220 protein-coding genes, 3 tRNA genes, 2 pseudogenes and 1 riboswitch (2 of these 226 running past the window's edge) are annotated in these 223930 nt (G+C 66.1%); of the genes and pseudogenes, 110 read left to right on the top strand and 115 right to left on the bottom strand.

Features of this window, described 5'->3' with window-relative positions; translation table 11 throughout:
- Both AC1MH0_RS12520 and AC1MH0_RS12515 read right to left on the bottom strand, forming a co-directional pair.
- Positions 1–73: the 5' end (the start) of an OB-fold domain-containing protein gene (locus AC1MH0_RS12520; RefSeq protein ID WP_480963049.1), read on the bottom strand. 1382 nt of this gene lie to the left of the window's left edge; the window shows 73 of its 1455 coding nt (coding positions 1–73); its start codon is at positions 71–73; its stop codon lies beyond the left edge, outside the window.
- Positions 73–990 (bottom strand): SDR family NAD(P)-dependent oxidoreductase, encoded by a 918-nt coding sequence (locus tag AC1MH0_RS12515; RefSeq protein WP_480963048.1) that lies wholly within the window; start codon positions 988–990, stop codon positions 73–75. Before AC1MH0_RS12515 ends, AC1MH0_RS12520 begins: the two co-directional genes overlap by 1 nt.
- A 137-nt stretch (positions 991–1127) precedes the next feature.
- On the opposite strand from AC1MH0_RS12515, the gene AC1MH0_RS12510 reads away from it, so the two are divergent.
- The 5 genes and pseudogenes from AC1MH0_RS12510 to AC1MH0_RS12490 all read left to right on the top strand — a co-directional run bounded on the left by AC1MH0_RS12510 (position 1128) and on the right by AC1MH0_RS12490 (position 5024).
- Positions 1128–2126: a phosphotransferase family protein gene (locus AC1MH0_RS12510; protein ID WP_480963047.1), complete on the top strand. Its 999-nt coding sequence runs from the start codon at positions 1128–1130 to the stop codon at positions 2124–2126.
- Positions 2101–2484: a DUF6285 domain-containing protein gene (locus tag AC1MH0_RS12505; protein ID WP_480963046.1), complete on the top strand. Its 384-nt coding sequence runs from the start codon at positions 2101–2103 to the stop codon at positions 2482–2484. The genes AC1MH0_RS12510 and AC1MH0_RS12505 overlap by 26 nt, the downstream gene beginning before the upstream one ends.
- A gap of 51 nt (positions 2485–2535) precedes the next feature.
- Positions 2536–3435 (top strand): SDR family NAD(P)-dependent oxidoreductase, encoded by a 900-nt coding sequence (locus tag AC1MH0_RS12500; RefSeq protein ID WP_480963045.1) that lies wholly within the window; start codon positions 2536–2538, stop codon positions 3433–3435.
- Positions 3432–4373: pseudogene (locus AC1MH0_RS12495) on the top strand (SMP-30/gluconolactonase/LRE family protein). The gene AC1MH0_RS12500 and the pseudogene AC1MH0_RS12495 overlap by 4 nt, the downstream one beginning before the upstream one ends.
- Positions 4374–4454: 81 nt before the next feature.
- Positions 4455–5024: a MarR family winged helix-turn-helix transcriptional regulator gene (locus AC1MH0_RS12490; RefSeq protein ID WP_480963044.1), complete on the top strand. Its 570-nt coding sequence runs from the start codon at positions 4455–4457 to the stop codon at positions 5022–5024.
- Positions 5025–5179: 155 nt separating this feature from the next.
- On the opposite strand, the gene AC1MH0_RS12485 is transcribed toward AC1MH0_RS12490, so the two are convergent.
- Genes AC1MH0_RS12485 through AC1MH0_RS12475 form a run of 3 tightly spaced genes read right to left on the bottom strand, consistent with a single transcriptional unit; the run spans position 5180 to position 7670 of the window.
- The gene (locus AC1MH0_RS12485) at positions 5180–6349 is read right to left on the bottom strand and encodes an acyl-CoA dehydrogenase family protein (RefSeq protein WP_480963043.1); all 1170 of its coding nucleotides are present in this window, start codon (positions 6347–6349) and stop codon (positions 5180–5182) included.
- Positions 6349–7221: an HpcH/HpaI aldolase/citrate lyase family protein gene (locus AC1MH0_RS12480; protein ID WP_480963042.1), complete on the bottom strand. Its 873-nt coding sequence runs from the start codon at positions 7219–7221 to the stop codon at positions 6349–6351. Before AC1MH0_RS12480 ends, AC1MH0_RS12485 begins: the two co-directional genes overlap by 1 nt.
- Positions 7218–7670 carry a MaoC family dehydratase gene (locus AC1MH0_RS12475; RefSeq protein WP_480963041.1) on the bottom strand — a complete coding sequence of 151 codons (453 nt, stop codon included), beginning with the start codon at positions 7668–7670 and terminating at the stop codon, positions 7218–7220. Before AC1MH0_RS12475 ends, AC1MH0_RS12480 begins: the two co-directional genes overlap by 4 nt.
- A gap of 155 nt (positions 7671–7825) precedes the next feature.
- Between AC1MH0_RS12475 and AC1MH0_RS12470 the strand changes: the two genes are divergently transcribed.
- Positions 7826–9061, top strand: a complete 1236-nt coding sequence (locus AC1MH0_RS12470; RefSeq protein WP_480963040.1) for an acetyl-CoA hydrolase/transferase C-terminal domain-containing protein — start codon at positions 7826–7828, stop codon at positions 9059–9061.
- Positions 9062–9083: 22 nt separating this feature from the next.
- Complete coding sequence (gene kce, locus AC1MH0_RS12465; protein WP_480963039.1) at positions 9084–10007, top strand: 3,5-dioxohexanoate:acetyl-CoA acetone transferase; 924 nt, start codon at positions 9084–9086, stop codon at positions 10005–10007.
- Positions 10008–10225: 218 nt separating this feature from the next.
- Here kce and AC1MH0_RS12460 read toward each other — a convergent pair whose 3' ends face one another.
- Together AC1MH0_RS12460 and AC1MH0_RS12455 are read right to left on the bottom strand one after the other, a co-directional pair.
- Positions 10226–12721, bottom strand: coding sequence for a TonB-dependent receptor (locus AC1MH0_RS12460; protein WP_480963038.1), 2496 nt, complete (start codon positions 12719–12721; stop codon positions 10226–10228).
- Positions 12722–12787: 66 nt separating this feature from the next.
- Positions 12788–13783, bottom strand: a complete 996-nt coding sequence (locus AC1MH0_RS12455; RefSeq protein WP_480963037.1) for an NAD(P)H-dependent flavin oxidoreductase — start codon at positions 13781–13783, stop codon at positions 12788–12790.
- Positions 13784–13911: 128 nt separating this feature from the next.
- Here AC1MH0_RS12455 and AC1MH0_RS12450 point away from each other — a divergent pair, with 128 nt between their 5' ends.
- From AC1MH0_RS12450 to AC1MH0_RS12440, 3 genes are read left to right on the top strand one after another with little or no spacing between them, the layout of a single operon-like run.
- The gene (locus AC1MH0_RS12450) at positions 13912–15450 is read left to right on the top strand and encodes an AMP-binding protein (RefSeq protein WP_480963036.1); all 1539 of its coding nucleotides are present in this window, start codon (positions 13912–13914) and stop codon (positions 15448–15450) included.
- Complete coding sequence (locus AC1MH0_RS12445) at positions 15447–16877, top strand: aldehyde dehydrogenase family protein (RefSeq protein WP_480963035.1); 1431 nt, start codon at positions 15447–15449, stop codon at positions 16875–16877. The genes AC1MH0_RS12450 and AC1MH0_RS12445 overlap by 4 nt, the downstream gene beginning before the upstream one ends.
- A 22-nt stretch (positions 16878–16899) precedes the next feature.
- Complete coding sequence (locus AC1MH0_RS12440; RefSeq protein ID WP_480963034.1) at positions 16900–18315, top strand: aldehyde dehydrogenase family protein; 1416 nt, start codon at positions 16900–16902, stop codon at positions 18313–18315.
- Between the two features lie 10 nt (positions 18316–18325).
- Here the strand turns inward: AC1MH0_RS12440 and AC1MH0_RS12435 are convergent, their stop codons facing one another.
- Positions 18326–19177: a MaoC family dehydratase gene (locus AC1MH0_RS12435; RefSeq protein WP_480963033.1), complete on the bottom strand. Its 852-nt coding sequence runs from the start codon at positions 19175–19177 to the stop codon at positions 18326–18328.
- Positions 19177–20490: an acyl-CoA dehydrogenase family protein gene (locus AC1MH0_RS12430; RefSeq protein WP_480963032.1), complete on the bottom strand. Its 1314-nt coding sequence runs from the start codon at positions 20488–20490 to the stop codon at positions 19177–19179. Before AC1MH0_RS12430 ends, AC1MH0_RS12435 begins: the two co-directional genes overlap by 1 nt.
- 99 nt (positions 20491–20589) lie before the next feature.
- Here AC1MH0_RS12430 and AC1MH0_RS12425 point away from each other — a divergent pair, with 99 nt between their 5' ends.
- Positions 20590–22131 (top strand): AMP-binding protein, encoded by a 1542-nt coding sequence (locus AC1MH0_RS12425; RefSeq protein ID WP_480963031.1) that lies wholly within the window; start codon positions 20590–20592, stop codon positions 22129–22131.
- Positions 22131–23477 (top strand): spinster family MFS transporter, encoded by a 1347-nt coding sequence (locus AC1MH0_RS12420; protein WP_480963030.1) that lies wholly within the window; start codon positions 22131–22133, stop codon positions 23475–23477. Before AC1MH0_RS12425 ends, AC1MH0_RS12420 begins: the two co-directional genes overlap by 1 nt.
- On the opposite strand, the gene AC1MH0_RS12415 is transcribed toward AC1MH0_RS12420, so the two are convergent.
- The gene (locus AC1MH0_RS12415; protein WP_480963029.1) at positions 23474–24280 is read right to left on the bottom strand and encodes an enoyl-CoA hydratase-related protein; all 807 of its coding nucleotides are present in this window, start codon (positions 24278–24280) and stop codon (positions 23474–23476) included. The genes AC1MH0_RS12420 and AC1MH0_RS12415 overlap by 4 nt on opposite strands.
- A gap of 91 nt (positions 24281–24371) precedes the next feature.
- Between AC1MH0_RS12415 and AC1MH0_RS12410 the strand changes: the two genes are divergently transcribed.
- The gene (locus tag AC1MH0_RS12410; RefSeq protein ID WP_480963028.1) at positions 24372–25370 is read left to right on the top strand and encodes an NADP-dependent oxidoreductase; all 999 of its coding nucleotides are present in this window, start codon (positions 24372–24374) and stop codon (positions 25368–25370) included.
- Between the two features lie 410 nt (positions 25371–25780).
- The gene (locus AC1MH0_RS12405) at positions 25781–26092 is read left to right on the top strand and encodes a hypothetical protein (protein WP_480963027.1); all 312 of its coding nucleotides are present in this window, start codon (positions 25781–25783) and stop codon (positions 26090–26092) included.
- A gap of 367 nt (positions 26093–26459) precedes the next feature.
- Here AC1MH0_RS12405 and AC1MH0_RS12400 read toward each other — a convergent pair.
- Positions 26460–26533, bottom strand: a tRNA-Gln gene (locus AC1MH0_RS12400).
- 185 nt (positions 26534–26718) lie between these two features.
- On the opposite strand from AC1MH0_RS12400, the gene AC1MH0_RS12395 reads away from it, so the two are divergent.
- Both AC1MH0_RS12395 and AC1MH0_RS12390 read left to right on the top strand, forming a co-directional pair.
- Positions 26719–27759, top strand: coding sequence for a Ppx/GppA phosphatase family protein (locus AC1MH0_RS12395; RefSeq protein ID WP_480963026.1), 1041 nt, complete (start codon positions 26719–26721; stop codon positions 27757–27759).
- The gene (locus AC1MH0_RS12390) at positions 27756–28427 is read left to right on the top strand and encodes an RlmE family RNA methyltransferase (protein WP_480963025.1); all 672 of its coding nucleotides are present in this window, start codon (positions 27756–27758) and stop codon (positions 28425–28427) included. The genes AC1MH0_RS12395 and AC1MH0_RS12390 overlap by 4 nt, the downstream gene beginning before the upstream one ends.
- Before the next feature lie 411 nt (positions 28428–28838).
- Here the strand turns inward: AC1MH0_RS12390 and rpoZ are convergent, their stop codons facing one another.
- Entirely contained in the window at positions 28839–29183 is a 345-nt protein-coding gene (gene rpoZ, locus AC1MH0_RS12385; protein ID WP_055882033.1) for a DNA-directed RNA polymerase subunit omega, read from the bottom strand.
- A gap of 129 nt (positions 29184–29312) precedes the next feature.
- Here rpoZ and AC1MH0_RS12380 point away from each other — a divergent pair, with 129 nt between their 5' ends.
- Positions 29313–30473, top strand: a complete 1161-nt coding sequence (locus AC1MH0_RS12380) for a phospholipase D-like domain-containing protein (protein WP_480963024.1) — start codon at positions 29313–29315, stop codon at positions 30471–30473.
- A gap of 180 nt (positions 30474–30653) precedes the next feature.
- Here the strand turns inward: AC1MH0_RS12380 and AC1MH0_RS12375 are convergent, their stop codons facing one another.
- Entirely contained in the window at positions 30654–31268 is a 615-nt protein-coding gene (locus tag AC1MH0_RS12375) for a class I SAM-dependent methyltransferase (RefSeq protein WP_136188766.1), read from the bottom strand.
- Positions 31269–31449: 181 nt separating this feature from the next.
- Here AC1MH0_RS12375 and AC1MH0_RS12370 point away from each other — a divergent pair, with 181 nt between their 5' ends.
- The 3 genes from AC1MH0_RS12370 (at position 31450) to AC1MH0_RS12360 (ending at position 34010) form a co-directional block, all read left to right on the top strand.
- Complete coding sequence (locus tag AC1MH0_RS12370) at positions 31450–31773, top strand: antibiotic biosynthesis monooxygenase (RefSeq protein WP_480963023.1); 324 nt, start codon at positions 31450–31452, stop codon at positions 31771–31773.
- A complete protein-coding gene (locus AC1MH0_RS12365; RefSeq protein WP_480963022.1) occupies positions 31770–33086 on the top strand; it encodes an MFS transporter in 1317 nt (438 codons plus the stop codon). The genes AC1MH0_RS12370 and AC1MH0_RS12365 overlap by 4 nt, the downstream gene beginning before the upstream one ends.
- Positions 33087–33161: 75 nt before the next feature.
- On the top strand, positions 33162–34010 hold the full coding sequence (locus tag AC1MH0_RS12360; RefSeq protein ID WP_480963021.1) for a hypothetical protein: 849 nt from the start codon (positions 33162–33164) through the stop codon (positions 34008–34010).
- 84 nt (positions 34011–34094) lie between these two features.
- Here AC1MH0_RS12360 and AC1MH0_RS12355 read toward each other — a convergent pair whose 3' ends face one another.
- Entirely contained in the window at positions 34095–36368 is a 2274-nt protein-coding gene (locus AC1MH0_RS12355; protein WP_480963020.1) for a CDC48 family AAA ATPase, read from the bottom strand.
- A gap of 282 nt (positions 36369–36650) precedes the next feature.
- Here AC1MH0_RS12355 and AC1MH0_RS12350 point away from each other — a divergent pair, with 282 nt between their 5' ends.
- A complete protein-coding gene (locus AC1MH0_RS12350) occupies positions 36651–37535 on the top strand; it encodes a LysR substrate-binding domain-containing protein (RefSeq protein WP_060526147.1) in 885 nt (294 codons plus the stop codon).
- A gap of 121 nt (positions 37536–37656) precedes the next feature.
- Here the strand turns inward: AC1MH0_RS12350 and AC1MH0_RS12345 are convergent, their stop codons facing one another.
- Positions 37657–38115: a peptidylprolyl isomerase gene (locus AC1MH0_RS12345; RefSeq protein ID WP_480963019.1), complete on the bottom strand. Its 459-nt coding sequence runs from the start codon at positions 38113–38115 to the stop codon at positions 37657–37659.
- A gap of 108 nt (positions 38116–38223) precedes the next feature.
- Here AC1MH0_RS12345 and mgtE point away from each other — a divergent pair, with 108 nt between their 5' ends.
- Together mgtE and AC1MH0_RS12335 are read left to right on the top strand one after the other, a co-directional pair.
- Positions 38224–39633 (top strand): magnesium transporter, encoded by a 1410-nt coding sequence (gene mgtE / locus AC1MH0_RS12340; RefSeq protein WP_480963018.1) that lies wholly within the window; start codon positions 38224–38226, stop codon positions 39631–39633.
- Positions 39634–39664: 31 nt separating this feature from the next.
- On the top strand, positions 39665–40069 hold the full coding sequence (locus AC1MH0_RS12335) for a DUF1489 family protein (RefSeq protein ID WP_480963017.1): 405 nt from the start codon (positions 39665–39667) through the stop codon (positions 40067–40069).
- Between the two features lie 263 nt (positions 40070–40332).
- On the opposite strand, the gene AC1MH0_RS12330 is transcribed toward AC1MH0_RS12335, so the two are convergent.
- The 6 genes from AC1MH0_RS12330 to AC1MH0_RS12305 form a co-directional block, all read right to left on the bottom strand.
- Positions 40333–41055, bottom strand: a complete 723-nt coding sequence (locus AC1MH0_RS12330; RefSeq protein WP_480963016.1) for a GIN domain-containing protein — start codon at positions 41053–41055, stop codon at positions 40333–40335.
- A 49-nt stretch (positions 41056–41104) separates the two neighbouring features.
- Positions 41105–41836: a head GIN domain-containing protein gene (locus AC1MH0_RS12325; RefSeq protein WP_480963015.1), complete on the bottom strand. Its 732-nt coding sequence runs from the start codon at positions 41834–41836 to the stop codon at positions 41105–41107.
- Between the two features lie 171 nt (positions 41837–42007).
- Positions 42008–42541 (bottom strand): CarD family transcriptional regulator, encoded by a 534-nt coding sequence (locus AC1MH0_RS12320; protein ID WP_056053923.1) that lies wholly within the window; start codon positions 42539–42541, stop codon positions 42008–42010.
- A 202-nt stretch (positions 42542–42743) separates the two neighbouring features.
- Complete coding sequence (gene fdxA, locus AC1MH0_RS12315) at positions 42744–43085, bottom strand: ferredoxin FdxA (protein ID WP_056018438.1); 342 nt, start codon at positions 43083–43085, stop codon at positions 42744–42746.
- Positions 43086–43337: 252 nt separating this feature from the next.
- Entirely contained in the window at positions 43338–43679 is a 342-nt protein-coding gene (locus AC1MH0_RS12310) for an RNA-binding S4 domain-containing protein (protein WP_480963014.1), read from the bottom strand.
- Positions 43639–46131, bottom strand: coding sequence for a helicase-related protein (locus tag AC1MH0_RS12305; protein ID WP_480963013.1), 2493 nt, complete (start codon positions 46129–46131; stop codon positions 43639–43641). The genes AC1MH0_RS12310 and AC1MH0_RS12305 overlap by 41 nt, the downstream gene beginning before the upstream one ends.
- A 485-nt stretch (positions 46132–46616) precedes the next feature.
- Between AC1MH0_RS12305 and AC1MH0_RS12300 the strand changes: the two genes are divergently transcribed.
- Complete coding sequence (locus tag AC1MH0_RS12300; protein ID WP_480963012.1) at positions 46617–48140, top strand: M23 family metallopeptidase; 1524 nt, start codon at positions 46617–46619, stop codon at positions 48138–48140.
- A 421-nt stretch (positions 48141–48561) separates the two neighbouring features.
- On the opposite strand, the gene AC1MH0_RS12295 is transcribed toward AC1MH0_RS12300, so the two are convergent.
- The 7 genes from AC1MH0_RS12295 to AC1MH0_RS12265 all read right to left on the bottom strand — a co-directional run bounded on the left by AC1MH0_RS12295 (position 48562) and on the right by AC1MH0_RS12265 (position 56288).
- Positions 48562–49278: a hypothetical protein gene (locus AC1MH0_RS12295; RefSeq protein ID WP_480963011.1), complete on the bottom strand. Its 717-nt coding sequence runs from the start codon at positions 49276–49278 to the stop codon at positions 48562–48564.
- Positions 49279–49557: 279 nt separating this feature from the next.
- On the bottom strand, positions 49558–51228 hold the full coding sequence (locus AC1MH0_RS12290; RefSeq protein WP_480965737.1) for an ATP-binding protein: 1671 nt from the start codon (positions 51226–51228) through the stop codon (positions 49558–49560).
- Positions 51229–51364: 136 nt separating this feature from the next.
- A complete protein-coding gene (locus AC1MH0_RS12285; protein WP_480965736.1) occupies positions 51365–52084 on the bottom strand; it encodes a TIGR02186 family protein in 720 nt (239 codons plus the stop codon).
- A 35-nt stretch (positions 52085–52119) separates the two neighbouring features.
- Entirely contained in the window at positions 52120–53034 is a 915-nt protein-coding gene (locus AC1MH0_RS12280; protein WP_480963010.1) for a sulfite exporter TauE/SafE family protein, read from the bottom strand.
- A gap of 48 nt (positions 53035–53082) precedes the next feature.
- Positions 53083–54093 carry a hypothetical protein gene (locus tag AC1MH0_RS12275; RefSeq protein WP_480963009.1) on the bottom strand — a complete coding sequence of 337 codons (1011 nt, stop codon included), beginning with the start codon at positions 54091–54093 and terminating at the stop codon, positions 53083–53085.
- Entirely contained in the window at positions 54090–55514 is a 1425-nt protein-coding gene (locus AC1MH0_RS12270) for a glycosyl transferase family protein (RefSeq protein WP_480963008.1), read from the bottom strand. Before AC1MH0_RS12270 ends, AC1MH0_RS12275 begins: the two co-directional genes overlap by 4 nt.
- 267 nt (positions 55515–55781) lie before the next feature.
- The gene (locus tag AC1MH0_RS12265) at positions 55782–56288 is read right to left on the bottom strand and encodes an outer membrane protein assembly factor BamE (RefSeq protein WP_480963007.1); all 507 of its coding nucleotides are present in this window, start codon (positions 56286–56288) and stop codon (positions 55782–55784) included.
- 134 nt (positions 56289–56422) lie between these two features.
- Between AC1MH0_RS12265 and AC1MH0_RS12260 the strand changes: the two genes are divergently transcribed.
- Positions 56423–56929, top strand: a complete 507-nt coding sequence (locus AC1MH0_RS12260; RefSeq protein ID WP_480963006.1) for a ubiquinol-cytochrome C chaperone family protein — start codon at positions 56423–56425, stop codon at positions 56927–56929.
- Complete coding sequence (locus AC1MH0_RS12255; RefSeq protein WP_480963005.1) at positions 56926–57450, top strand: YceD family protein; 525 nt, start codon at positions 56926–56928, stop codon at positions 57448–57450. The genes AC1MH0_RS12260 and AC1MH0_RS12255 overlap by 4 nt, the downstream gene beginning before the upstream one ends.
- 177 nt (positions 57451–57627) lie before the next feature.
- On the opposite strand, the gene AC1MH0_RS12250 is transcribed toward AC1MH0_RS12255, so the two are convergent.
- Both AC1MH0_RS12250 and AC1MH0_RS12245 read right to left on the bottom strand, forming a co-directional pair.
- Positions 57628–58164 (bottom strand): SixA phosphatase family protein, encoded by a 537-nt coding sequence (locus tag AC1MH0_RS12250; protein WP_480963004.1) that lies wholly within the window; start codon positions 58162–58164, stop codon positions 57628–57630.
- A gap of 8 nt (positions 58165–58172) precedes the next feature.
- The gene (locus AC1MH0_RS12245) at positions 58173–60872 is read right to left on the bottom strand and encodes an ATP-dependent DNA helicase (RefSeq protein WP_480963003.1); all 2700 of its coding nucleotides are present in this window, start codon (positions 60870–60872) and stop codon (positions 58173–58175) included.
- A 262-nt stretch (positions 60873–61134) separates the two neighbouring features.
- On the opposite strand from AC1MH0_RS12245, the gene AC1MH0_RS12240 reads away from it, so the two are divergent.
- Positions 61135–61440, top strand: coding sequence for a hypothetical protein (locus tag AC1MH0_RS12240; protein WP_480963002.1), 306 nt, complete (start codon positions 61135–61137; stop codon positions 61438–61440).
- Between the two features lie 57 nt (positions 61441–61497).
- A complete protein-coding gene (locus AC1MH0_RS12235; protein ID WP_480963001.1) occupies positions 61498–63063 on the top strand; it encodes a lysine--tRNA ligase in 1566 nt (521 codons plus the stop codon).
- Positions 63064–63108: 45 nt separating this feature from the next.
- Here AC1MH0_RS12235 and AC1MH0_RS12230 read toward each other — a convergent pair whose 3' ends face one another.
- Positions 63109–64338, bottom strand: a complete 1230-nt coding sequence (locus AC1MH0_RS12230) for a hypothetical protein (protein WP_480963000.1) — start codon at positions 64336–64338, stop codon at positions 63109–63111.
- A gap of 329 nt (positions 64339–64667) precedes the next feature.
- Here AC1MH0_RS12230 and AC1MH0_RS12225 point away from each other — a divergent pair, with 329 nt between their 5' ends.
- Complete coding sequence (locus AC1MH0_RS12225) at positions 64668–65672, top strand: histone deacetylase family protein (RefSeq protein ID WP_480962999.1); 1005 nt, start codon at positions 64668–64670, stop codon at positions 65670–65672.
- Positions 65662–66894 carry an MFS transporter gene (locus AC1MH0_RS12220; RefSeq protein WP_480962998.1) on the top strand — a complete coding sequence of 411 codons (1233 nt, stop codon included), beginning with the start codon at positions 65662–65664 and terminating at the stop codon, positions 66892–66894. Before AC1MH0_RS12225 ends, AC1MH0_RS12220 begins: the two co-directional genes overlap by 11 nt.
- 143 nt (positions 66895–67037) lie before the next feature.
- Here AC1MH0_RS12220 and AC1MH0_RS12215 read toward each other — a convergent pair whose 3' ends face one another.
- The 5 genes from AC1MH0_RS12215 to sucC form a co-directional block, all read right to left on the bottom strand.
- The gene (locus tag AC1MH0_RS12215) at positions 67038–68267 is read right to left on the bottom strand and encodes a dipeptidase (protein WP_480962997.1); all 1230 of its coding nucleotides are present in this window, start codon (positions 68265–68267) and stop codon (positions 67038–67040) included.
- A gap of 111 nt (positions 68268–68378) precedes the next feature.
- Entirely contained in the window at positions 68379–69125 is a 747-nt protein-coding gene (locus AC1MH0_RS12210; RefSeq protein WP_480962996.1) for an energy transducer TonB, read from the bottom strand.
- 493 nt (positions 69126–69618) lie between these two features.
- Complete coding sequence (locus AC1MH0_RS12205; protein WP_480962995.1) at positions 69619–70548, bottom strand: electron transfer flavoprotein subunit alpha/FixB family protein; 930 nt, start codon at positions 70546–70548, stop codon at positions 69619–69621.
- 114 nt (positions 70549–70662) lie between these two features.
- Positions 70663–71409, bottom strand: a complete 747-nt coding sequence (locus AC1MH0_RS12200; protein ID WP_056064107.1) for an electron transfer flavoprotein subunit beta/FixA family protein — start codon at positions 71407–71409, stop codon at positions 70663–70665.
- A gap of 223 nt (positions 71410–71632) precedes the next feature.
- On the bottom strand, positions 71633–72835 hold the full coding sequence (sucC, locus tag AC1MH0_RS12195) for an ADP-forming succinate--CoA ligase subunit beta (RefSeq protein ID WP_056053980.1): 1203 nt from the start codon (positions 72833–72835) through the stop codon (positions 71633–71635).
- 340 nt (positions 72836–73175) lie between these two features.
- Between sucC and AC1MH0_RS12190 the strand changes: the two genes are divergently transcribed.
- Positions 73176–73505, top strand: a complete 330-nt coding sequence (locus AC1MH0_RS12190; protein WP_056064110.1) for a PilZ domain-containing protein — start codon at positions 73176–73178, stop codon at positions 73503–73505.
- 205 nt (positions 73506–73710) lie between these two features.
- On the opposite strand, the gene AC1MH0_RS12185 is transcribed toward AC1MH0_RS12190, so the two are convergent.
- On the bottom strand, positions 73711–74649 hold the full coding sequence (locus AC1MH0_RS12185) for a ribose-phosphate pyrophosphokinase (protein WP_056064113.1): 939 nt from the start codon (positions 74647–74649) through the stop codon (positions 73711–73713).
- A gap of 97 nt (positions 74650–74746) precedes the next feature.
- Between AC1MH0_RS12185 and gltX the strand changes: the two genes are divergently transcribed.
- The 11 genes from gltX to AC1MH0_RS12130 all read left to right on the top strand — a co-directional run bounded on the left by gltX (position 74747) and on the right by AC1MH0_RS12130 (position 83310).
- On the top strand, positions 74747–76072 hold the full coding sequence (gene gltX, locus AC1MH0_RS12180; RefSeq protein WP_480962994.1) for a glutamate--tRNA ligase: 1326 nt from the start codon (positions 74747–74749) through the stop codon (positions 76070–76072).
- Positions 76073–76579: 507 nt separating this feature from the next.
- On the top strand, positions 76580–77245 hold the full coding sequence (locus tag AC1MH0_RS12175) for an energy transducer TonB (RefSeq protein ID WP_480962993.1): 666 nt from the start codon (positions 76580–76582) through the stop codon (positions 77243–77245).
- A 55-nt stretch (positions 77246–77300) separates the two neighbouring features.
- Positions 77301–77648 (top strand): hypothetical protein, encoded by a 348-nt coding sequence (locus tag AC1MH0_RS12170; RefSeq protein WP_480962992.1) that lies wholly within the window; start codon positions 77301–77303, stop codon positions 77646–77648.
- Between the two features lie 20 nt (positions 77649–77668).
- Positions 77669–78628, top strand: coding sequence for a bifunctional diaminohydroxyphosphoribosylaminopyrimidine deaminase/5-amino-6-(5-phosphoribosylamino)uracil reductase RibD (ribD, locus tag AC1MH0_RS12165; RefSeq protein ID WP_480962991.1), 960 nt, complete (start codon positions 77669–77671; stop codon positions 78626–78628).
- Positions 78628–79239: a riboflavin synthase gene (locus tag AC1MH0_RS12160; RefSeq protein ID WP_056487850.1), complete on the top strand. Its 612-nt coding sequence runs from the start codon at positions 78628–78630 to the stop codon at positions 79237–79239. The genes ribD and AC1MH0_RS12160 overlap by 1 nt, the downstream gene beginning before the upstream one ends.
- Positions 79223–80377 carry a 3,4-dihydroxy-2-butanone-4-phosphate synthase gene (gene ribB / locus AC1MH0_RS12155; RefSeq protein WP_480962990.1) on the top strand — a complete coding sequence of 385 codons (1155 nt, stop codon included), beginning with the start codon at positions 79223–79225 and terminating at the stop codon, positions 80375–80377. The genes AC1MH0_RS12160 and ribB overlap by 17 nt, the downstream gene beginning before the upstream one ends.
- The gene (gene ribH, locus AC1MH0_RS12150; protein WP_056064133.1) at positions 80377–80799 is read left to right on the top strand and encodes a 6,7-dimethyl-8-ribityllumazine synthase; all 423 of its coding nucleotides are present in this window, start codon (positions 80377–80379) and stop codon (positions 80797–80799) included. Before ribB ends, ribH begins: the two co-directional genes overlap by 1 nt.
- Positions 80796–81341, top strand: coding sequence for a GNAT family N-acetyltransferase (locus AC1MH0_RS12145; protein WP_480962989.1), 546 nt, complete (start codon positions 80796–80798; stop codon positions 81339–81341). The genes ribH and AC1MH0_RS12145 overlap by 4 nt, the downstream gene beginning before the upstream one ends.
- A complete protein-coding gene (locus tag AC1MH0_RS12140; protein WP_480962988.1) occupies positions 81334–81531 on the top strand; it encodes a DUF4169 family protein in 198 nt (65 codons plus the stop codon). Before AC1MH0_RS12145 ends, AC1MH0_RS12140 begins: the two co-directional genes overlap by 8 nt.
- Positions 81532–82071: 540 nt before the next feature.
- Positions 82072–82887, top strand: a complete 816-nt coding sequence (locus tag AC1MH0_RS12135; protein ID WP_480962987.1) for a DUF1206 domain-containing protein — start codon at positions 82072–82074, stop codon at positions 82885–82887.
- A 48-nt stretch (positions 82888–82935) separates the two neighbouring features.
- Positions 82936–83310: a hypothetical protein gene (locus tag AC1MH0_RS12130; RefSeq protein WP_480962986.1), complete on the top strand. Its 375-nt coding sequence runs from the start codon at positions 82936–82938 to the stop codon at positions 83308–83310.
- 2 nt (positions 83311–83312) lie between these two features.
- On the opposite strand, the gene AC1MH0_RS12125 is transcribed toward AC1MH0_RS12130, so the two are convergent.
- Complete coding sequence (locus tag AC1MH0_RS12125) at positions 83313–83807, bottom strand: hypothetical protein (protein ID WP_480962985.1); 495 nt, start codon at positions 83805–83807, stop codon at positions 83313–83315.
- A gap of 235 nt (positions 83808–84042) precedes the next feature.
- Positions 84043–85131, bottom strand: a complete 1089-nt coding sequence (locus tag AC1MH0_RS12120) for an alkene reductase (protein WP_480962984.1) — start codon at positions 85129–85131, stop codon at positions 84043–84045.
- Positions 85132–85215: 84 nt separating this feature from the next.
- Between AC1MH0_RS12120 and AC1MH0_RS12115 the strand changes: the two genes are divergently transcribed.
- From AC1MH0_RS12115 to AC1MH0_RS12090, 6 genes are all read left to right on the top strand, one after another.
- Positions 85216–86190: a DMT family transporter gene (locus tag AC1MH0_RS12115; RefSeq protein WP_480962983.1), complete on the top strand. Its 975-nt coding sequence runs from the start codon at positions 85216–85218 to the stop codon at positions 86188–86190.
- Positions 86187–86840, top strand: a complete 654-nt coding sequence (locus AC1MH0_RS12110; RefSeq protein WP_480962982.1) for a COQ9 family protein — start codon at positions 86187–86189, stop codon at positions 86838–86840. Before AC1MH0_RS12115 ends, AC1MH0_RS12110 begins: the two co-directional genes overlap by 4 nt.
- Before the next feature lie 128 nt (positions 86841–86968).
- Entirely contained in the window at positions 86969–87244 is a 276-nt protein-coding gene (locus AC1MH0_RS12105; protein WP_056487822.1) for a FeoA family protein, read from the top strand.
- A gap of 9 nt (positions 87245–87253) precedes the next feature.
- Positions 87254–89128: a ferrous iron transporter B gene (gene feoB, locus AC1MH0_RS12100; RefSeq protein WP_480962981.1), complete on the top strand. Its 1875-nt coding sequence runs from the start codon at positions 87254–87256 to the stop codon at positions 89126–89128.
- Positions 89129–89136: 8 nt separating this feature from the next.
- Positions 89137–89727 carry a single-stranded DNA-binding protein gene (gene ssb / locus AC1MH0_RS12095; RefSeq protein WP_480962980.1) on the top strand — a complete coding sequence of 197 codons (591 nt, stop codon included), beginning with the start codon at positions 89137–89139 and terminating at the stop codon, positions 89725–89727.
- Positions 89728–89732: 5 nt separating this feature from the next.
- Positions 89733–91265: a sensor histidine kinase gene (locus tag AC1MH0_RS12090; RefSeq protein ID WP_480962979.1), complete on the top strand. Its 1533-nt coding sequence runs from the start codon at positions 89733–89735 to the stop codon at positions 91263–91265.
- On the opposite strand, the gene AC1MH0_RS12085 is transcribed toward AC1MH0_RS12090, so the two are convergent.
- The 4 genes from AC1MH0_RS12085 to metX form a co-directional block, all read right to left on the bottom strand.
- Positions 91255–91641: a response regulator gene (locus tag AC1MH0_RS12085; protein ID WP_480962978.1), complete on the bottom strand. Its 387-nt coding sequence runs from the start codon at positions 91639–91641 to the stop codon at positions 91255–91257. The two genes, AC1MH0_RS12090 and AC1MH0_RS12085, sit on opposite strands and share 11 nt — an antisense overlap.
- A 103-nt stretch (positions 91642–91744) precedes the next feature.
- On the bottom strand, positions 91745–92344 hold the full coding sequence (gene metW / locus AC1MH0_RS12080) for a methionine biosynthesis protein MetW (protein WP_480962977.1): 600 nt from the start codon (positions 92342–92344) through the stop codon (positions 91745–91747).
- Positions 92341–92775, bottom strand: a complete 435-nt coding sequence (locus AC1MH0_RS12075; protein WP_480962976.1) for a GNAT family N-acetyltransferase — start codon at positions 92773–92775, stop codon at positions 92341–92343. The genes metW and AC1MH0_RS12075 overlap by 4 nt, the downstream gene beginning before the upstream one ends.
- Positions 92772–93923 carry a homoserine O-acetyltransferase MetX gene (metX, locus tag AC1MH0_RS12070; protein WP_480962975.1) on the bottom strand — a complete coding sequence of 384 codons (1152 nt, stop codon included), beginning with the start codon at positions 93921–93923 and terminating at the stop codon, positions 92772–92774. Before metX ends, AC1MH0_RS12075 begins: the two co-directional genes overlap by 4 nt.
- Before the next feature lie 318 nt (positions 93924–94241).
- Here metX and hisC point away from each other — a divergent pair, with 318 nt between their 5' ends.
- A complete protein-coding gene (hisC, locus tag AC1MH0_RS12065) occupies positions 94242–95351 on the top strand; it encodes a histidinol-phosphate transaminase (RefSeq protein ID WP_480962974.1) in 1110 nt (369 codons plus the stop codon).
- On the top strand, positions 95351–96259 hold the full coding sequence (locus AC1MH0_RS12060; RefSeq protein WP_480962973.1) for a prephenate/arogenate dehydrogenase family protein: 909 nt from the start codon (positions 95351–95353) through the stop codon (positions 96257–96259). Before hisC ends, AC1MH0_RS12060 begins: the two co-directional genes overlap by 1 nt.
- A gap of 162 nt (positions 96260–96421) precedes the next feature.
- Here AC1MH0_RS12060 and AC1MH0_RS12055 read toward each other — a convergent pair whose 3' ends face one another.
- The 4 genes from AC1MH0_RS12055 to ftsE are packed head-to-tail and all read right to left on the bottom strand — an operon-like array spanning position 96422 to position 99241.
- Positions 96422–97102, bottom strand: coding sequence for a lysophospholipid acyltransferase family protein (locus AC1MH0_RS12055; protein WP_480962972.1), 681 nt, complete (start codon positions 97100–97102; stop codon positions 96422–96424).
- Entirely contained in the window at positions 97099–97635 is a 537-nt protein-coding gene (locus tag AC1MH0_RS12050; RefSeq protein ID WP_480962971.1) for a YdcF family protein, read from the bottom strand. The genes AC1MH0_RS12055 and AC1MH0_RS12050 overlap by 4 nt, the downstream gene beginning before the upstream one ends.
- A complete protein-coding gene (locus AC1MH0_RS12045) occupies positions 97632–98522 on the bottom strand; it encodes a cell division protein FtsX (RefSeq protein WP_480962970.1) in 891 nt (296 codons plus the stop codon). The genes AC1MH0_RS12050 and AC1MH0_RS12045 overlap by 4 nt, the downstream gene beginning before the upstream one ends.
- On the bottom strand, positions 98522–99241 hold the full coding sequence (gene ftsE, locus AC1MH0_RS12040) for a cell division ATP-binding protein FtsE (protein WP_480965735.1): 720 nt from the start codon (positions 99239–99241) through the stop codon (positions 98522–98524). The genes AC1MH0_RS12045 and ftsE overlap by 1 nt, the downstream gene beginning before the upstream one ends.
- 165 nt (positions 99242–99406) lie before the next feature.
- Here ftsE and AC1MH0_RS12035 point away from each other — a divergent pair, with 165 nt between their 5' ends.
- The 3 genes from AC1MH0_RS12035 (at position 99407) to AC1MH0_RS12025 (ending at position 100647) form a co-directional block, all read left to right on the top strand.
- Positions 99407–100174, top strand: a complete 768-nt coding sequence (locus AC1MH0_RS12035) for an MJ0042-type zinc finger domain-containing protein (protein WP_480962969.1) — start codon at positions 99407–99409, stop codon at positions 100172–100174.
- 156 nt (positions 100175–100330) lie between these two features.
- Positions 100331–100417 (top strand) — tRNA-Leu (locus tag AC1MH0_RS12030).
- A gap of 77 nt (positions 100418–100494) precedes the next feature.
- The gene (locus tag AC1MH0_RS12025) at positions 100495–100647 is read left to right on the top strand and encodes a hypothetical protein (protein ID WP_165886441.1); all 153 of its coding nucleotides are present in this window, start codon (positions 100495–100497) and stop codon (positions 100645–100647) included.
- Positions 100648–100827: 180 nt separating this feature from the next.
- Here the strand turns inward: AC1MH0_RS12025 and AC1MH0_RS12020 are convergent, their stop codons facing one another.
- The 6 genes from AC1MH0_RS12020 to AC1MH0_RS11995 form a co-directional block, all read right to left on the bottom strand.
- Complete coding sequence (locus tag AC1MH0_RS12020; RefSeq protein WP_480962968.1) at positions 100828–101079, bottom strand: hypothetical protein; 252 nt, start codon at positions 101077–101079, stop codon at positions 100828–100830.
- Positions 101080–101097: 18 nt separating this feature from the next.
- Entirely contained in the window at positions 101098–106191 is a 5094-nt protein-coding gene (locus AC1MH0_RS12015) for a hypothetical protein (RefSeq protein ID WP_480962967.1), read from the bottom strand.
- 67 nt (positions 106192–106258) lie between these two features.
- Positions 106259–107344, bottom strand: a complete 1086-nt coding sequence (locus tag AC1MH0_RS12010) for a hypothetical protein (protein WP_480962966.1) — start codon at positions 107342–107344, stop codon at positions 106259–106261.
- Between the two features lie 86 nt (positions 107345–107430).
- Positions 107431–107904 carry a hypothetical protein gene (locus AC1MH0_RS12005; protein ID WP_480962965.1) on the bottom strand — a complete coding sequence of 158 codons (474 nt, stop codon included), beginning with the start codon at positions 107902–107904 and terminating at the stop codon, positions 107431–107433.
- An 11-nt stretch (positions 107905–107915) separates the two neighbouring features.
- Positions 107916–108803, bottom strand: coding sequence for a hypothetical protein (locus tag AC1MH0_RS12000; RefSeq protein ID WP_480962964.1), 888 nt, complete (start codon positions 108801–108803; stop codon positions 107916–107918).
- 453 nt (positions 108804–109256) lie between these two features.
- Positions 109257–109718 (bottom strand): hypothetical protein, encoded by a 462-nt coding sequence (locus tag AC1MH0_RS11995; RefSeq protein WP_480962963.1) that lies wholly within the window; start codon positions 109716–109718, stop codon positions 109257–109259.
- 464 nt (positions 109719–110182) lie between these two features.
- On the opposite strand from AC1MH0_RS11995, the gene AC1MH0_RS11990 reads away from it, so the two are divergent.
- The 5 genes from AC1MH0_RS11990 to AC1MH0_RS11970 are packed head-to-tail and all read left to right on the top strand — an operon-like array spanning position 110183 to position 115665.
- A complete protein-coding gene (locus tag AC1MH0_RS11990) occupies positions 110183–111247 on the top strand; it encodes a type III polyketide synthase (protein ID WP_480962962.1) in 1065 nt (354 codons plus the stop codon).
- Positions 111244–111924, top strand: a complete 681-nt coding sequence (locus AC1MH0_RS11985) for a methyltransferase domain-containing protein (RefSeq protein WP_480962961.1) — start codon at positions 111244–111246, stop codon at positions 111922–111924. The genes AC1MH0_RS11990 and AC1MH0_RS11985 overlap by 4 nt, the downstream gene beginning before the upstream one ends.
- Entirely contained in the window at positions 111903–112991 is a 1089-nt protein-coding gene (locus AC1MH0_RS11980; RefSeq protein ID WP_480962960.1) for an NAD(P)/FAD-dependent oxidoreductase, read from the top strand. The genes AC1MH0_RS11985 and AC1MH0_RS11980 overlap by 22 nt, the downstream gene beginning before the upstream one ends.
- A gap of 44 nt (positions 112992–113035) precedes the next feature.
- A complete protein-coding gene (gene msrB, locus AC1MH0_RS11975) occupies positions 113036–113446 on the top strand; it encodes a peptide-methionine (R)-S-oxide reductase MsrB (RefSeq protein WP_480965734.1) in 411 nt (136 codons plus the stop codon).
- 44 nt (positions 113447–113490) lie between these two features.
- The gene (locus AC1MH0_RS11970) at positions 113491–115665 is read left to right on the top strand and encodes a transglycosylase domain-containing protein (protein ID WP_480962959.1); all 2175 of its coding nucleotides are present in this window, start codon (positions 113491–113493) and stop codon (positions 115663–115665) included.
- On the opposite strand, the gene AC1MH0_RS11965 is transcribed toward AC1MH0_RS11970, so the two are convergent.
- From AC1MH0_RS11965 to AC1MH0_RS11955, 3 genes are read right to left on the bottom strand one after another with little or no spacing between them, the layout of a single operon-like run.
- Positions 115641–116315: a M48 family metallopeptidase gene (locus AC1MH0_RS11965; protein WP_480962958.1), complete on the bottom strand. Its 675-nt coding sequence runs from the start codon at positions 116313–116315 to the stop codon at positions 115641–115643. The genes AC1MH0_RS11970 and AC1MH0_RS11965 overlap by 25 nt on opposite strands.
- A 4-nt stretch (positions 116316–116319) precedes the next feature.
- Positions 116320–116754, bottom strand: a complete 435-nt coding sequence (locus tag AC1MH0_RS11960; protein ID WP_133020171.1) for a YcgN family cysteine cluster protein — start codon at positions 116752–116754, stop codon at positions 116320–116322.
- Positions 116751–117344 (bottom strand): SCO family protein, encoded by a 594-nt coding sequence (locus AC1MH0_RS11955; protein WP_480962957.1) that lies wholly within the window; start codon positions 117342–117344, stop codon positions 116751–116753. Before AC1MH0_RS11955 ends, AC1MH0_RS11960 begins: the two co-directional genes overlap by 4 nt.
- Positions 117345–117423: 79 nt before the next feature.
- On the opposite strand from AC1MH0_RS11955, the gene AC1MH0_RS11950 reads away from it, so the two are divergent.
- Positions 117424–118032: an ankyrin repeat domain-containing protein gene (locus AC1MH0_RS11950; protein WP_480962956.1), complete on the top strand. Its 609-nt coding sequence runs from the start codon at positions 117424–117426 to the stop codon at positions 118030–118032.
- Between the two features lie 169 nt (positions 118033–118201).
- Here AC1MH0_RS11950 and AC1MH0_RS11945 read toward each other — a convergent pair whose 3' ends face one another.
- The 3 genes from AC1MH0_RS11945 to tsaD are packed head-to-tail and all read right to left on the bottom strand — an operon-like array spanning position 118202 to position 120757.
- Positions 118202–118699 carry an MmcB family DNA repair protein gene (locus tag AC1MH0_RS11945; RefSeq protein WP_056064776.1) on the bottom strand — a complete coding sequence of 166 codons (498 nt, stop codon included), beginning with the start codon at positions 118697–118699 and terminating at the stop codon, positions 118202–118204.
- Between the two features lie 58 nt (positions 118700–118757).
- Positions 118758–119735: an NAD(P)H-dependent glycerol-3-phosphate dehydrogenase gene (locus tag AC1MH0_RS11940; protein WP_480962955.1), complete on the bottom strand. Its 978-nt coding sequence runs from the start codon at positions 119733–119735 to the stop codon at positions 118758–118760.
- The gene (gene tsaD / locus AC1MH0_RS11935) at positions 119732–120757 is read right to left on the bottom strand and encodes a tRNA (adenosine(37)-N6)-threonylcarbamoyltransferase complex transferase subunit TsaD (RefSeq protein ID WP_480962954.1); all 1026 of its coding nucleotides are present in this window, start codon (positions 120755–120757) and stop codon (positions 119732–119734) included. The genes AC1MH0_RS11940 and tsaD overlap by 4 nt, the downstream gene beginning before the upstream one ends.
- Positions 120758–120821: 64 nt before the next feature.
- Between tsaD and hemC the strand changes: the two genes are divergently transcribed.
- Both hemC and AC1MH0_RS11925 read left to right on the top strand, forming a co-directional pair.
- Positions 120822–121727 carry a hydroxymethylbilane synthase gene (hemC, locus tag AC1MH0_RS11930; RefSeq protein WP_480962953.1) on the top strand — a complete coding sequence of 302 codons (906 nt, stop codon included), beginning with the start codon at positions 120822–120824 and terminating at the stop codon, positions 121725–121727.
- Positions 121724–123382, top strand: coding sequence for a uroporphyrinogen-III synthase (locus tag AC1MH0_RS11925; protein WP_480962952.1), 1659 nt, complete (start codon positions 121724–121726; stop codon positions 123380–123382). Before hemC ends, AC1MH0_RS11925 begins: the two co-directional genes overlap by 4 nt.
- A gap of 294 nt (positions 123383–123676) precedes the next feature.
- On the opposite strand, the gene AC1MH0_RS11920 is transcribed toward AC1MH0_RS11925, so the two are convergent.
- From AC1MH0_RS11920 to glmM, 7 genes are all read right to left on the bottom strand, one after another.
- Positions 123677–124561, bottom strand: coding sequence for a bestrophin family protein (locus tag AC1MH0_RS11920; protein WP_056064245.1), 885 nt, complete (start codon positions 124559–124561; stop codon positions 123677–123679).
- A gap of 80 nt (positions 124562–124641) precedes the next feature.
- Entirely contained in the window at positions 124642–125697 is a 1056-nt protein-coding gene (gene folP / locus AC1MH0_RS11915) for a dihydropteroate synthase (RefSeq protein ID WP_480962951.1), read from the bottom strand.
- A 140-nt stretch (positions 125698–125837) separates the two neighbouring features.
- Positions 125838–126977 carry a DNA methyltransferase gene (locus AC1MH0_RS11910; protein ID WP_480962950.1) on the bottom strand — a complete coding sequence of 380 codons (1140 nt, stop codon included), beginning with the start codon at positions 126975–126977 and terminating at the stop codon, positions 125838–125840.
- A 176-nt stretch (positions 126978–127153) separates the two neighbouring features.
- Positions 127154–127792: a ribonuclease HII gene (locus AC1MH0_RS11905; protein WP_192238477.1), complete on the bottom strand. Its 639-nt coding sequence runs from the start codon at positions 127790–127792 to the stop codon at positions 127154–127156.
- 1 nt (position 127793) lies between these two features.
- Entirely contained in the window at positions 127794–128717 is a 924-nt protein-coding gene (thiD, locus tag AC1MH0_RS11900; RefSeq protein WP_480962949.1) for a bifunctional hydroxymethylpyrimidine kinase/phosphomethylpyrimidine kinase, read from the bottom strand.
- Positions 128718–129043: 326 nt separating this feature from the next.
- Positions 129044–129259, bottom strand: a complete 216-nt coding sequence (locus tag AC1MH0_RS11895; protein WP_480962948.1) for a DUF1272 domain-containing protein — start codon at positions 129257–129259, stop codon at positions 129044–129046.
- Entirely contained in the window at positions 129259–130599 is a 1341-nt protein-coding gene (glmM, locus tag AC1MH0_RS11890; protein ID WP_480962947.1) for a phosphoglucosamine mutase, read from the bottom strand. Before glmM ends, AC1MH0_RS11895 begins: the two co-directional genes overlap by 1 nt.
- A 68-nt stretch (positions 130600–130667) precedes the next feature.
- On the opposite strand from glmM, the gene AC1MH0_RS11885 reads away from it, so the two are divergent.
- Together AC1MH0_RS11885 and AC1MH0_RS11880 are read left to right on the top strand one after the other, a co-directional pair.
- Positions 130668–131939 (top strand): dicarboxylate/amino acid:cation symporter, encoded by a 1272-nt coding sequence (locus AC1MH0_RS11885; protein ID WP_480962946.1) that lies wholly within the window; start codon positions 130668–130670, stop codon positions 131937–131939.
- Positions 131914–132906, top strand: coding sequence for an aldo/keto reductase (locus AC1MH0_RS11880; RefSeq protein WP_480962945.1), 993 nt, complete (start codon positions 131914–131916; stop codon positions 132904–132906). Before AC1MH0_RS11885 ends, AC1MH0_RS11880 begins: the two co-directional genes overlap by 26 nt.
- Before the next feature lie 141 nt (positions 132907–133047).
- On the opposite strand, the gene AC1MH0_RS11875 is transcribed toward AC1MH0_RS11880, so the two are convergent.
- Positions 133048–134841: a peptide MFS transporter gene (locus tag AC1MH0_RS11875; RefSeq protein ID WP_480962944.1), complete on the bottom strand. Its 1794-nt coding sequence runs from the start codon at positions 134839–134841 to the stop codon at positions 133048–133050.
- Positions 134842–134958: 117 nt separating this feature from the next.
- Between AC1MH0_RS11875 and AC1MH0_RS11870 the strand changes: the two genes are divergently transcribed.
- Together AC1MH0_RS11870 and AC1MH0_RS11865 are read left to right on the top strand one after the other, a co-directional pair.
- Positions 134959–135534, top strand: a complete 576-nt coding sequence (locus AC1MH0_RS11870; protein WP_480962943.1) for a nitroreductase family protein — start codon at positions 134959–134961, stop codon at positions 135532–135534.
- A 37-nt stretch (positions 135535–135571) separates the two neighbouring features.
- Positions 135572–135928: a GntR family transcriptional regulator gene (locus tag AC1MH0_RS11865; protein ID WP_307087825.1), complete on the top strand. Its 357-nt coding sequence runs from the start codon at positions 135572–135574 to the stop codon at positions 135926–135928.
- Positions 135929–136080: 152 nt separating this feature from the next.
- Here the strand turns inward: AC1MH0_RS11865 and AC1MH0_RS11860 are convergent, their stop codons facing one another.
- The gene (locus AC1MH0_RS11860; protein WP_480962942.1) at positions 136081–136896 is read right to left on the bottom strand and encodes an arylamine N-acetyltransferase family protein; all 816 of its coding nucleotides are present in this window, start codon (positions 136894–136896) and stop codon (positions 136081–136083) included.
- Between the two features lie 647 nt (positions 136897–137543).
- On the bottom strand, positions 137544–139256 hold the full coding sequence (locus AC1MH0_RS11855) for an acyl-CoA dehydrogenase family protein (protein ID WP_480962941.1): 1713 nt from the start codon (positions 139254–139256) through the stop codon (positions 137544–137546).
- Positions 139257–139302: 46 nt separating this feature from the next.
- On the opposite strand from AC1MH0_RS11855, the gene AC1MH0_RS11850 reads away from it, so the two are divergent.
- The gene (locus tag AC1MH0_RS11850; RefSeq protein WP_480962940.1) at positions 139303–140319 is read left to right on the top strand and encodes an L-threonylcarbamoyladenylate synthase; all 1017 of its coding nucleotides are present in this window, start codon (positions 139303–139305) and stop codon (positions 140317–140319) included.
- A gap of 125 nt (positions 140320–140444) precedes the next feature.
- Here the strand turns inward: AC1MH0_RS11850 and msrA are convergent, their stop codons facing one another.
- Positions 140445–140987 (bottom strand): peptide-methionine (S)-S-oxide reductase MsrA, encoded by a 543-nt coding sequence (gene msrA, locus AC1MH0_RS11845; protein WP_480962939.1) that lies wholly within the window; start codon positions 140985–140987, stop codon positions 140445–140447.
- 59 nt (positions 140988–141046) lie between these two features.
- Between msrA and galE the strand changes: the two genes are divergently transcribed.
- Both galE and AC1MH0_RS11835 read left to right on the top strand, forming a co-directional pair.
- Complete coding sequence (galE, locus tag AC1MH0_RS11840; protein WP_480962938.1) at positions 141047–142060, top strand: UDP-glucose 4-epimerase GalE; 1014 nt, start codon at positions 141047–141049, stop codon at positions 142058–142060.
- A complete protein-coding gene (locus AC1MH0_RS11835; RefSeq protein ID WP_480962937.1) occupies positions 142057–142890 on the top strand; it encodes an HpcH/HpaI aldolase/citrate lyase family protein in 834 nt (277 codons plus the stop codon). Before galE ends, AC1MH0_RS11835 begins: the two co-directional genes overlap by 4 nt.
- On the opposite strand, the gene AC1MH0_RS11830 is transcribed toward AC1MH0_RS11835, so the two are convergent.
- From AC1MH0_RS11830 to folK, 3 genes are all read right to left on the bottom strand, one after another.
- The gene (locus AC1MH0_RS11830; RefSeq protein ID WP_480962936.1) at positions 142870–143508 is read right to left on the bottom strand and encodes a phosphatase PAP2 family protein; all 639 of its coding nucleotides are present in this window, start codon (positions 143506–143508) and stop codon (positions 142870–142872) included. The genes AC1MH0_RS11835 and AC1MH0_RS11830 overlap by 21 nt on opposite strands.
- 47 nt (positions 143509–143555) lie before the next feature.
- Positions 143556–143631: transfer RNA gene (locus tag AC1MH0_RS11825), tRNA-Lys, on the bottom strand.
- 21 nt (positions 143632–143652) lie between these two features.
- Positions 143653–144162: a 2-amino-4-hydroxy-6-hydroxymethyldihydropteridine diphosphokinase gene (gene folK, locus AC1MH0_RS11820; protein WP_480962935.1), complete on the bottom strand. Its 510-nt coding sequence runs from the start codon at positions 144160–144162 to the stop codon at positions 143653–143655.
- A gap of 22 nt (positions 144163–144184) precedes the next feature.
- Here folK and AC1MH0_RS11815 point away from each other — a divergent pair, with 22 nt between their 5' ends.
- Positions 144185–144919: a uracil-DNA glycosylase gene (locus AC1MH0_RS11815; RefSeq protein WP_480962934.1), complete on the top strand. Its 735-nt coding sequence runs from the start codon at positions 144185–144187 to the stop codon at positions 144917–144919.
- 131 nt (positions 144920–145050) lie between these two features.
- On the opposite strand, the gene AC1MH0_RS11810 is transcribed toward AC1MH0_RS11815, so the two are convergent.
- On the bottom strand, positions 145051–146088 hold the full coding sequence (locus AC1MH0_RS11810) for an MBL fold metallo-hydrolase (RefSeq protein WP_480962933.1): 1038 nt from the start codon (positions 146086–146088) through the stop codon (positions 145051–145053).
- A gap of 68 nt (positions 146089–146156) precedes the next feature.
- On the opposite strand from AC1MH0_RS11810, the gene AC1MH0_RS11805 reads away from it, so the two are divergent.
- Genes AC1MH0_RS11805 through AC1MH0_RS11795 form a run of 3 tightly spaced genes read left to right on the top strand, consistent with a single transcriptional unit; the run spans position 146157 to position 147376 of the window.
- Positions 146157–146732: a DUF4337 domain-containing protein gene (locus AC1MH0_RS11805; protein ID WP_480962932.1), complete on the top strand. Its 576-nt coding sequence runs from the start codon at positions 146157–146159 to the stop codon at positions 146730–146732.
- Between the two features lie 58 nt (positions 146733–146790).
- A complete protein-coding gene (locus AC1MH0_RS11800; protein ID WP_480962931.1) occupies positions 146791–147057 on the top strand; it encodes a hypothetical protein in 267 nt (88 codons plus the stop codon).
- A 46-nt stretch (positions 147058–147103) separates the two neighbouring features.
- Positions 147104–147376, top strand: coding sequence for a hypothetical protein (locus AC1MH0_RS11795; RefSeq protein ID WP_480962930.1), 273 nt, complete (start codon positions 147104–147106; stop codon positions 147374–147376).
- A gap of 419 nt (positions 147377–147795) precedes the next feature.
- Here the strand turns inward: AC1MH0_RS11795 and AC1MH0_RS11790 are convergent, their stop codons facing one another.
- Positions 147796–148428, bottom strand: a complete 633-nt coding sequence (locus AC1MH0_RS11790; protein WP_480962929.1) for a hypothetical protein — start codon at positions 148426–148428, stop codon at positions 147796–147798.
- A 193-nt stretch (positions 148429–148621) separates the two neighbouring features.
- On the bottom strand, positions 148622–149470 hold the full coding sequence (aguB, locus tag AC1MH0_RS11785; RefSeq protein WP_480962928.1) for an N-carbamoylputrescine amidase: 849 nt from the start codon (positions 149468–149470) through the stop codon (positions 148622–148624).
- Between the two features lie 173 nt (positions 149471–149643).
- Here aguB and ung point away from each other — a divergent pair, with 173 nt between their 5' ends.
- Together ung and AC1MH0_RS11775 are read left to right on the top strand one after the other, a co-directional pair.
- Positions 149644–150342 (top strand): uracil-DNA glycosylase, encoded by a 699-nt coding sequence (ung, locus tag AC1MH0_RS11780; protein WP_480962927.1) that lies wholly within the window; start codon positions 149644–149646, stop codon positions 150340–150342.
- Complete coding sequence (locus tag AC1MH0_RS11775; RefSeq protein WP_136188845.1) at positions 150339–150638, top strand: alkylphosphonate utilization protein; 300 nt, start codon at positions 150339–150341, stop codon at positions 150636–150638. The genes ung and AC1MH0_RS11775 overlap by 4 nt, the downstream gene beginning before the upstream one ends.
- Positions 150639–150687: 49 nt before the next feature.
- Here the strand turns inward: AC1MH0_RS11775 and AC1MH0_RS11770 are convergent, their stop codons facing one another.
- The gene (locus AC1MH0_RS11770; RefSeq protein ID WP_480962926.1) at positions 150688–151542 is read right to left on the bottom strand and encodes a hypothetical protein; all 855 of its coding nucleotides are present in this window, start codon (positions 151540–151542) and stop codon (positions 150688–150690) included.
- A 144-nt stretch (positions 151543–151686) separates the two neighbouring features.
- Between AC1MH0_RS11770 and AC1MH0_RS11765 the strand changes: the two genes are divergently transcribed.
- From AC1MH0_RS11765 to AC1MH0_RS11745, 5 genes and pseudogenes are all read left to right on the top strand, one after another.
- Positions 151687–151941: a type II toxin-antitoxin system Phd/YefM family antitoxin gene (locus AC1MH0_RS11765; protein WP_480962925.1), complete on the top strand. Its 255-nt coding sequence runs from the start codon at positions 151687–151689 to the stop codon at positions 151939–151941.
- Positions 151938–152203, top strand: a pseudogene (locus AC1MH0_RS11760) (Txe/YoeB family addiction module toxin). The gene AC1MH0_RS11765 and the pseudogene AC1MH0_RS11760 overlap by 4 nt, the downstream one beginning before the upstream one ends.
- A gap of 59 nt (positions 152204–152262) precedes the next feature.
- Entirely contained in the window at positions 152263–152490 is a 228-nt protein-coding gene (locus tag AC1MH0_RS11755; RefSeq protein WP_082453123.1) for a colicin E3/pyocin S6 family cytotoxin, read from the top strand.
- Entirely contained in the window at positions 152483–152806 is a 324-nt protein-coding gene (locus AC1MH0_RS11750) for a hypothetical protein (RefSeq protein ID WP_056487684.1), read from the top strand. The genes AC1MH0_RS11755 and AC1MH0_RS11750 overlap by 8 nt, the downstream gene beginning before the upstream one ends.
- Positions 152748–153776, top strand: coding sequence for an ImmA/IrrE family metallo-endopeptidase (locus AC1MH0_RS11745; protein ID WP_162236889.1), 1029 nt, complete (start codon positions 152748–152750; stop codon positions 153774–153776). The genes AC1MH0_RS11750 and AC1MH0_RS11745 overlap by 59 nt, the downstream gene beginning before the upstream one ends.
- A gap of 13 nt (positions 153777–153789) precedes the next feature.
- On the opposite strand, the gene thiC is transcribed toward AC1MH0_RS11745, so the two are convergent.
- The 7 genes from thiC to AC1MH0_RS11710 all read right to left on the bottom strand — a co-directional run bounded on the left by thiC (position 153790) and on the right by AC1MH0_RS11710 (position 162019).
- On the bottom strand, positions 153790–155754 hold the full coding sequence (thiC, locus tag AC1MH0_RS11740; protein ID WP_480962924.1) for a phosphomethylpyrimidine synthase ThiC: 1965 nt from the start codon (positions 155752–155754) through the stop codon (positions 153790–153792).
- 40 nt (positions 155755–155794) lie between these two features.
- A riboswitch (TPP riboswitch) is annotated at positions 155795–155905 on the bottom strand.
- Between the two features lie 416 nt (positions 155906–156321).
- Positions 156322–157200, bottom strand: coding sequence for an outer membrane protein (locus tag AC1MH0_RS11735; protein ID WP_480962923.1), 879 nt, complete (start codon positions 157198–157200; stop codon positions 156322–156324).
- A 79-nt stretch (positions 157201–157279) separates the two neighbouring features.
- On the bottom strand, positions 157280–158302 hold the full coding sequence (locus tag AC1MH0_RS11730; protein WP_480962922.1) for a ferritin-like domain-containing protein: 1023 nt from the start codon (positions 158300–158302) through the stop codon (positions 157280–157282).
- A gap of 52 nt (positions 158303–158354) precedes the next feature.
- On the bottom strand, positions 158355–159374 hold the full coding sequence (locus AC1MH0_RS11725; RefSeq protein WP_480962921.1) for a ferritin-like domain-containing protein: 1020 nt from the start codon (positions 159372–159374) through the stop codon (positions 158355–158357).
- Between the two features lie 532 nt (positions 159375–159906).
- A complete protein-coding gene (locus AC1MH0_RS11720; protein WP_480962920.1) occupies positions 159907–160770 on the bottom strand; it encodes a MipA/OmpV family protein in 864 nt (287 codons plus the stop codon).
- A 69-nt stretch (positions 160771–160839) separates the two neighbouring features.
- Positions 160840–161241 (bottom strand): DUF2141 domain-containing protein, encoded by a 402-nt coding sequence (locus tag AC1MH0_RS11715; RefSeq protein ID WP_480962919.1) that lies wholly within the window; start codon positions 161239–161241, stop codon positions 160840–160842.
- Positions 161195–162019 carry a sterol desaturase family protein gene (locus AC1MH0_RS11710; RefSeq protein ID WP_480962918.1) on the bottom strand — a complete coding sequence of 275 codons (825 nt, stop codon included), beginning with the start codon at positions 162017–162019 and terminating at the stop codon, positions 161195–161197. Before AC1MH0_RS11710 ends, AC1MH0_RS11715 begins: the two co-directional genes overlap by 47 nt.
- A gap of 193 nt (positions 162020–162212) precedes the next feature.
- Here AC1MH0_RS11710 and AC1MH0_RS11705 point away from each other — a divergent pair, with 193 nt between their 5' ends.
- The 3 genes from AC1MH0_RS11705 to AC1MH0_RS11695 all read left to right on the top strand — a co-directional run bounded on the left by AC1MH0_RS11705 (position 162213) and on the right by AC1MH0_RS11695 (position 164947).
- The gene (locus tag AC1MH0_RS11705) at positions 162213–162554 is read left to right on the top strand and encodes a hypothetical protein (RefSeq protein WP_480962917.1); all 342 of its coding nucleotides are present in this window, start codon (positions 162213–162215) and stop codon (positions 162552–162554) included.
- Positions 162555–162653: 99 nt separating this feature from the next.
- The gene (locus tag AC1MH0_RS11700; RefSeq protein ID WP_480962916.1) at positions 162654–164627 is read left to right on the top strand and encodes a glycoside hydrolase family 127 protein; all 1974 of its coding nucleotides are present in this window, start codon (positions 162654–162656) and stop codon (positions 164625–164627) included.
- A 119-nt stretch (positions 164628–164746) separates the two neighbouring features.
- Positions 164747–164947: a hypothetical protein gene (locus tag AC1MH0_RS11695; RefSeq protein WP_480962915.1), complete on the top strand. Its 201-nt coding sequence runs from the start codon at positions 164747–164749 to the stop codon at positions 164945–164947.
- 10 nt (positions 164948–164957) lie between these two features.
- Here AC1MH0_RS11695 and AC1MH0_RS11690 read toward each other — a convergent pair whose 3' ends face one another.
- Positions 164958–165485, bottom strand: coding sequence for a GNAT family N-acetyltransferase (locus AC1MH0_RS11690; protein ID WP_480962914.1), 528 nt, complete (start codon positions 165483–165485; stop codon positions 164958–164960).
- A gap of 547 nt (positions 165486–166032) precedes the next feature.
- On the opposite strand from AC1MH0_RS11690, the gene crtY reads away from it, so the two are divergent.
- The 5 genes from crtY to AC1MH0_RS11665 all read left to right on the top strand — a co-directional run bounded on the left by crtY (position 166033) and on the right by AC1MH0_RS11665 (position 170919).
- Entirely contained in the window at positions 166033–167199 is a 1167-nt protein-coding gene (gene crtY / locus AC1MH0_RS11685; RefSeq protein ID WP_480962913.1) for a lycopene beta-cyclase CrtY, read from the top strand.
- A complete protein-coding gene (locus AC1MH0_RS11680; RefSeq protein ID WP_353466960.1) occupies positions 167196–168671 on the top strand; it encodes a phytoene desaturase in 1476 nt (491 codons plus the stop codon). Before crtY ends, AC1MH0_RS11680 begins: the two co-directional genes overlap by 4 nt.
- Before the next feature lie 186 nt (positions 168672–168857).
- Positions 168858–169130 (top strand): hypothetical protein, encoded by a 273-nt coding sequence (locus tag AC1MH0_RS11675; RefSeq protein WP_480962912.1) that lies wholly within the window; start codon positions 168858–168860, stop codon positions 169128–169130.
- Positions 169131–169223: 93 nt separating this feature from the next.
- Positions 169224–169805: an LOG family protein gene (locus tag AC1MH0_RS11670; protein ID WP_480962911.1), complete on the top strand. Its 582-nt coding sequence runs from the start codon at positions 169224–169226 to the stop codon at positions 169803–169805.
- Between the two features lie 166 nt (positions 169806–169971).
- Positions 169972–170919 carry a phytoene/squalene synthase family protein gene (locus AC1MH0_RS11665; protein WP_480962910.1) on the top strand — a complete coding sequence of 316 codons (948 nt, stop codon included), beginning with the start codon at positions 169972–169974 and terminating at the stop codon, positions 170917–170919.
- A 73-nt stretch (positions 170920–170992) separates the two neighbouring features.
- On the opposite strand, the gene AC1MH0_RS11660 is transcribed toward AC1MH0_RS11665, so the two are convergent.
- The gene (locus AC1MH0_RS11660) at positions 170993–171223 is read right to left on the bottom strand and encodes a hypothetical protein (protein WP_480962909.1); all 231 of its coding nucleotides are present in this window, start codon (positions 171221–171223) and stop codon (positions 170993–170995) included.
- A gap of 121 nt (positions 171224–171344) precedes the next feature.
- Here AC1MH0_RS11660 and AC1MH0_RS11655 point away from each other — a divergent pair, with 121 nt between their 5' ends.
- Positions 171345–173174, top strand: coding sequence for an ABCB family ABC transporter ATP-binding protein/permease (locus AC1MH0_RS11655; protein ID WP_480962908.1), 1830 nt, complete (start codon positions 171345–171347; stop codon positions 173172–173174).
- A gap of 234 nt (positions 173175–173408) precedes the next feature.
- Here the strand turns inward: AC1MH0_RS11655 and AC1MH0_RS11650 are convergent, their stop codons facing one another.
- The gene (locus tag AC1MH0_RS11650) at positions 173409–174380 is read right to left on the bottom strand and encodes a hypothetical protein (RefSeq protein WP_480962907.1); all 972 of its coding nucleotides are present in this window, start codon (positions 174378–174380) and stop codon (positions 173409–173411) included.
- Positions 174381–174520: 140 nt separating this feature from the next.
- On the opposite strand from AC1MH0_RS11650, the gene recQ reads away from it, so the two are divergent.
- The 4 genes from recQ (at position 174521) to AC1MH0_RS11630 (ending at position 179051) form a co-directional block, all read left to right on the top strand.
- Positions 174521–176290, top strand: a complete 1770-nt coding sequence (gene recQ, locus AC1MH0_RS11645; protein ID WP_480962906.1) for a DNA helicase RecQ — start codon at positions 174521–174523, stop codon at positions 176288–176290.
- Positions 176287–176715, top strand: coding sequence for a protein tyrosine phosphatase family protein (locus AC1MH0_RS11640; protein ID WP_056064377.1), 429 nt, complete (start codon positions 176287–176289; stop codon positions 176713–176715). The genes recQ and AC1MH0_RS11640 overlap by 4 nt, the downstream gene beginning before the upstream one ends.
- Positions 176712–177110: a hypothetical protein gene (locus AC1MH0_RS11635; protein WP_480962905.1), complete on the top strand. Its 399-nt coding sequence runs from the start codon at positions 176712–176714 to the stop codon at positions 177108–177110. Before AC1MH0_RS11640 ends, AC1MH0_RS11635 begins: the two co-directional genes overlap by 4 nt.
- Before the next feature lie 84 nt (positions 177111–177194).
- A complete protein-coding gene (locus AC1MH0_RS11630; protein WP_480962904.1) occupies positions 177195–179051 on the top strand; it encodes an AsmA family protein in 1857 nt (618 codons plus the stop codon).
- A gap of 93 nt (positions 179052–179144) precedes the next feature.
- Here AC1MH0_RS11630 and AC1MH0_RS11625 read toward each other — a convergent pair whose 3' ends face one another.
- The 10 genes from AC1MH0_RS11625 to AC1MH0_RS11580 form a co-directional block, all read right to left on the bottom strand.
- Positions 179145–179804 (bottom strand): cell wall hydrolase, encoded by a 660-nt coding sequence (locus tag AC1MH0_RS11625; RefSeq protein WP_480962903.1) that lies wholly within the window; start codon positions 179802–179804, stop codon positions 179145–179147.
- 153 nt (positions 179805–179957) lie between these two features.
- The gene (locus AC1MH0_RS11620) at positions 179958–180284 is read right to left on the bottom strand and encodes a DUF1491 family protein (protein WP_480962902.1); all 327 of its coding nucleotides are present in this window, start codon (positions 180282–180284) and stop codon (positions 179958–179960) included.
- Positions 180281–180766, bottom strand: coding sequence for a PaaI family thioesterase (locus AC1MH0_RS11615; RefSeq protein WP_426283069.1), 486 nt, complete (start codon positions 180764–180766; stop codon positions 180281–180283). The genes AC1MH0_RS11620 and AC1MH0_RS11615 overlap by 4 nt, the downstream gene beginning before the upstream one ends.
- Entirely contained in the window at positions 180756–181223 is a 468-nt protein-coding gene (locus tag AC1MH0_RS11610) for a PTS sugar transporter subunit IIA (RefSeq protein WP_480962901.1), read from the bottom strand. Before AC1MH0_RS11610 ends, AC1MH0_RS11615 begins: the two co-directional genes overlap by 11 nt.
- A 101-nt stretch (positions 181224–181324) precedes the next feature.
- On the bottom strand, positions 181325–181924 hold the full coding sequence (gene hpf / locus AC1MH0_RS11605) for a ribosome hibernation-promoting factor, HPF/YfiA family (RefSeq protein WP_480962900.1): 600 nt from the start codon (positions 181922–181924) through the stop codon (positions 181325–181327).
- Between the two features lie 61 nt (positions 181925–181985).
- Positions 181986–182678 carry a DNA polymerase III subunit epsilon gene (gene dnaQ / locus AC1MH0_RS11600; protein ID WP_480962899.1) on the bottom strand — a complete coding sequence of 231 codons (693 nt, stop codon included), beginning with the start codon at positions 182676–182678 and terminating at the stop codon, positions 181986–181988.
- 15 nt (positions 182679–182693) lie between these two features.
- Positions 182694–183269, bottom strand: coding sequence for a dephospho-CoA kinase (gene coaE / locus AC1MH0_RS11595; protein ID WP_480962898.1), 576 nt, complete (start codon positions 183267–183269; stop codon positions 182694–182696).
- Positions 183266–184078 (bottom strand): shikimate dehydrogenase family protein, encoded by an 813-nt coding sequence (locus AC1MH0_RS11590; RefSeq protein WP_480962897.1) that lies wholly within the window; start codon positions 184076–184078, stop codon positions 183266–183268. Before AC1MH0_RS11590 ends, coaE begins: the two co-directional genes overlap by 4 nt.
- Positions 184079–184339: 261 nt before the next feature.
- Positions 184340–184930 (bottom strand): Maf family protein, encoded by a 591-nt coding sequence (locus tag AC1MH0_RS11585; RefSeq protein ID WP_480962896.1) that lies wholly within the window; start codon positions 184928–184930, stop codon positions 184340–184342.
- Positions 184927–185760, bottom strand: a complete 834-nt coding sequence (locus AC1MH0_RS11580) for a pyruvate, water dikinase regulatory protein (protein WP_480962895.1) — start codon at positions 185758–185760, stop codon at positions 184927–184929. The genes AC1MH0_RS11585 and AC1MH0_RS11580 overlap by 4 nt, the downstream gene beginning before the upstream one ends.
- A 358-nt stretch (positions 185761–186118) precedes the next feature.
- On the opposite strand from AC1MH0_RS11580, the gene hemE reads away from it, so the two are divergent.
- The 4 genes from hemE to AC1MH0_RS11560 all read left to right on the top strand — a co-directional run bounded on the left by hemE (position 186119) and on the right by AC1MH0_RS11560 (position 190068).
- Complete coding sequence (gene hemE / locus AC1MH0_RS11575) at positions 186119–187138, top strand: uroporphyrinogen decarboxylase (RefSeq protein ID WP_480965733.1); 1020 nt, start codon at positions 186119–186121, stop codon at positions 187136–187138.
- The gene (locus AC1MH0_RS11570; protein WP_120300842.1) at positions 187135–187596 is read left to right on the top strand and encodes a CopD family protein; all 462 of its coding nucleotides are present in this window, start codon (positions 187135–187137) and stop codon (positions 187594–187596) included. Before hemE ends, AC1MH0_RS11570 begins: the two co-directional genes overlap by 4 nt.
- 266 nt (positions 187597–187862) lie before the next feature.
- Positions 187863–189119, top strand: a complete 1257-nt coding sequence (gene rho / locus AC1MH0_RS11565; protein WP_031395107.1) for a transcription termination factor Rho — start codon at positions 187863–187865, stop codon at positions 189117–189119.
- A gap of 229 nt (positions 189120–189348) precedes the next feature.
- On the top strand, positions 189349–190068 hold the full coding sequence (locus AC1MH0_RS11560; protein WP_333924278.1) for a TerC family protein: 720 nt from the start codon (positions 189349–189351) through the stop codon (positions 190066–190068).
- A gap of 116 nt (positions 190069–190184) precedes the next feature.
- Here the strand turns inward: AC1MH0_RS11560 and AC1MH0_RS11555 are convergent, their stop codons facing one another.
- On the bottom strand, positions 190185–190886 hold the full coding sequence (locus AC1MH0_RS11555) for a dienelactone hydrolase family protein (RefSeq protein WP_480962894.1): 702 nt from the start codon (positions 190884–190886) through the stop codon (positions 190185–190187).
- Entirely contained in the window at positions 190883–191353 is a 471-nt protein-coding gene (locus tag AC1MH0_RS11550) for a methylated-DNA--[protein]-cysteine S-methyltransferase (RefSeq protein WP_480962893.1), read from the bottom strand. The genes AC1MH0_RS11555 and AC1MH0_RS11550 overlap by 4 nt, the downstream gene beginning before the upstream one ends.
- Positions 191354–191409: 56 nt before the next feature.
- On the opposite strand from AC1MH0_RS11550, the gene AC1MH0_RS11545 reads away from it, so the two are divergent.
- The 6 genes from AC1MH0_RS11545 to AC1MH0_RS11520 are packed head-to-tail and all read left to right on the top strand — an operon-like array spanning position 191410 to position 197110.
- Positions 191410–191643: a DUF6489 family protein gene (locus tag AC1MH0_RS11545; protein WP_056053820.1), complete on the top strand. Its 234-nt coding sequence runs from the start codon at positions 191410–191412 to the stop codon at positions 191641–191643.
- Positions 191644–191650: 7 nt separating this feature from the next.
- Positions 191651–192928, top strand: a complete 1278-nt coding sequence (mnmE, locus tag AC1MH0_RS11540) for a tRNA uridine-5-carboxymethylaminomethyl(34) synthesis GTPase MnmE (protein WP_480962892.1) — start codon at positions 191651–191653, stop codon at positions 192926–192928.
- 54 nt (positions 192929–192982) lie between these two features.
- A complete protein-coding gene (gene mnmG, locus AC1MH0_RS11535; protein ID WP_480962891.1) occupies positions 192983–194818 on the top strand; it encodes a tRNA uridine-5-carboxymethylaminomethyl(34) synthesis enzyme MnmG in 1836 nt (611 codons plus the stop codon).
- Positions 194815–195435, top strand: a complete 621-nt coding sequence (gene rsmG, locus AC1MH0_RS11530; RefSeq protein ID WP_480962890.1) for a 16S rRNA (guanine(527)-N(7))-methyltransferase RsmG — start codon at positions 194815–194817, stop codon at positions 195433–195435. Before mnmG ends, rsmG begins: the two co-directional genes overlap by 4 nt.
- On the top strand, positions 195432–196214 hold the full coding sequence (locus AC1MH0_RS11525; protein ID WP_056064325.1) for a ParA family protein: 783 nt from the start codon (positions 195432–195434) through the stop codon (positions 196212–196214). The genes rsmG and AC1MH0_RS11525 overlap by 4 nt, the downstream gene beginning before the upstream one ends.
- Positions 196211–197110 (top strand): ParB/RepB/Spo0J family partition protein, encoded by a 900-nt coding sequence (locus tag AC1MH0_RS11520; RefSeq protein WP_480962889.1) that lies wholly within the window; start codon positions 196211–196213, stop codon positions 197108–197110. The genes AC1MH0_RS11525 and AC1MH0_RS11520 overlap by 4 nt, the downstream gene beginning before the upstream one ends.
- A 311-nt stretch (positions 197111–197421) precedes the next feature.
- Here AC1MH0_RS11520 and holA read toward each other — a convergent pair whose 3' ends face one another.
- From holA to AC1MH0_RS11500, 4 genes are read right to left on the bottom strand one after another with little or no spacing between them, the layout of a single operon-like run.
- Entirely contained in the window at positions 197422–198441 is a 1020-nt protein-coding gene (gene holA, locus AC1MH0_RS11515) for a DNA polymerase III subunit delta (RefSeq protein WP_480962888.1), read from the bottom strand.
- Positions 198438–198968 (bottom strand): LPS assembly lipoprotein LptE, encoded by a 531-nt coding sequence (gene lptE / locus AC1MH0_RS11510; protein WP_480962887.1) that lies wholly within the window; start codon positions 198966–198968, stop codon positions 198438–198440. Before lptE ends, holA begins: the two co-directional genes overlap by 4 nt.
- Positions 198965–201658, bottom strand: coding sequence for a leucine--tRNA ligase (gene leuS, locus AC1MH0_RS11505; protein WP_480962886.1), 2694 nt, complete (start codon positions 201656–201658; stop codon positions 198965–198967). The genes lptE and leuS overlap by 4 nt, the downstream gene beginning before the upstream one ends.
- 10 nt (positions 201659–201668) lie before the next feature.
- Positions 201669–202100 carry a DUF3576 domain-containing protein gene (locus AC1MH0_RS11500; protein ID WP_056053843.1) on the bottom strand — a complete coding sequence of 144 codons (432 nt, stop codon included), beginning with the start codon at positions 202098–202100 and terminating at the stop codon, positions 201669–201671.
- Between the two features lie 291 nt (positions 202101–202391).
- On the opposite strand from AC1MH0_RS11500, the gene AC1MH0_RS11495 reads away from it, so the two are divergent.
- Positions 202392–203099, top strand: coding sequence for a hypothetical protein (locus AC1MH0_RS11495; RefSeq protein WP_480962885.1), 708 nt, complete (start codon positions 202392–202394; stop codon positions 203097–203099).
- 269 nt (positions 203100–203368) lie between these two features.
- Here AC1MH0_RS11495 and AC1MH0_RS11490 read toward each other — a convergent pair whose 3' ends face one another.
- The gene (locus tag AC1MH0_RS11490) at positions 203369–203887 is read right to left on the bottom strand and encodes a thiamine phosphate synthase (protein ID WP_480962884.1); all 519 of its coding nucleotides are present in this window, start codon (positions 203885–203887) and stop codon (positions 203369–203371) included.
- Positions 203888–203909: 22 nt separating this feature from the next.
- Here AC1MH0_RS11490 and AC1MH0_RS11485 point away from each other — a divergent pair, with 22 nt between their 5' ends.
- Together AC1MH0_RS11485 and AC1MH0_RS11480 are read left to right on the top strand one after the other, a co-directional pair.
- On the top strand, positions 203910–204584 hold the full coding sequence (locus tag AC1MH0_RS11485; RefSeq protein ID WP_480962883.1) for a YggS family pyridoxal phosphate-dependent enzyme: 675 nt from the start codon (positions 203910–203912) through the stop codon (positions 204582–204584).
- Entirely contained in the window at positions 204581–205261 is a 681-nt protein-coding gene (locus AC1MH0_RS11480; RefSeq protein ID WP_480962882.1) for an HAD family hydrolase, read from the top strand. The genes AC1MH0_RS11485 and AC1MH0_RS11480 overlap by 4 nt, the downstream gene beginning before the upstream one ends.
- Positions 205262–205397: 136 nt before the next feature.
- On the opposite strand, the gene AC1MH0_RS11475 is transcribed toward AC1MH0_RS11480, so the two are convergent.
- The 6 genes from AC1MH0_RS11475 to AC1MH0_RS11450 form a co-directional block, all read right to left on the bottom strand.
- Positions 205398–205880 (bottom strand): YdcF family protein, encoded by a 483-nt coding sequence (locus AC1MH0_RS11475; RefSeq protein WP_480962881.1) that lies wholly within the window; start codon positions 205878–205880, stop codon positions 205398–205400.
- 29 nt (positions 205881–205909) lie between these two features.
- On the bottom strand, positions 205910–206956 hold the full coding sequence (gene ribA, locus AC1MH0_RS11470) for a GTP cyclohydrolase II (protein ID WP_480962880.1): 1047 nt from the start codon (positions 206954–206956) through the stop codon (positions 205910–205912).
- Positions 206953–207735, bottom strand: coding sequence for an exodeoxyribonuclease III (locus AC1MH0_RS11465; protein WP_056064788.1), 783 nt, complete (start codon positions 207733–207735; stop codon positions 206953–206955). The genes ribA and AC1MH0_RS11465 overlap by 4 nt, the downstream gene beginning before the upstream one ends.
- Before the next feature lie 343 nt (positions 207736–208078).
- On the bottom strand, positions 208079–208708 hold the full coding sequence (locus AC1MH0_RS11460) for a LolA family protein (RefSeq protein WP_480962879.1): 630 nt from the start codon (positions 208706–208708) through the stop codon (positions 208079–208081).
- Positions 208709–208790: 82 nt separating this feature from the next.
- Entirely contained in the window at positions 208791–210146 is a 1356-nt protein-coding gene (locus tag AC1MH0_RS11455) for a carbohydrate porin (RefSeq protein ID WP_480962878.1), read from the bottom strand.
- A gap of 259 nt (positions 210147–210405) precedes the next feature.
- Entirely contained in the window at positions 210406–212718 is a 2313-nt protein-coding gene (locus AC1MH0_RS11450) for a DNA translocase FtsK (protein WP_480962877.1), read from the bottom strand.
- 143 nt (positions 212719–212861) lie between these two features.
- Here AC1MH0_RS11450 and AC1MH0_RS11445 point away from each other — a divergent pair, with 143 nt between their 5' ends.
- Both AC1MH0_RS11445 and AC1MH0_RS11440 read left to right on the top strand, forming a co-directional pair.
- Positions 212862–214076, top strand: coding sequence for a UbiH/UbiF/VisC/COQ6 family ubiquinone biosynthesis hydroxylase (locus AC1MH0_RS11445; protein WP_480962876.1), 1215 nt, complete (start codon positions 212862–212864; stop codon positions 214074–214076).
- Positions 214077–214082: 6 nt separating this feature from the next.
- A complete protein-coding gene (locus tag AC1MH0_RS11440; protein WP_480962875.1) occupies positions 214083–214619 on the top strand; it encodes an MAPEG family protein in 537 nt (178 codons plus the stop codon).
- Here AC1MH0_RS11440 and AC1MH0_RS11435 read toward each other — a convergent pair.
- From AC1MH0_RS11435 to AC1MH0_RS11415, 5 genes are all read right to left on the bottom strand, one after another.
- On the bottom strand, positions 214597–215334 hold the full coding sequence (locus AC1MH0_RS11435; protein WP_480962874.1) for a DUF2238 domain-containing protein: 738 nt from the start codon (positions 215332–215334) through the stop codon (positions 214597–214599). The two genes, AC1MH0_RS11440 and AC1MH0_RS11435, sit on opposite strands and share 23 nt — an antisense overlap.
- Entirely contained in the window at positions 215316–215975 is a 660-nt protein-coding gene (locus AC1MH0_RS11430) for an alpha/beta fold hydrolase (protein ID WP_480962873.1), read from the bottom strand. Before AC1MH0_RS11430 ends, AC1MH0_RS11435 begins: the two co-directional genes overlap by 19 nt.
- A 40-nt stretch (positions 215976–216015) precedes the next feature.
- Positions 216016–217317, bottom strand: a complete 1302-nt coding sequence (locus AC1MH0_RS11425; protein WP_056064457.1) for a CitMHS family transporter — start codon at positions 217315–217317, stop codon at positions 216016–216018.
- 223 nt (positions 217318–217540) lie between these two features.
- Positions 217541–219022 (bottom strand): OprO/OprP family phosphate-selective porin, encoded by a 1482-nt coding sequence (locus tag AC1MH0_RS11420; protein WP_480962872.1) that lies wholly within the window; start codon positions 219020–219022, stop codon positions 217541–217543.
- Entirely contained in the window at positions 219019–220101 is a 1083-nt protein-coding gene (locus tag AC1MH0_RS11415) for an ABC transporter substrate-binding protein (RefSeq protein ID WP_480962871.1), read from the bottom strand. The genes AC1MH0_RS11420 and AC1MH0_RS11415 overlap by 4 nt, the downstream gene beginning before the upstream one ends.
- A 109-nt stretch (positions 220102–220210) precedes the next feature.
- On the opposite strand from AC1MH0_RS11415, the gene AC1MH0_RS11410 reads away from it, so the two are divergent.
- The 3 genes from AC1MH0_RS11410 to AC1MH0_RS11400 all read left to right on the top strand — a co-directional run.
- Positions 220211–220876, top strand: a complete 666-nt coding sequence (locus AC1MH0_RS11410) for a response regulator transcription factor (RefSeq protein WP_200912584.1) — start codon at positions 220211–220213, stop codon at positions 220874–220876.
- Complete coding sequence (locus AC1MH0_RS11405; protein ID WP_480962870.1) at positions 220866–222260, top strand: sensor histidine kinase; 1395 nt, start codon at positions 220866–220868, stop codon at positions 222258–222260. Before AC1MH0_RS11410 ends, AC1MH0_RS11405 begins: the two co-directional genes overlap by 11 nt.
- A gap of 88 nt (positions 222261–222348) precedes the next feature.
- Positions 222349–223930, top strand: partial view of a bifunctional diguanylate cyclase/phosphodiesterase gene (locus AC1MH0_RS11400; RefSeq protein ID WP_480962869.1) — the 5' portion only. 836 nt of this gene lie beyond the right edge of the window; the window shows 1582 of its 2418 coding nt (coding positions 1–1582); its start codon is at positions 222349–222351; its stop codon lies beyond the right edge, outside the window.

Genomic DNA, 223930 nt, shown 5'->3' with positions numbered 1-223930 from the left:
CCGCCGCGATCGCCGCGCGTTCGATCCTGAGCCGCGGCACGTAAGCGCCGAACCCGGTGATCCCGTACGCCATCAGACCGGATCCCACGAAAACACCTGCCCCGATTTGGTCGGCGGCAGGAAGGCTGGCGAAAATGCCGGGATCGCACGGTCGAGCACGCTTTCGGGCGTCCACCCGTCGGCGGTGTGCATGATCTGGACGGGGCGCGTCTTGCTGAAGAAATAGATCTCGTTGTTACGCACGCCGAAGATCTGGCCGTTGACGCTGGCGCGCGCCGCATCGGACATCAGTGCGACCGCGAGCGGGGCGATCCGCTCGGGCACCATCGTCATCAGCCCCTCGACACGTTTTTTCTGCTCGGGCGTCTCGTTCGGAATGGTGCCGACCATCCGAGTCCACGCGAACGGCGCGATGCAGTTCGACACGACGCCAAAACGCTCCATGTCGAGGCTGATCGAGGTCGACAGACCGACCACGCCCATCTTCGCCGCCATGTAATTGGCCTGGCCGAGATTGCCGATCAGCGCCGAGCTCGACGTCATGTGGACGAATGCGCCGCACCCTTGTGCCTTCATCTGCGGCGCAGCGGCGCGCGCGACATAGAACGGCCCCTTCAGGTTCACGTCGATCACGAGGTCGAAATCGTCCGGATCCATCTTGTGGAAGATCGTGTCGCGCAGGATACCCGCGTTGTTGACGACCCCGTCGACGCGCCCGAAATGATCCATCGCGCACGCCACAATCCTAAGCGCTCCCTCGTAGGTCGCGACGCTGTCGGTGTTCTCAATGGCACGCCCTCCGGCCTCGACGATCTCGCGGACGACCTGCGCGGCCGGAGCCTCGTCCGACGCATCGCCACCCGGCGACACGCCCAGATCGTTGACGACCACCGCCGCGCCGGCCCGCGCAGCCTCCAGCGCGATTCCGCGACCGACACCGCGTCCGCCGCCGGTGACGATCACCACTTTGCCGTCCAGCATCCTCGCCATGTCCGCTTGCTCTCCTGTACCCCGTCTCTCCAGATAGGACGGTTGCGTACAATCTGCTTATGGATCGATGAGCCATACCGTCAAGCATGAACTATAATAATGTTGACGATAATGAAGCTTACCTGTTTGATCGGGATATGACGGACGCGCCGCTCTCTCCCGAAAACGGCGCGGTCGAGCAGCGGATCGATGCGCTCGCCCGGTGGACCCTTGGCGGCCCTGCGACGAACGCCGTCCGGCTGACCGGCGGTGCGAGCCAGGAACTCTGGTCCTTCGACGTCGGCGACCGAAGCTATGTCCTGCGCCGTTCGCCCGAGACAGACCTTGGCGCGCGGATGGAAACCGCCGGGCTCGAGACGGAAGCTGCCGTGATCGAGGCGGTGCGCGCGGTCGGCGTTCCGGTGCCGACTATCGTGCATGTCCTGTCTCCCGACGATCGGCTGGGACAGGGTTTCATCGCGACACGCATGCCAGGCGAGGCGCTCGGTCGCAGGATCGTCGATCATCCGGATTTCGCCGCGATCCGCCCTCACCTCGCCAACGCCTGTGGCACGATTCTCGGGACGATCCACGACACGCCGATCGACATGCTCCCGCCGCTCGCAACACGCACGCCGGTCGACTCGATCGTTGCGCTCGAAACATTGCTTCGCAGCTTCAGCGAACCGCGCCCGGTCTTCGAAGTCGCACTGATCTGGCTGAAGCAGAACTGTCCTACGCCTAGTAACCCACGCCTCGTCCACGGAGATTTTCGCACCGGCAATTTTCTGCTCGAACCCACCGGGATCAGCGCGATCCTCGACTGGGAGGCGTGTCATCTCGGCGACCCGATGGAAGATCTTGGCTGGCTCTGCATGCCCGTATGGCGGTTTGATCATCTCGATCGCCCGGTCGGCGGCTTCGGCCAGCGCGAAGATTTGTATGCGGCCTACACGCACGCCACCGGGCGACAGGTCGATCCGGTCCGCGTTCGGTTCTGGGAGATCCGCGGCATGCTCCGCTGGGGCCTGACCTGCATGCTCATGGCCGACGATTTCCGACGGGATCGCAGCGCGATCGAACGCGCCGCGATCGGTCGTCGTGCGTCCGAAGCCGAGATCGAGCTCCTCCATGCCATTGCGCCGCGAGACACCTGACATGCACGACGCGCCCGATCCCGCCGCGATACTCGATGCCGTCGGCGATCTGCTGCGCGACGTGATCGTTCCCGAGCTGAAAGGAGCGACCGCGTATCAAGCCCGGATCGCCGCCAGCCTCGTTCGCCTCGCGGCACGCGAATGGCGTTCGACGGATGCAATGACCGAACTCGACGAGCTGTGCACGCTGTTGGAATGCGGCGGCGGTACGCTCCCGGATCTGAACGCGGAATTGGCAGACCGCGTTCGAACCGGCCTCCTCTCCATCGACGATCCGGTGGTCGCTGCACATCTCTGGCGTACCACGCTCGCCAAGCTCGCCGTCGATCGCCCGGAATATCCGCGAAAAGTCCCTTGATAGTTCGCCAGCGTACGATACGCTGCAAGCAACGATAGATGGGAGACGATGATGAGGTTATGCGAAGGCCGGGTGGCCGTCGTCACCGGCGCAGGTCGCGGCGTCGGTAGGGCCTATGCCGAGATGCTCGCGAAGCACGGCGCGAAGGTCGTCGTCAACGATCTGGGCGCGGCGGCAAACGGGTCGGGCAGCGACACGACACCCGCGGAAGAGGTCGTCGCGGCGATCCGCGCGGCGGGCGGCGAGGCAATCATCGATACCGCCGACGTCTCCGACTGGAAGGCATCCGAAGCGCTGATCGCCAACGCCGTCGATACGTTCGGCCGGCTCGACATCCTGATTAACAACGCCGGCATCCTGCGCGACCGCATGCTAGTCAACATGAACGAGGACGAATGGGATGCGGTGATCAAGGTCCATCTCAAGGGGACATTCGCACCGACGCATCACGCCGCGAACCACTGGCGACTGAAAAGCAAGGCCGGCGAACCCGTCGATGCACGGGTCATCAACACCACCTCGCATTCGGCGATCTTCGGCAATATCGGCCAGGTCAATTATGCCGCGGCAAAGGGCGGTATCGCCGCGTTCACGATCGTGGCTGCACGCGAGCTTCAGCGTATCGGCGTGACGGTCAACGCGGTCGCGCCCCGTGCGAACACGCGGATGACCGAAGGCCTGCGCGAGTGGACGGACGAGGAACGCGCCAAACGATCGCCCGACTGGATCGCCGCGCTGGTGACGTGGCTTGCCAGCCCTGAAGCCGCGCATGTAAGCGGCCGCGTGTTCGAAGCCTGGGGTTACGGCTTCGGTGTCGCGGAAGGGTGGCAGCACGGCCCGACGACCGACGCCTCGCAGGACCCGACCGAGATCGGCCCCCGCATGAACGCAATCCTCGACGCCGCGCGTCCCAACGCCGGCATGGACCGCGACACGGTCATGAACCCGTGACCGAGCATCTTACGGGCACGCTCGACCTGACGCTGGTCGCCGAAGAGCTGGGCTTCCCCGAGGGGCCGATCGCGATGGCGGATGGTTCGGTCCTGCTCGTCGAGATCCGAGCCAAGCGGCTTTCGCGGATCGCGGCGGACGGCAGCTATTCGGTCGTCGCACAGTTCGAAGGCGGTCCCAACGGTGCTGCGATCGGTCCCGACGGTGCGGTCTATATCTGCAACAACGGCGGCATGGCGTTCGTCGATCTCCCCGACGGCGCGGGAATCCCGATCGGCGCCGCGGAGGACTATGTCGGCGGCTCGATCCAGCGCGTCGACCTTGCGACCGGGGCGATCACCACGCTCTACACGACGTGCGACGGCCAGCCGCTCAACAGCCCGAACGACCTGGTGTTCGACGCGCAGGGTGGTTTCTGGTTCACCGACATGGGCCGCACGCTGCCGACCGGACACGATGCGGGCACCATTTATTAGGCGCACGCCGACGGCTCGGGCATCCGCAAGGTCCGCGGCGGCCTGCACAGCCCCAACGGCATCGGCCTGTCCCCTAACGGCGACCGGCTCTATTTCGCCGAGACCGTGACCAGCCGCGTCTGGTGCCATGCCATCGTCGCGCCCGGCGAGATCAGCGCGTCGCGCACTATCTGGACGCCAGGCGACGTCCTCGGTCCGCTTCCCGGGTACCAGTTGCTCGACAGCCTCGCGGTCGATTCCTCGGGCAACATCTGCGTCGCGACGCTCATCAACGGCGGCATCACCGCATTCGCGCCGGATGGGAGCACGACCACGCATTATCCCGTCCCCGATCTGGCCACGACCAACATCTGTTTCGGCGGGCCCGACATGACGGACGCGTGGATCACCGCGTCGAGCACAGGCAAGCTCTACAAAACACGTTGGCCGTGCCCTGGACTGCGGCTGGCACATCAGGAGTAATTGCCGGCGTCGCTTGACCACCCCCCTTTGCTCGACCGCCCCCGTTGCTTGACCGCCCCCTTCGCTTGACCGCATTGCAGCATGGTGCGATTGCTTACGGTAAGCAGCGTGAAGGTACAGTCCATGCGTCCAGCGACGCCGCACCAGAAGTTCGGGTTCCTGATCCACGACGTGTCGCGGATGCGTCGCACCTTCTTCGATTCGGCGCTCAAACCGCTCGGTATCACGCGCGCGCAGTGGTGGGCGCTCGGCAATATCTCGCGCCATGCCGACGACGGCATGATCCAGACGGAACTCGCGCGGATCCTCGAAACCGGCAAGGTGTCGGTCGGCGGCCTGATCGACCGTCTCGAGGAAGCGGGGCTGGTTTTCCGTCAGGCCGACAAGGTCGATCGCCGGGTGAAGCGCATCTTCATCACGCCCAAGGGCTTCGAACTGATCGACCATATGGTGAAGGTCAGCGAGGACCTCGACCATACGCTGTTCGACGGGATTGCCGACGAAGAGCTCGCGGCGGCTGCCGATGTGCTGGCGCGCACCAAGGCGAACATCCGCGCCGCGCTAAAGGACGAGACGGTCGCCGACCCGCTGCCCTCCACGGTGCCCAAGAAGCGCCGCAAGTCCGCCGCCGAACCGGTCGCCGCCGAATAGGAAAGCTCATTCCTCCCCCGCCAGGGGGAGGTGGCTGGCGCTTGCCAGACGGAGGGGGAGGTAAGGGCAACCTCTGTTCCGCGTCCTCCCCCTCCGTCAACTTCGGTGCCACCTCCCCCTGGCGGGGGAGGATCCAGCAGTAGACGCCGAACCGCTCAATAACTCTTCGGCAGGTCGAGCACCTTCTCCGCGACGAACGACAGGATCAACTGCTCGGTGATCGGTGCGAGGCGGGTTACGGCGACCTCGCGGTAGAGCCGCTCGACATGATATTCCTTCGCGTAGCCGAAGCCGCCATGCGTCGCGATCGACTGCCAGCAGCTGTCGTGACCCGCGCGCGCGCCGAGGAATTTTGCGCTGTTCGCCTCCGCACCGCAGGCCAGCCCGGCATCGTACAGCTTGGCCGCCTGCATCGCCATCAGCCACGCGGATTCGAGATACATCCAGCGTTCGGCAAGCGGGTGCTGAATCCCCTGGTTCTGGCCGATTGGCCGGTCAAACACGACCCGTTCGCGCGCATAGGCGGCGGCGCGGCGGAGCGCATCCTGGCCGATCGCGATCGCCTCCGCGGCGATCAGGATACGTTCGGGGTTCAGGCTGTGGAGGATGTAGCTGAAGCCCTTCCCCTCCTCGCCGATCCGATCCTCGTCGGGTATGAACAGCCCGTCGATGAAGATCGCGTTCGAATCCACCGCCTTGCGGCCCATCTTCGGGATCTTGTGGACATCGATCTTGGTGCGATCGAGGTCGGTGTAGAAGATCGTGATGCCGTCGGTCGGCCGCGCACAATCCTCGTACCGCGTGGTCCGCGTCAGCAGCATGATCTTGTTCGCGACCTGCGCGGTCGAGGTCCAGACCTTCTGCCCCTTCACCAGATACCCGCCGTCGACCTTCTCGGCGAAGGTCTTGATCCGCGTGGTGTTGAGCCCGGCATCGGGTTCGGTGAAGCCGAACGCCACCTGGTCGTCGCCAGCGATCAGCCGCGGCACCCAGCGTGCCTTCTGCTCGGGCGTCCCCTTCACGACGATCGGATGCGGGCCGAACAGGTTGATGTGGACCGCCGACGCCGCGGTCATGCCGCCGCCGTGGCTCGCCACCTCGTGCATCATCACCGCCGCCTCAGTGACGCCGAGCCCCGCGCCGCCGTAAGCTTCAGGCATGGTTATGCCGAGCCAGCCGCCGTCCGCCATCGCCCGGTGGAAGTCGCGGGGGAAGACGCCGTCCTCGTCGCGTGCGAGCCAGTATTCGTCGTCGAAGCGCGTGACGATCGATCGCACGCCCTCGCGGATCGCAGCCAGATCGTCGCTCTCGTGTCGCTGGTCCATCATGCCTCTCCTGCCGCGGCGAGCGTGCGCCGGGCTGCCTTCAAATGCGGAATATCGTACATTTTCCCGTCGATCCCGAGCGTTCCCGCCCCTGGTTCCGCAGCAAAAGCCGCGACGATCCGGCGGGCATGCGCGAGGTCTTCGTCCGACGGGCTGAAACACGCGTTGATCGTCGCGACCTGATCGGGATGGATCGCGATCCGCCCGGTGAAACCGTCGCGTCGGGCTTCACGGCAGTCCGCTGCCAAACCGTCGGTATCGCGAAAATCCGCGTACAGCGTATCGATCGGCGCCACCCCGGCGGAGGCCGCCGCGAACAGGCATTGCGCGCGCGCGACACGGTAGGGCAGCGTCCAGTCGCCCCCCGTATCCTTGTTGTCGGTCGCGCCGATAGCCGCCGCGAGATCCTCCGCACCCCAGGTCATCCCGACCAGTCGAGAATGCGCGGGCGTGTAGGAGCCCAGCGCGAACATCGCGCGCGGCGTTTCGGTCGCGACGACCCCGACCTTCACGGTTCCGATCGGCAGGCCGGCCGCCTGCTCGAACGCATCCAGATAATGGCCGATGCGGACGACGTCCTCGGCACAGTCGACTTTCGGAACGAGGACGCCGTCGAGGCCAGCGCGCACAACCGCGGCCAAGTCGGCGAGCGTCAGCCCGGTATCGAACGGATTCACCCGCACGAAAAACCACCAGTCGCGCGCACCGCCGTTCGCCAGGAGGCTCGCGACATGCGCGCGCGCGGCATCCTTCGCCGTCGGTGCGACGGAATCCTCGAGGTCGAGGATTAGCGCATCCGCACCGCATAGCTGCGCCTTGGCGAACTTGCGCTCGCTGTCGCCGGGGACGAACAGCAGCGACCTCAGCCTCATGCCGGCCGCGCCATCATCAGCGCGGCGCGCGTCGTCCGGCATATGATCTCGTCCTGCTGGTTCAGCCCGACATGCTCGAACGTGACGATCCCCTGCCCCAGCCGCGACGTCGATGGCCGCAATGCCTTCACTTCGGTCCGGCTGCGGATCGTGTCGCCCGAGAAGACCGGCTTCGGAAATACCGTATCGGTCATGCCGAGATTGGCGACCGTCGTCCCGAACGTCGTATCCTGCACGCTCAACCCGATCACCAGGCCCAGCGTGAAGATCGAGTTCATCAGCGGACGCCCGAACTCGGTGGTCGCGGCATAGGCATGGTCGATGTGGATCGCCGCCGGGTTATAGGTCAGCGACGAGAACAGCATGTTATCCATGTCGGTCACGGTGCGCCGAACCTCATGGTCGAAAACGTGACCGACCTCGAAATCATCGAACCATAGTCCGGGCATCCTGCTCTCCTGTGCTCACGCGCCGGACAGTCCACGCTGTTTCCGGTCGCCGATCCTCGCCCGCCTTTCTATCGCTCCCGCATCAGTAAGCAAGCATATCGTTATTATCATCACGACTTGTCGCGTCGGCCCGTATCGCTTAGCTTGCGCCCATGATGCCGACCCGGTTCACGATGTCCGATCTCGCTGCGGTCCTGCCACCAGGAGGGAGGACGTTCGTGCAGGGCTGCTCGGCACAATCGTCAATCCTGGCCGAAGCCGTTGCAATCGCTGGCGAAGCGCTGGGCGCGATGACCTTCACCGGCATCCAGGTTCCGGGCATCAACCGCGACGACTGGCTCGCCAATCCCGCGTGCCGCTTCGAGACGTTCTTCATGACGCCTGAACTGAAGGCGGCCGGTAATTCGGTGACGTTCCTGCCGTTCTGCTACGCCGATATCCTGTCCCACTTGCGCGAAACGCCGATCGACGCTGCGCTGTTCAGCGTGTCGCCACCGGACGCGAACGGCATGTGCAGTTTTGGCCCGACCGTCGATTTCCTCGCCGATATCTGGCCGTCGATCCCGCGTCGGATCGCCCATATCAACTCGCTGCTACCACCGACATCGGGCCCGACCGCCATTCCGTTCGAGGCGATCCATGCCGTGATCGAGGGGGAAGCCGCGTTGCCCGAAACCCCCGACGGCCGCGCCGACCCGGTCAGTCTTACGATCGCCGGGCACGTCGCGGCGCTGATCGACGACGGCTCGACCATCCAGACCGGCCTCGGCAAGCTTCCGGGTGCAGTTCTGCGACTTCTAGCCGACCGTCGCGACCTGCATATCCATAGCGGTCTGATCGGCGACGCGGTGCTCGACATGCTGCACTGCGGCGCGATCGCCGAGGGCGCGCATGTCACCGCCGGCGTCGCGATCGGGACGCGACGGCTGTACGATGCGCTGCCCGACAGCGGCATCCGCTTCCATCCGGTCTCACATACGCACGCCCCCGAAATACTCGCGCGCATTCCGCGCTTCGTCACCGTGAATGCGGCGATCGCGGTCGATCTCTACGGTCAGGCGTTCGCCGAAGCGACGGACGACGGCTGGAATTCCGGTTCAGGTGGCGCCACCGACTTCGCCCGTGGCGCGCGTGGCGCGCGTGCCGCGGGCGGCGTCCGGATCGTCGCGTTGCCGAGCACCGCCAAGACCAGCAGCCGGATCATCGCCCCCGGCACCGGCCGCGGCCCCGTATCGCTCGGCCGGATGGATATCGATATCGTCGTCACCGAACATGGTGCCGCCGACCTGCGCGGACTGTCCCACGACGGACGCGCCGCGGCGCTGGTCGCGGTCGCAGCACCAGATCACCGCGAGACACTCGCCCGCGCATGGCGCGACGGGTCCCCCTGACATCAGCCCGAAGGAGCCAACCATGGCCAAGGTAATCATCACCTGTGCCGTCACAGGATCGATCCACACCCCGTCGATGTCGCCCTATCTGCCCGTCACGGCGCAGGAGATCGCCGATGCGGCGCTCGGCGCCGCCGAGGCCGGGGCCGCGATCGTCCATCTCCATGCGCGCGACCCCGAGGACGGCCGTCCCGACCAGAGCCCGGAGGCGTTCGAACCGTTCCTGAAAATCATCAAGCAATCCTCCAACGTCGTCGTGAACCTGACGACCGGCGGGTCTCCCTATATGTCGGTCGAGGAACGCGTCCGCCCCGCCGCGGTCTGGAAACCGGAAGTCGCGAGCCTCAACATGGGCTCGATGAACTTCGGACTGTTCCCGATGCTCAAGCGGTTCACCGACTTCAAGCACCAGTGGGAGCCCGACATGCTGGAAGGCAGCCACGACCTCGTCTTCCGCAACAGCTTCAAGGACATCCGCTACGCGCTGGAGACGCTGAACGAGACCGGCACGCGCTACGAGTTCGAATGCTACGACACGAGCCACCTCCACAATCTGCATTATTTCTATACCGAGGGGCTCGTGAAGGCGCCGCTGTTCATCCAGACGGTGTTCGGCCTGCTCGGCGGGATCGGCCCGCATCCCGACGAGGTGCTGCACATGAAACGGACCGCCGACCGGCTGTTCGGCGACGACTATCACTGGTCGGTGCTGGGTGCAGGCAAGAGCCAGATGGGGATCGCGGCGATGGGCGCGGCGATGGGTGGCAACGTCCGCGTCGGCCTCGAGGATTCGCTGTGGATCGGCCGCGGCAAGTTCGCTGAGAGCAACGCCGCACAGGTGCGCCAGGTCCGCCAGATCGTCGAGGGCCTCGGCCTGGAAATCGCCACCCCGGACGAGGCCCGCGCGATCCTGCAATTGAAGGGCGCCGACCGCGTCGCCTTCTAACGCGGATCGACGTTCAGCCCCTCTTCGTCATGCCGAGCTCGTTCCGGCATCCACGGCTCCGCAGAGTCGATAGCATTGGGTTTGCGGAAGGGTGGCCCCCCGGAACAAGCCCGGGATGACGGAGAATTTGTGAGACGGTTGTAGGCCGAGCTCGCTAGGTATGCCGACGGCGCGCAAAAAAATGGGCAGTCGCCGGAACGACCGCCCCACGGGGGACCTCAGAACTTGAAGCTGGTGCGCAGGCCGTATTCGCGCGGCATGCCCGGATAGCGGACGATCGTGTCGATTGCCGACGTCACCCCAGTCCAATAATATTTGTTGAACAGGTTCTTGCCGTACAGCGAGATTTCCCAGCCATCGGTCGATCCGATCCCCAGCGTGCCGTTGACCAGCGTCCGCTGCTTGATCCGGAACTGGTCGAGCCCGGCAAAGTCGGCGTTGGTCTTGCTCTGGTAGATCACCGTCCCCGACGCGTTGAGGCTGAGGTTGCCGGTCAGCGGCGCATCATAGGCCAGCGTCGACGTGCCTTGGTATTTCGGCGTGTAGGCGAACGGGCGATCCTGGAAATTGGTCGCGGTGCCCAGTTCGGTGAAGTCGGGGAAGCTGCTCTGGATCTTCGAATTCAGGTACGCGCCCGATGCGGAGAAGGTCAGCGCGGGAACGATCCGCCACGTCAGGTCGCCTTCGAAACCATAGACGCGGCTCTTGGGCACGTTGCGGATGCGCGACAGCGTGCCGAAGATCAGATCGGTCACGCGGCCGAAGATCTGCTTGTTCTTGTAGTCGTAATAAAAGCCGTTGACGTTCAGCTGGATATGCCGGTCGAACAGGCCGAGCTTGGTGCCGACCTCGTACGACGTCAGCTCTTCCTGTTGCACCGGATTCAATTGCGTCTCGACGCTGGCTGCGAAGATCGGGAACACCCCCGCCTTGTAGCCGCGCGCGACCGACCCGTAGAGCAACGTCGTGCTGCTCGGCGTCACGGTGCCGGTGACGTTCCACGAGAAGTTCGTCTCGCTCTGGTTGCGCCTTACGATGTCGACGAACCGGGTGAGATCGGTCGCCAGCGTATAGCATTGTCCGGGTTGCAAGTCGTACCGGCCCCCCGTCCGCGTCAGGATCGGATAGACGGTATTGACCAGCGCGACGTTGCCACCGCGGTAATCGCGCACGCACCCTTCGAAATCCTGCTTGTCGTTGGTGTAGCGCCCGCCCGCCGACAGCTTGAACAGGTCGTTGAACTTGTATTCCGCGTTCGCAAACCCCGCATAGACGTTCGAATTAATCTCTCCGCGTACGTCGTAATTGCCGAAGCTGCGGCGAAGCTGTGCAGGCGTGTAGCGGTTCTGCGGCAGGATCTGCGCGAGGCCGCGGAGCGTCGCGATCTGCCCGTTCTGGTCGTTATACCCGATGTCCCGCTCTGTCGCGCGATCGTCCGCGAAATAGCCGCCGACCGACCAGTTGAACCGATCGGACTCGCCGACCAGCCGCAATTCCTCCGACACCGAACGAATCCGCCCGGTCGTGTCCTGGAAAATGCTCTCGGTCTGCACGCCGCCCGCATCCGACACGTCGCGGTGATGCAGTTCGTTGTAACTGCTGAGCGACACCAGCCTGATCGTATCGGTGAACGCATAGGAGAGGTTGACCGAGCCCGCACCGAACCGCGAGTCGGTCAGCGGCCCCGGATGAAGGATGCCGATATCTGCCTGCGGCTGGTTGCCGATCGAATTCCAGTCTGCCTGCGTGTTCCTGGTCGGGTTCGGAATGATGCTCGCCGCGGTCAGCGGGTTCGCCACCGGGCGACCGCCATAGATGTAGAACGTCGCCTGCGGCACGAGGCTGTCGCCATAGCGCGCCCAGGCAGTCCCGGTCAGCGTCGCGGTGAATGGCCCGCCATTGCCGATGTCGATCGTCGAGCGCAGTCCGTATTGGTGGATCTTGCCGATCCGCTCGTTGCGCGTGACGCTCTTCTGCCAGCCCTGGTTGCGGTTCTGGCTGTCGAACGCGACGCGGACGCGGACGCTGTCGGAGACCGGCCCGCTGACGAAACCGCTGGCGTTGACCGTCTGGTAATTGCCCGCCTCGAACGTGAGTCCGGCCTTGAACGTCGAGGTCGGCTTGCCGGTGACGTAGTTGATCAGACCGCCGGTCGCGTTGCGGCCGTACAGTGTGCCCTGCGGCCCCTTCAGCACCTCGACCCGGTCGATGTCGAACGACACGCCCTGCGCCATGTACGGATAGGGCAGTGCCGCCTGATCGAGGTACAGCCCGATCGGTGCGGTCGACGACGGGTTGCGCGTGTTGAAGCCGATCCCGCGCAACGTGTAGACGGTCGCGCCGCCATAGCTCGACGTAGCCTGAAATCCGGGCACCAGCCCGACCAGGTCGGTTGGATCGTTGACCTGTTGCCGGACGAGCTGCTCCGCCCCCAGCGCAGTAACCGACACGCCGACCCGCGAGAGTGACTCAGCCCGACGTTGCGCCGTCACGATGATGTCGCCCACTTGCGTCGTCGAGGCGACGCCGTCCGCCGCATTTGCCGAAGTCGGCGCGGCGGTCGAATTCTGGTCGTCCGCGTTCTGCGTAGGGTCGGCGCCGGACGTGGCGCGCGCGGGGACTTCCGCGGGCGACACCTGCGCCACGGCAGGCAGGCTCCACGCCATCGACGCGACGAGCGCCGTGGTCGATGCCGATGCGAACAAGGTCTTCACGATCATGATCCTCCCTTTCGCCCGATTCTATGCCGGGCTGCTTTGTGGATGTGTGGTGTCGTCGTCTCAGTCGGTGAACGCGGCCTCCCGCTCGAGCATCCCGATCAAGCGATTACGGATGATGTCCTCCGCCTCGCCGATGATCCGGTCGATCAGCACCCGCACCGTCGGCACGTCGTCGATCAGCCCCTGGACCATGCCCGCCGACCAGATTCCGTGGGTGGTGTCGCCGCTGTCGAGCCCCTCCTTGCCGCGCACGCCGCGGACCAGATGCGCGATGTCCGCGAACGGCTTGCCGGCGCGCTCGTTCTCCAGGACCTGCTGGCTGATCGGGTTGCGCGCGACGCGGGCGGTATTGCGATAGCTGCGATAGACGAGGTCGGTCGCGCGTTCGTCGTTCTCGACCATTGCGGTCTTGAAGTTCTCGTGGATCGGCGCCTCCTGCGTGGCGCAGAACCGCGTGCCCATATTGACGCCGTCCGCCCCCAGCGCGAGCGCCGCGACCAGGCCGCGCGCGTCGCCGAAGCCACCACTCGCCAGCATCGGGATCTTCAGCACGTTCGCCGCCGCCGGGATCAGGATCAGGCCGGGAATGTCGTCCTCGCCCGGGTGCCCGGCACATTCGAAGCCGTCGATCGACACGGCATCGACGCCCTTGCGCTCCGCGGACAATGCGTGGCGGACCGATGTGCATTTGTGGATCACCTTGATCCCCGCCGCCTTGAACATCGCCCATTGCTCGGCGACCGCGGGCGTTCCCGCTGTCTCGACGATGGTGATGCCGGCGTCGATGATCGCCTGCGCATAGCCGTTGTAATCGGGCGCGTTGATCGTCGGGAACACGGTCAGATTGACGCCGAACGGCTTGTCGGTCAGCGCGCGGGTCTTGGCGATTTCCTGCGACAGCGCCTCGGGAGACGGCTGCGTCAGCGCGGTCAGGAAGCCCAGGCCACCGGCATTGGCGACCGCGGACACGAGCGGTGCGAGACCGACCCATTGCATGCCACCCTGCGCGATCGGGTGTTCGACACCGAACAATTCGGTGAAGCGCGTCTTCAGCATTCGACCCTCCTTCGCCGCCACCTCATTGGATAGCTTGCGTACGGGTTATTGCGCGGTTTGTGGTGATGATCAATATAATTCGTTTGCGTACAGTTCGGGTGGTGTCTAGATTTGGATCAGGAGAGTGCATGACTGACAACGCCCCCCGAGGTGAGCAGACAGGCGAGCGGACGGCAGCGATCATGTCGGATACCGACGTCGTGCTTTCCTATGCCGATCTCGAAGCGCAGTCGGTCCGGCTGTCGCATCTGCTGCGTGCCAACGGCCTCGTCGATGGCGACCGAGTCGCGGTGATCATGGAGAACGATCTCGCCTGGTTCGTCGCGATGTGGGGCGTGCGCCGTGCGAACATGTTCTTCGTGCCGGTCAACTGGCATCTGACGCCCGCCGAAATCCGCTACGTCGTCGAGAACAGCGACGCGCGGGCGATCATCACCAGCGCCCGTTTGCTTGATCTCGCGCGTGAGGCCAGCGACGGGCTCCCCGGTATCGCGGTGCGGCTGGCGGTCGGCGCGGATCGTGATGGATTCTCGGATTTCGCGAACGCGCTCCCGGAGCATTCCGAAAGTCCGTTGGCGGACGAACGCGACGGCGGATCGATGCTGTATTCGTCCGGCACCACGGGCCAGCCCAAAGGCATCCTGCGCGACCTGACCGACGACCGCTTCGGCACGCCCAACAGCCTCGAACGGATGCTGCGCGAGACGTACGCGATCGACGAGAACACGGTCTATCTGTCACCCGCGCCGATCTATCACGCCTCGCCGATCGGCTTCACCGGGACCGTGCTGGTCAACGGCGGGACGATCGTCATGATGCCCAGCTTCGACGCCGAGACCGCACTCGCCGCGATCGAGCGCTACCGCGTGACGCACGCGCAGTTCGTGCCGACGCACCTGATCCGCATGCTGCGCCTGCCGGATGCGGTGAAGGCGCGATACGACCTGTCGTCGCTGCGTGTGCTCGTCCACGCCGCCGCTCCCTGCCCGCCGGACGTGAAGCGCGCGGTGATCGACTGGTTCGGCCCGATCGTCTTCGAATATTACGCCGGCAGCGAACGGGCCGGCTTCACCGCGATAGACAGTGCGGAGTGGCTCGCACATCCCGGATCGGTCGGCCGCAGCCGCACCGGCGCGATCCACATCCTCGATCTCGAAACCGGCGCCGAGCTGCCCAATGGCGAGGTCGGCGCGATCTATTTCGAGAACCCCGTACCGTTCGACTATCACAAGGATCCGGCCAAGACCGCGGCGACCTTCAGCGCGCAAGGCTGGGGCACGCACGGCGATGTCGGCCATCTCGACGACGACGGCTATCTCTATCTCTCGGATCGTCGCGCCGACCTGATCCTGTCGGGCGGGGTCAACATCTATCCGCAGGAGATCGAGAACGTCCTCGCGGCGCATCCTGCGGTCGCCGACGCCGCGGTGATCGGCATACCCGACGATGATTTCGGCCAGCAGGTCCGCGCGATCGTCCAGCTCCTGCCGGCCGCGCCAAAACCCTCCGAAGCCGACCTAATCGCGCATTGTCGCGTGCATCTCGCCGGCTTCAAGGCGCCGCGCAGCATCGGGTTCACCGACGCACTCCCCCGCCATCCCAACGGCAAGCTGCTCCGCCGCCGCCTGATCGACGACCATCGCGCCACTCCGAAGGAACCCGCATGACCTTTACCGCCACCATCGACGGCAAGCCCGTCGACACGTCCACGCACCTGACCGTGATCAATCCCGCGACCGAAGAGGTGGTCGACGAGGCACCGGATTGCGGTGCGACCGAGCTCGACGCCGCCGTCGCCGCCGCGCGTGCGGCCTTCCCCGGCTGGCGCGCGACACCGATCGCCGAGCGCCAGGCGATGATCCTCGCGCTCGGCGCCGCGATCGCCGAGCACAAGGACGAGCTCATGCGCCTGCTTACGCAGGAACAGGGCAAGCCGCATCAGGACGCGCTCGGCGACGTGCTGGGTGGCGCACACTGGTGCAAGGTGTTCGGCCGGATGGCGATTCCCGTCGAGGTGACCGAGGACAGCGAAGACCGCCGGGTCGAAGTGCGTCGCACGCCGATCGGTGTCGTCGGCGCACTCGCCCCGTGGAACTTCCCCGTCATCCTCGCGATGCTGAAGGCCGCGCCGGCGCTAGTCGCGGGCAACACCGTCGTCCTGAAGCCATCGCCGTTCACGCCGCTCACCACGCTGCGCATCGGCGAACTCGCACGCGACATCCTGCCCGCAGGCGTGTTCAACGTGATCAGCGGCGGCGACGCGCTCGGCCCGCTAATGACCGCGCATCCGGGTATCGACAAGATCAGCTTCACCGGGTCCACTGCGACCGGCCGCAAGGTGATGGAGAGCGCGTCCGCCACACTTAAGCGCGTGACGCTCGAACTCGGCGGCAACGACGCGGCGATTGTCCTGCCCGACGTCGATGTAGACCGCGTCGCCAAACAGGTGTTCGCGGCGGCCTTCGGCAATTCTGGCCAGATCTGCGTCGCGGTGAAGCGACTCTACATCCACGCCGACATCTACGACCGGTTCGCCGCCGCGCTGACCGACCTCGCCCGCGCTGCGAAAGTCGGCGACGGCGCGGAACAAGGCACGCGGTTCGGCCCGATGCAGAACGCGGCGCAATATGACCGTGTGGTCGAACTAATCGAGGATGCGAAGACCAACGGGTACAAGTTCCTGGTCGGCGGCAAGGCGATGGATCGTCCCGGCTACTTCCTTCCCCTGACGTTGATCGACAATCCGCCTGAGGATTCGCGGATCGTCGCCGAAGAGCAATTCGGCCCGATCCTGCCGCTCCTGAAGTTCGACGACATCGCCGACGTCGTCCGTCGCGCCAACGATTCCCCGTACGGGCTCGGCGGGCAGGTCTGGTCGGGCGATGCGGAGAAGGCACTGGAGATTGGCTCGCTGCTCGATACCGGCAACGTCTTCATCAACCAGGCGCAAGCGATCTTCGCACACTCCCCGTTCGGCGGTCACAAATCGTCCGGCGTCGGCGTCGAATCCGCGCTCGATGGCCTGCTCGCCTACACCAACGCGCAGACCGTCGCGGTCAGCAAAAAATCCGTCGCTGCGCCAATCGCCGCTTGAACTCGATCCGAAGGACATCGCCGTGTCGACTCCCCAACAAACCGACGACACGGCGACCATCGCCGCGCTCCACGACAGGTTCGCTGCGCAGAAGCAGGCGTTCCTGCGTGATCCCTACCCCAGCCGCGACACCCGCAAGGCCAATCTCGAGGCGGTCATGAGTATGATGATGGCGTATGGCGACCGGATCGTCGCCGCCATGTCGGCCGATTTCGGCAGCCACCCCGAACCCGCGTCGCGCATGGTCGAGGTGCTCGGCCCGGTCGGTCGCGCGGCGCATGCGATCGCGCATCTCGACACGTGGATGGCACCCGAGCCGCGCGACGTCGACGCGGCCTTTTTCGGCTCGGCCACCGCGTTGATCCGTCACCAGCCCAGGGGCGTGATCGGCAACATCGTCCCCTGGAACTTCCCGTTCGACCTCGGCATCGGTCCGCTCGTCGACATGCTCGCCGCCGGCAATCGCGCGATCATCAAGCCGTCCGAATATACCCCCGCCTGCGCCGGGCTGATGGCCGAGATGATCGCTGCGACGTTCGACCCGGATCTGGTCACGGTAGTCGAAGGCGGGCTCGATCTCGCCAGAGCCTTCACCGATCTACGCTGGGACCACCTTCTCTACACCGGCAGCCCGGCGGTAGGACGCCAGGTGATGATGGCCGCCGCACGCAACCTCGTGCCGGTGACGCTCGAGCTCGGCGGCAAATGCCCGGCGCTCCTTGCTCCGGGTGCCGCAACCGAGGCGGCCGTCGCCGACGTGATCGGGACGAAGCTGATCAAGAACGGCCAGATGTGCATCTCGGTCGACTACGTCCTCATCCAGCGCGACGAGCTCGAGACGTTCGTGTCACGCGCGACCGATCACGTCCGCCAGACGGTCCCCAGCTATTCGCGCAGCGCCGACTGCACCGGCATCGTCTCCGACCGGCATCTCGATCGGATCCTCGCCATGATCGAGGACGCGCGCGCCGCCGGCGTCCGCGTTGTCGAACCCGAACCCGACGGCGCTATCGATCGCGCGACCCGCCGCATGCCGCTGTCGATCGTCATCGATCCGCCCGCCGACCTCGCGGTAATGCGCGAGGAGATCTTCGGCCCGATCCTGCCGGTCGTCCCCTACGACACGCTGGACGACGCGATCGCCTTCATCAACGCCGGTGAGCGCCCGCTCGGCCTGTACGTCTTCGGCGACGAGGCCGCGACGACCCAAGTCGGCGAGCAGACGATCTCGGGCGGCCTCGCGATCAACTGCTGCGCGATGCAGGGCGCACTGCACACGCTCGGCTTCGGCGGCATCGGCAACAGCGGCATGGGTCGCCACCACGGCGTCGAGGGCTTCCGGGAATTCTCCAACCCGCGCGGCGTGTTCGTCCGCGGCGAAGGCGACGTCATCGCCGCCTTCCACCCGCCCTATGCCACCGCCGCCGCCATGCGATGAGCCGCGCCGGTCAGCGCAGCAGGCACCGGCCATTGTTGAGCGCGGTGACGCCCCGCGCCTGCACGCGACACCGGAACGACACGGTGCCGTCATCGACCCAGATATCGGTTTCGATCGTATCGCCCGGAAACACCGGCGAGGTGAAGCGCACGTCGAACCCGGCGATCCGCGTGGGATCATAGTCGCACACCGTCGCCAGCACCGCGCGGCACGCGATCGCATAGCTCGCCAGCCCGTGGAGGATCGGCACCGGGAACCCGGCTCTCCTGGCAAGCGCGGGATCGGCGTGGAGCGGGTTTCGGTCGCCGGTCAGTCGGTACAGCAATGCCTGATCGGCGCGCGTCTCGGTGACGTGGACATGATCCGGCGCGCGGTCGGGGATCGCGTGAACGACGGGCGCAGGGCCCGCTTGCCCGCCGAAGCCACCATCGCCGCGCGCGAACAGGCTGCCCCCGACGGTGAACAGCGGCGTATCGTCGCCCGCCAGCCGTGCCGCCGTCTCATGATAGATCAGCGCGCCCTTCCCCGCCCCTTTGTCGAGGATCCGGACGATCCGCGTGTCGGCGATCAGCGCGGCGGCGGTCGGCAACGGCTGGTGGATCGTCAGCGACTGCTCGCCGTGCAGCACCTGCGCGAAGTCGATCGGCAACGTCCGCGCCAGCATGCTGCGTGCGACCACCACCGCCAGCGTCGGCATCGCGACGAAACCCGGCCCCTCATATACGAACTTCAGTTCGCGGTCGTCGAGCGGATCGCGCCCCATTCCCGCCGCGAGCGCATACAGCATCGTGTCGCGGTCGTCATAGGCGAAGCGCCGCCCGTCGTCGCGGAGCGCCATGAACGCGTCGTAATCGATTCCCATCACTGATCCCCCCGGTTTGATTGAACGCGGTTTCGTTCGAAGCGGTTCGGCCCGGCAAACCCGAACATCCACGCCGCAATTTTTCGCATCTGGATTTCTTCCGCGCCCTCGGTGATCCGGTAGCGTCGGTGGTGACGGTAGATGTGCTCGAACGGCGTGTGGCGCGAATAGCCGATACCGCCATGTACCTGCATCGCCCGGTCCGCCGCCTCACAGACGAGCCGGTTCGCCTGGTAATTGCACATCGCGACCTTGTCGGAGAGCGTCGCTGCGACCTCGGTGCGCGACATCGCATCCATCTCGAGCGCGGTCTTGCGGATCAGCAAGCGCAGCATCTCGACCTGCGTCGCTAGTTCGACGAGCGGAAACTGGATCGCCTGGTGAACTGCCAGCGGCTTGCCGAACGGTTTGCGCGCCCGTGCATAGTTCACGCTCTGACGAATGCAGTAATCCGCCGCCCCCAGCGAGGACGCCGCCTGCCGGATGCGGCTGTCGTGGACGAGATGCTGCGCCACCGACAGGCCATCGTCGAGCGGGCCGAGGATCGCGTCGTCCGGCACCCAGACATCGGTATAGCGGACCTGCGCATGATCGGTTGGCATGTTGAAGGTCCACAGATACGCGGCGATCTCGACGCCCGCGGCCTTTGCCGGCACGAGGAAGCACGTGATCCCGGTCGCGTCGCCCGCCCTGCCGCTGGTCCTGGCGAACAGCATCACATGGCTCGCGACGTGCATCGCAGTCGTCCACATCTTCTCGCCGTCGATCCGCCAGCCGGCGCTGCCGTCGCGCGTCTCGCGCACCGCCACCGTCTCCATGAACGTCGCGTCGGATCCGTGATCGGGTTCGGTCAGCGCAAACGCCAGGCGTCGCTCGCCGTTCAGCACCGCGTCGATGAAATCGCGACGCTGGTCCGCGCTGCCATAATCGCGCAGCACCGTGACGAGCCCGAAATTGCCGACGATCGAATGTTCGTTCTGCAGGTCGTTGTGGAGCCCCAGCCCCTTCGCCGCAAGATGCTCGCGGATGACCGCCATCGCAAAATTCCCGCCGTCCACGCCACCGAACTCCGCGGGGAGCGCGAACCGGAGGAACCCCGCCCGGTCGGCGGCTGCCGCAGCCTTGGCTAGCAGTGCCTCCCACTCGGGCCGCGGCAGACCATCGTTATCCCAGTCGGTCCGCGCGTGTTCGCGGCGGTGGTCGAAGAAGCGTTCGTTATCGTCCGCCGCCTGCATCGGCCGGATCTCCGCGTCGATGAACGCGTCGATCGCGCCCAGATACGCGACGAGATCCGGCGGCAACGCGAAATCCAACGGTGACCCTCCCAAATACGGTATTGTTGCGTATTGTTCGCTGGCGTAGCATATCCGGAGTTCAGCGGTCGTCAAGCATCGCGAAAACCGGAGAGCGCGATGGAGTCCCTTCCCTGGGTAGAGGTGCCGACGTTCGGGGCGATCGTATCGCGTCACGCGTCGCAGCGCCCGGATGCGGTAGCGCTTCGGTTCGGCGAACGATCGTGGACGTACGCGGCGTTCGACGCGCAAGCAAACCGGCTGGCGAACGCATTGCTTCGCGACGGCGCCACACCGGGCGCACGCATCGCCTATCTCGGTCGTAATCACGACGCGATACCATTGCTCGCGCTCGCGCTCTCCCGTGCCGGCCTGATCTTCGTGCCGTTGAACTGGCGTCTCGCGCCTCTCGAGATCGCGCACATCCTGGCGGATTCGGGTGCCGCGCTGCTGGTCCTCGCCGAAGGGTTCGAAACGCCGGCCCCAGGCGTTGCGACAATGCCGGTCGAGCGGCTGTTCGACGAACGCTGGCTGGGGGAAGACGTCGAGCTCAGGATAATCGTCGCGCCCACTGATACCGCGTTGATGATCTACACCTCGGGCACGACCGGCTTGCCCAAGGGCGTCATGCTCTCGCAACGCAGCCTGTTCGGTACGAGCACGCTGCGCAGTGCCGCCGCGGTCGCGTGGGACGACTGGAGCGTGGACGACGTCACGCTCGTCCCCGTGCCCCTCGCGCATATCGGCGGGTTCGGGATGCTGGCGCGCACGCTGTTCTTCGGCGGCGAGGTGGTGATTCAGCCGAGCTTCGATCCGGGCGACGTCCTGCACGCCATCGAGCACCAGCGAATTAGCAAGCTCGGCCTCGTCCCGACCGCGCTGAAGATGATGATCGATCATCCCCGATCGGGCTTCGTCGATTACGCGCGGATCCGCACGATCGTCTACGGCGCCGCGCCGATCACGACGGAGCTGTTGCGCGAAGCCATCGCCGTCTTCGGGTGCGAGTTCGCGCAGAGCTACGGGATGACCGAGACAAGCGGGACGTGTGTCGCGCTGCCGCCGCAGGATCACGCCGTCACGCCGACGCCGCGGATGCGATCCGCCGGGCGCGCGCTGCCGGGCACCGAAATCCGCATCGTCGATCCCGTTGGCGAACCGCTTCTCCCCGGCGAGGTGGGTGAGATCCTGATCCGCAGCATCTCGGTGATGGTGGGCTATTGGAACATGCCCGAGGCAACCGCGCAGGTGCTCGGCGCGGACGGCTGGTACCGCACCGGCGACGCGGGGTATCTCGACAACGACGGCTATCTCTTCATCAAGGACCGGGTCAAGGACATGATCGTCTCGGGCGCGGAGAACATCTATCCGGCAGAGGTCGAGAATGCGCTAGCCGGTCATCCCGACATCGCCGAGGTCGCGGTCATCGGCGTGCCCGATCCGCATTGGGGCGAGGCGGTGAAGGCGATCGTCGTACCGGTCGACGGCCGTCGGATTGATCCGGCATCGGTCATCGCCTGGGCGCGATGCCGCATTGCCGACTTCAAGACGCCCAAGTCAATCGACGTCGTCGCAGGGCTCCCACACAACGCATCCGGCAAGATCCAGAAGGCCGAACTGCGCAAGGCCTATTGGGCCGGTACCGATCGGCAGGTGAACTGATGGCCACGCCGTCTCAAACTTCTGCGGAGCCCGTCCAGACCAATCGGACCTGGGTCATGACCGTGCTGGTCGCGGTGTATGCGTCGAACTTCATCGACCGGACGATCATCAACGTCCTGCAACAGCCGATCAAGGTCGAGCTGGGATTGCAGGACTGGCAGTTGGGCATGCTCGGCGGCACCACCTTCGCGATCTTCTACACCGTGCTCGGCCTGTACGTCGCACGGATTGCCGAACGCAGCGACCGGACGACGGTACTGACGATCTGCATCCTGCTCTGGTCCGCGTTCACGATGCTATGCGGGGCCGTTACCGGGTTCGTGCAACTCCTGCTGCTGCGGGTCGGCGTCGCGGTCGGCGAAGCTGGCGCGACACCGACCGGCCATTCGTTGATCTCAGACTATTATCCGCCCGAGAAGCGCGCGGGCGCCTTGGCGGTATTCGCGTCCGGCAACACGATCGGCGCGATGCTCGGCGCCTTGCTGGGCGGCGTCGTCGGCCATGCATGGGGTTGGCGCTGGGCGTTCGTCGTGGCCGGCGCGCCCGGCGTAATCCTGGCGTTGCTGACATGGTTCACGATCCGCGAACCCCGCCGCGCGCGCCCTCGCGAGACGGCGCGGGAAACCGACGTGCCGCCCGCCCGCGCGGTCGCCGCGACGCTGTTTGCCAAGCCGACCTTCCGTCATCTCGCCGCTGCCGTCGCACTGACGCTGTTCGCCGCCTACGCAATCTCCGCGTTCTTCGTGCCGCATTTGATGCGCAGCTTCGGCCTCTCGCTGCAGGCGGCGGGTCTGTATGGCGGCGTCGGCGGCGGGCTGATGCTCGGCATCGGCACGATCCTCGGGGGCTTCCTCGCGCAACGGCTCGCGCGACGGGACCGGCGCTGGATGCTGTGGACGCCGGGCACCGCGATGGCGCTGGCCGCTCCGCTGTGTCTCGCCACGTTCACCACGCGCGACATGCATGCCGCGATCGCGCTGTTCCTCGTCATGAGCATCGGCATCGGTACGTTCCAGGGCCCCTTGTTCGGCACGACGCATTCGTTCGTCGGACCACGGATGCGCGCTACCGCCAGCGCGATCATGCTCCTGACGATCACGTTGGTCGGGCTCGGCCTTGGTCCGCTGGTCATCGGCTTCGCGAGCGATCTGCTCGCCCAACGCAGCTACGGTGCCGCCGATTACGAGACCGTCTGTCGCGCTGGAACGATCGCGATCGCTGCATGCCAGGCGGCATCGGCGGAAGGATTGCGGCTGGCGCTGCTTGCCTGTGGCGGCGTGTTCGCGTGGTCCGCGGTGCATTTCTTCCTCGCCGCCCGCACGATCCGCGACGACGTGATCGACTAGACCTCCGGCAAGCCGCTCGATACCAGGTCCGGAAAGGCGGGCGCACGTTTCTCGAGAAAGGCCGCGACACCCTCGCGCGCATCCGCCGACTGGCCCCGAGCGATGATCATCCCGCTCTCCATCCGGTGGGCGACCATCGGGTGATCCGCGGTCAGCATCCGCCACATCATCCGACGCGTGAGCGCGACCGATACCGGCGCGGCATTGTCCGCAATCTCGCGCGCGATCGCACGCGCCGCGGGCATCAAGTCCTCCGGCGCGTGGATCGACCGCACCAGTCCGCCCTCCAGCGCGGTCTGCGCATCGATGACCTTACCGGCAAAGCACCATTCCAGCGCGCGCGAGATCCCGACGATCCGCGGCAGGAACCACGACGACGCCGATTCCGGCACGATGCCGCGGCGCGTGAACACGAAACCGAAGCGGGCATCGCGCGAGGCCAGCCGGATATCCATCGGCAACAGCATCGTCGCCCCCACCCCCGCCGCTACGCCGTTGATCGCGGCGATGATCGGTTTGAGGCTCTCGAACATCCGCATCGTCAGGATACCGCCCCAGTCACGCGTCGCCTCCTCACCGTCCGGCGTTTCGCCAAAGCCGGCCGCGGACAGATCCGCCCCTGCGCAGAACGCCCGTCCCGCACCGGTGATGATGACGGCACGCACGCGGTCGTCCGCATCGGTCCTGTCAAAGACCTCCGCCAACGCCGTGGCGGAAATGCGCGTCAGGGTGTTCAACTGGTCGGGGCGATCGAGCGTGATCGTCGCGATCCCATCCGCGATATCGACCTTGAAGGCATCCATCCGCAACTCCGTTCGCTTGTATATGGTTCGCTTTATATCTATCCCAAGGGGCATCACCGGGCAAGCTACGCGCAGGGACCTCGACCGCTCCATGACCACCAATCGACAGCTTATCATCGCCCGGCTGCCGGAAGGCCCACTGTCGCAGGACAGTTTCACGATGATCGAGGCTCCCATGCCGAGTATCGCGGACGGACAGTTGCTGGTCAGGACGCATATGATCTCGATCGACGCCGCCAACCGCGCCTGGATGCAGGGCATGACCTACCGCTCCGCACTCTCGACCGGCACGCTGATGGCCGGCCTCGCCATTGCCGAAGTCATCGAAAGCCGCGCCCCCGGCTTCGCGGTCGGCGATCTCGTCTTCGCAGATAGCGGCTGGCAGGACTATGCCGCGCTCGATGCAACCGCAGCGCAACGCCAACCGCCAGGCGTCGACCCCGCGCACCTGCTCAGCCTGTACGGCACCTCGGCGCTCACCGCCTATTTCGGACTTACCGAGGTGGGCGCGCTGCAGCCCGGCGACACGCTGGTCGTCTCCGCGGCCGGCGGCTCGGTCGGCACCGCGGTCGGACAGATCGGCCGCACCCTTGGCGCACGCGTGATCGGCATAGCCGGTGGGGTCGACAAATGCCGCTGGCTGGTCGACGATCTCGGTTTCGACGCCGCGATCGACTACAAGGCCGGCGATGTCCGCGGCGACCTGAAACGGATCGTATCCGAGGGGATCGACGTCTATTTCGACAATGTCGGCGGGGACATCCTCGATACCTGCCTGTTCGCGATGAACACCGGCGGCCGCATCATCTGCTGCGGCGCCGTCAGCAGCTATGACGGGACCAAGCCAGCGCATGGTCCGCGTGGCGTACCCGGCCTGTTGATCACCAAGCAGTTGACGATGCGCGGCTTCATCGTCGACGACTTCGCGCATTTACGCGATCATGCCATCGACAAGCTACGGGAATGGCACGCATCCGGCGCATTGCGCGCGATCGAGGATATCGTCGAAGGCTTGGAGAATGCCCCCGCCGCGCTCGTGGATCAATTGGCCGGCGGCAACCGCGGCAAACGCATGGTGCGCGTCTGGTGATTGGGACCGCACGGCAGCAAAGCAATCTTCGACCGGAACCACCCTATTCGGCCCCTCCCCGTCATATGAACGAACGGCCGCCTACTACGATCGTTGCCCGAAAGCGGACTGGCGGCTTTCCACCAGGATCGCCTTTGCACGAGCTGCACGCAAAGCTAGGCTTTCTGGCATTATGGATGATTCGGGGGATGTGGCAACCTCCGGAGGGACGCTAACCCTGGAAGTGTAGTCCGGTTAGGGGGCCAGACTGGGGCCACCAGGATACGCGTTATCGACAACCCTATTATGCTCAAATAATTATCTGACGATCATGAGTCCTCTTCCGGCACCACACTACAGAAGCGCAGCTGAACGGGACGGATCTTAAGAGTCGCTCGCGTCACCAACATCAAGGTAAGGGTAGTCAAACCATGATAGTTACCCAGATCGCGCACATCATTGCGGATTATGTCGTTTTTCTTGAGCTGACCGAGGAAGAGGAGCTAAACCTTGATACGGCCGTCACGATGATGGAAGCGCTAGCGGACCAGCTCGAAAATTTGGATAAGGGTTTTCTACGCGAACTGATCGACGCCTTCGCCGTAATCGCCGCGGAATATAGCGGCGAGGCGCAGCGAGTGGTGCGAGATATAGCGCACAACTTTTATCTCGAAGAGGCGCTCGCAGCCGACGATCCGGTGAGACTGGTTCAGTTGGAGGAGCTACGCGACGCAAGGGAATGAACGCCAGGATATCAGCGCCCCAAGCATGTGAAAGTAACGACGTCGAACAATCGATGCCGCCCTATCGGTAACGCTGGCTGAGAGCGTTTTAACCGATCTGAGCGCCCAGCTTTGGCCTCCGTGGGCAAATTTCTTGGCGCTGAGGCGGCGTGGAGCATGGCAACTGCGTCTTGCATCGTGACCGGCGGATTCATGTCCCGAGGCGAATTCGGGTAAGCGGCTTCCGTGTCGCCTAACTCGACCGAGTGCAAAACGGCGCTACCCGACCGAGCGGCCGGTCGACGCACGCAGAGATCATCAAGCGCTAGGGTACTCGTTGAACCCTTAGTTGCTTTGGAATTGCCTCGACCGCTCAGGCGGGAAGCGCTGGATGCCCCGTGAGGATTCGAACCTCAATAGGCGGTATCAGAAACCGCAGTCTTACCATTAGACGACGGGGCATCAGCGAGGGCGGGCTCTACGGGCGACCGCCAAGGCTGTCAACGTCAAGATGATGCTGTTCCGCCACTTCGCTTGCGTAATCGCGCCGCCGCGCTACATTCGTCACCAAGCACCGGGCGGGTATTTTCCCGCAGCGGCAGACATAGATAGCGAGTTTTACGGCGATGGGGGATGTTTCCGCCCGAATGCCGTTCCGGCAGGACGGTCCTGCCCGTCCGGCGGCGACCCGGCCCTCTCGTGGGCGGTGGGCCGATGCGCAGGCGTTTGCCGCGCTGGATCTTGGCACCAACAATTGCAGATTGCTGATCGCACGGCCGCAGGCTGGCGGCTTCGCGGTGATCGATGCGTTCTCGCGAATTGTCCGACTTGGTGAGGGATTGGCCTCGACCGGCAAGCTGAGCGATGCGGCGATCGAGCGGACCATCGCTGCCTTGCGCGTGTGTTCGGACAAGTTGCAGCGGCGCAACGTCACGCTGGCGCGGTCGGTCGCGACGGAGGCCTGTCGGCAGGCGTCGAACGGGCCTGCGTTCATTGCGCGAGCTCTCGCCGAGACGGGTATCCATCTGGACATCATTTCCGCCGAGGAGGAGGCGCGGTTGGCGGTGCTAGGCTGCCATGCACTGATCGAGCCGGGGGAGGATCCCGCGCTCGTGTTCGATATCGGCGGCGGGTCGACCGAGCTCGTGCTGGTCGATACCTCGACGCCGATACCGACCGTGCTCGACTGGCATTCGGCGCCGTGGGGTGTGGTGTCGCTGACCGAGCATGCCGGTGGCGGTGAGGGCGAAGGCGGCCGTCGTGCCGCGTATGCGAAGATGCGTCAGGTCGTTGCAGACAGTTTCGCGGGGTTTGCAGCCCGCCTGCCCCGGCATATCGAGCGGCCGCGGTTGCTCGGCACCAGCGGCACGGTAACGACGCTCGGCAGCGTGCATCTTGGGCTCAGCCATTACGATCGCTCGGTGGTCGATGGGCTGATCGTGCCCGCCTCGGCAATGCGCAAGATCAGCGCCGACCTTTCTCATATGTCGATCACGGAGCGCGCCAAGCTGCCGTGCATCGGCAACGAGCGCGCCGACCTGGTGGTCGCGGGCTGTGCCATTCTGGAGACGATCATGGATTTGTGGCCCGCCGAACGGCTCGGCATCGCCGACCGCGGCATTCGTGAAGGGATTTTGCGCCGACTTATGGGCGCGCCCAAGCCGGGCAAATCGGGTGCGGGAGCATGAGCCGCGGTGGTTCCGGCGGGCATGTCCGCGTTCTCACCGCGCGGAAGCGGACCGCGCAGTCGACGCGCTGGCTCGAGCGGCAGCTGAACGATCCGTATGTGAAGCGTGCCAAGGCCGATGGCTATCGTAGCCGGGCGGCCTACAAGCTGATCGAGCTCGACGAGCGGTTCGAGTTGATCCGCGGGTCGAAGCGCGTGGTCGATCTCGGTCTTGCGCCGGGTGGCTGGGCACAGGTGATCCGGCGGCGGATACCCAAGGCGACTGTCGTCGGCATCGATCTGCTGCCGGTCGATCCGATCGAGGGCGTGACGATCTTCGAGATGGATTTCCTCGACGATGCGGCGCCGGGGAAGTTGATCGAGGCCTTAGGCGGCGCGCCCGACCTGGTGCTGTCGGATATGGCGGCGAACACGGTCGGGCATCCGCAGACCGATGCGCTCAGGACGATGGCGCTGGTCGAGACGGCGCTGCATTTTGCGTGCGAGGTGCTGGAGCCGGGCGGGACGTTCGTGTCGAAGGTGTTCGCGGGCGGGGCCGACGCCGAGCTGGTCGCGGAGATGAAGCGGAACTTCAAGACGGTGAAGCACGCCAAGCCGCCGGCGAGCCGGAAGGGGTCGGTCGAGTGGTTCGTGGTGGCGCAGGGGTTTAAAGGCCGAGACCCGAAATAGCGCAGCTATTTTCGGATAAGTCGAAAGCCCGGCCAGCGTTGCGCAGCAACGACTGACGACGCGGCTTAGCCGCGGCGCCCTGCCTTAGGGTGATACCGAAGCGTCACGGCCAAGACTGTTTCCCCGCGAAGGCGGGGATCCAGACTGGGCTCCCGCCTTCGCGGGAGAACAAGGAGAGGGCGTGGGTTGGCGATCTGCCTGATGCACGTGCCCTCACCCTTCCCACGGCAAGTGCCGCGGGCCCCTTCCCTCGCCCCTTCAGGGAGAAGGTATAGAAAAAGCCCGCGGACCTCTTGATCCACAGGCTCTCTTTATTTCGCGCGCCGCGGCAAAGCCGCGTCGTCGGCCGGGCTATGCCCGCCGGCCGGGGTTTCGGCCAAGCCGCGGATTAGCTTTCGCTAATACGCTGCCTCAACCCTCGTAATCAGCACCTAGATTCTGGTTCCGCGGCGGTGCCGCAGCCGTCAGCCGCAGTGCCTCGGCCGAAGCGGCCAGGCTGCCCACGGCATCGACCTCGTCGTCGTCGTCGACGCGAACCTTCTGCAGGCCCTGGATAACCTGTTCCTTGAGATGCGCCGGCTTGACGTTCTCGTCGGCGATCTCGCGCAGCGCGACGACCGGGTTCTTGTCGCGGTCGCGGTCGAGCGTCAGTTCGGCGCCGCCCGAGATCTGGCGCGCACGCTGGGCCGCGAACAACACCAGGTCGAACCGGTTGGGGATCTTGTCGACACAATCCTCGACGGTAACGCGCGCCATGCGGCTTCCTTCGTAACAACGATAGAATGAGAATGCGTCGCCTACGGGGGGTGGCCCACAAAGTCAAGAAACGCGCGGATCACCGCCATCGGGTTGCCACCCGGGCGCCCGGTGTCCATCAGGCTGCCCATGGAAGATCCAGCAGACCAGCCGACTTTCAGCGTCGACGGCAACCAGATGACGCTGCTCGATACCGGCCCCCGCCGCCTCGACGCGGTGCTCGCGCTGATCGACGGCGCCGAGCGAACCCTGCGCATCCTCTATTACATCTACGCCGACGACGAGTCCGGAAAGCGCGTCAACGCCGCGCTCATTGCCGCCGCCAAACGCGGGGTCGAGGTCGCGCTGATCGTCGACGGGTTCGGTAGCGACGATGCCCCACACGCCTTTTTCGAACCGCTCGAAGCCGCTAACGTGTCGGTATGCCGGTTTTCCGCACGGTTCGGCCGCCGCTACCTGCTCCGCAACCACCAGAAGCTCGCGCTTGCCGACGAGACCCGGATTATCATCGGCGGCTTCAACATCGAGGACGATTATTTCGGGACTGCCGCAGAGCAGGCGTGGCGTGACCTAGGATTGCTGGTTGAGGGTCCGGCGGCGGGGCGGCTGGCCGGCTATTTCGATGCGCTGAAGGAGTGGATCCATGAGCCGAAGGGCAAGCTGCGGCGGCTGAACGCGGCGCTGTCTCACTGGAGCGAGACCAAGGGCGCGACCCGCTGGCTGATCGGTGGACCGACGCGGAAGCTGTCGCCCTGGGCTCGCGCGGTGCGCGACGACATGCGACGCGGGCGGCGGATCGACATCATCGCCGGTTATTTCACGCCTAGTCCCGCACTGCTGCGTCGGCTCGATAAGGCCGGGCGGCGGCAGGCCGAGGTCCGGGTCGTCACCGCGAGCAAATCCGACAATAACGCGACGATCGCGGCGGCGCGGTTCACCTATGCGGGGCTATTGCGGAAGGGCGTGCGGCTGTTCGAATACCAGCCGACCAAGCTGCATACGAAGCTCTACGTGATCGACGATGCGGTCCATATCGGCTCGGCGAACTTCGACATGCGCAGCCTGTTCATCAATCTCGAACTGATGCTGCGAATCGAGGATGCGGCGTTCGCAGCGCATGTCCGGGGGTATATCGATGGCGAAGTGGCGAAGTCGGTCGAGGTGACCAAGGAACTGTACCAGGCGAACACCGGTTGGATGCAGCGGCTCAAGCAGCTTGGCGCGTATTTCGTGGTGGCGGTGGTGGATCCCAGCTTGTCGCGCGGGCTGAACTTCGGGATCGACGAATAGTAGGCGGGTTCAAGCCTCCCGGCAGAGGGAAGCTCGACGACCTTCGTACGCTAAATGCACCAGCGCCGACGGCAAAGCCGCCGTCGGACGGGTTCGGCTAGTTCTAGCCTACCCGCCGTCCGGGCCTGAAGCTGCGCGGCGCTTTGCTTGCGCATCGGCGCGGGCGTGGCCGCGCCTGCGTCAGTCCTTCCACGCCCAATACAGCTGCGCCGGCGGCACATTCCACCACTCCATGTCGTGATCGATCGACTCGAAATGCGGGGTCAGGAAGTCCTTCACCTTGGGCGAGAACTGATAGACCAGGAACGCACCGCCGGTCCGCAGAACCGAGTGCGTCGCGGTCGCGATCGCCGGGCCGACACCGGGGGGCAGCGTCGAGAAGGGCAGGCCCGACAACACGTAGTCCGCCTTTTCGAAGCCGTGGTCAGCGACGATCGTCTCGACCTCGTCGGCCGACCCCAGCACCGCAAAGAAGCGCGGGTCGGTGATCGTGTGGCGCAGATACTGGATAAATTCGGGGTTCGTATCGATCACCACCAACTTGGCGTCGGACGCCATCCGGTCGAGGATCGGGCGGCAGAACGTGCCGACGCCTGGGCCATATTCGACGAACAGCTTGCAGTTCGCCCAGTCCACCGGACCGAGCATCTTGCGGATCAGCTTATCCGACGACGGCACGATCGACCCGACCATCACCGGGTGTTTCAGGAACCCTGAAAAGAACATCTGCCACGGGGACGGCACGCCGGCTGGTCGGCTGCGTGCACGCCGGGTGGCGGTGGTCGAACTGGGCATCGCGTTCCTTACGGTCAGGGGTCCCGCGCGCTGGCGAGGCTTTGGCCCTCCCGTCGCACGAATTCCGAACGCGTTTCAAGGGCCGCAGGTTGCATCGGGCGACGAACCGAAGCGGAAGTCGTGCTGCGGCAAGTGGTTCTGGCAGCTTTGCCAAGCGTACGGCATCGCTTAAGCACGGATCATGAACGACGATCGGGCAGGACAGATTGCAGTTATTTTCGTGTCGATCCGTAACGACGCGGACGCCGCAGGTTATGGCGAGGCCGCCGTGGCCATGGACGCGCTAGCTGCAGCTCAGCCTGGCTATCGCGGCGTCGACAGCGCGCGCGAGGCGGGCGGCATGGGGATCACCGTCAGCTATTGGGCGGACGACGCTGCGGCGATCGCATGGCGCGACCATCCCGAGCACACCGCGATTCGCGAACGCGGGCGGGCACTCTGGTACGACAGCTATTCGGTCAACATCGCGCGGATCGAGCGTGCCTATCATTGGACACGGCCATGATTGGCGCATCGACGGACGGCCCGAAGATCGACCGCCGCTTCGCGCTGATGTTCCTCGTGATGCTGACGATCGCCGCGGGGAATACAGCACTGCAATCGGTGCTGCCGGCACTCGGGCGGTCGCTCGGGGTCGCCGATAGCGCGGTCGCGGCGGCGTTCTCGGTCTCCGCTCTGCTGTGGGTGATCGCCGCGCCGTTCTGGGCGAACCGGTCGGACAAGCACGGCCGGCGCGCGATGATCCTGCTCGGCGTCGGTGGGTTCAGCGTGTCGCTGACCTTGTGCGGCGTGTTCCTGCTGGCCGGAATCAACGCTTGGATCGGCGGCACGACTGCGTTCCTGTGCTTCATCGGTGGCCGGCTCATCTACGGCACGTTCGGCGCGGCGGCACCGCCGGCGGTGCAGGCGCTCGTGGCTGGCGAGACGACGCGCGAGGAGCGAACCAAGGCGCTGACGTTGCTCGCCTCGGCGTTCGGGCTCGGCACGATATTGGGGCCGGCGATAGCGCCGTACCTGATCCTCGGCTCGGTCGGCGGAGTCGAGATCGGGCTGGCCGGCCCGGCGTTCCTGTTCGCCGTGTTCGGGGTGGCGGTGTGGATCACGGTGCGGCGGATGCTGCCCGACGACAAGATCGTCGCCCCGCACGAAACGCACGGCGCGAGTTCGGCTTACCCCTCGATCGGCGGCGCGCCGACCGGTGCGTCAGTGGCGGCCGCGACCGGATCGCATGTCGAGCATGTAGGCTACACCGACCCGCGCATCCGCGCGTGGATGATCGCCGGGCTCGTGATGGGCCACGCGCAGGCGATGACGGGGCAGGCAATCGGCTTCCTCGTGATCGACCGGCTCCACCTCGCCCCTGCCCTCGCACTGGAGCCGACCGGCATCGTGCTGATGATGGGCGCCGGGGCTGCGCTGCTCGCGCAATGGGGCATCATCCCGCGCTTGAACATGACTCCGCGCCAGCTCGTTCTGACCGGACTGGTGCTTGCGGCTGCCGGTACCGCGCTGACCGGAATCGCAACGTCGCTCTACACGATCGCGACTGCCTATGCGCTGGCCAGCCTCGGCTTCGGTTTCACGCGACCGGGGTTCACGGCGGGGGCTTCGTTGGCTGTTGGCGCCAATGCGCAAGGCTCGGTCGCGGGGAAGGTCACGAGCATTAACGGCGCAAGCTTCGTGCTCGGGCCGTCGATCGGCGTCGCCTTGTACGAGGCACAGCACTCCCTCCCCTATCTGATCGCGGGCGCGGCGTGCGTCATGATGATCGCCTATGCCTGGCGGTCTTTACAAGATGCCAAAGAGAGTCGAGGCTAGGCCAAGTCGTTGTTTACGATCGGTTATCGACGAACCAAAGTTGATCTACCGGGTCGTTTTGCTAGCATCAGCGGTATGATCGCCACACCGCACCGCGCCGCCCACCCGCCTTTCTCGGCGTTAGCCGGGGCGGTCGCGCTGATCGTCGTCGTCTCGCTCAGCATCCACGTGGTGATGCTGCAGGTGCTCTGGGTCCCTTATCCCTATCCGAAGGGGCTTGGCAGATTGGGGATGCTGTACCCACTTTCGCAATCTATCGGTCTCATCGCGTTGGCGGCCACTGCGCTGCCATGGCTACGTCGATTCCCCGTCGCGATACGCGGACCGATCGTCGGAATGCTGTTCGCGACGATGAACGGCATAGTTCGCAACGCACTTATGGGCGGCTTTACCACGAACGACTTCGGCGGAGGGGTAGCGGGGTTCGTCCTCGGCGGTCTCCTCGATCTGATCCTGGGCACGCTCGCGGTGGCGGCGGTGTCGCATCTACGCAATATCGCGCTGCGCTTCCTGGCCGCCCTCGCGCTGACTGCGGCAAGCGTGTTCGTCCTTAATCCGGTGTTGGCGACGCTGCTGGCCCCGATCATCGCGTGGTCGGCTCAACATACGCGCCCCGACGTCTATCTGGTGCCCTACGGCCCCAACGTGCTGGTGCCGAGCTACCTGCTGTTCGGCGAGACGGTGGTCGCCTGCCTCCTCGCACGCTTCGTCATCACTTTACGTGACGTGGCGTGGGATCGATCGGGACTGATCCGCTATATCGGGCTGGTACTTCTTGTTCGAGGCACTGGCGTGATGATGTTCGGTTGGGGGCCGATCATCGGAATGTTGAGCGTCAGCCAGTTCTTCTTCCAGGATCTGGCAATGGCCTTGCTCATCCATCTCGTCTGGATACAGTTTCGCAGATACCACTCGGCGGGCTGAGCCGGGAGTTTGCTTGGGCGTCCCTCCCTCGGCCAAGTAAGGCGGCCGGGGGACGAACGTCGGAGTTCGGGTACGCAGACAGGACTAGTCGTCCGCCTTGCTGGGGAACGCGAAGCCCAGCGGCTGGATGGCCGTCGCGTCCTGCTTCAGGCGGGCGGCCATCTGTTCGTACTCGCGTTCCGTCTCTGGCGTCACGCTGGCGCGCGACTCCTTCAGCGCGCCTTCGAAATCGGCCATCGTCACGTCGGTCGAGTCGATCGAGCGGCGCAATGCCACCAAGCCGGCGCGGCGGACGACATCTTCCAGGTCTGCACCCGAGAAACGGTCGGTGCGGGCCGCGAGACGGTCGAGATCGACGTCGGACGCTAGCGGCATCTTCTCGGTCTGGATGCCGAGGATGCGGCGGCGGCCGGCCTTGTCGGGGACGCCGACATAGACGAGTTCGTCGAACCGGCCCGGGCGCAGCAGCGCCGGGTCGATCAGGTTAGGCCGGTTGGTCGCACCGATCACGACGACCGATTGCAGCTCCTCAAGCCCGTCCATCTCGGCGAGGATCGTGTTGACGACGCGTTCGGTCACCTGCGGCTCGCCCGCGCCGCTGCCACGGGCGGGCACCAGCGAATCGAGTTCGTCGATGAAGATCACACACGGCGCGACCTGACGGGCGCGCTGGAACAGGCGGGCGATCTGCTGTTCGCTTTCGCCGTACCATTTGCTCAGCAGGTCGGACGATTTGGTGGCGATGAAGTTCGCCTCCGCCTCGCGAGCGACCGCCTTTGCCAGCAGCGTCTTGCCGGTGCCGGGGGGGCCGTAGAGCAGGAAGCCCTTGGCCGGGCGGATACCGAGACGGCGGAACGCGTCGGGGTTCTTGAGCGGGAGTTCGACGCCCTCCTTCAGCCGCATCTGTGCATCGTCAAGACCGCCGACGTCGGCCCAGCGCACGGTCGGTGCCTGCACCATGACTTCGCGCATCGCCGAGGGCTGGACGCGCTTGAGCGCGCCAAGGAAATCCTCGCGCGTGACCGACAGTTCGTCGAGCACTTCGGGCGGGATCGTCCGCTCCTCGAGGTTCAGCTTCGGCATGATTCGACGCACTGCCTCGATCGCCGCCTCGCGGGTCAGTGCGGCGAGATCGGCACCGACGAAGCCATAGGTGGTGCGCGACAGCTCATCGAGATCGACACGGTCGCCGAGCGGCATGCCACGCGTGTGGATGCCGAGGATCTCGCGACGGCCACGCTCGTCCGGCACGCCGACGACGATTTCACGGTCGAACCGGCCCGGACGACGCAGCGCTTCGTCGATCGCTTCGGGACGGTTGGTCGCGGCGATCACGACGAGGTTCGCTCGCGATTCAAGGCCGTCCATCAACGTCAGCAACTGCGCGACGAGACGCTTTTCCGCTTCGCCCGACACTTGGCCACGCTTCGGCGCGATCGAATCGATCTCGTCGATGAACACGATCGACGGTACTGCCTTCGCGGCTTCCTCGAACACTTCGCGGAGGCGTGACTCGGACTCGCCGTACGCCGAGCCCATGATCTCGGGGCCGTTGATCAGGAAGAACTGCGCGTCGGATTCGTTGGCGACGGCGCGCGCGAGACGCGTCTTGCCGGTGCCGGGAGGGCCATGCAGCAACACGCCCTTGGGTGGATCGACGCCGAGCCGCTGAAAGAGTTCGGGGTAGCGGAGCGGCAGTTCGACCATCTCGCGCAGCTGGTCGATCGTCTGCGCCATGCCGCCGATGTCGTCATAGGTGACGTCGGCGCGCCGTGCGGCCTGTGGCTCCTCGTATTCGGAGCGGAGTTCGATCTCGGTATTTTCGTCGATGTGCACCACGCCCTTGGGGCTGGCGGCGATCACCGCGAGGCGGATCTCCTGGAGCGCATAGGCCGGCGCGTTCATGAACTGCTGGACGTTGGGCGGCATGTTGCCGACGCGCTGATGCCCCGCGGTCGCGACGATATCGCCCTGGCAGATCGGCCGGCCGAGGAAGGTGCGCTTGAGTGCGTTGGTCGAACCCTGGAGGCGGAGGTTCTGCTGGGCTGGCGCGAACACGACGCGAGTTGCGGGCTTCGATTCGGCCTTTCGCACCTCGACGAAATCGCCAGAGCCGACGCCGGCATTGGCACGCTGGAGACCGTCGATGCGAAGGATGTCGAGACCTTCGTCTTCCGGATACGGACCGACGGCGCGCGCGGGCGTGTTCTGCTTGCCGAGAATCTCGATCACGTCGCCTTCGCCGATGCCGAGCGTCGCCATCAACGCGCGCGGCAAATGTGCCAGGCCGCGGCCGCTGTCTTCGGGACGCGCATTAGCGACCTGGATTTTTCGCGTGGGGATTTCGCTATCGGGCATCTCGACTCCTTCGAACTCGAAGGATCAAATGGGGGGTGCACCACGCGGTTTCGAGGACTGGCCCCGTTCGCGCTTCCGAAAAACGCACAAAAAAAGGGCCGGCCAATGAAGGCCAGCCCGTGAAAGTTTTTAGGAGAGGATGCCTGAAAGGCGAGGTCTTTTTGCGGCGAGACGGTTCGTGTTGCAAGTGCGAAGGGATCAGCTACGATTGCGCTAACTGCAATCGCATGCATGAATGCGTCCAGCGGTCATTGTCACACTTGTCGAGTCGAAAGAGGAATCATGCGCAGGCTGCCGCCATTGGGGGCTATCGAGGCGTTCGTGCAGGTCGCGCGGCTGGGGTCGATCAAGGCCGCCGCTGAGGACCTGGCGCTGTCCGCGCCTGCGCTCAGCCGGCGCGTGCAGAGCCTGGAGCGGTTCATCGCCAAGCCGCTGTTCGCGCGGCGGCATCAGGCGATGGTGCTGAATGCGGATGGTGAGCGGCTGCTCGCGCAGATCGCACCGGTGCTCGACTCACTGTCGGACGCGGTCGAATCGCTGACCAGCACGACCGAGGTGCTGCGGCTGCGTCTCGGGATACTGCCGCTCTACGCGTCGCAGAAGCTGTTCCCCAAACTGGGCGAGCTGCGCACGTCGCACCCCGAGTTGCATCTCGATATCGATACCGCAGCGCATCTCGTGTCGCGGCTCGGCGACGGGCTCGACGCGGTGATCGCGTTGTCGCGCGAGATCGATCCGGCGTTCTACGCGCGGCGGCTCGACCGGAATTCGGTCTATGTGATTGGCGCGCGCAGCCTGCTGGAGCGTGCGGACCCGGTGACCCGGCCCGAGCAGCTCTCGACGCTGACGGCGCTGGTGCACCGCGACATGACGGATACGTTCACCGCATGGCGAACGGCAGCGGGGCTGGATGACATCGAGCCACTAGCGATCGATCATTTCGATTCGGGGGCTTTGATGCTGGAGGCTGCCGCGCAGGGGCTTGGCGTCGCGTTCATGCATGCGAGCCACTTCGAGGATGCGAACGATCCGCGACTGGTTCGGCTGTTCGATATCGAGGTGGAAAGCCCGTACAGCTACTGGTTCGTCTGCCGCCCGCGGGCGTTGCAGACCAAGCCGGTGAAGCTGTTCCACGATTGGCTGATACGGACGGTGGCGGAGGTCTGACCCGCTGCTCCCCTCCCGCTTGCGGGAGGGGTCGGGGGAGGGGCGTGCCTCGCACACCGGACGCCGGTACGTACGTCGCGCCCTCCCCTAGCCCCTCCCGCGAGCGGGAGGAGAATTCAGCTTACGCAGCGCGTGCCTTGACGATCTTCCCAGGTGAACGCGGTGGCTCGCCCTTGGGCAGCGCGTCGATCAGGTCCATGCCGTCGGTGACTTCGCCCCAGACGGTGTACTGCTTGTCGAGGAAGCGCGCGTCGTCGAACACGATGAAGAACTGCGAGTTCGCCGTGTCGGGCTGGTTGGTGCGCGCCATCGAGCAGACGCCGCGGACATGCGGCTCGGCCGAGAATTCCGCCTTGAGGTTCGGCTTGGTCGACCCGCCGGTGCCGTCGCCGCGACCACCGTCACCGCCCTGCGCCATGAAGCCCGGGATCACGCGGTGGAAGGGTACGCCGTCGTAGAAGCCTTCGTTCGCCAGCTCGGCAATGCGCTCGACATGCTTCGGGGCCAGATCGGGGCGGAACTTGATCGTGACGTCGCCGCCATCGAGGGTCAGCGTCAGCGTTTCGGGGGTGTCAGCCATTCATGTTCTCCTGAATTGATGCGCGGCAGATAGGGAGCCGCACTCCGACTGGCAAATGCACGCGCGCCGCGTTAGGGCCCAACCGCGCATCTTTTAAGGGAGGCAGCCATGAGCGAACTCGAGCTTCCCGAGGTCGAAACCGACACCCAGCCCGAAAACCAGCTCGATCGCGACGACCATCTGCGTCCCGAATTCGTGCGCGCCGTGCTCGATGCGGTCGAGGACGGCGACGACGAGGGCGCGCGCGCGCTGGTCGAGCCGTTGCACCCGGCCGACATCGCCGATCTGTTCGAGCTGACCCCGCAGGAGGATCGCGCAGCACTGGCGCGTGCGGTCACCGACCTGCTCGGCGGCGACGTGTTCGCCGAGATGAACGATTACGTCCGCGAGGATCTGATCGACGCGCTCGAGCCGCACCAGGTCGCCGATCTCGCGTCCGAACTCGATACCGACGATGCGGTCGCGATCATCGAGGACATGGACGAGGACGAGCAGCGCGCGGTGCTGCGTGCGCTCGATCCCGACGATCGCGCGGCGATCGAGGAGGCGCTGAGCTACGCCGAGGAGTCTGCCGGTCGCCTGATGCAGCGCGAGCTGATCGCGGTGCCCGAGCATTGGACCGTCGGCGACGCGATCGATTATCTGCGCGGCCACGAGGAGCTGACGACCGATTTCTGGGAGATCTTCGTCGTCGACCCCGCGCACAAGCCGATCGGCACGTGCCAGCTGTCGTGGATGCTGCGCACGCCGCGCGGGATCGCGATCGCCGATGTGATGAAGCGCGAGCAGACGCTGATCCCGGTCGACATGGACCAGGAGGAGGTCGCGCTCCGCTTCCAGAAATACGCGCTGATCTCCGCCGCGGTCGTGGATCATGGCGGCCGGCTGGTCGGCATGATCACGGTCGACGACATCGTCCACATCATCTCCGAAGAGGCGGGCGAGGATACGTTGCGTCTGGCAGGCGCCGGCGACGGCGACATCAACGAGCCGATCCGGCTGACGGTGCGGACGCGGTTCACGTGGCTGGTCGTCAATCTTGGCACCGCGATGGTAGCGTCTTCCGTCGTCGGGCTGTTCCAGGGGACGATCGCGAGCTTCGCGCTACTCGCGGTGCTGATGCCGATCGTGTCGGGGATGGGCGGCAACGCGGGCACGCAGACGCTCGCGGTGGTGGTGCGGGCGCTCGCGACCAACCAGCTGACGAGTTCGAATACCGCGCGGATGATCGGCCGCGAGTTCCGCATCGCGGCGGCGAACGGCGTGATGCTGGGTGCGCTGATCGGGCTCGGGACCTACGTCATCTTCCACAACCAGAATCTGTCGATCGTGATCGCGGCGGCGATGATGACCAATAACATCGTTGCAGGCTTGAGCGGCGTGCTGGTGCCGGTGACGCTCGACAAGTTCCGGATCGATCCCGCGGTGTCTTCTGCGGTGTTCGTGACGACGATGACCGACACGATGGGGTTCTTCTCGTTCCTCGGGCTCGCGTCTTTGTGGGGCCTGCACGGTTGATCGGCCGGTATTAACGCCCATTTCCAACACCATGCCGCTTCACCTCACCAAAGTCGCGTTCGGCGCGGAAAGCGTCGATCACCTCGCCGAACGGCTCCGGCTGCGCGGCGAGGAAGGGCCGGTGTTCCTCACCACGCGCTATTTGCCCAAGCGGCATGAGGAGGTCGCGGGCCAGGGTTCGATGTTCTGGATCCTGAAGCACCAGTTGATCGCCCGCTCGCCGATTCTCGGATTCGGCGAGGCGGAAGAGGGGCGCGTCGCGATCCATATCGATGCTAAGCTGGTGCTGGTGCAGGCGCGGCCCAAGCGCGCGCATCAAGGGTGGCGGTATCTTGAGGGTGCGGATGCGCCGCTCGATCTGGGTGGCGATGCGACCGGCCTGGACGTGATGCCGCCGGCATTGATGACGAAGCTCGCGGAATTGGCGCTCATTTAAGGGGTGAGGCCCAGAACTCGCCGAGGTTCGTCCCCACCCGACGATAAACTCCACCGTCATCCCCGCGCAGGCGGGATCCATATCCTCAGAGGATACCGATCTTAGTGTGAGGTCAGCCAGTATGGGTTCCCACCTCCGCGGGAATGACGATACACGTTCGGAAGGTATGAGGGCCGATACGGATAGAGTAACTGGCTCGATCCAGATGCGGATTTCGCCCAGGAAGGGTGGGTGTGGAAGGTGCAGCAGCACACCATCCTCTTCTACGGAGCAGAGACTCCCGCCGCCGGCTTCCCACAGTCCACCGGACCGCCTGCCGCTGCATCGACGCGGCATTTCGCGTTGCCGGTGATCGTGACCGTTCCCAGCCCGCTGTTCGTCACCTGCGCCGTGTAGCGCGCCGCGGCTTTCGTCTCGCCAACGCCGTCGAGGTGGACGGTCAGGTCGTTGACCGCCAGCCCCGATGCGTCGATCGCGCCCGGCCCGCTCGTCACGAGGCGCGCGCGCGCCGCGCGGCCGGCGAGCGTCATCTGGCCGGTGCCGATCAGCGTCGCGTTCAGCTGATCGGTATCGGCCCCCGCGAGGGCCAAGCTACCGTTCCCGCTGACCGTCACGTCGACGCGCATGCCGCGCATCTTCGCGATCGTGAGCCGCCCGCCGGCCGCGACGCTGGCCGAGGTCAGCTCAGGTGTCGAGAGCGTCACGACGGTCGGCCCCGCCCCGCCGCCGCCGCGCGTCTGCTCGCCCCAGCCGCCGGTGCCCTTGCGCACCGACAGCGTGGTACCATCGACCCGGACGGCCGCATCGTCCCCCCTGCCCGGGCCGGTGATGGTCGCACGCGGCGAGCCGATCGTGACGCGGACCTCGAACGGCCCCTCGACCCGCACACGATCGAAGCTGCCGACCGAGACCGTCCGGCTCGTCGCGGAAGACTGGGCGAATGCCGGCGAGGACAGGATCAGCGAAGCGGCGAGCAGATATCTCATGCCCGCGAACGTCGCCGGTTATGTACCCCCGCGCAAGTGCGGCGGCGGCTTACCGCCCGCAGCGGACCCGCCCCGAACCCATCTTGGAGATCGTACAGCGGGATTGCGGCCCGAGATCGACGTCACCCGAGCCCAACATGGCGACCTTGGCAGCGCCGTTCACCACCGCGCGCACGCTTCCCGAACCGGCGATCTCGACCGACGCCGATTGCGCCTCAAACCGCGTGCCGTCGAGATCACCCGAGCCTGCGACTTCCACCTTCAGATCGCGCGCCGTACCGCTCGCATGCGCGGTACCCGATCCGGCGATCGTGAATTTCGCCACGTCGACCTTGATCGCCGCGATGTCGAGATTGCCCGATCCGGCGATTCCGCCCTCGAACCCACCGCCCTCGACACGGTCCACGGCCATGTTGCCCGATCCCGAAACGCTTGCGTCGGTCAGTCGCGGCAGGGTGACGTACACCTTCACCTTGGCGCCCTTGCTCCAGCCGAAACTCGCCCCGTTCTTGCGACCGATATTGAGCGTATCGCCGTCACGCTCGATGCGCAGGCGATCGAGTTGTTCGCTCGGCCCCTCTGCGCGAACCGAGAAGCCGGTGCCAACGCGGACGTCGACATCGTCCGAGCCACGCAGGTCGATGCCGTTGAAACCGGCAACCTGGAAGGTCCGGGTGGTCCCCGAGCCGGCCGCCGCAGCCCCCAAGCCTTCATTGTCGCCGTTCCAGCTGAACGAGCAGGCCGCGAGAGGAATGATCAGTCCGAGCGTAAGAAAGTTCATCGCATCCTCCTGTGTATTATTAATACAATACACCGGCGACGGGATTCCGCAACGAGAAACTTGTCTGGCGCTGGCTCGCTGAACGGGCCCCCGTCTTGAGGAAGGAAGCAGCAGAACGAAAAAGGGCGGCCCCGCAGGACCGCCCTTTTGTCTCGGCAAAGCACCCAACAATTAAGCCGGCACCTTGTCCTTGTTGTAGATCGCGGCCGCGGCGCGGAGAATATCGAGGATCTTCTCCTGCGCCTTGGGCTCGTCGAGCTCTTCCATCGCCGCCAGTTCGCGGGCGAGGCGGCTGGTCGCGCCTTCGAAGATCTGGCGCTCGGAATAGCTCTGCTCGGGCTGGTCGTCGGCACGGAACAGGTCGCGGACCACCTCGGCGATCGACACGAGGTCGCCCGAGTTGATCTTCGCCTCATATTCCTGCGCGCGGCGCGACCACATGGTGCGCTTGACCTTGGGCTTGCCCTTGAGCGTGTCCATCGCCTCGCGCATCGTCTTGTCCGACGACAGCTTGCGCATGCCGACGCTTTCGGCCTTGTTGGTCGGCACGCGGAGCGTCATGCGCTCCTTCTCGAACCGGAGGACGTAGAGTTCCAGTGTCATGCCGGCGATTTCCGAGCGCTGGAGCTCGATCACACGGCCGACCCCGTGCTTGGGATAAACGACGAAATCACCGACATCGAAGGACAGTGCCTTGGCAGCCATTTGGGGCCTTTCCGGATCAGGCCTCGCCGCGACGCCTCGACGAAGGACTCGTCGCTGCTGCATCGGGGGAGGGATAGGTCTACACGTCAGGCGGATGACGTAGATCATCGCGCCCGTCGCGGACCCTTCTAGCAGCTTTGCAACAAAATTACCAGCCGAACGTGGCAGGCGGCTTGCCCTTTTCGGGATTCGCCGCCTCTTCTCAGTCGCCTGCGCCGGGTTCGGGCGAGAAAAACTTGTCGAACTTGCCTTCGACGCCCTTCATCGCGTCGGCGTCCGGCGGCGTCTGGTTGTCGTTGCGCGTGACGTTGGGCCATTGCGCCGAGAACGTCGTGTTGAGCTCGAGCCATTGCTCAAGCCCGCTCTCGGTGTCGGGCAGGATCGCTTCGGCGGGGCATTCCGGCTCGCACACGCCGCAGTCGATGCACTCGCTGGGATTGATCACCAGCATGTTCTCGCCTTCGTAGAAGCAGTCGACCGGGCACACTTCCACGCAGTCCATGTACTTGCAGCGGATGCAGGCATCGGTGACGACGTAGGTCATTGCAGAACTCCTGGGCCGGATTCCTTTCCGGCGACGAACGCGCCAGCGACTATGCGCGCCTGCCCCTCGCGTCAATCATAGCAAGCCTTCTGCGAGACGTTATCAGGCTTTGCCACTCTCGTATCCTCCCCCGCCAGGGGGAAGTGGCTGGCACTCGCCAGACGGAGGGGGAGGAAAGGGAAAACCTCGGTTGCGTATCCTCCCCCTCCGTCACCGTCGGCGCCACCTCCCCCTTGCGGGGGAGGATCGAATTTATTCCGAAGCAGGACCGCGGATCGTGCCGGCGGGCGTCCTCCCAGCGATCAGGTCCTGATAGCACGCCTGAGCTTCGGGGGCGGGGCCGCGGCGCGAGGGGAGCGCTTCGACACGGATCACCCGCACCTCGTCGTTGGCGGCGAAAGTGAGGACATTCCCGATCCGCACCGGGCAATGCGCGCGATCGATCGGGCGGCCGTCGATGCGCAGATGCCCCTTCTCGGCGATCGCCTGCGCGGCGCTGCGCGTTTTCGCGAGCCGCACGAACCACAGGAACCGATCGATCCGCATCGCGCCTTCAACCATGGCGAACCAGTGCAGCAAGCCCGGCAAACGCATTCTGCCGCGACGGATCGATCGGCGTCGGAGCCACAGCCCGCGCCGGAGGCCGCCCACGCCAGACCCAGCGCGGCGTGTCCCCCGCCAGCGCCTTGAACCCGAGTTCGGCCATCAACCGCTCCAGCGACGCGGGATCGACGCCGATCGAGGTGGCCAGGGCAGGATCGGGCGCGAACGGCGTACGCCCCTGCCGCGAGTCGTGTGCGGCACGCGCAATGCGTTCGATCAGGTCGATCCGGACCGCCTGGAGCCCAAGCGGACGGAACCCCGCCTCGAGGACCGCACCTTCGCTGCCACGTGGCAGTACCGTCGCCCCATCTCGCGGGGCGGCGATCGTCGTACCGCGGGCCGCCGCGAGGATACGCCGCCACCGCGCCGACTCGGGCTTGAGCAACCGCGCATCGAACAGATCGAGCGCGCCGACCGTGATCCCGATCTTGCGCAACCGCTTGCGCTCCTCGGGATCGATCGCCTCGAGTGCGAGCCGCATCGGCAACCGCGGCAAGATCCCGCCGGCCTCCTCAATCGCACTCGCGACCGCACGCAACGCCGGAGTCGCGTTCGGATCACGGCTCAATTCGGCGAGGTGGACCAGCACGGCGATCCGCCGCTTCAGCATCGCCGCGAGCCACAGCGACAGCCGCGCCTCGATTCGATCGCGCGCGGGCTTGTCGAGACAGTCGAGCGATCGGTCGAGGATCAGCTTCGGCCGCGCGAACGACGGCCCCGCCGCCAGCCGAGCCACCGCGTGCCCCGCCCAGATCACCTGCGCCGCGTCGTCGAGCGCGATATCGGCGTCCGGCGCATCGACGAGCGACTGCCCGCGCCGCGACCGCTCGCCGGTGAGCCGCTTTTCCGCCGCCGCGAGCAGCAGCCGCTTGTCGCTCGCCCGCGCGTCCGCCGCGACGGTGAAGCGGAACCCGTCGAGCCGACCGATCGGATGATCCTCGACCATCACCTCGCCCTCGGGCCCGATCACTACCGGCAGCGCGCCCGCATCCGCGCCGATCTGACGCATCAGCGCGGTCGTGCGCTTGTCGACGAACCGCTGCGTCAGGCTGGCGTGGAGCGCATCCGACAGGCGTTCTTCGAGTGCGGCAGTGCGCGCCGCCCACAGCGTCGGCTCGGCCAACCAGTCCGCCCGCTGCGCGATATACGCCCAGATCCGCGTTGCTGCGATCCGCCCGGCGATGACGGGCACGTCGCCCGCCACGGTATCGAGCCGCGCGATTTCGTCGGCGAACCACTGGTGCGGGATATGCCCCCGTCCCTCGCTGAGATGCCCGAACACCCGCGACACGAAGCGCGCATGCGGATCGAGACCGACTTTCCGGAAATCGGGCAACCCACATGCAGCCCACAGGCGTGCGACCATCGCCGGATGCCGCGCCCGCTCACGGACCCAGCCCTCCTCGGCCAGCCGCTTCAAGACGCCGAGATCTAGTGCTTGGGGGGCGGCGCGCAAAACCCCGGCAGGCGGGCGCGCTTCGAGGCTAGCCACCAGCGCATCGATGCTGGAAAAATCGGGCTCACCCTGCCGCCAATAGAGGTTCTCGAGTCGCGGAAACCGGTGCTCTTCGATCGCCAGCACTTCCTCGGGCAGGAACGCGCCGGGGCCGTCGTCAGACAGCGCGCCGAACGTGCCATCGCGCTGATGCCGCCCGGCGCGGCCTGCGATCTGCGCCATCTCCGCCACCGTCAGGCGACGCTGGCGCTTGCCGTCGAACTTGTTGAGGCTGGCGAACGCGACATGCGCGACGTCCATGTTGAGCCCCATCCCGATCGCGTCGGTCGCGACCAGATAATCGACCTCGCCCGCCTGGAACATCGCCACCTGCGCGTTGCGGGTGCGGGGGCTGAGCGCGCCCATCACGACGGCCGCACCACCGCGCAGACGCCGCAGCATCTCGGCGACCGCGTAGACTTCCTCCGCCGAGAACGCGACGATCGCCGAGCGCTTGGGCAGCCGACTGATCTTCTTCGCGCCGGCATAGGTCAGCGTCGAGAATCGCGGCCGGTTGACGATCTCCGCGCCGGGGACGAGCTTCTTGATCATCGGCCGCAGCGCCTCGGAGCCAAGGATCATCGTCTCCTCGCGTCCCCGCGCGCGCATCAGGCGATCGGTGAAGACATGGCCGCGCTCGGGATCGGCGCCGAGTTGCGCCTCGTCCAGGCCGACGAACGCGACGTCGCGGTCGGGCATCGACTCGGCCGTGCACAGGAACCAGCGCGCGTCGGGCGGGACGATCTTCTCCTCGCCGGTGACCAGCGCGACGCGGTTCGCGCCCTTGATCGCGACGACGCGGTCATAGACCTCGCGCGCGAGCAAGCGCAGCGGGAAGCCGATCATGCCACTGGAATGCGCGCACATCCGCTCGATCGCGAGGTGCGTCTTGCCCGTGTTCGTCGGGCCGAGAACCGCGGTAACGCCAGCGGAGACATCGTCGCTCATGGCCGACAACATCGGGGGTTAAGCGGGCCGGCGCAATGACCTGGGTGGAATTGCGCGGTGTTGGCGCGGTGAATTGCGAAGTTGAGCGCTCGATCGTTGGCTCCAAGCGTGAAGGCGAAGCGTGCGCCCGCCATTACCACCACCCCGGCGCAGGCCGGGGCCCAATTGGGAAGATCGGGGTAACGAAGCGCAAACTCCGTTAGAGCCGCCCCCAATTGGGCCCCGGCCTCCGCCGAGGTGGTGGCCCGGGTAGTCGCCCAGGTGGTGGACGTGTGGAGACGCCTCCGCCTGGACGAGCGGTGTTGAGCGCGGGACATGATGCCAGCCGCTACGGCTCCACCCCGACTCACGCACGCCCCGCCGCCGCCAGGCCCCACAACCGTCCCGGTTAATTTGACTTTAGCATGTCCCCGCCACAACCGCTCTCTCGCGCCGGGGGAGATACCGCGCACGAAGATTAGAACGCGATTTCGGGGCTGACACGCGTGTATTTGCAGAACGATCAGGCGCTGGAGTTAGCCGGGGAACTGGCGGGCGGCGGAGCACGCGGGTTCGGCCGTGCGCGCGATCGGCTTCCCGCCCCCGCCCCGAAGGCCGCCCCGTCGCGGATCGACTGGGTCCCGGATCTCGGCGCACGGATCGGTAGCCGCGACTGGTGGCGCGGACTCGCGACCTGCACCGCGTTGTGCGCCGCGACGGTGATGCTCGCACCGGGGTTCAAGCCGCTGGTCGGCGCGGTGCCGGCGCCGCTCGCTGGCGCGGAGTGGGAGGAGACGCGGGCGCAGGGCATCGCACCGCTCGCCCAGGGCGCAACCACCGGGCGGCGGATGGCGGCGAACGACCTCGTCGCGCCGCTCGCCGATGCGCCCGAACGCCCGACCCTCGAACTGTCCGCGACGCTGGGCCAGGGCGATGCGTTCGACCGGGCGCTGATGCGTGCAGGCGTCGGCCGGGGCGATGCGGAGGCCGCTGCGGCGCTGGTCGCGCAGTCGGTCGACCCCAAGGCGATCCCGGCCGGCACGCGGATCGCGCTGACGCTCGGGCGCCGGCCCGACCGCACCGTCGCGCGTCCGCTGGAGCAGCTGAATTTTCGCGCGCGGTTCGATCTGGCGCTGTCGTTGACGCGCGGTGCGAGCGGGCTGGCCGTGAACCGCAAGCCGATCGCGGTCGATACGACGCCATTGCGGATCCAGGGCCTGGTCGGTTCCAGCCTGTACCGATCCGCGCGCGCCGCCGGCGTCCCAGGTAAGGCGGTGGAGTCGTTCATCAAGGCGATCTCGACCCGCCTTTCGATCGGCCGGGACGTGACGGCGGCGGACACCTTCGACGTGATCGTCGAGCGTGAGCGCGCCGCGACCGGCGAGACGCGGATCGGCGACCTGCTGTTCGCCGGCATCGACCAGGGACGGCGCAAAGTGCAACTCGTCCGGTTTTCGCCCGACGCGGCACCCAATGCAGCAAACGTCGATGCTGGCGACGACGCCGACACCAATGAGGGCCGCGGCGGCTGGTTCGATGCGAACGGCCAGACCGAGCGCCGCGCGGTGTCGAGCATGCCGGTCGTCGGCCGGATCACCTCGAGCTACGGCATGCGCTTCCATCCGCTGCTCGGCTTCACGCGGATGCACAAGGGGCTCGACATCGGCGCCCCTTACGGCTCGCCGATCCACGCGATGACCGACGGCGTCGTCGCGTTCGCCGGGCGAACCGGCGGCTATGGCAATTTCGTCAAGCTCGCGCACGGCGGCGGCATGGCGAGCGGCTACGGCCATATGAGCCGGATCGCGGTAGCGTCGGGCACCCGAGTCCGGCAGGGTCAGGTGATCGGCTATGTCGGCTCCACGGGCATGTCGACCGGCCCGCATCTGCACTGGGAAGTGTGGAAGAACGGCGCCGCGATCAACCCACGCTCGGTCTCGTTCGCCAGCGTCGCGCAACTGTCGGGCGAGAAACTGCGGGCGTTCAAGGCAAAGGTGGCGCAGTTATTGGCGGTACGCGTCGGCGGATAACCGACACCCTTGCGATGCTGGGCATTGGCTACGATTCGCTATGCCACGCGAGACCAAAACGGCCGTGAAGTGCTAGTGTGAAGTATAGGAAGTGCACACGCTGAGAGCGTTGATACCCTCCGACGGTGGAGAGCAGATGCGACGTCGGTTTTTCTCGGAAGATGTGCGGGGGGGCACAAGGCGATGTGAACGACTTTGCCGGTGTAGGACAGCGGTGGTGGTCGCCAAAGCCAGTGGCGGACGGGCGACACGTCGCAGCGCTCGGGAATGTCCGACCGTCGTTGTGCTACTCAGCCGCCGTCCCGCCGCCAATCTCATTATATCGTACACGGTCGGATGCGCCGTCGCGAAGGCCATGCGCCCTAGCCTGATTGGCTGAGGCACCATTGCGTGTCGCAATGGGGACGAGTCTTTTTCACAATCAGGCTTTCTCGACGCGGAACTGGAACAGGTGCTTCTCGCCATTTATCTCGACAGCGAGCACCACGATCTCGCCGACCTTGGCATTCTTCAGTTTGGAGCAGATTATACGGCCGCCATACCCGCTTTCCGGATCAAGCGTGGTCATTTGAACATATTCGTCGTTGAGCATTTCCAGCGTCTTGTTCAAGCCGATCTGGCTCAACGCAATCGCGCCGCCACCAGCAGCCACCGACGCGAGTTGCCCATCGCTCAAGCCGGGCCGATCTATGACCGTCCGGTAAACACGTCCGCCCGGTGCGTATGTCGTTACGGTCGTATCGTTGTTCTGCGCTGCGGCGGCGGCACCAGCAAGCATCGCATAGCCGATCTGTGACCACATCGCCCGCTTCTTGGTCCTGGACTCTATCTGGTCTTTCGTAAAAACCGGCAGAATTTCGCTACCATATGAAAACGACATGTTCTCGACGCCAATATTCATCGGCGATTTCGACTTGTTATAAACTGCGACCCGGAAAGTCAGGCTTCCATGATCCAGTCCTGGTAGTGGAACAACCCGGACGGCGGCTTGCTGGTCCGGCAGATCCTCTTCGATCGTCGGCACGCCTCGGTCGAACCGGACGATTTGCGCAGACGTCGGCGCTGGCTTGATTTCAAGTTTCGCGAACGCAGGCGTCGCCGTCAGCGCAAATGCGCCGAAAATAACAAGTGTCTTCATCATGCCCCCAAAACCGCGAATCCCCATCCGCGTCCAGGGACAAGTATCACGCGCTCTAGTCTCAGATCAACATGTACAGATTTACAAAAGTTCGGTTCATTTTATCGACAATTCTAATGAAGCGTTTGTTCCAGACTAAGTCACAAGGCTATACGTTGTCAGTACATTGTCTGTCACGGCGAACGGCATGCGTGACCGCATATCATCGGAATTTGATGATGTCTGGCGAAGATCCAAGGCGGCTTCTGCCAAATTCCCGCGTGAGGGGTCGTCGTGCACCTACTTCCCCTGCGCGCGCCACCGCTGGATGGTGCGGCCGATGATCTGGTCCTCGCCGCCGACATCGCGCCACAGTTCGGAGAATAGCGGGTCGCCCGACGCCGGTCGCTTCGATTCCTCCAGCCCGTCGAAGCTCACGCGGATCGGGATGGTCACGCCTTCGCCGCAGATGATGCATTCGCGGTTGCGCAGCGCGGGGATCGAATCGAGGAAGCCGCGCGCGCCTTCCGGCATGGCGGCGCGGACGAACGCCTGGTCGCGGTCGTTGTTGAGGCGCATCGCGATGATCGTACCGCACTGCGACAACACGCCCTCCGCGAGATCGGACGGACGCTGCGTGATGAGCCCCAGCGACACCCCGTATTTGCGGCCTTCCTTGGCGATCCGCCCGAGGATCCGGCCGACCGAACTGGTCGTATCCACCCCCGCCGGGATGTAGCGATGCGCCTCCTCGCAGACGAGCAGGATCGGTCGCTGCGGCTCGTTGCGCGACCAGATCGCGAAGTCGAACGTCATCCGCGCCAGCACCGCGACCACCACGGACGTAATGTCCGACGGCACGCCCGAGACGTCGATGATCGAGATCGGCTTGCCGTCGCCGGGCAGTCGGAAGATGCGGCTGAGGAAGCTCGCCATCGTGTCCGCGACAAGCATGCCCGAGAACATGAAGCCGTAACGCGGGTCGGTCTTGATCTCGTCGATCTTGGACTTGAGCCGCAGATAGGGCGCAGTGTCGCCCGCGCGGTCCATCTTGCCCATCTCGGCGCTGATAATCGTGGTCAGGTCGCTGAGCAGGTACGGGATCGGCGCGTCGACGGTCAGCTTGGCGATCTCCTGCCCGAGGCGGCTTTTCGCCTTCGCCGCGAGCAGGCACTTGGCGAGGATGTCGGCATCGAACTGCCGCGCGGAGCCGCTGCTGGTGAGGAAAACCTCGCAATGCTCCTCGAAGTTCATCAGCCAATACGGCATCTGCAGGTTCGACACGTCGTAGATCGCACCGTTCGACGTGAACGCCGCGGCGTATTCGCCGTGCGGATCGATCATCACGATATGACCCTGCGGTGCGAGTTCGCAGATGCGGTGGAGGATCAGCGCGGCACTGGTCGACTTGCCCGTGCCGGTCGAACCGACGAGCGCAAAATGCTTGCCCAGCATGGCATCGACGTACAGCGCGGCGGGAATGTCGTTGGTCGGATACACCGTGCCGATCGTGATGTTCGCGCGGTCGTCCGCGGCATAGATCTGTTGCAGGTCCGCCGTGGTGATCGGGAACACCTCGCAACCCGGCATCGGATAGCGCGTGACGCCGCGGCGGAACCCGACGAGCTTGCCAGTGCGTTGCTCCTCGTCGCCTTCGCCGAGATAATCGATCTCCGCGGCGACGCAGGTGCCGGCGGCATCCTCGAGCTTGAGCGAGCGGATATTGGCGACCAGCCACGTCGCGCCGACACGCATCTTGATCTGGCTGCCGACCTGTCCCGCCGCTGCGACGACGGGGTCGGCATCGCCCTGCAGCACGGCGATCGCGGCCCGATCGAGAAGGATGCGGCTGCTCGATCCGGCGATCGCGAAGACCACGCCGACCGGGGCCGCCACGGCGCTCGCTACCGCGTATCCGCCCGTCAGGGGTGCCGCGCGCAAGAATGCGCCAGGTCCCGGCATGTCGCTCATCGCCGCAAAATCTCCAGTCATTTCCGACCGAACCCTGCCGCGATAATTGTAAATATCCGATGACGACGGCGTTGAACTTGCTAAGAAAATCTCCGCGTGAGCTGGTTGCTCAAGCATTTTCCCTTCGTGACTCGCGCTAGACCCTGCGCGCGATCCAGCCTGCCGCCCAGCCCAGGAACACCGACAGCGCGACCGCGACCAGCCCATAGGTTACCGACGAGCGATCCGCGGCGCGCGCGACGAATCGCTCGAAACCCGATTTGCGGATGTCGATATCGCGCACCGCGGCCGCCAGCACGCGACCGTCGCGGATCAGGAACGTCTCCGCGGTGAAGCGGCCGACGGGCACGCGAGCGGGGATCGATACGCGCGCACGGTAGAGTACGCCGTCGGTGATCTCGACCGCGCGGGGCGCCTCGTAATACAGGCCGGCGCGGCGCTTGAGGTCGACGAGCCCCTTCTGGAAGCGGTCCTGGATCGGCGCCGGTGCACTCGACGCCGGCGACAATTGCAGGCTGTCGAGGCCGAGTTCGTAGATCGCTCTTGTCCGGTCGTCGACCAGGCGGCCGATCGGCTTGGACGAGGCGATCGCGTAGAAGCTGGGGGCCGAGCGGTATCGCAGGCGCGCGGCATTGACCCAGATGCCGGCGACCTTCTCCTTCTCGCGCATCAGGATCGACTGGGTCGGACCTTTCACGACGACGACAACGTCGGTGGGTTGCTCACCGGTCGGCAGGCGGCCACCGGGATAAAGAATCGCACCGAACAGCAGCAGTTCGGCGCCGGTGAAGCTGTAGGCGATCTCGATATTGCGTTGCGACACGTCGGGGACGAGCACGGGTTTCGCCTGCGCCATCAGCAGCGGCGCGAGCAGTACGAGCCAGCCGGGCTTCACGACAGCGTGACCGAGAAGATTTCCTCGGGCCGCCAGACGAGCCCCAGCAGGATGCGCGCGCCGACCAGCAGCACCATGATGGCGAGTCCGAGGCGCAGATATTCGGGCCGGAACTTGGTCGCGAACCGCGCGCCGACCTGCGCGCCCACCACCGAGCCGAGCAGGAGCAACGCCGCCAGAACGATGTCGACCGCCTTGGTGGTGGTCGCATGCACCATCGTCGCCACCGCGGTAACGAACAGCGTCTGGAACAGCGACGTGCCGACCACCACCGACGTCGCCATGCCGAGCAGGTAGATCATCGCGGGGACGAGGATGAAGCCGCCGCCGATGCCGAGCAGGATCGTCAGGATACCGGTGAAGAAGCCTAGCAACAGCGGTGCCAGCGGGGAGATATAGAGGCCCGACGCGTAGAAGCGCGTCCTGAGCGGGAGCGCGGCGACGAGCGGATGATGGCGGCGTTTGCGCGCCTTCGGGGGCCGTCCCGTACGCGTACGACCGATCGTGCCGATCGATTCCTTCGCCATCAGGCCGCCGATCGATCCCAGCATGACGACGTAGACGATCGCGATCACGGTATCGATCTGGCCGCTCTGCTGAAGCAACCGGAACAGCCACGCGCCGAAGAACGAGCCGAGGATGCCGCCTGCGACGAGCACCCCGCCCATCTTGGTATCGACGCCCTTGCGGCGGAAATGCGCGAACACGCCCGAGACGCTGGCGCCGGTCACCTGGCTCGCGGACGAGGCGGCTGCGACGGTCGGCGGGATGCCATAGACGATCAGCAACGGCGTCGTCAGGAAGCCGCCGCCGACCCCGAACATCCCCGACAAAAGCCCGACGCCCCCGCCCAGCAGGATGATGACGAGCGCGTTGACCGACAGGTTGGCGACGGGGAGATACAGATCCACGGCCGCAGCGTTACACCGGATTGCGTAAGCGGGGCTAGGCTCGACCTGTCAGAAGTCGCTACCGATTGACAAGGCCGGCCCTGATCCCGGGCGGGCGCCGCCGACGATGCGTTCGCGCCAGTCGAGCGCCAGTCGGATCGTCTTGCGTGCGACCGGTAGCGTGGCGACGATCGAGGGTCCGACATCGAAGCGCCCGGCGTCGCGCTGTGCGCTTCCCCAGGCGCCGATGCCGATGTCGACGCTGGCTCCCCCGACCTTGCCGATCGAATATGTGACGCGGGCCGAGGCATCGACGAAACCTTCGATTCGGTCACGACCGATCGCACCCGCCTGCCCATAGGCTTCGAGCCGAACGCAGGGCGCGATGTCGGAGGGACCGTAGCCGGCGATCACGCCCAATGTCGGACCACCGCGGCCGCCATCGAGAACGAAACGCTGTTCGGCGACCAACCGGATCGGCAGGCGGGTGGGTTGCCATTCGATCCCCACCGCGGCCTCGCGCCCGGCGCCCTTCAAAGGCGTGGCGATCCGTGCGGCGAGCGCGAACCGACGTCGGTGTCCGAGAGCGTAGGTAAGCCGCATGCCCCCTTGCGACGCGCCGAGTTGGCCACCAGAGACCGTCCCGGCCGGGCCGCCCCGGACGAGCAGCCACGCGCTGCCGTTGAGCCGACGGGCATCGCGCACGCGAGCCGGCGGCGCCCGCGGTGACGGAATCGCCTCTAGCGTGCGATCCTCTATCGACAGAGCCTTCGTAGCGCGTCGCGCACCGACGACGATCGGTTCGGTGGCCTGCCAGGGCATGACCGCATATTCGCTGGCATCGATGACGATCCGGACGGCCGGTACCACGGCGATACCTGATACCAGCTCGGCAGGAGGACTCGGCAGGGGGGGACCGTGGATCGCCGCGGCGACATCGGGGACAAGTATCTTTATCAGTTCGGGGAGCATCCTGGACTGTGGCAGCACGACGACCTCGGGAAGCAGCAGCGCGACCCGAACCAGGATCCACCCCCCCAGTGCCAGCGCCAGAAACCGGAGCGGGAGTCCACCGGTCATTCAGTGCGCGCAGCCCCGGTTGCGAAGCAGGGCGTAACGCCGGGCGAAAGGTCGGGAAATTCGTGGCGCGTCTTGTCCCACACCGGCGGCGCACCCCGGAGCATACCGATGTAGAGGATTACCGCACGCGGCGCCGCCATCAACGAGACGAAATTCCCGACGAAGAAGCGCGGCAACGCCCACAGCGCCTCCCGCATGCCGTAGCTGCGGCCGGTGAACAGCATGCGCATCGCAAGGCGCCAAGCCAGCAGCACGGTATTCGCCCCGAGCAGCCAGCCTGCGATCGGTGCCGCACCGCTGGAAAAAGGCAACGCCGCGCCCAGCAACCAGTGCACGATCATCGACAGACCCCATGCCGGTATCGCCACATATGCGACTGCAACGACGATCACCGCGAGCGGTCCACGCCGATCCCGCATCCGCATCCAGTGATCGGCAAGAGCTCGAGGGCGGCTCCAACCGGTCCGATCCCAACCGGCGAGCGCGATGCCGGTCATCCAGCGGGTCTTTTGCCGGATCGACTCCTTCATCGTACCGGGGAAATAAGCGCGGACCGCAACGACCTGTCCGGTGTCGCCTGTCGCGACGCGGGCAAATATTCCGCGAGCACCGAGTTCGGCCAACCTCAGCCCGAGCTCGTAATCCTCGGTCAGGCTCGAGGCGTCGAACGGATCGCCACCGCGCGCCTGCGCAATTCGTGTCAGCAAGCCCGGCGCAACCGCACATCCGGTTCCGGCAAGCGGCATGCCGGCGCCCAATGCCGTCCGCACGATGATCTGCTTTGCATGAGATTCCGCGAACTCGTCGGCATAATGCCCCGACACCAGCTTCGCCCGGTGATTGACGAGCGGCAGGACGGGCAGTTGCACGACGTCGTACCGCTCGATCAGGCTGTCGACGACCCGCAGTTCGCTTGCGTCGACGACGTCCTCGGCGTCATGCAGCACGATCGCCTTGGTAAGCCCTTGATCGCGCGCATCGTCGCGGCGCAATGCGTGCCACAGCGTATTGAGGCAATCGGCCTTCGTCGTCGGTCCGTCGCGAGCCCCGATGACCAGCCGCACTCGCGCATCCCACTTGGCGACCGCAGCAACGGCATCGACCGTGCCGCGGTCGTTGGGATAGACGCCGACGTAAATCCGGTAGTCGTCGTGTTCGTAACGGGAGAGCGCGGTCGTCAGCATCTCGCCGATCACTGCAACTTCATCCCAAGCCGCAACGAACACGACGATCCGCCTTGGCCGAACTGGTGCGGGCAAGGTCGCGGTATTCAGGCGAGGCCGGTGTCCCTGGCGAAGACGCAACACGATGAAGATGATATCGACCACCACGTCGTCGAGCCCGCCGATCAGGAGGCCGACGCTCGCGAACAGCAACGTCTCGCGGGCTATCGCATCGACGATCCACAGCGACTCGGTCACGGCCCCACCCCCAATGCCGGAGGTACAGCACGTCCAGTCCAATACGGACTCAGTTCGGTCGGGAACGGATGTTTGTAAGTTTCACGCTATAATTCAGCCGATGAACGGACAATTGCCTGAACCATTGCGGTCGGCGAACATTATGTCTCCGATCCCTTTCCCCCCTTTCGGGATCGGCGCCGATGATGCCCGGCCCGGCCGCACCGCTGCTCAGGCAAACGGTGCGGCCTAACCGGGCCTCCGGACTATCCGTCGGATACCTGGCGCTTACGGCCGGTTGCGGCCGCCGCCACCGGTGTTGCTGCCACTGCCCTGACCGCCGCCGGCACCTGCCGCGCCGACCGTACCGATATTGCCGAACAGATCCTGGAAGAAACCGCGCTCGCGACCCAGCGTCGGCGTCTTCTTGCCGTACGGCGTGATCGAGGCGACCTGGTCGAGTCCGCCGCGGCGAATCGCGGTAACGATCCCGTTCTGGTCAAAGCTGATCTGCAACGTGATCTGCGCGTTCGGGCGCGGATTGCGGAAGGCGAGGTTGCGGCTGTCGCGCGCGAGATAATACCAGTCGCCCTGGTCGAACTGGCCCGCGAGCGTCGGCTTGCCGAGCGTCTGGAGCACCGACTGGCGGTTGTCCACGCCCGGCTGGACCGAGTTGACGAGGTCGGTATCGACCACATAGCCCTGGTGCGAGCGCAACTGGGTGCAGCCCCCACTGGCCAATGCGGCGACCGCAAGTGCGGCGGCGAGACCCGTACGGGCGGAAAACACGCTCATATAAACTCCCAACCGGGGCACGCGAAAACACGTGACGGGTCCCACGCGATTGCATCGGCCGCCGATCGCCTCGATATGCGAGGATGCGCGGGCAAACAAGCCGAAGCGCAGCTTCGTGTTGAGGACGATAGATTTTGAGCTGGTTGGGAAGACTGCTCGGCGAGAAGCCCGACGAGGCGCTGCCGCTGTATAACGCCGTCGTCGGCCGGGCGCGCGCGGAACATTGGTACCGGGAGGGCGCGGTGCCGGACACGGTCGACGGCCGGTTCGACATGATCGCGACGCTGCTGGCGATCGTCATGCTGCGGCTCGAAACGGAGCCCGCTGGCGGCGAACCCGCGGCGCGTCTGGCCGAACGCTTCGTCGACGATATGGACGGGCAGCTCCGCGAGATCGGGATCGGCGACATCATCGTTGGCAAGCATATCGGCAAGATGATGAGCATGCTCGGCGGGCGACTCGGGGCCTACCGCGACGGGCTGGCGGCGGGCGATATCGCGCCGGCCTTGGTGCGTAACCTGTACCGCGGCGCGGCGCCGGACGATGCCGCGCTGATGCATGTTCGCGAGTCGGTGATGGCGTTTCACGCCGGGCTGGCGGCGATTCCTTTACCGAATCTGTTATCTGGAGAATTGCCGTGAAGCCCGAGTTCAGCCGCCCCGAACGCCTCGACACGATCGGCGAGCGCGAGCGGATCGTCGAGATCGCCGCGACCGAGGACGAGCGCGCGGCACTGGCGAAGCGGTTCGACCTGTTGTCGATCACACGACTCGACGCAAGACTCGGGATCAAGCGCACCGATAGCGGCATCGTCGTGAAGGGCCGCGTGACCGGTGCGGCGGTGCAGGCGTGCTCGGTGACCGACGAACCGCTCGATACGAAGATCGACGAGCCGGTCGCGCTGTTGTTCGTCGATCAACTGGTGTCGGAGGGCGACGAGGTCGAACTGTCCGACGATGCCCTCGACACGGTCGCGATCGAGGGCGGCACGATCGATCTTGGCGAAGCCGCGGCGGACACGCTGGCGCTGGCGATCGATCCGTTTCCAAGGGGGCCAAACGCGGCGGCGGCGCTGGCGGCGGCGGGGGTGATCAGCGAAGACGAGTTCCGGCCGGCGAATGCGTTCTCGGATCTGAAGGCGCGGATGGCGGAGAAGAGCTGACCCTTGCTCCCCTCCCTAGAAGGGAGGGGTTGGGGGTGGGTCGGCCCGTTGTTTGAGGGCTTGGGTCGCCAACAGGCCGACCCACCCCCGGCCCCTCCCTTCCAGGGAGGGGTGAAGAACAGCGCTGGCTCTGCGACGTCCCCCAACTGGGCCCCGCCTTCGCGGAGAAACAACGCTTTAGTCCGCGTCGGGACCTAGGGTCGGGTCAAGATCGCGGGGTCGGATAAAGCGGGTCAGGCGAGCCGTACCTGCCACAACATCGCCCCAGTCCCCCTCGAACTGAAGCTCCGCAATGCTCGCCGTTGGATACTTGTCCTCGACCGCATCGCGCAGCGGATCGGCCCCATCCGCGACCAGCATCAGGACGAGATCCTCCAACCCGGGATTATGCCCGACCAGCAGCGCACTCTCCGCCTCGGCCGGAAACCCGTGGACCACATCCAGCAAGGTCGCCGCCGACGCCAGATACACCCGCCGATCCAACGTCGGCGCGATCGTCCGGCCATAGCCCGATTCGATCTGCTCCAAGGTCTCCGAAACGCGCACCGCCGGCGACGCGATCGCATAATCGAACGCGAGCCCCAGCGACCGCATGTGCCGGCCCACCATCGCCGCGGCCCGCTTGCCCTTGGCATTGAGCGGGCGGTCGAAATCGCGCGCGACCGGATCGTCCCAGCCGGACTTGGCGTGGCGCAACAGCGTCAGCGTCTTCATGGGAATCCTCAAGCCGGTTCGCGGCTTTCATGCCCTACCGACGCTCGCGAGGAAAGCCGGCTTGCGACTCGGGCCACCGCTTCTTCGAGCGTGACGCGCGCGATCGGCACGCCCGGGGGGAACGCGCTGAGCAGGCGCGAGGGCATCGCGGCGGACAGCATCACGAACACCCCGGAATCGTCGGCGCGGCGGATAAGACGGCCGAACGCCTGCGCGAGGCGCGCGCGCACGAGCCGGTCGTCATACGCCGAACCGCCGCCCGCGAGCCTGCGTGCGGCATGCAGAACGGAAGGTTTCGCCCAGGGCACGCCCTCCATCACGACAAGCCGCAGCGACTCGCCGGGCACGTCGACGCCGTCGCGCAGTGCATCGGTGCCGAGCAACGATGCCCCCGGATCGTCTCGGAAGATGTCGACCAGCGTGCCGGTATCGATCGGATCGACGTGCTGTGCGTGGAGCGGCAGGCCTTCGCGCGCGAGTCGATCGGCGATGCGCCCATGCACGCCGCGCAGACGCCGGATCGCCGTGAACAGTCCGAGCGTGCCGCCGCGACTGGCGACGATCAGCTGCCCATAGGCATTGGCGAGCGCGCCGATATCGCCGCGTTTAACGTCGGTGACGATCAGGACTTCGGCCTGGCGCGTATAGTCGAACGGGCTCTTCGCCTCGAACCGGGCGGCTGGGCGCAGGAGATGCGGCGCACCGGTGCGGGCTTCTGCGACCTCCCAGTCACCGCCGCCGGTGAGAGTCGCCGAGGTAACCAGTGCACCGTGCGCGGGCTTCAGGACGATCTCGGCGAACGGCCGGGTCGGATCGAGCCAGTGGCGGTGGAGGCCGATATCGAACTCGCGCCCTTCGATCCGGTCGACCGCGAGCCAGTCGACGAAATCGCCATCGACCGGCCCGCCGACGCGCGCGAGCAGCGACAGCCACGACGCCACCGTCTCGGCGCGCCAGCCGATCGAGGCGATCGCACCCTCGACTCGCGCGCGGGCGGGCGCGTCCATCCAATCGGGCGCTTCGGCGAGCACGGCTTCGAGGCGGCGGCCGAGCGTGACGAGCGGGCGGACGAGTGCGTCGAGTGCTGCGGCGGCGGGCGCAGCGGCGTCAATCAGCGTGGCGTCTGGTTCTGCGAGTTCGGTCTCCAAACCATACCCCGCGTCGCCCGGTTGTTCGGCCCGCGCGTAGGTCAGCCCGCGAACGGCGGCGAGCAACGTCTCGATCGGCCCAAACGGCGCACCCTCGCCGAGGCGTTGCAGCCAGCCGTCGGACGCCAGCGCCCCCGCCGCCGTCACCGCATCGCTGATCGCCCGCGCACCCTGTTCGTCATAGCTGGCGAGATCGGACAGGCGTGCGGCGAGCCCCCGCCGCCGCCCGCGACCGGTCGATTCGGGGCCGAGGATCCAGCGGCGTAGTTCGATCGTCTCCGCACCGGTCAGCGCGGTCGCAAACATCGAATCGGCTGCGTCGAAGATGTGATGCCCCTCGTCGAACACGTAGCGCGTCGGCCGGGTTGCGAGCTCGCGCCCTCTGGCGGCGTTGACCATCACCAGCGCGTGGTTGGCGATGACGATGTCGGCGTCGGACGAGGCGCGGGCGGCGCGCTCGATGAAGCATTTCCGGTAGTGCGGGCAGCCCGCGTACACGCACTCGCCGCGCCGGTCGGTCAGCGCGGTCGAGCCGTTGCGGCGGAACAGCGTCGGAAGCCAGCCGGGCAGGTCGCCACCGACCATGTCGCCGTCGGCGCTATACGCGGCCCAGCGCGCGACGAGGTGCGCGAGAATCGCCGCGCGACCGGCGAACCCGCCTTGCAGCGCGTCCTCCAGGTTCAGCAGGCAAAGGTAATTCTCGCGCCCCTTCCGCGTGACGACCTTCGCCTTGCGGATCGCGGCGTCGGGATAGAGGCGTGCGGTTTCCTGGCCGAGTTGGCGTTGCAGCGTCTTAGTGTAGGTCGAGATCCATACCGCGCCGCCGGCCTTCTCCGCCCACAGCGAGGCGGGCGCGAGGTAGCCGAGCGTCTTGCCGATCCCGGTGCCGGCTTCAGCGAGGACAAGATTGGGCGTGTCGCGCATCGCCCGCGGCGCGAACGCAGCGGTGGCGGCGCCGGCGTAGGCGCGCTGGCCGGGACGTTCCTCGGCGCCGTGGCCGGTGAGGTCGACAAGCCGCGCCTCCGCATCCCCCGGCTCGATTGTCACGGTACGCGGAGCGGGTCGCGGCGCGTGCTCCTCCCATTCGGGGAGCGACGAGAACAGCCAGCGTTCGTTGACCGCGGGTTTCTTCAATCGCTCGGCAACGACCGGCGCCCAGGGCCAGCGGAGGCGGAACAGCGACTGCGCCGCGGTCCACGCGCCCTCGCGCTCGGGCCAGTCGCCATCGGTAAGCGCCAGCATTGCCTCGGCCGCACGCAGCAGAAACGGTGCAACCGCGGCATCCTCGCTCGGCACGTCGAGCCCGGTAACCCGCGCAATCCCCTTCGGCGTCGGCACGGCGAACTGTGCGGGGCGGAGGAACGCGTAGAGTTCGAGCAGGTCGAGCCCCGACAGGTCGGGATAGCCGAGTCGCTGCCCAACTAGCGGCGCGTTGAGCATGACGACCGGCGTATCGGCCGCGATCCGGATCGCCTCGCCCCGTCCGATCGGACGCGCGCTCTCGGCGTTCGCGATCCAGATGCCGGCGTGGCTGGCGTGGAGGGCAGGATAGCGAAGCACCGCGCGACCTTGCTGCAATGAGAACGAAAGGGCAACCTCTCGCTGCTTGTCCTCCCGCGAAGGCGGGAGCCCAGTCTGGATCCCCGCCTTCGCGGGGAAACACGCTTTCGGCGGTTTCAGCCTGATGTGCTGCACACCTCGCGGTTGTGCAAACCTCCACCAACAAACTCACCCATATCGGCCGTTACGCAACCGGCACGGTCCACGTGCGTTGCGCACTCATCGATACCGAACTTTACCTACATCAACAGGGACGATCATCATGCGGAAGTTTCTCATGGCGCTGAGCGCGCTTTCGCTCGCAATCCCGGCGGCTACCGTGATTCCCGCGGGCAAGGCCGAAGCACGCTCGAAGCGCGAATATCGCGGGCATGACCGTCGCTACCGCGCCAAGCGTTGCCGCCATTCGAGCGGCACGACCGGTCTTGTCGCAGGCGGCGTCGGCGGTGCGGTGCTCGGCAATGCGGTCGGCGGCGGGCTGCTCGGCACGCTGGCTGGTGGCGCGGCGGGTGCGCTCGGTGGCCGTGCGGTCGACCGGACGATCACCGCGAAGGATCGTTGCCGCTAAGACGCAGGCGGCGGTGGGGGTGACGGACGCGAGCGCAGGCGCTAGTCGCGCTGCATCATGACCGATGACATCCGCACCGCCGCCCTCGAGTCCAAAGCCTGGCCGTACGAGGAGGCGCGCAAACTCCTCAAGCGGTATCCGAACGGCAAGTCGGGCGATCCGGTGCTGTTCGAGACGGGCTACGGACCGTCGGGCCTGCCGCATATCGGCACGTTCAACGAGGTGCTGCGCACGACGATGGTGCGCAACGCCTTCCATGCGCTGAGCGACACGCCGACGCGGCTGATCGCGTTCTCCGACGACATGGACGGTCTTCGGAAAGTTCCGGACAACGTCCCCAACGGCGACATGCTGCGCGAACATCTCGGCAAACCGCTGACGCAGATTCCCGATCCATTCGGCACGCATTCGAGCTTTGCCGCGCATAACAACGCAATCCTGCGCGAATTCCTCGACCGCTACGGCTTCGACTACGAGTTCGCGTCGTCTACCGAATATTACACGTCCGGCCGCTTCGACGAGGCGTTGAAGGGTGTGCTCCGCCACTTCCAGGGCATCCAGGACGTGATGCTCCCGACGCTGCGGGCAGAACGTCGCGCAACCTATTCGCCGGTGCTACCGATCTCGCCGACCAGCGGCATCGTGCTTCAGGTGCCGATCGAGGTGATCGACGCCGAGGCAGGCTTGATCGCATTCGAAGACGAAGGCCAACGGATCGAGCAGAGCGTGCTGGGCGGTAAGGCCAAGCTACAGTGGAAGGTCGACTGGGCGATGCGCTGGGTCGCGCTAGGCGTCGATTACGAGATGGCGGGCAAGGACCTTATCGATTCGGTCACCCAGTCGTCGAAGATCGCGCGCGTGCTAGGCGGTCGGCCGCCCGAGGGCTTCAACTACGAGATGTTCCTCGACGAGAATGGCGAAAAGATCTCGAAGTCCAAGGGCAATGGGCTGAGCCTCGAGCAGTGGCTGACCTACGGCCCCGAGGAATCGCTGGCGTTCTACGCATACCGCGAGCCCAAGAAGGCGAAGTCGCTGCACATGGGCGTTATCCCGCGCGCGGTGGACGAATATTGGCAGTTCCGCGGCAATTATGCGGGCCAGGACCTGAAGCAGCGGCTCGGTAACCCGGTCCATCACATCCATGACGGCAAGCTGCCGACCGGCGAGCTGCCGGTGACGTTCGGGCTGCTCCTCAATCTCGTCGGGGTGATGGGCGATGCGAGCAAGGAGCAGGTCTGGGGCTATCTCGCGAATTACGTGCCCGATGCGTCGGCGGACAAATACCCCGAGCTCGACCGGCTGATCGGCTATGCGCTCGCCTACAGCCGCGATTTCGTCGCGCCGACGCTGAAGCGCCGCGCGCCCGAGGGTGTCGAGGTCGCGGCGCTGGAGCGGCTGGATGCAGAACTCGCGGCGTTGCCCGCGGACGCGAGCGCGGAGGATATCCAGAACATCGTCTACGAGATCGGCAAGACCGGCGGGTTCGAGAACCTGCGCGACTGGTTCAAGGCGCTGTACGAGACGTTGCTTGGGTCCGAGCAGGGTCCGCGGATGGGCAGCTTCATCGCGCTGTACGGCGTCGAGAACTCGCGGAAACTGATCGCGGAAGCATTGGCGCGGTAGAGCTTCACCCTCACTCCTCCCGAACCCGAACCCGAACGTTGAGGCCTACTTGCCGTCGGAATAAGCCACGTCGATCGCGCGAACATGGTAGCGTCCCGACGGCAATAGCAGACCGATGTCCTCACCTGGACGAATTGCTACTCGATCGACCGGGACCGAAGTATCCGGCTCGCCCAAGGGGCGGGCCTCGACCACACGCCACCCCTTTGTCGGTCGCAATGTGCGGGGGATGGTTACGACCCTGTCGCCTGCCATCTGACGCCAATCGGGCCGTCCGCGCGCGAACCGCTCGGTTGGGTGGTCGATGATCAGATCGAACGATCCGGCAGGTTGGTCCGAGGGCAGGGTCGCCAGTCGCGTGGTTTCGCTACCGCCCCGGCATGTCGTTTGTGAGATAGTAAGAGGATCAACGCCGGTTTTTTCTTTCAGCCGTGCAGCCATCCATCTCTGATCATCGGCCCGGGGAACTTCGGCTGCATGCGAATAGCCGACGTGAATCAGCAACTTGGAAGCCGGGTGGCCCTTTACGAATGCTGCCAGATTGTTGGCCTGCGCTTCTTCGCGTAGAGCAATTTGCTGGCTCCGACTGATGCCCTTGCTCGGCTCGTTGTGGATATTGTCCTCATACGGCAAAAAGCGATAACCAAGGGCCTTGGCCTGCCGCCCGAGCCGCCCATAGCCCGCTTCTGAAGAATAATGGCCGTCGTCATCGGAAAGATAGGGCAGGTCCGGATGGCCAAGCAGCGGGGGCAGATATCGCTGCGGTACGTTTGCCGGCGGGTTCGACAGCGTTTCCAGCCCCAACGTGTCGTAGCCCAATGGGCGCAGGTGTCGTGCCACTTCCGCAGTGAACCAGCGGTCACGCGATCGTTCATGGCTTTCGTTGATAATGACTATGGAAGTCTGTGCGGCTCGACGGACTATCTCATCTACCGGCGCTGTCGTCGTCATCGTTATCGGGGCAAATGGTAGGCAGTTCGTCGGCTTGTAATCGTCGCTGGACGCTGCGATCAGATCCTCGCGCCCGAATAAACTGAGTGTCTGCGTGTCGCCATCCGGTACGATTGGATGGTCTGGATCGATTTTCGACAGGCTATCTAACTTCCAAGAGATCATGGTAGGCAGAGTATTAGCCTGGACGACCTCGAATGGCGGTGAGAGTATGACGCGCTGACCCAACATGCCGGTTTGATCTGTTGCGCACGAACCGAGTAAAGCAACGAAGATCGCAGCAATGTTTCTGCGTGTTTTCGTATCTGGAACACGTCGGCGCATATTGAATGCTAACGGTCAGTTTTTTCGATTTCAACTGCTTTCGATGAGCGTGAGCGTTCCTGCGTTGTCCCTCGGGTTTCTGACGGAGACGCGGCTTCTGCAGGGACTGAAGAACGCCGGAAATCCGAGCATCGGTCGATGCACAAGCTTACGCAGTTGAAGCCCCAATTCGGTGCGGATCTATCAGCGTACGGCCCTAAACCGGAAGGCCCCATTCCCCTGATGAAGACGTTCCGCCAACCGCCGAACTGCGGCATGCGTGCCGATGGGGACCTTCAAAACGATCCATCGGTTCTGTCACCATGACGCGTAGGCAAGGGAAGCAAGAAATGCGGCTGTTCTTCGACGAGGCCCAGCGGACCCATGCGCCCGCGCGCGAACTGCATAACGGCGCGTTCACCGCCTACGCGGAGACGCCCGCGCGGGTCGATGCGATCCTGGGTGCGTCGGGGCCGGTCGTGGCGCCGGAGGACCGGGGCGAGGCGCCGATCCTCGCGGTGCACTCCCCCGCCTATGTCGCCTTCCTGAAAGACGCCGCGCGGGTGTGGCGCGAGGTGGGGCGCGAGGGCGATGCGATCCCCTACACCTTCCCGATCCGTGGTCGCCGTCCGCTCGACCTTACCCGGATCGACGCGCTGATCGGTGCGCACAGCTTCGATGCGACGACGCCGATCACGCCCGAGGCCTGGGCAGCCTCCTATGGCAGCGCGCAGTCCGCGCTCGCCGCGACCCACGTGGTCCTGGACGGTGACCGCGCGGCATTCGCGCTGTGCCGCCCGCCCGGCCATCACGCCGGCGCCGATTATTGCGGGGGATATTGCCACCTCAACACTGCCGCAATCGCCGCGCAGGCCGCGCACGACGCCGGCGTCGCGCGCGTCGCGATCCTCGACATCGACTATCACCACGGCAACGGCACGCAGGACATCTTCTATGCCCGAAGCGACGTGTTCTACGCCTCGGTCCATGCCGATCCGAAGACCGACTACCCGTTCTACTGGGGTCATGCCGACGAGACCGGCGAAGGCGAAGGACTTGGCACCACGCTGAACCTCCCCCTCCCGCACGGCACGACGATCGATGCCTTCCGTGCGGCACAGACCGATGCGCTCGACGCGATCGCAGCGTTCGATCCCGGCCTGCTGGTCGTCAGCTTCGGCGCGGATACGTGGGAGGGCGATCCGATCTCGCACTTCGCGCTGACCACGCCCGACTATGCGGTGCTCGCCGCCGATATCGCGGCACGCGGCTGGCCGACGGTCATCGTCATGGAAGGCGGCTACGCGGTCGACGCGCTGGGGCACAACGTCGCGAGTTTCCTTGGTGGGTTCTGAAACGCCGATCGCGACCGGTACGCCAGCCTATCGCCGGCTGACGCTGGCGATGCTGTTCGCGGGGTTCTCGACCTTCTCGCTGCTGTATTCGGTGCAGCCGTTGCTGCCGCTGTTCGCCGCGCAGTTCGGGCTGACCGCGGAAGGCGCATCGCTGGCGGTGTCGCTGGCGACCGGACCACTGGCGATCGGCATCCTATTCGCGGGGTTCGTGTCCGACCGCGTCGGTAGGCGACCGCTGATGATCGCGGCGATGTTCGCGGCGGGTGCGCTGACGCTGGCGGCGGCGATCGTGCCGGGGTGGAGCGGGTTGCTCGTGCTGCGCTTCCTGACCGGAGTCGCGCTCGCGGGTGTGCCGGCGGTAGCGATGGCCTATGTCGCGGAGGAGGTCGATGCGAGCTCGGTCGGCGCCGCAATGGGGCTGTATATCGCGGGCAGCGCGCTTGGGGGCATGGCCGGGCGGCTGGTCGTGAGCGTCGTCGCGGATCTCGAAGGCTGGCGCTGGGCGCTCGCCGCGGTCGGTGTCGCGGGGCTGGCGATGGCGGAGGCGTTCCGCCGGCTTGCGCCACTTTCGCGCAATTTCACGCCGAGCGTCGGGCGGCCGGGCGCGCTGCTGCGAAGCGCCGCGTCGCTGTTCACCGACCGCGCGATGCCACTGCTGTATCTCGAGGCGTTCCTGCTGATGGGCGTGTTCGTCACCGTCTATAATTATGCGGGCTTCCGGTTGATGAGCCCGCCCTACGGCCTCAGCCAGGCAGCGGTCGGCGGCGTGTTCCTGCTGTACGTGCTCGGTTCGGTGAGTTCGGCGAAGTTCGGCACGCTCGCGGGGCGGCTTGGGCGGCGAAAGGTCTTCTGGGTCCCGGTCGTGCTGCTGATCGCCGGCGTTGCGCTGACCGCGATGCAGCCGCTGGTGCTGGTGATCGCGGGGATCGCTGTGGTTACGGTGGGCTTCTTCGGCGCGCATTCGATCGCGAGCGCCTGGGTCGGGCGGCGCGCACAGGGTTCGCGCGGCCAGGCAGCGGCGTTCTATCTGTTCTTCTATTACATGGGGTCGAGCGTGCTGGGGTCGGCCGGTGGATTAGCCTGGACGCATGCCGGCTGGCCGGGCGTTACGGCGTTTTGCCTGTTGCTAGGCATAGCGGCGCTGGGGATCGGGCTGGCGCTGCGCACGGTGCCGCCACTGGTGGTCGAGCCACCGGCGCCGCAGCGGATGCCCGATCCCTGAGCAGCGACTTCCCCCCCTGAAAGGGAGGGGCTGGGGGCGGGTTGGCCAGTTCGAGTCACCAGAGCCCTGGAATTCGCGGAACCTGACCCACCCCGCCCCTCCCTTCCAGGGAGGGGAGAAGAGGTCCGGATTTGCTCCCCCGTCTATCGCGACGCTACATCGGTCGCATCGACCGGCGGCATCCCCACCATGCCCTTCGCGACGGCTTCGACCCGCTCCATGACGCGCAGCACGTTGCCACCGGACAGGTTGGAGAGGTCGCCATCGCTCCACCCCCGCCGCGCCAGTTCCGCGAACAACAGCGGATAGCCGTCGACGCCCTTCAGCCCGATCGGACCCGTCCCCTGGATCCCGTCGAAATCGCCGCCGATCCCGACATGGTCGTGGCCTGCGATCGTCGCAATGTGCTCGACATGATCGGCGACCGTCGCGGCGGTGACCTGCGGCTCCGGATGCCCCGCGTCCCAGGTGACCAGAGGCGCAGGGGATTTCGCACCGTAGACGTTCGCGGGTACGCCAACCGACTTCGCATAAGCCGAGCGCGCGACGTCCCACGCCCGCCACTCGCCCGACAGGAAGGACGGGTAGAAGTTCACCATCACCACGCCCCCGTTCGCGCCGATCGCGCGGAGTAGGTGGTCCGGGATATTGCGCGGCGCGTCGGCGATCGCTCGCGCGCTCGAGTGCGAGGCGATCACCGGCGCCTTGGTCGCGGCAAGCGCAGCGGCCATCGTCGCGTCCGAGACATGGCTGACGTCGACGATCATGCCGATGCGGTTCATCTCGGCCACCACCTGCCGCCCGAACACGCTGAGCCCGTTTGCGCGTGGCGCGTCGGTCGAGCTGTCCGCCCAGTTGAGGCTCTTGCCGTGCGTCAGCGTCATATAGGCGACGCCGAGCGCGCGATATTGCCGCAACACCGACAACCGCCCGTCGATCTGATGCCCGCCCTCGACGCCGATCAACGACGCGATCCGTCCCGCCTTCTCGATCCGGCGGATATCCGTGGCAGTCGTGGCAAGCTCGAAAATCGCCGGGTTCGCCGCGACGAAGCGGCGGACGATGTCGATCTCCTCCAGCGTCGTCCTCACCGGCTCGGGCGCGTCGGCGGGGATGTAGACCGACCAGAACTGGCCGCCGACATGGCCCTTGCGCAGGCGGGGAATATCGGTCTGGAGCGGGTTCGGCAGCCGCGCGGTGTCGACGGAAAGATCGACCGCCTCCACCTTAGCATCGTGCAACTCGCGTATCTCCCAGGCGAGGTCGTTATGCCCGTCGATCACCGGGCTCCGCTCGAGGACGCGCTCGACACGGCGGTAAAACGCAGCGTCCGGGCTCGCCTGCGCGGCCAGCAACAGGATTGCAGCGATCATCTCATTCCCCCCGGGCTCTGACATGACATAGTGCGGGACCTCGTGCCGATGGACAAGCCTTGAGCGATCTCCGCGCAGATCGCTGCGTGGCGCGGCCCGGAACCCCGAGCGCTAACGGGGCCCGAGTTGGTTCACCCATTCCTGGTTGTGGACGACGGTCGAGCGAACCGGGCGGCCAACGGCGTCGAGCCAGGGGCGGTAGCGGAAGCGCAACTCGATCAAGCGGCAGGTGGTCGCGTCGAGTACCGCATTGCCGCTGGAGCGCGTGACCATGCAGTGCGTGACGCTGCCGTCGGTCTCGACCGTGTAGCGTACGCCAACGACGCCACCGGCGCCGATCACCGCCTCGGCATTGGGGAAGTCCTTGTTCTTGAAACGGCCCTTGATGAGGCGGGGCTGCGTCTCCTCGCCACCGTCGCCGTCGCCATTTCCCGAGCGCCCGCTGCCGGTGCCGTTGCCCTCGCCGCCCGCGCCTTTGCCGGGTCCGGGTGTCGGGGCGGCGCCTGTCGTTGCGTCGCTGCCCGGGCCGGGCTTGAGGGCCGTGATAACTAGGGGTGGTGGGACGATCGGGGGGACGATCGACTTGGGAACGACGAGTTCGGTCGCCTTAGAGCGCAGGTTCGCGGGGGAGGCTGCGCCTTCGGGACGGTGGCTCTTCGCTGGACGGGGGATGATCTTTTCGGGCGGTGGTGGGGGTGGTTTAGGGCCGACCGTGAACGTCTTCAGGGCGTTGGGGATCGCGGTGGGGATGCTGACGCCGAGACCCAGGATCAGCGCGTAACCGATGACGGCGCAGAGAAGCGCGGCACTGGCCGCGGATATCAGGCGGTCGCGCGGGTTCGAGTGGACGCCGTACATGCAGGCTAATTGGGGAGGCGTGTGGTGGGCGGCAACGGGGTGGCAGACGTCTGGCGAGCGGGCCGTACCGGACCGAGAGCGCCTTTGGTTCTGGAACTCCTGCGCGGATGGACTGGGCCGCAGGTGAAGCGTGGTCGTCGAGAGATATCGGCTGCCAATCTCAAATCCACCACCCCGGCGAAGGCCGGGGCCCAGTTGGAAAGGTCGCAGTAACGTAGCGCTACGCTCCATGAGCGACGTCGCCCAACTGGGCCCCGGCCTTCGCCGGGGTGGTGCCCGCTTAAGCGCAACACGCTTCAGTTTGTCGGCGTATCGGTTCGACATCCGCAGACCTTCATGTTCGGCAGACATAGAAACGGGCGGCGCGACCAAGTCGCACCGCCCGTTCATGGCGCGCGACGCGGGGGTAAATCCCGCGTCGTCGGTCGGCACTGAGGCGCCGCCGGCCGGGCTAGCTGTTGCGCTAGGCTTCGCCTTGCGCATCGGCTTTCGCCTACAGCTTCGCCGTCAACTCCGGCACGATCTTGAACAGATCGCCGACCAGGCCGATGTCCGCGACCTGGAAGATCGGTGCGTCCTCGTCCTTGTTGATCGCGATGATGACCTTCGAGTCCTTCATCCCCGCAAGATGCTGGATCGCGCCCGAGATGCCCACCGCGACATACACTTCCGGCGCGACGATCTTGCCGGTCTGGCCGACCTGATAGTCGTTCGGCGCGTAGCCTGCGTCGACCGCGGCGCGCGAGGCACCGACACCGGCGCCTAGCTTGTCCGCGAGCGGATCGATCGTCGCATGGAACTGCTCGCTCGAAGCCAGCGCACGGCCGCCCGAGACGATGATCTTCGCGCTCGTCAGCTCGGGACGCTCGTTCTTCGCGATCTCCGAGCCGGCGAAGGTCGACAGACCCTTGTCGCCGGTCGACGCGACAGCTTCGATCTCGCCCGAGCCACCCTCGGTCGCAGCCTTGGCGAATGCCGTGCCGCGGACCGTGATGACCTTCTTCGCGTCGGTCGACTGCACCGTCGCGATCGCATTGCCGGCATAGATCGGCCGCGTGAACGTGTCTTCGCTCTCGACCGACAGGATGTCGCTGATCTGCATGACGTCGAGCAGCGCGGCGACGCGCGGCGCGATGTTCTTGCCGTGCGTGGTCGACGGCGCGACGAACGCATCGTGCGTGCCCATCAGTTCGACGATCAGGGGCGCAACGTTCTCGGCGAGCGCATGCGCGAACGCGGTGTCGTCGGCGACATGCACCTTGCCGACGCCGGCGATCTTGGCGGCTTCGGCGGCGACACCGTCGACGCCCTGACCAACGACCAGCAGATGGACTTCGCCGAGCTGCGACGCGGCTGTGACCGCCGACAGCGTAGCATCCTTGACGGCCTGACCGTCATGTTCGACCCAAACCAATGTCTTCATATCATGAACTCCTGCAATCCCTTGTCCGTTCGCCCTGAGCGAAGTCGAAGGGCATCTCCCGCGTCGGTGCTTCAACTTCGCTCAGCACGAACGGGGGTGGGGATCATCCCCAGATTACTTGGCGACGCCCATTTCCTTGAGCTTGCCGACCAGCGCGTCGACGTCGGCGACCTTGATCCCGGCCGAGCGCTTGGCGGGTTCGACCACCTTCAGCGTGGTCAGGCGCGGCGTCACGTCGACGCCGAAATCGGCCGGCGTCTTCTGCGCCATCGGCTTCGACTTCGCCTTCATGATGTTCGGCAGCGAGGCATAGCGCGGCTCGTTGAGGCGAAGATCGGTGGTGATGATCGCAGGGAGCTTGAGCGTGTCCGTCTCCGCACCGCCATCGACTTCGCGCGTCACGTTGACCGAGCCATCGGCGATCTCGACCTTCGACGCGAACGTGCCCTGGCCCCAGTTCAGGAGGCCGGCGAGCATCTGCCCGGTCTGGTTGTTGTCGTCGTCGATCGCCTGCTTGCCGAGGATCACGAGGTCGGGCTTTTCCTCCTCGACGATCTTGGCGAGGATCTTGGCGACGCCGAGCGGCTCGACCTTGGTCTCGCTGACGACGAGGATCGCACGGTCGGCACCCATCGCGAGCGCGGTGCGAAGCGTTTCCTGGCTCTTCTGCTCGCCGATCGAGACGACGACGATCTCAGTGACGCCCTTGTCCTTGAGGCGGATCGCCTCTTCGACCGCGATCTCGTCGAACGGGTTCATGCTCATCTTGACGTTCGCCAGATCGACGCCCGTTCCGTCCGCCTTCACGCGAGGCTTCACGTTGTAGTCAAGCACGCGCTTGACCGGCACCAGCACCTTCATCGACGTTCCTTCCAAGGTGAATCTATTCGTTTCGCCAACTGGGCGTTGGGGCGACAGATGGCTGTTTCAAGCCATTTTCGCAAGTGCGGTACGGATTCATCGCTATGCCGTAGCGTCACCGCGACCACCCCGCCCGACCGGTTGCGCTACCAACGAAAAAGGGCCCGGACGTTTCCGCCCGAGCCCCGCTTTTCGCAAGATCAGTATGGGCGATCCGTCGGGCTTACGCCGCGACCTTCTGCACTTCCGCGACGATCTTCTTCGCGGCATCGCCAAGGTCGTTCGCCGGGACGATCGCGAGGCCGGAGTTCGCCAGGATCTCCTTGCCCTTCTCCACATTCGTGCCCTCGAGGCGGACGACGAGCGGCACCGAGAGGTTCACTTCCTTCGCCGCGGCGACGATGCCGTCGGCGATGATGTCGCACTTCATGATGCCGCCGAAGATGTTGACGAGGATGCCCTTCACGTTCGGATCCGCGAGGATGATCTTGAACGCCGCCGTCACCTTCTCCTTGTTGGCGCCGCCGCCGACGTCGAGGAAGTTGGCGGGGAACATGCCGTTCAGCTTGATGATGTCCATCGTCGCCATCGCGAGGCCCGCGCCGTTGACCATGCAGCCGATGTCGCCATCGAGCTTGATATAGGCGAGGTCGTACTTCGACGCCTCGAGCTCGGCGGGATCTTCCTCGGTCTCGTCGCGCAGTTCGAGCAGGTCCTTGTGGCGGAACAGCGCGTTGCCGTCGAATGCGACCTTCGCGTCGAGCACCATCAGCTTGCCGTCGTTGGTGACCGCGAGCGGGTTGATTTCGATCTGCTCGGCATCGGTGCCCATGAACGCGTCATACAGCTTCGACGCGGTGTTCGCGGCCTGCTTGGCGAGATCGCCGGTCAGCTTCAGTGCGGCAGCGACGGCGCGGCCGTGATGCGGCATGAAGCCGGTCGCCTGGTCGATGTCGATCGACTGGATCTTCTCGGGCGTGTCGTGCGCGACCGCCTCGATGTCCATGCCGCCTTCGGTCGAAACGACCATCATCACCCGGCCGGTGGTGCGGTTGAGGGTCAGGGCGAGGTAGAATTCCTTGTCGATGTCGACGCCGTCGGTGACGTACAGGCGGTTGACCTGCTTGCCCGCGTCACCCGTCTGGATCGTGACGAGCGTGTTGCCGAGCATGTCGGTCGCGGCCGCGCGAACCTCGTCCTCGGTCTTGGCGAGGCGAACGCCGCCCTTGGCATCGGGGCCGAGCTCGACGAACTTGCCCTTGCCGCGGCCGCCGGCGTGGATCTGCGCCTTGACGACATAGAGCGGTCCGGGAAGCTTCTTCGAGGCCTCGACGGCCTCCTCGACGGTCAGTGCCGCGAAACCGGCAGGCACGGGGACGCCGAACTTGGCCAGCAGTTCCTTGGCCTGGTATTCATGGATGTTCATCGGGAAGGCTCCACGCAATTTTTAGGAAACTCGGGAATTGGTTGGGCGTAAAGCACAGGGCGGCCAGCAAATCCACCCTTAAGGCATTTGCAGTTGCGTGTCGTTATCATTAGATCAATTTAGCGACCGCGAGTGGCCTGATCTAAAGCAATTCCTTTTGCGTCGCGCTCCGCTCCCTCTACAGCAGGACCATGGCGATCCGACTCCGCATCCTTGCGTCCCGAACCCACTTTGCCGGTGCCAATGGTGCATTCGCCCAGCCACGCGCGGCCAAACCTCAAGCGGCCGAATCGTAAGGCGTTTGGAGATTAGTAACCACTTGGGGAGCAGTGTTCCGGACATGACACAGCCCGTCCCCATCCCCCCCGCCGAACCGACCGGCGAGGAGCTCCGTCAGGCGCTACGCAAGGCCGTCAAGATGCGCGCGCATTTGCGCGACCGGGGCCAGACGCGATTCGAGATCGAGGTGACGGATCTGTCGCTCTCGGGCTTTCGCGCGGAGACGAGCTTTACGCTGTGGCCGGGGACGGTCGTGTGGCTGACATTGCCGGGGTTGGCGGCGCTCGAGGCCGTGGTCGCGTGGCGCGACAAGTTCAAATATGGCTGTGCCTTCGCGAAACCGCTACACCCGGCGGTGTTCGAGCATATTGTAGCGTTGTCGCAGCGATAGGACGCAAGCGTGTTCTCCTGCGAACGCAGGAGCCTAGGATTACTCAGCCCCGCTATTGATTACCCTGGGTTCCTGCGTTCGCAGGAAAACAGCTAGACGTCGGCAAGGCCACCGTCGGACGGTTTGACGTTAGCCGATCGCCGGCCCTGTCGGTCGCTGCTCGCTTCTGTAAGCATCGGCGCGGACGGTGCCGCGCCTGCGCCCGTCAGTCGAACAGGCTCGACACGCTAGTCTCATCTGCAATCCGCTTGATCGCCTCGCCCAGCAACGGCGCGATCTGGAGGTGGCGGATCTTGCCGTGCGCGTCCTTGATCACTTCGTGATTCCCGATCGAATCGGTGATCACCAGTTCGCGGAGTTCCGAGCCCTCGACTCGGGCCACTGCCCCACCCGACAACACGCCGTGCGTGACATACGCCACGACATCCTCGGCACCCGCTTCCTTCAACGCCGCCGCCGCGTTGCACAGCGTCCCGGCCGAATCGACGATATCGTCCACCAGGATGCAGAAGCGCCCTTCGACTTCGCCGATGATGTTCATCACCTCCGACTCGCCGGCGCGCTCGCGGCGCTTGTCGACGATCGCGAGCGGGGCGTTGTCGAGTCGCTTGGCGAGCACGCGCGCGCGCACCACGCCCCCGACGTCAGGCGACACCACCATCAGGTTCTTGCCCTTGAAGCGCGCAAGGATGTCCGCCGACATCACCGGCGCGGCGTAGAGATTGTCGGTCGGGATATCGAAGAATCCCTGGATCTGCCCGGCATGCAGGTCGACCGACAGCACGCGGTTCGCGCCCGCGACCGTGATCAAATTGGCGACCAGCTTGGCCGAGATCGGAGTCCGGGGGCCCGGCTTTCGGTCTTGTCGCGCATAGCCCATGTACGGGATCACCGCGGTGATGCGCCGCGCCGACGCACGCTTCAGCGCGTCGATCATGATGAGCAGTTCCATGAGGTTGTCGTTGGCGGGATAGCCGGTCGACTGGATCACGAACACGTCCTCGCCGCGGACGTTCTCGTTGATCTCGACGAAGACCTCCTCGTCGGCGAACCGTCGCACGCTGACGTCGGTCAGCGGGATCTCGAGATAGGCGGAGATTTCCTGCGCCAGCGGCAGGTTCGAATTGCCGGTCATCAGTTTCATGAAGCTATTTCCCGCTCGATATTCCGCACCCCTTAGGCGCACGAATCGCGTGGTGGAAGGGTTTGCCCGTCGCCGCGCCGCTCCGTACAGCGGCAGGATGACCGTGATCACTCGTTTCGCCCCCTCGCCCACCGGCCGGCTGCATGTCGGCAATATCCGCACCGCGCTCCACAACTGGATGTTCGCGCGGGCCAATGGCGGCAAGTTCGTGCTGCGGATCGACGATACCGATCCAGAACGCAGCGAAGAGCGGTTCGTCGACGCTATCCGTGCCGATCTCGACTGGCTCGGGATGACGCCGGATGCGGAGGAGCGGCAGTCGGCGCGGTTCGCTTTGTACGAGGCGCGGTTCGCGGCGCTGGTCGCGAGCGGGCACGTGTATTCCGCGTACGAGACCACGCAGGAGCTCGACCTGAAGCGCAAGATCCAGGCTGGGCGCGGGTTGCCGCCGATCTACGACCGCGCCGCGCTGGCGTTGGACGACGACGCGCGGGCGAAACTGGAGGCGGACGGCGTGCGCCCGCATTGGCGGTTCAAGCTCGATCACGACTCGGCGATCGACTGGGACGACCTTATCCGCGGGCCACAGCATTTCGACGCCAGGACGATGAGCGATCCTGTCATCCGGCGCGCGGACGGATCGTGGCTGTACATGCTGCCGTCCGCGATCGACGATGCCGAGATGGGCGTGACGCATGTGGTGCGGGGCGAGGATCACGTGTCGAACACCGCGCTCCAGTTGCAGATGTTCGCCGCGCTTGGCGTCGCGCCGCCGCGGTTCGCGCATGAGGCTTTGCTGACGGGGGCGGAGGGCAAGCTGTCGAAGCGGCTCGGGTCGCTCGGCGTCGATCATTTCCGCGAGGTGGGGATCGAGCCTCAGGCGGTGCGTGCGCTACTGGCGCGGATCGGGACTAGCGATCCGGTCGAGCCGATCGCCGACGCCGCGCCGCTGATCGCGGGGTTCGACTTTGCGCGGTTCGGGCGCGCGCCGGCGCGGTTCGACGAGGCGGAACTGGCGGCGTTGAACGCACGCATCCTGCATGCGCTGCCGTATGAGGCGGTGGCCGAGCGATTGCCCGAGGGCATGGATGCGGCGGCGTGGGAGGCGGTGCGGCCGAACCTCGTGACGCTGGCGGATGCGGCGGATTGGTGGGGCGTGATCGAGGGGCCGGTTGCCGTCGAGGGCGACATCGATGCGGCGTATCTCGATCAGGCGCTGGTGGCGGCTGGGGAGATCGACTGGTCGAGCGATCCTTGGCACGCGCTGACGGCTCGGTTGAAGACGGAGACGGGGCGCAAGGGGAAGGCTTTGTTCCTGCCGCTGCGGCGGGCGTTGACCGGGCGCGATCATGGGCCGGACATGGCGGCATTGCTGCCGCTGATCGGGCGGGAGGGGGCGTTGGAGCGATTCGCGGCGCGTTGATCTAGCTCCCTGAAGGTCGCCCAAAAAAGCATGTTCTCCCGCGAAGGCGGGAGTCCAGTCTGGGCTCCCGCCTTCGCGGGAGAACAAGGAGGGGCGGGCTCGCGGTGGAATTGATCACAGCAGACAATACTGTGCCGGTGGTCACGTTGCAGTCGGTCGGAAGAAGCACCGTCCTTCCCTACCTCCACCCCGGCGAAGGCCGGGGCCCAATTGAGTAGGCCGCGGTAACGAAGCACAGGTCTAAGTTAGCAACGTCCCCCGATTGGGCCCCGGCCTCCGCCGGGGTGGTGCATTGTCGCCGGGCAGCGCTGAACGACTAGCCGAACCGGAGGTCAAACCAGTCCGCGGTGTCCTCCGTTTGGCAAATGTCACCGGGCAGATCGGACGCCGCTCTGGAGTGCATGCCCCCTTCCCCAAACCTCTTGCCCCCAGAATGTAATGATGTACCATCCCAATCGGCGGTACCTATCTCGCCGCCATCCTCGAGGAGAAGCGAAGGAGACGGTAATGTACGCGGATCGACTGAACCGGACGGGCGGATTCAATCCCGGAAGCCTTGGCGTTGCGCTGGCGATCAATAGCGCGGTAATCGGAGCCTTGTTCTTCGCGGCACCGAGCGTGCTGCCCTTCACGCCCGACCCGCCGCTCATCACCTATGTGCCGTACACCCCGCCACCGCCGCCCGAGCCGGTGCCGCCCGCCGACCCGCTGACCCGTCAGCAACCGCGCCCTGCCCCGCGTCCCGATGCGCCGATTACGGTGGTGCAGATCCCGCAGGCCGAAGGCTTCACCGTCGCCCCCGATCCGCTTCCCTACACGCCGCCGATCGGCGTCGAAGGCACGGGAACCGGCACCGTCGCGGTCGATCCGCCGAAGCCGACGCCGGTGTTCGTCCAGCCCGGCGTCGACCCGCGCTATGCCGCCGATTTCCAGCCGAACTACCCGTCCGAGGAACGCCGTGCCGAACGCGAAGGCAAGGTCGTCGTGCGCGTGCTGGTCGGGACCGACGGTCGCGTAAAACAGGTCGAGCGGGTCAGCGCGACCACCGACGCCTTCTACCGCGCGACGCTTGATCGCGCGCTGGCGAAGTGGCGGTTCCGGCCGGCGACCCGCGACGGCGTTCCGGTCGAGGCGTGGCGATCGATGTCGCTGACGTTTGTGCTTCAGAACTAAAGCTTGAGGGGTGCGGGGCTGGCCTAGCCGGCTCCGCCCCCCTATCTTGGCGCGCATGGGCTTTTTCAGTCGTTTCACGCCGATCGTCGCCTATCGCGACCTGCGGCTCTTCCTCAGCCAACGCCGGCCGTACGAGCTCATCTTTCTCGTCGCTGCGCTCGGCGTCACCAGCTTCCTGATCTACGCGTTCATGAAGGACTCGTACGTCGAGAAGGAATACCGCCCGAAGATCATTTATGTCGAGCAATGGTCGGCGGATCGCACCGATGCGCAGATCGTCGCGCAGCAGAAGATCGATGCACCGATCAAGGCGAAGGCGATGGCCGAGCAGAAGGCTCGCGAGGATGCCCAGCGCGAGTCGTTCAAGCGGCTCGACGACAAGCTGAAGGCCATGGGGATCTGACCCGAGTCGATACCCGCTGGATGGGCGCCGCGTTGGCACTCGCCGAGCGCGGGCGTGGACGGACCGCCCCCAATCCGAATGTCGGCTGCGTGATCGTACGCGAGGGTCGCGTCGTCGGGCGCGGCTGGACGCAGACGGGCGGACGACCGCATGCCGAGGCGATGGCGTTGGCCGAGGCCGGTGCGAAATCGGCGGGGGCTACGGCGTACGTTACGCTGGAACCGTGCGCGCATCGGTCCCCGCGCGGGCCAGCCTGTAGCGACTTGCTGATCGAGGCAGGCGTTGCGGGTGTCGTTGCCGCCCTCGAAGACCCCGACGCACGAACGGCAGGCCAGGGTTTTGCCCGGCTGGGGGCCGCTGGCATCGCCGTGACGCGCGGTGTTCGCGCGAACGAAGCCAGACGTTCGATGGCCGGCTTTCTCACCCGGCAGGCGCGCGGCCGCCCCCACGTTACGCTGAAGCTCGCGACGTCGCTCGACGGGTGCATCGCGATGGCAGACGGGTCGAGTCGCTGGATCACCGGTCAGCAAGCGCGCGCCCACGCACATCTCGAGCGGAGTCGGCACGAAGCAATCCTCGTCGGTCGTGGCACGTATGACGCCGATGCGCCGCGACTCGACGTGCGGCTACCGGGGCTGGAAGCTCGCGGACCGATGCGCGTGCTTTTATCCGCGACCGTCAAAGACCTGCCCGGCTGGACCGTCATCGCCGCACCGCACGACATCGCCACCCTTCCCGGCGTCGACCACATCCTCGTCGAAGGCGGCGCGGCCGTAGCGTCGGCGTTCCTCGCGGCAGATCTGATCGACCGGCTCCTTCTCTACCGCGCCCCGATCCTGATCGGCGGCGGCAAGCCCGCACTCCGCGACATCGGTCTCACCGACCTGACTAAAGCACATGGTCGGTGGGCGATCGTCGATGCGCGGCAACTTGGCATGGACCGGCTCGAGGTCTACGAGCGCGAACGAAACGAGGCATAATGTTCACCGGAATCGTCACCGACATCGGCACCGTCACAACCGTGGAATCGCCCGGCGATACGCGTGTAGTCGTGAGCACCGCCTATGATACCGCCACCGTCGATCTCGGCGCGTCGATCTCCTGTTCGGGCGTCTGCCTGACCGTGGTCGACAAGGGGCCCAACTGGTTCGCGGTCGACGTCTCCGGCGAGACGATCAGCCGCACGGCCAAGGACCAGTGGACCGAGGGTCGCAAGTTCAACCTCGAACGCGCGATGAAGCTCGGCGACGAGCTCGGCGGCCATATCGTCACGGGCCATGTCGACGGCCTCGGCACCGTCGTCGCGTTGGCGGAGGAAGGCGGATCGCACCGCGTCACCATCCGCGCCGGGGCCGACATCGCGCCGTTCATCGCACCCAAGGGTTCGGTGACGATCGACGGGGTCTCGCTGACCGTAAACACGGTGCGCGACATCGACGGCGAGGTCGAGTTCGGCCTCAACATCATCCCGCATACCTGGGCGGTCACCACGCTCGGGACGATCCAGATGGGGCAGTCGGTCAATATCGAGATCGACGTCCTCGCCCGCTATCTCCAACGCATGGAGCATTACCGTGTCAAAGCCAGCTGAACTCGCCCGTCTCAAGCACGGCTACCTGTCGAGCCCCGAAGAGATCATCGACGAGGCGCGCAACGGCCGGATGTTCATCCTGGTCGACGACGAGGACCGCGAGAACGAGGGCGATCTCGTCATCCCCGCGCAGATGGCGACGCCCGAGAAGATCAACTTCATGGCGAAGTTCGGTCGCGGCCTGATCTGCCTTGCGCTGACCAGGGATCGCACCGAGGAACTCGGTCTCGAACTGATGAGCCGCAACAACGGCACGCGGCACGAGACCGCGTTCACCGTGTCGATCGAGGCGCTCGAAGGCGTCACGACGGGTATCTCGGCCGCGGATCGCGCGCGCACCATCGCGGTGGCGGTCGATGCGACCAAGGGCAAGCCGGACATCGTCACCCCCGGCCACGTCTTTCCGCTGGTCGCGCGCGACGGCGGCGTGCTGATCCGCGCCGGCCATACCGAGGCTGCGGTCGACGTCGCGCGCCTCGCCGGGCTTAATCCCTCGGGCGTGATCTGCGAGATCATGAACGAGGACGGCACGATGGCGCGGATGGACGATCTCGTCACCTTCGCGCAGTTCCACAACGTCAAGATCGGCACGATCCGCGACCTGATCGCGTATCGCCGCCGCCACGATCACCTTGTCGAGAAGCGCGCGGAGGCGAAGTTCACCTCCGAATGGGGTGGCGACTGGAGCGCGCTGACGTTCTGGAACAAGGCGACCGGCACCGAGCAGGTCGCGCTGGTCAAGGGCAAGATCGACCCCGCCCAGCCGACGCTCGTCCGCATGCACGCACTGTCGCCATTCGCGGACATCTTCGGCGAGTCGGGCGATCGCGGCCGCATCCTCGCGCGCTCGATGCAGATGATCGCGGACGAGGGCGCGGGCGTGATCGTCGTCATCAACCGGCCCCGCAGCAACACCTTCACCTCGGCGGTGATGAAGAAGGCCGGTGCAGAGATCACCCCGGACATGGAGGAATTGCGCGACTACGGCGTCGGCGCGATGATCCTGACCGAACTGGGCGTCCACGACATGGTGCTGATCACCAACACGCATCACACGCTGGTCGGCCTCGACGGCTATGGCCTGTCGATCGTCGGCGAGCGCCCGATCGCGTCCCTGAACACGGAAAAGAGCAACTGATGGCACATCTCCTCATCGTCGAAGCCCGGTTCTACGATCACCTCAACGACCTGCTGGTCGAAGGCGCGAAGGCCGCAATCGAAGCCGCCGGCCACACGCACGAGACGATCACCGTGCCCGGCGCGCTCGAAGTCCCCGGCGCGATAGCGCTGGCGGCCGAGAGCGAGACGTTCGACGCCTATGTCGCGCTGGGCGTCGTGATCCGCGGCGAGACCTATCATTTCGAGATCGTCGCGGGCGAGAGCGCACGCGGGATCATGCAGCTTACGATGGACGGCCTGCCGATCGGCAACGGCATCCTGACCACCGAGAACGAGGCGCAGGCGCTCACGCGTGCCAAGCCCACCGAGGGTGACAAGGGCGGCGGCGCAGCCAACGCGGCGCTGGCCATGCTGGCACTCAAGGACCGCTTCATCGCATGACCGCGCCGGCGCTCCTGACGGAGCGCTTGTTGCTCCGGCCCTTGGGACCGGAGGACGCCGAGGATTGGTGTGCGTTCCACGCCGATCCCGTCACGATGCGCTATCTTGGCGGCGTGCAGTCGCGCAGCGTCGCCTGGCGCGGGCTGTGCGCCATGGCGGGTGCATGGAGCATCCGTGGCTTCTCGATGTTCGCGGTGACGCTGCGCGATACCGGCGAATGGATCGGCCGCGTCGGTCCGTGGCAGCCCGAAGACTGGCCGGGTACGGAAATCGGCTGGGGACTCGCATCGCAGTTCGCCGGTCGCGGGTTCGCGCGCGAGGCTGCGACGGCGACGATCGACTATGCGGTGGACGTGCTCGGCTGGACCGATATCATCCATACCATCGCACCCGACAACGCCGAGTCGATCGCGCTCGCGCAACGGCTCGGGTCTACTAATCGCGGCCCAACTAAACTCCCCCCGCCGCTCGAATCGCTGCCGGTCGACGATTGGGGCCAGAGTGCTGACGACTGGCGGGTGCGGAGGGCCGGGCGTGGGTGACGTGATCAACCTGCGACTCGCGCGGAAGCAGCGGGCTCGGGCCGAGGCTTCGGTGCGGGCGGATCGGAACCGGCGGATGTTCGGGCGGACTGCGGCGGAGAAGGCTGCGGATGCCTCCGGGAAGGCTCGGGTGGAGAAGACGCTCGATGGCGCGAAGCTAGATTCCACTTCCGACGCGCTTGAGGAATAACCTTACCCTCACCCTTAGATGGTTGCTACGTGTCCCACCCTAGCGAGCGCCAGACCGAACCAACGTCCGGCCGTAATCCTCCCCCGCCAGGGGGAGGTGGCAGGCGTTAGCCTGACGGAGGGGGAGGTAAGGGTAACCGCTGATCCGTGTCCGCCCCCTCCGTCACCTTCGGTGCCACCTCCCCCTGGCGGGGGAGGATTACGGCCGGACGTGCCTTGGGTGGAAGTGCTCCAGGACCAATCGGAATTTGATGTGGTTCGATACGTATGACGTATCTCCCGTCATGCCGGACTGGTTCCGGCATCCACGGTGCCGCAAACTCGAGAGACTTTGGTTTGCGGGACGGTGGACCCCGGAACCAGTCCGGGGTGACGGAGCAATTCCGGGACTGGTGCAAACCCGCCACGCCGGAATGTTGCTCCGCCCTCTTGAGCGACCCAGCCTTCGATCGAATCCGGCATGCGCGCGGTAATCGCGATCACCCACCACAGGAACGTCACGCGCGCCGCGCCGTTATGCCTCCGTAACAAAGGGGCGGTCATGATTTCGGATGCAAATGCGACGTTGCTCGCCAAACTCGGCTTCGCCGCGCGCGGGGTGGTGTATATTCTCGTCGGCTGGTTCGCGGTCGACGCGGCGTTGCGTGGTGGCAAGATCGCCGACAACCAGGGCGCGATCGGGTCGATGGCGGACGAGGCGTTCGGCCCGGTACTGCTCGCGGTCGTCGCCGCCGGCCTGCTCGGCTATGCGGTCTGGCGACTGACCGAGGCCGCAGCGAACCCCGAGCAGATCGGCAGCGACATCAAGGGCAGCCTCAAGCGGATCGGCCACGTCGTCAGCGGCATCGCGCACCTGATCCTCGCCTGGACCGCCGCCAAGCTCGCTATGAAGACGGGATCGCGCGACGCCGCCGTCTCGCCCGGCGACGAGAGCGCGCGCGACTGGACCGCGTTGCTGCTCGACCAACCGGCGGGACGTGTTCTCGTCGGCGCGGTTGCAGTCGGCGTGCTGGTCGCCGCCTTCCAGCAGGCACAGAAGGCTTGGCGCGGCGACTTCATTCACGACCTGCGTGGCGACGCCCCTGCGCCCGGCTATGTCTGCACGATGGGTCGAATTGGCTACGGCGCGCGCGCGCTGGTGTTCCTGATCGTCGCGGGGCTGTTCGGACTCGCTGCGTGGACCGCGCATGCGAGCGACGCGGGCGGCGTGGCGGAGGCGCTGGAGCGACTGCAATCGCAACCCGGGGGCAAGTGGTTGCTCGCGCTGACCGGGATCGGTCTCGCGCTGTTCGGCGCCTACAGTATGGTCGAGGCACGCTTTCGGCGCCTCCATGTCGACCTGCCGGGGACCGATTAAGGTGAACGACAGCATATCGTTAAGGTGCCGATGCTAGCGGACGGCGGCATGTACACGATCAGCTTCGACGTCCCGACCAAGACACTCAACATCGTCACCGAGGGGTTCTGGTCGGTCGCGACGACGGCGGCGTTCTCGGCGGAGCTGCTCGCTCGGGGATCGGCAGCGCGACTGTATCACGGCCGCTTCGTCGTGCTCGCCGACCTGCGCAAGGCGGCGATCCAGCCGTTGAAGGTCGTCGATGCGCTCGAAGCGATGATGCCCAAGGCGTTGAAGGTGACGTCGGCGCCGATCGCTGCCGTAGTCGCGTCGCATTTGGCCAAGCTCCAGACCGAACGCTATCTGAAGGCGGAGAATTGCCGGACGTTCCTCGACATCGACGAGGCGAAGGCATGGCTGGCCGGTGATCACGTGGCCGCCTGACTTCAGTCTTCGTTGGCCGTTTCCAGCAAAGCCGCCTCGACCTCCTCGATCGTGATGCCGAACGCGCCGGCGAGCCCTGCCACCGACGCGCCGCGATCGGCGAGCGTGCGAATACGCGCGGTGTCGACGATGGTCTTGTAGCTACGCGTGTCGCGGTCAGTCTTCGATTCTTCGCCGCTGCGCGCAAGCGCGCCCGAACGGCGGCGTTTGGAGATCTTCAACGCCTCGACGTCGTTGGTCGGCGGCGCATCGAGCCGCGCCTTGATCCGCTGATCCTCTTCGATACGCCGGCTTTCGCGGGCGCGTTCGCGTTCCTGGGACTGGAGATCGCGTTGTGCAGCACGCGACTCGGATCGCTGTTCGGACGCGGCAAGCCGCTCCTTTGCGCGCTGCTCGCGGCCGTTGGCACGCTCCTCCGCGCGCTTTGCGGCCCGGTCGGCGGTGCCGGGCATGAGCGGCCCCGTTCCCCTGCCGCCGCTCGGCCAGCCGTCGGTCATTAGATATCCTGTCGTCACCGGTACGCTACCCAGAGCGCGGAAGCGGGCTGCTAAGCGATGGCGGCGCGGGTGACCAGAGGCAGCCCTTCGCCATCCTCCCCCGCCAGGGGGAGGTGTCGCCGCAGGTGAGGGAGGGGGGAGGACACGGAACCGATGTGGGCGCGTGCCTTCCCCTCCGTCAGGCTGGCGCCTGCCACCTCCCCCTTGCGGGGGAGGATCGAGCGTCTTTCAGCCGTTACGCGTTGGCAGTCTCGAGCGCAGGGTAGTCGATGTAGCCCTCGGGGCCCTGGCTGTACCACGTCTTCGCGTCGTCCTTCGCGAGCGGCGCGCCGGTCCGCAGGCGCTCGGGCAAGTCCGGGTTGGCGATGAACGTACGACCGAAGGTGATCGCGTCGGCATTGCCCGAATCAAGCTCGGCCTGCGCCTCCTCGACGGTCGTGTAGTCCGAGTTCACGATCAGCACGCCGTTGAACACCTTGCGGATCGCCGGGCTGAGCTTCGGCACGTCGGTCTTGCCGAACGTACCATCGGGGCCGGGCTCGCGCAGTTCGAGGAACGCGATGCCGAGGTCGGACAGCGCCTTGGCGGCGGCGGTGAACAGTGCCTCGGGGTTGCTGTCGTCGACACCCTGCGAATCGCCGTTGGGCGACAGGCGGACGCTGACGCGGTCGGCACCGGCGACCGAGATGACGCGCTCGGCGACTTCACGGAGCAGGCGGACGCGGTTCTCGATCGAACCACCATATTCATCGGTACGGAAATTGGCGTTGTCGCGCAGGAACTGGTCGATCAGATAGCCGTTCGCCGCATGAATCTGCACGCCGTCAAAGCCGGCTGCGAGTGCGTTCTTGGTTGCCAGCTCGTAGTCCGCCAGCAGGCGCGGGATTTCGTTGGTCTCGAGCGGACGTGCGACCTCGAAGTCCTTCTTGCCCTCGAACGTGTGCGCCTGGCCTTCGGTCGCGGTGGCCGACGACGACACGGGCTGCGTCTCGTAGACCGACGAATGGCCCTGGCGACCCATGTGCCACAGCTGCGCGACGATCCGGCCGCCAGCGGCGTGGACCGAGTCGGTGACGGGCTTCCAGGCGGCGACCTGCGCGTCGGTCCACAGACCCGGCGCGAACGGCCAGCCGAGGCCTTCACGGCTGATGCCGGTAGCCTCGGAGATGATCAGGCCGGCGCTCGCACGCTGCGTATAATACTCGACCATGATGTCGGTCGGCACCGCATCCCTGTCGGCACGCCCGCGGGTGAGCGGCGCCATGATGATGCGGTTCGGCGCTTCAACGGCACCAAGGGTAATCGGATCGAATAGGCTAGGCATGGGGGCTCCTTATTGGCCTGACGGGCGGAAGATAGGAGGCTACAGGGCGGCATGCATCGCCCCGACCCGCAAAGATTATCTAGCGTGCCCGATACGCCGCACGGTTTGACGCCGCCCAGTTCTGCACCAACTGCGCAAAGTGTTGCCGCGCCGGGACTTATCGCCTTCGCGGCGCTGGTGGTGGCGAATGTCGCGCTGGCGTTCGGGCCGTGGTTCGTCCGTGCGACCGAGGTCGGGCCGGTGGCTGCGGGGTTCTGGCGGCTGACGCTGGCGGTGCCGTTCCTGATCGCGCTCGCGGTTCAGCAGGGCGCACGGCCGACTCGGTTGAGCCGGGGCGTGTGGATCGGGCTGATCGTCGGCGGCGTGTGCTTCGCGGCCGATCTTGGGGCATGGCACCTCGGCATCCGCCGCACGACGCTCGCCAACGCGACGCTGTTCGGCAACGCGGCGACGCTGATGTTCCCGATCTACGGCTTCCTGATCGCGAAGACATGGCCGACGCGGACGCAGGGATGGGCACTGGCATTGGCGGCGGCCGGGGCGACGCTGTTGCTGGGGCGTTCGTATCAGCTTGATGCGAAGAACCTCGTCGGCGACCTGCTCTGCATCCTCGCGGGGCTGCTCTACACGGTCTATTTCATCCTGATGGCACGCGCGCGGGCGACGCTGGCGCCGCTGTCCGCGCTGACCTTGTCGACGCTGGCAGGGATCGTACCGCTGCTCGTGTTCGCGCTGGCGATGGGCGAGCGGGTGATGCCGACGCATTGGGGGCCGCTGATCGGGCTCGCTCTGTGCAGCCAGGTGCTGGGGCAAGGCTTGATGATCTATGCGCTCGGCCGCTTCTCGCCGCTGGTGATCGGGATCGCGTTGCTGATCCAGCCGGTGGTCGCCGGCGTAGTGGGCTGGCTGGTGTATGGCGAGCGGCTCGGTGCGGCGGATCTGGTCGGCGTCGTGATGGTGGCGGTCGCGCTGGTGCTCGTCCGCCGCGGACCTTCCCCGGAAGTCCCCCTTGAAGACACGCTTGATACGCCTGATTTTGAACGGCAGGAGACGGTATGACCCAGGACCTTACGCTCGACGAAATCCGCGCCCTGCTGGCGCCCGGCATCGCCGCCAACGCGGCGTTCGACGGCTGGAGCGACGCCGCGCGCGACATGGCCGCGCAGGCCGAGGGGATCGACACCGACATCGCCGCGCTCGCGTTCAAGGACGGCCCGGTCGACATGATCGACGCGTGGTTCGCGCATATCGACGGTGTGATGCTCGCTGCGGTACCCCCCGAGCGGCTGGGGCTAATGAAGGTCCGGGAAAAGATCACCGCGCTGGTCGAGGCACGGTTGGACGCGACGTCGATCGATCGCGAGTCGCTGCGGCGCGCGCTGGCGATCCTCGCGCTCCCGCAGAACCTGGCGAAGGCGACGCGGCTTGGCTGGCGGACGGTCGACACGATCTGGCGCGCGGCCGGCGACGTCGCGACCGACTATAATTACTACACCAAGCGGACGATCCTGCTCGGCGTGTATGCATCCACGATCACGGTGTTCCTCGACGACGAAAGCGAAGGTCTGGCCGAAACGCGCGCATTCCTCGGTCGCCGGATCAACGGGATCATGCAGTTCGAGAAGGCCAAGGCGGGCTTCCTCAAGCGCACCGAACACGGTTTCAGCCTGTCGCGATTCGTTGGCCGCCTGCGCTATCCGACTGCCTGAAGCCACCAACGATCCGCTAAGTACCTCTGGCGCCAAGCTTTCGTCAGGATCGCGAGGCGTTGAGACGGTCGTAACCCACGACGGTTAGGGCTTCCCTTCCCCGGGCGTTACTGATAATCACTCGCATCATGGACACTCGCCCCGATCGTTCCGTCAGCCTCGAAACGCTGCCTCGCAAGCAGCATGGCATCGTTGCCGCGATCGAATGGGCGCGACTTGCAGATCCCGAGGCGCGCCGGTTGCGCGAATTGGGTTTCGACGAGGGTGTCGATGTCGAGGTTTTGCACCGCGCGACGCTGGGCCAGGGCCCGATCGCCTGCCGGATCGGCCGGATGACGGTTGCGCTTCGCCGCGCAGTCGCCGGCGCGATCCACGTGTCGCCAATGCCTGCCGCGGCTGAATAATCCCATAAAATGAATGCAGCACCGCTGGTTGCGCTGGTCGGCAATCCCAATGCCGGCAAAAGCGCGCTGTTCAATGCGCTGACGGGTGCGCGCCAGAAGGTCGGCAATTACCCCGGCGTCACGGTCGAGCGGAAAGTCGGGCGGCTGATGCTCGACGACGGCCGGCCGATCGAGCTCGTCGACCTGCCCGGCGCGTACAGCCTCGAGCCCTCCTCTCCCGACGAGCGAGTCACCCGCGACGTCGTCACTGGTACGCAGGACGGCGAGCGCCTGCCCGACGCGCTGGTCGTCGTCGTCGATGCCGCCAATCTCGACAACCATCTCCGCTTCACGCTCCAGCTGATCGCACTCGGCCTGCCGGTCGTCGTCGCGCTCAACATGGTCGATCTCGCCGAGCGTGATGGTCTGAAGCTCGACCCCAAGGTTCTCGAACGCGAACTCGGCGTGCCGGTGATCCCGACCGTCGCGGTGCGCAAGCGTGGCCTCGACGAGTTGAAGGCCGCGCTGTCCGGCATCGTCGTCAACGGCCCGATGCGCCTCCGCAAATCCGACGGAAGCGTCCAAGACGACATCGTCACGCTCCAGCGCCGCGCGCGCCAGATCGCCACGGCGGCCACCGTCTCCGAGACGCAGGTCCGCCGCTGGACGCACATGCTGGACGCGGTCGCGCTACACCCGGTCGCTGGCCCGATCCTGCTGCTCGTGATCATGTTCCTGATGTTCCAGGCGGTGTTCAGCTGGGCACAGCCGTTCATGGACGCGATCGATGCGGGCTTCACCGCGTTGCAGGGCTTCCTGACAGCCGAACTGCCCGACTCGCTGCTCCGCTCGCTGCTGGTCGACGGCGTGATCGCCGGCGTCGGCGCGGTGATCGTGTTCCTGCCGCAGATCCTGATCCTGTTCCTCTTCATCCTCGTCCTCGAAGCCAGCGGCTACATGGTCCGCGCGGCGTTCCTGATGGACCGCGTGATGGCGAGCGTCGGGCTGTCGGGGCGCGCGTTCATCCCGCTGCTGTCGAGCTTCGCCTGCGCGATTCCGGGGATCATGGCGACGCGGACGATCGACGACGAGAAAGACCGCCTGACGACGATCCTGATCGCGCCGCTGATGACGTGCTCCGCGCGCCTGCCGGTCTACACGCTGATCATCGGTGCGTTCATCCCGAATACGCAGGTGCTGCCGTTCGTCGGGTTGCAGGGCTTGGTGATGCTCGGGCTGTACGTCATGGGCATCGTCGGCGCGTTCGTCGCCGCGCTGGTGCTGCGCCGGACGGTAACCAAGGGCGTGTCGTCGGGCTTCATGATGGAGATGCCGAAATACCAGTGGCCGCAGTGGCGCGACGTCGGCATCGGCCTGTGGAGCCGCGCGCAAATCTTTCTGAAGCGCGCCGGCGGGATCATTCTCACCTCGACGATCATCCTGTGGGTGCTGCTGAGCTTCCCCAAGCCGCCCGAACAGCCCGCGGGTGCACCGAAGATCTCCGCGGTCGATTATTCGGTCGCGGGGCGGATCGCCAACGGCATCGCGCCGATCTTCGCGCCGATCGGCTTCAACCGCGACATCGTCCTCGCACTGATCCCGGCGATGGCTGCGCGTGAAGTCGCGGTCGCCGCGATCGGCACGGTCTATGCGATCGACGATCCCGACAGCAACCAGGGCGGCAAGGCGATGGTCGAGAACCTGCGCGGCCGCTGGAGCCTGCCGACTGCGCTCGCCTTCCTGATGTGGTTCGTGTTCGCACCGCAGTGCATTTCGACCATCGCCGTCACGCGTCGCGAGACCAATGGGTGGAAATGGCCCGCGTTCATGGTTGGCTATTTGTTCGCCGCCGCCTACATCATGGCTGGCATTACATACTGGCTGGCGGTGTTCGCCGGCCTCTGAGGGGCATCATGGCAGGCAGCGTCAACAAGGTCATCATCGTCGGCAATCTGGGTCGCGACCCGGAGAGCAAGGCGTTCCAGAACGGCGGCAAGGTCGTCAATCTGCGCATCGCGACATCCGAGTCCTGGAAGGACAAGATGTCGGGCGAGCGCAAGGAAAAGACCGAATGGCATTCGGTCGCGATCTTCAACGAAGGTCTGGCGAACGTCGCCGAGAAGTTTCTCCGCAAGGGCTCGAAGGTCTATATCGAGGGCGCACTCCAGACCCGGAAGTGGCAGGACGCGCAGGGCCAGGACAAATATTCGACCGAGATCGTGCTGCAAGGCTTCAACAGCGTCCTGACGATGCTCGACGGTCCTAACGGCGGCGCAGGCGGTGGTGCAGGCGGCGGCGGTGGTAGCCGCGGCGGTGGCGACGACTGGGCCGGCGGTGGTGGCGGCAACGACTTCGGTGGTGGTTCGTCGGGCGGCGGCGGCGGTTATGGCGGCGGCGGTGGTGGTCGTGGCGGCAGCGCGCCTTCCGGCGGCGGCGCACGCGGCGGCAGCTTCGGCCAGACCGGCGGCTTTTCGGACGATCTCGACGACGACGTGCCGTTCTGATTGCCGTGACGACGCTGTATTCCGTTCCCAAGACCGCCACGTTCGACGAGGCCGAGCGCTCCCGCGTGATCTCGGCCTACGACGTCGCCGGTGCGCGCGCGAAGGGCCAGCTCGACGATATCGTGGCGTTCGCAGCCGAGCTCTGCGGCGCCCCGGTCGCATTGCTGAGCCTGGTCGAGGAGGAATATCAGCGTTTTCTGGCGCGGACCGGGTTCGACCTGGAGCAGACTCCGCGCAGCATGTCGTTCTGCGCGCACGCGATGCACCATCACGAGGTGATGGAAGTCCCCGACGCGCAGGCCGATCCGCGCTTCGTCGACAACCCGCTGGTGACCGGCGAGCCGTATGTCCGGTTCTACGCGGGCGCACCGCTCGTCTCCAGCGAGGGCGTGCCGCTGGGCGCGCTCTGCGTGCTCGCGAACGAGCCCCGCGAAGGCCTGACCCGGTTCCAGCGCGACGGTCTGACCCTGCTCGCAAAGGCGGCGATGGGCCGGCTCGACGACCGCCGCACCGCCCGCGAGCAGGCGTTTGCGGAGATCGAGGCGCGCCGTACGCTCGAAGCGAGCGACCTCAAGTTCCGTACGCTGGCCGACACCATGCCGCAGATGGTGTGGTCGACGCTGCCCGACGGCTTCCACGATTACTTCAACGCGCGGTGGTACGAGTTCACCGGCACGCCCGTCGGGACGACCGATGGCGAAGGCTGGAACGACATGTTCCACCCCGACGACCAGGATCGCGCCTGGGCCGTCTGGCGCCAGTCGCTCGACACCGGCGAGCCCTACAACATCGAATACCGGCTGCGGCATTTCGACGGCACGTATCGGTGGGTGCTCGGCCGTGCGCTGCCGGTTCGCAACGAAAGCGGCGCGATCCAGCGCTGGTTCGGGACGTGCACCGACATCCACGAACAGAAGCTCGCCTATGAAGAGCGCGAGATCATCAGCCAGGAGCTGAGCCACCGGATCAAGAACATCTTCGCGGTGATCGCCGGGCTGATCGCGTTCTCCGCGCGGGGAAAACCCGAGTTCGCGGGTATCGCGACCGACCTGCGCCACCGGATCAACGCTCTTGGCCGCGCGCACGACTTCGTCCGCCCGCACAGCGCGAACTCGCGTCCGGCCGCCGCGCAGAACAGTCTGCACGGCCTGTTGCAGGAATTGTTCGAACCGTATCAGCGGATCGACGGTGCACGCCTCAGCGTCACCGGCGACGACGTGACGATCGACGATCGCTCGGCCACGCCGCTCGCCTTGCTGTTCCACGAACTGGCCACCAACGCGACGAAGTACGGCGCGCTTGCGACCGAACTCGGCACGGTTCGGATCGCCGTCACGGCGAACGACGACACGGTGAGCTTGAACTGGTGCGAACAGGGTGGCCCGTCTGTCGCCAAGCCGACGACGCCGGCAGGTTTTGGTACGCAGTTGATAGAAATGAGCGCCGTGCGTCAGCTCGGCGGTAGCGTGAACCGGATTTGGAACGACGATGGCCTGATCGTCGACCTGACGATCCCGAAGGCTGCGTTCAGCCGCTGACTACGCGAATGACGTCGTGATGGGCGATCGGATCGTTGTTGCAGGCCAGCGCGGCCGCGGCCAGGATCGCCGCGTCGCTGAACGGCTTGCGAATGTACCCAAGGCACTCCGCATCGCCGATCTGCGCGGGGTTGGCGGTCACGAACACGACCTTGACGCCATAATCCTGCGCCATACGCTTGGCGATCTCAGGCCCGGTCGGTCCGTCGCGTAGATTGATGTCGACGAACGCGAAGTTGCACCCCGGTGCCGCCGCGATCGCGCTGTCGCGATCCGCCGCGATCCCCGCGACGCCATAGCCGGCATCCATGAGGATTCTCTCGAGGTCGAGCGCGACGAAGATTTCGTCTTCGACAATGAGGGCGGTCTTGGTCATCGGCGAGGTAACCAGTCGCCCGCTGATCGGTTCCGCCAAATCGGTGATTTAGATCAACCGCTTGTCCCGATATGGCCTGATTCCCGCAAATTCTTGCAATCGATTACCGTCGCAGCAGGAACACAGCGTGCTCGGCGAGCAGGTTGGCACCGCCCACTCCGGTGCGTTTTTCGCCCGACAGGAACCACGCATCCTCCACGGTGATTCCGCGCGCTTTCACGAAGGCGCGGAAATCGTCGATCGTGACGTGGTGGATGTTCGGCGTGTCGTACCAGCTCTCGGGCAATTGCCGCGTCACCGGCATCCGCCCGCCCCACAATAGCGACAGCCGCACGCGCCAGTGCGCAAAATTCGGGAAGCTGACGAACGCACGCCGGCCGATCCGCAGCAGGTGATCCAACACCAGATCGGGCGCGCGGGCGGTCTGCAACGTCTGGCTCAGGATCGCGTAATCGAAGCTGGCGTCGGGATAGCCGGCAAGGTCGATATCCGCATCGCCCTGGATCACCGACAGTCCACGGGCGACCGCCGACGCCACGTTGTGCGCATCGATCTCCAACCCACGCGCATCGACGTCGCGGGTATCGCGGAGTGCGGCCATGAGCGCGCCGTCGCCGCAGCCAATGTCGAGCACCCGACTACCCTGCTCGACGTTCTCGGCAATGACGGCAAGATCGGTCCGCAATGTCTCGGGGGACGTCATGGCGCGCTCCGCAATTGCTCGGCGAGGCCCGGCGCGAGCCTCTCCATGTAGCGATCGGCGCGGACGAGCGGATGAAAACCAAGGTCCGCGTACACGCCGTGCGCGTCGGCGGTGACGAGGCCGAACCTGCGCAACCCGGCAAACGACGGATGCTCCAGGAACCAGCTCACCAGCCGCCGCCCAAGCCCCTGCCCGCGCACGGATTCGTCGACCCAAACGTCCGCCAGCCACGCGAAGGTGGCGTGATCGGTAATCATCCGCGCGAAGCCGACCTGCTGGTCGTTCTCGTACGCGCCGAGACAATGCGACCCGGCGATCGCGCGCGCGACCAGGTCGCGCTCGATCCCCGGCGACCAATAGCTGCTCGCGAGCCAGCCATGGATGCGGTCGACCTGCAGCTTGGTCGCGTCGTCGGACAGGATGATCGTCATCGGCCAGCCCTCAGGAAGCCGTCGACCACCCGGTTCAGATCCGGCGCCTCCAGCAGGAACGCGTCGTGGCCGTACGGGCTCGACAGCTCGACGAAGCTGACCGGGGCACCGGCTGCGTTGAGTGCCTGGACGATCGCGCGCGACTCGGCGGTCGGATACAGCCAGTCGGTGTCGAAGCTGACGAGGCAGAACCGCGATTTGGTGGCGCGGAACGCGTTGGCGAGCAAACCGCCATGCTCCTCGGCGAGATCGAAATAATCCATCGCCCGCGTGATGTAGAGGTACGAGTTCGCGTCGAACCGGTCGGTGAAGGCGAGCCCCTGGTGGCGCAGATAGCTCTCGACCTGGAAGTCCGCGTCGAAGCCGAACGATTTCGCGTCGCGCGCCTGCAAGCGACGGCCGAACTTCTCGGTCAGCCCGGCTTCGGACAAGTACGTGATGTGCGCTGCCATCCGCGCGACCGCGAGACCCGCGGTCGGCGCGGCATCGTCGTGATACTCGCCGCCGCGCCAGTTCGGATCGGCCATCACCGCCTGCCGCCCGACCTCGTGGAACGCGATGTTCTGCGCCGTATGACGCGCGGTCGAGGCGATCACGACGCACGCCTTCACGCGCTCGGGAAAGGTCGCGGGCCAGCTCAGCGCCTGCATCCCGCCCATGGATCCGCCGACCACCGCGTGGAGCACGCCGACGCCGAGATGATCGAGCAGCATCGCCTGCGCGCGCACCATGTCGCGGATCGTGATGACCGGGAAACTCATCGCCCACGGCCGCCCGGTCGCCGGGTTGATCGTCGCGGGGCCGGACGTTCCCATGCAGCTGCCGAGCACATTCGCGCAGACGACGAAGTGCCGCGCAGGGTCGATCGGCTTCCCCTCGCCGACCATCCGCGTCCACCAGCCGGGCTTGCCGGTGCGGGGGTGGTGCGAGGCGACATGCTGGTCCCCGGTCAGCGCGTGGCAGATCAGGATGGCGTTCGAAGCGTCGGCGTTGAGCGTCCCGTAGGTCTCGTAGGCGATATCAACCGGCGACAGCAGCACGCCGCCATCGAGCCGCAGCGGCCCCGGCAACGTAACGCGCCGCCCGAGGCCGAAGCGCTGGTCGGTGTCGTGGCCGGTCCCGGGGTCGATGGCAGGCGTGTCGAGCATGCCGCGCGCTACCATAGGGGGACGCCGTCATGCCAGCGCGGTGGTGGTCCGGACTTGGGTACGATCCTACCCTACCCTACCCTACCCTACCCTACGCCCGTCAGGCGCCGACCGTCCGAACCACACCGTCATCCTGACGAAAGTCAGGACCAGGGTAACAAGCGGTGACATCCGTGGCTCTGGGTCCTGACTTTCGTCAGGATGACGGGGAGGAGACAGGGGCAGATCACAGGGGCGGATCGATGCCGACTTTCTACGCCCCACCCCCACGCACAAAGATTTGCCACCGCGCCACACCGCCCGCTATGTCCCGCGGCCATGACAAACATCACGCCCGCCCCTGCGCCGAAGCCCTGGATCCTGGGGATCGCGCCGTACACGCCCGGTCGCTCGACGACCGACGATGGCCGCACGGTGATCAAACTGTCGTCGAACGAAAACCCGCTCGGCACCAGCCCTGCCGCGAAGGCCGCGTTCGATGCCGCCGACCGGACACTGGAACGCTATCCCGATGCGGGCGCGGCGGAACTGCGCGAGGCGCTGGCGGCGCATTACGACCTCGATCCGGCGCGCGTGATCTACGGCACCGGCTCCGACGAGATCCTGCATCTGGTCGCGGGTGCCTATGCCGGGCCCGGCGACGAGATCATCCACGTCCGCTACGGCTTCGCGGTCTACGAGATCGCGACGCGCCGCGTCGGCGCCGAGCCCGTCATCGTCGACGACCGCGACTATGCGACCGACGTCGACGCGATCCTCGCCGCCGTCACCGAGCGCACCCGCGTGGTGTTCGTCGCGAACCCGAACAACCCGACCGGCACGTTCACGCCCCGCGCCGAAATCGCGCGACTGCATGCAGGGCTCCCGAAGTCGGTGCTGCTCGTACTCGACCAGGCCTATGCCGAATATCTGTCGCCCGAGGAGGACGATGCCGGCCTCGCGCTGGCGATGACCGAGGCGAACGTGCTCGTCACGCGGACCTTCTCGAAGATTCACGGTTTGGCTGCCGAGCGGATCGGCTGGGGCTATGCCTGCGCGCCGATCATCGACGCGATGCACCGCATCCGCGCGCCGTTCAACGTGACGACGGCGGGCCAAGCGGCGGCGGTCGCCGCGATCGGCGACACCGCTTTCGTCGACGCAACGCGCGCGCACAACGACACGTGGCGCGGCTGGTTCGTCGAGCAGATCGGGCAGATGGGCAACGCCGGGCTTCGTGCGGTGCCGTCGAAGGCGAACTTCGTGCTGGTGCTGTTCGAGGGCAATCTGACCGCCGACGCCGCGTATCACGGGCTGATGGACGCGGGCTACATCGTCCGCTGGCTGCCCGGCCAGGGCTTGCCCAACGCACTGCGCATCACGATCGGCACCGAGGAGGAAACGCGCGGCGTCACCGCGGCGCTGCGCAACCTGGTCGAAGCCGCCTGATGCTCCCGTTCGCGCGCGTCACGATCATCGGGCTGGGATTGATCGGCTCGTCGGTGGCGCGCGCGATCCAGGCGACGATGCCGACGGTGCGCGTCACCGGCTACGATGCCGATGCGACCGTGCGCGAGACCGCCGACCGGCTGCAGTTCTGTGACGACGTCGCAGACTCGGCGGGGGCAGCGGTGATCGACGCCGACCTCGTGATCCTGTGCGTTCCGGTCGGGATCATGGGCGAGGTTGCCGCCGAGTTCGCGGCCGAACTGCCGGCGGATGCGATCGTCAGCGACGTCGGCAGCTGCAAGGCCGAGATCGTCCGTGCGCTTACCGAAGCGCTACCAAACGCGACCGTCATCCCCGCGCACCCGGTCGCAGGCACCGAGCGGAGCGGCCCGGAGGCTGGCTTCGCGACGCTCTTCCGCCATCGCTGGTGCATCGTCACGCCCCCCGAAGGCGCCGACCTGGTCGCGGTCGAGCGCGTGTCGGAATTCTGGCGTCGGCTCGGTGCGCAGGTCGAGACGATGGCGCCCGAGCATCACGACCGAGTCCTCGCCGTCACCAGCCATCTGCCGCATCTGATCGCCTATACGATCGTCGGCACGGCGGGCGATCTGGAGGAAGTGACGCAGTCGGAGGTCATCAAATATTCGGCGGGTGGATTTCGCGATTTCACGCGGATCGCGGCGTCGGACCCGACGATGTGGCGCGACATCTTCCTCAACAACCGCGAGGCGGTGCTGGAGATGTTGCAGCGGTTCTCGGAAGATCTGAGCCATTTGCAGCGCGCGATTCGCTGGGGCGACGGCGATGCGCTGTTCGACCTGTTCACGCGGACTCGGGCGATCCGGCGAAGTATCGTCGAGCAGGGACAGGACGACGACGTGCAGGATTTCGGGCGTACGCACGGGTAACGGCTGAGCCTGCGCCGTACCTAAGAATGCCACCACCCCGGCGAAGGCCGGGGCCCAGTTGGACGACGGCGCTAATGTGCGTTTCGCGCCGTTACTCCGGCCTACCCAACTGGGCCCCGGCCTTCGCCGGGGTGGTGGCTCTAGAAGTGGTGGCTGCCCAATCTAGTCCAGCGCGTTCATCGCCGCATGAACCCGCCGCTCGGCCTCCTCCCGCGGCAAGCCCGGCGGCACCACCTCGCCGAACCGGAAGGTGATCACCCCCGGCAGCTTCGGGCCCTTCCGTGGCCACACCAACCCGCTGTCGCACGCGATCGGCACCGTGGGCATTTTCAGCGCGCGGTACAGACCGGCAAACCCCGGCTTCAGCGGCGGATGCTCGCCCGGCGACACCCGCGTCCCCTCCGGAAATATCAGGATCGAGCGCCCCGTCGCCTTCGCCGCGGTCGCCTCGCGCATCATGTTCCGCATCGCCGTCGCCGACGCCTCGCGGTCGACCACGATCGCGCCGTAGCGCCGCGCCGCCCAGCCCCAGGCCGGGATGTCCGCCAGTTCGCGCTTCAACACGATTGCCGGGCCTTCGAGCAAACGCTGCAACTCGAGCGTCTCGAACATCGCCTGGTGCTTGCACGCGTAGAACGCCGGCTCGGTCGGTCGTGTCCCCTCCACGCGGATATGCACGCCGAGGATCACTCGCGCGCACCAGCGATGGAAGCGCGTCCAGATCGTCGAATGCACGATTACCGCGCGCGAGCCGAACAGCGCCGAGATCGGCACGGTCACCACGATCGGCACGGAGATCGTGTAGAAAACGAGCATGAACGCCCAGTTGCGCAGCCAGATCATCCGCCAAATCCAATCCACAATGCGATCCGGCGAAGGATCAACTTGTTATATTCGTTGACCAGGGTCCCGAGCCGCGGCGTACCCGGCACGCCGTCGCCGAGGATCACGACGTTCTTGTCGAGCGCCGCCGCCAGTTCCATCCGGGCGCGCGCGACGTGCCAGTCCGACGTCACCAGCCGCACCGACCGGTATTTGTGCACGCGCACCCACTGCGCGGTCTCCTCCGCGTTCGAGCGCGTATCGACCGCATCTGCACCAAGGTCGATGCAGCACGCGAACAGCCGGGGCGACGTCCGATACTCGAGCGCAAGATCGATCGGCCGCACCCCCGGCGCGACGCCCGTCACCAGCATCCGCTTCGCCTGGTGATCGCGCAGCAGCGCGATGCCGCGGTCGATCCGCCCCGCCCCACCGGTCGGCACGACGATCGCATCCGAGGTGAAGCCGTCGAGCGGTTTCGGCAGCAGCAGCATGAACACCGCGAACCCGAACGCCCAGGCAAGCCCCAGGATGCCGAGGAACCGCACGATCACAGGATATGCCTCAGCGCGCGGACGATCGTCACGCGCGCGGCAAGCGTAGCCAGGACGACGAACGCGATCGGCAGCATCGCGAGTGCCACCCAGTCAACCCCGCCAAGCGTCACGCCGCCGAGCAGTTCCGAGCCCAGTCCGTGCAACCGGATGCCGATGAACTCAACTACCAGCAGCGCCGCGACGCCACCTCCAACCCCGCCGATCGTCGCGTCGAGCGCGATCCGCCGCTGGAACAGCCGCGCGACCTGGAGATCGGTCGAGCCGAGCATGTGCATCACCGCGATCGTCTCGCGGTGCGTCTCTAGCCCCGCGCGCGCGGCGAGTACGACGACGGCAGCCGTGGCACTCGCCATCAGCAGGACCAGCGCCAGGGCGAGCACCGTCAGCGAGCCCATCACGTCGTTGACCGGCGACATCCAGCTCTCGTGGCGGTCGACGCGGACGATCGGGCTCAGGCGGCGGACACTGGTCGCGACCCGCGCCGCGACCGCCTCGTCCTGATTGCCGAGGTCGACGTCGATCATCGCCGGCACCGGCAATTGCGGATCGGCGCCATCGGACCCGAGCCAGGGTTGCAGCAGTCGCGTGAGTTCGGCGCGATCGACCGGCGTCGCCGTCGCCACCGCCGGCATTCTCCGCAGCGCAGCCAGTACGCGCGCCGCGACAGCGTCACGCCGCACCGGATCGCCATCGACGACCTGCACCGTCAACCGCCCCGCCAACTGCCGGTCGAGCAACCGCGCCGCACCCGCCGTCGCCAAACCCAACGCCGCAGCGAGCATCGTCAGGAACAGCATGATCGCCATCACCCACGTCATCGCGCGCAGGCCGCCCGCTTCGTCGAGCACGCGGCGTTCTGCCGAAGATCGCGCCTTCGACCGCATCACGAATCAGGCCGCGTCGGCGGATAGCGGAGCGAGCCTGTCGGATCGAGCAGGCGCCCACGATCGAGCCGCATCATCTGCGCGCCCGGAATCCGCCCGAGCAGATGAAAATCGTGCGTCGCGACGACCACGGTCGTGCCCAGCTTGTTGAGCGACTCGAACAGATGGAGCAGCCGCTCGGCCATGTCGGGATCGACGTTGCCGGTCGGCTCGTCCGCGACCAGGATCTCCGGGCGCCCGATGACGGCGCGGGCGATCGCAACGCGCTGCTGCTCGCCACCCGACAGCGTCGCGGGTCGCGCATCGGCACGCTCGGTGAGCCCGACCCAGGCGAGCATCTCGCGCACCGGTTGCTCGATATCCGCTTCTGGCATGCCGGCGACGCGCAAGGGGAGCGCGATATTGTCCCAGGTCGACAGATGCGGGACGAGCCGGAAATCCTGGAACACCACGCCGATCCGCCGCCGAAACCCGGGTAGCCGGTCGCGCGACAAGACTACCGCATCCTCGCCGAACAGCCGGATCACGCCGCGTGTCGGGCGCTGTGCGAGATAGAGAAGCTTGAGCAGCGAGGTCTTTCCCGCGCCACTCGCGCCGGTCAGGAAATAGAACGCACCGCTGCGCAGCGTGAAGCTGAGGTCCGCCAGCGTCTCCGGCCCTGCATCGGGACCCGTGCCGTAGCGAAGCCCGACGTTTTCGAATTGGACGATATTCGCCATGACGTGGTTGCGCCCGCTCTCGCCCGCTTGATGTCCGTGCCAATGCCCGTATCGGTGCTTTGCCATGAAAGCGCGCGCCGCTTCAAGCTTGCCACATATGCGGGCCGCGTGCTTATTCGGCACGAGATACGGTCGCGCTCCGGCGGCCGCTGGTGAAGCGTACCCATGATCCTCCAATGTCCCGAGTGCAGCACGCGCTATCTGGTCCCCGACAGCGCGATCGGGACCGAGGGGCGCACCGTGCGTTGCGCCAATTGCAAGCATAGCTGGTTCCAGGCCGCCGCACCGGACGTCGAGGATGCGCTGGAGGTCCCGGAATCTGCTCCGCTTGCACCTGCGCCACCACCGCTGGCCCCTCTGGCGCGGCCGCCGATCGCGGAGCCAGCCGAACGGTTCGCACCTTTCGCCCCCGCCGCACCCATCGCGCCAGAGCCTGCGGTCGTAGCACCCACATTCGTTCCGCCGGTAACGCCGCAGATCGAGAACCTGCCCGTTCGCCTGCGTCGCAACACGACGCGCCGCTGGACGATTGTCGCGGTACTCGCCGGGTTGCTGATGCTGATCGCGGCGGGCGCGATCGTCTATCTCGGTGCGCCCGGCGTCGCGGCGAAGCTTGGGTTCGGGACCGGCAGCGACGAGACGCCGTTGCGGCTGCGCGACAATCCGATCGAGCGACGCGAACTCGACAACGGCTCGGAACTGTTCGCGGTCAGCGGCCAAGTGACCAACCCCTCCGACCAGCGCCAGCGCGTGCCCGACATCCGCGCCGAACTTCGCGATGCGCAGGGACGGCTGGTCTATAGTTGGACGATCACGCCGCAGCAGCGGACGCTGGCGCCGGGTGGTGCGATCGACTTCAACTCCGCGACGCTGAACGTGCCCGCGAACTCGAAGCGGCTCGAGCTGAGCTTTGCCGGCGAGGCGACGCGCTAAGTCTACGATCGCCCCACGCCAGCGTGTTGGCGCTGGAAAAACGTGACGATCGGATTTGGATAGCGGCTTTTTCGCAAAGGGCGTTGCGTAGCGTTCAAACCCTTGCTAGTGGCGCTCGCCTACCAGATGCCGGGTCCGCCCGGTGATGTTTCATGGGCGGCCATGGCGGAACTGGTAGACGCGCAACGTTGAGGTCGTTGTGGGCGAAAGCCCGTGGAAGTTCGAGTCTTCTTGGCCGCACCATTTTTCTTATTGAGCGAACCACCCCCTCGAGGGTCCCCCCTTTCGACGCCGTGCGTTGGGCTTCGCGGAGGAATCGCATGAGTTCGATCGACGACACGATCATCGACACGCCCGAAGGTCCGATGACGTTTGCGCAGTGGAAGAAGAAGAACCCGGTCCAGCTGCCCTCGCGCCGGACCAAGGGGAAGAAGCTGCCCAATAAGGTGAAGCTGACCACCGACGAGAAATAGCAGTGGCTGGGGCTGGAGTGCCCGACCGATAGGCCGACATGCTCCCCTCCCTGAAAGGGAGGGGTTGGGGGTGGGTTGGCCTGCTTGTGTTACTCCGATTCGGATTTTGCGGAAGCCGACCCACCCCCGGCCCCTCCCTTCCAGGGAGGGGGGAAGGCAGCGAGATCGTGTGTTTGTCGCTCAGTGCTTCCCCGAACTCAGGGACCCCTGCCTCGCCCGGATCATCCGCGCCTGGAATTTCACGCGCTGCCAGAACGTCGCGTCGTCGAGCCGCCATTGGCGGATCGCCTGCGTCGCCAGCGTCTCGATCAGCGCCTCGCTCGTCGCCGCATCTTGCGCCGCAAACGCCCGTGCGAGGTCCTCGATGCACGGACCGTGGTCGGTAAAGTCGCGCGGCAGCGGCATGGGTGTCGGCTGGCTCGGCGTCGGCATAGGTCTTTCTCCCTGTAATTAACGTCGACCACCGAACAGGGCGCGCGTGGCGCCACCGATAGTCGTCTGGTCGAACTTCAACCGCATCGTGACGTACGGCCCCTGCCGCGTGTAGCGGTCGTCCTCGAAATCACGGTCGCGGTAGCCGGACAAATTGTAGCCGGCGCTGATCCACGTGTTCTGCGCGGGCGACACGCCGACCGACGGTCCGCCGCTCCACGACCACGCGCCGCGCTCCCACGCATGCTGGACCGAACCGCTGACGCCGATGTCGAAGCGCGTGCCGACATCCTTGCGCAGTTCGAACCCGGTGACGTCGATATACCCGTCATAGGTGTCGTCGGCGAACCGCCCGGCGACGTATTTCGCGCCGTAATACAGCGTCGCCTCGGTGCCATGGCCGAGCCCTTCCGGACCGGTGCGATAGTTCACCGCGAGGTTGTTGATCATCCGCGACGTCACCTGATCGCCGCCACCGTACGCCGGCACGCCGAGCGAATTGGAGTCCGAGAACCCGGCATCCGCGCTCTCATGCCGCAGTTCGAGCCGTTCGAGCACCGACCAGCGGCTGTCGAGTGGACGGAGCGCGAGCGCGATGTCGGCGGTAGCATAGGTCGCGACCGCGCCGGTCTTGTCCTTGATCGTGTACCCCTTGATGCTCGACGCCAGCGTCTTGCCCTGGCCCAGCGTACGGAGGAAGTTGGTGGTGATCCCCCAGCGATCGCCGCTGTCGGCATTGCGGTATTCGAGTCGACCGTTCACCGACCACAAGGTCTGGCGATAGGTCGCGCCGATCGTCGCGGCGGCATAGTCGCCATTGGTCTGGTCCTGCCCGACATAGCCACCCGAGGTGACCGGCTGGAACGGATTGACCACCGCGCCCTTGGGGATACTGCCCTTCACCGTGTTGCTCGCGTCGAGCGTGCCGTCGATGGTCCAGTTCTTGCCGATCGGCAGCGACTGGCTGAGACCGTATTGCGCGTAGGTCCGCCCGCCATTCTCACCCATGGCCTGCTGGTTCAGCGTGCTCATCAGCTTGGCACCGGTCCAGGGCGCGACGTCAAAGCCCAACTGCTTGGTATGCGCGACATTACCATCGCCGTTCGCGATCTCGTAGCCGCCGATCAGGCGGATGCCAGGCGTGATCCGGTAGGCCAGCTGGATCTGGTGGCGGATCGGGAAGTCGACGCTGTCGCTCTGCCCGCCCGGTGCGAACTGGGTCTGTGCAGTGATGCTCAGCTTGCTGTCGAACAGCAGCTGCGTACCGCCGACCGTCAGCAGGCGGCTGTCGCGGTGCTTGCCGTCGATGCCGCGATCGGACGCATATTGCGCGCCAACGAAGATTGTACCGGATTCACGGCGATATTCGAGGCGGGCGTTGGCCGCGGTGCGCGTTCCCGCGCCATCGAGCTGCTGCTGGTGCCAGGCAAGCCCCGTCAGGCTGAGCTTGTCGGTCAGGCGAACGCGACCGTCGAGCCCGAATTTCCGCGTGCCTGCCTCGACCAGGTTCTGCTGGCCCACGCCGAACGCGGTATCCTGCTGCCGGGCATAGGCGAGCAGGTCGAGCTTCGCGCCGTGATGATCGATCTCGGCGAGATAGGCGAGCCCCTGCCCCAGCCCGCCACGGCCGCCCTTGGCGATCTCGCCGCGCACTTCGGTATTCGCGGTGACGCGAGCCTTGATGTCGGCACCGAGCACGGTGGCCTTGCCGTTGGTCTCGTCGCGGATCACCGCGGCCCCCACTTCGACGCGACCATTCGCCAGCTTGGTCGCGACCCGCGCGGCGGCGGCCAGCTTGGCGGATCGGCCGCTCTCGACCTCGTAGTCGGCGACGATGAAGATCGGATTCAGGTTGCCGTCGCGGCTCAGAATAGGATTGCGGAAGCGTACCGTGCCCATCGAGGTATCGATGTCGTAGTCGATATGCCGCGTGAGTTCGGTGGTCGAGACGATCAGTTCCGAGCGGAAGCGATCGCGCGTCTCGAGCCGCAGCTTGTCGCTGTTCGGGACGATGTTACGTCCCGACAGGCGGTAGGGACCGGACAGGCCGTTGCCCTGGATTTCGTCGCGCGAATACAGCGTGTCGGTATGCGCGGCGAATCCGGTCGCACGCACTTGCTTGCCCTCATACGCGGTCTTGATGCCGTTGAGCGTGCGGTTGTAGCGCGTCAGCTGCGTATCGGTGAAGCCGGTCTCGAAATCGCCGAACAGTGCGTAGAACTCGCGACGCTCGAGCCGCAGGTACAGCTTCCGGCGGGTCGCCGCGTCATAGCCCTGGCGCGAGCCGTCGCCGTACACGGTGTAATAGCGGTCGGGGTCGATCGTACCGAGCAGGCCGCGGTCGGGATCGTATTTGCGGTCGCTGTCATAGGCGATCGTCGCCAGCCACGAGCCCTTGACGCGACCCTTGGCATAGAAAGCGAGCTGGCCGTCGGTGACGACGCTGTTGCGCTCCGACCGCGGCAGGCCCGACTGGCGCTTGCTGAGCATGTCATAGCCGAGCGAGCTGGCGCCGAAGCCGACCACGACCCAGTCCTTAGCAGACGCGGCGAGCCAAGCGCGAACCTCGTTGGTATGGACGATTTTCTCCTCCGTCAGCGCAACCGCGATGCGGACCGCGCCCGCCTGCGTGGTCGGCTGGAGCGCGAAGAAGGCGAGCCCGTCGTCGCCCACCACGAGTGCGGTGTTCGCCGAGCGTTCGCGACCCGCGAGCTGACGGCTCTGTTCGAGCGCGACTTCGGCGGCGGCGGTATAGGGTTGGTCGACCGTGAACGGCACGATCGTCCCCGCGCGAACCGGGCGACCAGTCTTGTCCGTCACGCGCACCGCGATCCGCGGGCGGGTGAGGCCGTCCGCCACCAGCCGGCTGTTGGCGGCATCGAACACCGCACGGACCGGCAGGCCAGCATAATGCACGACCCGGTCGAGCGTCTTCACGACGCTGCCATCGGCGGCGAGCACGCGCGCCTGGAGACGGTTGTCGCCGTCGATCAACGGGATACCCGTCCAGCGCGAGACAGCGATGTCGGTGCCGTCGGGCGTATCGGTGCCGTCGAACGCGAGCGGTTCGACCTGCTTGCCATTGATCGTGAGCGCGACGCGCTGGTTCGGCAGGTGCCTGATCACGGCGCGGACGACCGGCGCGCGCGGATTATGGTCTGCGAGCGGGAACAGCCAGTCGATCGCGCCGGCTTGGCCGGTTGCGGCTGTCTGGCCGCTGGCGAGCCAGTCGCGGCTGCCCGCGGCGGTGGCGTCGTCGACGATCGTGATTGGCAGTCCGGCATCGACGGCCTTGCCCTTGCCGGTCGGCTTGAGCTGGAAGTCGACGCGCTTCAGCAACCCGCCATCGCCCTCGACGAACCGCGAGATCGGGCTGTTCGCCTGACGCGTGTCGATGTCGCAGGCGACCGGCGCGTGCGTCGCAGGGATGCTCGACGTGTCGATCTGGACGACGTGGCGACCGGCGCGGACGCCCTCGAAATGATACAGCCCGTCGCGATCGGTGGCGACGAAGGTGCCGTCTTCCATCAGCAGGCGGATTCCGGCCACGCCCTTGCGCTTGTCGACAGGATCGCCGCAATTCCCCTCGGTCACGCGGCCGATGATCGTCATCGCGTCGGTGAACAGCAGCGGGCGCAGGCGCACGGAGGCCGCAGCCTCGTTGCTGGTGACTGTACCCTGGCCGACGACGCGCGCGCGGTTGAGCGCTTCGCCGGTCGGCGCACCGGGGGCGATGCTGACGACGTATTTCAGCTCGGTCGAGGCACCCGCGGCGAGCACGGGAATGACGAAGTCGAGCGTGCGGCCATCGGTCGACACGGTCGGCTCTTCACCGCCGCGCGCGGAATTGCGTTCGTAGCGAAGTCCCTTGGGCAACGTGTCGGAGACGTGGAGCCCACGCGCCGGGACCTTGTCGCGGTTGGTGATCCGCAGCAGATACTGGACGAAATCACCCGGCGAGGCCTCACGCACCGACGCCGTCTTGGTCAGCAGCAGCGTGCCGGCGCCGGGGCTGTCGAGCGGAATGTCGGCGGAGAAGGGCTCCGGCGTCGACAGCGTCAGCGACCCACCGAAACTGGTGTCGTTGAGGATGAACGGCCTGCCCTGCGGGTCCTTCAGCGCAGCCAGCGTCGCGCGGTCGACGGTGGACGCCGCGGTATAGGTGCCCGGCGGGGCGACTTTCAGAAAATAGCGGCCGGGTGCGGTAAGCGGGAACCGATACCGGCCGGTCTCGCCCGGATACAGGCGACCGCTGGCGTCGGTGACCGCTTCGCCGGTGACGACGGTCGAAGGATAGCGGCTGACGCCGTCGTCGCCGAACACGGTGGCGGGCTGGCCGGTCTCGTCGACCAGCGACACGGTGCTGCCGTCGACCAGCGCGCCGGTCCGCGAATCGAAGGTATAGCCGGCCGGGTCGATCAACAGCGATGCCATCGAGGCGAGGCTGTAGCCATCCTCGACGAAGCTCAGCTTGATCGCCGCGCCGCGCATGCTGCGGATGTCGCAGGCGGCGAGTTCGGGATGCTTGCCGGTCGCGGCGGCGGGGATGCCGCCTGCGAAGGTGCCGCTGTCGACCGCGGTTTCGGTTAGCGTCAGCGTCGTGCGGATGGTGCCGACCTCGACCGCGATGATCGCGGTCTCCCGGGCGTCCGGGTCATGGTTGCCGGCCTGGTTGTCGAGCACCAAGATCATGTCCGCATAGATGTCGATCGCCGCGACCCAGGGCGATGCGGCGAAGGTCGCGGCATCAATCGGCGCAGGCGTGAACAGGAAACTGGGGGTGGTCTGGCACTGCGCGCCGGTCATCGCATAATTGGGCGGCGGCAAATGGAAACTGAGCGTCGTCGGACGCTTGGCACGGTTCACGTCGAGCGTGACCGTGTTGGATGGCACCGTGCGCAGACCGGAATCGGTGGCCGCGTCGTCGAACGACAGCGTCGCGGTATTCTGGATACGCGTCTGGGCGCCCGGTTGTGTTCCGGTCTGGGCCCCGGTCTGGGCCCCGGTCTGGGCGGCGGCCGGAAGGCAGCCGAGCACGAGCCCGTACAGGATCGTCAGAATCGCCGTCAGGATCGGGGCGCAAAGGCGCGAAAGGCTGCGGAAGATGGACATGAAGGGTCCTCTCCCGGCGCGTGTCGCCACGCGCCGGGATCGGTCGTTCCTTGTTCGAGGAATGGGTTTACTTGATCTTCACGCGGAAGCTGACGGCAACCGGCAGCAGCGAGGTCAGCGTTGGGATCGTCACCTTCACCTGCTTGATAGCGTCATCGAACGAGCCGGTAATGCCGCTTACCGGCAGCACTGTTGCACCGGCGTCGGTCAGCGTCACACCGTCCGTCACGCATTCGCCACCCAGGGCGATACCGCCAACCGAGATCGAACCCGGATCGTAGACCGTGTTGGCGGGGATGAAATCGGTTACGTTGACGTTGCGCGCCGGGGTTGCGACCGTTGCGTTGCGCACGATAAGGCAATAGCGCACGAACGCGCCGGGAATCGCCTTCGGCAGCAGGATGCCGTTGATCGGATCGGAGACGATGGTCGAGGTTTTTGCGATCGTCAGGTCCACGTTGCGCGTCGTGATTTCGTACCCAAGCGTCGAACGACCGTAACCGTTAAACGCTGCGTCGCCGAACCCGGAATCATTGTCGGCAAAGACTACATCGACCACGCCGTCGCGATTCGCGGTGAGCACGTTCGAGACCAGCGGATCACCTGCCTTGGTCGCGTCGCCACCTTGCGCGATCTGCGCAATCAGCGTGACGCTGGCGAGAGCTGCTGCCTGGTCGGCAGGAACGTCCGCGACGATGAAGACCGTCTTGGTCTGGTCCGCGCCGAGTTCGTTGATGTACGTCGCGGTATCCGCGGCGGTGTATTTGTTGTCGCCATCCGAATCGACGATGATCCGGACATTGCTGACGTTGAAATTGTCACCGGCAAAGACGCCACCCAGGAAACTCTGGACGTGCGAGAGCAGGAAGTCCTGCGTGCCGTTAGTGTTATTCGTCACGGTGAATTTCAGCACCGCGCCGCTTTCACCGATTGTGACCGGAGTGTTGCCGCCAAGCGGTGCGACGGTCAGGTTAGCCTTCAAATCGACCACGAACGTCGCGGCGGTCGAGCTGGCCGTCTGCTGGACGCCGTTGACTGTGTAGCTCGCCTGCGCGGTATTGCTGATAGTCGTGCCGGCAGCAGTGCCGGCGGGTCCTGGCGCGGTCTGCGCCGATGCAGTTCCGAACGACACGATAGCGGCCGTTCCGGCCATCAACGTGCGTATTACCCCTCTTGCGTGCATGTCGTGATCTTCCTTGTATTGAGTATGTGGTCAGGTGTGGAGAGAGATTGGCCGGATCATTTCAGGACGGCCTGGAACGCGAACTGGCCCTGCGAACCGGCCGCTAACGGGCTCGCGAGGCGCCACCGGACGCTGGTGACATCGTTGGGGCTCGCCGCACGCGTGCTGCCGTCGGGGCTGCGGACGCGGAGGGTGGCGAGCGAACCGAAAGTCTTGCCGTCGACCGAGACGTCGGGCGCGGGCGAACCGGGATTTGCCGATCGATAGGCGATCTGGCGCGGCAACGGGTTGTCGAGCACCACGTTCGCCAGCGGCTGCGTACCGGTGTTGTGATAGGCCAGAATGAAGATGACCTTGTCGCCCGGCGTCACCCGCGACGGCTTGACCAGCGTGACTCGCGTGGTGCCGTCGGGCGCGGCACTGCGCGCCTCGACCATGACGCTGCTGGTGACCTGCAACGGGCCGGCCGCGGCGGAGGCTGCGGCGGCCGTAGCGACCAGAACGGCGGCAACCATAGGACGCGTAATCATGGCTATGCTCCTCATTGAATCTTGGCTTTGAATTGGACGGTGTGGCTGGATCCGGCGGCGACCCGGCCGAGTGCGACGGTGACGCCGGCGCCTTGGGCGGCGTTCGGGTCAAAGCGGCCGGCGTCGGCGTCGGCGCCATCGCTGAGCGGTGCGCCGTCGAGCGTCAGGCTGCCCGGGACGAAGAGAGTGCCCGCGGGGATCGGGTCGGCGATCCGCGCGCCGGTGACGGCATCGGTGAAGCGCGCCTCGAGCGTGTAGGTGATGACCGCGTCGCGTACCGCGTTCTGCGATCCATCGGCGGCGCGTACCGACTGGCTCTTTAACAATACCGGGCCCGCAAGCGCAGTGCCGAGCGGGACCGAGACACTGGCGAGTGCGCCGGTCGGTCCGACGACCGCATCGCCGCCGCCATCACCTGCATTCGGGTATAGGCTGCCGTTCGTGCCGGATCCCGTCGTCGAGCGCGCGTTGACGGTCAGGACGGCGTTCGCAGTGCCGCCGTCCGGCGTCGCGACAAGGACCGCGAGCAGTTTAACCGACTGACCGGGCGCCAGGAGCTGCGTCTTGCCGTCGACCGGCGCGACGTCCCTGGATGGATCGTAGCGGCCGTCGCCGTCGGCATCGATCACCAGCATGCGCATCGTGGCGGCGCCGGGCGACACCGATGCTGCGACCACGAATGATTCGGCCCCGTTGTCGAGGTTGGTCAGCGTGAAGGGGATGGCGACCGGCTGCGCGGTGACGACGATCGCACCCTGCCCATCGCGCACCAGCGCGACGTCGAGCCGTTCGGCGACGATGATCGTGACGGTGTTCGAACTCGTCAATTGCGCCGTACCGTCCGCGTCGTACCGCAGCCCCGCGGTATTGACGATCGACGTACCTGCTGGCGTTCCCATCGACGTACCAACTGCGGGCGTTTGCGCCAGAAGTGGCTGGGCCAAGCCGGTGGACAAGCCTGCAGACAGGATGCACGCTAGCAAGCACGGTACCGCTGCGGCGCGTCGCGATCTTCCCCTATTTTCCCCATGCCGTGACATCAGACGAATCAACTTTGCCCCAATCCTTCGATTGATGACAAATTGTTCGAAGCCACTTAATCAAATACTACAAAATCAAAATGGGATCGGGAAGCGAAACTATGATAGTTAATGCAACAAGATCCGTTCCGAGTTAGTTCTGCAAGGTAACGCCCGCCGAACCGGTATCATCTGTCATTACCGTTATATATTTGGACACTTCTATTCTGTGCGGTTCTTCCGACATTCTCTTTGCCTGCACGATAAGACCGGCCACGACCCGCCTTTCTGTAACACGTGCCGTGGCCGGTCGTGGCAGGTCCGTTACTTGGGTTAGCCGCGAAGAAGTGCGCGCAGATAGGCTTTCATCTGCTGGTCCCCGGCATGGCTCAGCGATATCTCGACGCGCCGCCGGTCGGTGGGGTCGGTGACGCGATCGATGAGTTTCAGCTTGTGGAGATGCTCGATCCAGCGCTGCGACGTGGTCACGGGCGCGTCGGACATGCTGACCAGCGCCTTGATGTTCATTGGCATACGATCGTCGCGCGATGCGAACAGCGCGAGGAGCATGTCCCAAGCCGGTTCGTGGAACAGTTCGCCGGGCAGGAACTGGCGTCGCAACCGCCGTTGCTCGAGCACCGTATTCGCATGCTCGACGAGCGTAGCATCGGTCGGTTCATTGCCTGCGGGCACCGGTTCGGCAGCCTTAGCGACCCTTCCGTTGAACTCCTCGGCAACCGCCGACAGTTTTGCAGTCAGATCCTTGATCAATTCCACGACGGTTTCGTTTTTCACCTAGGCCCCCCGTTGCCATCGACCCGTTACCTTCAGTCCGCGATCAGAACGCTCGCGCCCGCAACGTGTCGTTGCTGGGCCCGCAACCTTCGACCATCTCAGAAGCGGGCTGAGACGCCCCGATTTCGAGACTAGACGCCAGAATTCCAACGCCGTCCTGCCGATTTGTTAACTGCGAAAATATCAGCGAACAAATTCAACAATATTTACGTATCAAGTTCAAACTTATTATATATTAATCAAATCGTTATGGATCTTTTTAGCCGATTACATGCCCGTTCTGAGGTGGATATATAGCGTGATGAATGACGATTTCAGCAACGGATCAGTGCACGTTGCGGATGCTTTCAACCATCATACCGTACCAACGCGAAACGCCGATTTGCGACGAACAGATATCACGCGCGTCCCATAGTCCGATTTAACGTGCCATGCGTTAGGCGTCGGTCGCAGGAAAGGATATCGTGTCCGCTTATCTCAATGCCGTAGGGTCCGCCGTCCCCGGTCACGATATCCACGCGGCGTTCATCGCCTGGGCGCGCTCGCGCGTCGATGCCCGTGCCGAGCGCGTCTTCGACCGAATGGCGTCGCGATCAGGCATCGGCCATCGTTGGTCGGTATTGCCGCCGACCGCGGGGGGTGGCTCGCCGGTCGACGATGCCGGCTTCTACGCGACGGAACCCCATCCAGGGACGAGCGCGCGAATGGTCCTGTATGCAGAGCATGCGCCCGACCTCGCGATCCGCGCAATCGAGGCGTTGCGCCAGAAGGTCGCAGTCGAGGGCATCACGCATCTGGTCGTGGCCAGTTGTACAGGGTTCGTCGCGCCGGGGATCGACCAGATCATCGCGCGCCGGCTTGGCCTTTCGTCGAGCGTCGAGCGGCTGCTGATCGGTTTCATGGGGTGTTACGCCGCGATCGTCGCGTTGCGGAGTGCGCGGCATATCGTGCGGTCCGAGCCTGGCGCGCGCGTGCTGGTCGTGACGGTCGAGCTTTCCACGCTGCATCTGCAGCCTGCCAACGATATCGAGGCACTGTTGGCGATGCTGCAGTTTGGCGACGGGGCTGCGGCGGCGCTGGTGACGGCGGATGCGACCGGGTTCGTGCTCGAAGCGCCGTTCGCCGCGTCCTTACCCGATAGCGAGCAGCTGATCCGCTGGGACGTCACCGATGCGGGCTTTGCGATGCATTTGTCGGGCGAAGTGCCGGGGCGGATCGCCGCCGCGCTGTCCGACGAGGAGTTTCGCGCGATCGTGAGTGCGGGCCGGCCGCCCGAATCAATCGATGGCTGGGCGGTCCATGCCGGTGGGCGGTCGATCCTCGATGCGGTCGAACATGCCATGCACCTGAGCCCGGACGCGCTGGCAGCGTCGCGGCAGGTGCTGGCGGACAATGGCAACATGTCGTCGGCGACGTTGATGTTCGTGTTCGAGCGATTGCTGGCCGGGCCGCCGGTCGCGCACGGCGTGGCACTTGCGTTCGGTCCTGGCCTCGCGGCGGAGGGCTTCGGGTTCCGGAGCGCGGCATGAGCCTCGCGGTCCGCAGCCAGACCGAAGAGCTGATGGACGCCGACGATCTCGACGCGGCAACGTATGCGGACGTCGTCGGCGATCTCGCGACGGTCAACACGGTGACGATGGCGCGCCGCCCAACGCTCGACTTTCTCGCGCGGGCGACCAAGGGGCGGAAAAGCTTCCGGCTGCTCGACGTGGGGTTCGGCGACGGCGACATGCTGCGCCGGATCGCAAATTGGGCGGAGGCAAAGGGTATCGAGGCGGAACTGGTCGGGGTCGACCTCAACCCGCGCAGCGAACAGGCGGCGCGGGCGCATGGCGGCGACATCCGCTACGTCACGGGCGACTATGCCGATCTCGCGCATGAGCCGTGGGACGTGATTGTCAGTAGCCTCGTCGCGCATCACATGAGCCACGACCAGCTGATCGCGTTCCTGCGGTTCATGGAGGGACATGCGAGCGCGGGGTGGTTCGTCAACGACCTCCACCGGCACGGCTTCGCGCATTGGGGCTTCCCGGTTCTCGCGACGATCGCGCGCTGGCATCCTATCGTGCGGCATGACGGCACGCTGTCGATCGCGCGCAGCTATCGCCCCGACGAATGGCCGCCGCTGCTGGCCGAGGCCGGCATCACCGAGGCGAAGGTCCGCCGCGTCTTTCCGTTCCGGTTATGCGTCGAACGCCTGCGCTGATCGTCGGCGGCGGACTCGCCGGTGCCGCGACCGCGATTGGACTGGCGCGCGCTGGCCTGCCGCATCTGCTCGTCGAGCGATCGCGCGCGACCGGTGATGCGATCTGCGGCGGGTTCCTGAGTTGGCGGACGCTGGAGACGCTCGCGGGGCTGGGGATCGATCCGGATACGCTCAATCCGGACCGTGTGACCCGGGCGCGCATCTTCGCAGGCGATCGTCGCGCGGAGGCCGCCCTGCCCCATCCGGCGGTGTCGGTTACGCGCTACCGGCTTGATACGGTTATGCTGGCCGAAGCCGAACGGCTGGGCACGCCAGTCGAGCGCGGCGTCACCGTGCGCGAGATCGACGGGACGAGCGCGAGGCTCGCCGACGGTGCGACGATCGCTGCCGACGCGCTGTTCCTCGCGAGCGGCAAGCACGACGTTCGCGGCATGACGCGCCCCGAAGACGCGCGCGGTGCCGACCCGACCTTGGGTATCCGCGTAAGGATCGCCCCCTCGCCTGCGCTGAGCAAAGCGCTCGCGGGCGGCATCGAGCTTCACCTGTTCGATCGCGGCTATGCCGGCTTGGCGATGCAGGAGGACGGCACCGCGAACCTGTGCATGGCGGTTCACCGGTCAAGGCTTCAGGCGGCTGGCTCTCCTGCGCAACTGCTGGAAGCGCTTGGTCGAGACATGCCCGCGCTCGGCGAATGGGTCGCGCTGATCGATCCGAGTGCCTCGATCGATGCCATCGCCAACGTCCCCTATGGCTGGCGTCAACGCACCGGCGCCGACGCGCTGTTCCGACTCGGCGATCAGGCCGGCGTGATCCCCTCGCTCGCCGGCGAAGGCATGGGCATCGCGCTCGCCAGCGGAGTCGCGGCCGCACACGCCTACGAAAAGGGCGGCCCCGCTGCCGCAGCGTCATGGCAGGAGGATTTCGCTAGCCGCCTGGCTCGCCCTATCGGCATCGCCAGCATCGTCCGCCACATCGCCGAAAGCCAGCGCGCCGCGTGGCTGCTTCCTTTCCTGCGCCCCGCACTGATCCAGGTCATCGCCAGCGCAACCAGAATGGGGCAGTCTTGAAAACCGTCCCGCCAGTACGACCCGCCAGCACGAGAGGCATGTCCATGGACCAGCTCAATCTTTCCGAGGCCGAATGGCGCAAGCGGCTGACTCCCGAGCAATATCATGTGCTGCGCGAGGCCGGCACCGAACGTGCGTTCGCGGGCGTGCTGACCGACAACAAGGCCGACGGCATCTACCGGTGTGCGGCGTGCAGCAACGAACTGTTCGACAGCGCGGACAAATATGATTCCGGCTCGGGCTGGCCGAGTTTCACCCAGCCGATCGGCCCCGACGCGGTCACCGATCACGCGGATCGCAGCCACGGCATGACCCGGATCGAGACGCGGTGCGCGCGCTGCGACAGCCATATGGGGCACGTCTTCCCGGACGGTCCGCCGCCGACCGGGAAGCGTTATTGCATGAACTCGCTCTCGCTCGAATTCCGGGCGCGCAAAGCGAACGTCGCGGCCTGATGCCGCTTGTAGGGCGGGACCATCGCGCGTAATTCTGCGGCCACATGGCTCGTACGCGTTCTGCTCCCCCGTCCCGTCGGTCCCCAACTCCACCGGCGTCACGCTGGCGGCGGCGGCTGGTCGTCTTTATCCAGGTCATGGTCGGGATCGGCGTACTTGCGCTCGGTGCGCTGGCGATCGCGGTGTATATCGCGATGTCGCAGCTTCCCAGTTTCGACAGCCTGAAGTCGTCGCCCAACGGCCAGATGATCCGCGTCCATGCCGCCGACGGCACGGTGATCGTGTCGATGGGGCCGAGCTTCGGCGAATGGCTGCCCTACGGACAGATTCCCAAGGTGATGCGCGACGCGACCGTCTCGGTCGAGGATCGCCGCTTCCGCTCGCATATCGGCGTCGATCCGGTCGGCATCGCGCGATCCGTGAAGGTGCGGTTCGATCGTGGCCACTGGACGCAAGGCGGCTCGACGATCACGCAGCAGCTCGCGCGGACCGTCTTTCTCAACAACCAGAAGAAGTTCGGGCGTAAATTCCGCGAGGGCATCCTGGCCTTCGCGCTCGAATGGAAATTCACCAAGGACCAGATCCTCGAACTCTATCTGAACAAGGTCTATTATGGCGGCGGCGCCTACGGGATCGACGCGGCGAGCCGGAAGTTCTTCGGTCATGGCGCGGATCACCTGAGCCTTGCCGAAGCCGCGGTCATCGCCGGCCTGGTCAAGGCACCGTCCAACTATTCGCCGACCGCCGACGCGGAAGCCGCGATGGGCCGCGCGGGTGTCGTGCTGGAGACGATGCAGGAAACCGGCGCGATCACGTCGTCCGAGGCTGCCGATGCAGACGTTTCCGGGCTGAAACTCGCGCCCGAGCCCAAGCAGAACAGTGTGCGTTATTTCACCGACTGGGCCTTGCCGCAGCTCGATACGCTGATCGACGAGACGACCGAGCCGCTCGAGGTGTGGACGACGCTCGACCTGACGATGCAGCGCCAGGCGGACGACGCGATCCGCGCCAATGCCCCACCCGGAGCACAGGGCGCACTGGTCGCGCTCGATCGTGGTGGCGAAGTGCGTGCGATGGTCGGGGGCAAGGATTACGTCTCGTCGATCTACAACCGCGCGACTCAGGCGGTCCGTCAGCCGGGCTCGTCGTTCAAGCTGTTCGTGTACCTCGCCGCGCTCGAGGCTGGCCACAAGCCTGAGGACTCGATCGTCGACGAACCCGTCACGATCAACGGCTGGAGCCCACGCAACGATTCCCGTCGCAACTCCGGCGCGGTGTCGTTGCGGACCGCGTTCGCCTATTCGCTGAACACCGTGGCGGCCAAGCTCGGCCAGGAGGTCGGCTTCAACACGGTCGCCGACATGGCGCGACGGTTCGGCATCACGACGCCGGTCAACGTGCATCCGTCGATGGTGCTGGGCACGTCGGAGGTTCGCGTGATCGACATGACGCGCGCGTTTGCGTCGGTCGCCAGCAAGGGCGTTGCGGTGACTCCGTACGGGATCACGCGAGTCACGGCGAACGGCCAGACGATCTACACGCACGAAGTCGACCGCAGCCACGTGCTAGTCGCACCCTATGTCGCTGCCGAGATGACCGACCTGTTGCAGACCGCGGTCAACACCGGCACCGGGCGCGCGGCGCAGATCGGTCGGCCGGTCGCGGGCAAGACCGGCACCACCACCGCATCGAAGGACGGCTGGTTCCTGGGCTTCTCCAGCGGAATCACCACAGGCGTGTGGATGGGTCGCGACGATGCCAAGCCGATCGCCGGCCTGCACGGCGGCACCGCGCCGGCAAAGGCGTGGGCGGCGTTCATGAAGCCAGCGACCGCCAACCGTCCGATCGAGCAGTTCGATACGAAGGTGACGTTGCCCGAATGGCAGCTGGAGCCTGACGAGGAGAGCTATTTCGGGCAGCCCGACAATGGCCAGATGATGGTCGACGAGAACGGAAATCCCGTCGAACAGGGCGAACCGCCCGTCCCGACCGATGCGCAGACCGGCGACACCATCCCGCGGCCGGATGTGGAACAGCCCGAAGCGGCACCCGGGCCGCCGCCGCAGCAGATGAATCAGGACTGGATCGACCGCGTCACCGGGCGTGATCGGCGCGAGCCGTCACCGGCGGGGCGCCAGCCTCTCCAGCGCGACGTACCGCGCGATCAGGTCCAGACGCAACGCTATCAGAGCGATCAGGAAGAGCGCCCGAACCAGTGAAGGCCCGCGCCGTGCGTGCGTAGCCAGACGCGCGCGGGCGTCGGGTCTTCGCCGTAGAGTTGCTCGACCAGCGCGTGGAAGACCGGCGCGTGGTTCATGTGGACACGGTGCGCGACTTCGTGCGCGACGGTGGCGCGGCGGACCCAGCTTGGCGCGAGGATCAGCCGCCAGCTGTAGCGGATGACGCCGCTTGATGCGCAGCTGCCCCAGCGGCCCTTGGCATCGCCGACCGCGACCTGCGCGACGCTGACCTTGGCCTTGGCCGCGTATTCGGCGGTTTCGGTCTCCAGCACGGCGAGCGCGGTACGTTTCAGCCACGCCTCGACGCGACGCGCGATCGTTTCGGGCGGCCCCGACAGCGACAGGACGGAGCCTTCCCGAACTACGGTGCGCCGGCTCCCCGGGGTCCATTCGATCGTCAACGGTTCGTCGGCGACGGTGAGAACCGCGCCTGGCAAGAAGGGGCGGGGCGACGGGAGCAACGCGCGCTGTTCGGCGATCCAGCCCGCCTTGTCCTCCGCCCAGGCCAGTGCCTGTTTCAGCGCCGCGCGTTTGGGGAGGACGAGCCTTGCCCGGCCGCTCGCGGGATCGATCGACAGTCGCGCGCGCCGTGCGCGGGGATGACGGACGATCTCCAGGCCTTCGATCACCGGCTTAGAGCTCGCGGTCGATCACGTGATATTCGAGCTCACCCGCCTCGTCCTCGCTGATCGTCCAGCCGCGCACCGATTGCTTGGCGCGGTGGACGGCCTCGCGATCGCCGCAGACGAGGTAATGCCATTCGGGCAATTGCTCGCCGGCCGCGCGCAGGCGGTACGCGCAGGTCGACGGCAGCCAGTCGATTCCGCGGACGTTGCCGGTCGTCAGCCGCACGCATTCGGGGACATAGGCATGGCGGTGGCGGTAATCCGAGCATTGCCCGCTACGCCGGTCGAGCAGGCGGCACGAGACGTTGGTTGCGACGAGCTCGCCCGTATCCTCGTCCTCGAGCTTGTGGATGCAGCATTTGCCGCAGCCGTCGCACAAGGCTTCCCATTGGCCGCGGTCGAGCTGGTCGATCGGCGTATCTTCCCAGAAGCGCGCGCTCACCGGGCCCAGCGCTTGATTTCCGTCACCACTGCGTCGGGCCCTTGTTCCTGCGGCAGCAAAGCGAGGGGCTTGCCGTCCGGGCTCATCAGATAGGCCTGGCGCGAGTGGTTTACGAGGTAGCCGCCGCCCGGCGATGCGTCGCCCTTGCTCGAATAGACGGCGTATTCGGTCTTGATCTTGGCGATCTGCGCGTCGGTGCCGGTGAGGCCGACCATGCGCGGGTGAAACGCAGAGACGAACTGCTTGAGCACCGCGGACGTATCGCGCGCCGGGTCGACGGTCACGAACATCGGTACGATCTTCGCGGCAAGTGCAGGATCGCTCGTTTCGAGCTTTTTCACCGCGGCGCCGATCGCCTGGACATCCGTCGGACACACATCGGGACAGAAGGTGTAGCCGAAATACATGATGCGGTATTTGCCCGCGAACGCCTGTTCGGTGACGGTCCGCCCGTTCTGGTCCGTCAGCGTGAAGGCGCCGCCGATCCGCGCGCCTTCGAGCGGCGGTTTGGCGGGGGGCTGGGACGAGTTGCACGCCGACAGTGCCAAGCCGGGCAGCGCGAGCGCGCAAAGAAGGAAACGGAGGTTCATGGTGCCGCCAGCCTTGATCTGTTCGCTACTGCGGCGCAAGCGTCACCCTATATCCAGGACGAACCAAGGAAGTCTCTCGATGCGTATCCGCCTGATGCTCGCCGCTACCCTCCTGCCGCCTGCGCTCGCCTGCGTCGCGGCGCCCGCGTTCGCGCAAGGCCAGTCGGAGGGGTACAAATTCCTGTCCGCGGTGCGCGATGCGAAGAACAACGAGGTGCTGGAGATGCTAGGGCGCCCGGGCAGCAACATCATCAACACGCGCGACGTGACCAGCGGCGAAGGCGCGCTCCATATCGTCATCAAGCGTAGCGACGAAGTGTATCTGCGCTTCCTGCTGCAGAAGGGTGCTGATGCGAATTTGCGCGACGGCAAGGGCAACACGCCGCTACTGCTCGCGGTGACGCTTGGCCAGACGAACATGATCCCGATCCTGACCGCGGCCGGGGCGAACCCGAACCTCGCCAATTCGGCGGGCGAGACGCCGCTGATCCGCGCGGTGCAGCGTCGCGACGTGGGGATGATCCGGGTGCTGCTGGCCGAGAACGCCGATCCCGACCAGGCGGACATCATGGCGGGCATGTCCGCGCGCGCCTATGCCAAGCAGGATGGACGCAACCCGATCGTGAGCAAGCTGCTGGAAGACGCGCCGAAGAAGGTGCGCAAGGCCGTGTCGGGCCCGAAGTTCTAGGCAGCTATCATGGCCGCCCACATGGCCCAAACCGCTACGCGCCCCCCTCCCTGGAAGGGAGGGGCTGGGGGTGGGTCGGCCAGCTTATGACGCGACGGTTGCATGATACGGAAACCGACCCGCCCCCGACCCCTCCCTTCCAGGGAGGGGGAAAGTTCACGACGTTCCTCTAAAACGCCAACCCGTCCGCATCCGGGTCCATCTGCGCGATCAGCCGCCGTGCCGCGCGACGGGCGAACGCGAGCGTACACCGCTTCCGCACATGCGCCGGCAGAGGCACGGTATGCGCCTCCCGCACGATCGCCGCGTCGTAGCGGTCCGCGACGATGATCCCGGTACGCTCCGGCAGGAACGCGGGCCCGTTCAGGGGCCCGACGTCGAACCCGGCCGGAACCGCCCAGAAATACCGGTCGCAATGCCCGAGATAATCCGGCCACTTCCCGTCGCCTAGCAGATCGGCGCGCGACACCTTGATCTCGACGATCACGATCTGGCCGCGCGCATCCACCGCCATCAGGTCGGCACGGCGGCCGCCGTCTAGCGGAACTTCGGTCATCGCGGTGAGATCGTGGCGGAGCAACATCCGGATCACGCCGCGCGCCACGTCGGCCGCACATAAGGGTGATCCAGGTTCGTCGATGCAGGAGTCCGGCGGCATGTCGAGCATGCGCCGGAAATAGAACAATCCGCGAACGAGGCAAGCCCATTCGCGGATCGCTTGGCGGTCAGCCCGCCTCGCCCTTCAGCGGCCGGGCGAGCAGGTCGCCGATGACGTCGCTTACCGGCGCCCCCTCCAAGAGGCGGCAGACCGCTTCGGTGATCGGCATGTCGACACGCGCGTCGCGCGCCGCTTCGCGGAGGACGGGGGCGGTAAAGGCGCCTTCCGCGACGGTCCGGCGGTCCGCCAGCAGCGTCGCCGCCGACTCGCCGCGCCCCAGGCCGACCCCCAGCGAGAAATTACGCGAACTCGTCGAGGAACAGGTGAGCACGAGATCGCCCAACCCCGAAAGCCCCGCCAGCGTTTCCGCGCGCGCACCGCGGGCCAAGCCGAACCGCGTCATCTCGGCGAACCCGCGCGCGATCAACGCCGCCCGCGCGTTCTGGCCGAGACCTGCCCCCTCGACCACGCCGCAACCGATCGCAAGGACGTTCTTCACCGCGCCACCGATCTCCGCGCCCGCGACGTCGGTCGAGGCGTACGTCCGGAAATGCCGCGCCGCGAGACGGGTCGCGAGCCGTTCGCCGAGCGCCGCATCCTCGCACGCGAGCGTCACCGCGGTCGGCAAACCGGCGGCAACCTCATGCGCGAAGGTCGGCCCCGAGAGCACCGCGATCGGCGCATCGGGATGTACCGCGCGCGCGACCTCGCCGACGAGCCGCTTGCTCCCCGCCTCGATCCCCTTCGCGCAGAGCACGAGCGGAATGCGGCCGATCGGGGCGGCGGCGAGCACGCTGCCGACGTGCTGGGCGGGTGCGACGACGAGGATCACATCCATCTCCGCCAGCGCGGCAAGGTCGTCGGTCGCGCGGATCGTCGGCGACAGCGCGACGCCGCCGAGGAACAGCGTGTTCTCATGGGCGGTGTTGATCGACTCGACCACCGCGCCCTCGCGTGCCCACAGGATCACCTCGCGACCGCCATATGCTGCAACCTGCGCAAGTGCCGTGCCCCACGCGCCGCCACCGATGACGCCGATCTTCATGCCTTCACCCCTGCACCACGCACCGCTTCGGCATTCGGATCGAGCGGCCAGCGCGGACGCGCGGCGACATCGAGCGGATCGGTAAGGCCCGCGGCAAACCGCTCGGCGCCTGCCCATCCAATCATCGCGGCGTTGTCGGTGCACAGCCACAAGGGCGGCGCGACGAAGCGGAGCCCGTGCGCGGTGGCGAGCCCCTGCAACGCGGTACGGACCGCCGTGTTGGCCGCGACTCCGCCCGCGACGACGAGCGCAGTGGCGCCATGCGAGGTCCGCAAAGCCTTGGTCGTGCGGTCGATCAGGCAGTCCACCACCGCCGCCTGGAACGAGGCAGCGATATCCTCGGGCGAATATTGGCCGACGACACGCGCGACCGCGCTCTTCAGGCCTGCGAACGAGAAATGCGGCTCGGCCGAGCCTTTGAGCGGGCGCGGCAATGGGACGGCCTTGGGATCCCCCAACGCTGCGGTCCGTTCGACGGCAGGGCCACCGGGGAAGCCAAGGCCGAGCAACTTGGCGGTCTTGTCGAACGCCTCGCCCGCCGCATCGTCGATCGTCGTGGCAAGGCGCCGATACGCACCGACGCCCTCGACCAGCAGCAACTGGCAATGCCCGCCCGACACGAGCAGCAGCAGATAGGGAAATTCGAGGTCCGGATCCGACAGCCGCGGCGAGAGCGCGTGACCCTCGAGATGATTGACTGCGATCAACGGCTTGCCCGCGGCGTGCGCAAGCGCCTTGCCGGTGACGAGCCCGACCATCACCCCGCCGATCAGCCCCGGCCCCGCGGTCGCGGCGATCGCGTCGACATCCGCCAGCGTCAGCTTCGCGTCGGCCAGCGCCGCGACGATCAGTGGCTCGAGCGCCTCGACATGCGCGCGTGCGGCAATTTCGGGGACGACGCCGCCGAACGGGGCGTGCGCGGCTTCCTGGCCGAGCAGCCGGTGCGCGAGGACCTGACGGTCGCCGGTGACGAGCGCGGCGGCGGTTTCGTCACAGGAGGATTCGATGCCGAGGATGATCATCGCGTGTCTGTATAGGCCTGCGTGAAGCTTGTCGAAGGGGGCCCCTTTCTGCATGGCACCCAGCATGACAGTTTTTCGGCTCGGTACGCGCGGTTCGCCGCTGGCGCTCACCCAGGCAGGCCTGGTCCGCGATGCGTTGTGTGCGGCGCATGGCTGGTCGCCTGACAAGGTCGAGACGGTCGTGATCCGAACGACGGGCGACCGCGTGCAGGATCGCGCGCTCGCCGAGATCGGCGGCAAGGCACTGTGGACCAGGGAACTCGACCGCGCGCTCCACGACGGCGACATCGACTGCGCGGTGCATTCGATGAAGGACGTCGAGACGATCCGGCCGCACACGCTGAGGATCGCCGCGATGCTGCCGCGGGCCGACGTGCGCGATCGGCTGATCGGTGCGGAGACCTTTGCCGACCTGCGGCCGGGCGCCGTCGTCGGCACGAGTTCGCCGCGACGCCGCGCGCAGATGCTGCGGCTGCGGCCCGACCTGGAGATCGTGCTGATCCGCGGCAACGTCGATACGCGGCTCGGCCGGGTGGCGAGCGGCGAGATGGACGCCACGCTGCTCGCCGCGGCCGGGCTCGATCGCCTCGGGCGCGACGACGGCCATGCGATCCCGACCGACATCATGCTGCCCGCACCGGCGCAGGGCGCGGTCGGGATCGAGGTCCTCGACGGCAGTGCCGCGCACGCGATCGTCGCCGCGATCGACCATGCCGACACCAGCCTGTGCGTGCTGACCGAGCGCGCGTTGCTGGCCAGGCTCGGGGCGGACTGCCACTCGCCGGTCGCGGCGCTCGCGTCGCTGGCGGGGGAGACGCTGACGTTGCGCGCCGAGCTGATCGCCGAGGACGGGACGTGCGACGTCGCCGGATCGATCGAGGGCAGTGCGGGCGAAGACCTTGGTACGATGCTGGCGGTCGACTTGCTTACGCGCGCGCCGGCGAGCGTCCGCCGGTTGTTCGCGGCATGACGTCGCCTCACGCGGTCGTCGTCGTGCGGCCGGAGCCCGGCAATGCGCGGACTGCGGCGGCGCTGCGGACGCTCGGGCTCGACGTACGGCAGGTTCCGCTGTTCGCCGTAACGCCGGTCGACTGGAGCGTGCCCGATCCGGCGGGGTTCGACGGGTTGTTGCTGACCAGTGCGAACGCGGTGCGGCATGGTGGCGTAGGACTGGACGCATTGAAGCGCCTGCCGGTGGTCGCCGTCGGTACTGCGACGGCGGCGGCAGCGAACGACGCGGGTTTTGCGGTCGCGGTGACCGGGTCGGGCGATGCCCGCGATGCCGTCTCCGAAGCGCGCGATCGCGGTTTTGCGCAACTGCTGCATTTGGCCGGGCGCGATCGTGCTCCTACCGGCGACGGGATCGAGGCCATTACGGTCTACGCGAGCGATGATGTGCCGATCGACGCTACGGTTGCGCAGTCGTTCGCCGATACCGTCGTGCTGCTGCACTCCGAACGCACCGCGATCCGGTTGAAGGCTATGCTCGATACGGCGGGCATCGACCGGTCCGGCATCGAGATCGCCGCCATCAGCGCCGCCGTCGCCGAAGCGGCCGGAACCGGCTGGGCGACCGTCTCGATCGCCCCGCAACCGAGCGATCCGGCGCTCGTCGCGCTGGCTGCTGCACGTGCGAACACACGCGCGATTGACCATCCGGTGGATGGCGGGGATAAGCACGCCATGAGCGACTACGTGCCGACCGATCGCCCACGGGCACGCGGACCCAGAATGGGCGTCATCATCGCCTTGACCGCGCTTGCGTTCATCGCCGGACTGGCGCTGATGGCCTATGCCGCGAGGAAGCTGCCCTGGTTCGGCGCCACGGCGTCGACCACCGCTGGCGCACCCGTCGCGGGCCAGAAAGCCGGCGCGAGCAATTCCGGGTATATCCCGTCGCAACCGCTCGGTCCGGATGGCCAGCCCCAGGCCGCCGCGCCGGTCGACACCGCCGTGCTGGCAACCCGCGAGGCGACGCTGGCGGGCCAACTGACCGCGCTCGAGGCGCGCACCGCAGCGATCACCACCGACGCCGCCGCCGCCGGTGGGCAGGCGACGCGGGCAGAGGGGCTTCTGGTGGCGTTCGCCGCGCGGCGTGCACTCGATCGCGGGGTCGGGCTCGGTTACCTGGAGGAGCAATTGCGCCTGCGGTTCGGTCAGGCCCAGCCGCGCGCGACGATGCTGCTGATCCAGGCTGCGCGCCAGCCGGTGACGCTCGAGGATTTGCGCCAGGGCCTCGATGCGATTGCGCCGGACATCACGAGTTCGACCGGCGAGAACTGGCTCGATACGATCCAGCATCAAATCGATTCACTGATAGTGTTGCGCAAGGCGGGAACGCCGTCGCCGATGCCCGCCGACCGCCTCGCACGCGCGCGCCGACTGCTCGGTGCCGGCCAGGTCGAGGCGGCCCGCGCCGAAGTCGCCCGCCTCCCGGGCGCCGCCCAAGCCAGCAACTGGATCGACGCGGCGCGGCGCTACGTCGTTGCCCGCCAAGCGCTCGACCTGATCGAGAACACGGCACTGATCGGCCAGGCGGGACAGCCGCAACCGGCGCCGGTCGTCATGCCAACGCCACAAACGGCAACCGAAACGGACACCGCCCCGGACCCGTCGGGTATCTGAGCTGAACTCGTCTCGCTGGTGAACAGCGATCTATGGCCGATGGCGTTGCATTCGCCTGTCCGAAGATTCACCGGCAAGACCGTTCGATCTCTTCCCGATTACAGGATAGCTGCGTACGGGCGGATCGTCCCAGGAACACCCACGGGGTCACGCACTGAAGTCGGCGGTGTGTTTCGCTCTACGACTGTCCGGAACGGACTTTGCGTGATCCGGCCTTAACTTCCTCAACGTGCCCAGTGGGGCAGCCGTCATGTAGAGGAGGTCGACGCTCAATAGCGCCGACCCCTGTCTTTCCTACCACAGCACGCCACGGACCGGCTGCAACGGCTCCGGCGCCTCGTCGCCGATCGCCTGAAGCAGGTCGATCTCGATCGTTCGGCACATTGCGTTCAGCGGGACGTCGTGGATCGTGTCCGCGAACGGATCGACCAGATCGTCGCCGATCTGGAGCACGGCGAGGAACATCAACCCGGCAATCGTCGAGCCGATCGGCGTCGCAAACCCAAGCGTCTCGACCAGACCGATCGGCAGCAGGATGCAGAACAGCCGCGTGAAGATGCTGGGGAAAAAGCGATACTGGTTTGGCAGAGGCGTGTTCTTGATACGCTCCATGCCACCCTGCGCGTTGGCGATATCGACGAGGATCGCCTCGAACTGCGTCTGCTGGATGGTGTCGATCCAGCCGTTGCGGCGCGCTATATCGATTCGGCGGCCGGTGCCGTCGAGCAGGCCGTTGGCTATATTGGTGCGATCGAGCGCGAACGACGCCTCTTCCTTCGACAGGAAGCGCAACACTTCGGGGGGCGCTGGCTGCTTGCGCAACTGGCAGCGCAACGCATTCACATACGCGATCTGGCGGAGGACGATCGTCCGCTTCATATCATGGCCCTCGGGCTCGGGCAGCATGTTGCGCGCCATTCGCGCCAAATTGCGCGAGGCATTGATCATCAGGCCCCACAGCCCGCGGCTTTCCCACCAGCGCTGATACGCGGAGTTGTCGCGGAAGCCGAGGAACAGCGCCAGCGCGGTGCCGAACAGCGTCAAAGGCAGGGCCGGCGCATGAAACGGCAGGACGTAATAGGTGATCGTGACGACGACGTCCCAGACGAAAAGACCCAGCAGCGGGCGCCAGACCTCGCTCAAGATTTGACTGAGGCGTGGTGTTGCGGTGACGATCAAACGAAAGCTCCCTTGTTTACTGGGCGTTTAATGCGCGAAGAGACGTTTCGCTGCAATGCAGCGACGATCAGCCGCCCCGCTTAGCCGCCAACGAGCGACTGATCGCGTAGTCCGCGCCAGATCTTCAGCGCCTGGACGGTTTCTGCAACGTCGTGGACGCGCAGGATTTGGACGCCGGCCTCGGCGCCCTTGAGTGCCAGCGCGAGCGAACCGGCGAGGCGCTGGTCGACCGGCGCTTCGTTCGAGAGCGCGCCGATCAGACGCTTGCGGCTGGCGCCGAGCATGATCGGGCAGCCGAGCCCGTGGAAGATCGCCAGACCGTTGAGCAGCGCGAGGTTCTCGGCGAGCGTCTTACCGAAGCCGATGCCGGGATCGACCATGATCTGCGACCGGTCGACGCCACCGGCGACTACCGCGGCGATGCGAGCTTCCAACCAGTCGAAGACGTCCGTCAGAACGTTGGTGTAGCCACCGTTGCCGTGGCCACCTTTCTTAGGGTCGGGCGAGTGCATCAGCACGACCGGGCAGCCGCTATTTGCGACCACATCAAGTGCGCGGTCATCCCAGAGGAGCGCGGCGACGTCGTTGACGATGTGCGCGCCGGCGGCGAGCGTGGCTTCCATGACGGCGGCCTTGCGGGTATCTACCGAGACGATCGCGCCGGCCCTCGCGAGGCGTTCGACGACGGGGACGAGGCGGGCGATCTCGTCGCCCTCCCATATCGCGGCGGCACCGGGGCGGGTGGATTCGCCGCCGACGTCGACCAGCGTCGCGCCGGCTGCGGCCATGTCGATCCCGGCGGCGGCGGCGGCGGCGGGGTCGTCGACATGCTTGCCGCCGTCGGAGAAGCTGTCGGGGGTGACGTTGAGGATGCCCGCGACGATCGGCTGGTCGAAGCGCAGCGTGCGTTCGCCGAGTTGGAGTGCGGCGCGGGGGCTGGTGATGGCGGCGTGGAGGTGCGCGGCGCGCTCGCCCAGCGTTGCGACTTCGGCTACGGGGATCGTGCGGCGGGCGCGGCCTTCAATGACTTCGTAGGCGGCGAACCATTGCAGGCCGCCCGCCAGGCGCGCGACGCTGCCGTCTTCGTGGCCTATCGGAGTGTCGACGAACTGGACGGGGCGGAGGTGGAGGGTCATCGATCTACTCCGTCAGCGGGGCGTGTCGGATAAGATCGTTCGCTTTCCCGGCCAAGCGCGATTTGTTTCCCCGCGGAGGCGGGGACCCAGACTGGGCTCCCGCCTTCGCGGGAGAACAATGCAGGGCTACCCGGTGTTGTTCAGATCGTGTTCGCCAGCAGATAGGTCTGCCGAAGATCGTTGATCGGCTTGAGCCCCTTGTCGCTCTCGTAATGCCAGAAGCTCCAGCCGTTGCAGGCGGGGGCGTTCTGGAGGGTCGAGCCGAGCTTGTGGATCGAGCCGATCGTGCCGCAGTCGCTGAGCAGCGAGCCATCCGCGCGGATCGTCGCGCGCCACCGCCGCTTAGAGTCGGTCAGCACCGCGCCGGGAGCGAGATACGCGTTCTCGACCAGCACGCCGAACGCGACCTTGGGCTGCGTGCGCGGGCTCATCATCGTGGCGAGCGCCGATTCGTCGAGCGGCAGCGCGGCCTCGATGCGCTCCTGCGCGGCCTCGATGTAGTCGCCTTCGCGGTCGATGCCGATCCAGCTGCGGCCGAGGCGCTTGGCCACCGCGCCGGTGGTACCGGTGCCGAAGAACGGATCGAGCACGACGTCGCCCGGCTTCGTGCACGCCAGCAGGATGCGGTAGAGCAGTGCCTCGGGCTTCTGCGTCGGATGCACCTTGGTACCGTTCTTCTTCAGCCGCTCGGCGCCGCCGCAGGTCGGGAATTCCCAGTCGCTGCGCATCTGAAGCTCGTCGTTGAGCGTCTTCATCGCGCGGTAGTTGAAGTGATACTTCGCCTTCTCTCCCTTCGACGCCCAGATCAGCGTCTCGTGCGCGTTGGTGAAGCGCGTGCCGCGGAAGTTCGGCATCGGGTTGGTCTTGCGCCATACGATGTCGTTGAGGATCCAGTAGCCGAGATCCTGCACCGCCGCGCCGACACGGAAGATGTTGTGGTAGCTGCCGATGACCCAGAGCGCGCCGTCGTCCTTGAGGATGCGACGTGCTTCCTTGAGCCAGGCGCGGGTGAAGCGGTCATAGGCGGCGAAGGTGTCGAACTTATCCCAGTCGTCGGTGACCGCGTCGACGTGGCTGCCGTCGGGGCGATAGAGTTCGCCGCCGAGCTGGAGGTTGTAGGGCGGGTCGGCGAAGATCATGTCGATCGAGTTCGACGGGAGCGCCTTCATGTGCTCGATGCAGTCGCCGCGCAGGATCTGGTCGAGCGGGAGGACCGGCTGGACCGTCGGCTCCACTGCCTTTTTCGCACGCGGCCGTGCGATCGTGTCGATCAAACCCATGTTTTCCGCCCCTTGTCGACGCCCATAGCGGCGGAATTGTCCGACTCCGTCAAGCAAACATTCGTTAACGGCGTTTTCGCGAGAATCCGCGGCTGCTACCAAACGAGTCTTCGTTGCCCAGATGTTGAGTCGTGGGAGACTCGCGGCTCAAGCCCTTGGGGTGTGGCGCGAAAGACTCAGCTCGTCGTTTCCTGTGCGAAAAGTCCCTCGCGGGCGAGATAGGCGGCGGCGACCGGTGCGAAACTGCGGCGGTGAATCGGCGTGGGCCCGTGATCGCGGAGCGCCTTCATGTGGTGCGCGCAGCCATAGCCCTTGTTCGAATGCCAGTTATATTCGGGATGCACGTCCGCCGCGGCGATCATGATGAGGTCGCGCGTGTGCTTGGCGACGATCGAGGCGGCGGCGATCGACAGCGACTTCGCGTCGCCGCCGACGAGCGGCGTGGCGGGGTAGGTCCAGCGGGGCAAGCGGTTGCCGTCGACCAGAACGTGACCGGGAGCTTGGCCGAGCTCGACCGCCAGCGCGTCGACCGCGAGCGTCATCGCCTTCATCGTCGCCCAGTAGATGTTGAGCGTGTCGATCTCTTCCGGCTGGACGATGCCGATGCCGACGATCGCGCAACCTTTGAGGCGGGCGCAGAGCCGTTCGCGCTCGGAGGCGGAGAGCTTTTTCGAATCGTCGATGCCGCGGGGTACGCCTTTTGCGGGGAGGATCACCGCGGCGGCTACGACTGGCCCCGCGAGCGGACCGCGGCCGGCTTCGTCGACGCCGGCGACGGGGCCGACGCAGAGCTTTTCGTGTTTCATGCCGGGCATTTTAGCTCCATCGCGCGGCAAAAGCCTGCGCATCCCAGCCGTTGGAGTCCATTGCCGCAAGCAGGTCGTAAAAGGGGATAGTGTCGAGCCCGTGGCCCATCGGGCCGTGCCCTTGGCCGATACCTGGAGCGGCTGCAAGCGCGGCTCGGACGAACGCGATAGCTCGATCTATTGCGCCGTCGAGCGTCATGCCCTGGGCAAGCCCCGTCGCGATCCCGCTAGCTAGGGTGCAGCCCGTGCCGTGGGCGTGGCGGGTTTCGATGCGGGGATTGGTCCAGCAGGTTTCGTCGGTGTCGGTGACGAGGCGGTCGGTGACGTGGGGGCCTTCGGCGTGGCCGCCTTTTATGAGGACTGCGGGGCCTAGTGCGCGGATTGCTTGCTCGCCGCCGAGGGCTGCCAGTTCGGGGAGGTTGGGGGTTACGAGCGTGGCGACCCGCACGAGGCGAGTGAAGGCGGCTATGGTGTCGCGGTCTGCGAGGACGGAGCCGGAGGTGGCGATCATCACCGGGTCGAAGATGATGGGAAGTCTGCCCCCCTCCCTGGAAGGGAGGGGTTGGGGGTGGGTTGGCTTGGGGCTGGTGTCGCGCTCACCCAGCGGCCTACCCACCCCCGGCCCCTCCCTTTCAGGGAGGGGGGAAAGACGCTCTAGATATGCAGCGACCGCATGCGCCGTTTCCGCGGAGCCGATCATGCCGATCTTCACTGCGTCGACGCCGATGTCCGAAACGACGGAGTCTATCTGCGCGAGGACGATGTCGGTGGGGATCTGGTGGACCGCCTGCACGGCTAGCGTGTTCTGTGCGGTGATCGCGGTGACGGCGGTCATCGCGTGGCCGCCCAGCATCGTGACGGTCTTGATATCCGCCTGAATTCCTGCGCCACCGCCCGAGTCTGAGCCGGCTATTATGAGAACCCGCGCTGTCATAAAGTGTCCCAGATCGGGGCGAAGTGCACGAATTGCAGACGCTGGCGTGGGTCTGCACTTTGCCTGAGGTGGGGCTGCAATCGGGATGCCGGACTGGGGTTGGCGCGGTTGGCGGTCATGGGGTTGGCTATGGCATGATCGGTCGGATGTAGGACAGGGGGCCTGCAAACACCCCGGCGGAGGCCGGGGCCCAGTTGGGAGACGTTGCTAACCGCGGACTGCGATCTGTTACCTGGACCTTTCCAACTGGGCCCCGGCCTCCGCCGGGGTGGTAGAAGGGGTTGGGGTGGCAATAAGGTGCGATGTGTTGCTTACCCGAACCGCGCCTAGTGCCGACGCGCGCCGGCCGGCTTTAGCGGCGGCGCAGCGCCCAACCTCGTCGGGCGGTCGAGCAATTCGCCGCCGCAGTTGGGACACCGCTCGTCGAGCGCGTCGGCGCATTCCGCGCAGAAAGTGCATTCGAACGAGCAGATGAATGCGCCCGGCGCGTCGGCGGGAAGGTCGGTGGTGCAGCGTTCGCAGACGGGGCGCATCTCGAGCATCAGGCGGCGGCTTTCCGGACGGCGTCGCAGATGCGGTCGACGACACGCTCGACCTGTGCGGGATCGTCACCTTCCGCCATCACGCGAATCACCGGCTCGGTGCCCGAGGGGCGGATGACCAGGCGTCCGTTGCCGGCGAGTTCGGCCTCGGCCTGCGCGATGACGGCCTTCACCGAGTCGTCGTCGAGCGGCTTGCCGCCGGCGAAGCGGACGTTCTTCAGCAACTGTGGCAACGGCTCGAACCGGTGCAGCACTTCGCTCGCCGATGCGCCCGAACGCTTGACCTCCGCCAGGATCTGCAGCGCCGCGACAAGGCCATCGCCGGTCGTCGCATAGTCGGACAGGATGATGTGGCCAGACTGCTCGCCGCCGACATTATAGCCGCTGGAGCGCATCTTCTCGAGGACGTGGCGATCGCCGACCTTGGTCCGGACGAGGCCCAGGCCTTGGGCGGAGAGGTGGCGTTCCAGCCCGAGGTTCGACATCACCGTCGCGACGAGGCCACCGCCGGCCAGCCGTCCCTGCCGCGCCCAGCTTGCCGCTATCGTCGCCATCAGTTGGTCGCCGTCGACGATCGTGCCGGTCTCGTCGACGACGATCAGCCGGTCCGCATCGCCGTCGAGCGCGATGCCGATGTCCGCACCGCTGGCGACCACCGTCTCCGCGAGCGTCTGCGGTGCGGTCGAGCCGACGCCGTCGTTGATGTTGGTGCCGTTGGGCGTGACGCCGATCGCGACGATGTCCGCCCCCAGTTCCCACAAGGCGGATGGCGCGACCTTGTACGCTGCCCCATTCGCGCAATCGATCACGACGCGCATGCCGTCGAGACGCAGGTTCTCGGGAAAGGTCGACTTGGCGAAGTGGATGTACCGCCCCTGCGCGTCGTCGATGCGCCGTGCGCGGCCGATCTGGCTCGACGGCACGAGCGGAATGTCGCCGTCGATCAAGGCTTCGATCGCCTCTTCCGCTTCGTCCGACAGCTTGTAGCCGTCGGGTCCAAACAGCTTGATACCGTTGTCCGCATACGGATTGTGGCTGGCGGAGATCATCACGCCGATATCCGCGCGCATCGACTGGGTGAGCATCGCCACCGCGGGCGTCGGCATCGGCCCGACCATGACGACGTCCATGCCGACGCTGGTGAAGCCCGCGACCAGCGCGGATTCGAGCATGTAGCCCGACAGGCGCGTGTCCTTGCCGATCACGACGCGGTGGCGATGATCGCCGCGCAGGAAATAGGCGCCGGCCGCCATGCCGACCTTCATCGCCATCGCTGCCGTCATCGGCGAGACGTTGGTTGCGCCACGTATGCCGTCGGTGCCGAAGTATTTTCTTGCCATTGGTTACGCGTCCGTTCCGTATCGGTGTCCGACGCGTTTGATAGCGCGGTACATCACGAAGGGCGAGCATGTCGCAGACTACACGCATTCTCGCAGCGCTTATCGGTGGCATCGCAATCGGCATCGCCGCCGCCGCCTGGTCGCCCGCGAACGCGATCGCAGCGACCGCGGTGACGCAGCCGATCGGATCGGCGTGGCTGCACGGCTTGCAGATGGTGATCGTGCCGCTGGTCGTCGGGCTGCTCGTGACCGGGATCGGCGCGACCACCGAGGCGGCGCGCGCCGGGCGGATCACCGTGCGCGCGATGGTGATGATCGTCGTCATCCTGTGGAGCACGACGATCATGTCCGCGCTGGTCACGCCGCTGATCCTCGACGCGTTCCCGCTGCCTGCCGGGCTCGCCACTGCACTGCGCGCCGCATTGACGGGCGCCGCGCCGGTCGGGCCGGTACCGGGGATAGGCGCGTTCTTCGACACGATCGTGCCGACCAACATCGTTGCCGCAGCCTCCAGCGACTCGTTCCTGCCGCTCACCGTCTTCGCGCTGGCGTTCGCGTTTGCCGTGACGAAGCTGCCCGACGATCGTCGCCGCGTGCTGACCGGCTTCTTCCAGGCGGTGGTCGATGCGTTGCTGATCATCATCACATGGGTGCTGAAGCTGGCGCCGATCGGCATCTTCGCGCTCGCCTACGGGGTCGGTGCGCGCACCGGTACGGCGGCCTTCGGGGCACTCCTGCACTATATCGTCTGCGTCTCCGCGATCGGCTTCATCGTCCTGCTGTCCGCCTATCCGATCGGGATGATCGGCGGGCGGGTCGGCTTCGGTCGGTTCGCGCGTGCGGTCGCGCCGGCGCAGGCGGTGGCGATCAGCACGCAGTCGTCGCTCGCCTCGCTGCCGGCGATGCTGAAGGCCTCGACCGATCTCGGCGCGTCGCCCGCCACCGCCGGGATCGTCCTGCCGCTGTCGGTCGCGGTGTTCCGCGCGACCAGCCCGGCGATGAACCTGGCCGTCGCGCTGTACGTCGCGCACTGGCTCGGGCTGCCGATCGGGCCGGGGCAGATGGCGGCAGGCGTTGCGACCGCGGCGATCACGACGATGGGGTCGATCTCGCTACCGGGCACGATCAGCTTCGTCGCCTCGGTCGCGCCGGTGGCGCTGGCGATGGGCATCCCGCTCGAGGTGCTGGGTCTGCTCATCGCGGTCGAGACCATACCCGACCTGTTTCGGACCGTCGGGAACGTGACGATGGATACCGCCGTTACCATCTCCGTTGCAGCGCGGTCCGATCACGTCGGCGCTCAGGAGAACACTCGTGAAGTATCGCACGCTCGGCCCTGATTTCGAGGTTTCCGCGCTGGGCTTAGGCTGCATGCCGATGGCCGGCATCGGCAAGGGCATGTACGGCGAGGCGAACGCCGACGAGAGCATCGCGACGATCCACCGCGCGATCGAGCTGGGCGTGACGCTGTTCGACACCGCCGAGATTTACGGCCCGCTGGTCAATGAGGAACTGATCGGCAAGGCGATCCGCGGCAAGCGCGACGGCGTCGTGATCGCGACCAAGTTCGGCTTCCGCTACGACAAGAACGGGATGACGGGGGTCGACTCCACGCCGGCCAATGTGCGCCGGGCGTGCGAGGGATCGCTGAAGCGGCTGGGGGTTGAGACGATCGACCTGCTGTACCAGCACCGCGTCGATCCGGGCGTGCCGATCGAGGATACGGTCGGCGCGATGGGCGACCTCGTTCGCGAGGGCAAGGTGCGGCATCTCGGGCTGTCGGAGGCTGGGCTCGATACGATCCGGCGGGCTGCGGCGACGCATCCGATCGCGGCGTTGCAGAGTGAGTATTCGCTTTGGGAGCGCGACGTGGAGGACGCGATCCTGCCGCTGTGTCGCGAGCTGGGGATCGGGTTCGTGCCATATTCGCCGCTGGGGCGCGGGTTTTTGACGGGGCAGATTACCGCGCGGTCGGACCTGCCTGAGGGTGACTATCGGCGGAACGATCCGCGGTACTCGGAGGAGAACTTTGCCAAGAACATGGAAATGGTCGCGGTGGTGAAGTCGATTGCCGATGCGCATGGGGCTTCGCCTGCGCAGGTGGCGCTCGCGTGGTTGCTGGCGCAGGGGGACGACATCGTGCCGATCCCGGGGTCGAAGCGCCGGGTTACGCTGGAGGACAGCATGAAGGCGGCGGATATCACGCTGTCGGCGGACGATCTGGCGAAGCTGGATGCCGCGGCGCCGAGGGGTGGGACTGCCGGGCCGCGGTATGGCGAGAAGGCGCTGTCGATGACGCGGATCTGAGAACGCCAATCCTCCCCCGCCAGGGGGAGGTGGCACCGAAGGTGACGGAGGGGGAGGACACGGAACAGAGGTTACCTTTCCTCCCCCTCCGTCTGGCAAGCGCCAGCCACCTCCCCCTGGCGGGGGAGGATTTGCGAAGTCCTACTGAACGCCGTGCATCCACTTCTTGATCAGCGGCGAGATCAGCAGCAACACGACGCCGATCCCGGCCGAGACCAGGCCGATGGTCCAGAACACGCCGGCATAGGTATCCAGGCTGACCTTCAGATTGGTCACCTGCCCGCCGACCGTCTCGACGCTCGCGACCTGCGCAACGACGCCGGCGACATATTGCGCGACCGAGATCGACAGGAACCACACGCCCATCATCAGCCCGACGACGCGCGCGATCGAGAGCTTGGTGATCATGCTGAGGCCGACCGGCGAGATGCAGAGCTCGGCGAACGAGTGGATGAAATACAGCCCGGCGAGCCACCAGATCGCGACCTTGAACGAAGGCCCGACCATGCTTGCGCCCCAGACGAGGAACAGGAAGCCGACGCCCACGCCGATCAGCGCGATGCCGAACTTGACGGGGATCGACGGTTCCAGGCCCTTGGCGGCGAGCTTGGTCCACAGGATCGACATCACCGGCGCCAGCGCGACGATGAAGAACGCGTTGAAGAACTGCGTCTGGCCGGCCGAGATGCTGAAAAGGCCGAACACGCTGAGGTCGGTGTTGCGATCCGCGAACAGCGTCAGCGACGAGCCGGCCTGCTCGAACAGCGTCCAGAACACGACGTTGAACACGATCAGCACCATCGCCGCGAGCATCATCTGGAACTCGCGACGCTCGCCGTTGACGAACGACCAGATCAGGATGCCGGGCACCGCGATCAGGAACGTGCCGAACAGCAATTTGCCCATCAGCGACAGCGAGGCGATGTAGCCGACGATCCCGGAGCCCGGCACCGGCGGCACGGCGTTCATGAGATTGACGAACAGCAGGTAGAAGATCGGGATGCCGAGCAACGCCAGCGCGTAGATGCCGAGCGCACGATCGGGTCCGGTGCGGACCGGGGGCTCGCCGTAGCCGTCGAGCTTGCCGCCATCGAACTGGATCAGCGTCCACGAGGCGAGCATGCCGATCGCGGCGAGGCCGAAGCCTGCCCACCAGCCGACCGCGACCGCGAGGAACGGGCAGAGCAGCTGCGAGAACAGCGAGCCGAGGTTGATTCCCATGTAGAAGATCGTGAACCCGGCATCGCGGCGCTTGTCGCCCTGTGCGTAGAGTTCGCCGACCATCGTCGAGATGTTGGGCTTGAAGAAGCCGTTGCCGACCGAGATCATGCAGAGCGCGAGCAACATGATCGTGACGTAGAAGCTGCTGCGTTCGGCGCCGGATTCGAAGCCGCCCTTCTCCACCGTGCGTGCGGTCGAGCCGTCGGGGGCGAGCAGCGAGACGGTGCCGTCGTCGTTGCCCTTGATCTTCAGCTTGTTCGCGCCGTCCACCAGATAGCGGACTTCGCTGTCGGCTTGATCGACGACTTCGATCGCGTAACGCTGGTTGGCGATCGTCGCGTAGGGCTTGGCGGTCTCGCCGCCGAAGCAGAGCAGCAGATAGCCGAGCGCCATGATGATCGCGCCGAATTTTACGGCACGCTTGGAGCCGAGATACTGATCGGCGAGATAGCCGCCGACCAGCGGCGTCAGATACACCAGCGCGGTGTAGCCGCCGTAGAGCCCGGTCGCCTCGCGGTCGCCGAACACGAAATGCTTGGTGAGGTACAGCGTGAGCAGCGCGCGCATGCCGTAATAGCCGAACCGCTCCCACGCTTCGGTGGTGAACAGCCGCGCGAGCTGGCGGGGATGCCCGAACCAGGTTTCGCCGGAGGCCGGGTTGATATGGGTGATATCCGGCTCTCGCGGGGTATCCGCGGTCGGGGTGTCCACCATTCTTACGCTCCCTGATACTCGTCTTGGCCGCCGTCGAACGCGGGGCCGTTATGGCGCGCAACCTAGCGGCAAAGCTCGGCCTGTAAATATCGCACATCAGGGCTTATCTTTCGGGACATGCTCAACGATCGCTCCACGCCGCTCTCGCTGCTCGCCACCCGTCGCTCGGGAAAGCCGCGCGACCTGATCGCGCCCGGCCCCGATTCCTACCAGCTGGCGACGATCCTCGAGATCGCGGCACGGACGCCCGATCACGGCAAGCTCGCGCCGTGGCGGTTCGTGGTGGTCGGCGAGGAGCACCGCGTGGCGCTATCGACGCTGATTACGGATGCGTACCTCGCGGAACGGCCCTCGGCGTCGCGTACCGAACTCGAGTCGCTCGACCAGTTCGCGCACCAGGCGCCGACCCTGGTGGTCGTGCTGTCGTCGCCGAAGGAGAGCAAGATTCCGCTTTGGGAACAGGAGCTTTCGGCGGGGGCGGCGTGCATGAACCTGCTTCATGCGGTGCATGCGAAGGGGTTTGCGGGCGGCTGGCTGACGGGATGGCCCGCCTATTCGGACCTGGTGCGCGATGCGTTCGGCTCCGCGGCGGAGCGGATCGCCGGGTTCATGTTCATCGGCACGCCGTCGCGCGCGCTCGACGAACGGCCTCGCCCGGATATGGCACGGCTCGTAAGCCATTGGGAATCCTGAGCCTCGACTTTCCGCCAGATTGCTGTATTAGAACAGCATGACAGCGCTCAGCAGCGACGACAGCCCCGTATATATCCGCCTCCGCAGCACGATCGCTGCGGGGATTTTGCGCGGCGACTATCGTGCGGGCGATCAGCTGCCGTCGGTGCGCGCGTTTGCCGCCGAGCAGGGGGCCAACCCGCTGACGGTCGCCAAGGCGTATCAGAGCTTTCAGGACGATGGCTATGTCGAGGTTCGCCGCGGGGTCGGGATGTTCGTGATGCCGGGTGCGGCGGAGGCGCTGCGGGTGGCGGAGCGCGAGAATTTCGTGACGACTCAGTGGCCGCGGATCCTGGGGCATATCGACCTGTTGGGGTTGGATGCGCATGATCTGCTGGAGCGCGAGCGGGTCTGATTTCGGACTTTTGGTCCTGACATCATCAAGCATCAGTACCTCCCCGGCGGAGGCCGGGGTCCAGTTGGCAAGGTCGAGGTAACGAAGCGCTGTCCTTAACGACCAGCGTTTCCCAGCTGGACCCCGGCCTTCGCCGGGGGGGGGGTGCTGCTTCAGAACAACCCCAGCGCCGCGACGTCCTCGACGCTCAGGTCGATCCCGAACAACAGGCTCATGCGGATGCGGTACACGCGCGGGTCTGTGATCTCGCCGACCGTCGTATCAGTCCCCGAGCGCCGGCGGTAGTTGCGCCCGATCAGCGACGCGAAGCCGTTCGGCAGGACGATGCTGGCGATCGGCGTTTGGGTGAAGCGGCTGGCGGGGGCGGTCGAGGTCCAGTGGTTCGACAGTGCGAGATCCGCGTCGAACACTTGCGCGAGGGTGAAGCTGTATTGCGGCTGGAATCCTCCCGTCTCGCCGCGACCGTCGGTGGTCATCGGATCGCCGTCGCGGAGCAGCATCCAGCCTTGTTCGGTGGCTTCGAGGCGGAAGCGTGCGCCGTCGGGGGCGGTTGCCTCGGCACCGTCGGCGAGCGGGAGGACGGGCGTGTAGCTGCCGCCGAAGCCGGTGTCGGCGATCCAGTCCTGGCCGTCGATCGTCACCAGCGCGAAGGTGTGCGTGAGCGGCGGTACGTCGGTGGCGGCTATCCACACGCGGGCCAGCAACGGGCGGGCGGTGAAGCCGAGTTCCTTGAGCGCATCTAAAAAGAGCCGGTTATGCTCGAAGCAATAGCCGCCGCGGCGGGCGGTGACGAGTTTGGCGAAGACCGATGTGCTGTCGATTGCGATGCCGCGGCCGAGGACGACGTCGAGATCCTCGAACGGGATGGCGAGACGGTGCGCGTGCTGGAGGCGGCCGAGGCCGATCGAGTCGAGCGTGGGCCGCGCGGGCATCGCGACACGGAGGAGATAGGCTTCGAGGTCGAACATCGGTCGGGCTTTCAGAGATTATTGCCTCCCATACCGTTCGTTGCGCGGAGCCGTCGAGTGGCGGAGACCTAGTGTTGCATGTGACGCAGCGTCCCTCCCCGCCGTTAGTGCTAGGCGCGGTCGAGTCACCAGTGGTTGGGACATGCCCTTCGACTACGCTCAGGGCGAACGGGAAAGGGGCGCCATCCCTGCTTGTTCCGTCACCCCGGGCTTGTTCCGGGGTCCACCGTTCCGCATTCTCAATTTTCTCGGATCTGCGGAACGGTGGATGCCGGAACGAGTCCGGCATGCCGGCGTGGTTTGCGCTGTTGCGACCAGAGGCGCCCCACGCGATCCTCCCCCGCCAGGGGGAGGTGGCTGGCGCTTGCCAGACGGAGGGGGCGGTAAGGGATCACCGTCGTTGCGCGTCCTCCCCCTCCGTCACCTTCGGTGCCACCTCCCCCTGGCGGGGGAGGATCGTGAGGGACCGTGCGGGTGCCACTCTGCGACAGCCTGTATCGCCATCCCACAAACTACGCCCCCCCCCGGCGAGGCCGGGGCCCAATTGGCACATCGGATGTAACTGGGCACAGCGTCGATCATAACCGTCCCCCAATTGGGCCCCGGCCTTCGCCGGGGCGGGGGGCGGACGGCGGTGCCGCGCTAGATCAAGCCGCGAAGAGTTCCGGCTCGATCGAATACAGCACCGCCGCGCTGGCATTCGCGGCCGCATTGAGGCCCATTGCCTCGGGGACGATCTGGTCGAGATAGAAGCGCACCGCTGCCGCCTTCATCCGGCCGAAGTCGTCGGTGCCGGCAACTTCGCCCTGTCGCTCCATCAGCCAGCCACAGGTGGCGACCGAAAGCATCGTGAGGAACGGGTAGCTCGCGGCGAGCTTGTCATCTGCGTCCGCGGTGGCGAGCTTACGCCCGATCGCTTCGCAGGCGTCGACCAGCGCCAGGAGCCGCTCGTCCTTCGCTTCCGCGCGGATGTCGGCGATCAGCGCGGCGAACGCGCCGCCGTTGTCGAGGCCGAGTTTCCGCCCGACCAGATCCGCCGCCTGGATGCCGTTCGTGCCCTCGTAGATCGGCGTGATGCGGGCATCGCGGAAATACTGCGCGGCGCCGGTTTCCTCGACATAGCCCATGCCGCCGTGGACCTGGATTCCAAGCGAGGCGACCTCGTTGCCGAGATCGGTGCCGTGCGCCTTGGCGAGCGGCGTGACGAGTTCGAGGCGGTTGCGCGCGGCACGGTCGCCGAGGTTGGCGCGGTCGACTTGGCCCGCCGCGTAGTAGACGAGTGCGCGGGCCGCCTGCGTCTGTGCCTTCATCCTCATCAGCATGCGGCGGACGTCGGGATGCTCGACGATCTTGACCGAGTCCTTGTTCGGCGAGCCGGCGCGGGCGGACTGGACGCGGTCGAGCGCATAGGCGACCGCGCCCTGGGTGGCGCCCTCGGCGACCTGGACGCCTTGGAGGCCGACGTTGAGGCGGGCGTTGTTCATCATCGTGAACATCGCGCGAATGCCGCCGAGTTCGGCGCCGATCAGCTCGCCGATACAGTCGTCGTTGTCGCCGAAACTCAGCACGCAGGTGGGGGACGCGTGGAGTCCCATCTTGTGCTCGATCGAGACGACGCGGACGTCGTTGAAGTCGCCCGGGGTGCCGTCATCTTGGAGGCGGTACTTGGGGACTAGGAACAGCGAGATGCCCTTCGTGCCTGCCGGTGCGCCTGGCGTCCGCGCAAGGACGAGGTGGACGATGTTCGGCGCCATGTCGTGATCGCCGAACGAGATGTAGATCTTGGTGCCCTTGATCGACCACTTACCGTCGCCGAGCGGGGTGGCGGTCGCGCGAAGGGCGCCGACGTCGGAGCCGGCCTGCGGCTCGGTGAGGTTCATCGTGCCGGTCCATTCGCCGGTCGCGAGATGGGGGAGGTAGAGCGCCTGTTGCTCGGGCGAGCCGTGATGCTGGAGCGCCTCGATCGCGCCGACGGTGAGCGTCGGGCAGAGCGCAAAACCCATGTTGGCCGAGCCGAGCGTGTCGAGCACCGCGGTCTGGATCGCGAACGGCAGGCCCTGCCCGCCCCATTCCTCCTCGACGCCGATTCCGCCCCAGCCGCCCTCGACGTAATCCTTGTACGCCTGCGCGAAGCCGTCGGGCATGACCACGCCGTCGGGGGTCCACTTTGCGCCGACGGTGTCGCCGGTACGGTTGAGCGGGGCCCATTCGCCCGACGCCAATTGCCCCACGCCTTCGAGGACCGCGTCGACGACATCGTCGCTGGCGGCGGCATAGCGTTCGGTGTTCGCGAGTTCGCCGATCCGCACGACATGGTCGAGCACGAAACGCTGTTCGGTGGTTGCTGGAGTGAAGGCCATCGCATCCTCTTATCGCTACGGTTTGGACCCGCTATACGCCTCGGAAATGGCGCGTCCACACCCACAAATCCGCCGCTACGGAACGGCCGCGCTGGCGCAGGCTGCCGCGCTGATTCGCGCAGGATGCATCGTCGCCGTGCCGACCGAGACGGTGTACGGGCTCGCCGCGGATGCAACCAATGCTGAAGCGGTGGCGCGGATTTATGCCGCGAAGGGGCGGCCAAGTTTCAATCCGTTGATCGTGCACGTGGCGGATCTGGCGGCGGCGGAGCGCATTGCGATGTTCGATGCGGATGCCCGGGCGCTGGCGGCGGCGTTCTGGCCGGGGCCTTTGACGCTGGTGCTGCCGGTGCGGGGGGATTCGGGGATCGCTTCGCTGGTGACGGCGGGATTGGATACGATCGCGGTTCGCGTGCCGCGGCATCGGGCTATGCAGGGGTTGATCGCCGCGTCTGAGCGGCCGTTGGCGGCGCCTTCGGCCAATGCGAGCGGGGGGATTTCACCAACTACCGCCGCGCATGTTGCGGGGAGTTTGGGGGGAAACGTTCCGTTGATTATCGACGACGGGGCGACGGAGGCTGGGTTGGAGTCGACGATCGTGTCGGGGCGGGCGGTGTTGCGGCCGGGGCCGGTTACGGCGGAAGCTGTTCGGCAGTACTTAGAGCCCCCCCCCCCCGGCGGAGGCCGGGGCCCAATTGGAACGTCGGATGTAACTGGGCACGACCTGCATCATCACCGTCCCCCAACTGGGCCCCGGCCTTCGCCGGGGGGGAGTGGGGTGACTGCGCCGGGGCAGCTTGAGAGCCATTATGCGCCGAACAAGCCGCTCCGGTTGAATGCGACCGAGGCCGGGTCGGGTGAGTGGCTAATCGGGTTTGGCGAAGTGACGGGCAACGTGACGCTCTCTGCATCTGGCGATCTTATGGAGGCCGCCGCCAAGCTGTTCGACCTGCTCCACGCGGCCGATGCGAACGACCGCCCGAAGATCGCTATCGCGCCGATACCTCGCGACGGTATCGGCGAAGCGATCAACGACCGCCTTCGCCGTGCCGCACATCGTTGAAAGAAGAGTGGGTCACGCGAAGACGCAAAGGCGCGAAGAAGTTTAAGTATTTCGACAAGCCGGGACGGGCATACCTAAGCTCATCATCTCTGCGCCAGCGCGCCTTCGCGTGAACCCATTCTGTCTTACGCGCTCACCGCCGCCTTGGACCGTGCGGCGAAGCTCTTGCGAAGCTTCTGCAGCTTCGGGGGAATCACCGCCATGCAATAGGGGTTCGAGCGGCCGGACGTTTCCCAGTAATCCTGGTGATAGCCCTCGGCCTCGTACCACGTGTCCATCGGCTCGATGGTCGTGACGATCGGCTTGGGCGAATCCGCCTGTGCCCGTTCGAGCGCCGCCTCCATCTCGGCCTTCTGCGCGTCGTCCGCGGGGAACATCGCCGAGCGATACTGCGTGCCGACGTCGTTGCCCTGCCGGTTCAGCGTCGTCGCGTCGTGCGTCGCGAAGAAGATGTCGAGCAGGTCCGCGAGCTTCAATTGCTCCGGGTCGAAGCCGATCCGGATCGCCTCGGCATGCCCGGTGTCGCCGCCGCAGACCTGTTTGTAGGTCGGGTTGGGCACGTGCCCGCCGATATAGCCGCTCTCGGCGCTTTCCACGCCGATCACGTCCTTGAACACCGCCTCGGTGCACCAGAAGCAGCCGCCGGCGAGCGTTACATAATCCGTCATCACGATCTCCTTTCTCCCAAGATAGGAAGTCGCTACCCCGCAACAAAGAGGAGACACGCATGATCGACGGTCCAAAGCTCAACGGTAAGGTTATGGTCACGGGCGGCGCCGGGTATATCGGCAGCCATGCGGTATTGGCGCTGTTGGACGCGGGATACGACGTCGTCGTGGTCGACAACCTCGTCACCGGGTTCGACTGGGCGGTCGACCGCCGCGCGGCGCTGGTCGAGGCGAACGTCGCCGACGATGCCAAGGTTCGCGCTGCTATCCGCGAGCATAACGTCAAGGCGATCATGCATTTCGCGGGGTCGGTCGTGGTGCCCGAGTCAGTCAGCGATCCGCTCAAATATTACCGCAACAACACCGCCGCCAGCCGTGCGCTAATCGAGAGCGCGGTGGTCGAGGGCGTGGCCCATTTCATCTTCTCGTCGACCGCGGCGACCTATGGCACGCCCGAGAAGGTGCCGGTGGCGGAGGGTGATCCGACCGTGCCGATCAACCCGTACGGCATGTCGAAGCTGATGACCGAGGCGATGCTGCGCGATGTCGCCGCGGCGCACCCGATGAACTACGCGGCGCTGCGATATTTCAACGTCGCCGGCGCCGATCCGCAGGGGCGCAGCGGGCAGTCGACGGTCGGTGCGACTCACCTGATCAAGATCGCGGTCGAGGCGGCCACCGGCAAGCGCGGCCATGTCGGCGTCTACGGCACCGACTTCGACACGCCCGACGGCACCGGCGTGCGTGACTATATCCACGTCACCGACCTCGCCGCCGCGCATGTCGCTGCGCTCGAGGTGCTGATCGCGGAGCCGGCCAAGAGCCACACGCTCAACGCGGGGTACGGCAAGGGTTTCTCGGTGCTCGACGTGCTCGATGCGGTCGACAAGATCACCAACCGGACGATCGAGCGCAGGCTCGAAGGGCGTCGCGCGGGCGATCCGGCGATGCTGATCTCGGACAACAGCGCGATCCTGGAGCGGCTCGACTGGACGCCGCGGCACGCAGATCTCGACGGAATCGTCCGCGATGCGCTGGCGTGGGAGCGGGCGCTGGCGGAGAAGGGCCGGTGAGACTCCGCTCGCTGCTGTTCGTGCCGGGCGATCGGCCCGAGCGGATGGTCAAGGCGCTCGGGCTGGGGGCGGATGCGCTGATCCTTGACCTGGAGGATTCGGTCGCGCCGGGCGCCAAGGTCACGGCACGCGAACACGTCGCGGCGTTCCTTGCCGAGCCTCGGACAATGCCGCTGTTCGTGCGAATCAACCCGCTCGACTCGGGGCTGGCGGACGACGATCTCGCAGCGGTCCTCCCCGGCATGCCCGATGGGATCATGCTGCCCAAAGCCGAGGGCGCGACCTCGCTCGCCGCGCTCGATGCTCGGCTGAGCGGCGACATCGCGATCCTGCCGATCGCGACCGAGACGTCGGCGGCAATCTTCGCGCTCGGCAGCTATGGCGGCGTGACGCAGCGGCTGGCCGGGCTGACCTGGGGGGCGGAGGACCTGCCCGCGGCGATCGGTGCGGCGACGTCGCGCGAGGCTGATGGGTCATACACCGCGCCGTACCAGCTTGCCCGGTCGCTGACTCTGTTCGGCGCGCATGCGGCGGGGGTTCCTGCGATCGAGACGGTCTATCCCGATTTCCGCGATCTGGACGGACTCGCCGCTTATGCAGCACGGGGTCGGCGTGACGGGTTTACGGGGATGATGGCGATCCATCCGAGCCAGGTCGCGGTGATCAAAGCTGCCTTCACGCCGTCGGCCGAAGAGCGCGCCAAGGCGCAGGCGATCGTCGACCTGTTCGCGGCGAACCCGGGCGCGGGTGCGTTGCAGATGGATGGCAGGATGGTCGACGCACCGCATCTGAAGGCGGCGAAGTCGGTGCTAGCGCTCGCCGCCGATTGAGGTGCGCACGCGAGCGGTCGCCAGCCACCAGGCCAGCGCCCAGAGAGTGCCGAAGCTCCACCCGGCCAGTACGTCGCTGGGCCAGTGGACGCCGAGATAGACGCGGCTGCAGCCGATCGCGCCGACCAGCAGGATGGCGACCACGAGCAGATAGGCTCGCGTCCCGCGATCCTGCGTCACCTGCGAGGCGAGGCCGGCGAGCGTGAGATAGACGATCGCGCTGTTTGCGGAATGCCCGCTCGGGAAACTCATATGCGTGACGGTGACGAGGTGCGCGACGATGTCGGGGCGCGGGCGTGCAACCTGCAGCTTGACGAGTTCGACCACGATATTGCTGGTGACGCTGGCCGCGACCATGGCGGCGGCGGTCAGCCAGAGGCGCTGGACGATCAGCAGGCCGGCGGCGACCACCACGACGATGGTCAGGACGATGCCGCCGCCGAGCGCGGTGACGTCGGCGGCGACCTTGGGCAGCCATGACGGCCCGCCCCACGCGCGCAAGCCGAGGATGATCGACCGGTCGAACGCAAACGGCCAGTGATCGACCGCGAGACCGACGAGAAGAATGAGGCCGAGCCCAACGGCAGCGACCGACGCACCGGCGAGAACCGCGGGCACGTGCCGCCGCTTGCCAGTTTCGGGCGCTGCAACGCCCGAGGCATCGATGGTGGGTCCGCCGGGGCTCGAACCCGGGACCTCTCGATTAAAAGTCGCTTGCTCTACCAACTGAGCTACGGACCCCCGCCATCGTGGACCGCGCACCTAATCGCGTGGCCGCTTTCGGTCAACCGATTGCGCCAATTGCCGTATCGTTCGCCCGGTCAACGGATCGCGCCACCTCGGGATCAGCCCTGCGAGGGGGCCGAGCACGAAGCTGCGGGTGCGGAAGGCGGCGTGGGGAACGGTGAGGCCGGGGGACGACCATGCGCCGCGGGCCCAGAGGAGGATGTCGAGGTCGATCACGCGGCTGCCCCAGCGGCGGCCGGGACGTCGGCCGAACGCGCGCTCGATCCGTTTGAGGCGGATCAGCAGCGCGGCGGGATCCTCCTGCGTTTCGATCAGGGCGACGGCGTTGGCGTAGCGGCGGTTCGAGGGGCCTAGCGGTGCGCTGGCGACGGTCGGCGAGCGTGCGACGACGGTGCCGAGGGCTTCCAACGCGGCGGCGATCTCGTGCTCGGGGCTGCCGTGACGGCCGCGCCGGTTGGAGCCTAGCGCGATCGCGTAGGTGGTTGCGGCCTGCGCGATCATCGGGTGCGGGGTTGCAGGCGACATTTGGTCCGCCTAGCGCAATACCATGGATTCCACACCTTACACCTCCGAGCTTCCCGAAACCGTCGAAGAGACCAGCGACGTCGACGTCACCACCGTCTTCGCGCCGGTCTCCGCGCTGCCCGAGACCGAGCCGTCGCATGACTGTCCGCTCTGCCCGCGGCTCGTCGCGGTGCGCGAGCAATTGCGGACCGAGTTCCCGACGTGGTGGAACGCGCCCGTCCCCGCGTTCGGCGATCCGGCCGCGTGGCTCGGCATCATCGGCCTGGCGCCTGGCAAGCATGGCGCGAACCGCACGGGCCGCGCGTTCACCGGCGATTATTCGGGGCAGTTCCTGTACGAGACGCTCGGGCGGTTCGGGCTTGCGACCGGGACGTATGGCGCCAAAGCCGAGGACGGGCTGGCATTGGACGGCGCGATCATCCTCAACGCGGTGAAGTGCCTGCCGCCCGAGAACAAGCCGACGCCGGAGGAAATCCGCACCTGCCGGCCGTTCCTCGAGACGCAGGCGGATGCGGTGCCAAGCGCGCGCGTTTTCGTGGCGCTGGGGCATATCGCGCATCAGTCTGCGGTAAAGATGCTGGGTGGGCGGCTGCCCAAGGCGCGGTTCGCGCATGGGGCGGAGCATGTGATGCCCGATGGCCGCGTGCTGATCGATAGCTTCCATTGCTCGCGGTACAACGTGAATACGGGCATGCTGACGGCGGAGATGTTCGACGCGGTGTTCAAGCGGGCGCTGGAGTTACGCGGGGCAGTTTGAGCGGCGGTCTTTGCTCCCCTCCCTGGAAGGGAGGGGTTGGGGTGGGTCGGTGTCCGGATCGCGGATCGGTTGCGGCTCGAGCGGACCTACCCACCCCCTGCCCCTCCCTTCCAGGGAGGGGAGTTGGACGACTACTCGACCACCCAGGCCTCGCCGGCCTCTGGCGTGCGGAAGCGGTTGGCGGGGATGCGTTCGCGGATCAGCGCGGCGCGGAGATGCTCGGGCGGTTCGTTGATACCCTCTGACGTCAGTTCGAACGTGCCCCAGTGGACGCCGATCGCATAGGCCGCGCCGAGCTGTTCGAACGCGGTCACCGCCTGGTCCGGGCCGATATGGTTGTCGGTCTCGTGCCCCGCAAAATGAAACGCGCCGATCGGCAGGATCGCGAGGCGGACCGGGCCGGCTGCGCGCGCTTCGGTTGCCCAGTGCATGTCGCCCGGGCCGGTGTCGCCCGCGAAATACAGGTTCCCACCGGGCAGCGTCACGGTGAAGCCCGCCCATAACGTCTTGTCGCGATCGCCGGGGTCGTATTCGCTCCAGTGGTGCGCGCGGTCGACGATCACGTCGATTCCGGGGCGCAACGTCACCCGCCCGCCCCAGTCGCGCGCGACCGCATGGACGCCGCTGCGCGCGAGGATCTGGTCGTTGCCGAGGCCCGTGACGATCAGTGGTTTGTCGCGGTGCCAGAGCGTTCGCATCGCACGCATGTCGAGGTGGTCGCGGTGATCGTGGCTAAGCAGGATCAGGTCGATCTTCGGCAGGTCCGCGAGACGCACGCCGGGTTCGCGGACGCGCTTCACGCCGACGAACTGGACCGGGGACGAGCGCTCGAGCCACATCGGATCGGTCAGGATGTTGAGTCCTTGCGTCTGCACCAGCACGGTCGAATGGCCGATCCAGGTGACGCGCATCCTCTGGCCCTCGACCCGGGCCGGGGGCCGCGTCGGGGTTACGGGGACTTCGGGCCAGCTCCGATAGGGGGGCTTTACGAGATTACGGAGCAGCGCAACCGGGCCCTGCTTCTGCTCGCCGGTGCTGCCCTGCATGCCGTCGGGGTTGAAGAAGCGCGTCCCGTTGAAGTGATCGCTCGGCGGCATGGTCTTCACGGACGGCGTCGCGCAGCCGGCGAGCAGGGTGAGAGCGAGCAGTATCGAGCGGGGGCGGATCATGGCGCGCTGACGAATATGTCACTCGATCATCAGGGTCCAGTCACGCGCGGAGGGCCAGAGCGACCAGCATGGACGATGATTTCGAAGTGCGCGGGTTGCATGAGCAACTGTCGGAAGAGCGCGCCGCCAAGGGTGAGGCATTCGACCAGCGGATCGCTTTGTTCACCGCGATCCTGGCGACGCTGGCGGCGGTGACCAGCTTCCTCGGCGGGCATACGCAGAACGAGGCGCTGCTGCACAAGAACGAGGCGGTGCTGATCAAGGCGCAGGCGTCCGATGCGTGGGGCTATTACCAGGCGGAGGACCTGAAGCGGCATATCGCGGAGATGGAGGTCGACCTCGCGCCGCCTGGGTTCGATGCGGCTCGGATGGCGGCGCACCGGGCGGATATCGCGCGGTACAAGGCGCGGGGGACGGCGTTGAAGCGGGAGGCGGAGACGCTCGATCGGCGCTCGGCGGCGGCGGATGGGGAGTCGGACGAGGCGCTGCGGCCGCATACGAAGCTGGCGCTGGCGGTGACCGCGATCCAGGTGGCGATCGCGTTGGCGTCGATCACCGCACTGACCGGGCGGCGGTGGTTGCTGTGGGTTGCGGGTGCGGCTGCGCTGGTGGGGGCCGCGTTGGCGGGGCTGGCGTGGTTCTAATCCGATCCTCCCCTGCAAGGGGAGGTTGCGCGCGGACACTGCGCGATGAGAGTTGCTGTTGCAGTCTACCGATGTGAGCGATGACCGCACCTTCCTGCTCTTCACCCTTCGGCGCGTCATCGACAACGGCGATGTGACCAACGATGAGCTTAAAGCGGCAATCACCGAGCCGGTTCGCCTGCGCGGCGCGGAGCGCAAGGCGTGGTACGGTCTTAGCTATTGGGCCGATGATGACGACATTCGCACAAAGGACCCGGCGTATGCAGCGTCCCGTAGGCGGCAGCTTGCGGACCTACTAATCGCGTTAGACGAGAAGAATGGCTGATAACGCTGCAAAAGCTGCCTGTGGTCAACGATTTGGAGGAACTCTGATGAAGTACAGCGTCCTGTTAGGTGCCGTTGCGTTGATGAGTTGGCCGGCGTCGTCGCAAGTTCCCCGGTCCATGCCATATCCGACAACTGCGCAACTTAACGCGGCCGGAGATTATTATCAGTTTCGATCGCGTCAGGATGGTCGTTCGTTAACCGACTTCTCCAAAGATCGGCGTGAATGTCTGACCCGCCGCAAGACGGGGCGCGTCGAATGTAGGACGCGCGAGCAGTGGCAGCGGCTTGCAGCCCGTATCGGCACCAAAGATCGTTGAAGGCGATTTCCTCATCGGCGGGCCTATCGACGCGGGCGTCTCGATCGCCATTCTAAACCAACATTAAAGCTGATCTGGACCGTTCGTTGATCTAAACAGCCAATAATTGGTAGAGTATGCAGTGCCGGTTTTCTCAAAGGAGTCCCCGAAAGCAGACCGTCTGCAATCCTGCACATCCCGGCCATCCCGCTTACGCCTATAGTCGGCGTTCCGGGTCTATATCGAATTCCCGATTGCTGCCGTTCGTTAGTCCGAACAGTTGGTCGCGGCTCTAGTGCTGTCGGAGCGCGCACGGCGCGCGATCGCAGCGTTTCCGGGTTTCGGTCATGTTCAGGGGGCCGCCGCCCCCTTCCTTGCCGCTCGACAACCTGTTGCTACGCCGAACCCGCCGCCAGTTCGTCGCGATGGCATGGTATCGGTCAATCCTTGAAGAGGAGAACCTCCTCGCTGATGTGGCCAACTTTAGACGACAACATATGATCTACATATATCTCCAAATTGCCCGTTCGCATTCGATCACAGAATAGTGCGTCCTCTCCTACGAATTCGCCATTAGGCAAGGATGTAGTTTCAAAGATCGGATAGAGGGGATCGCCAAGTGCTTGAACCACCGCCCCCACATTCATCAGGAGGAATCCGAAGCCAATACGATCTACCGCTTCCACCTGATCGCTTGATACTTTGTTAGCGTTTGTATCGACCAGATTCCATTTTCCGCCTGGGTCCTTTTTCACTGCAACAGGAATGAGGTCCTTGCTTCTACGTGGATAGTTAGCCCCGACAATGGAAAGTTGATGATTCAATAACCGTAATAGCGCCTGTGGTGGGAAACTATGGTCAGAATCTAGCCACAAAACATAGTCCGCCCCCCATTCCCTCGACCACTCGAACAATCGAGTGCGAGACTGTACCAGAATTGAGCTTCGAGCAATTAAAGTCTCAATCTCAAGGGCCGGATCGTGCCGGACACTGTAGGCAACCAAGCGCGATAACGAAAATGTGAAATCAGCTTTCGTATCGCCATGGCATGGTATGCAGATTGCTACTTTCATCACGGTAGCCTGCCGCGAGTGACGAAAAATGTCGATGTCCGATCGCGATGCTGACTCCTCCTTTCGAGCCATTCCGCTGTCGCACCAACCTCCCCGAAAGCGGTCAGATCGTTATCCTGCCCTATCGAGAGCGCATCACTTCTCCGTCATTACTGCGCGCTGCCACCTCCCCTTTCAGGGGAGGATTAGGTCGTCAGATGTCCTGGACCAGCCTTCCGTACAGGTCGGGGCGGCGGTCGCGGAAGAAGCCGAAGGCGGCGCGGTGGCGCTTGACGATGTCGAGGTCGATCGTCGCGGTGATCACGCCTTCGTCGTCGCGTCCTAGCTCGGCGAGGATGTCGCCGCGCTCATCGGCGATGAAGCTGGTGCCGTAGAAGGTCTGGCCGTGCTCGACGCCGACGCGGTTGGCGGCGACGATCGGCACGACGTTGCTGACGGCGTGGCCGACCATGGCGCGGCGCCACAGCCTTGCGGTGTCGAGCGAGGTGTCGTGCGGCTCGCTGCCGATCGCGGTGGGATAGAACAGCACTTCCGCACCCATCAGCATCATCGCGCGGGCGGTCTCCGGATACCATTGGTCCCAACAGACGCCGACGCCAAGTTTGCCGGCGGGATGCGGCCAGACCTTGAAGCCGGTGTTGCCGGGGCGGAAGTAGAACTTCTCCTCGTAGCCGGGGCCGTCGGGGATGTGGCTCTTGCGGTAGACGCCCTGGACGTTGCCGTCGGGGCCGACCATCGCGAGGCTGTTGTAATGATGCGGGCCGTCCGCCTCGAAGAAGCTGGTCGGGATGGTGACCTTGAGCGCTTCGGCGAGCGCCTGCATCGCGAGCACCGCCTTGTGCTCGCCGACGGGGGCGGCGTTGGCGAAGAGGCCCTCGTCCTCGACGCGGCAGAAATACTCGCCCTCGAACAGCTCGGGCGGCAGGATCACCTGCGCGCCCTTCGCGGCGGCCTCGTGGACGAGGCGCGACACGTTGGCGATGTTGCGGTCGATGTTGGGCGTGAAGCCCAGCTGAAGCGCGGCGACGGTGATCTCGGTCATGGCGGCGCATATAAGGTGACGTGACATGGAGTGCGAGCCTTCTTGGTGTTCCCCCGCGGAGGCGGGGGTCCAGGATCTCGGGCGGTGTCGTTTGTGATCCTGGGCCCCCGCCTTCGCGGGGGAACGAGGAGTGGCGATTGACACTGCCCTGCCCTGTCCGACATGCGGCGGGGATGATCGATCATACGCTCCCGCCAAGCTGGCAGGCACTCGCTGCCGAGTTCGAGGCGCCGTACATGCGGGCGCTGGGTGCCTTTCTGGAGGGCGAACGGGCGGCGGGGGCTCGGGTGTTTCCGGAGGATGCGGACCGGTTTCGGGCGCTAGAACTGACGCCGCTCGATCAGGTGCGGGTCGTGCTCCTGGGGCAGGATCCGTACCACGGTGAGGGGCAGGCGCACGGGCTGAGCTTCTCGGTGCGGGAGGGCGTGCGGACGCCGCCTAGCCTGGTGAATATCTACAAGGAGCTGGAGGCGGATTTGGGGATCCCGCGGGCGCGCCATGGCATGCTCGATCATTGGGCGGCGCAGGGCGTGCTGTTGCTCAACGCGGTGCTCAGCGTGCGGATGGGGGAGGCTGCGTCGCACCAGAAGCGCGGGTGGGAGCGGTTTACCGACGCCGTCATCGCGGCGGTGAACGCGCAGGACAAACCGGTCGTGTTCCTGCTGTGGGGGGCGTATGCGCAGAAGAAGGCGGCGTTCGTCGACGATGTGAGCAAGGGCGGGCGGCATCTGGTGATCCAGTCAGCGCACCCGTCGCCGCTGGCGGCACGGACCGGGTTCTTCGGATCGCGGCCGTTCAGCCGGGCCAATGATTTTCTCGAAACCCATGGGCGCGCGCCGATCGACTGGGCGCTGCCGGAGACCGACCGATGAGCGACGAATATGTGTACGACGAAGCGACCGGCGAGTGGGTTGCGGGCGGTGCGGCGACGGCTGTTGCGGCGGATGACGGTGCGGTCGTGGTGCGGGATTCGGTTGGCAACGTGCTGGCGGATGGCGACCAGGTGACGCTGATCAAGGACCTGACCGTGAAGGGTGCGGGGCAGACTCTCAAGCGCGGGACGGTGATCAAGTCGATCCGGCTGACCGGTGACGCGCAGGAAATCGACTGCCGGTACGAGGGGATCAAAGGGCTGGTGCTGCGCGCGGAGTTCGTTCGGAAGCGGTAGGACTTCGGAGCCGCGTTCGGGGGCGGCGGCGCCAAAGGTCACGATAAAGTTACGCTCGGAAACGGCGCCGGCCAGGACCTTCATGGTCATCCTCACCTGCCTGGAAGCGGACCCTCTCGGGATATTTGGGCGGGATCGTCGCCTTCGCGGCGGCGAGTTGCGCCTCGAACGTCTGGGCGGACGGTGCGGAAACGGTTGACGCGGGACGGCGCCTGGCGACGGGTTCGGCGCGGATATCGGCGACTTGGAGCGCCATAACCAGCGCCTCGGGGGCCATCAAGCGGTGCGGTTCGGCGAGCATCGGCGGCGCGAGCGCGGCGAGCGTGGTATCGACCGGCGGTACCGGGATGGGCGCCGGCGCAGGCGACTGGCCGGGGGTGCGATAGCGATCGGGATGGTGCGCGCGCAGGAGGAACATCAGCAGGCGATCGTTGAAACGGACGCGCTGGCCGACACGGTTGCCGTCGCGGTCGAACACCGGCTCGGGCGATCCGTTGATCGCGCGGTCGAAGGCGAGATCGGCCAGCCGCAGCGACGCGGTCTGCACCGCCGCATCCCACGCCGCCGCGAACGCTCCGCCATCGGCCGCGCGGCGCAGGCGGTAGCACGAGGTCGCCGACATGTTCACCTCGCGCGCGGCCTGCGTGACCGAGCCGGTATCCGCCAGCACGCCGATGAACGCTTGCTGCGTCGCGACCGTCCAGCCATCGTGCCGCACCTTCCGGCGGACCGGCACCCAGTCATACTCGGCGAGATCGAAGTCCTCGACCGTCGGGAGATGCTCGGCCTCGATGATGGTCATCGCGGTGGTCCGTGCGGTCGGCTCGGGAGCGGCCGGTTCGAGAGCGCGGGCGATGTCGGGCATGACATCGCGGCGAGCGCGCGTGCGCGTAGGTCTGGTCATGGCCGGAGCGGATCAGGCGGGCGGCGTGTAGGACAGCGTTTGCGTGGGCTGTTTGACTTTTCGTGGAGAGGGTGTGGCGCGGGGGCATCCATCACGGCGGCCGGCATTCTCGACATCGAGCAGACTGTCGCGCATCCTTGCCCTATGCAAACCGTGACCTATTCCGAAGCGCGCGAGAACCTGAAGACGGTGCTCGACAAGGTTGTCGCCGACCGCGCTCCCGTGATGATCACGCGCGAGCGCGGCGAGAATGTCGTGTTGATCTCGGCGAGCGAATGGGCCGGGATGGAGGAGACGGTGCATTTGATGGCGTCGCCGGCGAATGCGAAGCGGTTGCTCGACGGCATCGTGCGGCTTGATGCCGGCGAAGCCAAAGAGCACGCTCTCATTCAGCCTTGAAGGTCACGTTCGACCCGGAAAGCTGGTCCGAGTATCTCGGCGGGCAACAGGCGGACGCCAAGGTTCTACAACGAATCAACGTCCTTCCCGAGGAATGCAGGCGACACCCGCTCACCGGCATGGGCAGGCCAGAGCCGTTGCGCAAAACCTCGCGGGCTGGTGGTCTCGACGGATTACGGGCGAGCACCGACTGGTGTACCGGGTTCGGGTGACGGGTGACGGGCAGACGATTGAGGTGTTGTCGTGCCGACACCATGATTGATTGGCTTCCCCGCTTCGAATTACGTGGCACACGCGCGAACTCTGTGTCCTTATGCGTTGATGGTAGGCAAACCAACGCCGTGCTTCTTGGACGAATGTCTGGCATTGGGATTTGTGCACGGTTCTCGGCGGTGGAGAAGCGTTAGCGGCAAACGCCTATACACATGGGATGATCTTCACGGCGAGGTAGAGGTCTTTACCGCCCGTGGTGTTCATTTAGGTGCGGCCGATGCGATAACCGGCGTGCTATTTAAGCTACCCGTAAAGGGAAGGAAGATTGATGTCTGATTCGTCCTTCATCTCGCTTGCCCTGAGTGGACAGGTACTATCGGACGAGATCGAAGATTTCGTAGAGGCATGGCATGCCTCCGATTCATCCTTGGACATTCACGAGTATCTGGGGATGACATTCGACGAGTACTCGCTGTGGGTATCCGATCCTGACGCAATCGATACCATCCTGACGGCGCGCCATACGGAAAGGCCCCTCAGAGAGGCGGTTAATGACAACATACGAATTCAAGAGCGGATTGCGGCTCGCTCTGATGAAGCTGGAAAACTTGTTACGCTCACACGGTGGATTGCCGCACAGCCTGATCGTTGATCTCCGTCATCCCGAGGAGCGGATGGCCGCCCGATTGGTTGAGCGCCTTGGTCTAACCCCACCCATTGACGTCGAAGCCCTATGCCGGGGCTTTGCCACTCTATCCTTCAAAGATTTTCCGACTGAGATCGATGGGTTGTGCCTGGACCTTAAGGTACGGGGAAAACGGCCGAAGGTTTGGGTCTCCAAAAATATGCCCACGGTGCGCAAACGCTTCACCCTCGCTCATGAAATCGGCCATATTATCATTCCGTGGCATGCTGGCACGATTGTCGACGATATCGAAATGCCACGATCGCTGGAGCGTGGAAAATACAGGGAAATGGAGACGGAAGCCAATCGCTTTGCCGCTGAATTGCTGATGCCGTCTTCGTGGGTCACTGCGCTTGCCGAACGGTCCGATCACGTTGCGGGCCTGATGCATTCGATACATCAAATCGCAGACGTTTCGTTGCCGGCCGCGTTCCTAAAGGCCGGAAAGTACGGCAAGCCGGGTTTTATAGGCGCTCAGGTAAAAGATGACATCGTCATACGGTCAGTCCGTACCCCTGAAACAAATTCTCGAACGATCGAATACGGCACCGTCATTTCCAATGTTGATATGGCTGCGGCACATGAGCCCAAAATCATGTCAGGTTCTAATATCAACTACTACTGGTGGCAAATCCGCCAGATTCTGGACGATCCGGGTACCGACATCCCCGCTTGGCGGGATACACTAGAAACCATCCTGTCTGAGATCCCACCCGAATTCCGACCAAAAACGCGCGCCAGCATAAATGCGATAATCGCGGGCGGTATCGGCAAAGAGCCGAAGGGAGCCCCAGTCAATCTCATTTATAGACGAGGCGTCGAGACTGCTCAGAACCGAGCAACGGAAAGTATGTGGGTCAGTTACGTAATTTCCCACCGCTCTTTTCGCGACTACATCCTTGGTAGAGCCAGAGAACGATCTCTGGCTAAACCCTAGGCATACCGTTCAATCACTCCGCCGGCAGATAAATCTCGCTGCCTCCTTCGCGGAATCTTTCGCTCATGTCGGCCATGCCTTTTTCGGCATCAGCATGTGAGCCCTTGGCGAAGATCGCTCGGTCAGTGTCGGTTTGATCGACGTCGGCCGCTAGGAACGTGTCCGCTGGAGCATTCTGCTTTGCCGCGAAGTCTCGGACTTCCTGCGTGATCTTCATCGAGCAGAATTTTGGGCCGCACATCGAGCAGAAGTGGGCGGTCTTGGCACCTTCCGCCGGCAACGTCTGGTCGTGGTATTGTTCGGCTGTGTCGGGGTCGAGGGAGAGGTTGAACTGGTCTCTCCAGCGGAACTCGAACCTTGCGCGGGAGAGGGCGTCGTCGCGCATCTGGGCGGCGGGGTGGCCTTTGGCGAGGTCGGCGGCGTGGGCGGCTAGTTTGTAGGTTACTACGCCGACCTTGACGTCGTCGCGGTCGGGGAGGCCGAGATGCTCCTTTGGCGTGACGTAGCAGAGCATCGCGGTGCCGTACCAGCCGATCATCGCGGCGCCGATGCCGCTGGTGATGTGGTCGTAGCCGGGGGCTATGTCGGTGGTGAGCGGCCCTAGCGTGTAGAAGGGCGCTTCGCCGCAGACTTCAAGTTGCTTGTCCATGTTCTCCTTGATCTTGTGCATCGGCACGTGGCCGGGGCCTTCGATCATGACCTGGACGTCGCTCTTCCACGCGCGGTGGGTGAGTTCGCCGAGCGTGTAGAGTTCGCTGAACTGCGCTTCGTCGTTGGCGTCGGCGATGCTGCCGGGGCGCAGGCCGTCGCCGAGGCTGTAGGCGATGTCGTACGCCTTCATGATCTCGGTGATCTCGTCGAAGCGCTCGTAGAGGAAGCTCTCCTTGTGGTGGCTGAGGCACCATTTCGCCATGATCGAGCCGCCGCGCGAGACGATGCCGGTGACGCGTTTCGCGGTCATCGGGATGTACGCCAGCCGCACGCCGGCGTGGATCGTGAAGTAATCGACGCCTTGTTCCGCCTGCTCGATGAGCGTGTCGCGGAAGATCTCCCAGGTGAGGTCCTCGGCGACGCCGCCGACCTTTTCGAGCGCCTGGTAGATGGGGACGGTGCCGATCGGGACGGGTGAGTTGCGGAGGATCCATTCGCGGGTGTCGTGGATGTTGCGGCCGGTGCTGAGGTCCATCACCGTGTCGGCACCCCAGCGGATCGACCAGACGAGCTTGTCGACTTCGGCGGCGACGTTGCTGGCGACCGCGGAGTTGCCGATGTTGGCGTTGATCTTGACGAGGAAGTTGCGGCCGATCGCCATCGGTTCGGATTCAGGGTGGTTGATGTTGTTGGGGATGATCGCGCGGCCGCGGGCGATCTCGTCGCGGACGAACTCGGGGGTTACGAAGTCGGGGATCTGCGCGCCGAAGGATTCGCCGTCTCGCTTGTAGTCCTTGAGCATGGCGCGGCCGAGGTTTTCTCGGGTGGCGACGTATTCCATTTCTGGGGTGATGATGCCGCGGCGGGCGTAGTGCATCTGGCTGACGTTGGCGCCGGCGCGCGCGCGGAGGGGGCGCTTGATTGTGGCGGGGAACTGGGGGACGCCGGAGTCTTTGTTACCGCCCTGCACTGCCGCTTGGGCGGTGCGGTCCGTGCCGAGCCGGCTGGCGGCAAGATAGCCGTTGTCTTCGGGGCGGAGTTCTCGGGCTTCGTAGGATTCCACGTCGCCGCGTGCCTCGATCCAGGCGCGGCGGAGTTGGGGGAGGCCGGCGTTGATGTCGATTGTCGCGCGCGGGTCCGTGTAGGGGCCGCTGGTGTCGTAGACGCGTAACGGGGGTTCGCTGCAGCTTGGGTCGAGGACGATCTCGCGCATGGCGACGCGGACGTCTGGGCTGGAGGGGACCGCTACGTGGATTTTCCGGGAGTCTCGGATCGGGCCGGTGGTTACGCCGATGTCTGCGGTCTTGGATTGCGTATCGATGGCCATGCGCTTGCTCCTACGGGTCTCGGAGCGAAGGCTTGCGGTTCTGTGGCGACCGCTCCCTCCCTCCGCCGGTATCAACCGGATCAGGTTCAGCGGGTCGAAGGCTCCTGCCTTCCTCTCAAGCGCGGATAAAGCGCTCCCCCGGGGTGGGGTGAGCATAGGGGGGTTGGGGTGGGGTGCAATGGGGAAATTGGGGGTGCTTCGGACAATCGAGGCGATGACGCTTGGGACTTGCCCTTCGACTTCGCTCACGGCGAACGGGAGCTCTAGCGATCCTCCCCCGCCAGGGGGAGGTGGCTGGCACTTGCCAGACGGAGGGGGCGGTAAGGGATCACCGCTGTTGCGTGGCCCTCCCCCTCCGTCACCTTCGGTGCCACCTCCCCCTGGCGGGGGAGGATCGAGCACATAACGAAAAGGCCGCTACCCTGATTGGGGCAACGGCCTTTTCGATGTGCATATGCGATCACGCCCCCCTCCCCCGTTCGTGCTGAGCGTAGTCGAAGCACCTGCGTTTGGGGCTTACCCTTCGACTTCGCTCAGGGCGAACGGTAGGTGGAGGGTGGTTCTACCTTAAAATCTAAACGACACCGTCCCGCGCAGCGAGTGCCAGCGGAAGTTCTCGTCGCTGCGGCGGAAGGTGGTGCCGCTGGTGTTCGGTGCGATCAGGAACGGGTTGTTCGCCAGCAAGACCGGGCTGCCGGCGAGTGCGGTGCCCGCGGTGACGCTGACGCGGGCGTCGTCGTCCTTGTACTGGTGATAGGTGTATTCCATGCCGATCGAGATGTTCTTGGTCAGCTTCTGCTCGATGCCGCCGCCGCCGACATAGCCCCACTTCTTGTCCGAACCGGTGGCTGCGAACGCGTTGGCGGTGTTGGTGGTGAAGAACAGGTTGTCGATCTTGGCATAGCCGGCGCCGCCGGTGGCGTAGAACAGCGTGTTACGCGCGGCGAGACCGGCGCGGAGGCGGGCCGAGCCTTCCCACTTCAGCTTGCGTGCCATCGTGTAGCTGGCGGGGGTGGTCGAGAAGGCGGCGACGCTGTCGGTGATCTCGGACTTGCCGAATTCGCCGACGATGCCGACCACGAACGCGCCGCGCTGCACGTCGAAGCCTGCACGGCCGTAATACGACCATCCGTCGTCGTCGTTGCGGCAACCATAGGCGGGCACCGCGGTGCGGGCGGAGCCGTTGCAGAAGCCCGGCGAGAAGGCGTTGGCGCCGGTGATCGTGTTGACGCTGTCGCTGAAATTGCCGTCGCCGTTGCGATCGAACAGGATCGACGAGCCGATGTCGTTGTTCTGCACGTCATAGCCGCCGGCTGCGCCGATATAGACGCCCGAGAACGGATTGCGATCGGTGTCGGTGGTCATGTCCTGCGCGGCGGCCGGAACGGCGAAAATGCCCGCGGCGGCGAGACCGGCGAGCATGGTGAGCTTCGTGAATTTGGTCATGTTCGTTCCCCAAACGAGAGGCCGCGACGCGCTGAATGTGCGCCGCGACCCGGATTTTCCTGTTAGCTCGTGATGACGATCACGCGTTGGCGCCGCTCGTGCGCAGCGAGTCGAGGCGGTTATTGGTCCCGTTGGGGAAGAAGCCGCCGCCGATCTTTGCGGTGTTGGTCAGGTAGACGATGTTGTGCACCTGAGCGACCGAGCGGCTGTAGGCCAGGCCGTTGGCGTCGGTGGGCACGATGTTCGAGATGGTCGCATCGGTACCGGTAATGCCCTGATCGATATCGCTCGAGCCATCGAGGCTGTCGCGCGCGTCGCTGATCTGGTTCGCCGCGGTGATGAGCGACGGGATCGGGTTCGGCGTCTGCAGACCCTTGCGGTACAGGATCGTGCGGATCAGCCCTGCGTGATACGCCTCTGCCGCGAGGATGCCGGCGGCCGCCTCGAGATAGGTCTTGTTGGCGATCAGCGGTGCTGCGCCCTTATAGGCCGACACACCGACGTCCTCGAAGATGTACGCGCCGAGCAGGAAGCTGTTGTCGTCGGCATAGGGGTTGAACACACCCGTCGCACCGATGACGCCAGCCGCGCGGGCTGCTGAGGTGAACGCACCCGGAGCGGCTGCCGTGCCGACCGAGATGTCGATCGCGGGCTGGGCGACGGCGGCGCTGCCGAGGGCCGTGCGCAGGAAGGCGACGTGGGCGACTTCGTCGATCGCGATTTCGCGGGCGTATTCACGGACGACCGTGTCCTGGAACGGCACCTGTGCGCCGCCGGTGACGGCACCCTGCGTACCGATGCCGGTCAGCATGTTGGCGTTGAGGCCGACACCGAATGCCGCGAACGCGTAGAATTGCGCTTCGAGATATTCGAGGTTCAGTGCGACGTTGAGCACGTCGGCGTCGTTGAGTGCCGCGACCGGCGCCGGTCCCGGAGTCGGGGTCGGGGCGAGATCGGAATCGTCGCTGCCGCATGCCGACAGGAGCGTCGCGCCGCCGATGGCGAGCGCGGAACCGCCGGCGAAGCGCAGGAAGTTACGACGTTCGTTGCGACGGCTGGCGATCGCGTCGAATATTTCCAGCTTGGTATTGAGATCGGTCATTGGGTTAATCCCCTGAATATCGAAGAAGAGCGTGGAGCGGAGCCGATCGCGATCAGGCTGCTGCCGTGCTCGTCTTGATGTTGCCGTTCATGCCCGACGGGTAGAACCCACCGGCCGATGCCGCACCGCTGTTGAGATAGACGATGTTGAGCACCTGGCTGGCCGAGCGGCTGTACGCGACGCCGTTGCTGTCGAGAGGGACGATGTTCGACACGGTGACGGCAGCCTGCGTGGTCGCCAGGTTGATCGGCGTTGCCTGATACGACGAGATGCCCTGGTCGATATCGTTGGTGCCGAAGATCGTCGTGTTGGCGCCACCGCCGTCGAGGCTGTCGCGTGCGCGCGAGATCGCATCGGCCGAGGTGCGCAGCGACGGAGTCGCGATGCCCTTGCCGTACAGCGTCGTGCGGACGATCGCGGCGTGATACGCCTCGACCGCGAGCAGGCCGGCGGCGGCTTCGAGGTATGCCTTGCTGGTGAGCAGCGGGGCAGCGCCCTTGTAGGCGGTCACGCCGACGTCTTCGAAGATGAACGCACCGAGCAGGAACGCTTCGTCCGAAGCGTAGGGATCGAACGCGGTACCGGCGGGAACGAGACCGGCTGCCTGGGCGGCGGTCGAGAACGCGCTGGTCGGCGTGACGCTGACGTCGATCACCGGCTGCGCGACGGCGGCGGTGCCGAGCGCGGTGCGGAGGAACTTGACGTGGGCGATCTCGTCCTGCGCGATCTCACGTGCGTACTGGCGGACGATCGGGTCGGTAAAATTGACCTGGCGGCCGCCACGGACGGCACCCTGCGTGCCGGTGCCCGAGAGCAGGCTGTTGTCGAGGCCGGTGCCGTAGGCGGCGTAGGAGTAGAACTGCGCCTCGAGATATTCGAGGTTGAGCGCGAAGTTCAGGACGTCCGCATCGGTGATGGTCTGTGCCGACGCCGAGCTGGAGAAGGACAATGCCGTCGCACCGGCCGCGGTCATCGCAGCGGCGCCAAGCGCGGTCTTAAAGAATTCACGGCGTTCGCTGCGGCGTTCCACTCGCGCATCGAGGGCTTCGATAAGGTGCACGCTCTCGGTCATATCAGGGTCCTCCCCTTGGCAGTTGCAGACGTCATAGTTTTTCAAACAATCGAACAGTCCGGACCGAAATAAACCAGACCTTCGTGAAAAGGTCTAGCCTGTAACGCGCTCTATTGCGGGCAGAAAAATGCCGTCCACGGCGAGGAACGTGCGCCGAAGGATTTTGGACGCACGGTTCAAGGGGGTGCGATGAAATAAATTTTAGGTGCGTCGCAGGTCGTCTTTCGCGAGAGTTCGCCGGGGGGAAATTTCGCTGGGGACGGGAGCGTGGCAGGGGGTTGACGCGAGTGCGTTTGGCCCGACGCGTGCGGGATCAGACGTGGGGTAACGGGCACCCCGAGCACGGCCCGAACGGCCTTGACCCGAACGGCCTTGAAAGGAACGCCAACCTATCTTTGCTCGCCCGCCAGGGGGAGGTGGCAGGCGCTTGCCTGACGGAGGGGGCGGAAGGGAGAACGCCTGTTCCGTGTCCTCCCCCTCCGTCGCTTCGCGCCACCTTTCCCTGGCGGGGGAGGAACATTGGGGTCAGTGCTTAGAAGGTGTAGGTCAGCCCCAGCGCGTAGAGCCACTGATCGGCCGAGCCCACGTCGGCGACGATCGGGGTGTTCTTGTACTTGCCGAGCATGCGACCGTAGAGCACGCCCGCGCCGACGCCGAAGCCGTGGCGCAAATCGCCCGAGAGGCTCTGCACGACGAACAGCGAGGCGTTCGCGCGACGGAAGCCACTGTCGTTGACGTCGTAGGTGCGCAGGCCGCTGTTGAGCGAACCGATCGGCGTCACCGCCGCGTAGGTCCGGCCGAAACCCTTGCCGGCATAATCCGCCGACACGCCGAGCGAGACGAGCGTGCGAACCGACAGCGGCGTGGTGTAGTTCACCTGCGGAGTGACGACGTAGCTGTCATAGGTGCCCGAGACGTCGTGGACATAGGCGACGCGCGCGGTGAGCGTGTCGTAGTCGCTGGTGATGACGCCGGTCTTGCCGACGCCGAGATAGCCGCCGATCTCATAGGCAGTGTCGATCTTGCCGAGCGCGCGGACCTGGCGGTTGTCGATATCGCCGGTGCGATCGCGGCGGATGCCGCCGATGACGCCGACTTCGTAGTTGATGCCGACCTCGCCCGTGTTCGGGATCAGATTGACGTAGAGCTGCGTGCCGCGGAGGAAGATGTCATGCCCGCGCACCGTGCCGACGAATGCACCGGCGGGGGTGAAGGAATTGCTGTCCGCGCCTTCGTAATCCGGCATCGACACCACGCCGAGCGCGACCGTCATGCGGTTGTTGTCCCTGGGGTCGGTGATCGTCGGCGACGGGTTGGGGTCCGTCTGGGCGAAGGCGGGCGTGGCGATCGCCAGCACCGCGGTTGCGGCAGACGTAAAGAGAGTGAATGCGCGCAAGGAAATGCTCCGGAGAAAAAGGTTCCACGTCGAAACGCGGTGAAACCAATTTCGGTCCGCTGCGATCGATCAGAAGATGTAACGCATTTTTACCTGTTGCATTTCGGCATCACCGACAAGCATGAACCGGGCCGCCGAGAAGCTTGGCGGACCGAACCGGACGGCAGCATCGCGCGAAAAGCCATAGCCTTCGCGCGGGATGCCCGCGATCGTGTCGAGCTTCGCGTTGCCGTTCTCGTCGTGGATGACCGCGAGTGCGTAGCCGCGCTGTGGCAGGCCGGCGAAACTGGTGGTTCGCACGCTCGCGGGGATCGATCGCGTGAGCGCGTTGGCATCGTCGACGCAAGCGGGGAAGTTCGCGGGATCCGCCGTCAGGCAGATCCGGATCATCCCCTTGGCCGAACGGACGTTGCCGACCTCGACGTCAAGCCGCGTGACTGGTGCCGCCGCCGCCAGCATCGCCCATGCCACCGCGCCGGCCACCGCCAGACGCGACGCGCGTCCCATGCCTGGCATGAGCCTTGGCATGTGACTTGACGAAATCGCCGACCCCCCGGTCGGTGCCGCAGAGCCGATCCCAGACGCGGAAATATAGCCCATAATTGCACCCGTATTGTTCGTGATGTCGCTGATGATGGCTCGCGGTGATCAGCCAGCCGCCCAATGCGCCCCGCCACATGAACCGGGGGAAAACCTCCCACCCCATGTGATTGGTCACCCCCATAACCGTCATGATCGTCAGCACCAAACCCAGCGCGCCGACATGGATCGGAATCAGGAAGACCAGTAGCGGAATTATCACAGCGCCGGTGATCGCCTCGATCGGATGGAACGCCATCGCCGCCCATGCGGTCGGCGGTCGGCTGGCGTGATGAAGCGCGTGCGCGAGCTTGAACGGCCGGGGCCGGTGCATCCAGCGATGCGTCCAGTAGAACCAGGTATCGTGCGCGAACAGGAACAGCAGCACCGAGACGGGCAGGTACCAGAGCGGGTAGGCGTGCAGGTCGGTATAGACCTGCGTCCAGCCGCGGTTGTTCCATCCCCAGGCGACGATCCCAGCCGGAACCCCGTAGATCGCGGCGGAGGCGATGCTCCACAGGATCTCGCGTCGCATCTGCGCATCGAGACCCGTGTAGAGCCCGGGATGCCGCGCACGCGTAGCGGCGGCGAAGGCGCCCGAAACGATGAGATACCGCACGCCGACGATCACGGTCATCGCCACGGCGGATAGGAAGATCGCAAGCCACATCCGACGCTTATACGGGCTTTCCCGCGCGGTGTAATGGGCTGACTGTCATCAGGTCGATGACGACTACGCAGACGACGGCGACGACGACGACGACGGGGACGACGGGGACGATGGGGACGATGGGGACGATGGGGACGACGACGTAGTCGCGATGGCGTGGTAGCATCTGGCCGACACTATGACGGAGGCGCTGATGGTTCTTCTCGCTCTGATCCTGGCCGCATCGGGCCAGACCGGCATGGCACCCGTCACCCGCGAAGCCTTCGCGACATTGGCGCGGCGGACCGACCGGCTGTGCCCGGCACGCCATGTGCGGACGATCACGCCCGGCGATCTCGACTCCCTGCAGGACGATTTCGAGCGCGGTCTGTCGCAGCGGGATCGTGCGCGACTGGCGTCCGTCAATACCGCGGACCGCCGGTGCGCGAACCGGAACGGGCTGGCGTGTCAGACCTCGACGACGTTGGCGGCGATGCAGACGACCCGGCTCGTCCCGCGGTTCGCCGCCTATGTCTGCGCACACCGGGTGCCCTGACGCGAGCAAGGCGCCGGCCGCGGCGACTCCCCGGCCCCTTTCGCCTGCGCGGCGGGGCTGCTACTCAGACAAATAATGAGAGCATGAGAGGGTGTCGTGATGGTCGAGCCGTGCCGTGGGGGCCAATCCCGCCGGAAATTCCTGACGGGTGTCGCGACCGGTGCGCTGACCGTCGGGTCGATGTCGATCGCTCCGCGGGCGTTCGCGTTCGGGGCACAAGACGTGGTGCCGGCGGCGGCACCGGCGACCGTGCCGACGCCGAAATTGCGGGCGTTCGACCTGGCCGACGTCACGTTAGGCGAAGGGCCGTTCCTGCATGCGCAGCGCAAGACCGAGGCGTATCTGCTCGCGCTGCAACCCGACCGGATGCTCCACAATTTCCGGGTGAATGCCGGGCTGGCACCGAAAGCACCGGTCTATGGCGGCTGGGAATCGGATCCGCTGTGGGCGGACATCAACTGCCACGGGCATACGCTGGGGCATTATCTGTCGGCGTGCGCGCTGGCCTATCGATCGACCGGCGACCGGCGGTTCAAGGCGCGGATCGACCATATCGCGCGCGACCTGGCAGCGTGCCAGGCGGCGTCGGGGACCGGGCTGGTCTGTGCGTTCCCGGACGGGCCGGCGCTGGTGGCGGCACATCTGCGCGGCGATCCGATCACCGGCGTGCCGTGGTACACGCTGCACAAGGTGTATGCGGGCCTGCGCGATGCGACCCTGCTGGCGGACAGCGGCACGGCACGCGCGGTGCTGCTGCGGCTGGCCGACTGGGCGGTGGTCGCGAGCCGTCCGCTGAGCGATGCGCAGTTCGAGACCATGCTGGATACCGAGCATGGCGGGATGAACGAGGTGTTCGCCGACCTCTACACGATGACCGGGACCGCCGAGTATCGCACGATGGCGGAGCGGTTCTCGCACAAGGCGATCCTCGCGCCACTGGCCAAGAGCCGCGACCATCTCGACGGGCTGCATGCCAACACGCAGGTGCCGAAGATCATCGGTTTCCAGCGGGTGTGGGAGGTGACGGGGAAGCCCGAATACCGCGAGGCGTCCGAATTCTTCTGGAAGACGGTGGCGCTGACGCGATCGTTCGCGACCGGCGGGCACGGCGACAACGAGCATTTCTTTCCGGTCTCCGATTTCGCCGAGCATGTCCTGTCGGCGAAGGGATCGGAGACGTGTTGCCAGCACAACATGCTGAAGCTGACGCGGGCGCTGTTCCTGCACGATCCGCAGGCGGGCTATGCCGATTATTACGAGCGGACGCTGTATAACGGGATCCTCGCGTCGCAGGACCCGGACAGCGGCATGGCGACCTATTTCCAAGGTGCGCGGCCGGGCTACATGAAGCTGTATCACACGCCCGAGAACTCGTTCTGGTGCTGCACCGGCACGGGGATGGAGAACCACGTCAAATACCGCGACTCGATCTATTTCCACGACGACCACGCGCTGTACGTGAATTTGTTCGTGCCCTCCGCCGTGCGGTTGAAGGACAAGGACGCGGTGCTGACGCAGGTGACGGCGTTCCCCGATGCGGCGACGACGACGCTGCGCTGGACGTTGAAGCGGCCGGCCGAGCTGACGCTGAAGCTGCGCCATCCGGGGTGGAGCCGGACCGCGGTGGTGCTGGTGAACGGGGTCGAGGCGGTGCGGTCGACCAGTCCGGGGCGGTATCTGGAATTGGCGCGGGGGTGGCGCGACGGCGATACGGTGGAACTGCGGCTGGATATGCGCGCCGGGGTCGAGCGATTGCCGGCCGCGCCGGATATCGTCGCGTTCACTTACGGGCCGCTGGTGATGGCGGGCAGCTTCGGGCGCGAGGGGCTGGCGCCGGGATCGGACATCATCGTCAACGAGCGCAAATATGGCGAATATAATGCCGCGCCGTTCACGCCGCCGACGCTGGCGGGCGATCCCGATACGATTGCCGAGAAGATGCGCGCGGGGGACCGGCCGCTGGAATTCACGATCCTCGCGGCGGACCGGCAGCCGGTGCGGATGGTGCCGTATTTCCGCGTCGCGCATCAGCGATATGCGACCTACTGGCCGATCGCGCCGGGATTGGCGTAGATCGGGCGATGTAGTCCCGGCGCGTTCCGTGGGGTCGCGATAGCCTCTATGCAGTGGGGCGAAACCTGATAGCCTCCCCCCTTCAGAGCAGGACGACCTGCCGTTTGGGAGAGTGATGCATGGCACATCAAGACGCCGCGCGCGGGGATACCGGCACGAATACCAGCGCCCATTCCAGCAGGGATCACAAGAGCCTGATCTATGTGATCGCGGGGAGTATATTGGCACTGGGGCTGGTGTTGATGGCGTTCTACGATCGGGCGGGCGATCCCATGCCGATCGCGTCGGTGCAGACTCCGGTGATTACTGCACAGAAATAGCGCGGGGTCTTTACGACGCCGCAGCCCGGTCGAAGATCAGGATCGGGGCGTCTCGGTAGGTGCCCGTGGTTCGGAGGCGGTAGCCTAGCCGTTCCGCGAGACGGATCGAGGGGGCGTTGGCGGGGTCTATGATGCAGGTCGTCGCGGGTATGCGTGCGTCGGTCCAGGCGAGGATCGCGGCGAGCGCTTCGGAGGCGTAGCCCTTGCCTTGCGCGTCGCCGGCTAGGGTCCAGCCCACTTCCGGATTCGCGTTGATCGAGGGTTCGATGGCTCTGCGTGCTTCGATCAGGCCGAGTTCGCCGATGAGCTTGCCTGTGGCGGTTTCTCTGGCGATCCAGCTGCCGTAGCCGAACAGCGACCACTGGCCGATCGAGCGGAGCAGGCGGATCCAGACGTCCTCTCGGGTTCGCGGCTGGCCGCCGATCGTCGTGTAGACGCGCGGGTCGGTCCACATCGCGGCGCAGTCTTCAAGGTCTGTGGCGGCGTGGGCGGTTAGGGTTAGCCGGGCGGTGGTTAGCGTGGGGGCGGATGTGGGCATTCGTACTGTCTAAGAGGTATCTTGGTGGAAGGGTATCCGTCGCCCCGCACTTTCCCCTCCCTGGAAGGGAGGGGTCGGCCCGCTTGAGCCGCTCGCGTTCCGGTATGCGAAAGGCAGTCCACTCTTTAACCGCGCGTGTTCGAACTTGCGGAAGCCGACCCACCCCCAGCCCCTCCCTTCCAGGGAGGGGAGCAGGTTGGGCTTTTCCTCGTCGTACGGTTCGTACGGTTCAGGCGTCGCGATGCTCGATCCTCCCCCGCCAGGGGGAGGTGTCGCCGAAGGTGACGGAGGGGGAGGATACGGAACGGAGGTTTCCCTTTCCTCCCCCTCCGTCTGGCTAGGGCCAGCCACCTCCCCCTGGCGGGGGAGGACCGTAGGTGAGGCCTGCCTCACGCCACCGCCACCGCCACCGCCGCCCCCTGCCCCCTGCCCCCTGCCCCCTGCCCCCTGCCCCCTGCCCCCTGCCTCCGGCAACGCAGGTTGTCTTCGCGGGCGATTGGTTCGGAAAGGTTGTTTTCGTGTCCCCCGCTTTGCGCTAGTCGGAGGCATGGCATCGACGATCTCCTGCGACGTTGCGATCGTTGGCGCGGGTTTGGCCGGCGGGATGATCGCGCTGGCGCTCAAGGCCAAGCACCCGGCGATGGACGTGCGGCTGATCGACGCTGCGCCGGTGGTCGGCGGCAATCATCTCTGGTCGTTCTTCGGCAGCGACGTGGCGCAAGGCGATCGCTGGATCGTCGCGCCGCTCGTGGTGCATGCGTGGCGCGGATACGATGTGCATTTTCCGGCGCATGCGCGGACGATCGACGCGACTTATTATTCGATCGAGAGCTCGCGGCTTGATCGCGAAGTGCGCCGCGTGCTGCCGCCGCATGCTTTGATGCTCGGGCGGAAGGTGTCGGGGGCGAGTGCGACGGCTGTCGTACTGGCGGATGGCGACCGGATCGAGGCTACCGGCGTGATCGATGCGCGGGGGGCGGGCGATCTGTCGCTGCTCGACCTCGCTTGGCAGAAGTTTCTCGGGCGCGAACTGGCGTTGAGCGTGCCGCACGAAAGCCCGCGGCCGATGGTCATGGACGCGACCATTCCGCAGATCGACGGGTATCGCTTCGTCTATTGCCTGCCGTTCAGCGCGGACCGGATGTTCGTCGAGGACACCTATTATAGCGACACGCCCGATCTCGATATTCCGGTGCTGGGCGCGCGGATCGACGAGTATGTCACGGCTCGTGGCTGGGACGTAGAGCGCGTCGTGCGCGAAGAGTCCGGCGTGTTGCCAGTCGCGATGGGCGGTGATTTCGAGGCGTATTGGCGGTCGGGCGGTGCTCGGGTGGCCAAGGCCGGCATGCGCGCGGGGATGTTCCATCCGACCACGGGGTACTCGCTGCCGGATGCGGTGCGGGCGGCTTCGATGCTGGCAGGGCTCAGCGATTTCTCGGGCGCGAAACTCCACGATGCGACGCATGCGATGGCGCGGGCGACGTGGAAGTCGCGCGGGTTCTACCGGATGCTCGACACGATGTTGTTCCGCGCGGCGGAACCGGAGGAACGCTACCGCATCCTCGAGCGCTTCTACCGCCTCTCACCCTCGCTTATCGGCCGTTTCTACGCCGGACGATCGACGCTTTCCGACAAGGCGCGCGTTCTGACCGGCAAGCCCCCCGTCCCCATCGTGCGCGCCGTCCGCGCCATCGCAGGCAGTATGTCATCATGAAGACCGCAATAGTCATCGGCGCAGGTTTCGGCGGGCTGGCGCTCGCGATCCGGCTGCAATCCGCGGGCGTGCAGACGACGATCGTCGAGAGCCGCGACAAGCCGGGCGGGCGTGGGTATTTCTGGGAACGCGACGGGTTCACGTTCGATGCGGGGCCGACCGTCATCACCGATCCGGACTGCCTTCGCGAATTGTGGGCGCTGACCGGGCGCGACATGAGCGAGGACGTGACGCTCGATCCGGTCCTGCCGTTCTATCGGCTGAACTGGCCCGACGGGACGAATTTCGACTATACCAACGACGACGTGCAGATGCGCGCCGAGATCGAAAAGCTGCATCCCGGCGACTGGGCGGGATACGAGAAGTTCCTGCAGTATTCGGCCGGGGTGTTCCACGAGGGCTATGAGAAGCTCGGCCATGTCGCGTTCCTCGACTTCGGGTCGATGATCAAGGCGGCGCCGGCGCTGGCGAAATACCAGGCGTGGCGGTCGGTCTATTCGATCGTGTCGAGCTTCGTGAAGTCGGAGAAATTGCGCGAGGCGTTGAGCTTCCATACGCTGCTGGTCGGCGGCAATCCGATGACGACGAGCGCGATCTATGCGCTGATCCACAAGCTGGAGCGTGACGGCGGGGTGTGGTTCGCGCGCGGCGGGACCAACCGGCTGGTCGCGGCGCTGGTGACTCAGTTCGAACGGCTGGGCGGCGTGCTGCGGCTCGACGATCCGGTGACGTCGATCGAGACGCTGGGCGACCGTGCGACCGGCGTGACGACGGCGAGCGGCTGGTCGGGTCAGGCGGATGCGATCGCGGCGAACAGCGACATCATGCACACGTACCGCGACCTGCTGGCGACGTCGCGCAGTGCCAAGCGCAAGACGGGGTCGCTCGAGCGGAAGAAATACTCGCCGTCGCTGTTCGTGGTGCATTTCGGGATCAAAGGCACGTGGCCGGGCATCCCGCACCACATGATCCTGTTCGGGCCGCGCTATAAGGGGCTGCTCGAGGACATTTACGACCACGGCGTGCTGTCGGAAGATTTCTCGCTGTATTTGCATCATCCGACCGTGACCGATCCGTCGCTGGCGCCGGAGGGGCATTCGACCTTCTATGCGCTGGCGCCGGTGCCGCATCTGGGGAAGTTCCCGGTCGACTGGGACGAGATCGCGCCGATCCTGGAGAAGCGCATCCTCGACGAGATCGGGCGGCGGTTGATCCCGGACATCCACGAGCGGATCGTGACGAAGTTCTCGTACGCGCCGAAGGATTTCGCGGAGGATCTGAATGCGCATCTGGGTAGCGCGTTCTCGCTGGAGCCGGTGTTGACGCAGAGCGCGTATTTCCGGGTTCACAACCGCGACGAACACATTCCGAATCTGTACTTCGTGGGGGCTGGAACGCATCCGGGTGCGGGTATCCCGGGGGTTGTCGGGAGCGCGAAGGCTACGGCGGCACTGATGCTCGGCGGACAATAGGTTCAACACGCTTTTATCGTCTGATAGAGTTATCCGAAACGGTGTGATTGACATCTGTAATTTGACGATACTTCCTCGGAAGGTCGTGACTAACTCCGTAATGGCGGCATCGAGTGTAGATGCCGGCAGCCATCATTCTAGCATCCCTTTAGACCGGATTTCGGTCAGCAAAAGAGGGGATGCATCATGGCCATTACTGTCAAGAGCGTGGACTGGAACGGAATCAGCAGCGACGAGCAGCAGAAGATCCGCGACATCATCGGCAAGAACTTCGACGGACAGACGGTCGAGGTCGGCGAAACGCCCCTGGAGGCAAACAGCGGCAACGCCTGCACGACGGCCTGCTCTATCGCGCAGCAGGCCGCCCAGGCCGCATGTAGCCTCCTGCCCTGGCCTGCGAGCACGGTCTGCAATTTTGCCGCCGAGAAGGCCGGTGATTTTTGTCGGAGCCAGTGCTGAGATAGTATGCGGGTGCCGCCATCGCGGCGGCACCCAAATACTCGAGCCGGGTACCTGCTTGTGACGGGGTATCACATCCCCTAACGCGGGCACATGAAACGTCTTGCTGTGTATTGCGGGTCGGCGACGCCGGCTGATCCTGTCTATATCGAGGGCGCTCGGGCGCTGGGATTGGCTTTTGCCGAGCGGGGGATCGGCCTCGTTTATGGCGGCGGGCGGACCGGACTGATGGGCGCGATCGCCGACGGCGCGCTTGGGGGCGGCGGCGAGGTTATCGGGGTTATCCCGCAGGCCTTGGTCGATGCGGAAGTCGCGCATCGGGGACTTACCGAGTTGCACGTCGTCAGCGGCATGCATCAGCGGAAGCAGATGTTCACCGAACTCTCCAACGGGTTCGTGACGATCCCGGGCGGGACGGGAACGATGGACGAGCTGTGGGAGGCGCTGAGCTGGGCGCAGCTCGGGTATCATGCGGATCCGGTCGGGTTGCTGAATACCGCTGGGTATTACGATCACCTGATCGCGTTCTGGGAGAAGATGGGCGAGGTTGGCTTCCTGCGGCCGCAGCACCGGGACCTGCTGATCGTGGCGGATACGCTGGATGTGCTGCTCGACCGGATGGCGAGCCATGTGCCGACGCAGCCGATCGTGCGGATGAACGCGTCGGATTTGTGAGGTTGACGGCTCCTACCATCACCTGCCGCCACCCCGGCGAAGGCCGGGGCCCAGTTGGGAAGGTTGCAGTAATAAATCTCGGCGCTAGCCAACTTACGTCCCCCAACTGGGCCCCGGCCTCCGCCGGGGTGGCGCATATAACGGTGGTGGCGTGCGGGGTGTTGCTGTGACCCGCCCCCTCCCTTCGCGCGAGGCGATCGTTGCTACCGCGCATGAGTCGATCTCGCGGGGGTCGAAGAGTTTTGCCGCTGCCAGCCTGTTGTTCGACAAGCCGACGCGGGAGCGGGCGTGGCTGTTGTACGCGTGGTGCCGGCGGTGCGACGATATTGCCGATGGCCAGGATCATGGGCACGGCATGACCGTGGTCGAGGACGCCCCGGCCCGGCTGGTGGCTTTATCGGCGATGACCGAGCAGGCGCTGGCTGGCGAAGTCGTTGGCGAGCCGGCGTTCGATGCGCTGCGGATCTTCGCGGCCGAGACCCGGCTGCCGAAGCGGTTCGCGCGCGATCTGGTCGAGGGGTTCGCGCTGGATGCGCGCGAGTGGCGGCCGCGGTCGGAGAACGACCTCTACAAATATTGCTACCATGTCGCGGGCGTCGTCGGGTGCATGATGGCGATCGCGATGGGCGTCGATCCCGAGGACGAGGATACGCTCGATCGCGCGTGCGACCTGGGGATGGCGTTCCAGCTCGCTAATATCGCGCGCGACGTCGAGGAGGATGACCGGGTCGGGCGGTGCTATCTGCCCGAGGAATGGCTGGTCGAGATGGATTTCCCACCGGGGCAGCACATGAAGCCGCCGTTTCGATCGGGGCTGGCGGTGTTGACGAAGCGGATGGCGGATCGCGCTGCGGCGTTCGAGGCTAGTGCGCGGGAGGGGACGCCGGCGCTGTCGTTCCGGTCGGCTTGGGCGGTGTTGTCTGCGGCGGGGATTTATGGGGCGATCGGGCGGACCGTGGCGGCTCGGGGGGAGCATGCGTGGGATCACCGGGTGACGACGTCGGGGATGCAGAAGCTGGGGTTTATCGTGACGGCGGCCCGGGAGGCAGCTCGGCGGGATACGCTGTATCCGCGAACGGTGCGGGATACTCGGTTGTGGACTCGGCCTCGCTGATTGCCGGCGTCTAGCTTGTTCTCCCGCGAAGGCGGGAGTCCAGTCTGGGTCCCCGCCTTCGCGGGGAAACAATCTAGCCCTGCGACTTGGCCTTGCCCGTCTTCGCCATCTGGTTGCCCTGCGCACGGCAATTGGCACCGATCATCGGATACGGAACGTCGGTGTTCTGGGCCAGCTGGTCGGGGAGCGCCGCGCGGCACTGGGCCATCGTCTCGTAGCGTGCCGGGATCACACGTGCCTCGGTGCAGTTCACGTTGCCGTCACCGCAGCCCATGATGGCCATGACGTAGAACAGCGGTTCCATTTCATTCTCCGGTGGATCGCGGTGGCCGACATCGGACACGATTACAAAAGCGACGAAGTGGCAGGATTGTTCCCCCAACTGCTTTCGCCGGGGCTTGACTGCGCCTACATCGCATCGATCCATGCCCCCTGATACGTACACCTCCACCCGCGCGGACCAGCCCTTGCTGCCGACGCTCCGCCGCTTCCTGCCGTTCCTGTGGCCGGCGGGGCAGCCCAGGCTGAAGGCGCGGATCGTCGTCGCGATGCTGCTCGTGATCGCGTCGAAGCTGATCCAGGTTTTCGGCGCGGCGTTCACGCTGAAATACGCGGTCGACCGGATGGCGGGGAACGATCGCGGGGCGCTGACGCTCGTCGTGCTGCTGGTGGTCGGGTACGCGGCGTCGCGGTTCGGGACGACGCTGTTCGACAATCTGCGCAACGCGGTGTTCGAGCGCGTCGGGCAGGATGCGTCGCGGCGGCTGGCGGCGCAGGTGTTTCGCCATCTGCATGCGCTGAGCCTCGATTTCCACCTGTCGCGGCGGACGGGCGCGGTCACCAAGGTGGTCGAGCGCGGCACCAAGAGCATCGACACGATGCTGTATTTCCTGCTGTTCAACATCGCGCCGACGGTGTTCGAGCTGGTACTGGTGCTCGGGCTGTTCTGGACCAAGTTCGGTTGGCTGCTGGTCGTCGCGACGGTGGTGATGGTGGTCGGCTACATCCTCTTCACGCGGATGGTGACCGACTGGCGCAATGCGCTGCGCGCGCGGATGAACGACCTCGATACCGGGGCGGTCGCGCATGCGGTGGATTCGCTGCTGAACTTCGAGACGGTGAAGTATTTCGGCGCGGAGGAGCGCGAGGCGCGGCGCTACGACAGCGCGATCACGGCGTATTCCGAGGCGGCGGTGAAGAGCGAGAATTCGCTCGCGTGGCTCAACCTCGGCCAGGCGTTGATCACCAACGTGATGCTGGCGGGCGGCATGGGGTTCGTCGTGTGGCGGTGGAGCCACGGCGAGGCGTCGGCGGGCGACGTGGTGTTCGTGTCGACGCTGCTGGCGCAGCTGTTCCGGCCGCTCGACCTGTTGGGGATGGTCTATCGCACGATCCGGCAGGGCGCGCTCGACATGGCGGCGATGTTCGACCTGATCGATACGCCGGCCACGGTCGTCGACGCGCCGGGTGCGCCTGCGCTGGCGGTGAGCGCGGGGCATGTGCGGTTCGAGAACGTGTCGTTCGGCTATGACGCAGGGCGGCCGATCCTGCGCGATCTGGAGCTGGACGTGCCGGCCGGGTCCACTTTGGCTGTCGTTGGGCCGTCGGGGGCGGGGAAGTCGACGCTCGCGCGGTTGCTGTACCGGTTCTACGATTTGACGGGCGGACGGATTACCGTCGACGGGCAGGATATCTCGGAGGTTCGGCAGGCGTCTTTGCGCGCGGCGATCGGAATCGTGCCGCAGGATACGGTGCTGTTCAACGACACGATCGGGTATAATATCGCGTACGGGCGCGAGGGTGCGGAGATGCCCGAGGTCGAGGTTGCTGCCAAGGGCGCGGCGATTGCCGGGTTCATCGAGCGCCAGCCGCTCGGGTATGAGACGCGCGTCGGCGAGCGTGGGTTGAAGCTGTCGGGTGGCGAGAAACAGCGCGTGGCGATCGCGCGGACGCTGCTGAAGAACCCGCCGATCTTGATCCTGGACGAGGCGACTTCGGCGCTGGATAGCCGGACCGAGGCGGAAATTCTCGATACGCTGGAGGCGATCGAGCGCGGGCGGACGACGATCGTGATCGCGCACCGGCTTTCCACGGTGGTGCATGCGGACCAGATCGTCGTGCTGGAGGCGGGGCGGATCGTCGAGAAGGGCACGCATGCGGACCTGTTGCGGCAGGGCGGCGTGTATGCCGAGATGTGGAATCGGCAGGCGCAGGAGCGTGCCGGGGATGACGATGGGGCCTTGGCGGCGGAATAGCGGCGCGGGTAGCCGTCGGTTAAAGCGCGCCCACACCGTCGCTCCCGCTGCGTCGGGAGTGTTCCGTTCTCATCCCGTAAAGCAAGTACGGCCGCCGCATTCGAACGGCAGCCTCCCTTCCTTGTTCTCCCGCGAAGGCGGGACCCCAGTCTGGGTCCCCGCCTTCGCGGGGAAACAAGCTTAGCGACGGCGTCCTGGGACTTGTGCGTTCCCCCGACCGTCAACGGACCGAGTCTACCCGCAGGTCAGGCGGATCTGCTTGGCGGGTTTGTCGAAGACGATGGTGGAGCAGCGATCCAGCAGGTCGGCGCCGATCGTCAGGCGGTCGCGGTTCGCATCGCGCTTGCCCTTGGCGACGACGACGATCTCGTCGGGGTCGGGTGGCGGCGCGTCGGCATCGGGGATCGCGGCGGCGCTGCCGACGTCAGTGGTGCGGACGCCTAGCGACGATAGCGCGAGCGGGCCGACGAGGAGCGGGGTGGCGAGCGTCATCGTGCGGACGGGTCGGGCGATACCGAAGGCGATCTCGACCGGTGCGGTGAGGCCGGCCAGCGTGCCGCGCTGCGCCTGCGCGATCAGCGTGGCGGCGTTGGCGGTGACGGTCGTGCGTGGATGATAGGGGTCGAAGCGGACCCGGATCGGCTGGCCGCCAATCGTGATCTGCGCGAAGGTCCCGGAGAGCTTGCCCAGCAGGCCGCCGCCGTCGACCATCGGCAACGCGACGGTCCGCTTTCCCGCGCGCGGCGCGTTCAGGAGGATGCGCACGACGGGTTCGGGCAGCGACGCCGGGCCGATGCTGCCGTCGCCGACATCGGCATAGGGCCGCCCGACCCAGCGGGGGTCGGCAGCCTTCCCCTTGGCCTCGTGCTTGCGGCTCGGAAAGCCGATCCGCCGCTTCACCGCATTGGTCCCGAACGTCATCGGGCGGACCGTCGTCGCCTGCATCGCGCCTTGCCCGCCGACCGAATAGCCGAGGCCCAATGCGCCGCCCTTCAGCGCGAGTCGATCGGCGACCGCGGTCGTGACGAAGACCAGGCCGGGCGCGGCAGGGTCGACGCGCAGCGTGACGGGCTTGCCGTCGATCATTGCGGCGATCATCCCGCCGACCGGTACGTCGCGGATGGCCGTGACCGTGTCGCCGGCTAGCGCGACGCTGCTCACGAGCACCGATGCCGCCACGCCGGTTCTAAAGATATTGGCGATCATCGCGAGGTCTCCGGCGTCATGCGCCGCGATCTTGCCGCGTCATATCGTATTCGCAACGAATTTATGATTGGTGATGATTGGATAACCAATGCAGGCTCGCCCCTCGACGGGCGACTGCGCGACGCCTAGATCGCATGGCAATGGCACTCGACCCCCTTCCCGATCTCCAGCGCATCTTCGGCTTTCCTGATTTTCGTGGCGTGCAGCGCGATGTCGTCGACCGGGTGCTCGCGGGGCAGCGGACTCTGGCGGTCATGCCGACGGGTGCGGGCAAGTCGCTGTGCTATCAGTTGCCGGCGACGATGCTGGAGGGGACGTGCGTGGTCGTGTCGCCGCTGATCGCGTTGATGCATGACCAGTTGCGGGCCGCCACTGCGGTGGGCATCAAGGCGGCTACGCTGACGTCGGTCGATACCAATCGCGAGGAGACGATCGCGCGGTTTCGGGCTGGCGATCTGGACCTGCTGTACGTGGCGCCGGAGCGGGCCTCGAACGAAAGTTTTCGCAATCTACTGTCGCAGGCCAAGCTCAGCTTGTTCGCGATCGACGAGGCGCATTGCGTTAGTGAGTGGGGGCATGACTTCCGGCCGGACTATCGGTTGCTGCGGCCTTTGCTCGACAGTTTTCCGGATGTGCCGCGCCTCGCGCTGACCGCGACCGCCGACGCGCATACGCGGGCGGACATTCTCGAGCAGCTGGGCATCTCGCGAGAGGGGCTGATCGTGTCGGGGTTCGACCGGCCGAACATCCGCTATGCGATTTCGGGGCGCGACAACGTCAATCGGCAGATCGCGGATATCCTGGAGAAGATCCCGGGGCCGGGGATCGTCTACGCACAGACGCGGGCGGCGACCGAGAAGCTGGCGGAGGCGCTGGGGCGGAGTGGGCGGCCGACGCGGGCGTATCATGCCGGGCTCGATCCGCAGGTGCGCGCGAAGAACCAGGCGGATTTCGTCGCGAGCGAGGACATGGTGATCTGCGCGACGGTCGCGTTCGGGATGGGGATCGACAAGCCCGACGTGCGGTTCGTGGCGCATGCCGGGCTGCCGAAATCGATCGAAGCTTATTATCAGGAGACCGGCCGCGCGGGGCGTGATGGCGACCCGGCGATCGCGCATCTGTTCTGGGGCGCGGAGGATTTCGCGCGTGCGCGGCAGCGGATCGGCGAGGTCGAGCCCGAGCGGCAGGCGGGCGAGCGGCAGCGGCTGACCGCGATGGGCGGGCTGGTCGAGACGGCCGGGTGCCGGCGGCGGATCCTGCTCAAGCATTTCGGCGAGGAGCGGCTCGAGGATTGCGGGAATTGTGACAATTGCCTCGGTAACGTCGATGCGGTCGACGCGACGGAAACGGCGCGTAAATTCCTGTCGGCGGTGTTTCGGACCGGGCAGATGTTCGGGGTGGGGTATATCGAGGGTATCCTGACGGGGGTGTCGTCGGAGCGGAGCCTGATGAACGGGCATGAGGCGCTGTCGGTGTACGGGATCGTCGAGGGCGACGAGGTTGCGTTGCTGAAGCCCGTATCGCGCGCGCTGATGCTGAAGGATGCGCTGCGGACCAATCCGCATGGCGGCCTCGAATTCGGACCGGCGGCGAAGGCTATCCTCAAGGGCGAGGCGGCGGTGTCGATCGTCGTGCCGCCCAAGCGCGAGCGGCGGCGCAAGGGTGCGGTTGGCGCTGTGCCGAACCCGGTCGACGATCCGCTGTTCGAGGCGTTGCGCGTGCGGCGGCGCGATCTGGCGAAGGAAGCGGGCGTTCCGCCGTATGTGATCTTTCACGATTCGGTGTTGCGTGACATTGCGCGGCAGCGGCCGGCGTCGCGTGCCGAGTTAAGCCTGTTATCAGGCATTGGCGCGCGCAAGCTCGACGCCTATGGGGATGCCTTCCTCCAGGTCATCCGCGAGTCCGCATGATACGGCAAATAAACGAAAGTATTTCGGTCGCGCCACAGATCGCGGTCGAGCAAGTCGCGGAAATCGCTGCGGCGGGGTTCAAGACGATCGTCAACAACCGACCGGACGACGAGGATGCGGGGCAACCTTCGGGCGACGCGATCCGCGCTGCGGCGGAAGCGGCCGGACTGAAATACGTCTCGATCCCGGTGACGCATGCGGGGTTCTCGCATCCGCAGATCGACGCGATGACGCAGGCGCTGACCGATTCCGACGGGCCGGTGCTGGCCTATTGCCGGTCGGGGACGCGGAGCTGCAATTTGTGGGCGCTGGCGGCGGCGAAGGCGGGACGCAACCCGAACCTGTTGCTCGCGCAGGCCGAGGACGCCGGGTATGATCTGCGCGGAATCCGCCCGATGCTGGACGCGCTCGCAGGGCCGCGATGACGCCTGCCATCGTCGGCCGCATCGTGGCCATCGTTGTGCTGCTGATCGCGGGCCTGGCCTGGGTGGTCGTGCGGATGCGGCGGGTCGTGAAGATCGAGACTCCGGAAGAGGCGGCGGACGCGGCGCAGGCACAGCTTCGCGGGTTTGCGGTGGCGGGCGCTGTCGTCGGAGCGGACGGGCAGGGCGCGTTGGCGATCGCGGATGACGGGCGTGTCGCTGCGGTGAAGCGGATCGGGAAGACTCTGACGGTCCGCGAGGTATCGTGGCGGACGGTGCGCGCGACGCATGAGGGGATATTGGTCGAGACCGGGGACAAGGCGCTGGGCGCGGTGATGCTCGCGCAGGTCGATGTCCTCGATATCCGCCGGTTGGCGCCGAAGAGCGTGCGGGTCTAGCGAGCCCTACGCGCCGCGGTCATTCTGCGGCAGCGGTCCTGACGCTTGCGGAACGTTTCTCGTCTCGACGCGTCGCCGCAGTAGATGAGAAGATGGGTCGCCAAGCGCTGGGTGAAAGTCACTGGCATCGTCGTCGTGGCCGTGATGGCCACGGTCATAATCGGGCTCGCCGTGTTTCCCTGGGGATCGCTGAAAGGCGTGATCGAGCGGCAGCTGACCGCGCGCTTCGGGCGGCCGGTGACGATCGGCGGGATCGAGCGCGTCGACGGGTTCGGCTTCTCGCCGACGATCCGCATTACGCAGGTGCGTATTCCGCAAGCGGCGTGGGCCGGGAGCGGCGATTTCGTGCGGTTGCGCGAGGCGGAGGCGACGTTCTCCGCGCTGTCGCTGTTGAAGGGCGGGTTCGGACCGCGCGACGTCAAGGCGTCCGGGCTGTACCTCGCACTTGTCCGTGACAAGCAGGGGCGGACCAACTGGGATCGGCCGGGCAAGGCCAAGAGCGGCGGCAGTTCGAACGACCTGCAAGGGCTCATCATCCGCGACAGCGTGATCTCGTACCGCGATGCCAAGCAGGGGCGGCAGATCACCGCGCGGTTCTCGTCCGATCCGGTTGCGGGCATCCGTGCGAACGGCACCGGTACCGTGCGTGGGGCGGCGGTGCGGATCGCGGTCTCGGGGCCGTCGATCGAGCGATCGCAGGGCAAGCCTTGGCCGTTCACCGCGTCGATCGATGGGGACAGACTGTCGATCTCGGCAAAGGGCGTGATGGACCGGCCGCTCGATACCGATGCGATGACGCTCGACGTGACGGCGCGCGCGACCGACCTGAAGCTGATCGACGCGGTGATCGAGGCGGGGCTGTTCCGGACGCAGCCGGTGTCGTTCAGCGCGCACATCCGCCACGATGCGCCGAAATGGGCGATCACGCAGCTGAAGGGCGTGGTCGGGCGGTCGGATTTTGCGGGTCACGTGACGGTCGACAAGAGGGACGGACGAAGCAAGGTGAACGGCGATATCGTGTCGCGCCAGTTCGACTTCGCGGACCTGTCGTCGGACGAGGCGCAGGCGAAGGGCGCCGCGCTGGAGCGGGCGATCGGGCCGAGGCTCGTGCCGAATACGCGGATCGACATCGGCAAGATCGACAGCACCGATGCCGAGTTCGGGTTCCGCATCCAGCATATCGTCGCGGCCAAGGGGAAGTCCCCGATCGTGTCCGCCAAGGGGACGATCGCGATCGATCACCAACTGCTTACTCTGGACCGGTTGGTCGCGAGACTGCCGCAAGGGACCGTCACCGGCAAGGTCACCGTCGACCAGCGGGGCGATCGCAAGACGCCGACCGTTGCGATCGACCTTAGGTTGCGGGGTAGCAGCGTACAGGCGCTGGCGGGCGGGCGCGGCGATTTCAGCGGGAATGTGAGCGCGCGGGTGCGGCTGAAGGGGCCGGGCGAGACGATCCGGGCTGCAGTCGGGAACGCCGATGGCAGCATCGGGTTCGTCGCGCGGGACGGGCAGTTGCCGCAGGGGATCGCCGCAGCTTTGGGGTTCGATGCGGCGCGCGCGTTGCTGGCGAAAGATGGCGAGCGCGCGGGGCTGCGCTGCGTGGTGGTGAAACTCGCCGTGACGCGGGGGCGGGGGCGCGTTGATCCGATGATCGTCGATACCACCGCCAGCCAGTTGCGCGGGCAGGGGAGCGTGGTGTTTCCAACCGAAGCGCTCAACATTCGGCTGAGTGGATCGCCGAAACAGCATGCGCTGCTGCAGTTGCCGGGATCGGCGTACATGACCGGGACGATCCAGCAGCCGCACGTGACGATCCCGCCGGAGGTGAAATCGGTGGGGAATATCTTCAAGGCGATCGGTCGGGCGATCACCGGCAAGCAGGGACCGACGGCCAGCGATGCGGACTGTTCGGGGTTGGCGGCGCGGGTGCTGCGATAGGCCGAGACGTTAAACTGGGGCGTTGGCGGATATGAAAAACCCCGCCCCGCTGGATGCGGGACGGGGTCGGACTTCAGCGATATCCGGGGGATATCAGCGATAGAAGATGTGGTTTCCGATCGAGGCGACCTTGATCGCACGGACGCTGGGGCGGCGATCGGGGGTGTTGAAGTAGAGCGCCTTGTCGGCCGGGCTGTTCCACGCATCGGCGAGGGCGACCTTGGCGACTGCGACCGCGGTGCGGTAGGCGGTGCCGGCGTTGATGTTGGGGATCTTGCCACCGCGGACGAAGCTGAACTGGCCGCGCTGCTTGACGACGGCGCAGACGTTGGCGGGGAAACGACCCGACTTGGCGCGATTGATGATGACTTCGGCGACGGCGAGCTGGCCGGTCAGCGGCTCACCCTTGGATTCGAAGTAGATCGCGCCGGCAAGGCACTGAAGCGCTTCGTCGGCGGCGGCGCTATCCTGCGCGGCAACGGCCTGGGCAAGCGTGTCGAATTCTTCGGCTTCTGCGACGGCAGGGCTGACTGCGGTGTTCTCGGCGTTCGTCTCGACAGGTGCGACGGTCGTGGCAACTGGAGCGATCTGCGGAACATTCTGCGGCGAGAGCGCGTTTATATTGGCGAGAGCAGTGAGATTGGTGGTCGAGCGATCGATACCGGTTGCCTGACCGGGAGCGCTGTTGCCGAGCAGGCCGGCAAGAGAGAAGGTCATGACCGCGATCGTCGCAGCCCGCTGAAAAATCGTCATTCAAACTTATTCAGATGCGGTTGGACCGCGGAAGCAATCGTACGAGCCGATCGTCCAGGCATCCCCCCGACTGCGTAACTGATCCGGATCGCACCCGTCCCAGCACAACGCCAATCAATGTTGCAATTCCCCTCTATTGGGGGGGCTTTCGAGTCAATCGTCGAGGATCGTTTCAGCGGCGAACCGTTCCGCCGCTGCGATGTCCACCTCGATTACCCAGAGATCCGGGTCACTTGCGCGGCGCCGACGCCAATATCCGTCGAGGTCTTCGGGGGGCGTCGAGTCGATTAGCACGGTCCGTCCGTCGGGTCCGATGCCGCGTTCCAGCAGGCGAGGCGGGGCGCCCTTGTCGATCGCGATGACCAGGATCGCGCCGCCTTGCGGGTCGCCTTTCGCCATCACCGCGCCGAAGCCGCCGGCGTCGTTGACGCGCCGCAGCAACGCGCTGACGAGGACTCCGCTGGGGAGACGGCTACTCATGCTGCGCTGCGGTATCCGGGAAGGCCAGCGAGCGCGATCCGCGAGCGCATGAAGGTGCCGGTGCCTCTTGCCGCTTCTTCGCCGTCCGCGTCGATCAGCCGGGCGTCCGCGACGAACACACGCCGCTTGCCACTGATCCAGCGTCCTTCGGCGATCACCGGGCCGATCTTCAACGGTCGCGTGAGCAGCAGGTTGAACGCGGTGGTGAGCAGGAAGCGATCGGTGACCAGGCTGTTGCAAGCGTAGAAGGCGGCATCGTCGAGCATCTTGAAGTAGCTCGTGCCGTGCGCGGCGCCGCCGGCGTGGTAATGGCGCTCGTCGATCGTGAAATGGATGCGCGCGACGCCGGCTTCGGGGATTTCGAGCGAGGAATCGAAGAAGCGGTTGATCGGGGCCTGGGCGTAGAGCGATTCCAGCGCGCGGAAATGTGCGTCTGCGCCCGCCGTGTTTGGGGCCGAACTGGGGGCCGACTCAGGCTGCATCGCGGACCTCGTCGGCGGTGAACAGCGCATAGACCGCGTCTGGCGAACCGCCGCCGCGCAGTTTCTCGAGGAACGCCTTGTCGCGCAGTCGGCGCGAGACGCGGGCGAGGGCCTTCAAATGAACCGCGCCAGCGTCGGTGGGGGAGAGCAGCATGAAGACGAGATCGACGGGGAGATCGTCGACCGCCTGGAAATCGACGGGTTGCGCCAATCGCGCGAACACCCCCGTGACCTGCGCGAGACCTTCCAGCTTGGCATGCGGGATCGCGACGCCACCGCCGAACCCGGTCGAGCCGAGCTTCTCGCGCGCGGCCAGCCGATCGGCGATCATCTTGGGGTCGGTATCGACTATCTCGGACGCGATCGTGGCAAGATGCTGGAACACCGCCTTCTTGTTCGTGGCGATCACGCCCGTGTGCACTGCGTCGGGACGCAGCATATCGCTGAAATCAGTCATTCTGTTCAATATCTCAAGCGCCCCCGCGCGCGTCCGCCTTAGCGGGTTGCACGGGGGCGTAAAGACGGGGTCGTCAGACCCACGCCTTTATGGACCCTTCTTTATTGGGGAGGGGAGGCGGCTACGCGCTGTGGCTCGACCCAGCCGATCGTGCCATCGCCGCGCTTGTACACCATGTTGTGCGCGCCGGTGCCCGCGTTCGTGAACAGCAACGCGGCGGTGTTGCGCAGATCGAGCATCATCACCGCGTCGGACACGGTGGCCTCGGGGATGTCGACGCGCGTTTCGGCGATGATCAGCGGTGCGTCCGCGACATCGTCTTCCTCGACGCTCTCCTGGAACAGCGTATAGCCGGCATTGTCGTAGCCGTTGCTCTCGGCGATCGCGACCGCTTCGCCGGCATGGCGATCCTTCAGGCGGCGCATGTAGCGGCGGAGCTGGGTCTCGATCTTCGCGGCGGCGCCATCGAAGGCGGCGCGGGCGTCATAGGCTTCGGCATGGCCCTTGAGCACGAGGCCTTTCATCACGTGCGAGACGATGTCGCATTTGAAGCCGGCATCGTGCGGCCCCTTGCCAAACGTGACTTCGGCCGAGATGGCGCGCGAGAAATACTTGTCGGCGATACCCTGGAGTCGGTCTTCCACGTGGCTGTTCAGTGCTTCGCCAGTGTCAACCTGATGACCAGAAATCCGGATATCCATTGTCGTCTCCTTAACGGCGTTACAGTCTTCGGGCGGTCCTATTGGCTCCACCCTGCCAGCGTCATCCGGACGCCACGGCCCCCCAGATCGGATCCTTGATCCCCTTCATGAACGCAGCATGGGCCGCAAGGTCTCCCTCGCTCACCGCGAAAACGCGGGCAGGGCGAACGACCCGAGGCGCCTGTGCGACGATCGGAGTCGACGCGGTGCTGCCGGTATCGCCAAGTAGGCCGAGACCGATCTGGCGACCGCCCATCAGCTCGACATAGACCTGCGCGAGCAACTGCGCGTCGAGCAGCGCGCCGTGCAGCACGCGGTGGCTGCGATCGATGCCGAACCGCGAGCACAGAGCGTCGAGCGAATGCTTGGCGCCGGGGTGACGGCTGCGCGCGATCTGCAGCGTGTCGACCATCCGCTTCATGTGGACGATCTGGCGGCCGCACTTGGTGAGCTCGCCGTTGAGGAACGAGAAGTCGAAGCCGGCATTGTGCGCGATCATCGGCGCGTCGCCGACGAATTCGAGCAGGTCCTCGACCGCGTCCGCGAACTTCGGCTTGTCGGAGAGGAACTGCGCGCTCAGCCCGTGGACGTTAAATGCCTCGACCGGCATGTCGCGTTCGGGATGATAATAGGCGTGGAACGTGCGGCCGGTCTCGACCCGGTTGAGCATCTCGACGCAGCCGATCTCGACCATGCGGTCGCCGCCGGAAAAACTGAGGCCGGTGGTTTCGGTATCGAAGACGATCTCACGCATCCCGATGGTATCGGCTCAGATTTCCAAGGATGCAAGCACCGCCCGGACTTGCGCGCGGGTCGCGTCGAAGCTGGTGTCGGTGTTGATGACATGATCCGCGCGGGCGCGTTTCTCGGCGTCGGGGGTTTGGCGCGCGAGGATCGCGGCGAACTTCTCCGCGGTCATGCCGGGGCGAGCGAGGACGCGGGCGCGCTGGACGTCCGGGGCGGCGGAGACGACGACGATGACGTCGACGTTGCGATGGCCGCCGGTCTCGAACAGCAGGGGGACGTCGAACACGACTCGCTGGCCGGCGTGCTTGGCGAGGAAGTCGGCGCGTTCTTCGCCGACGGCGGGGTGGACGATCGCTTCGAGCCGCTTGATCGCGGCGTCGTCGCCGAACACCGCTGTCCCGAGTTTTGCGCGGTCGACTGCGCCTTTGGTGGTGGTGCCGGGGAACGCGGTTTCGATCGCGGGGACGAGTCGACCACCGATGCCTTGCAAGCGGTGGACGGTTGCGTCGGCGTCGAACACCGGGACGCCCTCGTCGGCGAACATCGCGGCGACGGCGGATTTGCCCATGCCGATCGATCCGGTGAGGCCGATGATCATTTTGTCAGCAACGCGCGGAGTTCGTCGTCGCGATCGCGCGGTGGTTCCACGTGGAACAATATCTCGAACGCGACCGCTGCCTGGCCGATCAGCATCTCCAGGCCATCGACGGTTTCAAGGTCGCGCGCGCGCGCCGCTTTCAGGAGACCGGTTTCGAGCGGCGAATAGACGATGTCGTAAACCAGTGAGTCTGGCTCGAGCGCGCCGAGATCGATATCGAGGGGCGGCTGCCCGGCCATGCCAAGTACGCTGGCGTTGACTAGCAGGCGCGAGGGCGGGGCGGCGGGGCCGATCGGGAGCGCCTGGCCTTTGAGACCGAACGTCGATAGCAGCGCTACGCCCTTCAGCGGATTGCGGTTGAGGATGGTGACGGGGCCGACACCCATCCGCGACAGCGCGAACAGGATCGCGCGGGCTGCGCCGCCCGCCCCGATCACCGTGACGGGCTGGCCGGCGATGTCGAGATCGTCGATCGGCGCCCAGAATCCGGCGGCATCGGTGTTGGTACCGATGCAGTCGCCCGCCTGGTTGCGGAATACGGTGTTGATCGCGCCGATCGTCCCGCGGACATTCCCGGGGTCGGAGACGTGGTCGAGCGCTGCGAGCTTGTGCGGCATCGTGATGTTGCACCCTCGCCATGCGGGGTCGGCTTTGCGTTCGGTGAAGTAGGCGGGGAGGTTTGCGGTGGTGACGAGCTTGTGGCGGTATTCCGCGTCGATCCCGAGCGCGTCGAGCCAGAAGCCGTGGATCAGCGGCGATTTCGACTGTGCGATCGGATCGCCGATCACTTCTGCATACGGACGGGTCATTCGAAGCTCCGTGTTTCCCCGCGGAGGCGGGGATCCAGTCTGGGCGCCCGCCTTCGCGGGTGAACGGGATTTAGTCTAGCTCGGGCGGATTGCCATGTGCGACGGTCCATTCAATCCTCCCCCGCAAGGGGGAGGTGGCACCGAAGGTGACGGAGGGGGAGGACACGGAACAAACGTTTCGCATGCCTCCCCCTCCGTCTGGCAAGAGCCAGCCACCTCCCCCTGGCGGGGGAGGATTACGTGCGCCCTCCCGTTTTTAGATTACGCTGGCAGTTCACCGCGGACGCGGAGGAAGTCGAGGACGTTAAGCAGCGGCATGCCGAGTACCGTGAACTGGCTTCCTTCGATCCTGGCGAACAGTTGCGCGCCGGGGCCTTCGATGCGGTAGCAGCCGACGCAACCCGAGATGACGGGCCATTCCGCATCGAGGTACGTCTCGATGAACGCTTCGGACAGCGGGCGGACATGCATCTTCGCGCGTTCGACGTGGCGCCATATCGCCTGGCCGTTCTCGGCGATGACCGCGGCGCTCCAGAGGTCGTGGCGCTTGCCGGACATCAGCCGCAGATGTGCCGCCGCGTCGGCGCGGTCCACTGGCTTGTCGAGGATGGTGCCGTCTTCCAGCGCGACCAGCGAGTCACTGCCGAGGACGAGATAGCCGGGCATCCGCGCGGAAACCTTCAGCGCCTTCAGTTCGGCGAGCGCATCGGCGAGATCGCGGGGCGACAGGTCGCGTAGCGCCTCCTTGGCTGCATCCTCATCGACGCCGGCGAAGGTCGCCTCGAATGGCACACCCGCGGCGGTCAGCATCGCGCGACGCGAGGCGCTTTGCGAGGCGAGGATCAGGCTCATAGCTCGACCTTCGGAGCGGCGTCGGCGCGGCGCTGGTTGCACAAGGCGATGATCGCCGCCGCGGTTTCCTCGATCGAGCGGCGCGTAACGTCGATCACCGGCCAGCCATTGTCGGCGAACATGCGGCGCGCAAAGGCGAGCTCGCGCATCACTGCTTCTTCCTCGACATAGGACGTGTCGGGCTGCTGGTTAAGCGACAGCAGGCGGTTGCGGCGGACCTGAATCAGCCGATCCGCACTGGTCGTGAGGCCGACGATCAGCGGATCTTTGAGCTTGTAGAGGTTCAGCGGTGGTGGGCTTTCCACGACGATCGGGATGTTCGCGGTCTTGTAGCCGCGGTTGGCGAGGTAGATCGAGGTCGGCGTCTTCGACGAACGCGACACGCCCGCCAGGACGATATCGGCCTCCTCCCATTCTTCCGAGGCGATCCCGTCGTCGTGTGCGATCGTCCACTGGATGGCGTCGACGCGCGCGAAATAGGCCGCATCTAGGACATGCTGACGTCCCGGCCGGGCCTTCGCCTGCTGTCCCAGTAACCCGGAAAGTGCGTCATTCACGGGGTCGAGCGGGGCTACCGCGGGCAGCCCCAGCGCGAGGCACCGCTGCTCCAGAATCCGTCGGGTCGCGGGGTTCACCAGCGTGAACACCACCAGCCCCGGGTTCTGCGCGATCTCCTGGAGGATGCGTTCGAGATGCGCTTCGGTGCGGACCATCGGCCAGAAATGGCGGACCGTCTCGACGTCGTCATATTGCGCCAGCGCCGCCTTCGCGATGTTCTCCAGCGTCTCGCCGGTCGAGTCCGACAGCAGATGAAGGTGGAGCCGGATCATCGGCATCTTGTCCCCAGCGACGGGGTCCCTGGGCGTGGATCTGTGGATAACATGGGGAGAAGGGCTAGCGTAACTCATCCCCCTCGCCAAGCGACCGGTGTGCCGTGGATAACACCCATTCTATCCACACGCCCGCGCACAGGGGCCAATTTTATCCACAGGCTGTGGGTAACGGGGAGCCTTGAATCGAATCAGCGCGTTTGTGGGCGTGCCGAGGGGTCAAGCTGTTGGCATTTCCGGGATCACCGCATAAGCCCCGGGTTCAACCGCCCAACCACTGCAACAACCTATTTCTAGAATCTTCTTATAGTAGAAGAAGGGTGCTCCGCTGACCGATCCGACCCCCAACTCGCCTCCCATCAAGCCTCTCCTGGCGACTCTTCGCGGAGAGCGTCAGGCCGTGCCGCCGCTTTGGCTGATGCGGCAGGCGGGGCGGTACCTCCCGGAATACCGAGAACTCCGCGCCGAGAAGGGCGGGTTCCTCGCGCTCGCGACGGATCCCGACGCGGCGGCCGAAGTCACGCTCCAGCCGATCCGTCGGTTCGGGTTCGATGGCTCGATCCTGTTCTCGGACATCCTGATGATCCCTTGGGCGCTCGGGCAGGATCTGAGCTTCGGGGTCGGCGAGGGGCCGCGGCTCGAGCCGGCGCTGGTCGACCATGCGCTCGATCGGTTGCAGCCGGTGATGGGGCGGCTGGAGCCGGTCTACGGCACCGTCGCGAAGGTCGCCGCTGCCTTGCCTCCCGAGACGACGTTCCTGGGCTTTGCGGGGTCTCCCTGGACGGTCGCGACGTATATGGTCGCGGGGAAGGGCTCGAAGGATCAGTCCGAGACGCGGCGTTTCGCGTATCGCGATCCCGAGGCATTCGGTGCGATCATCGATGCGATCGCCGACAACACCGTCGAGTATCTCGCGCGGCAGGTCGAGGCGGGTGTCGACGTGGTGCAGCTGTTCGACAGCTGGTCGGGCTCGCTATCGCCCGCGCAGTTCGAACGTTGGGTGATCGCGCCTACCGCGTCGATCGTCGAGCGGCTCCACGTGCGCTGCCCCGGCGTGCCGATCATCGGCTTTCCGAAGGGGGCAGGGGGCAAGCTCCCGGCCTATGCACGCGAGACCGGCGTCGATGCGATCGGGCTGGACGAGACGGTCGATCCGGTCTGGGCGCACGCGTCGCTGCCAGCGGACATGCCGGTGCAGGGCAATCTCGATCCGCTGGCGTTGATCGCGGGTGGGGCGGATCTCGATGCGGCGATCGACCGGATCCTCGCAGCGTTCGTCGAGCGTCCGCACGTCTTCAACCTCGGCCATGGCATCCTGCCCGACACACCCATCGCGCATGTCGAGCAGCTGATCGCCCGCGTAAGGAGCACGACATGAGCGGATTTCTCGGCGCTGCATACGACTGGGTGAAGGCGGCGCATCTGATCTTCGTGATCTTCTGGATGGCGGGGCTTTTCATGCTGCCGCGCTATCTGGTGTATCACCAGGAGGCGCTGGCGGCGGGCAACACGAGCGAGGCGGCGAACTGGGTCGAGCGCGAGAGCAAGATCCGCCACATCATCCTGACGCCGGCGATGATCGTCGTCTGGGTGTTGGGGATCGCGCTGGCGCTGAACCTGGGGCTGGCCGACGGCGCGCCGGGGCTCGGGTGGCTGCACCTGAAGCTCGCGCTGGTGTTCCTGCTGACGGGATATCACGGCTGGGCGGTCGGCTATGCGAAGAAGCTCGCCGCGGGGAAGCCGACGCTGGCGGGGAAGCAGTTGCGGATGCTCAACGAGGTGCCTGCGCTGGCGGTGACGCTGATCGTCGTGCTGGTGATAGTGAAGCCGTTCTGACCGGGCGTTCTCCTGCGAACGCAGGAGCCCAGGGTTACAGGCGATCGCGTTCGTGATCCTGGGCCCCTGCGTTCGCAGGGGAACGGCGAGAGCAGAGTTCCCGTCCCCGCTTGACTAACCCGCCCCCCAATTCTAACCCCTTCTCCCAACACGGCCTCCTGGCGTCCTGCCCGGTCGTGTCTTGCCAGACTCGTCTCGCCCAGTTCCGCTTCCCAAGCGCACCGCCGACCGAGCGTTCTCCCGTTGATTGCTATCCGGAAATCCCCATGCATCTCAAAGACCTGAAGAAAAAGAAACCCGCCGAGCTGGTCCAGTTGGCCGAGGAACTGGGGGTCGAGAGCGCCTCGACGCTGCGCAAGCAGGACCTGCTGTTCGCGATCCTGAAGGTGCAGGCGGACAATGGCGACCAGATCATGGGGCTCGGCACGATCGAAGTGCTGCCCGATGGCTTCGGTTTCCTGCGCTCGCCGGAATCGAACTATCTGGCCGGCCCGGACGACATCTACATCTCGCCGAACCAGGTGCGGAAGTTCGGCCTGCGCACCGGTGACACGGTCGAGGGCGAGATCCGCGGGCCGAAGGATGGCGAACGCTATTTCTCGCTGGTGAAGCTGACCGCGGTCAATTTCGACGACCCCGACGTCGTCCGTCACCGCGTCAATTTCGACAACCTCACGCCGCTCTATCCCGAGAGCAAGCTGACCCTCGATCCCGCCGACCCGACCGTCAAGGACAAGTCGGCACGGGTGATCGACATCGTCTCGCCGCAGGGCAAGGGCCAGCGCACGCTGATTGTCGCACCGCCGCGCGTCGGCAAGACGGTCATGTTGCAGAACATGGCCAAGGCGATCACCGACAACCACCCCGAGGTGTTCCTGATCGTCCTGCTGATCGACGAGCGCCCTGAGGAAGTCACCGACATGCAGCGCAGCGTGAAGGGCGAGGTGGTCAGCTCGACCTTCGACGAACCCGCGCAGCGCCACGTGCAAGTCGCTGAAATGGTGATCGAAAAGGCCAAGCGCCTGGTCGAGCACAAGAAGGACGTGGTGATCCTGCTCGATTCGATCACGCGTCTCGGCCGTGCCTACAACACCGTCGTGCCGTCGTCGGGCAAGGTCCTGACCGGCGGTGTCGATGCGAACGCGCTACAGCGTCCGAAGCGCTTCTTCGGCGCCGCGCGCAACATCGAGGAGGGTGGTTCGCTCTCGATCATCGCGACCGCGCTGATCGATACCGGCAGCCGCATGGACGAGGTGATCTTCGAGGAGTTCAAGGGCACCGGCAACTCGGAAATCGTGCTCGATCGCAAGGTCGCGGACAAGCGCATCTTCCCGGCGCTGGACGTCGGCAAGTCGGGCACGCGCAAGGAAGAACTGCTGGTCGACAAGGCCAAGCTCAGCAAGATGTGGGTCCTGCGCCGCATCCTGATGCAGATGGGCACGATCGACGCGATGGAGTTCCTGCTCGACAAGATGAAGGATTCGAAGACCAACGAGAATTTCTTCGACAGCATGAATCAATAACCGAGTGCGGCCTGCTGCAAGCTGCAGCAGGACTCGCACCGGTTCGGCCGGCGGGGGCGCGAGCCTCCCGACCGACGACATGGGCTTTGCCCATGTCTGCCAAGCACACCAAGTCGGCACGCGAGAGCATGGCTTTCGCGTGCCGCTTTGCTATTAATCACTATGAAACCGCCACTCCGCCCGCGGCGTGGCCACGTCACCGGGAGCTGACATCTTGAGTATTATCGCCATGCTGGCCGCCGCCGCATCGAGCACCGCGGGCCCCGGCTCGCCGCTGGAAATCTGGCAGCACATCGTCGCCGACTTTTCCAACCTAGGCGACCCGAAGGCGCTCGCCGCATTCGGATCGGTCCTGATGATCGACCTCGTCCTCGCGGGCGACAACGCGATCGTCGTCGGCGCACTCGCCGCCGGTCTCCCCGCCGACCAGCGCAAGAAGGTCATCCTGATCGGCATCGGCGCCGCGCTGGTGCTGCGCATCTTCTTCGCGTTGATCGTGACGTGGCTGATGGGCATCGTCGGGCTGATCTTCGCGGGCGGCCTGTTGCTGCTCTGGGTGAGCTGGAAGTTCTGGCGTGAAATCCGCGAGGGCGCGGAGAATGCGGGCTCCGAGGAAATTGAAGGCGACGAGCGTTCGGGTATCCGTTCCTCGAAGGGCTTTGCGAGCGCGGCCTGGGCCGTCGCTGTCGCCGACGTCTCGATGAGCCTCGACAACGTTCTGGCCGTCGCAGGCGCGGCGCGCGAGCATCCCGGCATCTTGGTTATCGGCCTGCTGCTGTCGGTCGCGATGATGGGTCTGGCGGCGAACTACATCGCGCGCGTCATCAACAAGTATCGCTGGATCGCGTATATCGGCCTCGCAGTGATTCTCGTGGTCGCGCTGAAGATGATCTACGAGGGCTGGGTCGGCACCGGCGAGACGCTCGGGATCATCTCGCTGCTGCGCTGATCGCGGGGGCAGTTGGGATAAGGAAAAGGCCTCGCCGGGATCGCCCGGCGAGGCCTTTTTCATGTCTGTCGTCAGCACCCCGTCACCCCGGAACGGGGGGGACGGGGAGGGCGTGGTTAGCCCAGATTCTCCGCGAAGAACTTGGCCGTCCGCTCGTCCGCCAGCTTGGCCGACGCATCCGAGCGGCGCTCGCCGAACTCGGTCGCGAAGCCGTGGTCCTCGCCCGCGTAGTCGTAGATCGTCACCTTAGGGTGATCGTCGAGCCCGGCGTGCATCGCCGCCTGCGCGTCCTTGTCGACGAAGTGATCCTCCTCCGGCACGTGCAGCAGCACCGGGTGTGCGATCGCGTGCTTTTCGCCGAGCAGGCCGTCAATCCCGACGCCGTAATAGCCGACGCTCGCATCTACGTCGGTCCGTGCCGCGGTCATGAACGCCAGGCGCCCGCCCAGGCAGTAGCCGACCACGCCGACCTTGGCGTCGTCGCCCAGTTCGGCACGGGCCGCACGGATTGTCGCCTCGATATCGGCGATGCCCTTGTCCTGGTCGAACTGGCCCATCAGTCCGAGCGCACGGTCCATCTCGGGCTTGATGTCCGGATCGAGTTCGATGCCGGGCTCGAGGCGCCAGAACAGGTCGGGGGCGATCGCGAGATAGCCGGCCTCGGCGAGCGTGTCGCACTTGCGGCGGATCCCGGCGTTCACGCCGAAGATCTCCTGGATCACGACGATCGCGGCCTTTGGCGTGCCTGCGGGAGTCGCGCGATACGCGGTGAATTCGCCATCGCCCGCGAGCGTGGCGATCTTGGTAGTGTTCGTCATAGCAGTCCTCCTGACGGCCGCTCGTGGTCGAGCAGCCGGGATTTGGTGATCGGGCCTTCCCCCGCGGAGTACGCACCAAGCGCTCCGCCGGCTCCAAGGATTCGGTGGCAGGGGACGATGATCGGAAAGGGATTGCGTGCGCAGGCTTGGCCGATCGCGCGCGGGCTGGAGCCGATCGCCTTGGCCAATGCGCCGTAGCTTGCCGTGGTGCCGTAGGCGATGTCGACGATTGCCTGGCGGAGGTCGGTACCGCGCGGGGTGGGGGAGAGCGCGAGGGGTAGGTCGAACTCGGTCAGCCGTCCGGCGAAATACGCGTCGAGTTGGCGGAGTGCTTCGAGGATCGCAGGGGCATCGCTGGTAGACCCCGGGCCCACGCCGATATCGATCGCGTCGATCCGGTCCCCGGTGCCGGTCACGCGGACCAGACCGATAGGCGTTGCGATCGAGGCGGCATCGCGCGCATACATTCTCGTGCTATGCAGCGCCGCGATGGACCGCTCAAGCGTCATCGAGGGTGCGTCACATGAAGATGAATATCGAGATCGAATGCACGCCCGAAGAGGCGCGTCGCGCGGTCGGGTTGCCCGACCTGACGCCGATCCACGATCGCTATATCGCGATGATGATGGAGGCGATTCCCGACGGCCAGATGAAGCCGGAAATGCTCGAGTCGATGATGCGTGGGTGGCAGCCGATGGGCGAGGCGGGGATGGCGATGTGGAAGCGCCTGTTCGACAGCGCGACGAAAAGCGGCTGAGTTTCCCGTGAAGACGATTTTCGCGGTATCGAGCGGACGACCGCCAGCGGCGATCGCTGTCGTTCGCGTGAGCGGGCCTCAGGCGTTCGCTGCGGCCGAGATGCTGGCGGGACCATTGCCGGCGCCGCGCCACGCTAGCCTCCGGGGACTGCGGGACACCGATGGGGCGTTGCTAGATCGCGCGCTTATAATCGTGTTTCCCGGACCGGGGACGGCTACCGGCGAAGACCTGGTCGAGTTTCATTGCCATGGCGGTCGCGCGGTGATCGCGGCGGTCGAGCGTGCGTTGTCGGTGATACCCGGCCTTCGTCATGCCGAGCCGGGGGAGTTCACGCGCCGTGCTTTGACCAACGGGCGGATCGACCTGACCGAGGCGGAGGGGCTCGCCGACCTTCTCGAAGCCGAGACGGAGAGCCAGCGTATCGCGGCAATGACCGCGGCGGAAGGTCGGGTAAGCCAGGCGGTTCGCGGCTGGATGGACTCGGTCGCGATGCTGTCCGCGCGGGTCGAGGCTATGCTCGACTTCGCCGACGAGGACGACGTCGCGAGCGATACCGCGGCGTTCGACGCGATCGTCTCGGAGATCGACGCGCTCGCGGCGCAGATCGAGGCAGTGGTCAACGCCCCCCCGGTCGAGCGGCTCAAGGATGGGCTGCGGGTCGTCATTGGCGGCCCACCCAACAGCGGCAAGTCGACGTTGCTCAACCTGCTCGGCGAGCGCGATGCGGCGATCGTCTCGCCGATCTCGGGAACGACGCGCGACCGGATCGATGTGCCGGTGACGCGGAAGGGTGTCGCCTATGTGCTGACCGATACCGCGGGCTTGATCGACACGCTCGACCCGATCGAAGCGATCGGTGTCACGCGTGCGGAGGGTGCGATCGCCGCGGCGGACATCGTGATGTGGCTGGCCGATACCGCGCCGCCCCGCGCGGATGCGATCTGGATTCATGCGCGCGCCGATCTGCCGGGGCGGGGGGAACTGCCCGCTGGCCGGACATTGGCGGTCTCGCAGAACGACCGGGAATCGCTCGATGCCCTTTGGGGTGAACTGCATCGGCGAGCGATTGCGATGCTGCCGCGTGGCGATGAGATCGCATTGAAGCAGCACCAGCGCCGGCAGTGCGCCGCGGCGGTAGAGGCTCTTCGGTATCGAAGCTTGGACGCGCTTATCGTCGCCGAACACCTTCGACAGGCTCGCGCGATTCTTGCTGGCGTGCTGGGGCTCGATGCGACGGGGGAGATGCTCGACGCGCTGTTCGGACGTTTTTGCATCGGGAAGTGATGTTCCACGTGGAACATCTTTGACGCGTCGGTCGCGGCGTTCTACGGCCGTAACATGTTCGATGTAGTGGTGGTTGGCGGTGGCCATGCCGGAACCGAAGCCGCATCCGCGGCGGCGCGGAGGGGCGCGCGTACTGCGCTCGTGTCGTTCGACGCTGCGCATATTGGCGCGATGTCGTGTAATCCCGCGATCGGTGGGCTCGGTAAAGGGCACATGGTTCGCGAGGTCGACGCGTTCGACGGGCTGATCGGCCGCGCGGCCGATGCTGCCGCAATCCACTATCGGATGCTCAATCGGAGCAAGGGATCGGCGGTGCAGGGGCCTCGGATCCAGGCCGATCGGCGTCTCTATTCCGGTGCGATTCAGGCGATGCTGGCAGCTACCGAAGGGTTGTCGATCGTCGAGGGCGAGGCGACGGCGTTGCACTTCGACGGTGATCGCGTGGCTGGCGTCGTGCTGGCGGATGGCGCGATCGTGGCGGCACGTGCGGTTGTGCTGGCGACCGGGACGTTTCTGGGCGGGCGTATCTTCCGGGGTGACGATCGCGAGGAAGGGGGCCGGATTGGCGAGCGTGCGGCCAAGCCACTCGCCGACCAGTTGCGCGCGCGGGACTTGCCGATGGCGCGACTGAAGACCGGGACGCCACCACGGCTCGATGGGCGCACGATCGACTGGGGCGCGCTTGCCGAGCAGCCGTCGGACCTTGATCCCTGGACGATGTCGCCAATGACCCGTGCGCGTCCATTGCCGCAGGTCGCCTGCGCCATTACCCGCACGGCTGACGAGACTCACGCAATCATTCGCGATGCGTTTCACCGGTCGCCGCTGTTCACCGGTGCGATCGAGGCGGCGGGGCCGCGTTACTGTCCGTCGATCGAGGACAAGGTGCATCGGTTCGGCGACCGGGACGGGCACCAGGTTTTCCTCGAACCCGAGGGGCTCGATGATGCGACGGTCTATCCGAACGGGCTGTCGACGTCGCTGCCGGTCGAGGTTCAGGCGGCGATGCTGGCTAGCATTCCGGGGCTCGAGCGCGTGAGGATGACCATGCCCGGCTATGCGGTCGAATATGATTATATCGATCCGCGTGCGCTCGATACGCGGTTGGCGCTGGGTGCGATCGAGGGCGTGTTTTGCGCGGGGCAGATCAATGGCACGACCGGGTATGAGGAAGCGGCAGGGCAGGGGCTTGTCGCTGGGCTTAACGCGGCAGCGTATGCGTGCGATCTGGCGCCCGTGATCCTCGATCGCGCGTCGAGCTATCTCGGGGTGATGATCGACGACCTCACGCTACAAGGGGTGACCGAGCCATATCGGATGCTGACCGCACGCGCTGAGTTCCGGCTGTCTTTGCGCGCGGACAATGCCGAGACTCGGCTGGGCGGGATCGCGGACGCGGCTGGCTGTCTTGGACTGGAGCGGCTGGCGCATCAGCATGCACTGGCCGAGGACCGTGCTCGTTTCCGCTCGGCACTCGACTGCGAGCGGACTGCGACCCATGTGGGCGATCAGGGTGTTGCGATCGGTCGGGATGGTGCGCGGCGGACTGCGTTCGACTGGCTTCGGTTTGAGGGCGTGACGCTCTCGCATGTCGCACCGGATGCGGCGGTCGGCATCCCTACGGCGGTCGTTGACGAAGTGTTAGAGGACGCGCGCTACGCTCCCTATATCGAGCGGCAGGCGCAGGAGGTCGCGCGGTTGCGGGCCGACGAGGCGATCCGTTTGCCGGAGGATCTTGCCTATGATCGCGTGCCGGGCCTTTCGAACGAGATGATCGATCGTTTGAGCGCAGCGCGGCCGACGTCGCTGGCTGCGGCGGCGCGGGTGCGGGGGATCACCCCGGCGGCTTTGTCCGCGGTATTATTGCATACGAAACGAGTGCCAGCATGACCGAAGACGAAGCGCAGAGCTGGACGACCGAGCGGTTCGGGGCGGAGGCTACCGAGCGCTTGAACGCGTTCGTGGCGATGGTCGTCGAGGAAGCGCCGCATCAGAATCTGATCGCACCGTCGACGATCCCGACGATCTGGGATCGGCACGTGGTGGATTCGCTCCAGCTCATCGCGCTTGCAGGGGCGGATACGTCGGCGAAGCGGTGGCTCGATATCGGTACTGGCGGGGGGTTTCCCGGTATGGTCGTCGCGCTGGTTCGCGAGGGGCCGGTCGATCTGGTCGAACCTCGTCGTCGTCGCGCGGACTTTCTCCAGTTGTGTGTCGCTCGGCTCGGGCTCGGAGAACAGGTCCGCGTTCATGCATCGAAGGTGGAGAATGCCACGGCCGACGCTTCGATCATTTCCGCTCGCGCGGTCGCGTCGTTGCAAAACCTTTTGCGTGGCGCGGCGCACTGCGCCACAACGGAGACGCGGTGGTTGCTTCCTCGGGGGCGTTTCGACGAGGAGGAGCTGGCCGCGCTCAAGCAGCATTGGCGGTTTATGTTCCACGTGGAACAAAGCGTCACGAACCCGGAGTCGTCGATCGTGGTTCTGGATCGGGTAAGCGCGCGATGATCACCATCGCGGTCGCCAATCAAAAGGGCGGGGTGGGTAAGACCACCAGCGCCATCAACCTCGCGACCGCGTTGGCCGCCACAGGCATGCGCGTGTTGCTGGTCGATCTCGATCCGCAGGGCAACGCGTCGACCGGACTGGGCATCGGCCATTCGCAGCGCGAGCGCTCGAGCTATGACGTGTTGGTCGGCGAGACGTCGATCGAGGACGCGGTGGTGCATACGCGCGTGCCGCGGCTCGATATCGTCCCGGCGACGGTCGACCTGTCGGGCGCGGAGATCGAGTTGGTCGATTTCGACGCGCGCACGCACCGGCTCGATCGCGCGGTGAAGGCGGCGCAGGGACCGTGGGATATCGCGCTGATCGATTGCCCGCCGTCGCTGGGGCTGCTGACGATCAACGCGATGGTCGCGGCGGACTCGCTGCTGGTGCCGCTGCAGTGCGAGTTTTTCGCGCTTGAGGGGTTGTCGCAGTTGTTGAGTACGGTCGAGCGGATCCGCCAGCGGTTCAATCCTGGGCTGTCGATCCTTGGGGTTGCGCTGACGATGTTCGATCGGCGTAACCGGTTGACCGACCAGGTCTCGGCGGATGTTCGCGCCGTGTTGGGGAAAGTGGTGTTCGAGACGGTGATCCCGCGCAACGTGCGGCTCTCGGAGGCGCCGAGCCACGGGTTACCCGCGCTGATCTACGATCATCGCTGCTCGGGGTCGCAGGCGTATATCGCGCTCGCGCGTGAGCTGATCGGCCGGCTTCCGGCAACTGCGCAGGTTGCGGCATGAGCGACGGTAACAAACGCGGCCGGCCGGGGCTGGGCAGGGGCCTGAACGCGCTGCTCGGCGAGATGGCGCGCGAGACGCCGGTGTCGGCCGATGGTGCGGCGCAGCAATCGTCGGGTGTGCGGATGCTGCCGGTTAGTTCGCTGTCGCCGCATCCCGATCAGCCGCGGCGTCATTTCGACGAGGCGATGCTCGACGAACTCGCCGCGTCGATCGCGTCGCGCGGGCTGATCCAGCCGATCGTCGTGCGGCCGCATGGGCATGACTATCAGATCGTCGCGGGCGAGCGGCGCTGGCGGGCAGCCCAGCGCGCGCGGCTGCACGAGGTGCCGGTCGTCGTCCGCGACCTCGACGACGCCGAGACGCTCGAGATCGCGCTGATCGAGAACATCCAGCGCGAGGATCTCAACGCGATCGAAGAGGCTCAAGCGTATCAGCGGCTGGCGGGCGAGTATGGGCATACGCAGGAGGTGCTCGCCAAGATCGTCCACAAGTCGCGCAGTCATGTCGCTAATCTGTTGCGGTTGTTGGAGTTGCCGGCGCAGGTGCAATCGCAGGTAGTCGATGGATCGCTGTCGATGGGGCATGCTCGGGCGTTGCTGGGTTCGCCCGATGTGGAGTCGCTGGCGGACCAGGTGGTGGCACGGGGGCTGTCGGTGCGCGAGACCGAGAAGCTGGCGCGGGATGCAAAGCCTGGGCGGAGTCGTGGCGGTGGTGGGTCGTCCGAGCCTCGGGTGCCGGATGCGGATATCGCGGCGTTGGAGCGGCAGTTGGCGGACTTGCTGGGGTTGCAGGTCCGGGTGGCGCATACCGAGACTGGGGGGACGTTGACGTTGAATTACTCGACGTTGGACCAGCTCGATATGGTTTGCCAGCGGCTTACTGGTGGGGCGATCTAATCACGCGGGACACGCTGAACCAATCGCACCCCGCCCGTTCGTGCTGAGCGAAGTCGAAGCACCTGCGTACCGGACCATCCTTCGACTTCGCTCAGGACGAACGGGGGAGGGGGATAGGAGGGCGTGAAGGGTGGAGGATGGACCACAATCTCCGTCATCCCGGCGGAAGCCGGGACCCACGGTTGCGGTCCGCTTCATGAGCCAACGTCCCGCGTCCATGGGTCCCGGCGTGCGCCGGGATGACCGAAGGTGGGGGGCGGGAAGAGGGAAGCGCAAGCGCAAGCGGAGGCAGAGGCAGACGCGGGTGCGCGTTAGTTTCGCCGGGCGATCGCTTGGGATAGCGCCACCACCGCCGCCTCCGCGACTACCCCGCCAGCATTCCCCGATGCCATGATCGCCCGCTCGGCGGTCCGGACGCGCTGGATCGCGGTGGCGAGCATTACCGGCGACCAGCGGCGCAACGACCTAGCCGTGCTGGCCTCTTCCTTGAAGAACACCCTGTGGCGTTTCATCACCGCGTCGACCGCTTCGCCGCGGTCGATTTCGCCGCGCATGTCGGCGAGCGCGATCAGGCGGCGGACGAGTTGGCGGAGCCAGGGGATCGGCGACGTGCCGGCTTCCTCGAACACCGCGAGTTCGGCGCCGAGATCGTCGACCCGGCCCTCGATGACGGCGTCGATCGCACGGCTCATTTCAGCATCGCCGAGGTCTGCGCCGACGGCATCGAGTGCGTGGTGATCGAGGTCCGCGGGGCGGTCGGGGGCGGCGTCGAGATACAACGCAAGCTTCTCGATCTCTCGCGAAATGACGGCGCGGTCGCCGCCAGTGGTATCGACCAGGCGGCGGGCGACGCCGGGGGCGGGGCGTAGACCGTTCTCGTTGGCGATCGTCGTCGCAAGGCGTTCGGCGTCCTGCGCGGTCGGGGCGTAGCAGGCGAACGCCATCGCGCGCGGCGAGTCGATCGCGAGCTTGACGATCTTGGCGGTGGATTTGACGGTGGGGGCGATGGCGACGACGGGGTTGCCGACGCGTTCGGCCGCCAGGAGGTTGGTGAAGGCTTCGAGGCTTTCCTCGCCGGCCGAGGTGACGCGGACGAACCGGGCACCGGCGAACAAGGATAGCGACGCGGCTTCGTCGGTCAGCCGGCCGGGGTCGCTCTTGAGCGTCGAGCCGTCGAGATCGACGCGTTCGGCGTCCGCGCCCATCGCCTTGGCCAGCACGCGGGCGAGATCGCTGGCGCCGGCCTCGTCGGGGCCATGGAGCAGGTACAGGCGGATGTCGCCGCCCGGTTTGGCCAGCGCACCGCGGATCTGGCCGGCGCTGGCCTTCACTTGGCGGGCGGAGTGGCCTGCGCCGCGGCGACCGCAGGCGTGTTGCGTGCGTACAGCGCAACGCGCGCGACGATCTGGTCGGCGACGATCTGTGACAGGCGTTCGAGCGCAGTGTTCTCCGCCGCGATCGTCGCATATTCGGAACGGACGACGTCGATGCCGGCGTCCGAGCCCGCGGTCGCGTCGAGCAACACCGAGTTGTCGCCGATCCGCACGAGTTGATAGCGCGCGCGCAACGTGCGGCGTTCGCGCGAGACACTGTCGTCGGTGCGCACGCCGAGGCCGCTGATCGTGTCGTCGAGGCGGATGTCGATCCGGTAGAGCGCCGGTGCGCCGTTCGAGGGCAGGCGGTCGCGCAGCGCGGTGGCCATCAGCCAGCCGTTCTTGCCCGCGATCGGTGCGATCTCGACCTGGCCGAGCGCGCCCGCGACCGGACCGCTGCTGCCGCCTGCATAGAGCGGATGCAGGCCGCAGCCGGACAGTGCGGGAGCGAGCGCCAACGCGCCGAGGATCGCTAGGCGCTTCATGCGACGATGTTCACGAGACGGTCGGGCACGACGATCACTTTCCGGGGCGGCTTGCCCTCGAGCAGGCGGACGATTTTTTCGGAAGCGAGCGCGGCGGCTTCGACCTCGTCGTTCGGTGCGCCCTTGGGGAAGACAAGCGTGTCGCGCAGCTTGCCGTTGACCTGCACCGCGATCGTGACTTCGTCGTCGACCAGCATCGCCGGATCGACGATCGGCCAGGCGGCGTCGGCGATCAGGCCGTCATTGCCGGCGGTCGCCCAAGCTTCCTCGGCGACGTGCGGGACCATCGGGCTGACCAGCAGCAGCAACGTGCGGATCGCCTGTTCGCGGTCGGCGGAGGGCGCTGCCTTCTCGATCGCGCTACACAGCGAATAGAGCCGCGCAACCGCCTTGTTGAACTGCAAGGCGTTGATATCGCTCTCGATACCGACGGTCGTGCGGTGGCAGAGTTTGCGCAAGGCGATGTCGTCGCCCTCGGCCTTAGCGGAATCGTCGGACTCGATCAGGCGCCAGAGACGCTGGACGAACCGCCACGCGCCTTCGATGCCGGATTCGCTCCACGGGAGATCGCGCTCGGGGGGCGAGTCGGAGAGCACGAACCAGCGCACCGCGTCGGCGCCATACTGGTCGACGATCGGCTCGGGATCGACGGTGTTCTTCTTCGACTTCGACATCTTCGTCACGCGACCGACCGTCACGGGCCCGCCGGTCGCGATCTCGATATACCCTGCATCGGTCTTGCGGACCTCATCGGGAGACAGCCACTTCGTCTTTACCGGCGCGTCGCTCGAATCGTCGTCGTCGGTGTCGGCCTCCGGCTGCGCGTCGCCGGCATCGCCTCGGCTATAGGTCTCGTGCGTGACCATGCCTTGCGTGAACAGGCCGGCGAACGGCTCGGCGATGTCGAGCATGCCGATATGCTTCAGCGCGCGTGTCCAGAAGCGGGCATAAAGCAGGTGCAGGATCGCATGCTCGACGCCGCCGATGTACTGGTTGACCGGCAGCCACTTCTCCGCGCCCGACCGGTCGAACGGCTTCGCGTCCGGCTGGCTGGCGAAGCGGATGAAATACCACGACGAATCGACGAACGTGTCGAGCGTATCGGTCTCGCGCCGCGCAGGGCCTGCGCAGGACGGGCAGGGGACGTGCTTCCAGGTCGGATGGCGATCGAGCGGGTTGCCGGGGATGTCGAAGCTGACGTCCTCGGGCAGCACGATCGGCAGCTGGTCCTTGGGCACCGGCACCGCGCCGCATGCGTCGCAGTGAATGATCGGGATCGGCGTGCCCCAGTAACGCTGGCGGCTGACGCCCCAGTCGCGCAGGCGGAACACGGTCGTGCCCTTGCCCCAGCCTTCGCCCTCGGCGCGCTCGATCACGACGCGCTTGGCGTCCTCGATGTCCATGCCATCGAGAAAGTGCGAGTTCACGATGGTGCCCGCGCCGGTCCAGGCGGTGTCGCCGACGAACACGGGGGCCTCGTCATCGCCTTCGCTGACGACGCGCTTGACGGGCAGGTCGTATTTGCGCGCGAAATCGAGATCGCGCTGGTCGTGCGCCGGGACGCCGAACACCGCGCCGGTGCCGTATTCCATCAGCACGAAGTTCGCGATGTAGACGGGGAGGTCCCACGTCTTGTCGAGCGGATGCACCGCGCGAATGCCGGTGTCGAAGCCGAGCTTTTCCTGCGTGTCGAGTTCGGCCGCGGTCGTGCCGCCACGCTTGCAGAGTTCGATGAAGGCGGCGGCGTCGGGGTTCGTCTCGGCGATCGCGCGGGCGATCGGGTGATCCGCGGCGACCGCGACGAAGCTCGATCCGAACATCGTGTCGGGGCGGGTGGTGAAGACCTCGACGAATTCCTCCCCGGAACGGGGAGGGGGACCATCCGCAGGATGGGGGAGGGGGCTGTCAACGGGCGCTGCCGTATGTGGCGTGCCCCCTCCACCCCCGGCTTCGCCGGCGGTCCCCCTCCCCGTGCCGGGGAGGAGTTGGAACTTGAACTGCAGCCCCTGGCTGCGGCCGATCCAGTTCTCCTGCATCAGCTTGACCTTGTCGGGCCAGTGCTCGAGCGCACCCAGCCCGTCGACCAGCTCGTCGGCGAAGTCGGTGATCTTCAGGAACCACTGCGACAGCTTCCGCCGCTCGACCAGCGCGCCAGAGCGCCAGCCGCGACCGTCGATCACCTGCTCGTTGGCGAGCACGGTCATGTCGACCGGATCCCAGTTGACCGCCGATTCCTTGCGATAGACCAAGCCCGCCGCGAACAGGTCGAGGAACAGCGCCTGCTCGTGGCCATAATATTCAGGCTCGCACGTCGCCAGTTCGCGCGTCCAGTCGAGCGCGAAGCCGAGCCGCTTCAGCTGCGCCTTCATCGTCGCGATGTTGGCGCGCGTCCAGTTGCCCGGATGCACGCCCTTTTCCATCGCCGCGTTCTCGGCGGGCATACCGAACGCGTCCCAGCCCATCGGATGGAGCACTTCCATGCCCTTCATCCGACGGAACCGCGCGAGCACGTCGCCCATCGTGTAGTTCCGGACATGCCCCATGTGGATGCGCCCCGACGGATAGGGGAACATCTCGAGCACGTACGAACGCGGCTTGGTCGACCGATCGTCGGCGGCGAACGTCTTGCGCTCGTCCCAGACCTTCTGCCACGCCGCGTCCGCCTTCAACGCATTGAAACGCGACGCCATTATGTCGTCCTCAGCCCGCGATCGAGGCGCGGCGCAGGTCGCGGGCCTTGGTCAGGATGATGTCCTCAAGCTTCTGCGTGGTCGCGGCCTGGACCGGCGACGACACCCACTGGCCGTTGCGGTTGACTTCGCGGAGGGCAGCGACGCGCAGCGCATCGGCGCGCAGATCCTGGTCGAGGATCGAGACGGTGACCTTCATGCGTTCGGTCGGGGTCTGCGGATTGATGTACCAGTCGGTGACGATCACGCCGCCATTGGAGTCGGTCTGGAGCAACGGCATGAAGCCGAGCGTGTCGAGGCTCGCGCGCCAGAGGTAGCTGTTCACGCCGATCGTCGTGATCTTCGACGCGGCGAGATCCGCCTTGGGACGCGCCGATCCGCCGCCGCAAGCGACGAGGGGCAGGGCAAACAGCACGACTGCGATACGCGAGCGGCGGAACATGGGCATCATCCTGGCAAGAAAATCAGCCCTTGCTCTACAGGCGAGCCCGCGTGCCCGCAAGCAGACGCCCGCATGCGCGACGAGCGTATGCGCGGGGGGCTGGCCCGACTGGGAGAGCAGCCGATTCGGTAGCGCTATCGCGTCGAGCTGTGTGCTGATTGCAACACTGTCCGACAATTCGGCGACGAAGGGTGGGAATGGGCGGTTCTGCGGCCTTTGCTGTGGATCAATTCATGTTAGATGCGGTTTAACAGGATCCGATTACGGGATTCGAAGGACAGATTCGTTGTGATGACGCGTGGGGGAATAGTTGGGGTGGTTGCCGGGGCGCTTGTCGCCACCGCCGCAATCGTCGCGCCTGCCTTCGGCGCCAGCGAACAGCCCGCCCGGATCGCCAAGCATAACGTCGCCGCGGTTCGCGGTATCGGATCGTTCACGCCGGCCGCTGCCGACCCCCGCCTTGCCGCGATGTTCGCGCGCGGTGGCTTCGACGCCGGCAGCTTCAAGTTCACGCCCGCCGAAACGCGGCAGGACAACCGCGCGGTGACCGTCGCGGTCCGTGCGCAGACCAACCGCGGTGTCGCGAACACGGCCAGCCTCGCTTCGACCACGCCGACCGTCGGTATGGCGCCGATCGCCTACAACCTCGGCATGTCGGTGGGCTGGAAGCGGTTCGCGATTTCGGGTGACGTGAACAAGCTCGATCTCGGCGTGATGCCGGGTGGGCGTGAGGCGGCTGACCTTGCGGTGAGCTATAGCGCGAAGAAGTTCAGCGGCACCGTGAAGGCCGTGGCGGACCGTCCGCTGTCGAGCGCGCCGCACCTCGTCGAGGAAGCGCCGAGCTATTCGGTCGATCTTGGCGGGTCCTACGCTCTGACGCGTAGCCTCGCGGTGACGGCCGGCGTGCGGTATCGGTCGGACCGCGAGCGCTTCGTGAAGGTCGATGACGACCGTCGCGACAGCCAGGCCGTGTATCTGGGCACCGCCTTCCGCTTCTAGGCGTCCAGCAAAGTGGTACTTTGCTGGAGTTTTTGAACGGTCGGGAGACCTTGCTGGGTCGCCTTTTTCTGTCAGGGACAGAGTTCGGTACAGCCTACCCTTCACCGTCGCCCCAGCGAAAACTGGGGTATTCCTCGATACGGTTGACGTGGGCCCCAGTGTGACATCCCAGCTTTTGCCGGGATGACGGGGGTAGGGTAAGCGACGGGTGTTCGTTCTCGCTTAGCCGCTAACGTTACGTTTTATCTGAGAGGGAATGGCCTCAGCAGCTAACGGATCCACGCATCGATCGCGGCCCAGCCGTGGAAACCGAAACGCTGGATGCGCCGCCAGTGCAACTCGGTCATTCCGCCTAGTGCGATCATTGGTATCCCGAGTCCTCGTCCGATCCGCATGGCCCGCGCTGGACCGATCCCCGCGGCGCCGTCGTGCGACCGAGTAACGTGGATCGGCGACACGAACAGGGCATCAGCTCCGGCGCGCTTGCCAGCCAACCCCTCGCTTCTCGAATGCGCTGGCCAGGTTCTGATCCCGTGAGTCTGGGTCTGACCATGTACACCGTCAGCCGCGATCGTAGACTTTCCGGCCACTACAACGACTAGCCGGCGCGACTGTGCGATGTGCTTCACCCGCCGCAGCAATGCCCGCCGTTCTCGCTCGGGCGTGGCATAATGTCGAAACACCACGCCCGATCCCGGCGGCAACTGCCTGAGCGCACGCCACATGGCGTCGCCCATCCGTTCGTCCGTCATCAGCCAGCGCGCGGGAATGGGGTTACGACGGGCCACGCCGCTGCCTATAGCGCGCCGCATGATTGCTGACGACACCACCAAATTGCAGGCCATCCGCACCCGGATCGCCAAGGCCGCCGAGATCGCCGATCGCCGCGCGGACGACGTGACGCTGATCGCGGTCTCCAAGACGCACCCGGTCGAGGCGATCGAGCCGTTGCTCGTCGAGGGCCAGCGCGTGTTCGGCGAGAACCGCGTTCAGGAAGCGTCGGAGAAATGGCCGGCATTGCGTGCGGCGTATCCCAACGTCGAACTGCACCTGATCGGGCAGCTTCAATCGAACAAGGCGGCCGAGGCGGTGGCGTTGTTCGACTGCATCCATGCGGTCGATCGCCCGTCGCTGGTCACCGCGCTGGGGAAGGCGATGGAGGCGAGCGATCGTCGGCCGGACTGTTTCCTCCAGGTCAACATCGGCGACGAACCGCAAAAGGGCGGCTGCGCGATCGCGGACCTGCCTGCGCTGGTGGAGCAAGCGCGCGCCGCCGGCCTGCCGATCGCGGGACTGATGTGCCTGCCGCCCGCGGACATCGAGCCGGCGCCGTATTTCGCTCTGCTGGCAAAGCTCGCGCGCGATCACGGGCTGACCGGGCTGAGCATGGGCATGTCCGACGATTTCGAGACCGCGGTGACGATCGGCGCGACTCATGTCCGGATCGGCAGCGCGTTGTTCGGCGCTCGGGGGACGGGCGCATGAGCATACCGGTTCGGTTCGACGCGCTGCTGTTCGACTTCGACGGCGTGCTGATCGACAGCGAAGCCGTTGGTAACCGCCACATTGCCGAATGGCTCACTGCCGCGGGCCACCCGACTAGCGCTGAAGATTCGATGGCGAACTTCATGGGGCTCGCCGGGCCGCAGTTTATCGACGCGATCGAGCGCTGGATCGACCGGCCCTTGCCCGAAGAGTTCTACGCCGCGCGCAAGGCCGAGGACGCGCGCGTGATGGCGGCTGGCGTCGACGCGATCGAGGGTGCGGTGGCGTTCGTCCGCTCGCTCCCTGCCGACCTGCCCAAGGCGATCGTTTCGTCGAGCCCGGTTAGCTGGATCGCGCGGCACCTCGAGCATATCGGCTTGCGCGATGCGTTCGGCGACCATCTCTATAGCGGGCGTGAGCATGTGACGAACGGCAAGCCGGCGCCTGATCTGTATCTGTTCGGCGCGCGTCAGCTTGGGGTCGATATCGCGCGGACGGCGATCCTTGAAGATTCTCCTGTCGGCGCGACCGGCGCGGTGGCGTCAGGCGGCTACGTCATCGGCTTGTCGGCGGGGTCGCATTGCAATGCCGAGCATGGTGCTCGGCTTAAGGCGATCGGTGTCGATGCGCTGGCGGAGAGCTTCGCCGACGTGACCCGGTTGGTTGGAAGCATTTGATCGGAGCCTGGGAGTCTCCTGCCTCCTTGTTCTCCCGCGAAGGCGGGAGCCCAGTCTGGGTCCCCGCCTTCGCGGGGAAACAAACTGGACGACGGGCAAGGGTGCTCCGCTCGACCAGCGTGGAGGCGATGGTCGCTTAGCCCGCCCGCTTACCTCGCCAGATCGCACCGATCCCCGCGACCAGATCATACGGAATCGCCGCCGCTTCCCGCGATCGCATCTTGAGCTGGTACCGCCGGCTCCCCCCATGCGGCACGTGAATCGCGCTTGCGGGCATGCCGAGCATCGCGAACAGCATCCGGATGCGGGGCTGGTGGTAGCCGTCGGTACAGATCATGCACTGCGCATAGTGGCCCGCGCGCGCGAACGCGGTCGCCGCGACGACGCTCTGCAGCGTATCCACGCTCGCCTCGTCGAGATGGATCCGCGACCGGTCGACCGTTTCCGCCAGTACATCCGCCATCACCGACGCTTCCGAAGGTCCATGCGTCCCCTTCGCGCCCGAGCAGAACAGGTCCGCATCGACATAGCGCGCCGCCGCCGCCGCTGCGAACGCGATGCGGCGGGCAAGGGTGGGGCTCGGGCTGCCGTCGGGACGAACGGCCGCGCCGAACACCACGATCAGGCGCCGTGAGGGAGGAATTTCGGTCAGAACTGATGACCCGTGCGGTCGCGCTTGGTCGCGAGATACTGCGCGTTGTGCGGGTTCGACGGGAGGAAATGCGGCACGCGTTCGATCACCGTCACGCCCGCCGCTTCGAGTCCGGCGACCTTGGCGGGGTTGTTGGTCAGCAGCCGAATTTCGCGCTGGCCGAGCAGCGTCAGCATCCGCGCCGCCACCCCGAAATCGCGCGCATCGACCGCGAACCCGAGCCGCGTGTTTGCATCGACTGTATCGAAGCCCTGGTCCTGCAACGCATACGCACGCAGCTTGTTGACGAGGCCGATGCCGCGGCCTTCCTGGCGCAGATACAGCAGGATACCCCAGCCGCCATGCTGGATCGCGTGGATCGCGGCGTGCAGCTGCGGCCCGCAATCGCATTTGAGGCTGCCGAGCACGTCGCCCGTCAGGCACTCGCTGTGGAGGCGGACCAACGGCGGCTGACCATTGGGCTGGCCGATCAGCAGTGCGATATGCTCGTCCGCGCTCTCGGGGCTGCGAAACGCGACGATCTCCGCATCCTCCGCGCCCTCGACGGGGAGGCGTGCGCGCGCCGCGAGTGTCAGTCGGTTCGCGTCTTCGTGTGCGTCGATGTCCGCGCGGGCGATGCGGACCTCGGGTTCGCCCGTGCCGAGGAAGAACGCCGGCAGCAATCCCGCGATCCGGGCAAGTCGCAAGGCAGCTGCCGCCGCGTCCGTATCGGCGAGCGGGAGCGTCTGGAACGGACCCTTGAGGGGGGTGGCTAGGTCGAACTGTGGATCGGCCAGCGCGGTCGCGGCGGCGAAGTCGATCCAGGGGGCGCGATCGACGAGTACGGGCTCGGTCGGATCCGCGGCTGCGAGCTGGTTCGCGAGCTTCAACGTTGCCGCGCGACCCGACGAGATCAGGACGCCGCCATTCGCGTCGGGATCGAACGCTGCCAACCGCTCTGCATCCGCCGTCTCGACCGCGAGCAGGACTAGCCCGTCGATCGCGATCGGCCAGCCGCGCCTGAGCGCATCGACCGCGCGGGCGGCGGCGCGGGGGTTGGTCAAAACGCGAACTCGGTCATGATCGGGACGTGGTCGGACGGCTTCAGCCAGCTTCGGCAGCGTTCGTAGACGTGATGCGACACCGCGGCTTCGGCGGCGGCACCGGTTGCCCACATGTGATCGAGCCGGCGACCGCGGTCCGACGCGGCCCAATCCTTCGCGCGGTAGCTCCACCAAGTGAACAGGCGCGCGGGGGCGGGGTGGAAATGGCGGCCGAGATCGACCCAGTCGCCTGCCGCCTGCAACTTGCCGAGTGCCTCGACCTCGATCGGGGTGTGGCTGACGACGTCGAGCAACTGCTTGTGGCTCCACACGTCGGATTCGAGCGGGGCGATGTTGAAGTCGCCGACGAGGATGGTTGGGCCTGGCAGCGTTTCGGACCAGGTCGTCATGCGGTCGATGAAGTCGAGCTTCTGACCGAACTTCGGGTTCACCTCGCGATTGGGGACGTCGCCGCCGGCGGGGACGTAGACGTTTTCGAGCCGTACGCCGTTTTCTAGCCGGACGCCGATGTGGCGCGCCTCGCTGTTCGCCTGCCAGTCGAAGCGGTCGTCCTCGACGATCGGGACTCGGCTGAGGATCGCGACGCCGTGGTGCATGCGCTGGCCGTGCAGGACGATATGTTCGTAGCCGAGCGCGCGGAATGCCTCCAACGGGAAGTCGCCGTCGATGACCTTGGTCTCCTGCAGGCACAGGATGTCGGGCTGCTCGTCGCGCAGAAACTGTTCGACGATGGCGATCCGGAAACGGACCGAGTTGATGTTCCAGGAGACGATCTTCACCCGCGCGATGTAGCGTTGCGGGGGGGTGGGGACAAGGAACGCTGCTGGGGAGCGGAAGAAGGGAGAAGTCAGAAGGCGCCATCGGCAAAGCCGCTGTCGTCGGACGGGCTTTGCCCGCCGGCCGCGCTTGAGCGAGTCATGAAGACGCAGTCTTCTTGCCGCTCTACGCGAAAGACCCCCGCTCCGGGGGCATGGAGCGAGGGCCGACTCAGCGTTCGTCACGCAGGCAAGAAATGGGGAAACCATCCGGGCAACAGGGGGAAAAATCCCGAATGCCCCACATCCGCGAGCCACTCTCTAGGGGCCCGAACCTGTCGCTTGCATGAATGACACGAATTTTATGTTATTTCCTTACACCCGTGCGGCGCGGATCGTTCCAGCGGAAGCTGTTGTCGCTGACAGGTTCGCCGAACTTCTGGTTGGTCAGGCGGATCGTCGTGCGGTTGTTCTGGCTGTCGAGCGCGACCCAGCCCTGCAGCATCAGCCCGCCCGGCGCACTCGCGTTGCGGACGAACACCAGCGTGATCCGGCCATATTCCGGGTGCTTCGGATCGTTCGCCTCGACCGACACGATCCGCTGGTCATAGCCGGGGCCGAGTTTGGCATAGCGCGTGATGTCGCGGGTCGGATCGAGCAGCACGCCCAGCGGCGAGTTCTTGATCGGCCAGCGCTGTACCTGCTTCACCGAATAATCGATGAAGGTCAGCGCACCGCCCTCCGCGACGATCAGGATCGGCACGCCCTTCTCGTACTGGAACCGCAGCTTGCCGGGCTTCTTCAGCGTCAGCACGCCGGTCAGCACCTTGCCGTTGCGATCCGCCTGCGAGAAATTCGCGGTCATCGTCTCGACCGATTGCAGGTGCTTCTGCACGGCGGCGAGGTCACCAGTCGCCTGCGCGGCGATCGGGGAGGGCACGGCGGCGACGGACAAAGCGGCGATCGTCGCGATCACCGCGGGGCGGGTATTGAACATCGAAATCTCCTCAAGGCGCGACCGTTGCCCGCCCGTGCTTGAACCGCCACTGAATTCGGCGGGTTCCGTCAGGGCGCGCGGACTACAGCGTAATCGCGCCCTTCAGGCCGAGCACCGCGACGTCGTTCGCGTCGTGCACGCCGCCGGGGTTGTGGATGAACTGTACGTTCGGACGCAACTCGAGCCACTTGGTGGGGTGGACGCTGTAGTAGATCTCCGACGCGTATTCGGCATCCTGCACCGCGGGCCGCGTCGGATCGAGTTCCTGGCCCTTCGCCACGCGTCCGTTCACGTTGGTCCGCGCCACGCCGAAGCCGAGGATGTCGTTCGGCCGCCACGGCACCAGCCCCTTGTAGAACAGCCCGGCGGCGATCTGGTTGTCGGTGGTCGAGGTGGCGCGATCGGCCTGCGTCGCGTTGAGGAACACGCTGAGTCCGGTGACCGACTTGCCGTCCTTCGAGGTGCCGGTGATCTGTTGCTGGATGTTTAGATACACCCCGTAGCGCGCGCTGCGGCGGAGCGGTTCGAGTCCGGTGATCGCGATCGGCCGGCGGTTCAGGTCGTAGAATACGTCGTCGCCGTTCGAGGTGTTGACCCAGCCGCCGACCTTGTATGCACCGACCCGGCCGTCGTCGTCGCCGCGCCGCCATTCGGCCTCGACCGGGATCAGAGCGCCGGTCGCGCCGTGGAAATGGCCGATCACGAAGTCGTTATCGAGGTTGCGCGGGTTCACTTCGTAGGCGGCGGTCTTCAGCGTGAGGTGATCGTTGACGTCGTAGCGCAGCCGCGCGCCCCATTGGCTGACCGGCCAGTTCTGCCAGTAATCGCCGTTCAGATTGCCCGGCGGCGCACCGCAGAAGCTGAGGTTCTGGAAATAGCACGAGAAGGACGCGAAATCCTCGCCCGGATTGGTCCGGCCGATCTTCAGTTCGAGCTTTTCGCCGAGCATCTGCTCGTACCAGAATTGCGTGAGGCGGACGGTCTGCCCGCGGCCGTACACTTCCTGGACCTGTTGCAGCACGCCGAGATTGGCGTCCGCACCCAGATCGCGGCCACGGCGGTAGGTGACGGTCGCCTGGAACGCACCGCCCCTGAGGCCGACGACCTTGTCGAGATCGAGGAGCACGCCGACGTCGAACTGGCCGGTTTCACGCAGCAGCTTCCGGTCGCCGCCGGAAAAATTATATGCGCTTTCCGAGGCATAGCGCGCGCTGAGGCCGATGCCGCGATCGGCCAAGCGTTTGCGGATGTCGAACCAGTCGGCGAACAGGCCGGGCGGCGGGGTGCGCTGCGTATCGGCGGTCAGCGCGGAGGGCGACAGATCGCTGTCACGGCGCACGCCGGAGCGCGGGCGGTGCTGCGTGTCGGTCGCGCTGCTGCCGGGGGTCTGCTTGGCGGTGTCCTGCGCGGAGACCTGACCGGTTAGGGCGAGCGCCAACGCTGTCGCTGCACAAAACCGCCGATACCCCATCACGCCCACCTGTTTTTCGTAACTTGTATCAACCTCGTATACCGGGCCTTCACAGTCTGAAACCCTCGACAGGCCAAAGGGACTCCAGGAATCCTCCCACGCCAGGGGGAGGTGGCTGGCACTTGCCAGACGGAGGGGGAGGCACGCGACCACCTCTGCTCCGTGCCCTCCCCCTCCGTCACCTTCGGTGCCACCTCCCCCTGGCGGGGGAGGATCGAATCCGACGCTAGATCGCATGCCCCTCGGTATCACGCAGCACTTCGCGGCGGCCGACGTGATCCGGGCGACCTACGATGCCGTCCTTCTCCATCCGCTCGATCAACCGCGCAGCCGAGTTGTAGCCGATCCGCAACTGGCGCTGGAGCCACGAGGTCGACGCCTTCTGCGACTCGCAGACCAGCTGGATCGCCTGGCGATATTGCTGGTCCTCCGCCGAATCCTCACCGGTCGGCGAGCCCTCCAGCGCGAAGCTCTCCTCGGGCTCCTCAGTGACGGAGGAGATGTAATCGGGCAGCCCTTGCGAGCGCCAGTGATCCGCCACCAGCCGCACTTCGTCATCGGTCACGAACGGCCCGTGGACACGCACGATGCCCTTGCCGCCGGGCATGTAGAGCATGTCGCCCTTGCCGAGCAGCTGCTCTGCGCCCTGTTCACCGAGAATGGTGCGCGAATCGATCTTCGACGTCACGTGAAAGCTGATCCGGGTCGGCAAATTAGCCTTGATGACGCCGGTGATGACGTCGACCGACGGCCGCTGCGTCGCCATGATCAGGTGGATGCCCGCCGCGCGGGCCTTCTGCGCGAGCCGCTGGATAAGGAATTCGACCTCCTTGCCCGCGGTCATCATCAGGTCGGCGAGCTCGTCGACGATCACCACGATCTGCGGCAGGACGTCGTATTCGAGCTTCTCCTCCTCGTACATCGGCGCGCCGGTATCGGGGTGATAGCCGGTCTGGACCTTCCGCCCGAGCGGCTGCCCCTTGGCCTTCGCACCGCGCACCTTGTCGTTGAAGCCGGCGAGGCTGCGCACGCCCACGGAGGACATCTGGCGATAGCGATCCTCCATCGTCTCGACCGCCCATTTCAGCGCGCGCACTGCCTTGGCGGGATCGGTCACGACCGGTGACAACAGGTGCGGAATGTCGTCGTACATGCTGAGCTCGAGCATCTTCGGATCGATCATGATCATCCGGCACTGGTTCGGCGTCAGCTTGTAGAGCAGCGATAGGATCATGCTGTTCAGGCCGACCGACTTGCCCGAGCCGGTCGTCCCCGCGACCAGCAGATGCGGCATCGGCGCGAGATCGGCGATAACCGAATCGCCCGCGATGTTCTTGCCGAGGATGATCGGCAACTGCGCCGACTGGTCCTCGAACGTCTGGCTGCCGACGAGTTCGTGCAGACTAACCGCCTCGCGCCGCGCATTCGGCAGCTCGATGCCGATCACGTTGCGCCCCGGGATCACCGCGACGCGCGCGGAGATCGCCGACATGTTGCGCGCGATGTCGTCGGCCAGCGCGATCACGCGGCTCGCCTTGATGCCGGGTGCTGGCTCGAGTTCGTACATCGTCACGACCGGCCCCGGCCGGACCTCGATGATCGATCCCTTCACGTGGAAATCGTCGAGCACGTTCTCCAACAGCCGGGCGTTGCGCTCCAGCCCCGCCTTGTCGATCACGTTGCCCTGGCTCGGCGGTGAGGGCGTCAGCAGGTCGAGGCTCGGCAGCGTGAAATTGTCGCGCAGATCGAGCGACGACTGGCGCTCCTTGGGCTTGGCCTGCGACGGCGCGTTCTGGCGATCCGCGATGACGGGAGCGGGACGCGGGTCGGGCTCGGCGACGGCACGCGGCTCGACCGGTTTCCGGGTCAACGTTAGCGGCTCGTCGTCGTCCTCGTCGATCTCCGCAAAGCCGTCATAGCCGAGCGCCTCGGTCCGATTGCGACGGGGAAGGCGCCATTTGCGCTCGCCGAGATCGATCTCGATGCTCTTGCCCCAGACGATCGCGCCGGCGATCGCGGCGACCAGCCCGATTGCGCGCGCGGACCAGAGTTCGGCGACCGGTTGGCTGATGAAGCTCAACGCCCAGTGCACCGCGCTGGACACCGACAGGCCGATCACGCCGCCCCATCCGGCGGGTAGCGCCAGCACCGACGTGCCGGACACGAACGCCAGCGCGCTCGCCATCAGCGCGACGCCGATCGCCGCGCCGCGCACCATCCGCACCCAATGCCCGAGCGGCGCGTCACGCCACAGTCGCATCCCGAGAATCGGTCCGATCGGGAGCAACAGCGCGACCGCCGGCCCGAACAGCGTGAGCGCGATGTCGGCGAACCATGCACCCGGCGGCCCGACCAGATTGGCGGGGTCGCCGCCCGACGCGGTGTTCAGCGCGGGGTCGCTCGGGTGATAGCTCGCCAACGCCAGCGCCATCAGCAGCGTGCCGACGAACAACGCGATCGCGGCGATCAGCGCGCCGCTGCGGACGGCACCCGCCTTCACCGTCTCACGCCACAAGGCTGGCTGCGCGCGGCTGGCCATGACCCGTATTCTCCAGATTCTCTACAATAGAGAAATGCATCGTCCCCGGCAGCGTCAACGTCAAGATAACCGCGCTGCAACACGGGTTAAAGCGCGTCGGGAACGTCGTTGGCAGCGACCGGCTACCGGGATAAAGCGCGATCATGGACACAGATGTAATCATCCTCGGTGGCGGGCTGGTCGGTGCGACGCTCGCCGTGGCGCTCGACGTGCACGGCATCTCGACGATCGTGATCGACCCCGCCGACCCCGCGGTGACTCTGGCGCCCGGCTTCGACGGCCGCGCCTCGGCAGTCGCGAGCGCGAGCCACCGCATGCTCGATGCGATCGGCATTGGCGCGACATTGGCGGGACAAGGGTGTGCGATCCGCCAGATCCGCGTCAGCGATGGCCTCGAACCCGGCGCGCTCGATTTCGTCCCCGCCGCAGACGATGGCGCGCTCGGCACGATGTACGAGAACAAGCTGCTCCGCCGCACGCTGTTCGACGCCGCGACCGCCGCGCCGCATGTCGATCTCCGCATGCAGACGCGCGCGACGACGGTCGACCGTGCCGAATCGGGCGTCACCGCCACGCTGGACTCGGGCGACGTCATTCGCGCGCCGCTGTTGATCGCCGCGGAGGGTCGCAACTCGCCGACGCGCGAGGCCGCCGGGATCACGATCGCCCGCTGGTCGTACGAGCACGCCGCGATCATCGCCGCGTTCCACCACGAACGCTCGCACGAGGACGTCGCGTACGAGATCTTCTACGCGAGCGGCCCGTTCGCGCTGCTTCCGCTGCCGGATGATGCCGACGGCCACCGCTCGGCGATCGTCTGGACGGTCGACGCGAAGAACGCCCCCGGCATGCTGAAACTCGGCGACCGAGCGTTCCTCGCTGAAGCCGAGAAGAGCATGGGCGGCTTCCTCGGCAAGCTGTCGATGGCGACGCCGCGCGCGTCCTATCCGCTCGGCTTCCACCACGCTGCGCGGATCACCGACACGCGGCTCGCATTGGTCGGCGACGCCGGCCACGGCATCCACCCGATCGCCGGACAAGGGCTCAACTTAGGCTTCCGCGACGTCGCGACGCTCGCCGAAGTGCTCGTCGAGGGCAAGCGGCTCGGCCTTGACCTCGGCGACGCTGCCTTGCTCGCCCGCTACCAGCGCTGGCGCGGGCTCGACACGTTCATGACCGCGGCCGCCACCGACACGCTCACCCGCCTGTTCGGCCTCCCCGGCAAGACGGCCAGTGCCGTACGTCGTTTCGGCATCAGCGCGGTCAACGCGATCCCGCCGCTCAAGGACCGCTTCATGGCGGAAGCACGCGGTGAATCGGGTGACTTGCCCAAGCTGTTGCGGGGCATGACGGTCTAGCACGCGGTGACCGATCCGGCCTTCCGACGCGAACAGCGCGGCGTAGGTGTCCGGATGGCTGGCGCGTTGCTCGTCACCGTCGCGATCGTCGCGGCGGCATTGGTGTTGGGACCGGCGGCGCCGCTTTCCCAACGCCTCGCCACTGCGATCATGGTGGATCTGACGGTTGTCGCATGGCTGGCCGGCGGCATCGCCAATGTCGCGCGGTTGCGGTTCTTTTCGCCCACCGACATCGCCGGGAGCGGCAGGACCGACGCGAGCGCCGCGGTACGCGATGCCGCCGCGGTGCTTCAGAATACGCTGGAGCAGGTTGCGCTCGCCGTCCCGGTCCATATCGCCGCGGCGGTCATGATCGAACGATCCGCGACGCTGTCGATCGCGCTAGGCGTAATCTTCACGATAGGTCGCACAGCCTTTTTGCGAGGCTATCCCCACGGTGCGCAAGCCCGCGCATTCGGATTCGCCATGACCTTTTATCCGACGCTGGTCACGCTGTTCGTCGTCGCTGCCTTCGCCGTGTTCAGGATGTCCGATTTGATCTGAGTCGCTCGATCTGTCGATCGTGAACGCGCGACAGTAGCAATAGCGCGAGCGATGCCCCGACCAGGCACATCAGCATGTCCCACTGCGTGTCCCACGGGTCGCCTTGCGTCCCCAGGAAAGCATCCGCACCCTGTCCCAGCGACACCGCGGCGGCGAACTCGATCAATTCGTACAGCGCGCTGACGCTCAGACAGTAGGCGAGCACGGTAACGGCCAACAGGCGCGGCGCGGTGATCGCGCGGGTCCGTACCAGAAGTTCGCGGAGGACTATGGCGGGGACGAAGCCCTGCATCAGATGGCCGAACCGATCATAGGGATTGCGCGCGAGATGCAGCCAATCCTGCACCGCGAAACCGATCGGCACCCGCGCATAAGTGTACGCGCCGCCGAGCATCAACACCAATCCGTGGAGCGCGATCAGCACGAGCGCGAGCGTCGTGAACGCGAAGCTGCGGCGCAGGGCGACCAATATGGGGAAGGCGATCAGGACCGGCGCGATCTCCATCCACCACGTCGCGCGATCGAACGGAGCCCAGCCGGATGCGACGAGCCCGATGGTCCACACGCCGGCGAGGACGAGGAGGTGGCGGTCGGTTGTGTCCATCGGCGCGCGTGCCTTCGTCGATTTGGTGCGGGGCATCGCTACGCCGTCGAGGGTGGCCTGCCCAGCAGCGTCGTTCGTGTCCTCCCGATCGATCAGCCGGTCTTCAGCCACTGGCGGAGCAGAGCGGTGACTTCGCCGGGACGCTCCATAGGTGCGAGGTGGCCGCAGGAGCGCAGCATGTGGAACCGCGAGCCCTCGATCCGCGCACTCAGCGCGCGTGCGTCGTCGGGGGTGCAGATCAGGTCGCGGTCGCCGACGGCTACCAGCGTCGGGACGTGGATCGCGGCGATCGCCTCGCTGATGTCGGGGCGTGCGAGCAGCGCGCGTTGCTGGCGTTCGAAGACGGTCTGGCCGACGCGCTCCGCCATCGCCTGTGCAGGGCCGGCGACGATCGCGGTCAGGCGCGGGTCGGCGTGGGGCGCGGTGGCGAGCAGGCCTTGGCCGACGACGGTGCGCGGGCGTACCTCCATCGACGCGCGCGTGCCGAACAGCGCGATCCGCTCGATACGCTCGGGGGCTTGCCGCACCATCTCCATCGCGACGTAGCCGCCGAGGCTGACGCCGGCGACCGCGAACCGCGGCGGTGCGCTGGCGAGCACGCGCGCGGCCATTTCGGACAGCGTATCGTCCTGCGACAGGTCGCCGAAATCGACCTGTGCGACGGCGGCGAGGTCGACGATCTGGCGCGCCCAGAGCTGCCCGTCGCAGCCCATCGCGGGGAGCAGCATCAACGGTGTACGCGGTCGGACCATGCGAAATCTCCGGTAGCGGCGGGTTGCGGGGATGCTCACCTCAGGCGACGAACGGAAAGGCGAGCGCGATCATGCCGACGATCGTCATCACGACGCAGACCGCGATCGCGGGCACGAGCGTAAAGCGCTGGTGATCGGCGAGGTCGATCCCGACCAGGCTGACGAGCAGATAGGTCGACGGCACCAGCGGGCTGAGCAGGTGGACCGGTTGGCCCATCAGCGACGCGCGGGCGATCGCCTCGGGCGCGACGCCGTAATGCGCGCCGGCCTCGGCGAGGATCGGCAGCATCCCGAAATAGAACGCGTCGTTCGAGATGAAGAAGGTGAACGGCATGCTCAGCACCGCGGTGATCGGCGCCATGTACGGCCCGAGCGCGGGCGGGATTACGCCGACCACCGCCTTGCTCATCGCCTCGACCATGCCGGTGCCGCCGAGAATGCCGGTGAAGATACCCGCCGCGAAGATCAGCGACACCACCGCGAGCACGTTGCCGGCATGCGCGGAAATACGCTCCTTCTGGTCGGCGACGCCGGGATAGTTGACGATCATCGCGATCGCGAACGCCAGCATCATCAGCACCGACAAGGGGAGGATGCCCCACACCAGCAACGTCAGCAGCGTGATGACGAGGGCTGCGTTGAACCAGATCAGCTTGGGGCGACGTGCCTCGGGATATTGCGAGACGGCCATGCCGGTGAACTCGGTGTCCGCCGTGATCCCCGCTTCACCCATGCGGACGCGCTCCTTGCGCCCGAAATACACGGCGAGCCCGATCAGGAAGGCGAGGCCGGCGATCATGCCGGGAATCAGTGGCAGGAACAGCGTCGCCGGATCGAGCTTCAGTGCGCTCGCCGCGCGCGCGGTCGGCCCGCCCCACGGCGTCAGGTTCATGATCCCGCTCGTCGTCATCAGCAGGCAGACGAGGTACAGCCGGTTCATGTTGAAGCGCTTGTAGAGCGGCAACAGCGCGGCGATCGTGATGATGTAGGTGGTCGACCCGTCGCCATCGAGACTGACGAGCGCGCACAGCACGACCGTCCCGATCAAGATCCGCATCGGATCGCCGTGGACCATCCGGATCAGCCGTCCGACCAGCGGATCGAACAGGCCCGTGTCGGTCATTGTCGAGAAGAACAGGATCGCGAACAGCAGCATGACGCCGGTCGGCGCGAGGTTCTTGATGCCGTCGATCATCATCGGGCCAAGACCCGCGGCCTCACCCGCGAACACGCCGAAGATCGACGGGATCACGATGAGCGCGACCAGCGGCGTCATCTTCTTGGTCATGATCAACGTCATGAACGTGGCGACCATCAGGAAGCCGAGCAGGGCAAGGTTCATCGCTTCGTCCTAGGAAAGGGCGTGAAAAAGGGAGCGCGCACGGTCACGTAAACCGTTGCTGCTATTGTCGCGGGGGCCGCCACAAACACTCCGTCATCCTGACGAAAGTCAGGACCCAGGGTTACAGGGCGCAGCGCTGCGTGGCCCTGGGTCCTGACTTTCGTCAGGATGACGGGAGGCGGGATACTGCTTGCAGCGCCAAAAACAGGACCAGCACCCAGCATCAGAACGTAACCCCGACGCGGGCGCTGAGCGTCTGGCCGCTGTCGTTGCCGACATAGTCGCCGGCGCGGTTGTCGGTGTTCCACTGGATCGCGTTCACCTGGAAGCGGGTGAAGCTGTTGAGGTACCAGTTGACGCCTACCGTCGCTGCCCAGCCGTCGCCGCCGGTGAGCAGATTGTCGAAATCGAGGCTTTCGTAGCGCGCGGTGAGCTCGATCGCGCCGACGCCGCCGTCGAAGGTCGGCTTCAGCACCTTGGGCTGGCCGAAGCTGCCGAGCCGCGGGTTGTACGGCGGCAGGTCGCCGGTCAGGAACAGGCCACCCGAGACGCTCCACGCCTTGCTGACGAAATCGGGACGACCGCCGTCGAGCCGCGCGTTGCGGCGGCCCGCTTCGCCCATCACCCACAATGGCCCGCGATAGCCGCCGAGCTCGACGCCGTAGCCGGTCGTGCCGGTGCCGCCGATCAGCGGCCCGGTCGACACGCGTAGCGCCCCGTTGAAGCGGCCGCCGATCACCGTGTTGCGAGTCAGCGTGCCGGCGACCGACGACAGCGATTCGTCGAAGCCCCACGCGCCGATATGCAGCACGCCGGTATCGGACTTGATCGGGTTCCAGTGCGCGCGGCCGAGCACCGTGCGGCTGTCGCCAACGGTCTGCGTGCCGTCGATCCGGTCGCCGGTGATCGTCACCGAAGCGTGGCCGGTCTTCCAGAAGATGCGTGGCATCACGCCGATGCCGTAGAAACCACGCTGCGGGATGATCGCGGTGGCGACCGTGGTGCGCTCGAGGAACGGGGTCGAATCCGAGCCGGTCGAACCTTCGAAGCCGCGATCGTTGAACAGGTGACCGGCGCGGACGTCGTAGTCGAGGCCCGGCTTGATCTTGTTGCGCCAGCCGACGAACGCGGTGACGACGTCGACCTCGTTCTCCGAGAAGTCGCTCTCGAACTGGTAGAAGAAATGCGTGCCGACGCCGCCTTCGAGGCCGAGGCGGAGTGCGCGCATGCCCGTCGTCGTGATGTTGCGGCCGTCGTATTTCGAGCCGAAGCTCGAGCTGACGTCGGTCAGGATGCGACCGCGCGGCTTGAACGTGTAGACGCCGTCCGCCGAGTGGAAGACCGGGAGGCCCGCGCCCCATTCGGTGGTCACGCCCGACGGATTGTCGCGTGCGGCGACCGCCTGCGCGACGCTGCGATCGGCGGGGCCCGGAGGCGCGAGTTGTGGCGCGAACGGCACGGTGCGACGCGGCTCGGTGTTCTGCGCGACTGCCTGCGGTGCGATTTGGACGGGTGGCACGGGCGCGGACGCCTGCGCGACGGCGGCGTTGTTCTCCAGCCGGTCGAGCCGCGACTTCAACGCGGCGATCTCGGCGGCCTGGGCACGGACCAGCGCGGCGAGGTCGGCGTCGGTCGGAGTCTGGGCCAGCGCGGGCGTCGCGGCGATCAGCGCGAGTGCGGCGCACCCGGTACGGAAGAGAGTCATTGTTGGGCTCCGGTGGCGAGAATCGCGGTCCAGTCGCGCAGGAAACGCTGGCGCTTGACGCGGTCGAGGTTGACGAGAAGTTGGGGGCCGACGCGGATCGGCCGGGCCTGCGCGGGAGGAAGACGGCGGGCGGAAACGTCGGTGCGGACCGGCCACAGGCTGCGCTTGGCGAGCAGCGACTGACCCTCGCGCGACAGCAGGAAATCGAGGAACAGCTTTGCCGCCGCCGGGTGCGCAGCCTCGCGCGCGATGAACGCGATCCGCGAGGTGACGATCGTGTAGTCCTGGAGGAACGCGACGCCGATGCGGGGATCGGTCCGCGCGCGTTCGAGCGCGTAGGAGCCGATGACGTTGTACGCGATCGCCTGCCGCCCCTCGGCGACGCCGCGCAGCATCGGCTCGCTGGTCCGCGACAGCACGGGCTTGGTCGCGGCGATCGCCTCGAGCAACGACCGCGTGTCGCGCGTGATCGCGAGATCTTCCGACAGGTACAGATAGCCGACATTCGAGCGCGCCGGATCGAACGTGGTCACCCGGCCTGTCAGGGCGCGCGCATTCTTCCGCAGCCATGTCTCCAGCGCGGCGTGCGTGCGCGGCACCTGTCCGGCGGGCACGAGGCGCTTGTTGTAGACGATCCCGATCGGCTCCGCGGTGACGCCGAAGCCCATGTTCTTCCACACCGATACCGGCGGCAGCGCGGGCTTTTCGGGGCTCGCATAGCCTTGCGCGAAGCCGTCGTTGATCAGCTTGACCTGGAGGTCCATCGCCGACGACCAGACGAGATCGGCGGACATTTTTTTCGCGCGCGTCTCGGTGACGAAGCGGCGGTACATCTCGGTCGAGCCGATATCCGCGTACAGCACGGTGATGCCCGGATAGCGCTTCCGGAACGCGGCGACGACGGGCAGCAACTCGGCGCGATCGGCATTGCCGTAGATCCGCACCTGCCGCTCGACGCGCGCGTCGGAGATGAGCTGGTCGTAGGAGCGCGGATAATTGGCAGGGCGCTGCGCCACGGCCGTCGCGGCAAGCGCCGACAGCCCGGTCAGTATCGCGATCTTCACTAAAATGCGTGCCATCATCACTCTCCTCGCCTTCCGTCTCTGTGTTCGGATAGACTGCAACGGTGGAGTACGAAGCGAACCTGTCACCAACCTTTCACGCCGATCGGGCGCAGGACGAGCCGTTGTGCGCATCCTGCTGATCGAGGACGACGCGGCTCTCGCGCGCAGTATCGCGGCATTGTTGCGCGCCGGGGGCAACGCGGTCGACCACGTCGCGACCGGTGAGGAGGCGCTGTCGGTGGTCGCCGGCGAGCCCTATGCGCTCGTCATCCTCGACGTCGGGCTGCCCGGTATCGACGGCTTTTCGGTGCTCGAAACGCTGCGGCGGCGCGGCGAGCGGGTGCCGGTGCTGATGTTGACCGCACGCGATGCGCTCGACGACCGGGTGCGCGGGCTCGACCTCGGCGCCGACGATTATCTCCGGAAGCCTTTCGAACCCGAAGAACTCGAAGCCCGCGTGCGCGCGCTCGGCCGGCGGCGCGGCGGCGATCCGCTGCCGGTGCTCAGTGTCGGTACGCTGACGATCAATCGCTCGACCGGCGACGCGGACATCGCCGGCCGTGCGCTCGACCTGCGTCGGCGCGAGCGCGCGGTGCTGGAGGCGCTCGCCACCCGAGCCGGCCGGGTCGTCCCGCGCGCGTTGCTGATCGGCGAGGTGTTCGGGTTCGACGAACCGGTCGGCGACAACGCGATCGAGGTCCATGTTACGCGGCTGAGGACCAAGCTCGCGCCCGACGGCCCCGGTATCCGCACCGTCCGCGGGGTCGGCTATATGCTCGATGCCGGCTGAGACGCGGACTCCCGCGCTGCGCACGCGCCTGTTGGTCGCGGTGCTCGGGCCGTTGCTGGCGGCGGCGATCCTGATCGGCGTGGTCGGTGCGACGCTGATCGCCGACGTCGTCCGCCGCACGAATGACCGCGTGCTCGGTGGTGCGCTCGGCGCGATCGCCGAGACGGTGCAGGTCGAACGCGGCGAGGTGACGCTCGATCTTCCCTCCGCCGCGTTCGGGATGCTGGAGAATACCGAACGCGACAACGTCTATTACCGCGTCGCCGTCGGGCCGGACCTGCTCACCGGCTATGCGGATTTGCCCGCCCCCGATCCCGCCACGCTCTCGATCGACGTGCCGCGCTACCGCTTCGCGCGCTACCGCGGCCAGCAGATCCGCATTGCCGAGGTCCGCCGCTCGCTCCCCCGGATCGACAAGCCCGTCATCGTCCAGATCGCCGAGACGCTCGACAACCGCGGCGCGCTCACCCGCCGGCTGATGCTCGCGCTGCTGATCGGCGAATGCGTCCTCGTCGGCGCCGCCGCGCTGTTGCTGCGACCGGCGTTAGGCTGGAGCCTCCGTCCGCTCGCCCGCCTCCGCGACGCGGTGGAGGCACGCGACGAACGCGCGCGTCCCGATTTCTCGCCGCTCGACACCGGCCCGCTCCCCAGCGAACTCCGCCCGCTCGCCGGCGCGTTCGACCGCCTGCTGGCGCAGCTCGACACCGCGACCGTCGGCGTCCGCCGCTTCACCGCCGACGCCTCGCACCAGATGCGTACGCCCCTGTCGGTGCTGAAGGTCCAGGTCGCACTTGCCCGCCGCGGCTCGGGCCCCGAACGCAGCGTCGCGCTCGACGAGATCGCCGACGCGGTGACTCGCCTCGAACGGCTTGTGACGCAGTTGCTCGCCCTGGCGCGCGCCGAGGAAGCCGGCGTGTCCGCGCCGCTGGAGGCAGTCGACCTCCGCGAAGTCGCGGCGGCGGTCATCACGCGCCAGATCAACCGCGCGATCGATGCCGGGATCGACCTGAGGATCGAGGGCGACCCGGATGTCGGCCACGTCGTCGCCGGCCACCGGACGTTGATCTTCGAGATCCTGTCCAACCTGATCGACAACGGCATCCGCTATAACCGGCGCGGCGGCACGGTGTCGGTCAGGCTGCAAAGCACGCCGGCGGAAACATCGATCGCGGTCGTCGACGACGGGCCGGGGATACCGTACGACCAGCGCGAGATGGCGTTCGACCGATTCGTCCGGCTCGGTGCGCCGGGTAGCCCGGAGGGGAGTGGGCTCGGGCTGGCGATCGTGCGGTCGGCGGCGACTCGCCTCAACGCGACCGTGGCGTTCGGTGACGCGGCCAGCGGCACGACCGTCATCCTGCGGTTCTTTCACACGCGAGATTAAGCTACATCAACATCGGTCGATGGGTAGCACTCGCCCGTGCGACTTCCTTAACGTGTTCGTGGCACTCTAGAAAAAACGACCGAGCGCCATGGTACCCATTCTCTTCAATCTCCATTTTCAGCATTCGGGCTATCTGGTCGTCGTCGCGATCGGGATTTGCCTGACCGCGAGCTGGTCGGTGTCGTTGCTGACCACGGACATGACTCATGCGCCGCGACGCGAGCCGCTCGGCTGGCGGCATGCCGCGCTGGCGCTGGCGGGCGGGCTGGGCGTGTGGGCGACGCACTTCATCGCTATCCTCGCGTACCGACCCGACCTTCTGCTGCGCTACGATCCGTTCGTGACGACGGTGTCGGCGCTGGTCGGCATCCTGACAGTCGGCGTACCGATCGTCGCGATCACGCGGGTGCGGTCGCACAAGGGGCGGATCGTCTCGGCGGGGATGGCGGGTTCGGGCATCTGGTGCATGCACGCGGTCGGGCTGACCGGCATGATCGACTGCATCCACGTCTTTTCCTGGCCGACCAACGCCGCCGGGCTGGTGATGGGAACGCTGCTGCTATCGTCATGGCAGGTCAACCGCCGATGGTCGCGGTCGCGCCCGATCGGCTGCCTCGTCTTCGCGTCGTCGATCTGCGTCACGCATTTCCTGTCGCTGTCGGGCGATCTCGTCCTCGGCAGCATCAACGACGTGCCCGGCAGCGTGTTGTCGCCGGGGCTGGTCGCCGCCTGCATGACCTTCGCAGTGTCGGTCACCTGCCTCGGCAGCCTGCTGACCTTCGCGCGGTTCAAGACGACGCGCGAGGAAGAGGCGCAGACGCTGAAGTCGGTGATGGAGAGCATGTCCGACGGGCTGGTATTCATCGACCGCGAAGGCCGCCTGCGCCATTTCAACCGGCGTTTCCTCGACCTGTTCAATACGCCGGTCGACGCGATCGGTCCGGGGCTGACGATCGACCAGTTCCTCGACGTCATCGCCGCGTGCCGTGGCTGGGCGGCGGAAAAGCGTGCGCTGGTCGGTGGCGCGATGAAGCAGTGGGTACAGCTCGACGACGATTTCGACCGCGAGTGCGAGATGGAGGATGGCCGGACCTATCAGATGCAGTGCCGGTCGATCCCGCGCCAGGGCATCGTGCTGACGTTCAACGACGTCAGCGCCGAACGCCGTGCGCTCGATAACCTCACCCATCTCGCCTATCACGACCCGCTGACGGGGCTGCGCAATCGCCGGGCGCTGCGCGAGGAAAAGGAGGCGCGGATCGGTCTGGGCAAGCCGTTCTCACTGCTGCTCATCGACCTCGACGATTTCAAGCGGATCAACGATGCGTACGGCCATGCGGTGGGCGATACGCTGCTGATCCACGTCGCCGCCGAGCTTGCGAGCCTGTTGCCCGACGACAGCTTCGTCGCGCGGATGGGCGGCGACGAGATCGCGATCATCGCCACGCAACTCGGCGATGCGGCGACCGCGCTGGCCGATTCGATCGTCGTCCGGCTGAGCGCGCCGGTCATCATCGACGAACGCCGGCTGCTGCCCGGATGCAGCATCGGCATCGCTGGGTTCGCCAACGACCTGACCCCGGACGAACTGATGAAGCGCGCCGACATGGCGCTGTACGAGGCAAAGCGGCGCGGGCGCAGGCGCGCGCAGCCCTATGTCGCGGGCCTAG

This window comes from Sphingomonas sp. AP28 (assembly GCF_056680455.1).
The sequence above is the reverse complement of the archived record's forward strand: the minus strand, read 5'-3'. Positions and strand labels throughout refer to the sequence as shown.

Excerpts from the sequence above, each read along its gene's own strand:
- AC1MH0_RS11630 (WP_480962904.1), top strand. The coding sequence starts at position 177,195 with ATGAGAAGATGGGTCGCCAAGCGCTGGGTGAAAGTCACTGGCATCGTC.
- hpf (WP_480962900.1), bottom strand. The coding sequence starts at position 181,924 with ATGGATATCCGGATTTCTGGTCATCAGGTTGACACTGGCGAAGCACTG.
- AC1MH0_RS11495 (WP_480962885.1), top strand. The coding sequence starts at position 202,392 with ATGACGCGTGGGGGAATAGTTGGGGTGGTTGCCGGGGCGCTTGTCGCC.
- ung (WP_480962927.1), top strand. The coding sequence starts at position 149,644 with ATGATCGATCATACGCTCCCGCCAAGCTGGCAGGCACTCGCTGCCGAG.
- AC1MH0_RS12225 (WP_480962999.1), top strand. The coding sequence starts at position 64,668 with ATGCGGCTGTTCTTCGACGAGGCCCAGCGGACCCATGCGCCCGCGCGC.
- AC1MH0_RS11925 (WP_480962952.1), top strand. The coding sequence starts at position 121,724 with ATGACGTCGCCTCACGCGGTCGTCGTCGTGCGGCCGGAGCCCGGCAAT.
- AC1MH0_RS11765 (WP_480962925.1), top strand. The coding sequence starts at position 151,687 with ATGCAAACCGTGACCTATTCCGAAGCGCGCGAGAACCTGAAGACGGTG.
- AC1MH0_RS12005 (WP_480962965.1), bottom strand. The coding sequence starts at position 107,904 with ATGATTACGCGTCCTATGGTTGCCGCCGTTCTGGTCGCTACGGCCGCC.
- AC1MH0_RS11855 (WP_480962941.1), bottom strand. The coding sequence starts at position 139,256 with ATGGCCTTCACTCCAGCAACCACCGAACAGCGTTTCGTGCTCGACCAT.
- AC1MH0_RS11910 (WP_480962950.1), bottom strand. The coding sequence starts at position 126,977 with ATGGGTTTGATCGACACGATCGCACGGCCGCGTGCGAAAAAGGCAGTG.
- AC1MH0_RS12335 (WP_480963017.1), top strand. The coding sequence starts at position 39,665 with ATGCCGCTTCACCTCACCAAAGTCGCGTTCGGCGCGGAAAGCGTCGAT.
- AC1MH0_RS11425 (WP_056064457.1), bottom strand. The coding sequence starts at position 217,317 with ATGAACCTTGCCCTGCTCGGCTTCCTGATGGTCGCCACGTTCATGACG.
- AC1MH0_RS12125 (WP_480962985.1), bottom strand. The coding sequence starts at position 83,807 with ATGACCGACGGCTGGCCGAGCGGCGGCAGGGGAACGGGGCCGCTCATG.
- msrB (WP_480965734.1), top strand. The coding sequence starts at position 113,036 with ATGGACCAGCTCAATCTTTCCGAGGCCGAATGGCGCAAGCGGCTGACT.
- AC1MH0_RS11870 (WP_480962943.1), top strand. The coding sequence starts at position 134,959 with ATGCTCAACGATCGCTCCACGCCGCTCTCGCTGCTCGCCACCCGTCGC.
- AC1MH0_RS11690 (WP_480962914.1), bottom strand. The coding sequence starts at position 165,485 with ATGCCCACATCCGCCCCCACGCTAACCACCGCCCGGCTAACCCTAACC.
- AC1MH0_RS12405 (WP_480963027.1), top strand. The coding sequence starts at position 25,781 with ATGATAGTTACCCAGATCGCGCACATCATTGCGGATTATGTCGTTTTT.
- AC1MH0_RS12500 (WP_480963045.1), top strand. The coding sequence starts at position 2,536 with ATGAGGTTATGCGAAGGCCGGGTGGCCGTCGTCACCGGCGCAGGTCGC.
- AC1MH0_RS11675 (WP_480962912.1), top strand. The coding sequence starts at position 168,858 with ATGGCCATTACTGTCAAGAGCGTGGACTGGAACGGAATCAGCAGCGAC.
- fdxA (WP_056018438.1), bottom strand. The coding sequence starts at position 43,085 with ATGACCTACGTCGTCACCGATGCCTGCATCCGCTGCAAGTACATGGAC.
- AC1MH0_RS11815 (WP_480962934.1), top strand. The coding sequence starts at position 144,185 with ATGGATTCCACACCTTACACCTCCGAGCTTCCCGAAACCGTCGAAGAG.
- thiD (WP_480962949.1), bottom strand. The coding sequence starts at position 128,717 with ATGACAGCGCGGGTTCTCATAATAGCCGGCTCAGACTCGGGCGGTGGC.
- AC1MH0_RS12355 (WP_480963020.1), bottom strand. The coding sequence starts at position 36,368 with ATGCCCGATAGCGAAATCCCCACGCGAAAAATCCAGGTCGCTAATGCG.
- AC1MH0_RS12485 (WP_480963043.1), bottom strand. The coding sequence starts at position 6,349 with ATGGACCAGCGACACGAGAGCGACGATCTGGCTGCGATCCGCGAGGGC.
- AC1MH0_RS11560 (WP_333924278.1), top strand. The coding sequence starts at position 189,349 with ATGCTGGCCGCCGCCGCATCGAGCACCGCGGGCCCCGGCTCGCCGCTG.
- AC1MH0_RS12240 (WP_480963002.1), top strand. The coding sequence starts at position 61,135 with ATGCGGAAGTTTCTCATGGCGCTGAGCGCGCTTTCGCTCGCAATCCCG.
- AC1MH0_RS11730 (WP_480962922.1), bottom strand. The coding sequence starts at position 158,302 with ATGACCGATCTCAATACCAAGCTGGAAATATTCGACGCGATCGCCAGC.
- AC1MH0_RS12190 (WP_056064110.1), top strand. The coding sequence starts at position 73,176 with ATGACACAGCCCGTCCCCATCCCCCCCGCCGAACCGACCGGCGAGGAG.
- AC1MH0_RS12390 (WP_480963025.1), top strand. The coding sequence starts at position 27,756 with ATGAGCCGCGGTGGTTCCGGCGGGCATGTCCGCGTTCTCACCGCGCGG.
- AC1MH0_RS11705 (WP_480962917.1), top strand. The coding sequence starts at position 162,213 with ATGGTTCTTCTCGCTCTGATCCTGGCCGCATCGGGCCAGACCGGCATG.
- AC1MH0_RS12205 (WP_480962995.1), bottom strand. The coding sequence starts at position 70,548 with ATGAAGACATTGGTTTGGGTCGAACATGACGGTCAGGCCGTCAAGGAT.
- AC1MH0_RS11700 (WP_480962916.1), top strand. The coding sequence starts at position 162,654 with ATGGTCGAGCCGTGCCGTGGGGGCCAATCCCGCCGGAAATTCCTGACG.
- AC1MH0_RS11980 (WP_480962960.1), top strand. The coding sequence starts at position 111,903 with ATGCGTCGAACGCCTGCGCTGATCGTCGGCGGCGGACTCGCCGGTGCC.
- AC1MH0_RS11420 (WP_480962872.1), bottom strand. The coding sequence starts at position 219,022 with ATGACTCTCTTCCGTACCGGGTGCGCCGCACTCGCGCTGATCGCCGCG.
- AC1MH0_RS12230 (WP_480963000.1), bottom strand. The coding sequence starts at position 64,338 with ATGCGCCGACGTGTTCCAGATACGAAAACACGCAGAAACATTGCTGCG.
- AC1MH0_RS11680 (WP_353466960.1), top strand. The coding sequence starts at position 167,196 with ATGAAGACCGCAATAGTCATCGGCGCAGGTTTCGGCGGGCTGGCGCTC.
- AC1MH0_RS11480 (WP_480962882.1), top strand. The coding sequence starts at position 204,581 with ATGAGCATACCGGTTCGGTTCGACGCGCTGCTGTTCGACTTCGACGGC.
- metW (WP_480962977.1), bottom strand. The coding sequence starts at position 92,344 with ATGACGTCCCCCGAGACATTGCGGACCGATCTTGCCGTCATTGCCGAG.
- AC1MH0_RS11945 (WP_056064776.1), bottom strand. The coding sequence starts at position 118,699 with ATGCTCGACATGCCGCCGGACTCCTGCATCGACGAACCTGGATCACCC.
- thiC (WP_480962924.1), bottom strand. The coding sequence starts at position 155,754 with ATGGCCATCGATACGCAATCCAAGACCGCAGACATCGGCGTAACCACC.
- AC1MH0_RS12420 (WP_480963030.1), top strand. The coding sequence starts at position 22,131 with ATGGCCACGCCGTCTCAAACTTCTGCGGAGCCCGTCCAGACCAATCGG.
- AC1MH0_RS12175 (WP_480962993.1), top strand. The coding sequence starts at position 76,580 with ATGTACGCGGATCGACTGAACCGGACGGGCGGATTCAATCCCGGAAGC.
- AC1MH0_RS12160 (WP_056487850.1), top strand. The coding sequence starts at position 78,628 with ATGTTCACCGGAATCGTCACCGACATCGGCACCGTCACAACCGTGGAA.
- AC1MH0_RS12475 (WP_480963041.1), bottom strand. The coding sequence starts at position 7,670 with ATGCCCGGACTATGGTTCGATGATTTCGAGGTCGGTCACGTTTTCGAC.
- AC1MH0_RS11860 (WP_480962942.1), bottom strand. The coding sequence starts at position 136,896 with ATGTTCGACCTCGAAGCCTATCTCCTCCGTGTCGCGATGCCCGCGCGG.
- AC1MH0_RS12425 (WP_480963031.1), top strand. The coding sequence starts at position 20,590 with ATGGAGTCCCTTCCCTGGGTAGAGGTGCCGACGTTCGGGGCGATCGTA.
- AC1MH0_RS11570 (WP_120300842.1), top strand. The coding sequence starts at position 187,135 with ATGAGCGGATTTCTCGGCGCTGCATACGACTGGGTGAAGGCGGCGCAT.
- AC1MH0_RS12210 (WP_480962996.1), bottom strand. The coding sequence starts at position 69,125 with ATGTACGGCGTCCACTCGAACCCGCGCGACCGCCTGATATCCGCGGCC.
- AC1MH0_RS12295 (WP_480963011.1), bottom strand. The coding sequence starts at position 49,278 with ATGAAGACACTTGTTATTTTCGGCGCATTTGCGCTGACGGCGACGCCT.
- leuS (WP_480962886.1), bottom strand. The coding sequence starts at position 201,658 with ATGGCGTCGCGTTTCAATGCGTTGAAGGCGGACGCGGCGTGGCAGAAG.
- AC1MH0_RS12025 (WP_165886441.1), top strand. The coding sequence starts at position 100,495 with ATGAGTTCGATCGACGACACGATCATCGACACGCCCGAAGGTCCGATG.
- AC1MH0_RS12105 (WP_056487822.1), top strand. The coding sequence starts at position 86,969 with ATGGACACTCGCCCCGATCGTTCCGTCAGCCTCGAAACGCTGCCTCGC.
- AC1MH0_RS11850 (WP_480962940.1), top strand. The coding sequence starts at position 139,303 with ATGGCGCGTCCACACCCACAAATCCGCCGCTACGGAACGGCCGCGCTG.
- AC1MH0_RS12020 (WP_480962968.1), bottom strand. The coding sequence starts at position 101,079 with ATGCCGACGCCGAGCCAGCCGACACCCATGCCGCTGCCGCGCGACTTT.
- AC1MH0_RS11875 (WP_480962944.1), bottom strand. The coding sequence starts at position 134,841 with ATGGTGGACACCCCGACCGCGGATACCCCGCGAGAGCCGGATATCACC.
- AC1MH0_RS12470 (WP_480963040.1), top strand. The coding sequence starts at position 7,826 with ATGCCGACCCGGTTCACGATGTCCGATCTCGCTGCGGTCCTGCCACCA.
- mgtE (WP_480963018.1), top strand. The coding sequence starts at position 38,224 with ATGAGCGAACTCGAGCTTCCCGAGGTCGAAACCGACACCCAGCCCGAA.
- AC1MH0_RS11790 (WP_480962929.1), bottom strand. The coding sequence starts at position 148,428 with ATGAAAGTAGCAATCTGCATACCATGCCATGGCGATACGAAAGCTGAT.
- folK (WP_480962935.1), bottom strand. The coding sequence starts at position 144,162 with ATGTCGCCTGCAACCCCGCACCCGATGATCGCGCAGGCCGCAACCACC.
- rho (WP_031395107.1), top strand. The coding sequence starts at position 187,863 with ATGCATCTCAAAGACCTGAAGAAAAAGAAACCCGCCGAGCTGGTCCAG.
- AC1MH0_RS11810 (WP_480962933.1), bottom strand. The coding sequence starts at position 146,088 with ATGATCCGCCCCCGCTCGATACTGCTCGCTCTCACCCTGCTCGCCGGC.
- AC1MH0_RS12415 (WP_480963029.1), bottom strand. The coding sequence starts at position 24,280 with ATGGATGCCTTCAAGGTCGATATCGCGGATGGGATCGCGACGATCACG.
- AC1MH0_RS12060 (WP_480962973.1), top strand. The coding sequence starts at position 95,351 with ATGCTCCCGTTCGCGCGCGTCACGATCATCGGGCTGGGATTGATCGGC.
- AC1MH0_RS11610 (WP_480962901.1), bottom strand. The coding sequence starts at position 181,223 with ATGACTGATTTCAGCGATATGCTGCGTCCCGACGCAGTGCACACGGGC.
- AC1MH0_RS11695 (WP_480962915.1), top strand. The coding sequence starts at position 164,747 with ATGGCACATCAAGACGCCGCGCGCGGGGATACCGGCACGAATACCAGC.
- AC1MH0_RS12410 (WP_480963028.1), top strand. The coding sequence starts at position 24,372 with ATGACCACCAATCGACAGCTTATCATCGCCCGGCTGCCGGAAGGCCCA.
- AC1MH0_RS12445 (WP_480963035.1), top strand. The coding sequence starts at position 15,447 with ATGACCTTTACCGCCACCATCGACGGCAAGCCCGTCGACACGTCCACG.
- AC1MH0_RS11500 (WP_056053843.1), bottom strand. The coding sequence starts at position 202,100 with ATGTTCCGCCGCTCGCGTATCGCAGTCGTGCTGTTTGCCCTGCCCCTC.
- AC1MH0_RS11895 (WP_480962948.1), bottom strand. The coding sequence starts at position 129,259 with ATGCTCGAGATGCGCCCCGTCTGCGAACGCTGCACCACCGACCTTCCC.
- AC1MH0_RS12305 (WP_480963013.1), bottom strand. The coding sequence starts at position 46,131 with ATGAGCGACGATGTCTCCGCTGGCGTTACCGCGGTTCTCGGCCCGACG.
- AC1MH0_RS12170 (WP_480962992.1), top strand. The coding sequence starts at position 77,301 with ATGGGCTTTTTCAGTCGTTTCACGCCGATCGTCGCCTATCGCGACCTG.
- AC1MH0_RS11655 (WP_480962908.1), top strand. The coding sequence starts at position 171,345 with ATGCCCCCTGATACGTACACCTCCACCCGCGCGGACCAGCCCTTGCTG.
- AC1MH0_RS11405 (WP_480962870.1), top strand. The coding sequence starts at position 220,866 with ATGCCGGCTGAGACGCGGACTCCCGCGCTGCGCACGCGCCTGTTGGTC.
- AC1MH0_RS11660 (WP_480962909.1), bottom strand. The coding sequence starts at position 171,223 with ATGGAACCGCTGTTCTACGTCATGGCCATCATGGGCTGCGGTGACGGC.
- AC1MH0_RS11485 (WP_480962883.1), top strand. The coding sequence starts at position 203,910 with ATGATTGCTGACGACACCACCAAATTGCAGGCCATCCGCACCCGGATC.
- AC1MH0_RS12235 (WP_480963001.1), top strand. The coding sequence starts at position 61,498 with ATGACCGATGACATCCGCACCGCCGCCCTCGAGTCCAAAGCCTGGCCG.
- glmM (WP_480962947.1), bottom strand. The coding sequence starts at position 130,599 with ATGGCAAGAAAATACTTCGGCACCGACGGCATACGTGGCGCAACCAAC.
- AC1MH0_RS12130 (WP_480962986.1), top strand. The coding sequence starts at position 82,936 with ATGTACACGATCAGCTTCGACGTCCCGACCAAGACACTCAACATCGTC.
- AC1MH0_RS12365 (WP_480963022.1), top strand. The coding sequence starts at position 31,770 with ATGATTGGCGCATCGACGGACGGCCCGAAGATCGACCGCCGCTTCGCG.
- AC1MH0_RS12010 (WP_480962966.1), bottom strand. The coding sequence starts at position 107,344 with ATGGCCGGAACGGCCGCTATCGTGTCGTTCGGAACTGCATCGGCGCAG.
- AC1MH0_RS12320 (WP_056053923.1), bottom strand. The coding sequence starts at position 42,541 with ATGGCTGCCAAGGCACTGTCCTTCGATGTCGGTGATTTCGTCGTTTAT.
- AC1MH0_RS11620 (WP_480962902.1), bottom strand. The coding sequence starts at position 180,284 with ATGAGTAGCCGTCTCCCCAGCGGAGTCCTCGTCAGCGCGTTGCTGCGG.
- AC1MH0_RS12185 (WP_056064113.1), bottom strand. The coding sequence starts at position 74,649 with ATGAAACTGATGACCGGCAATTCGAACCTGCCGCTGGCGCAGGAAATC.
- AC1MH0_RS11640 (WP_056064377.1), top strand. The coding sequence starts at position 176,287 with ATGATACGGCAAATAAACGAAAGTATTTCGGTCGCGCCACAGATCGCG.
- AC1MH0_RS11450 (WP_480962877.1), bottom strand. The coding sequence starts at position 212,718 with ATGGCCAGCCGCGCGCAGCCAGCCTTGTGGCGTGAGACGGTGAAGGCG.
- AC1MH0_RS12490 (WP_480963044.1), top strand. The coding sequence starts at position 4,455 with ATGGTGCGATTGCTTACGGTAAGCAGCGTGAAGGTACAGTCCATGCGT.
- AC1MH0_RS11430 (WP_480962873.1), bottom strand. The coding sequence starts at position 215,975 with ATGGTCCGACCGCGTACACCGTTGATGCTGCTCCCCGCGATGGGCTGC.
- AC1MH0_RS12455 (WP_480963037.1), bottom strand. The coding sequence starts at position 13,783 with ATGCTGAAGACGCGCTTCACCGAATTGTTCGGTGTCGAACACCCGATC.
- coaE (WP_480962898.1), bottom strand. The coding sequence starts at position 183,269 with ATGATCATCGGCCTCACCGGATCGATCGGCATGGGCAAATCCGCCGTC.
- AC1MH0_RS12310 (WP_480963014.1), bottom strand. The coding sequence starts at position 43,679 with ATGCGTTTGCCGGGCTTGCTGCACTGGTTCGCCATGGTTGAAGGCGCG.
- AC1MH0_RS12330 (WP_480963016.1), bottom strand. The coding sequence starts at position 41,055 with ATGAGATATCTGCTCGCCGCTTCGCTGATCCTGTCCTCGCCGGCATTC.
- AC1MH0_RS11795 (WP_480962930.1), top strand. The coding sequence starts at position 147,104 with ATGAAGTACAGCGTCCTGTTAGGTGCCGTTGCGTTGATGAGTTGGCCG.
- AC1MH0_RS12395 (WP_480963026.1), top strand. The coding sequence starts at position 26,719 with ATGCCGTTCCGGCAGGACGGTCCTGCCCGTCCGGCGGCGACCCGGCCC.
- AC1MH0_RS12250 (WP_480963004.1), bottom strand. The coding sequence starts at position 58,164 with ATGAAGACGCTGACGCTGTTGCGCCACGCCAAGTCCGGCTGGGACGAT.
- AC1MH0_RS11725 (WP_480962921.1), bottom strand. The coding sequence starts at position 159,374 with ATGACCGAGAGCGTGCACCTTATCGAAGCCCTCGATGCGCGAGTGGAA.
- AC1MH0_RS12120 (WP_480962984.1), bottom strand. The coding sequence starts at position 85,131 with ATGCCTAGCCTATTCGATCCGATTACCCTTGGTGCCGTTGAAGCGCCG.
- AC1MH0_RS12325 (WP_480963015.1), bottom strand. The coding sequence starts at position 41,836 with ATGAACTTTCTTACGCTCGGACTGATCATTCCTCTCGCGGCCTGCTCG.
- AC1MH0_RS11885 (WP_480962946.1), top strand. The coding sequence starts at position 130,668 with ATGTCGCAGACTACACGCATTCTCGCAGCGCTTATCGGTGGCATCGCA.
- AC1MH0_RS11550 (WP_480962893.1), bottom strand. The coding sequence starts at position 191,353 with ATGTATGCGCGCGATGCCGCCTCGATCGCAACGCCTATCGGTCTGGTC.
- ribD (WP_480962991.1), top strand. The coding sequence starts at position 77,669 with ATGGGCGCCGCGTTGGCACTCGCCGAGCGCGGGCGTGGACGGACCGCC.
- AC1MH0_RS12000 (WP_480962964.1), bottom strand. The coding sequence starts at position 108,803 with ATGGGAACGCCAGCAGGTACGTCGATCGTCAATACCGCGGGGCTGCGG.
- AC1MH0_RS11580 (WP_480962895.1), bottom strand. The coding sequence starts at position 185,760 with ATGATCCGGCTCCACCTTCATCTGCTGTCGGACTCGACCGGCGAGACG.
- AC1MH0_RS11865 (WP_307087825.1), top strand. The coding sequence starts at position 135,572 with ATGACAGCGCTCAGCAGCGACGACAGCCCCGTATATATCCGCCTCCGC.
- AC1MH0_RS11970 (WP_480962959.1), top strand. The coding sequence starts at position 113,491 with ATGGCTCGTACGCGTTCTGCTCCCCCGTCCCGTCGGTCCCCAACTCCA.
- AC1MH0_RS12380 (WP_480963024.1), top strand. The coding sequence starts at position 29,313 with ATGGAAGATCCAGCAGACCAGCCGACTTTCAGCGTCGACGGCAACCAG.
- ftsE (WP_480965735.1), bottom strand. The coding sequence starts at position 99,241 with ATGGCGAATATCGTCCAATTCGAAAACGTCGGGCTTCGCTACGGCACG.
- AC1MH0_RS11950 (WP_480962956.1), top strand. The coding sequence starts at position 117,424 with ATGCGTATCCGCCTGATGCTCGCCGCTACCCTCCTGCCGCCTGCGCTC.
- AC1MH0_RS12515 (WP_480963048.1), bottom strand. The coding sequence starts at position 990 with ATGGCGAGGATGCTGGACGGCAAAGTGGTGATCGTCACCGGCGGCGGA.
- AC1MH0_RS11590 (WP_480962897.1), bottom strand. The coding sequence starts at position 184,078 with ATGACCCGTCCGTATGCAGAAGTGATCGGCGATCCGATCGCACAGTCG.
- AC1MH0_RS12435 (WP_480963033.1), bottom strand. The coding sequence starts at position 19,177 with ATGGGAATCGATTACGACGCGTTCATGGCGCTCCGCGACGACGGGCGG.
- AC1MH0_RS12285 (WP_480965736.1), bottom strand. The coding sequence starts at position 52,084 with ATGGCGCAGGCGAAACCCGTGCTCGTCCCCGACGTGTCGCAACGCAAT.
- AC1MH0_RS12505 (WP_480963046.1), top strand. The coding sequence starts at position 2,101 with ATGCCATTGCGCCGCGAGACACCTGACATGCACGACGCGCCCGATCCC.
- tsaD (WP_480962954.1), bottom strand. The coding sequence starts at position 120,757 with ATGATCATCCTCGGCATCGAATCCTCCTGTGACGAAACCGCCGCCGCG.
- AC1MH0_RS12450 (WP_480963036.1), top strand. The coding sequence starts at position 13,912 with ATGACTGACAACGCCCCCCGAGGTGAGCAGACAGGCGAGCGGACGGCA.
- aguB (WP_480962928.1), bottom strand. The coding sequence starts at position 149,470 with ATGACCGAGATCACCGTCGCCGCGCTTCAGCTGGGCTTCACGCCCAAC.
- dnaQ (WP_480962899.1), bottom strand. The coding sequence starts at position 182,678 with ATGCGTGAGATCGTCTTCGATACCGAAACCACCGGCCTCAGTTTTTCC.
- AC1MH0_RS11670 (WP_480962911.1), top strand. The coding sequence starts at position 169,224 with ATGAAACGTCTTGCTGTGTATTGCGGGTCGGCGACGCCGGCTGATCCT.
- AC1MH0_RS12360 (WP_480963021.1), top strand. The coding sequence starts at position 33,162 with ATGATCGCCACACCGCACCGCGCCGCCCACCCGCCTTTCTCGGCGTTA.
- crtY (WP_480962913.1), top strand. The coding sequence starts at position 166,033 with ATGGCATCGACGATCTCCTGCGACGTTGCGATCGTTGGCGCGGGTTTG.
- AC1MH0_RS11805 (WP_480962932.1), top strand. The coding sequence starts at position 146,157 with ATGGACGATGATTTCGAAGTGCGCGGGTTGCATGAGCAACTGTCGGAA.
- AC1MH0_RS12290 (WP_480965737.1), bottom strand. The coding sequence starts at position 51,228 with ATGAGCGACATGCCGGGACCTGGCGCATTCTTGCGCGCGGCACCCCTG.
- AC1MH0_RS12015 (WP_480962967.1), bottom strand. The coding sequence starts at position 106,191 with ATGTCCATCTTCCGCAGCCTTTCGCGCCTTTGCGCCCCGATCCTGACG.
- recQ (WP_480962906.1), top strand. The coding sequence starts at position 174,521 with ATGGCACTCGACCCCCTTCCCGATCTCCAGCGCATCTTCGGCTTTCCT.
- AC1MH0_RS12480 (WP_480963042.1), bottom strand. The coding sequence starts at position 7,221 with ATGAGGCTGAGGTCGCTGCTGTTCGTCCCCGGCGACAGCGAGCGCAAG.
- AC1MH0_RS11545 (WP_056053820.1), top strand. The coding sequence starts at position 191,410 with ATGAAGATGAATATCGAGATCGAATGCACGCCCGAAGAGGCGCGTCGC.
- AC1MH0_RS12035 (WP_480962969.1), top strand. The coding sequence starts at position 99,407 with ATGATCCTCCAATGTCCCGAGTGCAGCACGCGCTATCTGGTCCCCGAC.
- AC1MH0_RS11525 (WP_056064325.1), top strand. The coding sequence starts at position 195,432 with ATGATCACCATCGCGGTCGCCAATCAAAAGGGCGGGGTGGGTAAGACC.
- AC1MH0_RS12375 (WP_136188766.1), bottom strand. The coding sequence starts at position 31,268 with ATGCCCAGTTCGACCACCGCCACCCGGCGTGCACGCAGCCGACCAGCC.
- AC1MH0_RS12145 (WP_480962989.1), top strand. The coding sequence starts at position 80,796 with ATGACCGCGCCGGCGCTCCTGACGGAGCGCTTGTTGCTCCGGCCCTTG.
- AC1MH0_RS11520 (WP_480962889.1), top strand. The coding sequence starts at position 196,211 with ATGAGCGACGGTAACAAACGCGGCCGGCCGGGGCTGGGCAGGGGCCTG.
- sucC (WP_056053980.1), bottom strand. The coding sequence starts at position 72,835 with ATGAACATCCATGAATACCAGGCCAAGGAACTGCTGGCCAAGTTCGGC.
- folP (WP_480962951.1), bottom strand. The coding sequence starts at position 125,697 with ATGACCCTCCACCTCCGCCCCGTCCAGTTCGTCGACACTCCGATAGGC.
- mnmG (WP_480962891.1), top strand. The coding sequence starts at position 192,983 with ATGTTCGATGTAGTGGTGGTTGGCGGTGGCCATGCCGGAACCGAAGCC.
- feoB (WP_480962981.1), top strand. The coding sequence starts at position 87,254 with ATGAATGCAGCACCGCTGGTTGCGCTGGTCGGCAATCCCAATGCCGGC.
- AC1MH0_RS12055 (WP_480962972.1), bottom strand. The coding sequence starts at position 97,102 with ATGATCTGGCTGCGCAACTGGGCGTTCATGCTCGTTTTCTACACGATC.
- AC1MH0_RS12075 (WP_480962976.1), bottom strand. The coding sequence starts at position 92,775 with ATGACGATCATCCTGTCCGACGACGCGACCAAGCTGCAGGTCGACCGC.
- AC1MH0_RS12085 (WP_480962978.1), bottom strand. The coding sequence starts at position 91,641 with ATGACCAAGACCGCCCTCATTGTCGAAGACGAAATCTTCGTCGCGCTC.
- AC1MH0_RS12265 (WP_480963007.1), bottom strand. The coding sequence starts at position 56,288 with ATGAGCGTGTTTTCCGCCCGTACGGGTCTCGCCGCCGCACTTGCGGTC.
- AC1MH0_RS11750 (WP_056487684.1), top strand. The coding sequence starts at position 152,483 with ATGTCTGATTCGTCCTTCATCTCGCTTGCCCTGAGTGGACAGGTACTA.
- ribH (WP_056064133.1), top strand. The coding sequence starts at position 80,377 with ATGGCACATCTCCTCATCGTCGAAGCCCGGTTCTACGATCACCTCAAC.
- AC1MH0_RS12135 (WP_480962987.1), top strand. The coding sequence starts at position 82,072 with ATGATTTCGGATGCAAATGCGACGTTGCTCGCCAAACTCGGCTTCGCC.
- AC1MH0_RS11745 (WP_162236889.1), top strand. The coding sequence starts at position 152,748 with ATGAAGCTGGAAAACTTGTTACGCTCACACGGTGGATTGCCGCACAGC.
- kce (WP_480963039.1), top strand. The coding sequence starts at position 9,084 with ATGGCCAAGGTAATCATCACCTGTGCCGTCACAGGATCGATCCACACC.
- AC1MH0_RS11905 (WP_192238477.1), bottom strand. The coding sequence starts at position 127,792 with ATGCCCGGCATGAAACACGAAAAGCTCTGCGTCGGCCCCGTCGCCGGC.
- AC1MH0_RS12215 (WP_480962997.1), bottom strand. The coding sequence starts at position 68,267 with ATGATCGCTGCAATCCTGTTGCTGGCCGCGCAGGCGAGCCCGGACGCT.
- galE (WP_480962938.1), top strand. The coding sequence starts at position 141,047 with ATGATCGACGGTCCAAAGCTCAACGGTAAGGTTATGGTCACGGGCGGC.
- AC1MH0_RS11445 (WP_480962876.1), top strand. The coding sequence starts at position 212,862 with ATGGACACAGATGTAATCATCCTCGGTGGCGGGCTGGTCGGTGCGACG.
- AC1MH0_RS11770 (WP_480962926.1), bottom strand. The coding sequence starts at position 151,542 with ATGACCAGACCTACGCGCACGCGCGCTCGCCGCGATGTCATGCCCGAC.
- AC1MH0_RS12200 (WP_056064107.1), bottom strand. The coding sequence starts at position 71,409 with ATGAAGGTGCTGGTGCCGGTCAAGCGCGTGCTTGACTACAACGTGAAG.
- metX (WP_480962975.1), bottom strand. The coding sequence starts at position 93,923 with ATGCTCGACACGCCTGCCATCGACCCCGGGACCGGCCACGACACCGAC.
- AC1MH0_RS11755 (WP_082453123.1), top strand. The coding sequence starts at position 152,263 with ATGGTAGGCAAACCAACGCCGTGCTTCTTGGACGAATGTCTGGCATTG.
- msrA (WP_480962939.1), bottom strand. The coding sequence starts at position 140,987 with ATGACGGATTATGTAACGCTCGCCGGCGGCTGCTTCTGGTGCACCGAG.
- AC1MH0_RS12370 (WP_480963023.1), top strand. The coding sequence starts at position 31,450 with ATGAACGACGATCGGGCAGGACAGATTGCAGTTATTTTCGTGTCGATC.
- AC1MH0_RS11635 (WP_480962905.1), top strand. The coding sequence starts at position 176,712 with ATGACGCCTGCCATCGTCGGCCGCATCGTGGCCATCGTTGTGCTGCTG.
- AC1MH0_RS11555 (WP_480962894.1), bottom strand. The coding sequence starts at position 190,886 with ATGACGAACACTACCAAGATCGCCACGCTCGCGGGCGATGGCGAATTC.
- AC1MH0_RS11460 (WP_480962879.1), bottom strand. The coding sequence starts at position 208,708 with ATGTTCAATACCCGCCCCGCGGTGATCGCGACGATCGCCGCTTTGTCC.
- AC1MH0_RS11415 (WP_480962871.1), bottom strand. The coding sequence starts at position 220,101 with ATGGCACGCATTTTAGTGAAGATCGCGATACTGACCGGGCTGTCGGCG.
- AC1MH0_RS12110 (WP_480962982.1), top strand. The coding sequence starts at position 86,187 with ATGACCCAGGACCTTACGCTCGACGAAATCCGCGCCCTGCTGGCGCCC.
- rpoZ (WP_055882033.1), bottom strand. The coding sequence starts at position 29,183 with ATGGCGCGCGTTACCGTCGAGGATTGTGTCGACAAGATCCCCAACCGG.
- AC1MH0_RS11650 (WP_480962907.1), bottom strand. The coding sequence starts at position 174,380 with ATGATCGCCAATATCTTTAGAACCGGCGTGGCGGCATCGGTGCTCGTG.
- AC1MH0_RS12510 (WP_480963047.1), top strand. The coding sequence starts at position 1,128 with ATGACGGACGCGCCGCTCTCTCCCGAAAACGGCGCGGTCGAGCAGCGG.
- lptE (WP_480962887.1), bottom strand. The coding sequence starts at position 198,968 with ATGAAGCGCCTAGCGATCCTCGGCGCGTTGGCGCTCGCTCCCGCACTG.
- rsmG (WP_480962890.1), top strand. The coding sequence starts at position 194,815 with ATGACCGAAGACGAAGCGCAGAGCTGGACGACCGAGCGGTTCGGGGCG.
- AC1MH0_RS11775 (WP_136188845.1), top strand. The coding sequence starts at position 150,339 with ATGAGCGACGAATATGTGTACGACGAAGCGACCGGCGAGTGGGTTGCG.
- AC1MH0_RS11955 (WP_480962957.1), bottom strand. The coding sequence starts at position 117,344 with ATGAACCTCCGTTTCCTTCTTTGCGCGCTCGCGCTGCCCGGCTTGGCA.
- AC1MH0_RS11710 (WP_480962918.1), bottom strand. The coding sequence starts at position 162,019 with ATGTGGCTTGCGATCTTCCTATCCGCCGTGGCGATGACCGTGATCGTC.
- AC1MH0_RS11585 (WP_480962896.1), bottom strand. The coding sequence starts at position 184,930 with ATGAGCCTGATCCTCGCCTCGCAAAGCGCCTCGCGTCGCGCGATGCTG.
- AC1MH0_RS12045 (WP_480962970.1), bottom strand. The coding sequence starts at position 98,522 with ATGCGGTCGAAGGCGCGATCTTCGGCAGAACGCCGCGTGCTCGACGAA.
- AC1MH0_RS11735 (WP_480962923.1), bottom strand. The coding sequence starts at position 157,200 with ATGACCAAATTCACGAAGCTCACCATGCTCGCCGGTCTCGCCGCCGCG.
- AC1MH0_RS11985 (WP_480962961.1), top strand. The coding sequence starts at position 111,244 with ATGAGCCTCGCGGTCCGCAGCCAGACCGAAGAGCTGATGGACGCCGAC.
- gltX (WP_480962994.1), top strand. The coding sequence starts at position 74,747 with ATGACCGTGATCACTCGTTTCGCCCCCTCGCCCACCGGCCGGCTGCAT.
- AC1MH0_RS11940 (WP_480962955.1), bottom strand. The coding sequence starts at position 119,735 with ATGAAGATCGGCGTCATCGGTGGCGGCGCGTGGGGCACGGCACTTGCG.
- AC1MH0_RS11615 (WP_426283069.1), bottom strand. The coding sequence starts at position 180,766 with ATGCAGCCTGAGTCGGCCCCCAGTTCGGCCCCAAACACGGCGGGCGCA.
- ssb (WP_480962980.1), top strand. The coding sequence starts at position 89,137 with ATGGCAGGCAGCGTCAACAAGGTCATCATCGTCGGCAATCTGGGTCGC.
- AC1MH0_RS12350 (WP_060526147.1), top strand. The coding sequence starts at position 36,651 with ATGCGCAGGCTGCCGCCATTGGGGGCTATCGAGGCGTTCGTGCAGGTC.
- hemC (WP_480962953.1), top strand. The coding sequence starts at position 120,822 with ATGACAGTTTTTCGGCTCGGTACGCGCGGTTCGCCGCTGGCGCTCACC.
- hisC (WP_480962974.1), top strand. The coding sequence starts at position 94,242 with ATGACAAACATCACGCCCGCCCCTGCGCCGAAGCCCTGGATCCTGGGG.
- AC1MH0_RS12275 (WP_480963009.1), bottom strand. The coding sequence starts at position 54,093 with ATGACCGGTGGACTCCCGCTCCGGTTTCTGGCGCTGGCACTGGGGGGG.
- AC1MH0_RS11625 (WP_480962903.1), bottom strand. The coding sequence starts at position 179,804 with ATGACGATTTTTCAGCGGGCTGCGACGATCGCGGTCATGACCTTCTCT.
- AC1MH0_RS12345 (WP_480963019.1), bottom strand. The coding sequence starts at position 38,115 with ATGGCTGACACCCCCGAAACGCTGACGCTGACCCTCGATGGCGGCGAC.